Genomic DNA, 218,986 nt, shown 5'->3' with positions numbered 1-218,986 from the left:
CGCTTCGCGGCAGCATCCATGCGCTGGCTCCCGGACATGCCTCCGCCAAGGCTCCGGCATTCCGGGAACGGGCGGACTGGCGTCCGCCCTTTGGGACTTGAGGACGGGCGGACGGGGCCCGCCCTATGGGGCTTGGGGACGGGCGGACGGGGTCCGCCCTTTGGGGGTGCGGGTTCCGGCCCGCCATTCGCCACAAGAACGAGCCGGCCGAATCCCCCCTTTGGGCGCGTGGAGCGGGGCTTCATCCGGGATGCGAAGCAGCCCGCCCGTTCCTGGACCGGTGCAGCGACAGCGGAACCGGAGCCGAGATCCAGCGCAACATGGCGCGCGGCAGCGCGTCCGAATGAAAAGGCTCCCCGCCCTCAGGCGGCCTGTTCCTGCGTCAGGAAGGCGGCCTTGATGAGGGCCTGGGTATAGGGCTCGCGGGGGTTGGCGAAGATGGCGTCGACGTCGCCGCGCTCGACCACCTGGCCGCCCTTCATGACGATGATCTCGTCCGACAGCGCCCGCACCACGGCGAGGTCGTGGCTGATGAACAGGTAGGACAGGCCGTGGCGGATCTGCAGGTCGCGCAGCAGGTCGACGATCTCCTTCTGCACCGAGCGATCGAGCGCCGAGGTCGGCTCGTCGAGCACGACGAGGCTGGGGTGCAGGATCATCGCGCGGGCGATGGCGATGCGCTGGCGCTGGCCGCCGGAGAACTCGTGCGGGAAGCGGTTGCGCGTCGCCGGGTCGAGGCTCACCTCCTCCAGCGCCAGGGCGGCGCGCTGGTCGCGCTCCGCCCGGCTCATGCCCGGCGAATGGACCAGCAGCCCCTCGGTGACGATCTCGCCCACGGTCATGCGCGGCGACAGCGAGCCGAACGGGTCCTGAAAGACGAGCTGCAGCTGCTTGCGCAAGGGCCGCATCGCGGCCCGGTCGAGCGGCATCAGGTTGCGGTCCTCGAAGCGGATGGCGCCCGATGACGGCACGAGGCGCAGGATGGCGCGCCCGAGCGTCGACTTGCCGGAGCCCGATTCGCCGACGATGCCGATGGTGCCGCCGCGCCGCAGCGCCAGGTCGACGCCGTCGACGGCGCGCAAATCCGACGCGCCGCGCCCGAGGAAGCCGCCGCGCAGGCGGAACGTCACCCGCACGTCGCGCGCCTCCACCAGCACCGGCGCGTCGGCCGGCGGCGGAACCTTGCGCCCGGTCGGCTCGGCGGCCAGCAGCATGCGCGTATAGGCCTGCTTCGGCGCGGCGAACACCGCCTCGGTCGGCCCCGTCTCCACCGCCTCGCCGCTCTTCATGACGATGACGCGATCGGCAAAGCGCCGCACGATGCCGAGATCGTGCGTGATGAACACGATCGACATGCCGAACTTGTCCTTGAGGCCGGCCAGCAGCTCGAGGATCTGCGCCTGGATGGTGACGTCGAGCGCCGTCGTCGGCTCGTCGGCGATCAGCACCTCCGGCCGGTTGGCGAGCGCCATGGCGATCATGACGCGCTGGCGCTGCCCACCCGACAGCTCGTGCGGGTAGGAATCGAGCCGTTCCTTCGGGCGCGGGATGCCGACCAGCGTCAGCAGCTCCAGCGCTCGGGCGCGGGCCTGGGCCCGGCCCATCCGGGCGTGCGCCCGCAGCGGCTCCTCGAGCTGGCGGCCGATCTTGTAGAGCGGGTCCAGCGAGGTCATCGGCTCCTGGAAGATCATGCCCATGCGGCTGCCGCGAAAGCGGTTCAACTCGCGCGGGGAGAGCCCCAGAATCTCCTCGCCGCCCAGCTTCACCGAGCCGCGCGCGAAGCCGTTGGAAGCGAGCAGGCCCATCACGGCCATCATGGTCTGGCTCTTGCCGGAGCCGCTCTCGCCGACGATGGCCAGCGTCTCGCCGCGCGCCACGTCCAGCGACACGCCCTTGACGGCCTTCAGCTCGCCGTCGGCGGTGCGGAAGCCGACCTCCAGGTTGCGGACGCTGAGCACCGCGTCGTGAACAGGGGCGGTCATTCAGCGATCCTTGGGGTCGAGGGCGTCGCGCAGGCCGTCGCCGATGAAGTTGAGGCAGAACAGGGTGGCGGTGAGGAACACCGAGGGCCAGATGAGCATGTAGATCGCGCCCTGGATGTTCTTGGCCCCCTCGGAGATCAGCACGCCCCAGCTCGTCATCGGCTCCTGCACGCCGAGGCCGAGGAAGGACAGGAAGCTCTCCAGCAGGATCACCTTGGGCACCAGCAGCGTCATGTAGACGACCACCGGCCCCAGCGTGTTGGGGATGACGTGGCGGCGCAGGATGCCGAACGTCTCGACGCCCATCGCCTCCGCCGCCTGCACGTATTCCTGCCGCTTGATGGACAGCGTCTGCCCGCGAACGATGCGCGCCATGTCCAGCCACTCGACGGCTCCGACGGCGATGAACATCAGCACGAAGTTGCGCCCGAAGAACACCACCAGCAGGATGACGAAGAAGATGAAGGGCAGCGAATAGAGCACGTCCACCGCGCGCATCATCACCGCGTCCACCCGCCCGCCGAGATAGCCCGCCGCCGCGCCCCACAGCACGCCGATGAGGATCGCCACCGTGGTGGCGAGCACGCCGATGGCCAGCGACACGCGCCCGGCGATCAGCGTGCGGGTGAGCAGGTCGCGGCCGTTGGAGTCGGTGCCGAAGTAGAAGTGCATCTTCTGGAACGGCGCCTCGACCGTCACCCGCCTGCCCTCCTCCGCCTTGTCCACCACCCGGGCGGGCAGGAACATGTCGGAGCGCTCGAAATAGACCAGCAGGCGCTCGTCCAGCGGGCGCGGCGTCACCAGCGTGGCCCGCACCGAATCCGGCCCCACGACGATGTCCTCCGCCTTGGCCCGCATGCGCGAGGCGATGCGCTCGACGGCGGGCGCGACCTGGTCGGGCTTGGGGAACGAGGACAGGCTGGCCGGGGTGCGGGTGTAGTCCTGGTACACTTGGTCGTAGTCGTGGCCCGTCATCGCCGGGCCGAACAGGCAGGCCAGCGCGATCAGGGCGAGCACGATCATGCTGGCCAGAGCCGCGCGGTTGCGGACGAGCCGCGAGCGCGCGTCGGCCCACAGGGAGCGGCCCTTGACGGCCGAGGACGGCGGCGCGGCGCCGGAGGCGACGAGGTCACTCATAGCGCACCCGCGGGTCGACCAGCGCGTAGACGATGTCGACGAGGAGATTGAAGAACAGCACGAACACGGCGATCATCACCACCGTGCCCATCACCAGCGTGTAGTCGCGGTTGAGCGCGCCCTCGACGAAATAGCGCCCCACGCCGGGGATGCCGAAGATCGTCTCCACCACGATGGAGCCGGTGAGCAGCGCCGCCGCCGCCGGGCCGAGATAGGACACCACCGGCAGCGCCGCGCCGCGCAGCGTGTGGCGCACGATCACCGACAGCGGCAGGCCGTTGGCCCGCAGCGTGCGCACGTGGTTGGAGCGCAGCACCTCGATCATGGCGGCGCGGGTGAGCCGCGCGATGACGGCGATCTGCGGCAAGGCGAGCGTCAGCGTCGGCATGATGGTGTTGCGCATCGCGCCGTCGTTCCAGCCGCCGACCGGCAGCCAGGCGAGCGTGAGGCCGAACACGATCTGCAATACCGGCGCGACGACGAAGCTGGGAACGGTGATGCCGAAGGTGGCGAGGCCGACGACGGCGTAGTCGGTCGGCTGGTTCTGCCGGAAGGCGGCGATGACGCCCAGCGTGCCGCCGACGATCAGCGCCAGCGTCAGCGCCGTGAAGCCGAGCCGCATCGAAATGGGCAGGCCGCGCGCGAACAATTCGGCGATGCTGAAGTCGCGGAAATAGAAGGACGGCCCCAGGTCGCCCCTCATCAGGGCGCTGAGATAGAGCCAGTACTGGTACCAGAGCGGCTGGTCGAGCTGGTAGATCTTGCGCAGGTTCTCCATGACCTTGGCCTCGAGCGGCCGTTCGAGGTCGAACGGTCCCCCGGGCGCGAGGCGGATCAGGAAGAACGAGATCGTCACGATGACGAGCAGGGTTGGCAACGCCGAGAGCAGCCGGCGCAGGATGAAGAGGCCCATGGCGGGTCCTTCCGAAGAGAGACGGCGCGCCCGGGGGAGGCGCGCCGCCAGTCGTCTGGTTTACTGCTTGATGGTGAGGAAGCGCGACAGGTGGCGGTCCAGCGTGTTGGACTCCCAGCCCGACACCTTGTCGGAGACGAGGTTCTTCGACCCGTAGAACAGCAGGGGCAGGTAGGGCTGGTCGCGCAGGAACACCGCCTCCGCCTGCTGCAGGATCTTGGCGCGGGCCTGCAGATCCTTCGTGCCGGCCGCCTTCTTCATCAGGGCGTCGTACTCGGGATTGGCGTAGCTGGCGTAGTTGAGGCCCTTGTTGTCGCTCTCCGCCAGGAACAGGAAGTTCTGCGGGTCGGAGTAGTCGGCGATCCAGCCGGCGCGGGCGATGTCGTAGTCGCCCTTGTCGCGCAGCAGCGCGTAGTGGGTCTTGAGGTCGGTGTTGACCAGCTTCACCTCTATGTTGAACGGCTTCCACATGTTGGCGAGCGCTACCGAGGTGTTCTTGTGGTTCTCGGAGGTGTTGTAGCGGATCTCGACCGTCAGCTTCTTGCCGCCGGGGCCGTAGCCGGCCTCCTTGAGCAACGCCTTGGCCTTGTCCTCGCGCTCGATCGGCGACATGTCCTTCCAGTCGACCGTGGCCGGCTCGCCGTAATTGCCGATGCCCGGCGGCACGAAGCTGTAGGCCGGGATCATGGTGCCGCCCCAGATGTCCTCGGCGAGGAAGTCGCGGTCGATGACCATCGACAGCGCCTGGCGCACCCGGGCGTCGTTGAACGGCGCCTTCTGCGTGTTCACGGCGAAGTAGTAGGTGCCGAGATAGGGCGCGACGCGGAACTGGCCCTTCAGCGTCTCGCGGATGAACTTGATCTGGTCGGTCGGCACGTCGTTGTAGGTGTGCAGCTCACCGGCCTGGAAGCGGCGCAGCGCCGCCGAGCGATCCTCGGCCGAGATGACGTTCACCTGGTCGATCTTCACCGACGCGGCGTCGCGGTAGTTGGGGTTCTTCACCATCACGATCTTGTCGTTCGGGGTGAACGACTTGAGCATGAAGGCCCCGTTGGAGACCATGTTCTCCGGCTTGACGAAGTCCTTGCCGAACTTCTCGACGGAGCCGGGATGCACCGGCAGGCCGGTCTGATGGGCGAGCTGCGCCACGAAATACGGCGCGGGGGCCTCCAGCGTGATCTCCAGCGTCCGGTCGTCGATGGCCTTGACGCCGAGCTCCTCGACCTTCGCCTGGCCCTTGTTGACCTTCTCGCCGTTCTTCAGCGTGTAGAGGATGTTGGCGTACTTGGCGCCGGTCTCGGGGTTCATGAGCCGGCGGAACGAGAACACGAAGTCCTGCGCCTTCACCGGGTCGCCGTTGGACCATTTGGCGTTGGGCCGCAGCTTGAACGTGTAGACGGTGCCGTCGTCGTTCACCGCCCAGGACTCGGCGACGCCGGGCACGATCTGCGCCTTCGCGTCATAAGTCACCAGACCCTCGTAAAGGTCGAGAAGCACGTCGCTTTCGACCACGGTCGAGGTCTTCTGGGGGTCGAGCGTCTCCGGATCGCCCGGGTTGCCCCGGTTGTAGACCATCTGGGCGCTGGCGGCGCTCAGCGAAAAGCCAAACGCCAGTATGGCCGCGGTCGCGCGCAGCCTGGTGTGAAGCATGGAACCCTCCTCGGTAGTTCTGTTCTGACATGAACGTTGCGCCAGAACGCGCGGTCGCGCAACAGGCTCTTGAAATCGATCACAGGGCAAACGGCCGCCCTGCCCCGCCCGCGCCGGACCCATTCGGAACGATGATGATCCGGCGCGACGTGCGGGCGCACGTTTCTTGCGGAGGAACCCGCCGGCGCGTTCCCGAAGCTGCGTCAACCCGCCTTCGACAAGCGCGCCAGCGCATCGCGAATTTTCGCCGCGCGGGCCTGCGAATCGGCCAGGCGCTCGCGCTGCTCCTCGACAACCTCTTCCGGCGCGCGGGCCATGAAGTCGGCGTTGCCCAGCTTCGATTCGACCTTGCGGACGTCGGCGGCGATGCGGTCCAGCTCCTTGGCGAGGCGCTGCTTCTCGGCGTCGAGATCGACGACGCCGGCGAGCGGCAGGGCGGCGACCTCGCCGCGCGCCACCACCTGCACGGACTGGGCCGGCGCGGCGTCGGCGAAAGCGACGTCCGACAGGCGAGCCAGGCGCTTCAGCATGTCGCCCCAGGACAGGGCCCGCTCGCGCGTCGGGCCGCTCGCCGAAACGAGCACCAGGGGGATTTGCGCCCCGGCCGGAACGTTGGTCTCCGAGCGGGCCGAACGGATTTCGGTCACCAGGTCGATCAGCCAGCCGATCTCCTCCTCGGCTTCGGGCGCGGAGAAGTCGGCGGCCTCGGGCCACGCCGACAGCGCCAGGACGCGCTCGGCCTCCGGCCGAAGCGGACCCGCGGCGCCCTTGATGGCCCACAGTTCCTCGGTGAGGAAGGGCATGAACGGGTGCAGGATCTTGCAGACGCCGTCGATCACGTGCGCGATGCTGGCGCGCGTCTCGGCCTTGGCCGGTCCGTCCTCGCCCATCAGGATCGGCTTGGCGAGTTCGAGGTACCAGTCGCAGAACACGTTCCAGACGAAGCGGTAGGCAGCGTTGGCCGCGTCGTTGAAGCGATAGGCCTCGATGCCCGCCGTCACCTCGCGCACGGCCCGGGCGTATTCGGAGAGCGCCCAACGGTTGAGCTTTTCGCCCACCGCTGACGGGTCGAAGCCCTCGGAGCGCTCGCAGCCGTTCATCTCGGCGAAGCGCGCCGCGTTCCAGAGCTTGGTCGCGAAGTTGCGATAGCCCTCGACGCGCTGCGTGGAAAGCTTGATGTCGCGGCCCTGCGCTGCCATCGCCGCCAGCGTGAAGCGGAGCGCGTCGGCGCCGTAGGTGTCGATGAGCTGCAGCGGATCGATGACGTTGCCCTTCGACTTCGACATCTTCGCCCCCTTCTCGTCGCGGACGAGGGCGTGGATGTAGACGGTGTGGAAGGGGATCTCCTCCATGAAGTGGAGGCCCATCATCATCATGCGGGCGACCCAGAAGAAGATGATGTCGAAGCCCGTCACGAGCACGTCGGTGGGGTAGTAGCGCGCCAGCTCCGGCGTCCGGTCCGGCCAGCCGAGCGTCGAGAACGGCCACAGCGCCGAGGAGAACCAGGTGTCCAGAACGTCCTCGTCGCGCCGCAGCTCGACGTCGCGGCCGTAATGGGCGCGGGCGGCGGCGGCGGCCTCCTCAGCGGACTTCTCGACGAAGACGGTGTTGTCCGGCCCGTACCAGGCGGGGATCTGGTGGCCCCACCAGAGCTGCCGCGAGACGCACCAGGGCTCGATGTTCTCGAGCCAGTCGAAATAGGTCTTCTCCCAGTTGCGGGGCACGAAGCGGGTCTTGCCCTCGCGCACCGCCGCGAGCGCAGGCTGCGCCAGCGTCTTGGCGTCGACGTACCACTGGTCGGTCAGCCAGGGCTCGATGACCTCGCCCGAGCGGTCGCCGTGCGGCACGGTGTGGACGTTGGGCTCGATCAGGTCGAGAAGGCCGCGCGCCTCCATCATCGCGATGACGCGCTTGCGCGCCGCGAAGCGATCGAGCCCGTGTAGCGTCAGCACCTCGTCGAGGTCGCCCGACGCGGGAAGTCCGTCCAGGAAAGCTTCGTTGCCGGCGATGTCCAGCTTCGCCTCGGCGTCGAAGACGTTGATCAAACGCAGGCCGTGACGGCGGCCGACCTCGAAATCGTTGAAGTCGTGCGCCGGAGTGATCTTCACCGCGCCCGAGCCCTTCTCGGGGTCGGAATACTCGTCGGCCACAATCGGGATGCGGCGGCCGACCAGCGGCAGCACCACCGTCTTGCCGACGAGATCGCGATAGCGCTCGTCATCGGGATGGACGGCGACCGCCGTGTCGCCCAGCATCGTCTCCGGCCGGGTCGTCGCCACGGTGATGGTCCGGTCAGAGCCCTCGACGGCGTAGCGGAAATGCCACAGGTTGCCCTTGACCTCCTTCTGCTCCACCTCCAGGTCGGAGATGGCGGTCTGGAACTTGGGGTCCCAGTTCACCAGGCGCTTGTCGCGATAGATCAGACCGTCCTTGTAGAGCCGGACAAACACCTCCAGCACGGCGCGCGACAGGCCCTCGTCCATGGTGAAGCGCTCGCGCGACCAGTCGCACGACGCGCCGAGGCGCTGAAGTTGGCCCTTGATGGCGCCGCCGGACTCCGCCTTCCATTCCCACACCCGCGCCAGGAACGCCTCGCGGCCCATCGCCCGGCGGTCCGGCTGCTGGCGTTCGGCGAGTTGGCGCTCGACCACCATCTGCGTGGCGATGCCGGCGTGGTCCATGCCGGGCTGCCACAGCACGTCGCGTCCGCGCATGCGCTCGAACCGGCAGAGCACGTCCTGCAACGTGTTGTTGAGCGCGTGGCCCATGTGCAACGAGCCGGTGACATTGGGCGGCGGGATGACAATGCAATAGGGCTCCGCCCCGGCTCGGTCGGGCCGGCCCGCCTTGAAGGCCTGGGCGCGGTCCCAGAGCCCGGCGATGCGGTCTTCCACCGAGGTGGGATCGAAGGTCTTGTCCATCATGATGCGGCTTTCCTCGCGCCCCGTGCGGCGCGGCACGGCGTGGCCCGCGTTTAAAACCGGACCGGGCGCTGCTAGTCAACGGACGAAAGCGCGGCAGCCGGCCGCGAAAGGCGGCTCGGAGATGCCGCCGAAGTCGTAAACGCGCGCTTCAGCCGCGCGGCTGGCGCGAAACGCGCTCGATCTCGGCGCGTACCAGGCGCTCGACGAGAGGCGGCAGGTTCTCGTCCAGCCACCCCTTGAGCATGGGCCGCAGCAGCTCGGCCATCAGATCCTCGAGCGTGCGCCCGGCCTGCGGCATGGCCAGCGCGCCGAGCGAGCCGAAGGCGCGCGCGACGGAGGCGTCGGCCTCGGGCGACAGAAGCCCGGCGGAGGGAACGGCGGCCGGCGCCGGCTGCGGAGGGGGAACGGGCTCGGGCGCCGCGGCGCGCGGGGGCTCCGGGGCGTAGACCGGCTCGGGTTCCGGCTCGGGCTCCGGCTCCGGCTCGAAATCCTGCGCGATCTCGCGAAACTCGATGTCATGGGCCTCGACCGCGTCCGCCGGCATGGGCGGCGGGGGCTCGGGCTCGGGCGCCGCGGGCTGCAGGGTGGCGAGGTCGAGGATGTCGCTGTCGTCCCGGGTCGGCTCGGCAGGAGCGGGCTTTGGCGGCTCCTTCGGCCCGGCGTCGTCCGCGATGATGCGGCGGATGGAGGCGAGAATCTCCTCCATCGAAGGTTCGTTCGCCTTACTCGCAGCACTCATGGCCGATCGCCCCATCTCCGCGTCGATCGGCGCGCAAGAACCCGATCGCGAAACGTCAAGACACCCGATTCACAACGAAGAGTAAGGGGGCGATTCGGGCCAAGCAAGCGCGCCCGGGCCGCCGCAGCCTGGCTGTGCCCTGAAATCTTACCCGCTGGCGACGAAAAAAAGGCGCGGCCATGCCGCGCCTTTCGTAACTGTCGCCGGCGGGCCTTCGCCCCCGGGTTTACTTGCCGTCCGGCGTGCGCAAGCCGATCCACTTGTCGCGGACCTGTTCGTAGTGCACCGACGGCCTGTACTCGGTGACCGCGAGCCGCAGCTTCTGCGCCGACAGCCGACCGACCGCCGAAAGCACCGCGTAGGACGCCACCACGCGGTCGCGCTGGGCCTGGATCAGCGCCACGCGCGAGGACAGCAGTTCCTGCTGCGCGTTCAACACGTCGAGCGTGGTGCGCTGGCCGACCTTGGCTTCCTCGCGCACGCCGTTCAGCGCGGTCTCGGATGCCACGATGCTCGCCTGGCCGGCGGTGATGCGCTCCTTGGTGGCCTCAAGCTGACCCCAGGCGGACACGACGTTGGCGCGGACGAGCTCGCGGGCCGTATCCGCATCCAGCCGGCGCTGGCCCAGCGTTTCCTTGGCCTGGCGCACGCGGGCGTAGGTCTCGCCGCCTTCGTAGATCGGGATCGCCACCGTGCCGACCAGCGTCGACGCGAGCTGGTCGCGGTTGGAGGACTGGAAGTCCCAGCGCTGCGTGACGGAGCCGCGCACGCCGACCGTGGGATAGAGCTCGCCCTCGATCACCTTCACCGTGAGCTGGGCGGCGTCGACGGCGTGCAGGGCCGACAGCACCTGCGGGTGCTCGGCCTGGGAGGCGGCCACCGCTTCGTCGAGCGTCCGGGGCAGCAGCGCGTCGATGGCCTTCGCCGGCGACAGCTGCTTGGCGTCCGCGCCGACCACCTGCCGGTAGCGCGCCAGGCTGCTCTTCAGGTTGCCCGCCGCGAGGCTCGCGTCGGCGCGCGAACTGGCCAGACGGGCCTCGGCCTGCGCGACGTCGGTGCGCGTCACCTCGCCGACGTTGAAGCGGTCCTTGGTCTGGCGGAGCTGTTCGTCGAGAACTTCGATGTTGTTGTTGCGCAGGTCCAGGATGGCGGTGTCGCGCAGCACGTCCATATAGGCCGTGGAGGCGTCGAGCAGGACGAGCTGTTCGGAACGGCGCAGTTCCTCACGCGCCTGAAGAACCGTGCTGTCCGCCCGCCGCACGCTGTTGCCGGTGCGGTTGCCGTTCCACAGGTTCTGGTCGATCTGCACACCCAGGCCACGCGGGAAGTACTTGTCGTTGGCGTAACCGGCCGGACTGGCGTCCGTTGTCTGGGCCGCGAATCCCGCGTCGGCCGAAGCTGCGATGCGCGGGCGATAACCCGACAGCGCCTGCGGCACGGTCTCGTCGGTGGCGCGGGTGCCGGCGCGGGACGCGTTCAGGGTCGGGTTGCTGGAATAGGCCCGCGCCAGCGCGCCTTCCATCGTCTCGGCGCTGGCTGCGCCGGCCGCGACGAACGTCACCGCAGAGGCGAGCAGGGCTGCGCGATAAACCGACTGAAAGTTCATGAGCGGACCGGACCCCTGGAACTGAAGACCACACTTCGCAGGCTAGAATGCGAAATTCAACTTAACATGCGATTCCGCGAACCGTATCGCGCTCAATCATTAAGTTGAAGCGGTGAATCAGTCGTTTTCCGGAGGGTGCCGCAAAAAAGTAACAGCCGGTCGGGGTTTTCCAGGCGGGTTCGCACCCGGTGCGTGATTTCCGCGACCGGAACCTTGACCATTGTCGAGACTGGGTTGCGTGTCTCGGCGGCAGCCGAACGTCTTAGACTGTTCTGGACGCCGACCAACTCGCTCAGAAGGCGAAGGCTTCCGGCTTGGCGAAGGCGGCGAGTCTGGGCGCGGCGGCGTCGAACACGGTCCGGCGGCCGACTGTCGGGCCGGATTTCGTCCACACGCTGGCGCGGCCGGAGCGGCCCACCCCCCAAACTGCCACGAGGCGACCGCCGGGATTCAGTTGCGCCAGCAGCGCCTCGGGCTCCACCTCCAGAGCGCCTTCGACGACGATCACGTCGTAAGATCCCAGGGCGGGGTAGCCGGCGACGAGGCTGCCGGTGACGACCTGGGCGTTGGGCAGGCCGAGTTGCGACAGGTTCCGGCGCGCCAGGTTGGCCAGCACGTCGTCCTCCTCGAGCGCCACCACGGAGCCTCCGATGCGGGCCAGCACGGCGGCCCCGTAGCCCGATCCGCAGCCGACATCGAGGACCGAGTCCGTGGGCAGGATTTCGGCCGACTGGATCAGCCGGGCGAAGACCATCGGCGTCAGCATCCGGCGCGCATGGCCCTCGGCCACCGGCAGTTCGCGGTCGATATAGGCGACGGCCCGGTCCGACGGCGCGACGAAGATCTCGCGGGGCGTGTCCAGCACGGCGTCGATCACGGCGGTGTTGAAAACGTCATAGGTCCTGAGCTGCCCATCCACCATCGTGCGGCGCTGCGTCGCGAAATCGGGCATGTCAGTCTCCGGAAGCCGGGCTTCCGCTCTCGGCGGAAGCGGAACGATCACGGACCGCCTTTTCTGCCAACAGAGGCCAAAACGCAAGCGGCGCGGCGGCCCCGGACGGGGCCCCGGCCCTCGGAATCGCCCGAATTGTCCTGAGACTTTCGCCTGATCAGGCATGATCCGGCCAGCGCGAGCCGCGCGGCGGGCTTAAAGCTGGATGCAAGCCATGAACGGGACATCACGCGCTGTCAGAAAGAGATGGAGGCCTCGCCCGGAATCGAACCGGGGTGCAAGGATTTGCAGTCCTCTGCGTAACCACTCCGCCACGAGGCCTTCGTGACTGCGAAAGGGGGCATCCCCCGTCGCCGGCGCGCCTGCTTAGCGCAGTCTGGGGGCGTTCGGCAACGGCTTTCGAGGCGGGTCGACAAACTTCGGCGGGGGCCGAATTTTTCCCGACCGACGACTTGCGCCCGACGCCGACGCGATGTATCCACCCTCTCGCCGACGGTCCCCGATAGCTCAGTTGGTAGAGCATTCGACTGTTAATCGAATGGTCGCAGGTTCGAGTCCTGCTCGGGGAGCCAGCTTTTCCAAACATTCGAACGCGCACGAAAGCCCCTCGCGAGAGGCGCTTTGCCGTATTCGCGACGCCCTGCCCCGACGCTACGATCGAGGGCCGCCGCCGCGCTCCACCTGGACGAGGATGTAGGCGAGGACGAGCAGGGTCGCGACGACCACCACTCCGGCGCCGAACCACGACGACAGGTCGATGTCCCTGAACAATCCGAGCACGCCGGAAGTCCCTCCGCCCTGGCCCCGGTCGATCGTCGCGTCAGGTCGACTCGATGCGCGCGGGCGCGGTTCCTGCGGGGTGGGGACAGGCGAAGGACGTCGTTAACGCGATTTGCCGAACGGCAATCGCGCGGGCGACCGGTTCAGGGAGGCGCAGGATTGGTGAGGTGCTCTGTCAGCGCGCGGAGGTCGCCATCGGCTCGATGAAGGCGACTGGCGTCCCCTTCGAGACCATCGCGGCGAGGTCGAGCGCGTCCCAGTTGGTCAGGCGCACGCAGCCGTTCGAAAAAGCCCTGCCGATGCGGGCAGGGTCCGCGACGCCGTGGATGCCGTAGGTGTCGGCCGAGAGGTCGATCCACACGGCGCCCACCGGGCCGTTCGGCCCGGGAGGCACCTCGAACGGCTTCGTCGCCTTGACGCCCTTGAACTTGAACTCCGGGTTGTAGGTATAGGACGGGTTCGGCACGACCGCCTTGACGACGAACTCCCCGCTCGGCGCGGGCTTCTGCTCGCTGCCGACGGAGGCGGGGAACTCGGCGGCGACCTGCCCCGTCTCGTCGAGCAGCCGCACGCGCTTCTCGCCCTTCAGCACCTCGACCCGAGACCCCTTGAGCGTAAGCTTGTCGCGGGCGACGTCCGGCACGGTCAGGGTGACGCCGGCCTTGTCGAAGCGCGCGCCGGGGTTCAGCGCCGCGAGAAGGCGCTCGTCGATGTGGAAGCGCTCGGCCAGCTCCTCGCGGGCGCTGCGGTAGCCGACGCGCTTCAGCTTCGCCATCCCCTCGAGGCCGGGCGGAATCCGCTTCACGAACGGTCCCTTCACGTCGGCCTGCGTCACCTCGTAGGAAGTCAGGATGGGCCGGTCGGTGGCGGCGACGATGGCGTCGTAGGTGGCGCGATCCAGCCTGCCGGACTCGCGCAGGCCGCGGGCGCGCTGGAACGACGCGATGGCGGCGTCGAGATTGTCTCCGCCATGGCCGTCGATCACGCCGGGGCCGTAGCGCAGCCGGTCGAGCACCACCTGCACCCGCACCAGGGCCGGGTCCCAGCCCTTCGTCCGGCCGGGACGAGCGGCGGTTTCGATGTCCTGCGGCTTGAGGCCGGCGGCCACGGCGGGGGCCGAGGCGAGCAAGCAAACGGCAAGCAGGCCTGCGGCTGTGCGGACGGTCGGGCGCATGCGGGCTCCGAGTTGTTCTTGCCGCATATCAACCAGCGCCGCAGGCCGGCGTTCCCCTCCCTACTGGCAGAGCCGGTAGCCCCGGCTGCGGCGGCGCATGTCGAGATGCAGATGGTCGTCGTGGGCCTCGACACCGGGTCCGAGCACGGTGGTGAAAGCGTCGCAGGCAGACTTCCGCACGGTGGCGACGAACTTTTCCTCGGCGCTTTCCGGCGCCGTCTTGCCGACGCTGATCGTCGTCTTCCCCTCCAACGCGAAGCCGGAGAGGTCCACCCCGTTGGCGAAGGCGTGTTCGCTCAGCTTGGCCTTGGGGTCGCGATTGCGCCCCCGGCACTCGTAGCTGACGCCGATCAGCAACCCGGTGACCTTTTTTTGGAGCAGGCTCTCGGCCTGGGGCGCGACACTGTCGCGCGCCCACCGCGCCAGCGCCTCCGTCGCGTCGCAGGTCAGCCTGGTCCCCTCGCCCACCGAAACGTCCCCGGGAAGCCGGCTGACCTGCAAGGGCGCGGGCGCGCCGCAATCGCCCTCGACGATGGCCGGCAGCGGTCGGAACACGACCTTCATGTCTTCGAGCCGCTTGCGGCAGGCGATTTCGCCCTCGGGCAGCGCGGCCTCGGTCGCCTCGCCCGCGCCTGCCGGGCCCTTCTTTTCCCCTTCCACCGCAGGCTTGGGTTGAACTCCCCCGAACTCGGGCGGTCGCTCGGGCGGCAAGGGGATCGCAGCGCGAGTTTCGCCCGCGCGACAGGGCGCGCCAGACGAGACGAACGCGGCGAGCGCGAGAGAGGCGAGTGTTCTGCACGGTTTCCATGGCACGCCCCCTCAACGGCGGCGACGGGCCGAGGGTTCGCGGCGGCGGCGAAGGGTAGAAGGTCGAATTCGCGCACCGCCTGGCCGGTGCTCGCGGCTCAGTCGCGTCCCGCGGCGAGGCTCGGCAACGGCCGCTCGCGGCGGCGCAGCGACACCATCAGGCCGCTCGCGATGACGATCGCGGTGCCGGCCAACGCCTGCCCGTCGGGCACGACGGCGAAGACGAGATAGTCGACGGCGAGCGCCGCGGGCACGGCCGAGTACCGGAAGACTCCCGACAGAACGAGCCCGGCATTCTGCACCGCCGCCGTCATGAAGATGTTGCTGGCGAGAAAACCCGCGATGGCCACGGCCATGTAGCCGGTCTGGTGCAGGTCCAGCGCCCGCCAGCCTCCCTGCACGGCCAGCGCCAGTCCAACCACCAGCGTCGCCGCGTTGGCGGTGGCGGTGAGGAAGAGCGGACCGTAGCGGCCGCCGAGACGCCGGGTGACGCCGTCGCGCGCCGCATAGCATATCGCAGCGGCGCAGGCGGAGGCGATCCCGAGCGGGGTCGCGCCGCCGCCCGGCTGGACGACGAGCAGCGCCCCGCCGAACCCGGCCGCCACGCCGAGCCAGACCCGCGCGCCCGCCCTTTCGCCGAAGGCGAAGACGCCGATCAGTGTCACCAGCAGGGGCAGCGTCAGGCCGACCGAGATGACGAAGGTGACCGAGGCCGAGCCCAACGCGATGATGAGCCAGAGAGTCGCGCCCGCCTCGCACGCGGCTCTCGCCCACACCAGGGACAACGAGGCGCGGTCGCGCGGCGCGGGAAAGCGCGCCCGTTCCCAGCGCTGGAAGAGCAGCAGCGGAGCGAGCGCGCACAACGAGCGCAGCACGATCACTTCCGACGCGGGCAGGATCACGATGAGCTTGAACATCGTGTTCATGATCACGCCGGCGACATTGGCGGCGACGGCCTGCGTCGCCCCCAGAACCGGGCGCGACGGGCCGGCGTCGGGGGCGGCCGCGCGCATCAGGCCGGACCGGGCCGGTCGTCTCCCAGATACGCGCCCGCCTCGACAAGCCGGCGATGCAGCGCGCCCATGTCGACGTGGCGGGGCGGCGTATTGCCCGCCGCGCTCATCGCCGCCGCCGCGCCGGCCGCCTCGCCCATGGCGAAGCAGGGCGGCATCACGCGGATGGCCCCCAGCGCCTCGTGGGTGCAGGAAACGGACCGCCCGGCGACGAGCAGGCCGTCGACCGCGCGCGGCACCATGACGCGATAGGGAATCTCGTAGGCGTTGGCGGTCGGCGGAGCCTCGGCGACGCCGCCCCCCGCCCCTGTCGGGTCGTGGATGTCGACCGGATATCCGCACAGCGCCACGACATCGTCGAAGCGCCGGCCGCTCTGCAGGTCCGCCAGCGTCAGCGTGTATTCGCCGACGATGCGCCGCGTCTCCCGCACGCCGATTTGCGTGGCGGTGTCGAGAAGCTGGCAGTTCTCGAACCCGGGCAGGTTCTCGCGGAAGAAGCGCAGCAGCGTGAACACCTGCTCGCGCCCCTCGATCTCGGCGGCCGTGAGGTCGGCGGCGTCGACGCCGTCGCGCTTGAGAATGCGCGTCGTATTGATGCGCCACACGCCCGGTTGCAGCGTCTTGTACAGGCCCACGCCCTTGCGCGGGATGGTAAATCGTCCTTCCTCCCGCGCCTTTGCGATGATCGAGGCATAGGGACGGTAATCCTCGGGGTGCGAGCGCACATACGCCTCGACAACGGCGTCGTCGACATGGCTGACACGGAAGAACATGGTCATGGGCTGCATCAGCCCGTCGCCTTCGCGGCCGATCTCGATGCCGACGCCGGACAGAGCCGCCACATCGCCATCGGCGGAGCAGTCCACCACGACGCCGGCGGGCTGGACATGCAGGCCGCTCTTCGATGCGCAGACGAGGCCGCTGACGCGCCGCCGGCCCTCGGGCCCTTCCTCGGTCAGCGCGTCGACCACGAACGTGTGGAACAGCAGTTCGACGCCCGCCTCTCGGCACATGCGCAACGCGACGATCTTGGCGGCCTCGGGCTCGAACGGAGTCACCTTGTCGTGGCCGTGCTCGATGAAGCCGCAATAGGCGCTTCCGGCCGGGATGCCGGAAGGATGCAGCGCCCCGCCCTCGGCCTCCATGCGGCGCACGAACTCCTCGAAGATGCCCTTGATGAGCTGCTGCGACCCGTCCAGTGAATAGGAGGTCATGCACGGGCCTACGAGACCCGCCGTCAGGTTGCCGCCCAGGAACCCGTAGCGCTCGATCAGCAGCGTGCGCGCGCCCTGCCGCGCCGCGGCGATGGCGGCGGCGATGCCGGCCGGGCCGCCGCCGACCACCACGACGGCATAGGGCGCGGCGACGCGCAGCGTGCGCCTGTAATCGTACGAGACGGTCGCGTTCACGGCTCTTCACTCCTGTCCGGGCGCGCGCGGCGCCGTTTGTCGGGCACTCCGACCTCGGCTCGGTCGTCGGCCTCGTCCGACGCGCCGAGCCCGTCGTCCGGGCCGACCATCCACTGGTCCCTGAGCGCGTTCTTGACGCGCCTGATCTGCTTGAGGCCGCTCGGGCCGCTGCGCATCGCCACCGCCGTCGCCAGTACGTCGACGACTGCGAGGTGGGCCATGCGCGTCGTCATGGGCGCGAAGACGAAGGTGTTTTCCAGCGTGTCGACGCCGATGACGATGCTGCTGATGCGCGCCAGCGGCGAGTCCGACCGGGTGATGCCGATCAGCGTCGCGCCACGTTCCACGGCGAGCTTGGCGGTGAGCACCACGTCGCGCACCCGTCCCGTATAGGCGAAGCCGATGGCGACGTCGCCGGGCCCCAGCGTGGCGGCGGACATGCGCTGCAGGTGGCTGTCGATGTGGTGGATCGTCGGCACGCCCAGCCGCATGAACTTCTGGTTGGCGTCGAACGCCGTGACGCTCGACAGGCCGTGGCCGAAGAGCTCGATGCGCCGGGCGGCGGAAATCGCCGACACCGCCGCCTCGACGGCCGTCAGGTCGAGCTGGGCTCGCATCATCTGCAGCGCGTCGATTGACGACGAGAAGATCTTGTCGGCCACCGCGTCGAGCGCGTCGCCCGAGCGGATCTCGCCGTGCACGAAGGGCTGGCCCACCATCAGCGATTGGGCGAGCCGGATCTTGAAATCGGGAAAGCCATCGCAGCCCAGCGCGCGGCAGAAGCGGATCGCCGTGGGCTGGCTGACGTTCGCCTCGGCGGCGAACGCGGCGAGGCTCATGCGGGTGACGCGCTGCGATTCCGCCAGCACGAGGGCTGCCAGCTTCTGCTCGGAGGGACTCAGCGCCGGCCCGAGGTCGCGCAGCTTCTGAAGGAAGCCGCGGGCGCCTTCCACCTGCTGCGCGGCCTCGCTCACGGCGCGGCTCCCGACGGCCGATGCGGGGCGCGGCAGGCGCAGGGCGGCGGCGTCACACCACCGCTCCCTGCTGGCGCAGGATGCCGCGCAATTGGCCGACCGGGACTTCGCGCGGCTGGAACCCGTGTTCGGCGCACAGCGCCGCGGCGACGCCCGCCGCCTGCCCCATGCCCATGATCGGCGCCTGGCAGCGCGCCGAGCCGTTGGCGAAGCGTTCGGAGGCCAGGCTGCGCCCGGCGACGATGACGCCGTCGACCTCTTCGGGGATCAGCGTGCCGTAGGGAATGCCGTAGGACTCGCCGTCCCGGATGTGCATGTGCTCGATCACGCCCGAGGGCTGATGGACGTCCAGGCAGTAGGAGCCCCGGGCGATGTCGTCGTCGTTCTTCTGGCCGGCGACACACATGTCAGTGGTCAGCGTCCGCGTGCCGACGATGCGCCGGCTCTCGCGCACCCCGAGAAGGGCGGCGGAGTCGAGCACGAAGGACTTGTCGAACCCAGGGACGTAGTCGCGGAAGAAGCGCCAGACGGAGAAGATCTGCTCGCGCCCTTCGAGAGCGGCGCGGGTCAGCGACTGCCCGTCGGTGGGGTCGTAGCCCAGCAGGCTGGTCGCGTTGAGCACCACGACGCCGGGAATGGTCGTGACCTGAAACACCACGCGCTGGCGGTTCTTGTGGAACTCGCCTTTCGCCTGCGCCTGCTTGACGGCGGTGTAGTGCCCGGTGACCAGCGGATAGTCCATCCAGTGCTTCAGGCCGTCGGCGATCTGGCGCTTCGTCTTGCCGATATAGGGGTCTTCCCCCAGCATGAATTCGTCGGGATTGGCCTTGACGTAGGCGAGGTGCTTGTCGAGATCGACATTGCCCAGCCGCGAGAACAGGCTGATCGACATCACCCGGCCCTCGTCGTTGCCGAGTTGGAAACGCCCGCCGGCGCTAGCGACGAGGTCGGCGTCGCCGGTGGCGTCGACGAACACCTTGGCCCGCACCACGCTCTCGCCGGACTTGTTGACGATCCGCAGCGCGGTGACGCGCCGCCCCTCGGTGACGGTCCCGGCGATGTAGGTGTTGAGCAGGAGCTCGACGCCGGCTTCCAGGCAGAGCTTCTGGGTGACCAGCTTCAGCACTTCCGGATCGATGGGAGTGACGGAATAGGCGTTGCCGTAGGCGTTCGGCAGATGGCCCCGGTGCTCGCGGAATGCTCCGCCCAGTTCGATGCAGGCGTCGACGATCTCCTGCGGGATGCCGTCGGTGATCTGCTCGCCCTTCATGTTGTGGAAGGAGAGGAAGTTGCCGAGCAGGCCCGCCGTCATGTTGCCGCCGAGGAAGGCGAGCCGGTCGGTCAGCAGGGTTCGCGCGCCCGAGCGCGCGGCCGCGATGGCCGCGACCACGCCCGCCATGCCCGCGCCCGCCACCACGACGTCATAGTCCCGATCCAGCGCCATCATCCATCCTCCGTCCGTCATGTCCCGCTCGAGCACGTCGTCCGCCGGCCTCACGGCCGGACGAGGAACCGCTCCACGGTCTCGAAATCAATCTCGAGCCCCAGGCCCGGCCCCGTCGGCACGACGACCTCGCCGTCCACGAGGGCGGCGGAATCGGCGACCTTCTCGGTCGACAGCTCGGCGCGCAGCGGGCTCGGAAAGATCATGCACTCGTAGGTGAGGAAATTCGGCATCGCCGCCGCCAGGTGCAGGTTGGCCGCCGCGCTCACCGCGCCGCCGCCCCCGACGTGCGGGGCGTAGGCCACGTTGTAGGCGTGCGCCAGCAGGGCCATGCGGCGGGTTTCGGTGAGCCCGCCGGCGCGCGCGCAATCCGGCTGGAACACGCCGATGGCCCCCGACGCGATGAGGTCGCGCGCGATCATGCCGACGTGCTCGCTTTCGCCGGCGGCGAGGCGGATCATGCTCTTGGCCGCGAGGCGCGCGTAACCCGCGACGTCCTCAGGGATCAGCGGCTCCTCCAGCCAGACGAAGTCCAACTCGTGCAAAGCGGCGGCGACGCGCGCCGCGTCGGCCACGTCGTAGGCCCAGTTGGCGTCGGCGCAGAGCGCAATGCCCGGCCCCACCCAGTCGCGCACGCGCCGCGCCCAGGCGATCGCCTCGTTGGCCGGCGCGCCGAGTTTCAGCTTGATCATGCGAAGCCCCTGGGCGCGGCACTGTTCGATCTGCCGGCGAGCCGTCTCCTCGGCTCCCCACGAGACCGCCGAGCCGTAGCACGCGACGCGCTCGCGCCCCATGCCGCCGAGCAAGCGATGAAGCGGCTGGCCGAGCGCCCGGCCCATCACGTCCCAGAGCGCGATGTCGAGCGCCGCGATGGCCTCCATCGCCATGCCGCCGGCGCGGCCGCTCATCTGCCGGAACATCGTCTCCCAGTGGCGGTCCACCAGGAACGGGTCCTGGCCCAGCAGCAACGGGGCGTAGAGCTCGTCGATCAGGAGCGCGGACGAACGCGGATTCTTGCGGCTCAGCGCCTCGCCATATCCGACGATCCCGTCGGTGGTGCGGATCGCGACGAGCACGATGCCGATCGACGTGTATTCGCCCCAGGCGGTGCGGTGCTCGCCCGGCGCAATCGGCATGGCGAGCGGATAGGTCTTGATCTCGGCGATGCGCATCGGGGCGCCTCCCTCGGCGTCCGTCGACGTGACGCCAATGTAGTTTTGCTAAAACGGTGCATCGTGCAGCGGGGCACGTCAAGCGGCTTTCTGCGATCCGGCTCTCCGCCAGCTTGCGTGCCTATTATGGAAAAGGGCATGCGATGTCCGCAGGTTACCTCCTGTGCGGGTTAGGTGGGGCGTCGAAAAAATTCCCGTTGCCCTGTCCTGATGCATGTAGCAAACTGAAAATCCGCGGCACGGCTCCCTTCAAAAATGAGCCGGCCCGGGAGGACGCCGGCGGGTGGCCGATGGCTCATCCGCTTCGACACGGATCACCGCGCGACGGCGCCAATCGCCGAACGCGCGGCTCGACAGTCGGGAGGAGACCATGGCCAGAATCGACCGCCGTCAGTTCGTGGCGGGCGGGCTCGCCGGAGCGGCGGTTGCCGCATCCGCCGGCCGCGCCAGCGCCCAGTCCAAGACCAAGCTCACCATCATCTCGCACCGCGTCCACCAGCAGACCGCGACGGAGGGTCCGGGCGGCGACGTCACCAAGGCGTGGACGGACCAGAACAACGCCACGCTGGAATGGGTGACGCTGGATCTGAACGCGATTCACGACCGTATCTTCCGCGAGGCGGGTCTCGGCAGCTCCGACGTCGCCATCGACTTCGTCCTCAACACCCGCGCCGTGCCGGAGATCATGGGCCTGTTCGAGCCCATCGAACCCTTCATGGCCAAGGCGCCCATCGAGGAGTTCGACGATATCTCGCAGGGCATGGTGAAGGCGTTCTCGAGCAAGGGGCAGCGCTACGGCGTTCCGTTCCGCCACGCGGTGAACGCGCTGCACTACAACGACACCTTCCTCAAGGAGCGCGGCTTCGACAGGCCTCCGCAGGTCATCGACGAACTGCTCGACTACGCCCGCAAGCTCACCTACACGCGGCCCGACGGGTTGAAGGTGCACGGCTGGGGATTCCAGGCTGACAACTATTCCGACGTCGTGAAGCTCGCCCGCGCCTATGGCGGCGACTTCATCACCGACGACTACAAGTGCGTTGCCGACAGCCAGGGCATGGTGAAGGCGCTGACGCTGCTCAAGACGATGTACGCCGAGGGGCTGATCCCCAAGAACATCACCGCGATGAAGCAGAACGACCTGATCACGGCCATGCAGACCGGCCAGATCGCGATGACCTACTTCCCGTTCGGCCGCACGGTGCTCTTCAACGACCCGAAGTCGTCGAAATTCCCCGGAGCGTTCAAGCTCGCCCTGCCGATCGTCTCGAAGGACATGCTCGCCAAGGGCGAGGTGATCGCTTCGGCCGAGTTCTGGTCGATGATGATTCCGAAGAACTCCAAGAACAAGGAGCTCGCCTGGAGCCTCATCCGTGAGCTCTCGACCAAGGAGAACACCATCCGCGAGGCGGTGAACGGCAACGGCCCGGTGCGCGGGTCCGCCTATGCCGACCCGCGCCTGATCCAGATGGTGCCCTATGCCGCGCTGGAGGCGAAGGCGATCAAGGCCGCGCGCGTTCCGATGCCGGCGTTCAACAAGGCCGCCGAGGCCAAGGACGTGTTCATCGAGGAGATGCAGGCCGCCATGCTCGGTCTGCAGGAACCCGAAGTCTCGGCCAAGAACATGCAGAAGCGCATCCAGCCGATGCTGCCGGCCTGAGCGCCCGCGCGGGGCGGCCCGCTCGCCGCCCCGCCCTGCCCCCGCGCCTAGCGCGGCCCCGCTTGTCCATGGTCTCCTGAAAGTCGGCGCGATGAGGAAGTTCGGCCTTCGGCAACTGGCGATGCTCGCCCCGACGCAGGGTCTGCTCATCCTCATCATCGCCCTGCCCTCGCTCTACGTTTTCTGGCTGAGCTTCACGGAATCGAGCTACGGCAAGGCGCCCACCTTCATCGGCTGGGACAATTACGCCGCGATCTGGAACGACCGCTATTTCTGGCGCGCGCTCGTCAACACGCTGATCGTCATCAACGTCATCGTCTATGGCGAACTCGTGCTGGCGTTCCTCCTCGCCTCCGTGTTCGCGAAGGGCGTGCCGTTCCGCAAGACGCTGCTGGCCATCGTCCTGATGCCCTACGCGATCAGCGAGGTCGTCGCCGTCGTCATCTGGAAGTTCCTGCTCGACCCGAATGTCGGCAGCTTCGCCAAGGCGATGGCGGCGGCCGGCCTGCCGGACATCAACTGGGCGACAAACCCGACGCACGGGCTCGGGCTGGTGAGCGTGGTCAGCATCTGGCTGCACCTGCCGTTCACCTTCATCCTCATCTACGCCGCCATGCTCGCCGTGCCGAAGGAGCTCTACGAAAGCGCCACGATCGACGGCGCGAGCGGCTGGCAGAGCTTCCGGTTCGTGACCTTGCCCGGCGTGATGCCGGCGATCTTCGTGGCCCTGATCTTCCGCTACATCCTCGCCTTCCGGCTGTTCAGCGAGGTCTGGCTGCTGACGGGCGGCGGCCCGGCCCGCACCACCGAGGTGCTGGCGATCTATTTGTACAAGCAGAGCTTCACCTATGCCTCGTTCGGCAAGGGATCGGCCACCGGCTGGGTGATGGTGATGATCTCCGGCGCGATCGCGGCGATCTACCTGCGCCTGCTTTACAGCCGGGGGTTCAAGCAGGATGCGTGAATCGCTGGCCAGCATCGTCGCGCGGACGCTCGTCATCCTGCTGCTGATCGTGTGGTCGGCGGTGCCGGTCGCACTGGTCGTGCTGTCCTCCTTCAAGCCGACGGCGGAGATCTTCACCTATCCGCCGACGCTGGTGTTCGAGCCGACGCTGGAGCACTACCGGACGCTGTTCGAGAAATGGCCGGACTTCATCTGGACGCTGCGCAACAGCGCGGTCATCGCGCTCAGCGCCACGGCGCTCACGCTCGTGGCGAGCGTGCTGGCGGGCTACGTCTATTCGCGCTATCGCGGCGGGGCGCTGGCGGGATCCGCTCTCTTCATGGTGGCGATCCGCCTGCTGCCACCCATCGTCATCACCCTGCCGCTGTATCCGGTGGCGGACTTCCTGGCGCTGAGCGACAGCTACACGATCCTCATCCTGCTCTACGCGACGTTCTTCGTGTCGCTCGGCAGCATGATCCTCAAGACGTTCATCGATTCCATCCCCGACGAGCTCGACCAGGCGGCGACGATCGACGGCGCCAGCGAAATGCAGATCCTGCGCCGGGTCATCGTCCCGCTCAGCGCGCAGGGCATGGTGGCGGCGAGCGTGTTCGTGTTCGTCTACGCCTGGAACGAATACCTCTTCGCCTTCATCTTCACGACGACGAAGGCGAAAACCGCCCCCGTGGTCATCAGCGAAATGATGGGCAGCCTCACCGGTGTCGACTGGGGCCTGCTGTTCGCCGCCGCCACCGTCCAGCTCGTCCCCGTTGTCGCCTTCGTGGCGCTGGTGCAGAAATTCCTCATCGCCGGCCTCACCGCCGGCTCGGTCAAGGGGTGACGATGAGCGACGCGACGCGGCGGCGGTTCGACCTCGGCGGCCGCGTAGCCCTGGTCACCGGATCGAGCCGGGGAATCGGCCGAGCCATCGCGCTGGGGCTGGCCGAAGCCGGCGCGACGGTCGCCGTGCATTACGTGGGACGCCGCGAGGCTGCCGAGGCGGCCGCCGCCGCGATCCGCGCCGAAGGCGGGACCGCCGAGACCTTCCAGGCGGATCTCGCGGACGAGGCGGCGGCGAGAGCCCTGGTGGACGCCGTGACGGCGCGGCTCGGCGCGCCGGATATTCTCGTCCTCAACGCCTCGGCCGAGCACCGGCACGCCTGGGACGCGATGCCGGCGGCCGATTTCGACGAGGAGATCGCGGTCAACCTGCGCACGCCGCTGGCGCTGATGGCGGCGGCACGGCCGGCGATGTCGCGGCGGGGCTGGGGCCGCATCCTGATGATCGGCTCGATCCAGAGCGCCAGGCCGAACCCGCGACTGGCGGTCTACGCGGCGCTGAAGTCCGCCAGCGCCAACCTCGCCCGCAACCTGGCGGCGCAACTCGGCCCGGAGGGCATCACCGTCAACGTGCTCTCGCCCGGCGCCATCGCCACCGAGCGCAACGAAGCCGTGCTCGCCGACCCCGCCTACCGCCAGCGCGTCGAGGCGCGGATCCCGCTCGGGCGGGTCGGAACGCCGGAGGACTGCGTCGGGGCCGCGCTGCTGCTGTGCTCGGACGCGGGCGGCTACATCACCGGCAGCGAACTCTATGTCGACGGGGGCTGGAACGCCGCTTGACGGCTTGCCTCGCCAAGCGCGTTCGAGAGCCAGGCCCGTCGACCTTGATAGTTGCGCTAATTCGAATATACCCATCAGGAATCGCGCGGCGTCCGCCCCCGTGCCCGCGCGGACAGCAGACGCCGCCCCGGCGTCACCTGGAGGCGACATGTACACGAATTGGGCCGATTTCCTCGGCGGACTCAGCGAGCCGCTCAAGCAACTTCGCGCCGGTCAGGCCGAGGTGATGCGCAATTTCTCCGGAATGGCCCAGGCCGCCCTCAAGACGAACGCCCTCGACACCAAGACGAAGGAGTTGATCGCGCTGGCCGTCGGCGTGGCGCTGCGCTGCGACGACTGCATCGGCTTCCACGTCAAGGCGGCCATCCAGCAGGGCGCGACGCGCGAGGAAGTGCTCGAAACGCTGGGGATGGCGATCTACATGGGCGCCGGACCGTCGGTGATGTACGCGAGCCACGCCATCGACGCGTTCGACCAGATGACGGCCCCAAAAGAAAAGGCGGCGTCCTGAGACGCCGCCTGGATTCGCGGAAACCGGGCCGCTCTCAGCGGCAGACGCGGACCGTGCGGTAGGACGCGACATTGCCCCAGCGGTCGTAAAGCGGCTCGCGCTCGCGCCAGCACGTCGCCACCGGCGCGGCGTAGTAGCCCGGCGCGTAATAGCTGGGGCGGTACCCGTAGCCGTATCCCGGCCCGTAGGCATAGGGGCGCGCGGCGTAGCCGATCGCGCCGCCGACCACGGCGCCGGTCGCCAGCCCACCGAAAAACGCAGCATTGCGGCCGTACTCGGCCGAAGCCGGGGCGCTGTTTCCGACAAGAGACGCCGCCAGGGCCAGGGCTCCCGCAGTGGTCGCAGCGAACTTCCGGATCATCGTCAAACCTCTCTCCTGCATGACTGTCTCGAGCCTTAACCGCGGCCGATGAATGGAACATGAATACGGTGATTCATGTCCAATCGGTGGCGGCGGATTCTAGCGCTTGCTTGACATTTGCATGCCCCGGACCTGACGCGGGGCTATGGCTCCGGCCGTTGAACGCCCATCTGGTCGCACGTCAGATGTGCCGGCTGACGTGCTCGGCCGTGCGGAAGGCCAGCGCCAGGATGGTGAGCACCGGGTTGAACCCGCCATTGGTGGGATGCAGCGAACCGTCCGCCACAAACAGGTTGTCGTGCCCCCACACCCGGCCCCACGGATCGGTCACCGAAGTCGTGGGGTCCGTCCCCATGCGGCACGTGCCGGCCTGGTGCTGGCCGGCGGAGAGGCGGAACACCAGCGGATCGTGCCATGTCCGCGTCGCGCCGGACGCGCGCAGCCAATCGAGCGCGCGCTCGCGCATGAACAGCGCGGTGCGCATGGTCTCCGGATGCACGACGCCCGAAAGCCGGGCCACAGGAATCCCGAAGCGGTCTCGAACGGCGGGATCGACGCTGACACGCGAGTCGAGCGTGGGGATCTCCTGCACCGGGCTGAACAGGCGCGACACGTATCGGTAGCTGCGCTGCATCTCCTCCTTCGCGGCGAGGCCCCAGCGAGGCGCGTCCCCCGGCATGGCGCGCTTCCAGAAAATCACCGGCAGCATGATGAAGTCGTCCGCCATCATCGAGCCGCCGATCAGACCCGGATTGCCGTGGTTGAAAGCCGTGCTCGCGATCGAGACGCCCGGCCCGCGCGGATCGTAGACCGGCTCCTCGAAGCGCCCGTAGACCATCGGCGAAAAATGGCCCTGCAGGTTTCGTCCGACCCAGCCATTGGCGTTGCCGAGGCCGCCGGGCGCGGCGTCGCAGGCGGAATTGAGCATCAGGCGCGCAGTCTCGATGGCTCCCGCGCAGAGCACCACGGCGCGCGCCCGGAACGAGCGCTCGAGGGTGCGGCCGCCGGCATTGCCCACCACCGTGACGCCGCGCACGACCCCGCGCGAATCGACGTTCACTCGCGAAACGGTCGCCGAGGTCGCCAGCGTGCAGCGGCCGGTGGCCAGCGCGCGCGGGATCACCGTGTTCTGCGTCCCGTTCTTGGCGTCCACCGGGCAGGCGAAACCGACGCAGGAGCCGCATTCCGCGCAGGCGGCGCGGCCGTGGCGCGGCGCGGTGTTGATCAGCAGCGGCGGGATCACGGTCGGGATGCCGATCGCCGCGGCGCCACGTTCGAGCACGCGCCGGCTGGCGTAGCCCGGCACGGGCGGCATCGGATAGCCCCGGCGGCGAGGCGCGTGCTGCCCGGACGGCGAGCCGGCGACGCCGATCTCCCATTCGGCGCGCTCATACCAAGGTTCGATCTCGCCATAATCGAAGGGCCAGTCGGCGAGCGACGAGCCCTCGGGCGATCCGTAGCGGGACGCCATGCGGAAATCGTCGGGATGGAAGCGCCAGGCCTGCGCGCCGTAGACGACGGTGCCGCTGCCCACGACGGCGGCGTTGTTCTGATAGCCGTTCTCGTGCGGGCGCACGACCCGCTCCCCACCCCCCGGCTCGACAACGACGCGAGGATGGCCCTCGATATCCGGCCCGGCATTATGGCCGTAGGCCGACAGTCGCTGGTTGCGCAGATGGTCGCGCGCCATGCCGAGCGTCGTCGGGTCGCCGGGGCCGCGCTCCAGCAACAGCACGCGGTGGCCGGCCTCGGCGAGCACGCAGGCGACGACGCCTCCGCCCGCCCCTGCGCCGACCACGATCACGTCATGGACTTCGTCGATCTCGTCCAGCCCCGCGGTGGCGGAGGGAGAGACGAGCGGACCGACGGGCGGCAGGCGCGGATCGTAGCCGAGCGCGGTCCAAGAATGGTTGCCGGCGTTCCCGCCGGAGCCCTCGTCGGCGTAGAAGCCCTCCGTCGTCCACTCCGCCAGTGCCGCGAACCAGGGAGCGCGGGCCTCGGCCGCCAGCATCTCGTCCTGCCTCGCGGGGTCCAATGCGGCAAAGGCGACGCCGAAACGCCAGCGCGCCGTCTCGTCCAGGGCCGCGGCGCCGCGCGCCACCGTGTCGGCCGCCGAGGGGTCCGCCGCGAGGCGCGCGCGCACATAGGCCGCCGTCCCTGCCTCGCGCGCCCCGGGCGTCTCGCCGCCGGGGACGATCCGGTCGACGATTGCGTCGAGCATCGGGTCGAGCGCGTGCATGGGATTCGGGTTTAGGCTCATGGCGCGGTCTCTTCAGGGCGAGGACGGATTCGCGTGCGCGAGGTCGGAGGCCTGCAGCGGCTTGCGGATGGCCAGCAGGATGATGAAGGCGAGCGCCGCGAGCGACGCCGCCGCCAGGAACACGCCGCTGCCGAACTGCTGGTAGATCGGCCCGACGGCGAGCGTGGACAGAGCGGTCATCACGCCGATCAGGGTGACGAACTGGCTCTGCACCGTCGCCCCGCGCAGGTCGCTCACATGCACCTCCACGAAGCGCATCAGGCCGAGATAGCTGCAGCTGAAGGTCGCGGCGTGCGTGAGTTGCAGGAGCACGATGACGCCGGCATGCGGCGTCAGCGCCATCAGCGACCAGCGCAGCGCCGCCACGCCCGACGCCAGGGCGAGAAGGCCGAACGGGCCGAGGATGCCGGTCACACGCGGCCCGGCCCAGAACATGACGATCTCGGCGGTCGTCGCAAGCGCCCACAGGAAGCCGATGGTGCGGTCGGAAAAGCCGTGCTCGCGCAGGTAGATGGAGCCGAAGATGTTGAACGCGGTCTGGCTCGTCAGGGCGAGCCCGGCCACCAGCATCACGGCGACGAGCAGCGGCTGTTGGCGCAGCGGAAGGTTCGGGCGCTCGTCCTTGACCGGCGCGCCGGCGCCATCCGGCAGCGCCAGGAAGGCGACGAACTCCACCGCCAGCATGGTCATGAACGCGTAGAACACGGCGGTCGGCCCGCCGAGACCGAGGATCTGGCCCCCGATCAGCGCCGCCGTGGCGTAGCCCGCCGAGCCCCAGAGCCGCATGCGGCCATAGCTGTGCGCCCGCCCCTGCCTCACCAGGCTGAGAACCGTGGCGTCGACGATGGGCGAAATCGCCTGCGACATCAGCATCATCAGGCAGGTGAGCGCCATGATCGGCCAGAAGCCCTGCGCCCGCGACAGCAGCATCGCCGTCGCCAGCACCAGCAGCGCGAGCACGCGGATGACCCGCGTGCGGTTCGACGAACGGTCGGCGAATGACCCGATGGCGGGCGTGACGAACAGGCGCAGCAGAAGCGGCGCGCTCATGATGACCGAGATCTGCGACTCGGTGATCGCGTGGGCGGAAAGCCAGATCGGGAAGAAAGGCTGATGGAGACCGTTGCACGAAAACAGCGCGAAATAGGCGCAACACACCCGCACAATCGTGGACCGGTCGTCCTTGGCCGACGAAATCAAGCCTCTATCCCTCCCCGCCCGGGTCGATCCCGGTCCGGAACGCGCGGGCTCGCGGGCCCATGTCGCCGGCGCCGCCTGCCTGTCCCATGCGGCGACGGGGGAGTCTAGGGTCGGTTACGATACAAAAAACGTATCCTTCAATACCGATTTTGCGCCGGCGGGCTGTTAGCCTCACCTTAACGTGGCCGGAACCGAGGGTGGCATCCGGGGGTCGGCGCAACCCGCGCCCGCCGCCAAAGGATCGACCGGATCAGGCCGGGTTTGCGACGAGCGGACACAAGAGCCGCGCGAGCACAATGGAGGAAGCCAATGACGGGCGGAATCGGAATCAACCGGCGGCAGACTCTGGCGCTGGCCATGGGCGGTCTCTTCGCGCTGACCTGCGACGAAGAGGCGAGCGCGCAGGGCACGACGACACTCACCTTCTGGACTGTCCGGCTGAATACGCCCGAACTGTCCGCGGCGCTGAAGCAGATCCTGGCCGACTTCGAGAAGGAAAACCCGGGCATCAAGATCAAGCACGAGCCCGTGTCCGGAAACCTGGTCTATCCGAAGTTCATGGCCGCCATGCGCGGCCAGACCATGCCGGACGTCGCCGAGGCCTACTCCTATCACCCGCTCCAGTTCGCCGCCGCGGACCAGATGGAGCCGATGGACGACATCATCGCCGAGTGGGACAAGAACGGCTATCTTGCCGACATCTTCAGCGAGTTCGCCTACAAGAAGTTCTTTTGGAAGGGCAATTACTGGGGCGTTCCCTACAACCTCGATATCCGGCCGATCTACTACCGCAAGGACCTGCTGGACGCGAAGGGCATCAAGCCGCCGCGCACGTGGGACGAGTTCCAGGCCGCCGCCATCGCCCTCAACGATCCGGCCAACGGCGTCTTCGGCGTGGTCTACCCGGCCGGCGACTTCCACATCGCCCAGCACTTCTACATGTCCTTCATGTTCCAGGCCGGCGGCAGCATCCTGGACAAGGACGGCAACCTCGTCTTCGGCACCACGGCCAAGGACGCCAACGTCAAGGCGCTGACCTTCCTCACCGACCTCGCCACCAAGTACAAGGTCACGCCGCCCGGCATCGCCTCCTACAACACGGACGACCCGCATACGCTCTACGTCCAGGGCCGCGCCGCCTTCGGCTTCGGCACGGGCGAGGTGATCTCGCGCCTGATGAAGGAAAACCCGGCGCTGTTCGACAAGACCGGCATTCTCGAGGTGCTGGAAGGGCCGGCCGGCCCGTCCGGCAAGCTGTCGGCGGCGTTCTACAACCCGATGTTCGTGTGGAAGTACAGCCCGGCCAAGGAGCAGGCCAAGACGTTCATCCGCTGGTTCGTCCAGCCGGGCCGTCTCGAGCGCCTGTACCTCGCCGCGCCCGGCCGCCACTGGCCGATCTTCAAGCGCGACATCAACACCGACCGCGTAAAGAACAACCGCCTTCTAAGCGAGGCGCTGGAGAAGGTCGTGCCGTACTCGACCGACTTCGCCTATCCGGGCTTCGGACGGCCCGAGATGGGCGTCATCGACGGCGAGAAGATGTTCGCCGGGCCGGTGAACCAGGTCGTCGTCGGCGCCAAGACGCCCGAGAAGGCGGTGCTCGACGCTCACGAGGCGATGAAGAAGGTGTTCAGCTCCTAAAGAGGAGCCAAGCGGCGACGGCAAAGCCCGTCGCCGCCCCTTTCACCTGGCCGGAGAGCGTTTCGATGTTCCTGCAAAGGCGAGTCCGTTTCGCCTACGTCCTGATTTTGCCTTCGCTGCTCATGATCACGCTGCTCAGCGTCGTCCCGATCGTGGAAGGCGTCATCGTCAGCGTGCAGAACCAGAACATGCTGCGCGGCAATCCCACCGCCTTCGTGGGGCTCACGCATTATTTGCGCGCTTTGACCGACGAGCCGCTGTTCTGGCCGAGCCTTGCGAAGACACTGTACTGGACGGCGGGCTCGGTGGCCGGCGCGTACCTCGTCGCTCTCGGCCTCGCGCTGCTACTCAACATGGAGATCTGGGGCCGGGGCCTGTTCCGCGCCCTGTTCCTGATCCCCTGGGTGATTCCGGACGTCTGCACGGCCCTCTTGTGGAAGTGGGCCTATGGCGACGAGTTCGGGGTCATCAACTTCCTGCTCGCCAAGTTCGGGCTCATCGGCAGCCCCATCACCTGGCTTTCGAACCCGAACATCGCCATGCCGGCGGTGATCGTGGTGCAGATCTGGAAGCTCTACCCCGTGATGTTCATCACCCTCCTCGCGGCCCTGCAGAACGTGCCGAAGGAACTGTTCGAGGCCGCCACCATCGACGGCGCCAACATGGGGCAGCGTTTCCGCTACGTCACCTTTCCGGCGATCCGCTCGACCAGCATCATCATCACGCTGCTGGCGTCGATCTGGACATTCCAGGCCTTCGACATCGTCTACCTGCTGACCGGCGGCGGACCCGCCGGCGCCACCAAGATCTTGCCGACGCTCGTCTACGACAAGGCGTTCTGGGGCTCGGAGATGGGCTACGCCGCCGCCATCGCCATGCTGATGCTGGTGTGCCTCCTCGTCATCAGCGTGGCCTATTTGCTGGTCTACCGCTCGCAGGCGGAAGCGGCTTGAGGAGCGAGCGGAACATGCAACGCAAACCCACCTTCCTCGGCCTGCCGCTGACCTACCGCACGATGATCTGGTTCCTGGCGGTCTACGCCCTCCTGATCGTCGCCGTCGTCGCGATCCTGTTCCCCGTATTCTGGATGGCCTCCTCCTCGCTGAAGCCGCAATCCGAGCTGTTCGCCCGCAATCTCACTATGCTCCCGGTCAACTGGAGCCTGGAGAACTATCGGAACGTGTGGCTGGGGACGGACTTCCCGATCTACTTCGTCAACAGCTTCAAGGTGGCGGCCATCACCACCGCGCTTTCGGTGGCGATCTCGATCTACGCCGCCTACGCGATCGCCCGAATCCGCTTCCCGGGCCGCTACGCCTACGGGCTGCTGCTGCTGGTGACGCAGATGTTCCCGCACATCCTGCTGGTCATCCCGATGTTCATCATCATGCAGCGCATGGGGCTCCTGAACACCCACGCGGCGCTGATCATCGCCTACACGTCGTTCTCGCTGCCCTTCACCATCTGGATGCTGCGCGGCTTCTTCGAGGCCATCCCGCAGGAGCTCGAGGAGGCCGCCGCCATCGACGGGGCCTCGCAGCTCACGGCGTTCCACAAGGTCATCCTGCCGCTCGCCGGCCCCGGGCTCGCGGCCGTCACCATGTTCGGCTTCATCCGCAGCTGGAACGAGTTTCTGTTCGCCCTCGTGTTCATGCAGTCGCACGACCTCTTCACCCTGCCGATCGGCCTGGCCAGCTTCCAGGAGGAATACACCTTCCGCTGGGACCTGCTGATGGCGGGCGCGGGCATCGTGACGCTGCCGGTGCTGTTCTTCTTCCTGCTGATGCAGCGCTTCATCGTTCAGGGCTTGCTGGGAGGAGCGGTCAAGGGCTGAGCATCGCGTTTCGACAGGCCTGAACGTCGACCGCGCGGCCGGCGAACGGTCGAGTTGTGTCCTCCACCAGAATTATCGTTGCGAAAGGGAGACTGTCATGAAGTTCGGAGCCTCGTCCTGGCCGTTCCAGTGGGACCCACCCTACGAGACCTGCATCAAGCGGGTCGCCAGCCTCGGCTTCAAGGCCATCGAGCTGATCGCCTGGAACAAGGACTATCTGAAGGACTACTACACGCCGGAGACCATCCGGACGCTCAAGTCGGCGCTGGCGGGCGAAGGGTTGTCGCTGTCGCAGTTCGTTTCGACCCCGCACGACCTGTCGAGCCCCGACGCGGCCAAGCGCGAGGCGGCCATCGACCACTGGAAGCGGGCCGTCGATGTCGGCGTCGAGCTCGGCTCGCCGATCATCAACATGGTCAGCACCCACGCCTTCGCCATGAAGGACAGCCAGGAAATCCCGCGCATCACCACCAAGCCCCTGGTGCAGACCTTCGCCGCCAAGGTGCCGCGGGGAGTCGACTGGGACAGGAACTTCGAAGACTACGTCGCCGCCCTGAAGGTCTGCGCCGCTTACTGCGAGAAGGCGGGCGTGATGCTCTCGATCGAGCCCCACCCGGCCCGCTACGTGGCCAACACGGACGGCGCGCTGCGGCTGCTGGAACACGTGAATTCCAAGGCGGTCGGCATCAATTTCGACCCGAGCCACACCTTCCCGGTCGGCGACTTCCCCAACATCTCGGTCTACCGGCTCGGCCGCAAGATCATCCACTGCCATGTGTCGGACAATGACGGCGTGACCAACGTCCACTGGCGTCCCGGCATGGGCAAGATCGACTGGACGGCGATGTTCCAGGCCCTCAAGGATGTCGGCTATGACGGCGTCATCTCCATCGAGCTGGAGGACGTCCCGGGCGTCTCGCGGGGCCCCAACTCGACCGCTCCGGGCGTCTACCGCAACCCCACCGCCACGGACGAGTTCGTCGCCGAAACCGTCGCCGGCATGAACTACCTCAAGGCCATCTGCAAGGATCTCGGCATTACAGTCGAGTGACGCGGCCGGGAGCCCGCCGCGCGGGCTCCCGGCTCCATCAAAAACGAACGCAGCTCCGGAAGAACCATCATGCCACGCCGCCAACTCGTCTATGTCGGGACCTACAGCGAGCCCATCCTGTTCGGCACGGGGCAGGTGCTCCAGGGCCAGGGCAAGGGCATCTACTGCTTCGAGTTCGACGCCGCCAACGGCGCGCTCGTGCCCGTCGGCATCACCGAGAACGTGCGCAACTCGTCCTATCTGGCGTTCGATCCCGCGCGGAAGTTTCTTTACTGCGTCAACGAGTTCAAGGAGTACGAGGGCAAGGCCAGCGGAGCCGTCAGCGCCTTCCGGATCGACCCGGAGACCGGCGCGCTGACCTACCTCAACACCACGGCGAGCCACGGCACGGACCCCTGCCACCTCGTCGTGGACGCCACCGGGCGCAACGTGCTCGTGGCCAATTTCGCCAGCGGCAGTGTGTGCGTGCTGCCGGTGCGCGACGACGGCTCGCTCGGGGATTCCTGCGAGTTCATCCAGCACCAGGGGTCGAGCATCGATCCGCGCCGGCAGGCCGGCCCGCACGCCCACGCCGTGACGCTCGACCGCGGCAACCGCTTCCTTTTCGTGCCCGACCTCGGCATGGACAAGGTGATCAACTACGCCTTCGACGCCGGGACCGGAAAGCTCACGCCCAACCCGCGGCAGCCGTGGATCGCGACAAAGCCCGGGGCGGGGCCGCGCCAGATCGTGATGCACCCCAAGGGGCGCTTCGCCTACCTCATCAACGAGCTCGACTCGACCATGACGGCCTACGCCTACGACGCGGAGACCGGGGTGCTCACGGATTTGCAGACCCTGCCCACCCTGCCGGCCGGCTTCACCGGCCACAGCACCTGCGCCGAGGTGCAGATCGCCCCGTCAGGGCGCTTCCTCTACGGCTCCAACCGGGGCCACGACAGCATCGTCATCTACGCCATCGACGAGGCGAGCGGCACGCTGACGCTGGTCGGCCACGAGAGCACGCGTGGCAAGATCCCGCGCAATTTCGAGATCAGCCCCACCGGCGAGCACCTCGCCGCCGCCAACCAGGATTCCAACAACGTCGTCATGTTCCGGGTCGACACGGCGACCGGAAAGCTCACCGCCACCGGCAATGTCGTCGAGGCCGGAACGCCTATCTGCGTGCGCTTCATGTAGCGCGCCAAGGCCCTCCCCCGGCCCGCCGGGTCCGAAAGGATCCGTGCGGCGCCGGAGCATGGCCACTCCCCTGAAATTTCAATCGTTCTCGGCGACCCGGTCGTGCATTCTTTGGGCGGGGAGTGCATCGGCATGGAATTCGCGCAGCTGCGGACCTTCGTCACCCTGGCGGGAACGCGTCACTTCGGCATGGCGGCGGAACGGCTGCGGATCGCCCAGCCCCATGTGAGCCGACGCATCAAGCAGCTGGAAGAAGACCTCAAGGTCACGCTGTTCCACCGCGACCGCAAGAACGTCCGCCTGACGCTCGCCGGCGAGGCTTTCCTGCCGGAGGCGGTGAAGCTGCTGAAATTCGCCGAGGTCGCTCGCCGCCGCGCCGTGGTCGGCGCGCAGGGCAAGGCGGGCAAGCTCTCCGTCGGCGTGATCGCCGCCGCGCTGCTCGGGCCGCTGCCGAGCATCCTGGCGGAGTTCCATCGCCGCTACCCCGAAATCTCGCTGAATTTCGTCGACAACGTCGCGCCCTCGATGGCGCAGCTCCAGGGGCTGGCGGAAGGCGGGACGGACGTGGTCTTCGCCCACCCGCCGGTGCGGCTGACGGGCGAGTACGACCGGATCACCATCGTGCGCGACCCGCTCGTGGCGGTGCTGGCCGCGTCGCATCCGCTGGCGCGCAGCAATCGCCTGAAGCTGATCGAGCTCGCCGACGAGCCGTGGATCATGTTCCCGCGCGAGCCCAACGACAAGGCGATCTACGACCGCATCATCTCGCTGTGCTACCGCGCGGGCTTTTCGCCGCGGATCACCCATGAGGCGAGCAACACCTTGACGCGGCTCGGCCTCGTCTCGGCGGGGTTCGGCGTTCACCTCGTCCACCAGGCGTGGGACACGATCCCCTTCCCGGGCGTGGTCTACGTGCCCATCGAGCCGTCGGACAACATCGAGATCACGTGTTTCTGGCGCAAGGGAGATGCCAACCCCCTGCTCTTGCACCTGATCGAAATCGTCCGCGAGTTCAGCGTGGACTGACGCTTCGGCCGGCGTTGCGTCGCGCGATGTCGCGCGCGCCGAGCAGCGCCAGCGCCACCGAGGTCAGCGTGGGATTGCCCGCCGTCATGGTCGGGATCACGCCATTGCCGGCGACATAGACGTTGTCGAGGCCCCAGACCCGGCTGTTCCGGTCGCATACTGAGGCGCCGTCGTTCATCTCGCCCATGCGGATCGTGCCCTGGTAGTGCAACGATGTTCCGTGCGGCGCGAGGCGGGGCTGGTGGCCCGGCACGGCCCGTCCCACGGCGGCCAGCACGCGCGCCAGATCGCCCCGGGCTCGCTCCACGCGCGCCCAGTCGGCCTCGTTGAAGCGGAAGCGAAGCTTCATCTTCGGCCGACCGAGCCAGTCCGTTTCGGTCTCGCTGAACTCGACCCTGTTGTCGGCCTGGATGTTCGAGGTGAGGAAGAAGGAGACCGACAGCACCGCGTTGCCGCCTACCGCCTCCTGGTCTTCCGGCAGCAGGGACGCCGGCTCCACCTGGCTGATCTGGACGTGATAGGGAAAGCGCTCGCCGTTGTAGGGCACCCACATGACGCCGCTGGTCATGCGCGCCACCACCGTGCGGTCGCCGAGCACGCCGCCGCCGTGGACAAGGTCCATCGGCTCGCCCGCCGGCACGCCGGTGAACTCGGCCAGGATGGTGAGCTGGGGGTGCTCGTTGAGATAGCGCCCGAGCGCCCCGGGACGAATTCCGGAGGCGAAGAGCAATTGGGGCGTGTGCAGGGAATCCGCCGCGACGACGACCGTCCCCGCGCGCACTGTCCTGAGCTCGCCGGTCCGGACGCTCTTGAGCTCGACGCCCTCCGCCCGGCCGCCGTCCATCAGGATGCGCATGCACACCGTCTCGGGGCGCAGTTCGAACCTTTCCGTCTCCACGGTCAGCAGGTCGCCCATGATGACGTTGGAGCCCGAACGCTCCACGCCGCGCTCGGTGACGTTGACCGCCATCGGCATGGGCTGAACCTGCCGGTCGGGCGTGCGGCCAGCGTTGAACAGCCCTTCCAGCTTCTCGCGCAGAGGTCTGGCGATGTGCGACTGGCCGAACTGAGTCCGCGACACGCGCAGCATGCGCTCGGCCGTCGCCAACGCCTCGTCCAGCACCGGGCGCTCGATGAAGGGCACGCGCTCGCTCTCGTCCGGCCGGGGGCATGCGCCGAACCAGTGCGAGCCCATGCCGCCGACGTTATGCGAGGAGTGCGAGGCCGGGAACTCGTCGCCGTCGACCCCGCCGCCGCCGACGCGGAACAGGCCCGGGCGGCGCAGCATGGATGTGTCATGCCCGCCGCGCTTGCGCGAGAGCACCTCCTCCTGGGACATCCCCGCATAGGCAGCGTGGCTGTGGGGCCCCTGCGAGGCGATCTGGGCCGCGAGGCGCTGGTCGTCGTCGACGATGTTGGCGACGTGCATGCCGGGCGGATCGCTGATGATCGGGCCCGCGTCCACCATCAGGATGCGCGCGGCCGGCCATTCGTCCGCGATGACGCGCGCGTAGGTCGCGCCGGTCGGCCCGCTGCCGACGATGACAACGTCGAATTGCTCATGAAATGAAGTGGACATCGATGCACCCTTCCGGAAAACGTCAGGCCGGCCTCTGCCCGGCCTCGAGGCCCCGGCGCGTCAGCGCCAGCCGCCCCTCCACAACCTGGCGACCTCCTCCTCGGGGAGCGGCGGGGGACGGTCCAGGGTCGATTGCAAGCGCACCGTTCCGCCCTCTCCGCCGGCCCGCAGCACGGCGCGCATCGTCTCCAACGCGTGCAGGCCGAGGTCGCCGGAAGCGCGGTGCGGAGTGCGGTTCGAAACCGCGCTCGCCAGTTCCGCGATCCCGAGGCAGCGGTAATTGGCCTGGCTCGGGCGGTCGTCGGTCCAGAAGGGCGAGCGCCAGTTGGGACGGCCGAAGGCGCGCGGGCTGGCGTCGACGGTGATCCAGTCGCCGTCGCGGCGCGTGTACTGCACCACGCCGCCGAAATAATTGGGATCCGGCACGCGCAGCGTCCCTTCGGTGCCGTAGAGTTCGATGGGCGGATGGCCGTGCTTCCACACGTCCCACGACATGAAGATGTTGACGTCCGCGCCGCCGGCGAAATGCAGCAGGCCCATCACCGTCGTCGGCGTCTCCACAGGGATGTGCTGGCCCCGAAGTGGACCCTCCGCGGTGACGTGGCGCGTCGGCGAGGCCGATGAGGTCAGGCCCTGCACGCTCTCCACCGGTCCGAGCAGGTTGATGAGCGCGTTCATGTAGTAGGGGCCGACGTCCAGCAGCGGGCCGCCGCCGTGCAGGTAGAAGGCGGTCGGGTCGGGGTGCCAGTGCTCCATGCCGTGGGACATGAGGTTGCAAGATCCCGCCACGACCTTGCCGATCACGCCGGCGTCGATCATTTCGCGCGCCAGCCGCCCGCCCGCGCCGAGGAAGGTATCCGGCGCGCAGCCGATCTTGAGGTTCCGCGCCGCCGCCTCCGCCACCAGGCGGCGTCCGTGCTCCACCTCGACGCAGAGCGGCTTTTCGCCGAACACATGCTTGCCGGCGCCGAGCGCCGCCAGGCTCACCTCGTAGTGAACCAGGGGTGGCGTGATGTTGAGGATGATGTCGACGTCGTCGCGCTTCAGCATCTCCTCGGGGGTGACGTCGGCGATGCCGTGCAGGGCCGCCTTTTCCGCCGAGCGCTCGGGGATGATGTCGGTGCAGGCGACGGCCCTGATGTCGGCGAAGGAGGGCATGTTCTCCAGATAGATGCCGGAGATCACGCCGCAGCCCACGATCCCCACGCCAAGTTCAGCCATTGTCGGTCTCTCTCGTTGTCTTGTCGTCGCCGCGCTCAGCCCCAGCTCGCCGCCGCCTCGCGGGCGCGGCGGGCGAAGCGCGCGACGTCGTTGGGCTTGTCGTGCTCGGCGACGAAGTAGCGCACCCCCGCCCGCCGCAGCCGGGCCGACAGGTCTTTCCAGCCCATCACGCCATGGCCCGGATCGGCCCAGCCGTCCTCGTCGAGGCATTCCCCGGGAGGCGCGAGATCCTTGACGTGGCAGGCGACGAGCCGGCCCTTGTGCCTGGAGATCTCGGCAATGGGATCGCCGCCGCCCCGCACCGCCCAGGCGACATCGAACTCGAACAGGATGTCCGGCGCCTCGGCGAAGATCAGATCGAGGAACGTGCGCCCATCGTCCGCCTTGCCGTACTCCCAGGCGTGATTGTGCCAGCCGAACCGAAGCCCCTCGGACGCGGCGACCTTGCCAAGCGCGGCGAGTTCGCGCCCGAGCGTGCGCCAGCCTTCCGCGTCCTTGTCGCGCTCGCCCTGCGGCGGAGCGGGGACGAACGCCACCTCGATGCCGAGGTCGCGACAGATTTGCGCCGTCCGGCGCGGATCGGCGCGCCACAGTTCCAGCCCGACATGGGCGGTCGGCGCGGTCATGCCGTGACGCGCAAGGTTGCGCTCGAGGCGCGGCACGTCGGAGAACAGCGCGCCATAAGGCTCGACCTTGCGGTAGCCGATCGCGGCCAGAAGGTCGAACTGCGCCTCCAGCTCTCCCATGAAGCGAGCCGAATAGAGCTGGATCGAGAGGTCGTCGAGTATGCTCAAGGCGTGGTCCTCGCGGGTCACAGGCGCTCGCCAGGGCCGTCGTCGAACAGCGACAGCGCGGTAGCGGGAAACGAGACGGGCAGCGTCCCGCCGGGAGCGACGCGCGCCTCTCCGTCGACGCGCACCGAGAAGCTCGCGCCCGACGGCATGCGGCACCACACCAGGCTGTCCGCGCCCATCGGCTCGATCATCTCGATGGGGGCCTGGATGGCGGCGGGCCCGGCCGCCCCGCCCGCCAGGACGTGCTCGGGGCGCACGCCGAGCACCGCCGGGCCGGGAGCGGCGGGCGAGCGGAAGGCGTAGCCCTGGAGCGGGATCGTCAAGTCGCCGCCGACAAAGGCGAGCACGCCATTGGCGCCCTCGATCCGGCCGGGCACGAAGTTCATCGACGGCGAGCCCACGAACGAGGCGACAAAACGGTTGATGGGCTCGCGATAGACCTTCTGCGGCGTGTCGAGCTGCTGGATGACGCCGCCCTGCATGACGGCGATGCGGTCGGCCAGCGTGAGCGCCTCGATCTGGTCGTGCGTCACGTAGATCATCGTCGCGCTCAGCCGCTGGTGCAGGCGCTTGATCTCCACGCGCAACTCTACGCGCAATTGCGCGTCGAGGTTGGACAGGGGCTCGTCGAACAGGAAGACGCCGGCGTCGCGCACCAGGGCCCGGCCGATGGCGACGCGCTGGCGCTGGCCGCCGGACAACTCGGAGGGCCTGCGGTCCAGCAAGTTCGTGATCTTCAGCATCGCGGCGGCTTCGGTCACGCGCTTCTGGATCTCGGCCGCCGGCATGCCGGCCACGCGCAAACCGAACGACATGTTGCCGCGCACGGTCATGCGCGGATAGAGCGCGTAGGACTGGAACACCATAGCGATGCCGCGGTCCTTCGGCTCCTCCCAGGTGACGTTGCGCCCGCCGATCCAGATCTGCCCGTCATTGACGTCGAGCAGCCCGGCGATGGCGTTCAGCAGCGTGGACTTGCCGCAGCCCGAAGGGCCGAGCAGCACGATGAATTCGGATTGGGCGATGTCGAGGTTCAGCTTCTCGAGCACCTTGACCCGCCCGAAGCCGATATCGACTCCGCGCACGGAGACCTCGCAGCGTTGGTCCCTGGTGCTCATCCCTTCACGGCTCCGGCTGCGATGCCGCGCACGAACCAGCGTCCGGACGCGAAGTAGACGACGAGGGGAACGAGCGCGGTCAGCAGCGTGGCCGCCATGTCGACGTTGTAGAGGCGTTCGCCCTGGGTGGAGTTGACGATATTGTTCAGCTGCACGGTCATCGGCAGGTTCTCCCGCCCGGCGAAGACGAGGCCCAGGATAAAGTCGTTCCAGATGCCTGTGACCTGCAGGATCACCGCGACGATCAGCATCGGCGTCGCCATCGGCATCATCACCGAGCTGTAGATGCGGAAGAACCCCGCGCCGTCCACGCGCGCCGCCTTGAACAGCTCGATCGGCAGCGAGGCGAAATAGTTGCGGAACAGCAGCGTCATCGTCGGCAGGCCGAAGATTGTATGAATGGCGACGATGCCGGGAATCGAATTGTTGATGCCGATGGTCGCGAAGATGCGGACCAGCGGATAGATGAAGATCTGGTACGGCACGAAGGCCACGATCATCAGCGCGCCGAACAGCGCCGACGCGCCGCGCACCCGCCAGAAGGACAGCGCGTAGCCGGTGAGCGAGCCGACAGCGATGGAGACGATGACGGACGGCACGAGGATCTTCACCGAGTTGAAGAACCCGACGCTGATGCCGTTGCAGGCGAGCCCCGTGCAGGCCGCCGACCACGCGTGGCCCCACGCCTGCAGGCTCGGCTCGGCGGGCAATCCCAGCAGGTTGCCCTGCCGGATCTCCGGCATCGTCTTGAACGACGTGACCAGCATCACGTAGAGCGGCGTCAGGAAGAACAGCGCCGTGATGACGAGGAAGGCGTAGAGCCCGACGCGGGCCGGGGTGACGGGACGCGGTCGCGGCCCGGCGGGTTCGACGGCGGCGACCATCAGGCGGCCCTCCGGCGTCGGCTCTGGATATAGATCCACGGCGCGACCACCGCCGCCACGGTGATCAGCATCGAGGTCGCCGCCGCGGTCGCGAGCCCGATGTTCTGGCGCTCGAACAGGTGGTCCATGACGAACTTGGCCGGCACCTCGGACGCGATGCCCGGGCCGCCATTGGTCATGGCGACGGACAGATCGTAGAGCCGCACCACGCTGGTCGCCAGCAGCACGGCGGCGGTGGCGAAGCTCGCGCCCATCATCGGGATGACGATCGAGACGTAGACGCGCCATGGCGGCAGGCCGTCCACGCGCGCCGCCTTCCAGATGTCCTCGTCGATGCCGCGCAGCCCGGCCAGCATGATGGCCATGACGAGACCGGCGGCGTGCCAGACGCCGGCGATGACGAGGCAGTAGATGACCGTCTCCTGCCGCACGATCCAGTCGAACCTGAAGGTCTCGAAACCGAAGCCGCGACCCACGGCCTGAATGCCGTAGGTCGGATTGAGCAGCCACTGCCAGACGAGGCCGGTGACGATGAACGACATCGAGAACGGATAGAGGAACACCGAGCGCAGCACGTTCTCCGCGCGCACGCGCTGGTCGATGGCGACCGCCAGCAGGAAGCCCAGCACGAGGCTCGCGATCATGAACAGCACGCCGAAGACGACGAGGTTGGAGACCGAAATCTGCCAGCGTTCGTTGGCGAAAAGCGCGTCGTACTGGCGCAGCCCGACGAAGGTGGAGCTCGGCAGCATCCGCGACGCGGTCATCGAGATCCACACCGTCCAGGCGGTGCAGCCGACATAGACCACGACGAGGATCGTCGTGGCCGGCGACAGCGCGAGCCAGGCGGAGAGCTTGGAGGCAAGACGCGGCCGAAGCGCGAGCATGAACAGGTTCTCCCGCGCCGCCGGGGGCGCAGACGGGGGCTGTCGGACGGGGTGATCCGGCCCCCTGCCCGGGGGCCGGATCGCAGGCGACGATCAGATCGACTTCAACGCCGCGGCGAACTTGTCCTGGAAGGTCTCGACGCTCTGGCCGGGCGTGTTCCAGAACGAGGAGATCACATCCTCGACCGCGCCGGTCACGGCTGGCGGCGTCAGGAGCTCCTGGGCAGGCGCCTGCTGGTTCTTGTCCGCGACCATCTTCGCGCCCTTCTGCGCGCAGACGTCCATCGACGAGGTGTCGACGTCGAGACGGACCGGGATCGAGCCCTTCTTGTTGTTGAACTCGATCTGCGTGGTGGGATCGAGCAGCACTTTCTCGAGCACCGCCTGGGCCTTGAGCGTGTTGGCGTCCTTCGTCTTGGGGAAGGCGAACACGTCGCCGCCCATGGCGTAGCCTCCGCCGGCCTTGGAGAGCACGACGCAGCCATACTCCTTGCCCGCCGTCTTGCCGGCCGCGATGAACTCGCCCTTGGCCCAGTCGCCCATGATCTGGAAGCCGGCCTTGCCCTGGATGACGAGCGCGGTCGCGTCGTTCCAGTTGCGCCCCGGCGCGCCCGCGTCGACATAGTTGCGCAGCTTGGCGTAGGTCTCGGCGACGTTCTTGAACTCGGCGCTCTTCACCGCCGCCGGATCCTTGTCGCCGTAGACAGACAGCCACAGCTTGGCGCCGCCCTGGCCGAGCATGACGGCGTTGAAGAGGTTGCGTTCCCAGGTCTTCTGTCCGCTGAAGGCCAGCGGGATCAGGCCGGCAGCCTTGACCTTGTCGAGGATCGGGAAGAGGTCGTCGAAGGACTTGGGCTCCTGCGCGCCGACCTTGGCCAGGACGTCGGTGTTGTAGAACAGCCAGTTCTGGCCGTGAATATTGACCGGCACGGCGTACATCTTGCCGTTGCGCACCGTCGCGGCGAGGATCGCGGGCGGGATCTTGTCTTTCCACTTCTGCTCGGCCGCGACAGCCTCGACGTCGTTCAAGAGGCCGTTCTCGACCAGTTCGTCGAACTGCTTGCCGGTGTTGAACTGCATCATGGCCGGAGGCGTGCCGCCGACCGTCCGGTTGATGGCCGCGGTGCGCGCGTTGGCGCCGCCGGCGATCGCCGTGTCGACCCAGGTTCCGCCCGCCTTCTGGAACTGGTCGGCGAACACCTTGACCGCCGCCGACTCGCCCCCCGAGGTCCACCAGTGGATCACCTCGGCTTTCATTTCCTGCGCGACGGCCATTCCGGACCAGCCAAGGCCCATGGCGAGCGCGAGCACTGAAGCAGAATGCTTCATGAGTTCCCTCCCTGATTTTACGGCGTTGTCGCCGTTTCTGTAATCGATTACAACTTGGCGGAAACAATGATGTGCTTAAGAAGGCGTGTCAAGACGCCGAGTTTGCCGCACCGCAGCAAGACTAGGGCGGTGCAATACGAGGCGAGGAGTATGCCGACGTGAGACGCAGGACCGCGGGGCCGGGGGCGACCGCCACCATCGCCGATGTCGCGGCGCGCGCCGGCGTGTCCACCGCCACGGTGAGCCGCGCGCTGGCGACGCCCGACCGGGTGCGGCCGGAGCTCGTCGAGCTGGTGATGCGCGCGGTGTCCGAAAGCGGCTACACCCCCAACAACAGCGCCCGTACGCTGCGCACCCAGCGCAGCAGGATGGTGCTGGTCGTCGTGCCCAGCGTCGCCAACCAGATGTACGCGCACGTGCTGCGCGGCATCGACACCGGGCTGGCGCCAGCAGGCTATGGGGTCATCATCGGCAATCTCGACAACGCTCCAAATAAGGAAGGCCGCTTCGTCGACTTCGCCTTCGCCCGGCAGGTCGACGGCGTCATCCTGCTGTGCGGCTTCGTGCCCGGCAGCCATGGACGCAGCATGGCGAGCGCGGGACTGCCGATGGTCTCCATCCTGTCGCCGATCGTCGACAGCGACATCCCGGATGTGGGCATCGACGACCATGCGGCGGGCCGGGAAGCCGCGCGCCATCTGGCGCGGCTCGGCCATCGGCGGTTGGGCTACGCCGCCGGCCCCCGGGAGCATGTCGTCGACACGGCCCGCTGGACGAGCTTCCGCGAAGGTGCGCTCGCCGAGGGCGTCGACCCCGCCGACATCGTGCGCATCGAGGGCGGCGAAGGCATGCGCTACACCTACCGCAGCGGCGTCGCGGCGGGCGAACGCTTCCTCGCGATGACCCGACGGCCGACCGCGGTGTTTTGCGGCAGCGACGAGATCGCCATCGGATTCATGAAGGTGATGCGCGACGCCGGGGTCAGCGTCCCGGAGGACGTGTCGGTGATGGGCATCGACGGCATCGAGCAGACCGACTACACGCACCCCGTGCTCACCACCATCCGCCAGCCGCGCCAGGACCTTGGCCGCGCCGGCGCCGAATTGCTGCTGGGCATGATGGACGGCCGCTCCGACGCGGCCCATCGCCGCGTGCGCCTGCCGTTCGAGTTCCTGGCCCGGGCCAGCACGGGCGCGCCGCCGGCCGAGGCCGCGGGTCGCATCTCCCAGGACCTCGCGCCGGCGCGGATGGGCTGACGGTCAGGTTGATCCGCCGGCGAGTTCCGGGCGTAGTCCCCCCGTCGCCAACGCCGCGCACGCGGCCAAGCCGGGGTTCCATGACGACCGCATCCACCTCCCCTCGCCCCGTCATCGTGTGGTTCCGCGACGACCTGCGCCTTTCCGACAACCCGGCCCTCACCGACGCGATGCGGCGCGGCGCGCCCGTGCTCGCGGCCTATGTGTTCGACGAGGAGAGCCCGGACGTCCGCCCGCCGGGCGGGGCGTCGCGCTGGTGGCTGCACCACTCGCTGTCCGCGCTGGAGCGCGGCCTGGCCGCGCGTGGCGGCCGGCTCGCGATCTTCAGGGGCGCTGGCGCCGAAACGATCGTCGGTCTGGCGAAGGCGGCCGACGCCGCATGCGTGGTGTGGAACCGGCGCTACGGCGCGGCCGAGCGCCAGGTCGACTCCGCCGCGAAGGCCGCGCTGCGATCGGCGGGACGCGAGGCGGAGAGCTTCAACGCCGCGCTGTTGCGCGAGCCGTGGGAGGTGAAGAGCCGCGCCGGCGCGCCGATGAAGGTGTTTACCCCGTTCTGGAAGGCGGCGCAGGCGCTCGGCGAGCCTGCTGCCCCGACGCCCGCCCCGGCCCGCATGCCGGGCCTCGACGGCCGATGGCCAGGGGAGATTCCGCTCGCCGCGCTCGACCTGCTGCCGACCCGGCCGGACTGGGCGGGCGGGCTTCGCGCCACGTGGAAGCCGGGCGAGGACGGCGCGCGCGAGCGCCTCTCCGCCTTCCTCGACGAGGATCTGCGCGGCTACGCGGCGCGACGCGACCGCCCCGACCTGCCGGGCACGTCGCGCCTGTCGCCGCATCTGCGCTTCGGCGAAATCTCGCCCCGGCAGGTCTGGCACGCCGCCCACGCCGCCGCGCTGTCGGCGGAGCGCCCGCCCTCCTCCACGGACCTGACGAAATTCCTCGCCGAGCTGGGCTGGCGCGAGTTCTCCTACCACCTGCTCTTCCACAATCCCGATCTGGCGACGCGCAATTACCAGCCCAGGTTCGACGCCATGCCGTGGCGTGACGACGCGGCGGCGCTGGAGGCCTGGAGGCGCGGACGCACCGGCTATCCCTTCGTCGACGCCGGCATGCGCCAGCTCTGGGAGACGGGCTGGATGCACAACCGGACGCGCATGGTCGCCGCCTCGTTCCTCATCAAGCACCTGCTGATCGACTGGCGCGTCGGCGAGGCGTGGTTCTGGGACACGCTGGTCGACGCCGACCCGGCCAGCAACGCCGCGAGCTGGCAGTGGGTCGCCGGATCGGGGGCCGACGCCGCGCCCTACTACCGCATCTTCAACCCTGTGCTTCAGGGCGAGAAATTGGACCCGGCGGGGGATTACGTGCGCCGCTTCGTGCCCGAGCTCGCGGACCTGCCGCCGGACGCCATCCACCGCCCGTGGAGCGCCGGGCCGGGGCTCCTCGCCGGCATCGCGTCGAAGCGCGGCTACCCAGGCCCGATCGTCGACCACGACGCGGCGCGCGCCCGCGCGCTGGCGGCGCTTGCGGCGACGCGGGAGCCGGACGCGTGACCCCTCCCGCGCGACGTCGTTCCGCCTGCCCCGTGGAGGCCTTGACGACGAGACGTCATGTGGCAGCATTGCCGCGCGTCCCGCAGCTTCCGGCCACGGAGACCTGGGAGGGGCTGGACAGCGGACCGGAGCGGCGGCTGGAGCGGGGCGGAGACGCCGGCGCGACGCCATCCCCGGCCGGTCGATAAAAGGGGCTGACGCGTGAACCCCACACTACCGCCCGCCGCCGACCTCGACAGCGACATCGTTCGCGTGACGCGCGACACGGTCGACGCGGTCGGCGCCGGCCTGCCGCTGGCGGCGCGGCGCGCCTTCCAGCTCGCCTCGCGCATCAGCCATGGCAGCCTGACGATCCGGCTGCCGGACGGCCGCCGCTTCCGGTTCGACGGGGAGAAGCCCGGACCTGACGCCGACATGACCGTCCACGATTTCGGCTTCGCGACGCGGCTGGCCCACGGCGGCGACATCGGCATCGGCGAGGCCTATCTGCGCGGCGAGTGGGAGACCTCCAACCTCACGCGCTTCCTGCAGCTGTTCTGCGTCAATCACGAGCTGATCGCCCGCATGCTCGACGGGCACGCGCTGGCGCGGCTGTGGCAGCTGTTCAGGCACTGGCTCCACCGCAACACGAAGAGCGGTTCGCGGCGCAACATCCACGCGCACTACGACCTCGGCAACCGCTTCTACGAGTCGTGGCTCGACCGCACGATGACCTATTCCTCGGCCCTGTTCGCCCACCGCGACGAGGATTTGTCGAGCGCGCAGACCCGCAAATACCGGGCGCTGGCGGAGACGACGCGCATCGGGCCGGACTCGCACGTGCTGGAGATCGGCTGCGGCTGGGGCGGCTTCGCGGAGTTCGTGGCGACCGAGATCGGCGCGCGCGTGACCGGGCTCACCATCTCGAAGGAGCAGTACGACTACGCCCGCAAACGCATCTTCGAGAAGGGCCTCGCGGAGCGCGTCGACATCCAGTTGCGCGACTACCGCGACGAGACCGGCCGTTACGACCGCATCGCCTCCATCGAGATGTTCGAGGCCGTGGGCGAGGAGTACTGGCCCGTCTACTTCCAGCAGGTCGCACGGCGGCTCGAAGACGGCGGCGTCGCCGGCCTGCAGGTCATCACCATCCAGGACCGCTTTTTCGACACCTATCGTCGCGAGATGGATTTCATCCGCCGCTACATCTTCCCGGGCGGCATGCTGCCGACGCCCGGCATCATGAAGTCGCTGGGCGAGCGTGTCGGCCTCGCGCTCGGCGAGGAGCGTGTGTTCGGGCTCGACTACGCCGAGACGCTGGCCGCCTGGCGGGAGCGCTTCCGCGCGGCATGGCCGAACCTCGTGCAGCTCGGCTTCGACGAGCGGTTCCGCCGCATGTGGGAATACTACCTCGCCTACTGCGAGGCGGGCTTCCGCTCCGGCAATATCGACGTTCGCCAGATCGTCTACACCAAGCCCGCCTGACAGGCCGTTCCCGGCGCGGGACGTCGTCCCGCAACCCGCGTTAACCGGCGCTCAACCTTACCGCGCGATAACGAATGCGTGGGATCGTGGCGTTCCATCCCACCGTCTGAGTGCGGTCCGCTTGCGGCGGCCAGTGGCGTGGAGTCGATCCGGGAATGATGCGTACGGGTCTGCGTTGGGCCGCGGTGACCGTGACACCCTGGTTGCTGGGCGGATGGGTCCTCGTCTCCACGACGGCGGACGCCGGCGTCGACGCCTCTGCCGGCTACCAAACGCTGACGCCGACGAGCTTGCCGGGCCAGGTTCCCGAACGCCTCATCGCCGGGCTGCCGGCCTCGCTGCTCGCCGTGTCGCCGCGCCTGTCGCCCAGCCGCGACTCCGCCCTCCATCCCCTGCTTCTCGCCGATCCGACCGCCCAGGACGACGCGCTCGCCGCCGCGCCGAAGCCGCGCGGCGACATGAAGCGCGCCGCCCCGCGCTTTCCCGCCGTCGACCGCAGCCGCAAGGGCGATCCCGCTGCCGCCGTCGGGCGCGATGGACCCGCCTCGCCGCTGGCCGGCATGGGGTCGATGATCCTCTCGACGCGCGACCCGCGCGCCCTGCCCCCGACCATCCTGATGCCGATGACCGGCGACGCGCCCGGACCGGACTCGGTGGCGAGCTTCGAGCCCGCGCCGAGTGTCGAAGCGACGACGCCAGGTGCGCTGGCCAGCGAGAACTCGCCGCGCGCGCTAGCCTCGCAGACCACCGCCGCCGCACGCGCCTCCGGGGCGACCACGACCGGCACCGGCTCGACGCCCACGGTGCCGCGCGCCATCGCCCTCTCCTCCACCACGCCCGCCCCGGCCGACGCCACGCCCATCGAGATCGCCGCCGCTCCGGTGTCGCCCGAAGGCCTTGCGGCGCTGCGCGCCCGCGAGCCCGCCGTCACCGTCCTCGCCAAACCCTCCATGGACGAGCGGCCGAGCTACGCCAGCCTGATCGACCCCGGAAACATCACGCGCGAGGAACGCTGCCTCGCCGAGGCGGTGTATTTCGAGGCCCGCAGCGAGCCGGAGGACGGCCAGGCCGCCGTCGCGCAGGTGGTGCTGAACCGCGTCAAGAGCGGCCTCTACCCGACCAGCGTGTGCGGCGTCGTGTACCAGAACCGAAACCGCCACCTCGCCTGCCAGTTCACCTTCGCCTGCGAAGGCAAGGCGCTGCGGGTGACAGAGCCGGAAGCCTGGAGCACCGCCGTGCGCATCGCGCGCGAGGTCACCTACGGCGAGACCTACAACGCCGAGGTTGGCGGCGCGACGCACTACCACGCCAACTATGTGCGTCCCTACTGGGCGAAGCGCCTTCAGAAGAAAGACGTGATCGGCCGGCACATCTTCTACCAGCTCCGGCCCGGACAGACCTGACAACCGGGGCCGTTCCGCCCGCCGGACAAGCTCCGCGCTATTCCTGCACCTCGAGGTTCGGGCCGCGCAGGGCGACGACCTCGCAATTGGCGAACCAGCGGCCGGTCAGCTCGCGGAAGAAGGTGCCGTGGCCGACCACGGCGACGGCGCGTTCAGGGCGGTCCAGCAGCCATCCCCGAAAGCGCGCCACCCGCTCCTGGAACACCTCGTGGGGCTCCACCGGAATGCCGCGCTCGTCCGCCGGGCCGCAGTGCCACCACGGGTCGGCGAGGTGGTCGAAGGCGAAGTGCGGGAAATCGGCGGCGAGCGCACGGGGGCTGCGGCCGATGTCGCAGCTGCTCTCCAGCTTCTCGCGATGCATGCAGGTGACGTGAAAGGGCGCGCCGCGCCCGTCGAAGATGCCGAACGCCGTCTGGATGGCGCGCGTCAGGGGCGAGGCGACCACCAGCTCGACAGGCTCGGCCGCCATACGGGCGCGCGCCTCGGCGACCTGAGCGAGACCGAGTTCGGACAGCGGCGCGTCGATGTGGCCAGGGTCCTCCCCCGTCTCCGCGTAGTGGGCGTTGAAGGTGGACTGGCCGTGGCGGATGAGGAAGACGGTGCGGGTCATGGCGCTTCGGGGGCTCGGAAAAGAAAGCGTCCTATACCGCCCCCGCGCCGAGGGCAATCTTTCAGGCGGACGCGGTGAAGCCGGCCCGCTTGAGGCGGTTCAGCGCGACGTCGAGCGCCGAGAGGAAGGCCGAGCGGTCCTTGGGCTGGAACGGCCGGGGTCCGCTCGTCGCCACGTTGGCGGAACGCAGATCGGTCATCAGGTTGCGGGTGGCGAGCGCCATGCCGATCGAGTCCGGCGTGAACGGCCGGCCGTTGGGGGCCAGCACCGTCGCGCCCGCCTTGACGCAGCGATCGGCCAGCGGCACGTCCGCCGTCACCACCACGCAGGACGGGCCGGCGCGCTCCACGATCCAGTCATCCGCCTGGTCCGGCCCGGCGGCGACCACCACCCGTTCGATCAGCGGGTCGCGCGGCACCATCATGTAGGAATTGGCGACGACGACCGTGCGCACGAGATGTCGGGCGGCGACCCGGTAGGCTTCGTCCTTCACCGGGCAGGCGTCGGCGTCGATGTAGAGGACGATCTCCATCCGGTCGTGTCAGCCCTTGGTCAGTCCCGCGGCGCGCAGCGCGCGCGAGATGATGTCGTGGATGGCGCCCGAAGTGGGCCGCCGGAACGGCTCGGCCGCCGGCCCTGCGGTGGTCGCCGGACGGCGCGGCGGGACGGATCTCGGCGCGCCCGTCAGGCCCCAGAAGCGCGCAATGTGGTAGCTCGACGCGATGCCGACGTCGAGCATGAACGGTCCGGCGCGGCCGAGCGGCTCTTCGCCGCCGAGCCCGAGCGGGGTCCCGTGCGCCATGCCGGCGATGCTGTAGTCTTCGATCGCCTCGCGGCCCTCGGCGTCGATCCAGACGCGCCTCTTCTGCCCGTCGACGACCTCCTCCCGCGTCGGCGTCAGGGGAAGGCCGTGAACGTCTGTCCACTGCTTCACGATCTCACGCGCGTTGAGCGGCGTCACGGTGGAGTCCGCCGCGCCGTGCCACACCGAGACGCGCGGCCACGGACCGCGATGGGGCGAGGCGGCGCGCACGAGGTCGCCCCACTCCCGCGCCGGACGCGACTGGCCCTTCAGCATGCTCTCGAACGCCTCCGGCACCGACGACGCCGCGCCATAAGGGAGCCCCGCGACAATGGCTCCGCCCGCGAACACCTCCGGATAGGCAGCCAGCAGCGCTCCCGCCATGGCGCCGCCCGCCGACAGGCCGGTCACGAAGACGCGCGAGCGGTCAACGTCGTGGGCGCGGCAGGCGCGCTCGACCATCTGGCGGATCGACAGGACCTCGCCGGAATCGCGGCTCGTATCACCCGGCAGGAACCAGGAAAAGCAGGTCTTCGGATTATTGGCGGCCTGCTGCTCGGGCATGAGCAGAACGAAGCCGTAGCGGTCGGCCAGCGTCGACCAGCCCGCTCCCACCTCGTAGCCCGCCGCCGTCTGGGTGCAGCCGTGCAGCACCACGACCAGCGCCGGCGCCGGCGGAAGCTCGGCGGGCGCATGGACGAACATGCGCAAATTGCCGGGATTCGAGCCGAAATCCCGCACCTCGCGCACGCGGCTGTCGGCCTCCGCCGCCGGCGCGCCGGCGAGCCCGGCGGCGCTCATCGCGGCCTCGATGCCGCGCCGCTGGCGCGCCATCTCGTTCACCAGCCTGCCAAGTCCCACCATGTCGTGTCTCCGATCCGCCCCGACAGGCACCAACTTCGCTCATCAGCGATGGTTGCTGCACTGCACAAAATAGGGTTTCGAGGCCGATTTGGACAGGGGGACGGGGAACGAAGGCGTCAGCGCCCCCAGCGCAGGGCCAGCGGGTTCGCCTCCTGGGCGAGTTCCAGAAGCCCCGCTCGCGTCGCCGGGTGCAGCGGCTCCAGCGGATGGCGCACGTGATCGGACTTGATCACTCCGCCCTCCATCATCACCGTCTTGGTGGCCCGCAAGCCGCACTGGCGGTTCTCGTAGTTGATCAGCGGCAGGATCGACGCGTAGGCGGCGGCGGCCTCCTTGCGGCGTCCCGCCGCGTGGTGCGTCAGCACCGGCTTGATCAGGTCCGGCAGCAGCGCGCTCGACATCGTGCCGGTCGCTCCGGCGTCGAGGTCGGCCATGAGCGTGATGCTTTCCTCGCCGTCGAACGGGCCGACGATGGCGTCGCCGCCCTGCGCGATCAGGGAGCGAAGCTTGGCCGCCGTTCCGGGGACCTCGAGCTTGAAATAGCTGACCGTGGGCGCCGCCTTGGCGAGGCGCACGAGGAACGGCACGGACAGCGCGACGCCCGAGAGCGGCGCATCCTGCACCATGATCGGGATGTCGACCGCCTCCGCAATGCGGGAGAAATGCTCGAGGATTCCGTTCTCGTCGGCGCGCAGCGTCGCGCCGTGATAGGGCGGCATCAGCATCAGCATGCTGGCCCCGGCGGCGGCGGCCTTGTGGGCGCGATCGACCGCGATCTGCGTCGAGAAATGGCTGCACGTGACGATCACCGGCACGCGGCCCGCGACGTGCTCCAGGCTCGTTTCGAGCACCGCGTCGCGCTCGGCGTCGGAGAGCAGGAACTGCTCGGAGTAGTTGGCGAGAATGCAGATGCCGTCGACGCCCTGGTCGACCATGCAGTCGAGCACGCGGCGCTTGCCGTCGAGATCGAGCGCCCCGGTCTCGGTGAACGGGGTCGGCGCGACGGGGAAGACCCCGGTATAGCGGGTGACGGACACGGACTTTCCTCCAGGGCGACGGATTCGGCGGCGGGGAGCCATCCTCCCCGGTCGGTCGCGTTGTCGGACAACCTAGCCGGCGCGACGCCGATCTCAAGAGGCGATTGCGGTCCGCGCCGGGGCCGCGCGGATCACAGCCCGTGCCGGGCCCTCGCCATCAGGCACTCCGGGTCGCCCGGCTCGCACTCCCGGCAGACCAGCGGCCGAACGGCGTAGACCGAGCAGGCGGTCGCCTTGCCGATCTCTCCGGCGAGCGCGAGGCAGCGGTCGCCGGCGCAGCGCATGCCGGTCTCGCCCGCGCCAACCAGTTCCGCCGGAATGCGGGCGATCTCCTCGTCGCTCTCCAGCGTGAACAGCGGCCACTCGGCCGAGGTGGCGCAGCACGCGCCGCAAGCCTGGCAGTCGAACGCGGCCGCGCTCACGCCGCCGGCCCTCCCCCGAAGGGGAACAGCCCCGCCTCCTCCCACGGACCGCCGCGATAGGCCCACATTTGCAGCCCCTCCAGCGTGAAGGCGAAAGGCTCGAAGATCGCCGACAGCCCCATGTGGGTCCGCCGCGCCTTGGAAGGCGGGACCTTGTTCTGGATGGTGACGTGGGGCGCGAAACGCTGCCGGTCCTGCGGCGTCAAAAGGCCGGACCAGAGCCTGGCCAGCCGGTCGCGCACCGCGCACAGGGCGGGGGCGTCGATCTCGACGGAGACGCCCCGCCCGGTAAAGCGCAGGCCGACGGCGCGGGCCGGCAGAGGGTCGAGCCGCCAGCCCTCTTCCGCCAGCGCGTCCTCCACCTCCCCGGCGAGGCGGCCGGGCAGCTTGTGGAACAGCGTGAGGTGCGCCGGCACGCGGTTCAGCTCCGCCGGGTAGTGCGCCTGCCGCAGCGCCTGGAAGCGCGCCGAGGCGGCGGCGTCGAACGCGGCCGTGACGATCAGCGGATCCTCGTCGGCGTCGTGATGGGGGGCGGCGTAGAAGGAGCTCACGCGCCCCTGTCGCACATTCCGGCCCCGCCCGCCAGAGTGGCGCGCCCCCGGCCAAGGCTGACAAGCCGCGCGGCGGGGGCTATCCAGTCGGTCAGCCGCTTCCGCGCAAGGAGACCGTCATGCCTCACCCCGCCATCGCCGCCTCGCATGCCGCCGTCATCACCGGCGGCGCCTCCGGCATCGGCCTCGCCGCCGCGCGCAAGCTGGCCGGCTTCGGCCTGCGCGTGTGCATCGTCGACCTCGCCGGCCCGCGCCTCGACGCCGCGCTCGCCACGCTCAAGGCGGAAAGCCGGACGGACGTCCTCGCCGTCGCGGCCGACGTGTCGCGGATCGACGACCTCAACGCCCTGCGCGAGCGGGTCGCCGCCGCCTTCGGACCCGTCCACGTGCTCATGAACAACGCCGGCGTGCAGCCCGGAAGCGCGTTGTTCGGGCCGCAGGAGAACTGGGAGCGCGTCGTCGCCGTGAACCTGTGGGGCGTGATCAACGGCGCGCGCATCCTCGTGCCGGACATGATCGCGCATGGCGGGCCCGGCCTCGTCGTCAACACCGGCTCCAAGCAGGGCATCACCACGCCGCCGGGCGATCCCGCCTACAACGTGTCCAAGGCGGGCGTGAAGGCTTTCACCGAGGCGCTGCAGCACGAACTGCGCAACACGCCAGGCTGCCGCGTCTCTGCCCATCTCCTGATTCCCGGCTGGGTGTTCACCAACCTCACCAACCGCGGCCGAACCGAGAAGCCGGCGGGCGCGTGGACGCCCGAGCAGACGGTCGACTTCATGATGGAGCGGCTGGAGGCGGGCGACTTCTACATCCTCTGCCCGGACAACGACGTCACGCGCGCCATCGACGAGAAACGCATCCTGTGGGCGGCGGGCGACATCGTCGAGAACCGCCCCCCTTTGTCGCGCTGGCATCCCGAATGGACCGAGCGGTTCGCCGACTTCGTCAAGACGGGACCCTAGCCCAGGGCCCATTCCGACGCCCTACCCTTCCTCCTCCGCCGTCCAGTCGCCGATGTCGGGCGACTGGCCGATCAGCGCGAGGCCGGAGGCGATCGACTCGAACTGGTCGGAGGAGACGAGCCGCTCCTCCCCGAAGCTCTCGGAGAAGATGCGCCGCACGGCGGGAACGAAGGACGAGCCGCCCGTCAGGAACACGCGCTCGATCCCGCCCTGCGTGACGTTGGCGGCCCGCAAGGCTTGCGACACCGTGTCGCGGATGCGCTGGAGGTCGTCGGCGATCCACTCCTCGAACTGGGCGCGGGCGATTGTCGCCGAGAGGTCGACGTCCCCGACGCGGAAGGCGAAGTCCGCGCTTTCCGCCGAGGACAGGGCCGTCTTGGCCCGCGAGACCGCCCGGTAGAGCGGAAATCCCAAATCATGCTCGATGAGCTCGGCGAACGCCGCGAGCCTGTCCGGGGCGGTGGCGCTGCGGATCAGCTCGCGCAGCTCCTTCAGGTCGCCGTTGGACTTCATCAAGGCGAGGTGGTTCCAGCGCGCGAAATTCGCGAAATAGTGGACCGGAATGGCGAGCGTCTTGCCGAAGGAGCGGTAGGACGTGCCCTTGCCGAGGCGCGGCGACACGACGTGGTCGATGATGCGGTGGTCGAAGGTGTCGCCGGCGATGCCGACGCCCGCATGACCCAGCGCCCTCGCCCGGCTCGCGGTCGTCTTTTCGAAGCGCATCACGGAAAAGTCGCTCGTGCCTCCGCCGAAATCGGCCACCAGCACGGTGGCGTCGCGCTCCAGCCGCCGCGCGAAGTGGAACGCCGCCGCCACGGGCTCGTAGACGAAACGCGCTCCCTCCAGCCCCGCTCGGGCGAAGGCGTCGCGATAGCGCCGCATGGCGAGCGCCGCGTCGGGGTTCGCCCCGGCGAAACGCACCGGCCGGCCCACCACCAGCCTCGCTCCGCCCGTCTCGAGGCGCGCGTGGCGAAACACTATTTTCAGAAACGTGGCGAGAAGATCCTCGAAGGCGTAGGCCGCGCCCAAAATGCGCGTGTCGCGAAAGGTCGCGCTCGCGGCGAAGCTCTTGAAGGACTGCATGAAGCGGTGCGCGTCGAGCCCTTCCAGGAACTCGTCCACCGCCCACGGCCCGGCCTCGACGCGCGCCGTCTGGATGCCCTTCACGCGTTGCTGCCAGAAGCACAGCGCCGAGATGAAGCCGGTGAGCGACTCGCCCCGGTGGTCGAAGGTGACGACCTTCGAGTCCCCGCCCGCCGCCAGGGCGAGCACGGTGTTGCTCGTGCCGAAATCGAGGCCGATCGACAATTGGGGCAAGAGGCGGCCTCCGTCGGGGGGACGCGGCTTTTACACGCGTCGCCCCCGCGCCTCAAGAGGCCCCGGCACCGGCCTCAGTTCACGATGGTCGCCTCGGTGGCGGCGCGCAGCTCCGCCTCGGTGACGCCCTCGGCCGTCTCGACGATCTTCAGGCCGCCGGGGACGACGTCGAGCACGCCGAGATTGGTGATGATGCGGTTGACGACGCCCTTGCCGGTGAGCGGCAGGGTGCATTTGCGCAGCACCTTCGACTCGCCGGTCTTGCTGGTGTGGTCCATCACCACGACGACGCGGCCGACGCCGGCGACAAGGTCCATGGCGCCGCCCATGCCCTTGACGAGCTTGCCGGGCACCATCCAGTTGGCGAGGTCGCCCTCTTCCGACACTTCCATGCCGCCGAGGATCGCCATCGCGATCTTGCCGCCACGGATCATCGCGAAGCTCTGGGCGCTGTCGAAGAAGGCCGTCTGCGGCAGCTCCGTGATGGTCTGCTTGCCGGCATTGATGAGGTCCGGGTCCTCATCGCCCTCGTAGGGGAACGGCCCCATGCCGAGCATGCCGTTCTCCGACTGAAGCGTCACGTGGACGCCCTCGGGGATGTAGTTCGACACCAGCGTCGGGATGCCGATGCCGAGATTGACGTACCAGCCGTCCTGCAGTTCGCGCGCGGCGCGGGCGGCCATCTGGTCGCGGGTCCAAGCCATGGTCAGAACTCCCTCAGGCGCGCTTGCGGACGGTGCGCTGTTCGATGCGCTTTTCGTGCTGGCCCTGGATCAGGCGGTGAACGTAGATGCCCGGCAGGTGGATGTGGTCGGGCTCCAGCGCGCCGAGCGGCACGATTTCCTCAACCTCGGCGATGCAGACCTTGCCGCAGGTGGCCGCCGGCGGGTTGAAGTTGCGCGCCGTCTTGCGGAACACGAGGTTGCCGGACGGGTCCGCCTTCCACGCCTTGACGATGGACAGGTCGGCCACGATGCCGCGCTCGAGGATGTAGGTCACGCCGTCAAAAAGCTTGTGCTCCTTGCCCTCGGCGATGACGGTGCCGACGCCCGTCTTCGTGTAGAAGCCGGGGATGCCGGCGCCGCCGGCGCGCATGCGTTCGGCCAGCGTGCCCTGCGGATTGAACTCCAGCTCCAGCTCGCCGGAGAGATATTGCCGCATGAACTCCGCGTTCTCGCCGACATAGGACGAGATCATCTTCCGGATCTGCTTGGTCTTGAGCAGGATGCCGAGGCCGAAATCGTCGACGCCGCAATTATTCGAGGCCACGACGAGGTTCTTGGTCCCCGCGTCGCGGATCGCATCGATCAGCAGCTCGGGGATGCCGCACAGGCCGAAGCCGCCGGCGGCGATGGTCATCCCGTCGAACAGCAGTCCGTCGAGCGCGGCGGCGGCGCTCTCGTAGGTCTTCTTCATGGGGTGGTTCTCTGGTGGCGGATGAAGGCGGCGGGCAGGAGGCCCGGCGGCGTCCCGTACGGAGATGGGCGGTGCATCATGAGGCTGCCTTGCTCTCGGTCCAGCGCTGCCGCCGGCGTTCTCCGGCATCGATACAGAAAATGCTGCGCTCGCGAAAGCTACCCATTCGGCGCGCCGGCGGCGCCGCTCCAGCCGGCGCCCCGGCGCGCCCGGCTTTCGGGGAACGCGGAGTCGGAGTACAACGCTGGCCGCGATCGCGCGTCGACCTTCCGGCGCGCCGATTCGCAGCGCTGTCCGGCGGCCACGTGCGCGAAACGACATGAAACCCGTCCCCCTTCTTGCCGCCGCCGCGATGACGGGCCTCGTCGCCTGGGCCGGCCTGACGTCCTGGCGCGTGCCGCGCGTCATTCTGGAACGCGAGGTCGGCGCGCAGATCCTCGGGCTGTCCGGCATGCGGGTGGACACGCGCGCGGTCGCCCTTTTCACCGCGCTGCCGTGGCCGAGGCTGACGGTCGATGAGGTCAGCCTCACGGACTCCGAGACCGGGCTGTCGCTGCGCGCGGCGGCCCTGCGCGGGGACCTTCGCCTGCTGCCGCTGGCCGGCGGCCGCCTGGAATTGGCGGACCTGACGTTGCAGGAGCCGACCCTCGCCGTTCCGGACGCGGCGCTGGCCCGCGGCGCCCTGGACCCGCTGGCGAAGCTGCTCGCCGCCCCGGCAGTCGAGATGCCGGACCTGCGCCGCCTGAAGCTCGCGGGCGGGCGGGTCGTCGCTCCCGATGAAAGCGGGGAGCTCCACGCGGTCCTGTCGGAAGTCAACGGCGCGATCACCCGCGGGCGCGACGACGGGACGCTCGATGCGCGGCTGTCGCTGCGCTGGCGCGGCGAGACCGTGGAACTGACAGCGGAGGGGCTGCGCCCCTCGGGGGCATCGCAGTCGGCGAGCCCCATCCATGTCTCCGCGAAATCCGGCCTCGGCGCGCTCGACCTGCGCGGCCGCTTCTCCGGCGGCGGCGGACGCCAGATCGACGGCGTGGTGTCGCTCGACACCGACGCGGCCGACCGCCTGCTCGCCTGGCTGGGGGTGACGCCTCCCCTGCCGCTCTCCGGCCGGCTCTCCGTGTCCGGCGACGCACGCCTGCTGCCCGGCGCGGTCTCCCTGGCGAACGCCCGCATCGCCAACGCCGCCGGGCGCTTCGACGGCGCGGTGACATTGCGCGACGCCGAGGGGCGTCCCGAGCTGGGCGGCACCTTGGCGACCGAGCGGCTTGACCTCACCCCGGCGTTGCAGGCGCTCGCCGCCTGGCGCGGCGGCGACGGCGCGTGGAGCCGCGAGCTTCTGGACCCGTCCGTGCTGCCCGTGGGCGAAATCGACCTGCGCCTCTCGGCGGCGACGGTGATCGCCGGCGGCGCGAGCTTCGCCAACGCGGCGCTGGCGGTGCGCGCCCATGCCGGGCGCACCGACATCGTCATCGGCAACGCCGACATGCTGCAAGGCCGCCTGAAGGGCCGGCTCGCCCTCGCGCCGAACGGCCCGTCCAGCATCGACATCAAAGCGCAGGCGACGCTCGAGGCCATCGACCCCGGCGCGCTGCTGGCGGCGATGGGCGCGGCGCGGCGGATCGCCGGGGTCGCCCACGCTTCGGTGCAGGTGGAGACCACGGGCGAGTCGCCGATGGCGCTGATGCGCGGCCTCGACGGCAAGGCCAGCGTCACGGTCAAAGGCGGCGAGCTGATCGGCGTCAACCTGCCGGACCTACTCTCCCGCTTCGAGAAGCAGCCGCTTTCCGCTGCCCTCGTCACGCGGGGCGGGCGGACGCCATTCGACTCCGCCGTGCTCTCCGGCCGCATCGCGAAGGGTGTCTTCGAGGTCGCCGACGGGACGATCGTCAGCGCCGATACGCGCGTGACGCTGGATGGCCGTATCGCCATCGCCGAGCGGCTCTACGCCCTCACGGGCGAGGCGCAGGCGACGCAACGTCCCGCCGGCGCGACCGCCGCGGTGGTGCTGCCGTTCGAGATCGGCGGCGCGCTCGAAAGTCCGGTCGTGACGCCGGACGCGCGCAGCCTGATCCGCCGATCCGGAGCGGCGGCGCCGTTCTTCGAGCCGAAGCGGCCGACACCGCCCGCCTCCGCCCCGGCTCTCGCCGAGCGAGCGCCCCCCTCGCCGTGACCGCGCCGGATTCGAGCCGCGACGCGCTGGCGAGTGTTCTGCGCGAGCGCCTGGCGTGCTGCCGCAGCGCCACGCAGGAGTTGGAGGCGTGGTGCCGCGCCCATGGCCTGCCCCGCGCCGACGGCGTCCGGGTGCGCCGCCACCCCGGTCCCGACGCGCCGCCGCCGGCGGCGATGGCGAGGCTTCTCGGCCCGCGCCCCGGCGAGCCGGTCCGCCACCGCCGCGTCGAGCTTGTCTACGGGGACGTGCCTCTCAGCCAAGCCGACAACTGGTATTTGCCGGATCGCCTGGACGTTTCGACGCGAATGCGGCTGGAGACCACCGACACGCCGTTCGGCTTCGCCGTCGCGGCGCTGGGGCCCAAACGCCGCACGCTGGCATTGCGCGCGCCCTCCGCGCTAAACGGGGAATGGCTGTTCGAGCTTGACGTCCTCGTCACCCGACATGACGGCATTCCCCTCGCCGCCATCGTGGAGCGCTACCGCGCCACGCTCGTCGACTTCGCGCGATCCGAGCCCGCCACGACGGAGTCCTGACGCACCCCGGCCGTCGCGCAAGGACGCGCTACGCCCCTTCCGCCCTTCCGGGCTCGGCGAGGCCGCGCTTGCTGGCGATGGAGAAGGCGAGGATGGCCAGCGTCACCACGCCGATCATGATCGTGCAGGCGGCGTTGATTTCGGGGGAGACGCCGAGGCGGACCTGACCGTAGATGCGCATCGGCAGCGTCGTGGCCCCCGGCCCGGAGGTGAAGCTGGCGATGACGAGATCGTCCAGCGACAGCGTGAAGGCTAGCATCCAGCCCGCCGCCACGGCCGGGGCGATGAGCGGCAGCGTCACCTGGAAGAAGGTCGCCAGCGGGGTTGCGCCGAGGTCCATCGCCGCCTCCTCCAGGCTGCGATCCATGGTCACGAGGCGCGACTGCACCACCACCGTGACGAAACACATGGAAAAGCTCACATGCGCCAGCGTCACCGTCCAGAAGCCGCGGTCGACGTCCAGCGCCACGAACAGCAACAGCAGCGACAGGCCGGTGATCACCTCGGGCATGACCAGCGGGGCGTAGACCATGCCGGTCAGCAGCGTCCGCCCGGCGAAGCGGCCGAAGCGCACCAGCGCCACCGCCGCCAGCGTGCCGAGCACGGTGGCGAACGTGGCCGACAGAACGCCAATGCGTAGCGAGACCCAGGCGGCTTCCAGCAGCGGCCCGTTGCCGAGCAGCGCGGCGTACCAGCGGGTCGAGAACCCGCCCCAAACCGTCACCAGCTTCGACTCGTTGAAGGAGAAGACGACGAGCAGCACGATCGGCAAATAGAGAAAGGCGAAGCCCAGCGTCAGCGACACGACGTTGAACGCAGTGAGGCGGGGCGTCATGTCGGCGCCTCCGTCCGGCGCGCCTCTTCGCGCCGCCACAGCACCATGGGCGCGACCACGGCGACGAGCAGCACGACCGCCACCGCCGAGGCGAGCGGCCAGTCGCGGTTGCCGAAGAACTCCGACCACAGCACCGTGCCGATCATCACCGTCTCGGAGCCGCCGAGCAGGTCCGGGATGACGAACTCGCCCAGCGCCGGGATGAACACCAGGAAGCAGCCGGCCGTCACGCCGGGCCGCGACAGCGGCAGCGTGACGAGCCAGAAAGTCTTCCAGGGCGGCGCGCCGAGGTCCTGCCCGGCCTCCAGCAGCGTCGGGTCGATGCGCTCCAGCGCCGCATAGAGGGGCAGCAGCATGAAGGGCAGATAGGAGTAGACCAGGCCGATCTGCACGGCCCATTCGGTGTTGAGGATCTCGAGCGGCGTGTCGATCAGCCCCAGCCATGCCAGCGCCGCGTTGAGCAGGCCCTCCGGCTTGAGGATGCCGATCCAGGCGTAGACGCGGATCAGGAAGCTCGTCCAGAACGGCAGCATGGCGAGCAGCAGCAGGGCCGGCCGAAGACGCCCCGGCGCGCGCGCCATGGCGTAGGCGACGGGATAGGCGATGAGCAGCGCCAGCACGGTCGCCGTCGCGGCGAGACGCAGCGAGGTGAGGACGGCGTCGAGATAAAGCGGCTCTTCCGCGAGCAGCCGGTAATTGTCGAGGCTGAGGGCGGACAGCTTGTCGAGGACATCGCCCGGACCGTCGCCGGCGGCGAAGGCCGGCCGGTAGGGCGGACGCGCGTTGGCCTTCTCGGACAGGCTGATCTTCGCCACCAGCCCGAAGGGCGCGAGGAAGAAGGCGACAAGCCAGGCGAAGGGCAGCCCCGCCACCAGCGCCCGCCCCGCCCGGGCCCGCCTCTCCGCGCCGCTCCGCATTTCGGCTTACCGCGTCAGCAGCACGGCGTCGGCCGGATCGAAGCCGATCCAGGCGCGCTGATGAGCCGACAGTCCCGCCTCGGGGCGGCGGGAGGCGTTGAGCCGCGACACCCGCACCGTCCCGCCGCCGGGCAGGCGCAGGCGCACCAGCGTCTTGTCGCCAAGATAGCCGAGATCCCACACCTCGGCCTCCAGCACGTTGGGCGTGCCGGCCTCGGGCGGCTCCGTCCACAGGCGCAATTTCTCGGGACGCAGGGCCAGCGTGACCGCCGAGCCCTCGGCCGGAGCCTCGCGCGCGGCCACCACGAACTCGGGCGAGGACGCGCCCAAAGCGGCGCGCACGCGCAGCCGCGCCGCCGCTCCGTCGAACGCGCCGGCCACGCCCTCGATCAGCGTGGAGTCGCCGACGAACGCCGCGACGCCGCGGGTGGCGGGCGTCTCGTAGACCTCGGCCGGCGCGCCCACCTGCACCAGCCGGCCCTTCTCCATCACGCCGATGCGGTCGGCCATCGCCATCGCCTCGTCCTGGTCGTGCGTGACCATGAGGAAGGTGAGGCCGAGCCGCGCCTGCAATTCCTTCAACTCGAAGCGCGTGTCCTCGCGCAGCTTGCGGTCGAGCGCCGCGAGCGGTTCGTCGAGCAGCAGCACAAGCGGCCTCTTGACCAGCGCGCGGGCCAGCGCCACACGCTGTTTCTGCCCGCCCGAGAGCTGGTGGGGACGGCGCTTCTCCAGCCCCTGGATCTGGACCGTCCGCACGATCGCGGCGACGCGCTCGGCGATCTCGGCGCGCGGCACGCCGTCCTGCCGCAGCCCGAAGGCGATGTTGGCCTCCACGCTCATGTGCGGAAACAGCGCATAGGACTGGAACATCATGTTGACCGGGCGGCGATGCGCCGGCACGCCGGCGAGGTCGGCCCCGTCGAGCAGGATACGGCCGGAATCCGGCGTCTCGAATCCGGCCAGCGTGCGCATCAGGGTCGTCTTGCCGCATCCCGAGGGACCCAGCAGGCAGAAGAACTCGCCCTGCGCGATGTCGAGGTCGACGCCGGCCACCGCGCGCGCCGCGCCGAAGCTCTTGGTCACGCCCTCGAAACGGATCAGCGGCGCGGGCCGGCCGGGAGGCTCAGCCATTTGAACGGCGCGCCTCGGCCAACCGCTCCTCGAGGATCTTGGGCCTGCGGATCACCAGCGCGCCGCGCGTGCGCACCACGACTTCCTCGTGGCTCAGCGACGACAGCTCGCGCGTCACCTGTTCCCGGCGGCAGCCGATCCGCGCCGCCAGCACGTGGTGGAAGGGCGGCGGAGAGACCGCCCGCTCTCCGGGCGCGCCGGGACGCTGCACGGAGAGCCGCAGCAGCTCCGAGTACAGCCTGTGCTTCACGTCGAAAATCGAGTGCTCGGTCAGGCGGGCGTTGAGGTCGCGGATGCGCGAGGTGAGCAGGCGCAGCAGCCTGTCGGCCACCACGGGCGAGGTGTGCACCGCCTCGCGGAACACGGAAGCCGGCATGATGCACATCTCGGCGTTGGTCAGCGCTGTGACGTTGGCCGAGCGCGGCGTCTCGTCGATAGCCGACAGTTCGCCGAAATACTGGCCGCCCTTCATCTCCCCCAGGATGATCTCCTTGCCCGCCACCGTGCGGATGAGGATTCGCACGTCGCCGGACATGATGAAGTAGACGTCGGAAGACAGATCCGCGAAGTCGACGATGATCTCGCCCGCGTCGTAGCGGCGCCAAGTGCAGCGGCGGTCGAACTTCTCGAAATCGAGTTCGGAGTCCTTGAAGAAAGGGACGCGCGCCAGCGTCTGCATCGGGCGAATTCTCCTGCCGCTGCGCCATGCTTATGGCCAGCCGTCGCGTCGTCAAGTGTTTGCACGGAAAGAGAATGTCATTCGGTGAACGGCCGTTTCGCCAGGCTCAAGCTTGGCCATTCCCGGTTTTTCGAACAGGTCGCCTTCGAAGTCCTCCGGGTCGCCCATGCCGCTCCATCCCTCGATGCACAGGAACGGCGCGCCCGGCCGGCTCCACAGCACGATGCCCGGCAGGTTCTCCAGCGTCACGGAGAGCTCGGCGCCCGGCGCGCCGAAGCGCAGGGACTTGCTCGCCGCGCCCAGGAAGCACAGCGCCTCCGCGCTGAAAACGTCCGAATCGACCGGCAACACGCGGCCCCGCAGCGGAATCGGCCTTGTTCGCCGTGAAAACAGGCCGCCCGGCGCGATGACCGGCACCTCGGGCCGCTCGGCGGCCTCGAACTCGATCGCGTGCGGCTTGCCCTCCGCGCCGGGCAGCGGCCAGCGGAAACCGGGGTGAAGGCCGGCCGCGTAGGGCATCGTCCCGTCCCCCCTGTTCGCCACGGAGATCTCGACCTCGATGGCCTCCGGCGTCAGCCGGTAGGCGAGTTCGAGCCGGAACGCGAATGGATAGAGCGCGCGGGTCCGCGCGTCGTCCTCGAGCGCCAGGCGCACCCGATCCGGTCCGCGTTCCACGACGGAGAAGACCGATTCGTGCGCGAAGCCATGGAGGCCGAGCGGATACTCGCGTCCGCCCACCCGCACCTTGCCGCCGCGCGTCCAGCCGACCACCGGGAACAGCACCGGACTGCAATCGCCCCACCAGCGGTCGTCGCCGTGCCAGAGCAGGTCGCGTCCGTCGACCGACCATTCCCGCAGTTCCGCCCCGTGCGACGAGACGACGGCCCGCGCCGCGCCCGATTCGAGCCTCGCCTCCTCCATGCCTCCCCCCGCTCGCCCTGCGCCGCTGCCCGCGACCGGCGTCCCGCACACTGGCCGATGCGCCCGGATTCGCCCAGCCGGAACGGCTTGGGTCTTGCGAAAGGCCCGCGCCGCCAGCCGTCGCGCCGTCGCCGCGATTTCATCCGCGAAGGCGCTGGACAGTCCCGATCCTGTTCTCTATAACCCGCCGCGTTCCCCCCGGCCCCGGCCGGCGCCACGGAACGCCCAGGTAGCTCAGTTGGTAGAGCATGCGACTGAAAATCGCAGTGTCGGTGGTTCGATTCCGCCCCTGGGCACCATTTTTCCTCGGCAAGTCAATGACTTAGGGCTCCACGTGCTCCGGGCGGCAATTTCCATGTCGTTCTTGGGTTTCGCTGGGGTGTCGAGAGCGACTTGCTTGAACGAAACGGCGTCTCACGGCACGTGACGGATCGATCTGACCGACATGCGACAAGAGCCGCAACGGGCTCTCTTCGGGCGCTGTCGAAGACGTCGCAATCCGTAGGCTGACGGTTGCCTGCCGACTCGTGCTCATAATCATCACACGGGGATTTTTGAGCACGAGAAAGGGCGAGGATCGCTCCTCGCCCCTGTGATCGCTGCGACACGGCCAACAGCTCCCGACCGTCGGTTGATCGCTGTGCAGCCAGACTACGCCGACAGCGCCACCCTTGCCTGCTGCTCGGCCTCCGATCCCTTCGGCCACTCCCACGCTGATCGCGGCTTGTGCGCCTTCGCCAGCTCCGGGAACTTCTTCGCCTCGCGCACCGCAATCCGCAGCTTCTCGCGTGCAAGACTCGGATCGAGCTTCAGTTCGGTGCAGATGGCCTTGAGGCTCACCACGTCGGCGGCCTTGGGCGCGCTCGTCTCGGGCTTGGCGGCAGAAATCGGCTTCGCGGAAACAGCCTTCATCGTCGTCATGATCGTCCCTCCTTCGTTGGACGATCAGACCAATAAAACGAGATTTGCGGGCGTGTCAGGGAAAATCCTGTTTGGATCGACACTAAACTATTGAGTTGGGGCAAGCCTAAGGTCAGATAGCAACGCAAGCGCCTTCTCAAGGCGACCGTTGCCGGTCTTGCCGGCCTTGCGGACCTCGATCTCAGTGCGCCAGTCGGGCACTTTCTCCACGAACGCGAGCCAATGCACGGTTGCGGCAAGCTCCAGAACAGTCGAGGTGCAGCCCGCGAACTTGGCGAGGTACTTCTTGGCATCCTCCGCGCTGAGGTCGCCGAGCTGAAGAGGCTCGGGAGTTTTCGGCTGGGTCCTGAACGAGCTATAGGGTGCGCCGTCCGCAATGCGGAAGCTGACCACCTCGCTGATATTCCCCCAGAATTTCGCATCCGTGACAGCGTCGGAGATGGCCTCCGAGTACGGGCCGTAATGGTGATACTCAAACGGTGCGCCGCTCTTCATACCCAGTTGGTCGAGCAGATAGACGACCTTCTGCAAACGAATGCGGCCAACCAGCTCCCCGCCCGCCAATGCCACTGTTCCTACCACTAGATGGTCAAGTTCCGGCATGGCTGTCTCCCCTGACATTCAAGACCTTTGTTCGGTCCTCTTGGTTAATGAAGTAATAACGCAGGATCTCCTGCTCCTCATAAAGAGCAGCTACCGGTTTCGACAGAGACGCGATATCGACAACGAGCCCACCCTCACGGCGTATGTGAACACGCTTATGCGGCTTCACTGTCTCTTTCGTGGGGTCTTTGTAAATGGACAATGGCGCTCTGTCTTCGAAGACCGACTTTCCAAGTTCGCTTTTCATATTCTGATCGATAAACCTGCGTCGGGCAAAATCATGCGGCTGCGGGTTCACCATGTCGATAGCAACACCCTTCATGATACCCCGGGAGCAAATGCGCTCCGCGAAATCCCGAATCGATCCCTTTCCCTTCGCAGCTGATACCTCCAGCGCGCTCCAGACAACGGCGTCGTCGAGAGCGAAGTAGCTCTTCAGGTCGGGTGTCGCCTTGGCGTAGTAGACCCGTAGCGGGTGATAAACGGGCACAGCCAAGTCGGCCCCTCGCCCTTTGGCCGCCTCTTCGCTGAAGGCCAGCAAGAAGGCCGTCAGCATCTTCTCAATGCCGCGCGTAGTCTTGTGAAGATACACCTGCGAGTACAGGTGGAAGCGGGCAAGAATGAAGCTCTCGGCGGACTGCAGCGCCTTCTCCTCGAAGGCAAACACTTGAACAGTCTCACCGCCGCTATCCTCCGCGTCCTCGCCGCTGTTCGCCGGAACGTGGACCACGCGCAGGTTGTCGAGCAGCCAATCGAGGTCGATCGCACCTGCGCCTGAGCCGGTCATCATCCTGTCTCGTTGGAGATAGTCCAACCGATCGGCATCAAAGGAGCTGGATACAACTGAGGAATAAAGGTCCTGCTTGCTACCCTTCAGCATCTCCGCGATGTCATCGGCGATGGCTCCGTCTGCGCCGAACTCCTCCTTCAGGATACGGCGGATATCGCCGTCCTTCCGCTGGATCAGCTCGGCGGTCCAATGTTCATGGTCGCGGTATTTTTCCTTCGCAACACGTGCCTTTTCGGCGTTCTCGAACGCGTGACTGAAAGGTCCATGTCCTAGGTCGTGCAGCAGCGCTGCCAACAGTGCGGTGCGCATTCGCGACTGATTGCGCTTGTCAGCGGGCACATAACGCTCCGCCACCTTCATCAACCGCCGTGCGAGGTGGAACACGCCAATGGAGTGCGACAGGCGCGTGTGGGTTGCGCCGGGGAAGGTGAACTCCGACACGCCGAGTTGCTTCACCCGGCGCAATCGCTGGAATTCCGGGGTGTTGATCAGACGCCATGCCGCCTTATCGACTTCGTCGGAGAAGTCGAAGGTGATCAGCCCGTGCACGGGATCTCGGATCCGTTTGATCATGCGATCCATCCAGAACAAATAATGAACAAACGGCGTCATGGCAAGCGAATTTGCGCGCTCGCCGCGAGCCAAGAACCCTTTATCCGCCTGCCCACGCGCTCCAGTCGCCCCTCCCAAACGGCAGAACTGAGGGAGTCGCGTGGAGGGTGCCCTTCAGAGAGCAGCAGCCAGCGCCAAAATCGATTCTACGCAGAAACGAGTTTTGCGGGCGTCCCTATGCAACACAAGGCTGGAGCGGCCATCGCAGCTGAGAAATGAAGGCCCCGACCAGGTCGAGGCCTTCCCCTCGAGACCCTCAGCCGCACTCGGGCTGGGCGAGCAGGTTGTTGCTCCAGACCCCGTCAGCGTAGGTCTGGAGGAACTTGTTTCCCGCCCTGCTCGTGTTGACACCCACCCAGGCAGTGCGGCCGGCCGCATCCCGGGTGTAGAAGCGGTGGGACTTGCTCTCGATGAGCCTCACGATGGTCGCAACTGGGTCCTTCCAGCGGCCAACGCCGTTGGGATTGGGCCCGCCCACGTGGGTGATCGCCTCGTGAGGGCTATTGCGATCCGGCTTATTGACGCAATCGATCTGATAGTCGGCCATGGCCGCCATCTCCTTGAGTCTAGCGACCCGTCCGAAGCGCCGGGTCATTGATCTTTAAGGAGGGGCCAGCTAGAAACGTGGTGCTTAGACACGAACTAGCAGGGCTTCGGCCCCTTGGAAGCCGGCTGTTAGCGCAGCCGGCTTTCCTGCCACTTGACCTTAGGGGTCAGGTACGGCCCCTTCGGCGGCAGTTCGTCAGGATCGGCAGGAGTAACGCCGGGGTACCGGCTGCCATCCTTGATCTCAGCGATCCGGCCCTGATTCACGCCGAAGAACGCTGCGATGTCATGATGACGATCGCCCCTCAGGATCATGCCGCGGATCAGCGCCGCGTCGGACTCGGAAATGGCCAGCCCGCTGGGCTCGGCACGCGCACTCATGGGAACCTCCTTGGTTCGCTACGGGACGCCGGACTAGTGCCCGACTATCCGCATATGCCGCGTGACTCTGCCCGCGTCAAGGCCGAATTTAGCGCCAAGCAAATCCGTAGCGTGCTACAAAGTATATTTCGTATTGACCTACGGGCTTCAGTTCTGTACAAAAGTTGGCATGAAGCGCACTGACCCGCAACCGTCCGCACACGCCGTGATCGCGCGGCTTGGAGACATCTCAGAGGTGTTCGCCGGCATCGGCGTGTCGCGTGAGGACAGCGTTGAGCATCCCGGCGAAAAGTTGCCGGTCATTGGCGTGCGCCATCTTCAGGATGCTGGGGTGGCGGCTATCGCGGAATTGGATTCCGTCGGCTTTGCGTCACCTTCACGCGCCCTCGCCAATGCGGTCCACGTTGATGACGTTCTGCTAACCGGGCGGGGCACCGTCCTGAAGTTCGGGCTTGTCGGGCCGGAATCGGACGGCGCCATCGCTAGCGGCAACATTATCGTCGTTCGCCCCGGTCCAGGCGTGGTGGGGGGCGCGCTGTTCGCGCTGCTCGCCAGCGACACGTACCGGCCGAAGATCGAGGTGCTGCGGCGCGGCGCGACGACGCTGCTATCGCTGTCGCCGAAGGACATCAAGAACCTAGAGGTGACCTTACCGCCCATCGAAGAGCAGCATCGCATCGCGGCGCTCGCGATCGAGGCGCAGGCCGCTTACCGCGCGGCCCTCGAAGCCGCCGAAATCCGCCGCTCACTCGCGCGCGCCGTCATGGATGCGCGTCTGTTCGCCCATCAGACGACCGGGAAAACCGATGACTAAGCTCACCAAGGACGAACTGTTCAACAATCTCTGGAAAGCGGCGGACATCCTGCGCGGCTCCATCGATAGTTCGGACTACAAGATTTACATCTTCGGCTTCCTCTTCCTGAAGCGCCTGTCGGACCGTTTCGAGGAAGAGGCGCGCGAGAGCATCAAGGCCGGCGTGCCGGCTGAATTGGCCTACACCGATCCGGACGAGCATGAATTCTTTGTGCCCGAGCGCGCACGCTGGAGCGCCATCAGCAAGCTGACGACCGGCATCGGCGACCATCTCAACAAGGCTTGCTACGCGATTGAAGAGGCCAACACCTCAATCCAGGGTGTGCTCGCTAACATCGACTTCAATTCGGAATCGCGTCTCGGTGACGAGAAGAACAAGGAGAAGGTCCTGTCCCTTCTCATCTCGCTGTTCTCGACCATCAACCTGTCCAACTCGTCGCTCTCCGAACCGGACATGCTCGGGCGGGCCTATGAACGCCTCATCGAATGGTTCGCGGACGATGCGGGCAAAAAGGGCGGCGAGTTCTACACGCCGCATCCCGTCGTCAAGCTCATCGTGGAGGTGCTGGACCCGCGGCCGGGCATGCGCATCTGCGATCCGACCTGCGGCTCAGGCGGCATGTTGATCGAGAGCGCGCGACACGTCGCGGATATCGAGGGCAAGCGCCTGGGCGAGCCGATCAACGTCACCCTGCACGGGCAGGAAAAGAACCTCGGCACCTGGGCCATCGCCAAGATGAACCTGCTGCTGCATGGGCTGCGCGATGCGAAGATCGAGAAGGGCGACACCATCCGCAACCCGCGCCTGCTGGACGGCGATGGCAACCTGATCGTCTACGACCGGGTCATCGCCAACCCGCCGTTCTCGCTCGACAATTGGGGCGCGGATGACGTCTCGGGCGAAGCCGAGAAGCAGGGCCATAACCGCTTCGTCTACGGCATTCCGCCCAAGAACATGGGCGACATGGCCTTCGTGCAGCACATGGTGGCGACGCTGAAGCCGGGCGGACTGTGCGGCGTGGTGATGCCGCATGGCGTGCTGTTTCGCGGCTCGGGTGATGGGCGCATCCGCGAGGGGATGCTGAAGGCCGATCTGTTCGAGGCGATCATCGGCCTGCCGGAAAACCTCTTCGCCGGCACGGGCATTCCCGCGACCGTGCTGGTGCTCAACAAGGCGAAACGGCCCGAGCGCAAAGGCAAGGTGCTCTTCATCCATGCGGCGAAGGAATATGAAGAGCGGCCGCGCAAGAATGTGCTGACCGAAGACAACATCAAGCGCATCGCGGACGCCTATCGCGCGTGGACGGATGAGGACCGCTTCAGCCGCGTGGTGGACATGAAGGAGATCGCGGAGAACGACTTCAACCTCAACATCTCCCGCTACATCGACACGCTGGAGCCGGAAAAGCCGATCGACGTGAAGGCCGAACTCGACAAGTTGCGGCAGGCTGAACAGGCGCGAGACGAAGCCGTGGCCCGCATGAACGCCCTTCTCAAGGAGATGGGCTATGTCGGGTAAGGACCAAGAACACTGGACGCGCTTGCGAGGCTTGATCGTAGAACAATCACGGCGTGTGGGATCAATTTGCGCCCCCCCCGTTGCAAGCGTGACAAACAGCAACGGCATGCAGCCTGCGGAGACTACTTTCTCCCGGCAGGTCTTCAGCCGCGACCTGAGCAACTATAAGATTGTCCAAACCGGAGATTACGCGTTTAACCCGTCTAGGGCGAACGTCGGTTCGCTGGCGCGAAACGAGCTAGGGATCGATGTTTGTGTCTCTCCAATGTATACGGTATTCAAAGTTACATCTGGTGATGTTGATGCGCGGTACCTCCATGCCTTTTTGAAAAGCCGAAGATTCATCGGGCGCGTTGGGTCCAGCTTGCAGGGGTCAGTTCGCGAAGCGCTGAGCTTTGATACGCTTGAGACTTTTCCCTTCTGGCTGCCTCCGCTCGGCGAACAGCGGGCGATTGCCGATGTCCTGGGTGCGGTGGATGCGGGTATACGCAAGACTGAAGAGCTGCGCGCTCAGCTGCTTGATACAGCCGATGCCCTCGCAGAAGCTCTCTTCAAAGGGGTCGATCCTGTAACAGGAGAAAAGAACACTTCGGGTTGGAGGAGTTCGACCTTGGCTGCGGAGATGGCGACCATTCAAGTCGGCATCGTGGTCAAGCCGGCATCGTATTACGTTCCCAGCGGTGGCGTACCTGCGCTCCGCTCTCTCAACGTCAGACCCAACCGGTTGAACCTCTCTGACGTGGTCCGCATTTCGGATGATGGTCACCGCTTGAATGGTAAATCGGCCCTCCGACCCGGCGACGTCGTCACGGTAAGGACCGGCGAACCCGGCAAGACAGCCGTAATTCCGAGCGACTTCGGGCCTCTGAACTGCATTGACATCATCTTTTCTCGCCCCGGCTCGGAAATTCGCGGCGAGTACGTGAGCTACTTCATGAATTCAGGGGCGGCGAAGCGCCAGATTTCAGTTCTGCAAGGAGGACTTGCTCAACAGCATCTCAATGTCGGCGAGATGAAGCGCATCAAGATTGAGGTACCTCCGCTCCCTTATCAGGATCAAGCAATAGGCTTCTTGAATGCGCTTTGGCTTCGTTTCGAAACGGAGGAGGTGGAACTAAGCCAGCTTTGCCAACTGCGAGACGCCCTGGCCCAAGAACTCCTCTCCGGCCGCCTGCGGCTTCCCGAAAGCATGATCGCGCGGCACGCCGAAACATCGGGCCAAGCGGCATGACGACCTCCAACGAGGCGCTGGAACGCGACTGGGTGGAGGAACCGGCTGCCGACCTCTTGCGCGTGCTCTTCGACTACAAGCCGCTCAGCGGTGAGGATGTACAGCACCTCCGGGAGGGCATCGTCAGCGAGCCGGTGCTGACCGTCCGCCTCGCCGAATGCCTGAAGCGCCTCAATCCGTGGCTGGCGGACGACGGTTTGCGCCGCGCGCTCAACGCCGTCACCCGCATCGTCGCGGCAGACGTAATGGAGGCCAACGAGGCGGCGCATACGGCTTTGTCCTACGGCGTCACCGCGCCCCACACGGAGAATGGACGGCGGCAAGACCGCACGGTCCGCTTCTTCGATTTCGACGATCCCGCCGCCAACAGCTTCGAGTTCGCCCGGCAGGTTGCGATCAAAGGTCCCCGGCAGGACATCATCCCGGACATCATCGTCTATGTGAACGGGCTGCCGCTCGCGGTGATTGAATGCAAATCGCCCGCGCTCGCCGACCCGATCGGCGAGGCCATGCGCCAATTCCGCCGCTACGAGGGGCGCGACGAGTTCACCGGGCTCGGCGTGCCGCGTCTGTTCGAGACCGCGCAGGTGTCCATCGCGCTCGCGCGCGACGTGGCGAAATACGGCACGACGCTGACGCCCGTCCGCCACTGGGCGGAATGGAAGGACCCCTATCCACTCACGCTCGATCAGCTCGCCTCCCAACTCGCGCGCCCACCGACGGGGCAGGACGTACTGCTGGCCGGACTTCTGGCGCCCGCAAACCTCCTGGACCTCGTCCGCAACTTCGTGATGTTCGAGACGATCGACGGAAAGCGGGTGAAGAAGCTCGCCCGCTACCAGCAGTTCGTCGCCGTCGGCAAAGCGATCGATCGCATCCGCACGGCGAAAGACCCCAAGCGGCGCGGCGGCGTGATCCACCATACGCAAGGTTCTGGCAAATCGCTGACCATGGTGTTTCTGGCAACGAAGCTGCGGCGTCTGCCGGAGGCGGAAAACCCGACGCTCGTTATCGTCACCGACCGCACGGACCTTGACGACCAGATCACCGCCCAGTTCAAGCGCTCGGGCTTCCCGAACCCTGTCCAGGCCGAAAGCGGCAACGCCTTGCGGGATGCTCTCTCGGGCAGCGTCGGTACGACGGTGCTCACGACCGTGCACAAGTTCCACAGCGCTGTGCCGAAGCGCTCCTCGGTCATCTCTGATGCGTCGAATGTGTTCGTCATGGTGGATGAGGCGCACCGCACGCAATACGGCGCACTCGCGGCCCGGATGCGAGCCGGGCTGCCCAATGCCTGCATGCTCGCCTTCACCGGCACGCCTATCGACAAGAAGGATCGCAGCACCCGCGAGGTGTTCGGCGACTATCTGCACCGCTACCTGATCGACCAGGCCGTGAAGGACGGCGCGACGGTGCCAATCTTCTACGAGATGAGGGACGCTCGGCTGCGGATCGCAGGACGCGATATAGAAGCGGATTTGCGCGAGGCGTTTCCGGAATTGTCGGACGCGGAGCTTGAGAAGCTGAAACGTAGCGCGCCGGAGAAGCTGGCGGGCTCTCCGCAGCGGGTCGAAGCCGTCGCCAACGACATCCTGGATCATTACCGCACGACTATCGAGCCGAACGGCTTCAAGGCGCAGATCGTCACGGCGAGCCGGGACATCGCCGTGAGCTATGTGGAAGCGCTGCGCCGCATGGGGGCCCCGGAATGCGCGCTGATCATGTCCGCCTCGAATGGAGATAGCGCCCGGCTGCAGGCCCATCACCTCTCGAAACGAGATCGAGACAATCTCATCGCCCGGTTCAAGCGGAAGGACGACCCGCTCAAGATCCTGGTCGTTTGCGACATGCTGCTGACCGGCTTCGACGCCCCCGTTGAACAGGTGCTCTATCTCGATGCGCCTCTGCGCGAGCACACGCTGTTGCAGGCCATCGCCCGTGTGAACCGTACGGCGGACGGCAAGACCTACGGGCTTGTGGTTGACTACTGGGGCGACAACCGGCGCATCGCCGACGCGCTGGACCTATTCTCGGAAGAGGACGGCGTGACGAACGCGCTGCGACCGCTCTCCGACAAGGTGCAGTTGCTCGAGAGCCGCCACCGCGCCGCCATCCGGCTCTTCGAGGGCATCGACCGGAATGATGAGCGAGCGTGCCTCGACCTTCTCAAGCCCGACGACACGCTGGCGAAGTTCGAACTCGACTTTCTGCGCTTCGCGGAAGCGATGGATATGGTTCTCCCCGATCCGAAAGGGCTTGAGGAACCCTACGTCTCCGACCTCAAGTGGCTGTCACGGCTGCGGGTAACATCACGGCGCGAGCACCATTGGGTGCCGTTTGATCCGAAAGACTACGGCGCCAAGGTCGGCGACATCATCTCGAAGCATCTCACCGTCGAAGGCGTGGAGACGCTGCTCACGCGGTGGGACATTCTGGATCCCGCGTTCAAGCCGCATCTCGACAGCCTGACGTCGGCTGAGGCCAAGGCGGCGGAAATCGAACACGCCATACGCCACGAGATCCACGTCCACCGCGACGAAAACCCGACGGCCTATGCCTCACTTTGGGAGCAGCTGGAAAAGATCGTCAACAAGCGCCGGGAGGATCGCGTGGCCGCCGCGAGCGCGCTGGGGCGATTGCGCGACCTTGAGGCCCTGGCAGCTAGGGTTCCGGACGCCCGTGCAGGTAAGACTGAAAGCGCGTCGCGGTTGGACGGGACTGCCGGGCGCATTCTGCCTTTCGTAAGTGATAGGTTGCCCGCGAATGCGCGAGAAGCTGCGGCATCCGACATTGCAGCCGCTCTTGAGGGCTATGCTGGCTTTGTCGACTGGCAACAAAAAGAAGACGTTCAGCGGCAAATGCGCCGAGCGATCAAGGAGCGCCTTCGCTCTATTGGTCTCGATGCGGCCACAATAGAAGCGGCGACGGCGAGCATGATGGATGTCGCGCGAAAGAGCCTGGCCAGATGACGACGCCGACGCATGAACTCGGCTTTGGTGGTGAACTCATCCGCTTTGCCATCGAACGGACGACGCGGCGTAAGACAGTTTCGATCGCGGTTGGATATGACGGCGTGCGGGTCCTCGCGCCTTCCGACATGGACGACGCCCATGTGCTTGACATCGTGTGCAAGAAGGGGCCGTGGGTCCTACGCAAGCAAGCGGCTTACCGTGAGCTAGGTGGCACGCCCATTCAGCGTGAGTTCGTCGGTGGAGAGACTTTTCACTATCTTGGCCGCGCCTATCGGCTCCGGGTCGTGCAGGATGCCGACGCGATCACAACGCGGATCACGGCGCGTGGTACAGCGCTGATCGCTCCGGTTCTTCCCGATCTTTCGCCCATGCTTCGGCGGGCCGCAATCCGTAGCGCATTGCGGCATTGGTATCGCGACAAAGCCAAAGAGCGCTTTCCCGAACGAGCCAAAATAATTGCTGAAACTCTCGGCATTCCGCGTCCGCCGATCTATGTTGTGGATCAATCAAAACGATGGGGCAGTTGCGACGCTCGCGGCCGGATCCGACTGAATTGGCGGCTCGTGATGGCTCCCGTTTCATTGATCGATTACGTGATTGCTCACGAGGCATGCCACATCCTCGAACACAACCACACGCGTCGGTTTTGGCGATCTCTCGAAACAGTTATGCCCGACTACGAAAGCAGGATTCACGAATTGGATCGGCGCGGGTTCAGCTACGCTTGGTGAGTGGATCACATGACACTTTGGCTTGTCCGTTCCGGCAAGTATGGTGAGCGCGAAAGCGTCGCGCTCGATAACGGGTTGGCGGTCATCGGCTGGGACAACGTTCCAGATTTGGAAGCCATCAAGACCAGAGAAGAGCTCTACGCCACTCTCGAAACCAATTACCCCGACGAAAAAGGCAAGACGCTTTCCAACTGGGAAAGTCAGCTATGGCCGTTCGCTCACATAATGGCGAAGGGTGACCTTGTGGTCATGCCGTTGAAGACCCGCGCGGCAGTCGCGATCGGGCGTGTCGCTGGGCCATACAAGTATCGGACTGACCACGGTGAAATCCGCCACACGAGGGCGGTCGAGTGGCTGACAGAGGTTCCGAGAAGCGCCTTTGCGCAGGATCTACTCTACTCATTCGGCTCGTTCATGACGGTGTGCCGAGTACATCGTAATGACGCGGAAGTCCGTGTGACTTCGGTGCTTAATGGGAAAGGTGACCCAGCGCTTTCCGGAAAGCTTGGCAGCGCCAACGGACTGCCCGGACCGAAGAAGCAGGCTGATAGCGTAGCGTCCGCAGATGATGTCGCATCTCCGGTCGATCTGGTGCAGGTCGCGGATGACGCCATCCGCGCGAAGATCGCCACTGCTTTCAAGGGTCACAAGCTCTCGACGCTGGTCGGGGCAATTTTGGAGACTCAGGGCTACCGAGTCGTGGTCTCCCCACCCGGTGCGGATGGCGGCGTCGATATCGTTGCCGGCAAAGGGCCACTCGGATTTGATCCTCCGCGCCTCGTCGTGCAGGTCAAATCCCAGGACACGTCGACAGACGTGACCGTGCTTCGTGAGTTGCAGGGCGTCATGCGCCAGTTCTCGGCGGAACAAGGGCTGCTCGTCGCATGGGGCGGAGTGACAAAGGCACTCGCCAAGGAGGCCCAGCGCCTATTCTTCGAGATCCGAATCTGGGATGCAGGCGAAGTCGTCCGGGCAGTTCAACAAAGCTATGAGCACCTGAGCGAGGACGTTCAGGCCGATTTGCCACTTAAGCGCATTTGGGTTTTGGCCGAGCAGGAGTGATCTCGCCTCAACTGAGATTTCGTAGGCTCTGCCTGACCCGCCGCCACTTCCCCTGCTCAAACGTGTCATTCCGATACCAAGCCGCCTGTTCTTCGATGAACGCGGCTTCCTCGGGGTCGTCTCGCTCCAACATCGTGGCTACGAGCTGGTCGATCTCCTCGCCGGGGACGAACAGCGGCCGCACTCGGAACTCGTATGCGTGCCAGAGGAAAGTGCCCCAGATCGGCGCGGTCGCCACGCCAACGAACACCCACCATAGCCAGTTCAACATGTCGAAGCCCTCCTTCGACATGTTGATTATCGTCTACATCGCAAACTCCAAACCGAAATGTCGACGATAGTCCGTGGACGAATAGTCCACAGGACGGCGTTCTCCACCCATGGAGGACATTCGGAAGATTGTCGGTCGGAACTTACGGGAGGCTCGCCAAGCGGTGGGCCTGAGCCAAGAGGCGTTGGCCGATCAAGCCGGGATCGACCGGACCTATGTGTCTGGTGTCGAGCGCGGGGTGCGCAATCCTACCGTGACGATTGTGGCGCGGCTGGCTGAGGCGTTGGGCGTGAGGGCGGCGGACTTGCTGCGGGAGTAAGCCCGCCTATCGAGGCAGGCCGCGCCTCCGCACAGGTACTGTCTTCGCGCCGGTCTCAACCCTTGAAGACCTGCCGCCGGTGGTAGTCGAGATAAGTTTGCGCTGGCCACAGTTCTGGCCGCTCGGGAAGTCTCAGTTTCCGCTCGGGGACGAGGAGCCGCGACAGCGTGTCGGGGGCCGTGCTCTTTGCGATCAAAAGGTCGTAGTTCTCATCGACCGACAGCAAGCCTCGATCGAACATCCAATGTACAGTGGACGACAGCGCGACGCCGTTGGACACGGCGTCGGGTCCGCGATCAGCCACCGGGCGGACATGGGCGGCCTGCACCTCGGAGCGGCCGCCGCCGTTGATGATGCGCAGCCCGGTCATGGCGCAGGTATCGGCGTAGGCGGTTTTCACTGCCGCTGAAAAGGCCCGGTCCCGGAACGGGCGCGAGACAAGTTGTTCGACGATGCGGCGGTCGACCTCATAGGGGGCTTGGGCGGTTTCCCCGAAGCCGGGGTGGATCTCCTCGGGCACATCGCCGATCGGTCTTTGTCGAGGAGCCAGACCGAGCGTGTGGGAGTAACCCGCCATGAGGATGAGATCGTATTCCTCGTCCGTCATATTCCGCACGGCGCGGCCGAACGCGCCTTTGTTGGTGGAGCCGTCTTCCTTGGTCAACGCCCTCTCATAGGTGCCGAAGTTCTCGCGAAACGGAACGGCCCGCTCGAATTCAAGATAACCGCTCACCAGTGCATAGAAGTGATCCGCCCGCGACGGGTCGGGGATGATCCCGTCGATCCTCGCCGTTGCGAAATAGGCTTGGCGGCCGCCCTTGCTCAGCACGTCGCCCGTGGTGCGGCGCGGCTCGTAGTAGACGATCCAGTCTCTCACCGCGGCTTCGACCTGACGAAGGTAGGTACGGGGGAAGTGGTAGCGCTCCTCCGGCCTATCGTCGTAGGTGGGGTCGACTTTGGTGGTGAGCACTGCCTTGGTCATGTCGGGAGTGAATCCCGGCCGGCTTGCGCCGGTCAAGGATCGGCCAGTTTCGCCGAACCCTGCTTGCCGGGTGGTATCCCGCGGCGGGAGCGCGAACGGCGGCCTACGCGCACGCTACTGCGCGCAGACGCATCGATTTTTTGTCGTCGAGCGCGAATTGAAACCCAAGACTGTGGCTCGGCTCGATTCTACGGATGCACCAGCTTCAATTCGCACGCTTTTCGCCAAAGCCCGCCGCACCGACAGTCCGATCGGCATTCGCAGTGTCGGTGTTCGCGGCTCTGGAGGCGGTCCGGGATGGCGATGCTCGCCGTTCGATGATCATCGCGCGTCGCCCCGGATATGCCCTGTATCAGCTGTCGCCTATTTTCGCGATGGGCAACCAGTCGCTTCAGTGAAGATCACGGACTACGTGGCCGTCGTTGCTCTCGTCGAGGTGACGGCGGAACGCCCGCTCGCGGGACTTTAGGTCCTGCGCGATGCGCACCGTGATGCGAGCGATTACAGCGTCGCTGTCGTCCCGCCGAGCATACGCGATCGTCATCGCCATGGCCGTCACGAGGCTGTCGATCACTTCGCCGCTACGAAGGATCACGCCGCCGGAGGCCGGATCGTGAGACGCCTTGAAGATGGCGTCACAGACGGCGTCTCGGATACGGTCGCGATATTGACTGTCGAATGGAATGGTCATGGCAATCTCCTCTTTCGCAGCGTGGGCGCGGTTGTAGGTCAGCACTTTTTTAGGTCGGGTTTTGGCGGGGCCAGCGGGCTCCGAGCCGGTGCTCAAAACTCCTGGGCTACGAATAATGAGCACCGCTCACGGTGCGGCCTTGGGAGGCAGCGACCAGATCGAGGCCAAGCCCTCGCGGATCATGAGAACGCCGAGGTCTTTGGCGACGCGGCGCACGGTGATCCAGGCGAAGGAGCGGGCTTCGGCGGCGGTGCGCACGGCGCGTGAGTCACGGCCGCCACTGGCGAGGTAAGCCGAGAGGAACGCCCGAACGTCGTCGCCTTCGCGCGTGGGGCGTCCTGGTCCCTGCCCCGGCGCGGGTTGCAACAGGCGATCCGAGGTGAGGTTTTCGTCCGTGCCGAGCCACTTTACGGCGGGAACGCTGCCGGTCGCCACCAGTGTGAAAGTGAGCGTCGGCCCCAACGGTCCATAGTTCGATTTGGAATGCGCCACTGCGCGGACCTCGGCGTCGTCGGGGTGGCGGGCCATGACGAGGGCGGAACGCACGCTGCCGATGATGGAGACGGACCCGTGTCCTTGCATCAGCGCATCGCCTTGCCGGCTCTTGCGCAGGTGGCGGACGACCATGATGGCGCAATCGTTCTCTCGGGCGATGCGCGACAGGCCGACAAAGAACTGGGTCATGTCGGTCGCTTTGTGGACGTCGGCCCCCGCGCCCATATAGGCGACGAGCGGATCGATCACGACGAGGGCCGGCTCGACCTCGGCGATCTTCTGCCGAAGCAGGTCGAGCCCGGTTTCGTCGAGCGTGAAGAGTTCTTGTGCGAACCACACACGCCCATGCGAGAGATCCGCGCCGTTGGCGATGAGGCGAGGCTTGAGGACGCGCGCGGGGTCATCCTCGGCGCTGAGGATCAACACCACGCCACGTGGCGTATCGGGCGACCACGGCACGCCTCGCCCGGTCGTGAGGGCTGCGATGAGCGCCATGGTGAAGTTGGATTTCCCGATGCCGGGATCGCCCTCGATCACGCTGGCGACGCCACGCGGGAAGTAGGGCCGCAGGAGCCAGGCCACCTCTTCGACCTTGACGTCGGCGAGGTCGCCGAAGGCCTCTTCGCTCGGCGTCGGATAGGAGCCGATGCTCTTGGCGATCTTGCGCACCTCGTGTGGCGGCAAGGGCGGATCGCAAACCTCGCGATTGATCCTCGCCAGGCTTTCGGCGATGGCCTTTTCCGGAACGCCCTTGGCGCGCAGCGCCCCGGCGATGCTGGCGAGGCGCGTGTTGCGGCCGCCTTCCTTGATCGTGTCGGTCGTCGCGCCGAAATCGATCCGGAGCAGGCGGGGAGCCTTGAAGATTCGATGGTCGAGCTTGGCTGGCCGGTCGTGGCCGGAGCGCCAGCGGTAGGAGCGTCCCGACACATGCGTCGATGGCGACACCGCGATATAGCCGTTCGCGTTGTAGCGGAAATCGACGCCTTCTAGCTTGGGAGCCTTCCAGCCCGATAGTCCCTCGCAGGTGAAGACCGCATGCCGGCCTTTACCCGTGCGCTGGGACAGCGTCTCCGGGAGGTCCAGGGCGGCCACGGAGGCTTCCCCCTTCGGGCCGTCGATATCGACGATCAGGAGGTCACGGGTCGGGACCAGGCCGATATTGGCGTTGGGGTGCTTGGTCCAGATGCGCTCGATGGCGTCCACGTTGGTGGTGGCATGTTTGAACCCGTGGGGGAAGTAGCGGGTCATCGGGTGCTTGCCGGCGCTGGGGCAATTCGGGGTGCCGCAATCGCAGGCGCCTTCAGTGACGCCGAAAAGGGCGAGAATGGGATGGCCTGCTTCGGCATAGGCCAGCGCCGCCGTCTTCTTGACGCGCGAGCGCATAGCCTCCGTCAGGCGAAAGGGCTTTCGCATGGGAGTGGTCCTGAAATGGGAAGGAAGGAGAAGGCTGTCTACATGCGCCGCAGCGCGAGAGCGTCGAGATGGGCCAGCACCTCGTCCCGCCGCCACGCGATCTTGACGGGCGACAGGCGGATGCGGGCGGGGAAGGTCTTGGCCTTCTCCCACTTGATCAGCGTTGGGTTCGACGCGTGGATGCCCAGCGCCCGCAGATCCTCGCGGCTGAGCAAGACGGGTTGCATCTCAAGGACGCGCGGCGGATCGGCTTGCTTCGGCGCATCGAAGGCAGCGACGCTTTCCTTCAGCGGACGTACCTTGGCGACCGCGCGACCGGCATTCGTTCGAAGGGATATCATCGTGAGACCGCGTGAGTTGGCGTGACGAGGTCTCCTAATCAGCACAGTTAAGGGAATTCCGGGAAAGTTGCGGTAGCTGAGAACGCAGGCTGGAACAGGTCTTCTCAGCCACGGGGCGGGAGGCCTTGCTCCTGTGCGAAGCGCTGGCAGGCGGCATCCAGTTCGGCCACGAAGCTGCGCACCGCTGCGACGAATGGGGTGCCCTTCGGAAAGATCGGCTTCGCAAGCGCTTCGACGAACTCGGCGAAGACGCGGCTCTCCGGCTGCTTCACTGGCCTCTGCGGATGAAACCTCGGACTGAGATAGCAGGCGAGGTCATAGGCTCGTTCCCAGGTGCCGGTGCAGGCAGTCGTCGGTGACATCATCGCCGAGACGGAACAGCAACCGAACCTAACTGACCTGCTCATCGGAATAAGCGTGCCGCCGGTTCGTCCAAGCCGGGTCCGCGATCAGGCAGTCCGGCAGATAATTGGCTAGTTCGTCGGGTGAGACCTCGGCCAGCGAGCGGCTCTGCTCCCATAGTTCATTTTCCCGCCCGGGGAGCCTGAAATAGCGCATGAAAAGGCCTGCAAGAACGACTGTCAGCGAATGCGCTGAAGTCTCGCAGGCTGCGCCCTCTCCTGCAATTGGGCGAAGAACTCGGTGCGCTTGGCCGTGCCGCTGGCCGTTCTGACCTCGGGCACAGGTTCGCGGGCCAGCCGCGCGAGGAAGTCGGCCCACTGCTCCATGGCGTCGCGTTTTTCGCGCTCGTAGCCGTAGCGGTTGTAGATGGCTGCGACGCCGGAAATCTGCCTGGTGAGGTGGTTCAAGATCTTCTCGATCACGTGCGGCGGGACGGAAAGCCGCGCCATCCCCGAAGCGGCCGTGCGGCGCAGGTCATGGATGCGCCAGGAGGTTGGCGCGTTCACCGCTTCCTCGAGTGCAGTCTTGCAGCGCCCATAGCCCGAAACGGGCGTCTCGCCGCAGGTGGTGAAGACGAAGGTCGAGCGCATGAAACGCGGCACGCTTCGTAACTCGTCGAGAGCCATCGCTGGCAAGGGTACATCGTGCGGTCGGCCGTTTTTCGCCCGCGCACCAGGGATGGTCCAGAGCCGCCGCTCGAAGTCGATCTCCGCCCACTCCATCTCGGCCATTTCCGAGCGCCGCTGGCCGGTGATCAGCAGGAGCCGGTACATCGGCCCGAAGATCGGCCCGAGCTGGAAGGTCGCCGCCCAGAAGGCGCGGATTTCAGTGTCCGAGAGAATGCGGTCGCGTGAGATCAGCTTCGCCGGCCGCTTCATGCCGGCGAGCGGATGAATGTCGACGATGCCGCGGTCCAGCGCCCAACCGAACAGCGTCTTGAGCGTGGCGAGCGACGTGTTCACGCCCTTGGGAGCTCCCTCCTTCATGATGCGGTCGAGGACGTTGGCCACGTCGCTTCGCCGGATCTCCTTGATCGGCCTGTCGAACAGGCACGCGAGTTTTTTGAGTGTCGCCTCCTGCGCTCGCCACGTCCGGTTCTTCGGCTTGGCGTGCAGTTCGATGAAGCGGGGCACCACATCGCCGAGGGTCACCGCCTTGGGAGGCGGCTTGACGTCTTTCGGCCTACGATAGGTTTGCTGCTGAACGTCGCGCTGCACCTTGCGTGCGGCCTCGCGTGCCTCCACCAGCGAAAAGGCGGGGTATCGCCCGATCGTGTGCCGCACAGGCTTGCCGTCGACGCGGACCGAGACGAACCAGCTGATTTTGCCTTCGGTCGAGACACGCATGCCGAAGCCGGTGAGCACTTCGTCCCACACCTCGACCCTCTTCACCTTGGGCCGTGGGAAAGTCTCAACGAAACGGGTTGTGAGCCTCTTGCGCATGAACGACGCATAAGACGACGGAGCCGATCCGTCAGTCCCGTCGTTCTCGTGAAGAGGTGGCAAGCTCTGACAAGGGTTTACGCGGTTTGTCAGTCCTTGATTGGTGAATAATGTTGCCTCCCGCTCACACAGCGCGGGGCACGATGCTCGCGAGGTCATCGCCAATCTGGCGACGGCGGGCCATCAAGTCATAATCAGCCAGCAGGCCTAGGAAAAAACCATCGGACAAACCGAAATACCGAGCCAACCGCAAATCAGTGTCAGCTGTGATCGTGCGCTTGCCGAGACGATTTCGTTGATGCGACTCGGCGGAACACCGATCGCGCGCGCGAGAGCGTTTTGGCTTAGGCTCAGCGGCTTCAAGAACTCCTCATTGAGGATTTCGCCCGGTGTCGGGTTCGGCAGAAGATCAGTCGTGACAGTCGACGATTCCGACATTGCTCGGTCCTCCTTCCGCATTGGCGGCTCAAGACGCCAGATTTGGCTTGTATGGCACTTCAAGGTGCCATGGCAGACTGGCGCTCTGCACCTCTCCGGATCAGAGAAGGAATATAGTCACCATTCTGTGAGCGCGCCCACCCGGGGTGACGACTGGGGTTTCAGGAAACACGTTTCGTTCTTACGGAGCCTTACGGAACGAAACGGTCGAAAACGCACAAATCGTTGCCTTCACTAAGGAATTTACGAGTTCTAACGAGATTGAAAAACTTCCTACCTCGCTGAAAATCGCAGTGTCGGTGGTTCGATTCCGCCCCTGGGCACCATTTTCCTTCTCGCTGTGACGCTACGCGCGGCCGAACGGACCCGCGGCAGGCTCATGCCGCGTGCGCGGCGGACGAGCGAGCCCCCACGAACTACGCGTGGCCACGGCTCGGCCGCCGGTCGGCGCTCAAAATCCGATGTCCGGCAAGGATGGGAAACACTGGGCGCGGGCCGGTGGGCGGGCGCTTACAGTTCGTCCGAAGCTTAAGGTGTAAAAGGTTTTCGGCCTTGCTATGCGGGGCCCATGGCTTACGCGTTCCTCGCCCTCGTCATCCTCTTCGTGCTCGGCGCGAGCTGCTGGACGCGGCGCTCCGACCCGCTCCGGCGCACCGGGCTGGGCGGAGATGGGGCGCGCACTGCCGCCTCCGACTGGTTCGCGCCCTCCGACTGACAACCGAGCCCGCTTCGGGCTGGCTTCAGCCCTTCAGCTTCGCCGCGGCGGCGTTGAGCTTGTCGCGGTCGCCGCCGATGCGGTCGATGAGCTTCTGGGCCTGGTCGCGGCTGATGCCGTGCTTGCGCGCGAAGTAGCCCACCTCGTAGGGCTCGTCACCCGCCACCGTGGCGCGATCCCGCGCGCCGCGCTTCGACTTGTCGTCCGCCATCGTCGTCCTCCTGGCCGTGCTCCTGCTTTCGCAGCCCAAACGCGCGAGGGCGTCCAAAGGGTTCCGCGCGCGCCGGCGGCCGCTTCCGGCAGACGACGGTGGACCGGCCGCGCGGCGCGTTGCAGGCTGCCTCGCGCAGAGGATCGGGAGGGAGCGTCGCGCCGTGTGCAATCTCTACAGCCTCACCAAGGGCCAGGCCGCCATCGTGGCGCTGACGCGCGCGCTTCGCGACACGACGGGGAACCTGCCTCCCCTGCCCGCCATCTTTCCCGACCAGATGGCTCCGGTCGTCATCAACGCCCCGGACGGCGCGCGCGAGCTGGCGATGCTGCGCTGGGGCATGCCGTGCCCGCCGGCCTACGGCACGCAGGCCGTCACCAACATCCGCAACACGAAGAGCCCGCACTGGCGGGCCTGGCTGAAGCCGGCAAATCGCTGCCTCGTGCCGTTCACCTCGTTCTGCGAGTACGAGGACACGAAGCCGCGCAAGACGCCCGTCTGGTTCGCGCTGGACGAGAGCCGGCCGCTGGCGTTCTTCGCCGGCATCTGGACGCCCTGGCGCGGCGTGCGCGGCCCCAAGTCCGCACCGGTGGAGGGCGAGCATCGCCTGTTCGGCTTCCTGACCACGGACGCCAACGCCGAGGTCGGCGCGGTCCATCCCAAGGCGATGCCGGCGATCCTCACCGGCACCGAGGAGATCGAAGCCTGGATGACCGCGCCGGCGGCCGAAGCCGTGGCCCTGCAGCGTCCCCTGCCCGACGGCGTGCTGCGCGTCGTGGCGCGCGGAGACCGGCAGGACGGGCTCGCGCCTGCGGGGTTGGCGTTTTAAGGCGGGAGGTAGGCCGCGGCTGCGGCGGAGTGGTGGGCGGTGAGGGACTCGAACCCCCGACCTACTCGGTGTAAACGAGACGCTCTACCAGCTGAGCTAACCGCCCCTTCGCTCTCTTAGAGCATGACGGGGGAAAGTGTGAGCGGATTTACGCGCTCCGGGCGGCGGGGCCCGCAGGCGCGCCGCGCGGGAGCGAAGGGACGACCGCGCGGCCGTCCCTCCCCGGCGGCCTCAGCCGTTCAGCGCCGACTTCAGGCCCGCGCCGGCCTTGAACTTGGCGGCGCGCGACGCCTTGGTCTGGATGGTCTCGCCCGTGCGCGGGTTGCGCGCCTCTCCGGCCGGGCGGTCGGCGACGAGGAACGTGCCGAACCCGACCAGGCGCACCTCGTCTCCCTGCTTCAGCGTGTCGGTGATGGCGCCCAGCATGGCCTCGATGGCCGCCGAAGCCTGCGGCTTGCTGAGCTGCGCCTGGTCCGCCACGGCGGCGACGAGATCGCCCTTGTTCATCGGGAATTCTCCTTGTCCTTGAAATGGTCACGTCGAGCAATCGACGGTGCGCGGCTTCTTTCAGGTTTAGGCGCGCATTTCAAGCATTGACATCCCGCATTCCCCAGGAACGCCAGGGTGTCGCGCATAAAAAAGTCCCCGGCGTGAGCCGGGGACTCTTGACAATTAATGGCGAAGTTTAGTGAGCGATCATGCCTGCACTTTCCTCGTCGCCGATCGACTTCGGCTTGAGGGCGGACAGATCTTCTTCCCACTTGATCGGTTCGGGCTGGCGAACGAGCGCGTGCTGGATGACCTCCTCCATGCGCGAGACCGGCACGATTTCCAGGCCGTTCTTCACGCTGGCCGGGAGATCGGCCAGGTCCTTCACGTTCTCCTCCGGGATCAGCACCTTGCGCACGCCGCCGCGCAGCGCCGCCAGGAGCTTCTCCTTGAGCCCGCCGATCGGCAGCACCCGCCCGCGCAGCGTCACCTCGCCCGTCATCGCGATGTCGTGGCGCACCGGGATGCCGGTGAGCACGGACACGATGGCGGTCGCCATGCCGATGCCGGCCGAGGGGCCGTCCTTCGGGGTCGCGCCTTCCGGAACGTGGACGTGAATGTCGCGCCGGTCGAACAGCGGCGGCTCCACGCCGAAATCGACGGCCCGGGAGCGGACGTAGGACGCCGCCGCCGAAATCGATTCCCGCATCACGTCCTTCAGGTTTCCGGTCACGGTCATCTTGCCGCGGCCGGGCATCATGACGCCCTCGATGGTCAGCAGCTCGCCGCCCACCTCGGTCCACGCCAGCCCGGTGACGACGCCGACCTGGTCCTCGGTCTCGGTCTCGCCGTAGCGGAACTTCGGAACGCCGAGGAAATCGGGCAGCGACTTGTCGGTGACGCCGACCTTCTTCTTCTTGGTGAGCAGGATCTCCTTCACCGCCTTGCGGGCGAGGTTGGAGATCTCGCGAGCCAGGTTGCGGACGCCGGCCTCCCGCGTATAGCGGCGGATCAGCATCTGCAGCGCGGCGTCGTCGATCGACCACTCCTTGTCGGCCAGGCCGTGCTTCTTCTGCGCCTCCGGGATGAGGTGGCGCCGCGCGATCTGGACCTTCTCCTCCTCGGTGTAGCCGGCGATGCGGATCACCTCCATGCGGTCGAGCAGCGGAGGCGGGATGTTGAGCGTGTTCGCCGTCGTCACGAACATCACGTTCGACAGGTCGTAGTCGACCTCGAGGTAATGGTCGTTGAACGAGCTGTTCTGCTCGGGATCCAGCACCTCCAGCAGCGCCGAGGACGGGTCGCCGCGGAAGTCCATGCCCATCTTGTCGATCTCGTCGAGCAGGAAGAGCGGGTTGGACGTCTTGGCCTTGCGCAGCGACTGGATCACCTTGCCGGGCATCGAGCCGATATAGGTGCGCCGGTGGCCGCGGATCTCGGCCTCGTCACGCACGCCGCCGAGCGACATGCGCACGAACTCGCGTCCCGTCGCCTTGGCGATCGACTTGCCGAGCGAGGTCTTGCCGACGCCGGGAGGGCCGACGAGGCACAGGATCGGGCCCGTCAGCTTGTTGGCGCGCTGCTGGACCGCCAGGTACTCGACGATGCGTTCCTTGACCTTGTCCAGGCCGTAGTGGTCGTTGTCGAGGACGTCCTGGGCGGCGGCCAGGTCCTTCTTGACCTTGGACCGCTTGCCCCACGGCAGCGACAGCATCCAGTCCAGATAGTTGCGGACGACCGTCGCCTCCGCCGACATCGGCGACATCTGGCGCAGCTTCTTGACCTCGGCGATCGCCTTGTCGCGCGCCTCCTTGGTCAGCTTGGTCTTCTCGATCCGCTCCTCGATCTCGGCGAGTTCGTCCTTGCCGTCCTCGTCGCCGAGCTCCTTCTGGATCGCCTTCATCTGCTCGTTGAGGTAGTACTCGCGCTGGGTCTTCTCCATCTGGCGCTTGACGCGCGAGCGGATGCGCTTTTCCACCTGCAGCACGGAGATCTCGCTCTCCATGAAGCCCAGCACCTTCTCCAGGCGCTTGGCGACATCGGTGATCTCGAGCACGTCCTGCTTGTCCGTGATCTTCACGGCGAGATGCGAGGCGATGGTGTCGGCGAGCTTGGAATAGTCGTCGATCTGGCCGACGGCCGCGACGACCTCGGGCGACACCTTCTTGTTGAGCTTCACATAGCTCTCGAACTCGCTGACCACCGAGCGGGCGAGCGCCTCGGCCTCGACCCGGTTGGGGACCAGATCCTCGAGCGCCTCGGCCTCGGCCTCGTAGTACTCCTCCGAGCGGACGTAGGAGCGAACGCGCGCGCGCCCGACGCCCTCGACCAGCACCTTGACCGTGCCGTCGGGGAGCTTGAGCAGCTGCAGAACGCTGGCCAGCGTGCCGATCGTGTAGATGGCGTCCGTCGCCGGGTCGTCGTCCGCCGCGTTCTTCTGGGTGGCCAGAAGGATCAGCTTCTCGCTCTTCACGACCTCCTCGAGAGCCTTGATGGACTTCTCGCGGCCAACGAAGAGCGGAACGATCATGTGGGGGAAGACGACGATGTCGCGCAGAGGCAGCACGGGATGCGTGTCGACCGACCCCGGCGTGAACTCAGGACGCTGTCTGGTAGTCGTCATTTGAACCTTCGCCTTTCTGGTGCGCTCGCGAGGACCTCCGGTATGGACCGCCCGGCGAACGAGATGCGCGGCGCGCGGAACATTCCGCGCGGGGCGCGACGCACCCGGCCCCTCCAGACCATTCGGCCTGTTTGATGAGCGAACCGGCTTACCTGAGCCATGAGATGGCCCCTGGACGCCCGCCGTTCAAGCGGGCGGCGCGCGCCGGGCGGGAGCCCGGCGCGATTCTTGCAATCAGGCGCTGGAGGCGGCCTCGTTCGCCTTGTCGGAATAGATGTAGAGCGGCCGCGCTTTGCCCTCGATGACCTCGGGGCCGATGACCACCTGCTCGCAGCCTTCCAGGCTCGGCAAGTCGTACATCGTTTCGAGCAGGATGCCCTCCATGATCGACCGCAGGCCGCGCGCGCCCGTCTTGCGCTCGATGGCCTTCTTGGCGATCAGCGACACCGCCTCGTCCGCGAAGGTCAGCTCGACGTCCTCCATCTCGAACAGGCGCTGGTACTGCTTGACCAGGGCGTTCTTCGGCTCGGTGAGGATCTTCTTGAGCGCGGGCTCGTCGAGGTCCTCCAGCGTCGCGATGACCGGGAGCCGGCCGACGAACTCGGGGATCAGGCCGAACTTCAGCAGATCCTCGGGCTCGACCTCGCGGAAGATCGCTCCGGTGCGCCGGTCGTCCGGCGCCTCGACCTTGGCCGCGAAGCCGATCGACGTGCCCTTGCCGCGCGACTGGATGATCCGCTCCAGCCCGGCGAACGCGCCGCCGCAGATGAACAGGATGTTGGTGGTGTCCACCTGCAGGAACTCCTGCTGGGGATGCTTGCGGCCGCCCTGCGGCGGCACGGACGCCACCGTGCCCTCCATGATCTTCAGCAGCGCCTGCTGGACGCCCTCGCCCGACACGTCGCGGGTGATGGAAGGGTTGTCCGACTTGCGCGAGATCTTGTCGATCTCGTCGATGTAGACGATGCCGCGCTGGGCCCGCTCGACATTGTAGTCGGACGCCTGGAGCAGCTTCAGGATGATGTTCTCGACGTCCTCGCCGACATAGCCGGCCTCGGTGAGGGTCGTCGCGTCGGCCATCGTGAAGGGCACGTCCAGGATGCGGGCCAGCGTCTGGGCCAGCAGCGTCTTGCCCGAGCCGGTCGGCCCGACCAGCAGGATGTTGGACTTCGCGAGCTCGACGTCGTTGTGCTTCGTCGCGTGGTTCAACCGCTTGTAATGGTTGTGGACAGCGACCGAGAGCACCTTCTTGGCGTGATCCTGGCCGATGACGTAGTCGTCCAGGACCTTCCGGATCTCCTTGGGCGTCGGAACGCCGTCGCGCGACTTCACCAGCGAGGATTTGTTCTCCTCGCGGATGATGTCCATGCAGAGCTCGACGCACTCATCGCAGATGAAGACCGTAGGACCCGCGATGAGCTTGCGCACTTCGTGCTGGCTCTTGCCGCAGAACGAGCAGTACAGCGTGCTCTTCGAATCACCGCCGCCGACTTTGCTCATGGCAAACCTCCACTCGATCGGAGCGAAACGGGGCCGCCGCTGCTCGTTCGATCACGTTATAGGGCTCGGCCTAAGAAACGGTAGCGTCCCCAGGCCCGAACCGGGAAACTCGATCCCTGTCCGACACCGAAACCATGACGGAATCGAGGCCACGCTTGCGATGCAAACACGGTGCCGGATCGGGATCAATAGGTCCAACCCCGGACAGGAGTGGACTGGCGACAGGAAAACAGGCGTCCGGCCACGCCCGTTCCCTCATTCGAAAACCGGCCGACCAAACCCTCAGACGGGGTCGACCGGGCGCTTCTCCATCACCTGGTCGACGATGCCGAACGCCTTGGCGGTCTCGGCCGTCATGAAGTTGTCGCGCTCCAGCGCGTCCTCGATGGTCTTGTAGTCCTTGCCCGTGTGCTTCTCGTAGATCTCGTTGAGGCGGCGCTTCAGGCTCTCGACCTCGCGGGCGTGGATCAGGATGTCGGTCACCTGCCCCTGGTAGCCGCCCGAGGGCTGGTGGACCATGATGCGGGCGTTGGGCAGCGCGAAGCGCATCCCCGCCTCGCCGGCGGCGAGCAGCAGCGAGCCCATCGACGCGGCCTGGCCGACGCACAGCGTCGACACCGGCGGCCGGATGAACTGCATCGTGTCGTAGATCGCCAGCCCGGAGGTGACGATGCCGCCGGGGGAGTTGATGTAGATGGAGATCTCCTTCTTGGGGTTCTCCGACTCGAGGAACAGCAGCTGGGCCACCACGAGGGAGGCCATGTTGTCCTCGACCGGGCCGGTCAGGAAGATCACGCGTTCGCGCAGAAGCCGGGAATAAATGTCGAAGGCGCGTTCGCCGCGATTCGACTGTTCCACGACCATCGGCACGAGCATGTTGTTATAGACTTCGATCGGATCGCGCATGGTCGTGCCCATCAATAAGGTGAAGCTCAGGGTGCTGCGTCGCAAATCGGCGCGACGCACCCAACATAGTCATGGGAAGTCCCGGCGCAAAGGGTCGCGCGCCGATTGGTGAACACCCACGGGCGGGGCCGCGCCGGCGGCGCGGATCGCGCAAAAAACGAGGGCAGCCACCCGGAGGTCGCTGCCCTTCGACGTCACGAGGCCCGTCGCGGACCTCCAATCACTCGGACGCGGGCGTCTCCGACCCGGCTTCCGGCGCCGCCTTCTTGGCGCGGCTCTTCGGCTTGGCCTTCTTCGGCTCCTCGGCCGAGGCCTCGGCGGCCGGCTTGGATTCGCCGTCGCTCTCGTCGAGCAGCTCTTCCTTCGACACCGTCTTGTCCGTCACCGTGGCCGTCGCGAGGATGTGATCCACCACCTTTTCCTCGAACAGCGGAGCGCGAAGCTCAGCCAGCGCCTGAGGATTCTTGCGGTAGAAGTCCCACACCATCTTTTCCTGGCCGGGGAACTGCCGGGCGCGCTCGACAAGCGCCTGCGTCAGCTCGTCGTCGCTGATCTGCACCTTGGCCTGCTCGCCGATCTCGGCGAGCACGAGGCCGAGGCGGACGCGGCGGGCCGCGATCTTCTCGTACTCGGCGCGGGACTCCTCCTCGGTCGTCCCCTCGTCGGCGAAGCTCTTGCCCGACTGCTGGAGATCCGACTGCACCTGACGCCAGATGTTCTCGAATTCCTGCGTCAGCAGCGAGGGCGGCAGGTCGAACGCGTATTGCTGGTCCAGCGCGTCGAGAAGCTGGCGCTTCAGCTTGCGGCGTCCCACGGCGGCGTATTCGCCCTCGATCGAGCCGCGAATCGCGGCCTTCAGGGCGTCGAGGTTCTCCATGCCGAACTTCGTGGCGAGCTCGTCGTCGATCGTCGACTCGCCCGGGGCCTGGACCTCCTTGACCTTCACCTTGAAGCTGGCGGCCTTGCCGGCCAGGTGGGCCGCGCCGTAGTTCTCCGGGAAGGTGGCCTCGATCGTGCGCTCCTCGCCGGCCTTGGCGCCGACAAGCTGCTGCTCGAAGCCCGGGATGAACGTGCCGGAGCCGATGTCGACGGAGATGTCCGTGCCCGTGCCGCCCTCGAAGGCGACGCCGTCGATGAAGCCCTCGAAATCGATGACCACGCGGTCGCCGTCGGCCGCCGCCGCGTCGTCGCCCTTCGGCGCGAAGCTGCGGTTCTGCTTGGCCATGCGCTCCAGCGCCTCGTCGATCTCCGACTCGGGCACCTCGGCCGTCTCGCGGGTGACGTGCAGGCCGGCGAAGTCGGCGACCTCGAACTTCGGCAGCACCTCGAGCGCCACCTTGTAGGAGAGCTCGCCGCGCGCCTCCATGGCCGCTTCGATCGTCTCCTTGTCCTCGGGGAACTCGACCTGCGGCTCGAGCGCCAGCTTCAGCTCGTTCTCCTCGACGATCTTGCGGTTCGTCTCGTTGACGATGTTCTGCAGCACGTCGGCCATCACCGAGCGGCCGTAGACGCGCCGCAGGTGCTGCACCGGCACCTTGCCGGGGCGGAACCCGTTGATGCGGACCTTGTCCTTGAGGTTCGCGAGTTCGGTCGAAAGCCGCTCTTCGAGATCCTTGGCGGGAAGCACGACCTGGAATTCGCGCTTCAACCCCTCAGACAGTGTTTGCGTGACCTGCATGATCTGACGTGCCTTCGAACAGAAATTCATGGACCGGGGAGGGTCCGCGCCAATGCCGGCGGCGGGCGCTGGTGCGGGCGGAGGGACTCGAACCCCCACGACTTTCGCCACCGGAACCTAAATCCGGCGCGTCTACCAGTTCCGCCACGCCCGCATGGGCAGCCATCCCCGCGCGGGGACCTCCCGCCGGGTGCGGCTCTATAGCACGGAAGTCCGCGCGCGCCAGTGAAAAATACCCGCCCCTCCCCGCCGCCCCCTCGCCTGCCGCGCGCGGCCATGCGAGAAGACGCGTCATCGGCCGGAGCGGCCGCGGGAGTCGCCGATGGGACGCAAGCGCCGGCAGGATGACGGGGCCGCCGCGAGGCCGGATCGACGGGCGCTGCTCGCCGGGTCCGCCGCGGTCGGGCTCGCCGCCGCCCTCCCCAGCGCGCGGGCGCAGAGCGTCGCCCCCAAGGCCACGGCCCAGGCCGGCCCATCGGACGGCGTGCCGACCGTGCATCTCGCCGCGCAGCCCTCGATGATGGCGTTCAGGCCGGGGATGGAAACCGAGATCCTGGCCTTCGGCCGCCGCGCCCCGGGGCCGGAACTGCGCATCACGCGCGGCGAGGCGCTGAAAGCCCGCCTCGTCAACAACACCGGCAAGCCGCTGAGCCTGCACTGGCACGGCGTGCGGATCGACAACGCCTTCGACGGCGTCTCGGGCCTGACGCAGGAGGCGGTCGCCCCCTCGGGGACGCAGGACCTGCGCTTCACGCCGCCGGACGCCGGAACTTTCATCTACCGCCCGATGACGCTGGGCCTCGCCGGCGAGCAGACCGACCACGGGCTGGCCGGCGTGGTCGTCGTCGACGATCCCTCGGCGCCGCCGGTCGATCTCGACACGGTGATCGCGGTCGACGACTGGCGGCTGTCCGACGACGGACGGCAGGAGCCGTTCGGGGAGCCGCGCGAGCGCGCCTTCGCCGGACGCCTCGGAAACCTCGTCACGGTCAACGGCGCGCCGGTCCCCGCCACCGTCAGCGGGCCGCCCGGCGGCCGAATTCGCCTGCGCTTCGCCAGCCTGTGCAACGCAAGGCTGATGCGCATCCGCTTCCAGGGGCCGCGCGCCTATGTCGTCGCCGTGGACGGCCAGCCGACCGACACGTTCGAGCCGCTGCGGTCCACCCTGCCCTTCGCGCCCGGCGCGCGCTACGAGATTATCGTCGAACTCCCGGCCCAGCCCGGCCCTGCCGGCGGCGTGGACGCGCTGATCGGCGACGGCGTGCGGCTCGTCAACCTGGTCGCCGAGGGCCCGCCGGCGCGCAACCGCCGCGCCGCCTTTCCGCCCTTGAGCCCGCTCGCCGAAAACCGGCTGCTGCCGGCGGCGATCCCGCTGCAGAAGGCCCACCGGGCCGACCTGCTGGTCGAGGGCGGCGCCCGCCCCGGCCCGACCGGCCTCGAATATCACGGCGACCCGCAGCGCATCTGGACCGTGAACGGCGTCTCCGGCCCGGTCCTCGGCGAGCGCTTCGGCAAGCCGCTGTTCAGCGTCAAGCGGGGAACGCCGGTGGTAATGACGCTGATCAACCGCACGGCCTTCGCGCAGGTGCTGCACCTGCACGGCCACTGCGCGCGGATCCTGCACCCCTACGACGACGGCTGGGAGCCCTACTGGCTCGACAGCGTCACCGCGCCCGAGGGGCAGACGGTCCGCTTCGCCTTCGTCGCCGACAACAAGGGGCGCTGGCTGGTGGGCTCCGGCATCCTCGAGCGGCTGGATACCGGCCTCAGCGCGTGGTTCGAGGTCACCTAGGGCCGGGACTCATAAGCTCAGGGCGAGAACCTGCCGCGGCAAGCGCCCCGCGCCTCGCCGCAAAGGGCGGACGCAAGTCCGCCCCCGTGCCCGGAGCCCCGGAGCGTCAGCGGAGGGGAATCCGGGGGCCAGCGCATGGATGTGGCCGCGAAGCGGCGCTCATTGGGGAAAACCCATAAGGACGCGCTGACGCGCGACATAGTTCGCTGGGCCCCGGGTCCGGTTCCGCTGACGCTGCACCGGCCCGGGGACGGGCGGCGGCGCCGATTTCGCGAATCCCCCAGTGGGTCCTTCGGCTGAATGCGGACATCACGTCCCCGCTTCGGCGAAATAGGCCTTGAGCACCTTCGGCAGCGCATCCGGCAGGTCGTCTGCGATCAGGCCCGGGCCGACCGCGCATCCGGCCTCGGCGTGGAACCATACGCCCGCGCAGGCGGCCTCGAAGGCCGGTACGGACTGCGCCAGCAGCCCCGCGACGATGCCGGAGAGCACGTCGCCGGAGCCCGCCGTGGCGAGGAACGGCGTGCCGTTGGCGTTGATGGCGGCGCGGCCGTCCGGCGCGGCGATCACCGTGTCAGGGCCTTTCAGGACGACGACCGCGCCGAGGGACGCGGCCGCCGCCCGCGCCCGCTCCAGCTTGGAGCCCGCCGACGCCACCGGCGGCGAGTCCTTGAAGAGCCGGCCGAATTCGCCCTCGTGAGGCGTCAGCACGATGGCCTGGCCCGCGCCGCCGGGCCGCGCCGCCAGCGCCCTGGCCAGCTCGGCCGACGCGCCCTCGAAGCTGGTCAGGGCGTCGGCGTCGAGCACCCCGTGCGCGCCGGATGCCAGCGCCGCCGCGACCAGCTCGCGCGTCCTCTCGCCCACGCCGGCGGCCGGTCCCACGACCCAGGCGTTGCGCCGGCGGTCCGCCAGCAGAGCCGCGAGGCCAGCGGGTCCGTCGCTCCGGCGCAGCATGACCGCGTCCGGCCGGCCGGCGTGCAGCGCCAGCGCGTCGGACGGCGTGGCGATGGTGACGAGCCCCGCGCCGATGCGCAACGCGCCGCGTGCGGCGAGCCGGGCGGCCCCCGCCCCTTCCGCGCCGCCGGACAGCACGAGCGCGTGGCCACGTCCATATTTATGGCCCTCGGGCGCGGGCGCGCGGAACGCGGGCCGCCACAGCCGTGTGCCGTTGGCCCAGCAGGCGGGGCGGATCGTCGCGAGCACCGCGTCGGGAATGCCGATGTCGGCGATCCGCACCGGACCGCAACGAAGCCGGCCCGGCAGGAGCAGGTGCCCCGGCTTGGGCCGGAAGAACGTCACCGTCTCGGCCGCCCGGATCGCCGCGCGGCGCACCGCCCCGGTGTTGCCGTCGACGCCGGACGGCACGTCGACAGCGACCACCGGAACGCCGGACGCGTTGACCCGCTCGACCAGTGCCAGCGCCTCGCCGTCAAGGTCGCGGGCCAATCCCGCGCCGAACAGCGCGTCGACGATCACGTCGCACTCGGCGGGATCGGCGGCCGAGGCGGGCTCGACCGCGCCGCTCCACAGCGCCGCCGCGCCGGCCGCGTCGCCCCTGAGGGCCTCGCGCGCGCCGAGAAGGGCCACGCGGACCCGGAAGCCGCGCCCGGCGAGCACGCGCGCGGCCACGAAGCCGTCGCCGCCATTGTTGCCCGGGCCGCACAGCGCCAGCACGCGCTCGCCCGCCTTGTGACGGCGCGCCACCACGTCCGCCACCGCGCGGCCGGCCTTGTCCATCAGCTCGGATCCCGGCGTTCCCGCCGCGATGGCGAGGCGGTCCGCCTCCCCCATCTGCGCCGTCGACAGTACCTCGTTCATCCGGTCCCCCTCGGTCGCCACGTCCTCGAGCCTTGCACGCCGTCGCTACAGCGCCTTCAGCGTATCCATATGCCGCTTTTTTGTGCAGTCCCTGCCCAGGCGCTGGGCGCGTGTTTCGAAACTCGCGGTCGGGTGCCGCGCGGTTGGGCAATCGCGCGGCCCGCGCGGGCAAAAGTCGGGTTGGCGCGCCTCCGCAGTTGATGCTAATGACGCTCGGTCTTTCCGACACGGCCTCCACCCGGTGAGCGCAGGACACTCGCGCCTATGAAGAAGATCGAAGCGATCATCAAGCCGTTCAAGCTCGACGACGTGAAGGAGGCCCTGCAGGACGTCGGGCTCCAGGGCATCACCGTCACCGAGGCCAAGGGTTTCGGACGCCAGAAGGGCCACACGGAACTGTATCGCGGCGCGGAGTACGTCGTCGACTTCCTTCCCAAGGTGAAGATCGAGATCGTGCTGCCCGACGACATGGTCGACCAGGCCGTCGACGCCATCCGCAAGGCGGCCCAGACCGGGCGGATCGGCGATGGCAAGATTTTTGTATCCCCCGTGGAAGAGGCGATCCGCATCCGGACCGGCGAGACCGGTCTCGACGCGATTTGATGGCCCGCACGTCCCGAGTTCTCCCGCTCGACACACCCCGGTTTCGACACTTCTGACAGAGGATTTCGACTGATGAAGACCGCCAAGGATGTCCTCAAGGCGATCAAGGACAACGACGTCAAGTACGTCGACTTCCGGTTCACCGACCCGCGCGGCAAGTGGCAGCACGTCACGTTCGACGTCTCGATGGTGGACGAGGACATTTTCGCCGAGGGCACGATGTTCGACGGCTCCTCGATCGCCGGCTGGAAGGCGATCAACGAGTCCGACATGACGCTGATGCCGGACCCGACGACGGCCCAGATGGACCCCTTCTTCGCGGCGTCCACCATGTCGATCGTGTGCGACATCCTGGAGCCGACGACGGGCGAGCCCTATCCCCGCGATCCGCGCGGCATCGCCAAGAAGGCCGAGGCCTTCCTGAAGCAGACCGGGATCGGCGACACGGTGTACGTGGGCCCCGAGGCCGAGTTCTTCGTGTTCGACGACGTGCGCTTCACCTCCGACCCGTACAACACCGGCTTCAAGCTCGACTCGATCGAGCTGCCCATCAACGCCGACACGGAGTACGAGGGCGGCAACCTCGGCCACCGCATCGCCATCAAGGGCGGCTACTTCCCGGTTCCGCCGCAGGACAGCGCGCAGGACATGCGCGGCGAGATGCTGGCCGCGATGGCGGCGATGGGCGTCAAGGTCGAGAAGCACCACCACGAGGTGGCTTCCGCCCAGCATGAGCTGGGCATGAAGTTCGACACGCTGACGCACATGGCCGACCAGATGCAGATCTACAAATACTGCATCCACAACGTCGCCCAGAGCTACGGCAAGACGGCCACGTTCATGCCGAAGCCGATCTTCGGCGACAACGGCTCGGGCATGCATGTCCACCAGTCGATCTGGAAGGGCGGCAAGCCGACCTTCGCGGGCAACAAGTACGCCGACCTCTCGCAGGAGTGCCTGTGGTACATCGGCGGCGTCATCAAGCACGCCAAGGCGCTGAACGCCTTCACCAACCCGTCGACGAACTCCTACAAGCGTCTCGTCCCGGGCTACGAGGCCCCCGTGCTGCTCGCCTACTCGGCGCGCAACCGCTCGGCGTCCTGCCGCATCCCGTACACGACCTCGCCGAAGGCCAAGCGCGTCGAGGTGCGCTTCCCCGACCCGATGGCGAACCCCTACCTCGCCTTCGCGGCCCTGCTGATGGCCGGCCTCGACGGCATCCAGAACAAGATCGATCCCGGCCCGGCGATGGACAAGGACCTCTACGACCTGCCGCCGCGCGAGCTGAAGAAGATCCCGACGGTGTGCGGCTCGCTGCGCGAGGCCCTCGCCAACCTCGACAAGGACCGCAACTTCCTGAAGGCCGGCGGCGTGTTCAACGACGACTTCATCGACAGCTACATCGAGCTGAAGATGCAGGACGTCATGAAGTTCGAGATGACGCCGCACCCGATCGAGTTCACGATGTACTATTCCTACTGAGCCGCCGCGCTCAGCCGGATGGAAGGGCCGCCCTCGGGCGGCCCTTTTTCGTTGGGAGCGGGCGGCGAACCCGCCCGGGTTTGTGTTTCGCCGGCCGCCGCGATACGGCAGGGGCATGACCGACCAGGCCGACACGAAGCCGCGCCGCCGACGCGCCACGTCCGGCGATCCAGCCCACGCGCTGCTCGCCGACGCGCTGCGCGGCCTGACGCCGCGGGCGGGCAGCTTCATCGTGACCATCTACGGCGACGTGGTGGAGCCGCGCGGCGGGCGGCTGTGGATCGGCAACATCATCGAGACCTGCGCCAGCGTGGGCATCAGCGAGACGCTGGTGCGCACCGCCGTGTCGCGGCTGGTGGCCGCCGGCCAGCTCGCCGGAGACCGCGAGGGGCGGCGCAGCTACTACCGCCTCACGGACGAGGCGAAGCGTCAGTTCCTCGCCGCCGCGCGCGTGCTGTTCGAGCCGCCGGACGAGGACGGCTGGCGCTTCGTCTGGCTGCCCGATCCGGCCGAGGAGAGCCTGGCGGCGCTGGAGCGGGCCGGCTTCGCGCGCCTCGCGCCGGGATGGCTGGTGGGGCCGACGCGCGAACGAGCCGGCGCGATCGCCGACGCCCAGGGCGTCGTGTTCGAGGCGGCGGCGGGGGCGGACGCTTCGGCGCTGCGCGCCTTCGCCCGCCAGACCTGGGACCTCGCCCCGCACGCCGCCGCCTACGCGGAGTTCGTGACGCGGTTCGCGCCGGTCGCCGCCGCCCTCGCCTCCGGGCTGCGCGTCGCCCCGGCGCAGGCGCTGCTGCTGCGGCTGCTGCTCGTCCACCAGTTCCGCCACGAGGCGCTGCGCGACCCGCGCCTGCCGGCCGACGCCCTGCCGGAGGACTGGCCGGGCCGCGACGCGCGCCTCCTCTTCGCCCGGCTCTACGCCGACCTCTCGCCGGGCGCGGACCGGCACGTCGCCGAGGCCTTCGTCTCCGCCGATGGGCCGCTGCCCGAATCGACGCCGACCACCGCGCGCCGCCTCGACGGGCTGGCGCGAACCGCGGGGCGTGCGCGCCGTTGAAGAAAGGCGCATGATCGTCGGCGATCGACGTCACGCGAAACATCACACGATCCCGCGAAATAGGGGTTGATCTGTGATGTTCGAGTCGCTATAAAATGACCGACCGGTCGATCAATGGTTCCTGGCAAGCGAGCCGGATCGACACACCGGGGAGGATCGGAAATGGGCGAGGCATTCATCTGCGACGCGGTCCGGACGCCGATCGGCCGCTATGGCGGCGCGCTCGCCTCCATCCGCGCCGACGACCTCGCGGCCCTGCCCCTCACAGCGCTCATGGAGCGCAACCCCTCCGTCGACTGGAGCCAGGTCGACGACCTCATCTACGGCTGCGCCAACCAGGCGGGCGAGGACAACCGCAATGTCGGCCGCATGGCCGTGCTGCTGTCCGGCCTGCCCATCGGCGTGCCCGGCACCACCGTCAACCGGCTGTGCGGCTCCGGCATGGACGCCGTCGGCATGGCGGCCCGCGCCATCAAGGCCGGCGACTGCGAGATGGTGATCGCCGGCGGCGTCGAGAGCATGACCCGCGCCCCCTTCGTCATGCCCAAGGCCGACACCGCCTTCTCCCGCGCCAACGCGGTCTACGACACCACCATCGGCTGGCGCTTCCCGAACCCGCGCATCAAGGCGAAGTACGGCACGCACTCGATGCCCGAGACCGCCGACAACGTCGCGGAGGCCTACGGCGTCAACCGCGCCGACCAGGACGCCTTCGCCGCGCGCAGCCAGGCCCGCTGGGCGGCGGCGCAGGAGGCCGGCGTGTTCGCCGCCGAGATCGCGCCGGTCCGCATCCCGCAGAAGAAGGGCGACCCGGTCGTCATCGACCGCGACGAGCATCCCCGCCCCGGCACGACGGTCGAGCAGCTCGCCAGGCTGAAGGGCGTCAACGGCCCCGAGCTGACCGTCACCGCCGGCAACGCCTCCGGCGTCAACGACGGCGCGGCCGCGCTGGTGCTCGCCTCCGAGGCGATGGCGAGGGCGCAGGGCCTCACGCCGAAGGCTCGCGTCATCGCCATGGCGGCGGCCGGCGTCGAGCCCCGCGTCATGGGCGTCGGCCCCGCGCCTGCCGTCCGCCGCGTGCTGGCCAAGGCCGGCATGACGCTGGACCAGATGGACGTCATCGAGCTGAACGAGGCGTTCGCCGCGCAGGCGCTCGCCGTGCTGCGCGATCTCGGCCTGCCCGACGACGCCGCGCACGTGAACCCCAATGGCGGCGCCATCGCGCTCGGTCACCCGCTCGGCATGAGCGGCGCGCGGCTGGTGACGACCGCCATGTACGAACTGCATCGCCGGGGTGGCCGATACGCGCTGTGCACCATGTGCATCGGCGTCGGCCAGGGCATCGCCATGATTATCGAACGCGTCTGACGGGAGGAGGTCTGCCATGTACGCCCAGATGGTGAAGACGGACAGCGACCGGGTGAAGAGCCTGGCTGAGATGAACCCGCAGGAGCGCGACTTCCAGGAGCGCGTCGACCGCGGCGAGAAGATCGAGCCGAAGGAGTGGATGCCCGAGGCCTACCGCAAGACGCTGATCCGGCAGATCGGCCAGCACGCGCATTCCGAGATCGTCGGGCAGCTGCCCGAGGGCAACTGGATCACCCGCGCCCCGACGCTGGAGCGCAAGGCCATCCTGCTCGCCAAGGTGCAGGACGAGGCCGGCCACGGCCTCTATCTCTACTGCGCCGCCGAGACGCTGGGCGTCAGCCGCGACGAGCTGCTGGCCCTGCTGCACTCGGGCAAGATGAAGTACTCCTCCATCTTCAACTACCCGACGCTGAACTGGGCCGATATCGGCGCGGTGGGCTGGCTCGTCGACGGCGCCGCCATCATGAACCAGGTGCAGCTGCAGAAGACCTCCTACGGCCCTTACAGCCGGGCAATGGTCCGCATCTGCAAGGAGGAGAGCTTCCACCAGCGCCAGGGCTACGACATCATGATGAAGATGGCCTTCGGCACGCCCGCCCAGAAGGCCATGGCCCAGGACGCGCTGAACCGCTTCTGGTACCCGGCGCTGATGATGTTCGGCCCGTCGGACAAGGACTCGGTCCATTCCGCCCAGTCGATGGCGTGGAAGATCAAGATCAACACCAACGACGAGCTGCGCCAGAAATTCGTCGACCAGACCGTGCCGCAGGCCAGGTATCTCGGCCTGACGATCCCCGACCCGGACCTCAAGTGGAACGAGGAAAAGGCCGGCCACGACTTCACCGAGCCGGACTGGTCCGAGTTCTTCGACGTCATCGCCGGCAACGGGCCGTGCAACCGCGAGCGGATGAACGCCCGCGTCAAGGCGTGGGAGGACGGCGCGTGGTTCCGCGACGGCCTCGTCGCCCATGCCGAGAAGGTCGCCGACCGCCGCGCCGCCGCCCGCGTCGCCGCCGAGTGAGCCAATCCGGCGGCCCCCCGCCGCCGCTTCCCCAACACCACCGGGAGCGTCACAAATGTCCAGCGAATGGCCCCTTTGGGAAGTCTTCATCCGCGGCCAGCACGGCCTCAACCATCGCCACGTCGGCAGCCTGCACGCGCCCGACGCGGAGCTGGCGATCAAGCACGCCCGCGACGTCTACACGCGCCGCAACGAGGGCGTGAGCATCTGGGTCGTCAAGTCGAACGACATCTCGGCGTCGAGCCCGTCCGACAAGGGCCCGCTGTTCGAGCCGTCGAACTCGAAGGTCTACCGTCACCCGACCTTCTTCGAGATCCCTGAAGAAGTGGGGCACATGTGATGGCCGCGCTCGCCGACACCGCTGCCGGCAGGGCCGCCCTGCTCGAATTCCTGCTGCGCACCGGGGACAACACGCTGATCCTCGGCCACCGCGTCTCCGAGTGGTGCGGGCATTCGCCCGTGCTTGAGGAGGACATCGCGCTCGCCAATACCGCGCTGGACCTGATCGGCCAGACGCAGCTCTGGCTCGGGCTCGCCGGCGAGGTGGAGGGCCAGGGCCGCACCGCCGACAACCTGGCCTATCTGCGCGACGCCGCCGAGTTCCGCAACGTGCTGCTGGTGGAGCGCCCGAACGGCGACTTCGGCCAAACGCTGATGCGCCAGTTCCTGTTCGACGCCTGGCACTTCGAACTGCTCAAGGCGCTGCAGGGCTCCACCGACCCGCGCGTCGCCGAGATCGCCGCCAAGGCGATCAAGGAAGTGTCCTACCACCTGGAGCGCTCGGCCGACCTCGTGGTCCGGCTCGGCGACGGCACGGCCGAGAGCCATCGCCGCATGCAGAACGCGCTGGACGAGCTGTGGTCGTACACGGGCGAGCTGTTCGTGGGCGACGACGCCGACGAGGCCCTGGCCGACGCCGGCGTGGCGCCGAGCCCGGCGAGCCTGAAGCCCGCGTGGGACGCGGCCGTGGCCCGCGTGCTCGGCGAAGCGACGCTGGCGATCCCCAGCTCGGGCTACGTCCACAAGGGCGGCAAGCGCGGCGTCCACACCGAGCACCTCGGCTACATCCTCGCCGAGATGCAGTTCCTGCAGCGCGCCTATCCCGGCGCGACCTGGTAGGAGCGGCGGCGATGGGCGCGCTCACCCTGCCGTCGACCGACGAGGTCTGGGGCTGGCTCTCCAAGGTGCCGGACCCCGAGATCCCGGTGATCTCGCTGACGGATCTCGGCATCGTGCGCGACGTCGCGTGGGAGGGAGACACGCTCGTCGTCACCGTGACGCCCACCTATTCGGGCTGCCCCGCGACGACGGTGATCAACCTCGACATCGAGCAGGCGCTGCGCGACCACGGGATCGAGAAGCTGCGCCTCGAGCGCCGGCTGTCGCCGCCCTGGACCACCGACTGGATCAGCCCGGAAGGCCGCGACAAGCTGCGCGCCTACGGCATCGCCCCGCCGATCGACGGCACCGCCGCCGATGGCCGCCTGATGGCCCGCGTCAACAGCCTCGTCGGCGGGTCGAACCTGACAATCCCCTGCCCGCGCTGCGGGTCCTCCGACACGGAGAAGATCAGCCAGTTCGGGTCGACGCCATGCAAGGCGAGCTATCGCTGCAAGGCCTGCCTCGAGCCCTTCGACTATTTCAAATGCATCTGACGATGCGGGAGTGACGGCACATGGCACGTTTTCATCCCCTCGAAGTCACCGAAGTGCGCCGGGAGACGCGCGACGCCGTCGTCGTCACGCTGAAGCCCACGTCTGACGACGGCGCCCTGTTCGACTTCATCCAGGGTCAGTACCTCACGTTCCGCAAGATGTTCGACGGAGTGGAATTGCGCCGCTCCTACTCGATCTGCGCCGGCAAGGATGACGGCGTGCTGCGCGTCGGCATCAAGCGCGTCGACGGCGGCGCGTTCTCGACCTGGGCGAACGAGAACCTGAAGCCCGGCGAGGTTCTCGAGGCCATGCCGCCGATGGGCTCGTTCCACACGCCCATCGAGGCCGACGCGGCGCGGCACTATCTGGCCTTCGCCGGCGGCAGCGGCATCACCCCGGTGCTGTCGATCATCAAGACCATGCTGGCGCGCGAGCCGAAGTCCCGCTTCACGCTGGTCTACGCCAATCGCCAGATCTCCTCGATCATGTTCCGCGAGGAGCTGGAGGACGCCAAGAACACCTATCTCGGCCGCCTCTCGGTGCTGCACGTGCTGGAGAGCGAGGCGCAGGAGATCGACCTGTTCACCGGCCGGGTCGACGCCGCCAAGTGCGCCGAGCTGTTCCGCAACTGGATCGACATTTCCTCGGTCGACACCGCCTTCATCTGCGGCCCGGAGCCGATGATGCTGGCCATCGCGGCCGCCCTGCGCGAGCACGGCCTGGACGACAGCCGCATCAAGTTCGAGCTGTTCGCCTCCGGCCAGCCGGGCCGGGCCAAGGCCCGCCCCGCCAGCGCCAACGCCGCCGACGCCGGCGCGAACTGCGAGGCGACCGTGACGCTGGACGGCGCGACGCGCAGCTTCGCCATGCCCAAGAACGGGCAGAGCCTGCTGGAAGCGGCGCTCGCCGCCCATCTCGACGCGCCCTACGCCTGCAAGGCGGGCGTTTGCTCCACCTGCCGCGCCAAGGTGCTGGAGGGCGAGGTGGAGATGGTCACCAACCACGCCCTGGAGGACTACGAGGTGCGCCAGGGCTACGTGCTCACCTGCCAGTGCTACCCGCTGACCGACAAGGTCGTCGTCAGCTACGACCAGTAAGAGGAGCGGGAGGACGCCATGTCCGAGACGATGAACATCGACGATTACCTGGCCCAGGGCGGCGTGCTCTCCTCGCCCGCCAATGCGCCGGCGCGCTATCGCGGCGAGCTGCTGCGGCTGATGGCCACCTTCGTGGACAGCGAGCTGGCCGGCTCGGCCGGCTTCGCCGACACGATCAACGACGCGCCCGGCATCAAGGAGCGGATCGCCGCCGCGCGCATCGTGCTGGAAAAGACCGACCACGCCGAGCGCGTGCTGGCGGTGATGGAGAGCTTCGGCGCGGACAAGGCCCGCTACGCGGTCCACCACCCGTGGGCCGCCCGCATGGCGCGCGACGCCGACATCGGCGCCACCCGCCACGGCGGCGACATGCGGCTCTCCGTGTTCCACTACCCGCTGCAGGGCTGGATCGACGCGGTGACCATGAACGTCCTGATGGGCGAGGCCGTCGGCGTGCAGCTGCGCGAGCTGTCGCGCGTCTCCTACGCTCCGCTCGCCGAGGTGTTCCGCGCCATCGCCCCGCGCGAGGCGCGCCACACCGAGCTGGGCCTGGAAGGCCTGGGGCGGATCGCCGCGAGCGAGGAAGGCCGCGCCAAGGCCCGCGAGGCGGTGGCGTTCTGGCGGCCGCGCGTGGCCGCGAGCTTCGGCGTGGCCGGATCGCAGCGCTTCGACACGCTCAAGCGCTTCGGCCTGCGCCACCGCACCAACGAGGAGCTGCTGGCCGAGTGGACGGGGATCGTCGACGCCCGGCTGGCCGCGCTCGCCCTGAACTGAAAGGACGTCCCCCGATGACCATCGCCGCCACCGCTCCCCGCCGCCTGGAAAGCTATGTGTGCGGGCAGTGGGTGCGGGGCGCCCGCGAGGGCGCGCCGCTGCTCGACGCCGCCACCGGCGCGCCGGTCGCCTTCATCGACTCGTCGGGCCTCGACTTCAAGGCCATGCTCGCGCATGGCCGCGACAAGGGCGGCCCCGCGCTGCGGGCGATGACGTTCCACGAGCGCGCGGCCATGCTGAAGGCGCTGGGCCAGGCCCTGATGGAGCGTAAGGAGGAGTTCTACGCCCTGTCGCTCGCCACCGGCGCGACGCGCAGCGACAGCTGGATCGACATCGAGGGCGGCATCGGCACGCTGCTCTCCTACGCCTCCAAGGGTCGTCGCGAGCTGCCCAATACGCGCGTGCTCGTCGACGGCGACGTCGAGGGCCTGTCGCGCGACGGGACCTTCTCGGCGCAGCACATCCTCACTCCGCTGCACGGCGTCGCGATCCACATCAACGCCTTCAACTTCCCCTGCTGGGGCATGCTGGAGAAGATCGCTCCCACCCTGCTGGCGGGCGTGCCCGCCGTGGTGAAGCCGGCGAGCCAGACCGCCTATCTCACGGAGCTGATGGTTCGCCGCATCGTCGAGACCGGGCTGCTGCCCGAGGGCGCGCTGCAGCTCGTCTGCGGCTCGGCCGGCGACATGCTCGACTACGTGACCGGCCAGGACGCGGTGACCTTCACGGGCTCGGCGGCGACCGGACGCAAGCTGCGCACCCACAAGGCGGTCGTCGAGAACTCCGTGCGATTCACCATGGAGGCGGACAGCCTCAACGCCGCCATCCTCGGCGAGGACGCCGCGCCCGGCACCGAGGAGTTCGACCTCTTCGTCCGCGAAGTGACCCGCGAAATGACCGCCAAGGCGGGCCAGAAATGCACCGCCATCCGGCGCGTGCTGGTTCCGCGCGCGGCGTGCGAGGCCGCGATCGCGGCCATCGGCGAGCGCCTGCGCAAGACGACGCTGGGCAACCCGGCCGACGAGGGCGTCCGCATGGGCCCGCTGGCGAGCCTGGCGCAGCGCGAGGAGGTGCGCGAGCGCATCCGCGAGCTGTCCGCCGAGGCCCGCATCGTGGCGGGCGACCCCGACACGGTGACGGTCGTCTCCGGCGACGCCGAGAAGGGCGCGTTCCTCAACCCGGTGCTGCTCTACTGCGACAGCCCCCGCTCCGCCAACGCCGTCCACGACTGCGAGGCCTTCGGTCCGGTGAGCACGGTGATGCCCTATGACGGGGCCGACGAGGCGGTGGAGCTCGCCCGGCGCGGGCGCGGCTCGCTGGTCGCCTCGCTGTTCACCAACGACCCCGACGTCGCGCGCGACATCGTGCTCGGCATAGCCCCCTTCCACGGCCGCGTGCTGATCGGCAACCGGACGAGCGCCAAGAGCTCGACGGGGCACGGCTCCCCCCTCCCCGGCCTCGTCCACGGCGGCCCCGGCCGCGCCGGCGGCGGCGAGGAGCTGGGCGGCATGCGCGGCGTGAAGCACTACATGCAGCGCACCGCCGTGCAGGGCGCGCCGGCGCTGCTCTCGGCCGTCACCGGCCGCTGGATGGAGGGCGCCCCGGCGCGCGCCGACGGCGTCCACCCGTTCCGCAAGTCGCTGGCCGAGCTGCGCGTCGGCGACCAGCTCGTCACCGCCACGCGCACCGTGACGCTGGAGGACATCGAGCACTTCGCCCGGTTCACCGGCGACACGTTCTACGCCCACATGGACGAGGCGGCGGCCAAGGCCAACCCGTTTTTCGACGGGCGGGTGGCGCACGGCTACCTGATCGTCTCCTTCGCCGCCGGCCTGTTCGTGGACCCGGCCCCGGGGCCGGTGCTCGCCAACTACGGCGTCGACAATCTGCGCTTCCTGACGCCGGTCTATCCCGGCGACACGCTGGGCGTGCGGCTCACCTGCAAGGAGATCAACCCGCGCGGGACGGCCGAGCACGGCGAGGTGCGCTGGGACTGCCAGGTGACGAACCAGAAGGAGCAGGTCGTCGCGCAGTACGACGTCCTGACGATGGTCGCCAAGACCTGGCCTTAAGCTTCCTGGCCGTGAGGTGCTTGGCGGAATCGGGGTCTGAAGCCGGCGTGAAGAGCCTGGCCGAAAGGGGCCGGGCGGCCGGCGCGGGCCGCCGCCGGCCGCGGGGCGTTACTTGACCGCCTTGATGCCCTCGAGGATCAGCGTCGTCGCGACGTCGGCGTAGTCCTCGCGGGTGATCGCGCCGCCGTCGCGGAACCAGAGATAGACCCAGTTCAGCATGCCGAACAGCGACATCGTGACCGGCATCAGCAAAGGGCGCTTCTTCGAGTCGAGCTGCGGATTAATGTCCCTTAATACCGCTGAAAACCGCCCGACGATTCGCTTTTCGATCGCACGTATTTCGGATTTCTGAACGTCGTTGAGCGCGCTGGTGCCGTTGAGCTGGACCTTGTGCTGATCGTCCGCGCCCCGGTAGTTGTCCAGGACCGCCCAGATCAGCTTGCGCAACCGCGCCTTGGGCTCGGCCGCCTCGTCGTCGGCCGCCTCCACCGCGGCGTCGAGGTCCGCGAGGTGGGAGTGGATGATGCCGAAGATGAGCGCGTCCTTGCTGGGATAATAGTGATACAGCAAGGCCTTGGACACATTCGCCTGCTGCGCGACCTGCGACATCGAGGCCTTGTCCATGCCCTGCTCCGCGAACACCGCCGCCGCGCTGGTCAGGATCGCGCGCTGCTTCTCCTCGAAATCGATGGCCCGGGTTCGTGCCATGTGCCGTCCTAGCCTTGCTGTCGTGTCGAAAGGGAGAATGATCGAGGGAGGGCTCGCGGTCCTCCCGCCATAGCCGGTCGGCGACGGGCAGGCAATCGCCCCGCCCTCACTCCTTGGGCCGGTTGTCGACGACCCGCTTGGCCTTGCCCTCGGAGCGCGCCACGCCGTCGGGATCGTGCACCTGGATGTGCGTGCTGACGCCCACCACGCTCTTGATATGGTGAGACAATTCCTTGGCGGACGCCGCCCGCGCGGCCGCGTCGGCGGCGTCGGCGGCGCACTCCACGTGGACCGTCATGTTGTCCATGCGCCCGGAGCGGGTCAGCTCGATCTGGAAGTGCGGCGCGAGGCCCTTGCACTTGAGGATCTGCTCCTCGATCTGGGTCGGGAACACGTTGACGCCGCGCAGGATGATCATGTCGTCCGAGCGGCCGGTGATCTTCTCGATCCGCCGCATCGAGCGCGCCGTGCCGGGCAGCAGGCGCGTGAGGTCGCGCGTGCGGTAGCGGATCATCGGCAGGCCTTCCTTGGTGAGCGTCGTGAACACGAGCTCGCCGATCTCGCCGTCCGGCAGCACCGCCCCGGTCGCCGGGTCGATGATCTCCGGGTAGAAATGATCCTCCCAGACGTGGAGGCCGTCCTTGCTCTCCACGCACTCGTTGGCCACGCCGGGACCCATGACCTCCGACAGCCCGTAGATGTCGACGGCGTGCATGTCGAACGCCTGCTCGATCTCGAGGCGCATGGCGTTGGTCCACGGTTCGGCCCCGAAGATGCCCACGGCGAGCGAACTGGAGCGCGGATCGATGCCCTGGCGGCGGAACTCGTCCAGGATCGACAGCATGTAGGAGGGCGTGACCATGATGATGCGCGGCTTGAAGTCGCTCATCAGCGTCACCTGGCGCTCCGTCATGCCGCCCGAGATCGGGACGACCGTGCAGCCCAGCCGCTCGGCCCCGTAATGGGCCCCGAGGCCGCCGGTGAACAGCCCGTAGCCATAGGCCACGTGGACGATGTCGCCCGGACGCCCGCCCGAAGCGCGGATGGAGCGCGCCATCACGTCGGCCCAGGTGTCGATGTCCTTCTTCGTGTAGCCCACCACGGTCGGCTTTCCGGTGGTGCCGGACGAGCCGTGAATGCGCACCAGCTTCTCGCGCGGCACTGCGAACATGCCGAACGGATAGGTGTCGCGCAGGTCCGCCTTGGTGGTGAAGGGGAACTTGGCCAGATCGGCCAGGGTCTTCAGGTCGTCCGGATGAACGCCCGCCTGGTCGAAGCGGGCGCGGTAGAACGGCGAGTTCTCATACGCGTGCCGGACGGACCACTTCATCCGGTCCAGCTGAACCGCGGCGATGTGGTCGCGGGACGCGGTCTCGATGGGCTCGAGATCCCCGGGGCGCGGCGACAGATTTTCCATGGTGACCTCCCTCGACCGATTGGTTGGAGCCGGGCTTCAGACGTGCTCCGGCAGGTGTGTGCCCTTGACGGTGCGCGAATGGCCGCGGAACTCCGCGATCACTTCGCCGGACTGGTTGGTGACGCGAACGTCGTAGATGCCGCCGCGGCCGCGTCGCGATACTTCACGGGCGCTGGCGGTGAGGCGGTCGCCCGAGAACGCGGGCGCGATGAAGGTGACGGACGCCTGCTGCGCGACGCTGCGCTGGTTGTAGGCGTTGCAGGCGAAGGCGAAGGCCGAATCCGCCAGGGTGAAGATATAGCCGCCGTGGCAGGTGCCGTGGCCGTTCGACATGGCGGTCGTGATCGTCATCGACAGCTCCGCCTCGCCCGGCGCGACGCGGTCGAGCGACATTCCGAGCTCCTGCGAGGCGCGGTCGTCACGCCACATGGCGCGGGCGCAGGCTTCGGCGGTTTCCTGGGGTGTCATACGGCTCATCGTCCACGAAACTCCGGCTTGCGCTTGTCGAGAAAGGCGGCGACGCCCTCGGCGTAATCGGCACTGCGCCCCGCGTCGCGCTGGAGATCGCGCTCGAGGTCGAGCTGCTGGTCGAGCGTGTTGGCGGCGGCGGCGTGAATGGCGCGCTTGGTCAGGCCGAATCCCTTGGTGGGGCCGGCGGCGAGCCGGGCCGTCAGGGCTCCGGCCTCGTCCATCAGGGCGTCGTCGGGGACCGCTTTCCAGATCAGCCCCCAGGCGGCGGCCGTCTCGGCGTCGAGCGGTTCGGCAGTGAGCGCCAGCGCCTTGGCGCGCGGCTCGCCGAGGATGCGCGGCAATGTCCATGTGCCGCCCGAATCGGGCACGAGGCCGATCTTCGCGAAGGCCTGGATGAAACGCGCGGATTTCGCCGCGAGCACGATGTCGCAGGCGAGCGCCACGTTCGCCCCCGCCCCCGCCGCGACGCCGTTGACGGCGCAGACGATCGGCTTTTCGAGCGACCGCATCAGGCGCAGAAGCGGATTGTAGAAGGTCTCGATGGTGCGGCCGAGATCGGGCGGGCCGGAGGCCTTGCGCGGATCGCGGTCGCCGAGGTCCTGGCCGGCGCAGAAGCCCCGTCCGGCCCCGGTCAGCAGCACCGCGCGGACGGCATCGTCATCGCGCGCCCGCTCGAAACCGGCGCGCAGAGCGAGGTGCAGCGCTTCGTTGAAGGAATTCAGCTTGTCGGGCCGATTGAGCGTCAGCCGCAGCACGCCCTCGGACAGATCCGTCAGGACGGTCTCGGAGCCGGTCATGGGTCTTCTCCCTCGTGCCGCTCCAGGGCGGCCTGAAAAAACTCTTGCATAAACCGACCGGTCAGTCAATAATTGCTAGCGTCGAACTTTGAAAACGAAGTCCGGCCCGGGGAGTGAAATGGATACGCTGTTTGATCGTCATCGCGGCCTGATCGACGCTGCCCGCGCGGCCCTGCGGACAAGGGGCTTCTGGGCGCCCTTCTCGGAGATTCCGAGCGGCAAGATCTATGGCGAGACCGCGAAGGACGACGGACTGGCCGCCTTCCAGGGCCGCCTCGATGCCCCCTTCCTCATTCCGCATCATCCGGAGACCTCGCGCGTCGGCGCCGAGATTTCGCCGTGGGGGCCCGAACTCGGCGTGACCTATCCGGCCGCCGACGCGGACACGCTGGTCGCCGCCTCGCTCGCGGCCGCCGACGCCTGGGCGGCGACGACGCCGGAACAGCGCGTCGGCATTTGCTGCGAGATTCTCGTGCGCCTGAACCGCATGAGCTTCGAGATGGCGAACGCCGTCATGCACACGACCGGGCAGGCCTTCGCCATGGCCTTCCAGGCCGGCGGCCCGCACGCCCAGGATCGCGGGCTGGAAGCCGTCGCCGTCGCCTATGACGAGATGACGAGCACGCCGCGCGAGGCCGTCTGGGAGAAGCCGCAGGGCAAGGCCGCGCCGCTGGTGATCGAGAAGCACTGGCGCGTCGTGCCGCGCGGCGTGGGACTGGTGATCGGCTGCCAGACCTTCCCGACCTGGAACTCCTATCCCGGCCTGTTCGCCGACCTGGCGACCGGCAACACGGTGATCGTGAAGCCGCACCCGGGCGCCATCCTGCCGCTGGCGCTCACCGTCGCCGTCGCCCGCGAGGTCCTGACCGAGCAGGGCCTGCCGCGCGACGTCGTGCTTCTCGCCGCCGACCGACCCGGCGCGGAGATTACGAAGGATCTCGTGAGAAACCCGGCCGTCACGATCGTCGACTACACCGGCTCCAACGCCTTTGGCGACTGGGTGCGCGCCAATGCCGGCGACGCGCAGGTCTTCACCGAGGAGGCCGGCGTCAATTCCGTCGTGATCGCCGCCACCGACCGCTTCGAGGCGATGTGCGCCAACCTGGCGTTCTCGCTCTCGCTCTACAGCGGCCAGATGTGCACGGCCCCGCAGGACATCTTCATTCCGAAAGACGGCATCGACACCGACCTCGGCCACAAGAGCTTCGACGAGGTCGGCCAGGGCATCGCCGCCGCCATCGACGCGCTGCTCGGCGACCCGGCCCGCGCGGCGGGCGTGTGCGGCGCCATCGCCAATCCCGCGACGCTCGCGCGCGTCCGCGACGCCCGCTCGCTCGGTCGGGTCGTGCGCGACTCCGGTCCGCTCGAGGGCGCGCGCAGCGCGACCCCTCTGCTGGTCGCCGTCGACGCGACGCGGACGCAGGCGCACGAGGAGGAGCGGTTCGGCCCCATCGCCTTCCTCGTGGCGGTGTCCGACGCCGACGAGGGCGTGGCGCGCGCCGCCGGGCTGGCGCGCCGCAAGGGCGCGATCACCGCCGCGCTCTATGACACGGACGAGGCGCGCATCGGCCGCGCCGTCGACGCCTTTGCCCGCGCCGGCGTGAACCTGTCCGTCAACCTGACCGGCAACATCTTCGTCAACCAGAGCGCCGCCTTCAGCGACTTCCACGTCACCGGCGCCAATCCGGCGGGCAACGCCAGCCTGACCGACTCCGCCTTCGTCGCGAACCGATTCCGGCTCGCGATGTGGCGCCGCCCCAAGGCGGCGTGACCCATCTTCCACCGCAACGTTCCAGGGAGGGAAACATGCGTAAACTACTGACCGGCGTCGCTCTCGCGAGCCTCGCTTCACTCAGCTTCGCCAGCTTCGCGTGGGCGGACATCAAGCTCGGCGCGACCGTCTCGGAGACCGGGCCGGCCTCGTTCCTCGGCGACCCCGAGGCGAAGACGCTGAAGCTGATGGTCGAGCAGATCAACGCCTCCGGCGGCATCAAGGGCGAGAAGATCAAGCTGTTCCTCTATGACGACGGCGGCGATCCCAACAAGGCCCGCACCTTCGCCACGCGCCTCGTCGAGGACGACGGCGTCGTCGCCATCATCGGCGGCACGACCACCGGCACGTCGATGTCGGTGATGCCGGTCGTCGAGGACGCCAAGATCCCGTTCATCTCGCTCGCCGGCGCCATCGAGATCATCGATCCGGTGCGGCCCAACACGTTCAAGACGCCGCACACCGACCGCATGGCGTGCGAGAAGATCTTCGACGACATGAAGAAGCGCGGCTACACCAAGATCGGCATGCTCTCGGGCACCGACGGCTTCGGCGCTTCGATGCGCGCGCAGTGCCTGGCGGTCGCGCCCAATTACGGCATCACCATCCTGGCCGACGAGAATTACGGCCCGAAGGATGCGGACATGACGCCGCAGCTCACCAATATCCGCGGCAAGAGCGACATCCAGGCGGTGCTCAGCCCCGGCTTCGGCCAGGGCCCGGCCATCGTCACGCGCAACTACGCGCAGCTCGGCATCACCCTGCCGCTCTACCAGTCGCACGGCGTCGCCTCGAACGGCTTCATCGAACTCGCCGGCGCCAAGGCCTCGGAAGGCGTGCGCCTGCCCGGCACGGCCCTGCTGGTGGGCGAACTCCTCGCCGACAACGATCCGCAGAAGCCGGTCGTGATGGCCTACAAGACGGCCTTCGAGAAGGCGACCGGCACGCCCGTGTCGACCTTCGGCGGCTACGCTCACGACGCCCTGCGCATCTTCGTCGACGCGGTCAGCCGCTCCAAGTCGACGAAGCCCGCCGACATCCGCGACGCCATCGAGAAGACGTCCGGCCTCGTCGGCACGACGGGCACCGTGACCATGTCACCGAAGGACCATCTCGGCCTCGACCTCGGCTCGTTCCGCATGCTCGAGATCAAGAACGGCGGCTGGGTCCTGGTGAAGTAACCCACGCCCGCCTTTCCCCTTCGACATCGTCCGGGACGCGCCAGACGCGCGTTCCGGATCCCGCCTCGCCGGAGCGGAGCGATCCATGCCCGAACTCATGCAGTTCCTGCTGTCCGGGATCACGGTCGGCGCGGTGTACGCGCTGGTCGCCCTCGGATTCACGATCATCTACAACGCCTCCGACGTCGTGAACTTCGCCCAGGGCGAGTTCGTGATGCTGGGCGGGATGATCACCGTCTTCGCCTACCAGGCAGGCCTGCCGCTGCCGCTCGCCGCTCTCATCGCTATCGCGGCGACGGCGGCGGCCGGCGTGGCCTTCAACAAGCTCGCAATCGAGACGGCGCGCGGCGCGCCGGTCGTGTCGCTCATTATCATCACCATCGGCGCATCGATCTTCATCCAGGGCGTCGCGCAGGTGGTGTTCGACAAGCAGCTGCACCGCCTGCCCGCCTTTTCGGGCGACGAGCCCCTGCACGTGTTCGGCGCGACCATCCTGCCGCAGAGCCTGTGGGTGATGGGCGGCGCGCTGATCGTCTTCGTGGGGCTGTGGGTGTTCTTCACGCGCACGCTCACCGGCCGCGCCGTGCTCGCCACTTCGAACAACCGCCTCGCCGCGCAGCTCGTGGGCATCAACACGAACTTCGTGATGACGCTGTCCTTCGGCCTCTCGGCGGCCATCGGCGCGCTGGCGGGCGTGCTGGTCACGCCGATCACGCTGACGAGCTACCAGATCGGCATCTCGCTGGCCCTCAAGGGGTTCGCGGCCGCGATGCTCGGCGGCATGGGCAACCCCAAGGGTGCGCTCGTGGGCGGCATCGCGCTCGGCTTGCTCGAGGCGCTGACGGCCGGCTATCTCAGCTCGCAGTACAAGGACGCGGTGGCCTTCGTGGTCATCCTTGCCGTGCTCTTCGCGATGCCTCAGGGCCTGTTCGGCCGCAAAGCGATGGAGCGCGTGTGATGAAGCTCTCAGCCAAGCAGGCGAGCCTTCTCGTCCTCGCCGTCCTCATCGTCCTCTCCCCCTTCTTCTTCCCCTCCGGCTACTATTTCCGGGTCGGGTCGCTGCTGTTCGTGAACGGCCTCGCGGTGGTCGGCATCGTGATCCTGACGGGCTTCGCGGGCCAGATCAGCCTGGGCCACGCGGGCTTCGTCGGCATCGGCGCCTATGCCTGCGCGCTCGCGCCGGCCTATCTGGGGCTCCATCCCGCGCTGTCGGCCGTGCTCGGCGCGGTCGTGTCGGGGGCCACCGCCTACCTCGTCGGCCGCCCGATCCTGCGCCTGAAGGGCTACTATCTCGCCGTGGCCAGCCTCGGCTTCGGCATCCTCGTCTCCATGGTGCTCGCCAACGAGGCGCGCTGGACGGGCGGCCCCGACGGCATCAAGACGCCCGATCTCGGCCTGCGCGGCCTGCTCGCCGACATGGGACTCGAGCTGACCAACCCGCAATTCTGGTACGCGCTGAGCGGGCTGGCGCTGCTGATTGGCGCCTGGCTGGCGCTCAACCTGCGCGACAGCCCGACCGGCCGGGCGCTGCGCGCGCTGCACGGTTCGGAAGTGGCGGCGCGGACCGTCGGCATCGACGTGGCGCAAGCCAAGCTCATGGCCTTCGTCGTCTCGGCGGTCTACGCCTCCGCGTCGGGCTCGCTCCTGGCGCTGCAGAACCGCTTCATCACGCCCGACGTCGCCGGCTACATGCATTCCATCGAGCTCGTCACGATGGCGGTGCTCGGCGGCGCGGGCTCGGTGCTCGGTGCGATCTTCGGGGCCGGAATTCTGACTTTGCTGCCGCAGGCGCTGACGGTGTTCCAGAACTACGAGCAGATCATGCTCGGCCTCGTGATGATGCTCGTCATGGTGTTCATGCGGCAGGGCCTGCTGCCGAGCGTGCTGGGCCTGATGCGGGGGAGAGGGGAATGAGCCTGCTCGTCGTCGAAGGCCTCGGCATCAAGTTCGGCGGCCTGCACGCCGTCAAGGATGTCGGCTTCACCCTGAAGAGCGGTGAGATCGTCTCGATCATCGGCCCGAACGGGGCCGGCAAGACAACGCTCTTCAACATGATCTCGGGCATCTACCTGCCGTTGGCCGGTCGCGTCATGCTGAACGGCGAGGACGTGACCGGCATGAGCCCGAACCGGCTGGCCGAGCGCGGCCTGTCGCGCACCTTCCAGAACCTGCAGATCTTCCAGTCCATGACGGTGCTGGAGAACGTCATGGCCGGGTTCCACCTTCAGGCGCGGGGCCCGGTGCTCTCCGATATGCTCGGGCTTCCCGGCTCGCGGCGGCGCAGCCGGGAGGCCGAGGCCGGCGCGCGGCTTCTGCTGGAGCGCGTCGGTCTGGAACGCGCGGCGGAGCGGGAAGCCGGCGCCCTCTCATACGGCGCGCTGAAGCGGCTGGAGATCGCCCGCGCCCTGGCGCTTCGCCCCAAGGTGCTTCTGCTCGACGAGCCGGCGGCGGGCTGCAACGCGGTGGAGACCGAGGAAATCGACCACCTGATCGCCGCCGTCGCGGCCGAGGGCGTCTCGATCCTGCTCGTCGAGCACGACATGAAGATGGTCATGCGCATTTCCAACCACATCGTGGTGCTCGACTACGGCGAGAAGATCGCCGAGGGCGACCCGGCCACGGTCAGTCGCGACAAACGCGTCATCGCCGCCTATCTGGGCGCGCAGGCCACGGAGGCGGCCAATGCTGACGGTTGAGGGGCTTCGCTCGCGCTACGGGCGCATCGAGGTGCTGCACGGCGTCGACCTCCACGTCGACTCGGGCGAGATCGTCGCCGTGGTCGGCGCGAACGGCGCGGGGAAAACGACGCTGCTGCGTTGCCTGTCGGGTGTGCAGCCGGTGTCGGCGGGGCAGATCATGTTTCGCGGCGAGCCGCTGACCGCCGTTCCGGCGTTCCGCCGCCTCCAGCGCGGACTGGCGCAGTCGCCCGAGGGCCGGCAGATCTTCACCAATCTCACGGTCGAGGAGAATTTGCGCCTCGGCGCGTTCATCTACGAGGACGAGCGCGTCGACCGGGACATGCAGGACGCGTTCGCCATGTTCCCCATCCTGCGCGAGAAGCGCAATCTCGCCGCCGGCGGCCTCTCCGGCGGGCAGCAGCAGATGCTGGCGATCGCCCGCGCGCTGATGGGCCGCCCGGCCTGCCTGCTTCTCGACGAGCCCTCGATGGGGCTCGCGCCGATCCTGGTTGCGCAGATCTTCGACGTGGTGAAGAGCCTGAAGGCCCTCGACGTCACCGTTCTGCTCGTCGAACAGAACGCCTTCGGCGCGCTTTCGATCGCCGATCGGGGTTATGTCCTGGAGACGGGACGGATATCGTTCGAGGGCGCCGCCGCGGAGCTGATCGCCGACCCGCGCATTCGTGAAGCCTATCTGGGAATCTGACATGGTCGTCGCCATCGCCCGCCGCGGTTCGTTCGCCGTCGTCACCGTCGACAGCCCGCCCGTCAACGCGCTGTCGCAGGCGGTCCGGCAGGGCCTGTGGGACGCGGCCGAGGCGCTTGATGCCGATGCCTCGGTCGAGGGCGTCGTCCTGGTCTGCGCGGGACGCACCTTCATCGCGGGCGCGGACGTGACGGAGTTCGGCAAGCCGCCCGTCCCGCCCCATCTGCCGGACCTCGTCGCCCGCATCGAAGGCGCGGCGAAGCCCTGGACGGCGGCGATCCACGGTTCGGCGCTCGGCGGCGGGCTGGAAGTCGCGCTGGGCTGCCGTTTCCGCGTGGCGCTCGCCTCGGCGTCGCTGGGCCTGCCGGAAGTGACGCTGGGGCTGGTTCCGGGCGCGGGCGGCACGGTCCGCACGCCGCGCCTCGTCGGCGTCGAGGCCGCCGTCGACATGATCACCACCGGCAAGCCGGTGAAGGCGGAGAAGGCCCGCGCGCTCGGGCTCGTGGACGCGGTCGTCGATGGCGACCTGACGGACGCCGCCATCGCCTTCGCGAGCGAAGCGATCGGGCGCGAGCTTCCGCCCGCCGCGCGGGAGCGCGAGATCGCCGACCCCGGCGAGACGTTCTGGGACGAAGCCCGAGCGGCTGTGGCGAAGCGGGCGCGCGGCGAGGTTGCGCCGCTCAAGGCGCTGGCGTGCGTGCGGCGCGCCGCCGAGAGCGGCTTCGCGGACGCGATGGCGTTCGAGCGCGAGACGTTCCTGGCCCTGCGCGGTTCGCCCCAGGCGGCGGCGCTGCGCCACATCTTCTTCGCCGAGCGCGCCGCGCCCCGGCCGCCCGAACTCGCCGGCATCGAGCCGCGTGCGCTGCGCAAGGCGGCGGTGGTCGGCGGCGGCACGATGGGAGCGGGCATCGCCGCCGCGCTGCGCGACGTCGGCCTCCCGGTCGTGCTGATCGAGCGCGACGCCGAGGCGCTGGCGCGCGGCCTCGCCAATGTGCGGTCCATCTACGATGGCGCGGCGAAGCGCGGCCGCATCACGCCGGCGCTGGCGCAGGACAGGATCGCCGGAGTCACCGGCAGCGTCGACGACGCCGCGCTGGCGGACGCCGACATCGTCATCGAGGCGGTGTTCGAGGATCTCGACGTGAAGCGCGCCGTGTTCGCGCGGCTCGGCGCGGCCTGCCGGCCGGACGCGGTGCTGGCGACCAACACGTCCTATCTCGACCCCAGGGCGATCTCCGAGGGCCTTCCGGGGTCGGAGCGCTTCCTGGGCCTGCACTTTTTCAGCCCCGCCCACGTCATGAAGCTGATCGAGATCGTCCCCGCGCCGTCGACCGCGCCCGACGTTCTGGCGACCGGCTTCGCGCTCGCCCGCCTGCTCGGCAAGATCCCGGTGCGCGCCGGCATTTGCGACGGCTTCATCGGCAACCGCATCCTCAAGGGGAGCCGCGTGCAGGTGGAGAAGCTGCTGCTCTCCGGCGCGACTCCGCAGCGGATCGACGCCGCCATGAAGGGCTTCGGCATGCCGATGGGGCCGCTCGAGGCGCAGGACCTCAGCGGCCTCGACATCTCGGCCTTCCAGCGCAAGGCGGCCCGCGCGCGCGGCGAAACCCCGTTCGCGCCGGTGGCCGAGCGCCTGTGCGCCATGAACCGGCTGGGCCAGAAGACCAAGGGCGGCTGGTACGATTACGCCGAAGGCGGACGGGCTCCGATCCCCTCGCCCGAGGTGGCGCGGCAGATCGCCGAGGCCGTCGCCGAGACCGGCTGGCCCCAGCGCGCCTGGACCGACGCCGAGATCGTCGACATGATCGTCCTGCCGATGGTCAACGAGGGAGCGCGGATCCTCGAAGACGGGATCGCGCTGCGCGTCTCGGACATCGACCTCGTCAAGGTGCACGGCTACGGCTTCCCCCGCTGGCGGGGCGGGCCGATGCACGACGCGCAGGCGCGCGGCCTCGCCGAAATCGTCGCTGTGCTCGACGGATTGGCGGCGCAGGGGCTCGCCGACGCGCCCTCCCCGCTGCTGCGCCGCGCCGCCGAAACCGGCCATTTCTGACCGCGCTCCAGACAGGCTGTCTCCGCCTCCGGGATGATGCCCGGGCGGAGCTGGGCCGCCCGGGCGCGCATTGGCGGGCACAAGCGCCTGTGCTTCAATTCCCCGGTCGCCGGTTCTGCCGCGGCGACGGGGGATTTCAGCCATGGGCGCCTCACACGTCGTTCCCTTCGCCGCCCTGACCATTCGCGACGTTCCGCAGGTGGGCGGCAAGAACGCCTCGCTCGGAGAAATGATCGGCGCGCTCGCCGCCAAGGGCGTGCGCGTGCCGGACGGCTTCGCGACGACCGCCGCCGCCTATCGCGAGTTCATCGCCTTCAACAAGATCGATGACAGGCTGCGCGCGCAATTGCAGCGCTTCCACGCCGGCGAGGACAGCCTGCGGGAGACCGGCGACGCGATCCGCCGCCTGTTCCTGGCGGGCGATTTCCCCGCCGGCCTCTCGCGCGACATCGCCGCCGCCTATCGCCGGCTTTGCCAGGATGCGGGCCAGACGGATCTCGCCGTCGCCGTGCGCAGCAGCGCCACCGCCGAGGACCTGCCGGACGCCAGCTTCGCCGGCCAGCAGGAGACGTTCCTCAACGTCGTCGGCGAGCGGGACCTGATCGACGCCTGCCGCCGCTGCTACGCCTCGCTGTTCACCGACCGCGCCATCAGCTACCGCGAGGTGAAGAACTTCGACCACATGGACGTGGCCCTGTCGATCGGCGTGCAGCGCATGGTGCGCTCCGATCTCGCCGGCTCGGGGGTGATGTTCACCATCGACACCGAGTCCGGCTTCCCGCGCGTGTGCGTGATCAGTGCGGCCTGGGGCCTCGGGGAAACCGTGGTGCAGGGCAGCGTCAACCCCGACAAGTACATGGTGTTCAAGCCGCTGCTGGCCGATCCCGCCCTGGCGCCCATCATCGAGAAGACTCTCGGCGACAAGGCGCGCAAGCTCGTCTACGCGAGCGGCGGCAGCGCGCGCACCCGACTTCTCGAAACCTCGCGCCGGGAGCGCCGGGCCTTCGTGCTGCGCGACGAGGAGATCCTCGAACTCGGGCGCTGGGCCGCGGTGGTGGAGGACCATTACGGCCGGCCGATGGACCTCGAATGGGCCAAGGACGGGGCGACGGGCGAGATCTTCATCGTCCAGGCCCGGCCGGAGACGGTGCAGGCGGCCCGCAGCGCCAGCGAGTTCCGCGTGTATTCGCTGAAGGAGCGCGGCCGGGTGCTGGCGACGGGCGCCGCCATCGGCGACGGCGTCGCCGTGGGCCCCGCCTGCGTGATCGCCGGCCCCTCGGACATCGAGCAGTTCCGCGACGGCTCGATCCTGGTGACGGAGATGACGGACCCGGACTGGGTGCCGATCATGAAGCGCGCCGCCGGCATCGTCACCGAACAGGGCGGCGCCACCAGCCACGCGGCCATCGTCAGCCGGGAGCTCGGCGTGCCCGCCATCGTCGGCACCGGCGACGCCACCTCGGCGCTGCGCGACGGCCAGCCCGTCACGCTGTCCTGCGCGGAGGGCGACCAGGGCCACGTCTACGAGGGCGCGCTGGCCTTCGACACCGAGACCATCGATGTCGGCGCGCTGCCGCGCACCCAAACGGCCGTGATGGTCAACGTCGCCAGCCCGGCCGCGGCGTTCCGCTGGTGGCGGCTGCCGGCGCAGGGCGTCGGCCTGGCGCGGATGGAGTTCATCATCTCGAACCTCATCAAGGCGCACCCGATGGCGCTGCTGCATCCGGAGCGCGTCGACAATCCCGTCGAGCAGGCGATGATCCGCGACCTTACCGAGGGGTTCGAGCGCCCGGAGGACTTCTTCGTCGAGACGCTGGCGCTCGGCATCGCCAAGCTCGCCGCGCCCTATCATCCGAACCCGGTGATCGTGCGCCTCAGCGACTTCAAGACGAACGAGTACGCGCACCTGATCGGCGGCGAGGCGTTCGAGCACGCGGAGGAAAACCCGATGCTCGGGTTCCGCGGCGCCTCGCGCTACTACGACCCGCGCTACCGCGAGGGCTTCGCGCTGGAGTGCCGGGCGCTGAAGCGCGTGCGCGAGCGCATCGGCTTCTCCAACGTGGTGGTGATGGTGCCGTTCTGCCGCACGCCGGCGGAAGCCGACAAGGTGCTCGCCGTGATGGCCGAGAACGGCCTGGCGCGAGGTGAGCGCGGGCTGCAGGTCTACATGATGTGCGAGATCCCCTCGAACGTAGTGCTCGCGGAGGAGTTCGCCCGCCGCTTCGACGGCTTCTCGATCGGGTCCAACGACCTGACGCAGCTCGTGCTGGGCGTCGACCGCGACGCGGGCGACCTCACCGCCCTGTTCGACGAGCGCGACGAGGCGGTCAAGCGCATGATCGCCGAGGCGATCCGCAAGGCGCGGGAGGCGGGCGTGAAGATCGGCATTTGCGGGCAGGCGCCCAGCAACTATCCCGAGTTCGCAGCTTTCCTCGTGGAGCAGGGGATCGACTCGATCTCGCTCAATCCGGACAGTTTCGTGCGCACGGTGCGCACCATCGCGGACGCCGAGGCCCGCCGGGCCGGCCGGGCCTGATGCCGGGGGCCGTGCTGCGCCGCATTCCCTCCGGCGTGTGGGCGCTGGGGTTCGTCAGCCTGCTGATGGACGTCTCCTCGGAGATGATCCACGCGCTCCTGCCGATCTACCTCGTGGCGGGGCTCGGCGCGTCGGCGGCGACCGTCGGCGTGATCGAGGGCGTCGCCGAGGCGACGGCGGCGATCACCAAGATCTTCTCCGGCGCGCTGTCGGACTGGCTTGGCCGCCGCAAGCTGCTCGCTGCCTTCGGCTACGGCCTCGCGGCGTTCACCAAGCCGGCTTTTCCGCTGGCGAACTCGGTGGGGTGGCTCATCGCCGCGCGTTTCGTCGACCGCGTGGGCAAGGGCATTCGCGGCGCGCCCCGCGACGCGCTGCTGGCCGACCTGGCCCCGCCGGACCTGCGCGGCGCGAGCTTCGGCCTGCGCCAGTCGCTCGACACGGTCGGCGCGTTCCTCGGCCCGCTGGCGGCGATCGGGCTGATGCTGGCGACGTCGGACAATTACCGGGCGGTGTTCTGGGTCGCGGTCATTCCGGCGATGCTCTCTTTCGCGTTGATCTCGTTCGGCGTCAGCGAGCCGGACCGGCCCCGCCCGGCGCGCAAGGCGCGCTTTCCGCTGCACAGGGACGAGATGGCGCGCCTGCCCCTCGCCTTCTGGCTGGTGACTGCCGCCTCGGCCGTGTTCACGCTCGCCCGTTTCAGCGAAGCGTTCCTGCTGCTCAAGGCCCAGGCCTCGGGCCTGCCCGTCGCGCTCGCCCCGGCCGTTCTGGTGCTGATGAACGTCGTCTACGCGCTGGCGGCCTATCCGGCGGGCGCGCTGTCGGACGGGCCGGGCGGACGCGACCGCGTGCTGATCGCCGGCTTCGCCGTGCTGATCATGGCCGACCTCGTGCTGGCGCTGGGCTCCGGACTGCCGGCGGTCGCGCTGGGCGTGGCGCTGTGGGGGCTCCACATGGGGCTCACGCAGGGCGTGCTGACCACGCTGGTCGCCGACGTCGCGCCCGCCGAATTGCGCGGCACCGCCTTCGGCCTGTTCAACCTGATCTCAGGCGTGGCGCTGTTCCTGGCGAGCTTCGCCGCCGGGACGATGTGGGACAGGTTCGGCCCCTCGGCCACCTTCCTCGGCGGGGCGGCGTTCACCACCGTCGCGCTCGCCGGCCTTCTGGCCCTGCGGCGCGGCGGCATCGCCGCTCACAGGGGATAGAGGCAGCGATACGAGCCCTCGCCGTCGCGGAACTCGGCGCACGGCGTCCGCCGGCAGTCGTCCCGCGCCCATGGGCAGCGCGGCTCGAAGCGGCACAGGCCGGGCTCGATAACCCCAGCCGTCACCTCGCCCTCGATGGGCCGCAGCTCGCGGTCGGAGAGGTCGAGGTCGGGCGCGGCGTCGATCAGCATGCGCGTATAGGGATGACGCGGATGCGAGAACAGAGCCTCCGTCTCGTTCATCTCGACGATTTGGCCGAGATACATCACGGCCGTGCGCTGGGCGATCAGGCGCACCACGGCGAGGTTGTGCGTGATGAACAGGCTGGCGAAGCCGAAGCGGGCCTGGAGGTCGCGCAGCAGCGTCAGGATCTGCGCCTGCACCGACACGTCGAGCGCGCTGGTCGGCTCGTCGAGGATCAGGAACTCGGGCTCCCCGGCGAGCGCCCGGGCGATGGAGATGCGCTGGCACTGGCCGCCCGAGAACTCCTGCGGATATTTGGCGGCGTCGGCCGGCGACAGGCCCACCTGCGTCAGCAGCTCTCCGACACGGTCGCGGATCTCCTCCGGCCGGCGCAGGCCATGAACGCGGATCGGCTCGGCGATGATGCGGCCCACGCTCCACCGCGCGTTCAGCGAGGAGAACGGGTCCTGGAAGATCATCTGGATGCGGGGTTTCGCCTCTCCGCCCGAGCCGAAGCGGATCACCCCGCCGGAAGGCGTCATCAGGCCGGCGACGATCCGCGCCAGGGTCGACTTGCCGCAGCCGCTCTCGCCCACCAGCCCGAACGTCTCGCCCGGCCGGATGGTGAAGCTCACGCCGTCGACCGCGCGCAGCGCCGGACGAGGCTTCGGCGAGCCCGGAAAACGCCAGCCCGCCTTGCGCTCGAACGTCTTGCTCACCTCGTCGAGGGTGAGAACGGCGGAGGACGCGGTCACGGGCGATCCTCCGTCACGGGATGCCAGCAGGCGACCGCGTCGCCCTCGTGCCGCCCTTCCAGCACCGGGACGCGGTCGCGGCAGATCTCGGTCGCACGGGGGCAGCGCGGGTGGAAGGCGCACCCGGACGGGATCGAGGCCAGGTTCGGCATCGACCCGGGGATCGGCTCCAGCCTCCCGGCGGCGGCCTTGTGGGAGGGCGTCGCGCGCAACAGGCCGCGCGTGTACGGGTGGTGCGGCGCGCCGAGCAGGCGAGCGGCCGGCCCGATCTCGACGATCCGGCCGGCATAGAGCACAGCGACGCGGTCCGCCATCTTCGCCATGACGCCGAGGTCGTGCGTGATGAGCAGCACCGCGACACCCGTCTCGGCGTGGAGATCGCGCAGCAGCTTCAGCACGTGCGCCTGGACGGACACGTCGAGCGCGGTGGTGGGCTCGTCGGCGATCACCATCAGCGGTTCGCAGCACAGGGCCAGCGCGATCACGATGCGCTGGCGCATGCCGCCGGAGAGGTGATGAGGGTACTGGTCGAAGCGCAGCTCCGGGTCGGAGAGGCCGACGCGGCCGATCCAGTGGACGGCGCGCCGGCGGGCCTCGGCGAAGGAGATGTCGAAATGGCTGAGCAGCGTGTCGGTGAAGTGCCGCCCGATGGTCAGCACCGGATTGAGGCTGGTCAGGGGGTCCTGGAAGACGAACCCGATGCGCCGGCCGCGCACCTTCTCCATCTGCGCCGGCGTCAATCCGTCGATGCGCTCGCCGTCCAGCGTGATGCGCCCGGCGCTGCGGCGCAGAGGCGGAGACAAGAGGTCGATGATCGCCGCGCCGGTGAGCGACTTGCCGGCCCCCGACTCGCCGACCAGCCCCAGCACCTCGCCCCGCCCCAGCGTGAAACTGGCGTTGTTGAGCGCGACGAGGTCGCGGTCCTCGCGCGGAAGCACGATCGACAGGTCGCGGACATCGAGCAAGGGGGTCATCGACGCCGCCGCAGTTTCGGGTTGAAGACGTCGCGCAGATGGTCCCCGAGCACGTTCACGGCGACGACGAAGATCACCAGCAGCGCGCAAGGCCAGACCGAGATCCACCATTCGCCGGACTGCAGGAAGTTGTTGCCGTTGCGGATCAGCGTGCCCAGCGAGGCGTGGGTGAGCGGCAGGCCGATGCCGAGGAAGCTCAGCGTCGCCTCGGTGATGATGGCGATGCCGAGATTGATGGTGGCGATCACGAGCACCGGGGCCATCACGTTGGGCAGGATATGCAGGAGCGCGATGGCGAGGCCCGAGCGGCCGGTGACCCTCGCGGCGGCCACGTAGTCCTGCCCGCGCTCGACCAGCACCGAGGACCGGATGGTGCGCGCGTACTGCACCCAGAAGGCGAAGCCGATCGAGACGATGACGATGGCGACGGACACCCGGACGTCGATCAACGCGCCGAAGGCGGAGCGCACCGAGCCGTCGATGATCATGGCCAGCAGCAGCGCCGGATAGGCGAGTTGGACGTCGGCGATGCGCATGATCAGCGCGTCGATCTTGCCGCCCGCGAAGCCGGCCAGCAGCCCGAGCGAGACGCCGACCAGCAGGCCGATGGCGACCGAGGACACGCCGATCAGGATCGAGGTCCGCAGGCCGAACGCCATCGCCACGAGCATGTCGCGCCCCTGGTCGTCGGTGCCGAGCGGAAAGGCCGGAAGGCCGTTCGGCAGGAAGGCCGGCGGCGTGAAGGCGTCGAGCAGCGACGCGTTCATCGGGTTGAACGGGTCGGCCAGGAAGGGCGGCGCGGCGAAGGCGGCGAGCGCCAGCAGCAGCACGATGAGGCCCGCGACCGACGCCGCCGGCGCGGCGAGCATGGAAGAGAGAAAGCGCGAGGACGTCGAGCGCATCGGTCAGGCCCGCTCGCGCAGGACGCGCTGGTCGATCAGCGGATAGCTGAGCTCGACGAGCAGGTTCAGCATCATGAAGATCGCGCCGATGATGATGAGGTAGACGGAAATGACCGGCATGTCGGCCGTCTGGATGGATTGGAGGAACAGCGAACCCAGCCCCGGCCAGGCGAACACGTTCTCGGTCACCACCGAGAACGCGATGATGTTGCCGAACTGGAGCGCCAGGACGGTGATGACCGGCAGCAGCGTGTTCTTCAGCGCATGGACGAACCAGATCCTGCGCGCCTCCACGCCGCGGGCGCGCGCGAAGCGGATGAACTCGCTGTGCCCGACTTCCATGAGCTGGGTGCGGATCATGCGGATGACGAACGTCACCTGGAACAGCGACAGCGTGATCGCCGGCAGCACCAGCGCGCGCCAGCCGGAGGCGGTCAGCAGCCCCGTCTTCCAGAACCCGAGATCCACCGTCTGGCCGCGCCCGAACGACGGCAGCAGGCCGAGCTTCACCGAGAATACCGCGATGAGCAGGATGCCAACGACGAAGGTGGGCAGCGTGACGCCGGCGATGGACACGAACATCACCGCCTTCGCCAGCGCCGAGCGCGGCCGGATGCCGCAATAGACGCCGAGGGGCACGCCGACGAGCAGCGTGATGGCGAGGCTGGCGAAGGCCAGTTCGACGGTGGCGGGCAGACGCTCCCAGATCAGCGCCGCGACCGGCTCGTGCGAGCGATAGGAGATGCCGAAGTCGCCGACCAGCAGCCCCTTCAGGAAGGTCAGGAACCGCATCGCCACCGGCTGGTCGAGATGGAGCGTGGCGATCAGCGCCGCGCGGTCCTGCGGCGTGGCGTCCGGCGGCAGCAGCGAGGCCAGCGGGTCGCCGAGATTGGAGACGAGCAGGAAACCGATGAAGGCGATGGCGAGAAGAACGACGACGGTCTGCGCGATCCTGGCTGAAGCGTAGCGGAACATCCGGGCCCCGGCGTCAGCGACAGCTTTCGGCCAGCCGGACGAGCATGTCGGTGCATTGCTCGAGCTGGTCGATGGCGACGGACTCGTCCGGCTGGTGGGCGTCGGCGATGTCGCCGGGCCCGATGACGACAGACGGCATGCCGGCGCGCTGGAAAATGCCGGCCTCGGTCCCGTACGGTACGGCGCGGGGCGCCTTGCGTCCGAGCAGCGACAGCAGTTCGGATTCCAGCGTCGGATCGCCGCTCGGGCTCAGGCCGGGGATGCGCGACTGGACGTCGAGGCGGATGAAGGTCTCGGGGTCGATCGCCTTCATGTCGCGCTCAAGGTCCCGGGCGAAGGCCTCCATGCGCGCGAAGACGTCGTCTTCGCTCTGGCCGGGGATGATGCGCATTTCCCAGAAGAAGCGGCACTCGGCCGCGACGATGTTGCCGTGCAGCCCGCCGGCGATCTGGTTGACCTGGATGGTCGACCAGGGCGGGTCCAGCCCCTCGAAGCGCGGGCCGGCGCGCATGTCCTCGCGGATGCGGTTGATGAAGGAGACGAGCTCCGCCGCGACCATCACGGCGTTGACGTAGCGGTCCGGCTGCGACGAATGGCCGGGCTTGCCCTTCACCGTCGCCCAGCCGATCAGCCCGCCCTTGTGGGCCGAGACGAGGTCCATCATCGTCGCCTCGCCGATCACGGCGAGACGGGGGGCCAGGCCGGACGCGCCGATCCAGCGCGCCATGTCGCCGACGCCGGTGCAGCCGACCTCCTCGTCATAGGAAAAGGCGAGGTGCACCGGCCGGCGCAGCGGGCCGGAGGCGATCTCCGGCAACGCCGCCAGGCAGCAGGCCAGGAAGCCCTTCATGTCGGTCGCGCCGCGGCCGATCAGGCGGCCGTCCCGCTCGCGCAGGGCGAAGGGGTCGCCGGTCCACGGCTGCCCCTCCGTCGGCACGATGTCGGTATGGCCGGAATAGACGAGGCCGCCCGGCGCCTCCGGGCCGACCGAGACGAGGACGCTTGCCTTGTCGCCCTCGGCGTTGGGGAACCGCCGCAGCCGGGCCCCGAGCGGCGCCACCTCGGCCTCGACGTAATCGAGGAGGTCGAGGTTCGACGCGCTGCTCACCGTGGGAAACGAGACGAGCTTCTCCAGCTGGCCGGCGATGGCGGCGGCGCGGGCCATCTTACTGCTTCACCGAGAACAGCCGCAGCGGGTAGGCGAGATCGGCCGGCTGCACCACGTTCACCGTGTCCTTGGCCGCCCACAGGATGTTGAGCTGGTGGATCGGGATCAGCGCGACGTCGTCCTTGGCGATCTTCAGCGCCTCGCGGATCTTCTGGCGGCGGCTGTCCGGGTTGGTGTCGCTCTGGATCTGGGCGATCAGCTCGTCGACCTTCGGGTTGGAATATCCGCCGATGTTGAACACGCCCCGCCCCGCCGCGTCGCGGCTGTGCAGCAGCGAGGTGAGGAAAATGTGCGCGTCGTAGGTGAAGGGCGAGTAGCCGACCATGGTCAGGCTGGTGTTGTAGCCCGGCGGGTTGATCTGCTGCGCCCACTTGCTGGTCGTCTGGGCGCGCGGCTCGGCCTTGATGCCGATGCGGCCGAGCGAACCGGAAATGGCGATGCAGGTCGCCTCGTCGTTCATGAAGCGGTCGTTGGTGCAGTCGAACGTCACCGAGAAGCCGTTGGGATAGCCTGCCTCGGTGAGCAGCGCCTTGGCCTTGGCGACGTCAGGCTGAACCGGCTTGCCCAGTTCGGGATCGAAGCCGTTGACCTCGGGCGCGATGGCGAGGCCGAGCGGCTTCGAGTAGTTGCGCATGACCTTGGTCTTGATCGCATCGAGGTCGATGGCGAGCTGCATCGCCTCGCGCACGCGCTTGTCCTTGAACGGGTTCTTGCCCTTCACGTCGCTGTAGAGCAGCTCGTCGCGGTTGACGTCGGCGAGGAGGAAGGCGACGCGCAGGTCCGGCCCGGCCAGCACCTTGAGGCCCTTGGTCTGCTCGATGCGCTGCGTGTCCTGCGGGGGCAGCGTGTCGATCATGTCAACCTCCCCCGACACGAGCGCGGAGACGCGGGCCGAGGGGTTGGGGATGACGAAGAAGGTCGCCTTGTCGATGTTGCCGACCGGCTTGTCCCACCACGCCGGGTTCTTCTCGAACTCGATCTTCACGCCCGGGTCGCGCCCGGCGAGCTTGAAGGGGCCGGTTCCCATCGCGTTGCGGTTGGCGAAGGTCTCGACCTTGTTGTCGGGAGAGCCGGGCTGCACCGCGCCGTTCTTCTCGGACCAGGCCTTGCTCATGATGAACCAGTTGGTGATCTCCATCGGCACGATGGGATCGACGCCGCGCGTCTTGATGTCGATCGTGTAGTCGTCGACCTTCTTCACCGACTCCAGCGTCGACAGGTTGCTCTTGATGCCGCCCGCCTTGGCGCGCTCGAACGAGAACACGACGTCGTCGGCGGTGAAGTCGCCGCCGTCCTGGAATTTCACGCCCTTGCGCAGCTCGAAGCGCCAGGTGCTGTTGTCGACCAGCGTCCACTTGGTCGCCAGCGCCGGCTCGAGTTGGAGGTCGCCGCCGCGGCGGACGAGCGGCTCGTAGATGTTGCCGAGAATGGCGAAGACGAGCGTGTTGCTGACCGCGTGCGGGTCCAGCGTGTAGGCGTCGACGGGGCTCGCGAACTTGAACGTCGCGGCGGAAGCGCCGGGCGCCGCGAGTGGCGACGCCAGCGCCGCCGCAAGAATGCCGATCCTGATGGAGCGATTCACCGTGAGCATTGGACGTCCCCTCGCCTGGCCCAGCCGCGTCGTCGCGGAGCACAGGCACGATAGGAGCGCGCCAAAACTATTTCAATGCTAAAACATTTCGACCGAAGGCAATTTCGATATTGATTCCGGATTCCGGCACAATGCCTTGATTTCGTGCTGATTTTTCCCCGGCTGCCTCGTTTGAGGCGGCTTGCGGCGGCGCGCCGGAGCGGCCATGCTCGAATGCCGCCGAGACCAGCCGGGGACTGACGATGACACGCGAAGCCGCCATCCGGAACGCCGCCGCCTTCCTCGACAGCGGCGGCTTCGCCGCGTGGCTGGCGCGCCTCGTCGCCATCCCCAGCGCGAGCCGCGAGCCGACGATGCGCGCCGCGCTCTCGGACTACCTGACCGCCGAGATGATTCCCGCCTTCGAGGCCATGGGCTTCACGACGCGCGTGCTCTCGAACGACATCGCGCCCGGTCCCTTCCTGCTGGCGGAGCGGATCGAGGACCCCGGCGCGACGACGGTTCTCCAGTACGGGCACGGCGACGTCGTGACCGGCCTCGACGCGCAGTGGAGCCCGGGCATGTCGCCGTGGACGCTGGCGGAGCGCGACGGGCGCTGGTACGGGCGCGGCACGGCCGACAACAAGGGCCAGCACGCCGTCAACATCGCGGCGCTGCGCAGCGTCATCGAGACGCGCGGCAAGCTCGGCTTCAACTGCAAGTTCCTGCTGGAGATGGGCGAGGAATCCGGCTCGCTCGGCCTCGAGGAGATGTGCCGGGACCACAAGGCGGCGCTTGCCGCCGACGTGTTCATCGCCTCGGACGGCCCCCGCCTGGCGCTGGACCGGCCGACGCTGTTCCTGGGGGCGCGCGGCGGGCTCAGCTTCCATCTGACCCGCGAGACGCGCGAGGGCTTTCACCACTCGGGCAACTGGGGCGGGCTGCTCTCCAACCCCGGCGTCGAGCTGGCGCACGCCATCGCCTCGCTGATCGGCCGGCACGGCGAGATCCGCGTGCCGGAGCTGATGCCGGCCGCCATCCCCGCCAATGTGCGGCGCGCGCTGGAGGATTGCGCGCCGGAGCCGACGCCGGAGGACCCTGCTATCGAGCCGTGGTGGGGGGAGCCCGGGCTGAGCGCGGCCGAGAAGGTGTTCGGCTGGAGCTCGCTCGAAGTGATGGAGATGGAATGCGGCAACCTCGCGCGGCCGCTCTACGCCATTCCTCCGCGCGCCACCGCGCGGATGCAGCTGCGCTTTCCCGTGGGGGTCGACCCGCAAGCGGTGGTGCCCGCCGTGCGCCGGCACCTCGACCTGCACGGCTTCGAGACCATCGAGGTGACGCCATCCACCGACGCTATCTTCCTGGCGAGCCGGCTCGACCCCGACCATCCCTGGGTGGCGCGGGTGAAGGACTCGCTGGCGCGGACGCTGGGCCGCGCGCCGGCGGTGCTTCCGAACCTCGGCGGTTCTCTGCCGAACAACATCTTCTGCGACCTGCTCGGCCTGCCGACCATCTGGATCCCCCATTCCTACCCCGGCTGCCGCCAGCACGCGGCCGACGAGCACCTGCCGATCGCGGTGGCGCGCGAGGGGCTGGAGATGATGGCGGGGCTGTACTGGGACATCGGCGAGCCCTCTCCCGCTCCGCCGGCCTGAGCGGGGCGGCGGGCGGGAAAAGGCGGACAAGCCGGCGGCGGCGCGCTAGAACTGGTCCTCCCTCGCAAGGACCGGATTCCATGACGTCGCATCAGCGCAGCATCGCCGCCCACATCGATCCCGTGAAGCTCGACCGCCTCGCCGAACTGGCTGTGAAGGTCGGCCTGCAGCTGCAGCCGGGGCAGGACCTGTTCCTCACCGCGCCGGTCGCGGCGCTGCCGCTGGTACGCCGCGTGGTGGAGCATGCCTACAAGGCGGGGGCGGGACTGGTGACGCCCATCCTCTCCGACGAGGAAATCACGCTGGCGCGCTACCGCTACGGGGCCGACGCGAGCTTCGACCGCGCGCCGGCCTGGCTTTACGAAGGCGCGGCCAAGGCCTTCGCCGCCAATACGGCCCGGCTGGCGATCGTCGGCGACGACCCGATGCTGCTTGCCGGGCAGGATCCCTCGAAGGTGTCGCGCGCCAACCGCGCCAATTCGCAGGCCTACCAGCCGGCGCTGGAGAAGATCGCCAATTTCGACATCAACTGGAACATCATCGCCTTCCCTGGCGCCGCTTGGGCGCGGCAGGTGTTCCCCGACCAGCCGGAGGACGTCGCGGTCGCGCGGCTGGCGGACGCCATCTTCGCCGCCTCGCGCGTCGACGGTGACGATCCCGTGGCGGCCTGGGCCGCCCACAACGCCGCGCTTCACGCCCGCACCGCGTGGCTGAACGACCATCGGTTCGCGGCGCTGCGCTTCACCGGCCCCGGCACCGACCTGACGGTGGGCCTCGCCGACGGCCATCTCTGGCAGGGCGGCGCGTCGACAGCGAAGAACGGCGTCACCTGCAACCCCAACATCCCGTCGGAAGAGGTGTTCACCACGCCGCACGCCCTGCGCGTCAGCGGGCGCGTGTCGAGCACCAAGCCTCTCTCCTACATGGGCACGCTGATCGACGAGATCTCGGTCCGGTTCGAGGACGGCCGCATCGTCGAGGCGCAGGCCGCGCGTGGGGCGGAAGTGCTGAACAAGGTGCTCGACACGGACGAGGGCGCCCGCCGCCTCGGCGAGGTCGCGCTGGTGCCGCACTCCTCGCCGATCTCGCGCAGCGGGCTCCTGTTCTTCAACACGCTGTTCGACGAGAACGCCGCCTGCCACATCGCGCTTGGGCAGTGCTACTCCAAGTGCTTCGTCGACGGCGCGAAGATGACGCCCGAGCAGGTCGCGGCGCAGGGCGGCAACAAGAGCCTGATCCACATCGACTGGATGATCGGCTCCGACCAGGTGGACATCGACGGCGTCCACGCGGACGGACGCGTCACGCCGGTGTTCCGCAAGGGCGAATGGGCCTGACGGCGCGACGGCCGGCGTCGAAGCCGGCCGTCAGCTCTTCCCGGCGAGGCTGAGGATGTAGGCGACGAGGTCGTCGCTCTCGGTGGGCGTCAGGATCAGATTGGGCATGTTCGCGTGCGAACTGCGCAGGAACACCGACAGGCTCAGCCCCGTCGTCGACGGCATGCGAGCGACGTCGGCGAAGGCCGGCCCCTGCCCCGGCGCGCCCGACGGCACGGCCCCGAGCACGTGGCACTCGGAGCACCACTTTCGGGCGAGTTCCCTGCCCGCCGAGATGTCCGCCGCCGCGGCCGGGGCAGCCGCGGCCACCAGAACCGTCAGAGCGATGACGACGCGTCGCAGCTTCATGGATGACCTCCGTCCAGCCTTCGCCGCATCAGACGCGCGGAGGTTGCGAAGCGCAAGCCGGTTGTGAGGCTCAGGCCGCCCGGGCGTCAGCGGCGCGAGGTCGCCACGCCGTCGCCGGCCTCCCTTTCGCCGCCCGGCCGCAGCGGAACGACGTTGCCGGAAAGCCCTCCCGATCGCCGCACGGTGGCGAGCGCCGCCGCGAGGTCGTCGATGGTGAAGGGCTTGGCGAGGCGATTCGGGCAGGCGGCCTGATCCTCGGGCCCGATCTCGGCGTAGCCGGTGGCGAGGATGACCGGCATGTCTGGAAATTCCTCCCGCAGCCGGTTGGCGAGTTGCGTGCCCGTCATCTCCGGCATGGCGTGGTCGGTGACGACGATGTCGACGCGCCGTCCCGCGCGCAGCGCCGCGAGCGCCTCGGCGGCCGACCTGGCCTCCACCGCCGTATGGCCGAGATCCTCCAGCATCGAGACGGTGCCCATCATCACCAGCGGGTCGTCGTCGACCACCAGCACGGAGCACGGGGCCACGGGCAGCATGTCGTGGCTGGTCGTGGTCTTGGCGTTGAGCGGCAGCGCCGCCACCGTGTCGGCCACCTGGGGAAGCCAGAGCTCGACGCTGGTGCCCTCGCCTTTCCGGCTGGAGATCGTCAGCGAGCCGCCCGACTGGGCGGCGAGGCCGTGGACCATCGACAGGCCGAGCCCCGTTCCCTTGCCCGGCCCCTTGGTGGTGAAGAACGGCTCGGTCGCCTTGGCCAGCGTCTCGGCATCCATGCCGACGCCGTTGTCGCTGACGCAGATGCGCACGTAGTCGCCCCGCGACAGTCGGCGGGAGGGGTCGTCGGCTTCCACCGTCTCGGCCGTGGCGGCGATGCGCAGCAGGCCGCCGAGCGGCATCGCATCGCGCGCGTTGATGGCGATGTTGAGCAGCGCCAGTTCGAGCTGGTTGGCGTCGGCGCGCACCGGCGGCAGGTCGGACGGGAAGTTCTGGTGGACCTGCACCAGCGGCCCCAGCGCGCGCTTGAACAGGTCCTCCATGCCGGCGACGAGCCCGGCCAGGTGCACGGCCTGGGGCTTCAGCTCCTGGCGGCGGGCGAAAGAGAGCAGGCGTTGCGTCAATGCCGCGCCCCGGTCGGCGCCGAGCAGCGCGTTATCGAGCAATCTGTGGCAGCGCGGATCGTCCGGCAGGCGCTTTCGCAGCAATTGCAGGCTGCCGATCACCGCCATCAGCAGATTGTTGAAGTCGTGCGCCACGCTGCCGGTGAGCTGGCCGATCGTGTCGAGCTTCTGCGCCTCGAAAAGCTGCGCCAGCGCGCTTTCCCGCTCCCGGGTGCGGTCCTCGATGCGCTGCTCCAGCTCGTCGTTGAGCTGCTTGAGTTCCGAGGCGGTGGCCTCGAGCGCCGCCGTGCGCTCGGCGACGCGCTGCTCGAGCTCGGCGTTCAGCACTTCGAGCTGGCGCGTCTTGCGGTACAGCTCGGCGAACACGCGGACCTTGGCCCGCAGCACCTCCGGCACCACCGGGACGGGCACGTAGTCTACCGCGCCGGCCTCGTAGCCACGCAGGCGGTCGAGGTCGGTGATCTGGATGGCCGAGACGAAGATGATGGCCGTGCGCTGGAAGCGGGGATGCTCGCGGATCATCGCCACCAGCTCGAACCCGTCCAGCTCCGGCATGCAGACGTCGACGAGGATGACGGCGACATCGGTCTTCAGCAGGTGGCCGAGAGCCTCCTGGGCGGAGGACGCCTTGATGAGGTTCTCGCCCAGCTCGGCCAGCACCACCTCGTAGCTCAGCAGCTTCGCCGGCTGGTCGTCGACCAGCAGGATGTTCACCTTCCCCGGGGCGGAAGTCATCATGATCGCGACTCCGGGCTCAACGGTGCAGCCACATGCGCAGCGCTGACAGGAGCTGCTCGGTGTTGACGGGCTTGGCCAGGTAGTCGGAGGCGCCCGCCTCCAGGCACTTCTCGCGGTCCCCCTTCATCGCCTTGGCCGTAAGCGCGATGATGGGAAGCCGCCGGAACGCCGGGTTGGCCCGGATGACCTGCATCGTTTCATACCCGTCCATCCCCGGCATCATGATGTCCATCAGGACGATGGCGACCTGCGGCTCGGATTCGATGACCGAAATGGCCTCGGTGCCCGTCGTGGCCGTGAGGACCGTCATGCCCCTTCGTTCCAGAACACTCGACAGCGCGAAGATGTTGCGTGCGTCGTCGTCAACGAGCAGAACGGTACGCCCGATCAGGTCGTCGTCGGAGCTGTGCAGCCGCTCCAGCATGCGCTGCTTCTCGGCCGGCAGGTCGGAGACGACGCGGTGCAGGAACAGGGCCGTCTCGTCGAGAAGGCGCTCGGGCGACTCGACGCCCTTGACCACGACGCTGCGCGCCATGGTGTGAAGCTGGGCGTCCTCGTCCGGCGACAGCTCGCGCCCGGTGAACACCACCACCGGCACCTCGGCGAGGCTGGCGTCGTCGCGGATGCGCTCCAGCACCTCGAAGCCGGACATGTCCGGCAGCTTGAGGTCGAGCACCACGCAGTCGGTGGGCTGGTCGCGCAGCATCGACATGGCGTCGGCGCCGGTCTCGGCGGTGGCGATGTCGATGTCGTCGTGGCCCAGCAGCTCGGTGACGCCGAGCCGCTCGGCCGGGTTGTCCTCCACCACGAGCAGGCGCTTGCGGCGCGGCAGGGTGAACTCGCGCAGCTTGGCGAGCGCGTGTTCCAGCCCCTCCGTGGTGGTCGGCTTGCTCATGAAGGAGAACGCGCCGCGGGCGAGGCCGTGCTGCCGGTCCTCGTCCAGCGTGATGATCTGCACCGGGATGTGGCGCGTGGCGGCGTCCTGCTTGAGCTGGCTCAGCACCGTCCAGCCGAGCATGTCGGGCAGGAACACGTCGAGCGAGATGCAGTGCGGCCTGTACTCGCGGGCGAGCGCCAGCGCCTCCGCCCCGCGCATCGCGACCAGCACCTTGAACCCCTTGTCGTGGGCGAGGTCGACCATGACGCGGGCGTAGTGCGGGTCGTCCTCGACGATCAGCAGCACCGTGTCGCCGGGCTGCAGATTGGCCCGGTCGTCGCTCATCGGCTCGGCCGGGGCCTCGATCAGCCGCTGTGGCTGCGGCATGGGAAGCGGCGCGCCGTCGGCCGGGACCGGGCGCACGTTCATCGGCGCGCCGACATAGGTCAGCGGAAGATAGAGCGTGAACGTGCTGCCGACGCCGGGGGTCGAGCGCAGCTGGATCTCGCCGCCCAGCAGGTTCGCCAGCTCGCGGCTGATGGCGAGGCCGAGGCCGGTGCCGCCGTACTTGCGGCTGGTGCCCGCGTCCGCCTGCTGGAACGCCTCGAAGATGATGCGCTGCTTCTCGGGCGGAATGCCGATGCCGGTGTCCGAGACCTCGAAGGCGACCACGCCGGGCGCGTGCTTGAGGCTGGGGTGGTCGGCGCTCCATCCGGTCGCCGCGGGGAACACCCGCAGCTTCACGCCGCCCTGCGCCGTGAACTTGAAGGCGTTGGACAGCAGGTTCTTGAGCACCTGCTGGAGGCGCTTGGAGTCGGTGATGATCGAGCGTTCGAGGTTCGGCGAGGTGACGACCTCGAAGGACAGCTTGCGGTTATCCGCCTCGTGTCGGAACGGCCGGGCCATGACGTCGAGCAGGTTGGAGAAGAAGATCTCCTCCGCGTCGACCGACACGGTGCCGGATTCGATCTTCGACAGGTCGAGGATGTCGCTGATGAGGTTGAGCAGGTCGGTGCCGGCGCCGTGGATGGTGCGCGCGAACTCCACCTGCTTGGCCGTGAGGTTGCCGTCCGGGTTCTCGCCGAGCTGCTGGCCGAGGATGAGGATGGAGTTCAGCGGCGTGCGCAGCTCGTGCGACATGTTGGCGAGGAACTCGGACTTGTACTTCGAGGTCAGCGCCAGCTCGGTCGCCTTCTCCTCCAGCGCGCGGCGCGCCTGCTCGATTTCCTGGTTCTTCGCCTCCACCTCGTGGTTGCGCTCGGCGAGCTGCTGGGCCTTCTGCTCCAGCTGCTCGTTGGTCTGCTGCAATTCGCGCTGCTGCGCCTGCAACTCGCCGGCCAGCTGCTGGGACTGCTTCAGCAGGCCCTCCGTCTGCATCGTCGCCTCGATCGAGTTGAGCACGATGCCGATGCCGGTTGTGAGCTGTTCCAGGAAGGACATCTGGAGGTCGGTGAAGGAGCCGACCGTGGCCAGCTCGATGACCGCCTTCACCTGCCCCTCGAACAGCACCGGCAGCACGATGGCGTTGCGCGGCGTGACCCTGAACAGGCCGGAGCGGATCGGCGACACGTCCTCCGGGATGTCGGAGATCAGCAGGCGGCGGGCGTCGCGGGCGCACTGGCCGATCAGGCCCTCGCCGATCTCCAGCCGCTCGGGCTGGTCCGGCGCGCCGTCGCCGGCATAGGCGGAGAGCAGCTTGAGGCTGACGCCTCCCTCGGTCTCCACCTGGTAGATGACGGCGTGCTGCGCGTCGACCAGCGGCGCCAGCTCCGACAGCAGCACGCGGCCGACGGTGCCGAGGTCGCGCTGGCCCTGCAGCATGTTGGTGAAGCGGGCCAGGTTGGTCTTCAGCCAGTCCTGCTCGGTGTTGCGCTCCGTCGTGAGACGGAGGTTGCCGATCATCGTGTTGATGTTGTCCTTGAGCTCAGCGACCTCGCCGCGCGCGTCGACCTGGATCGAGCGGGTCAGGTCGCCCTTGGTCACGGCCGTCGCTACCTCGGCGATGGCGCGCACCTGCGTGGTGAGGTTGGCGGCCAGCAGGTTGACGTTGCCGGTGAGGTCCTTCCACGTGCCGGCCGCGCCGGGCACGTTGGCCTGGCCGCCGAGGCGGCCTTCCACGCCCACCTCGCGGGCCACCGTCGTCACTTGGTCGGCGAAGGTGGCGAGCGTGTTGGTCATGTTGTTGATGGTCTCGGCGAGCGCCGCCACCTCGCCCTTCGAGGCGACCGTGAGGTTCTGCTTGAGGTCGCCGTTGGCGACCGCCGTGACCACCTTGACGATGCCGCGCACCTGCTCGGTGAGGTTGGCGGCCATCACGTTCACGGTGTCGGTGAGGTCCTTCCACGTGCCGGCGACGCCCGGCACCTGGGCCTGGCCGCCGAGCTTGCCTTCCGTGCCGACCTCGCGCGCCACGCGCGTCACCTCGCCGGCGAAGGCGTTGAGCTGGTCCACCATGGTGTTGATGGTGTTCTTCAGCTCGAGGATTTCGCCCTTCACGTCGACGGTGATCTTGCGCGACAGGTCGCCGCGCGCCACGGCGGTGGTCACCTCGGCGATGTTGCGGACCTGGGTGGTGAGGTTCGCCGCCAGCAGGTTGACGTTGTCGGTGAGGTCCTTCCACGTGCCGGCGACGCCCGGCACGACCGCCTGGCCGCCCAGCCGCCCGTCCGTGCCGACCTCGCGCGCCACGCGCGTCACCTCGCCCGCGAAGGAGCGAAGCTGGTCGACCATGGTGTTCAGCGTCTCCTTGAGCAGCAGGATCTCGCCGCGCACGTCGACGGTGATCTTTCGCGACAGGTCGCCATTGGCGATGGCGGTCGCCACCTCGGCGATGTTGCGCACCTGGGCGGTGAGGTTGCCGGCCATCGAGTTGACGTTGTCGGTGAGGTCCTTCCACGTGCCGGCGACGCCGGGAACCTGCGCCTGGCCGCCCAGCTTGCCCTCGGTGCCGACCTCCTTGGCGACGCGCGTCACCTCGCCGGCGAAGGCGTTGAGCTGGTCCACCATGGTGTTGATGGTGTTCTTCAGCTCGAGGATTTCGCCCTTCACGTCGACGGTGATCTTGCGGGAGAGGTCGCCGCGCGCCACGGCGGTGGTCACCTCTGCGATGTTGCGGACCTGGCCCGTCAGGTTCGAGGCCATCGAGTTGACGTTCTCGGTGAGGTCCTTCCACGTGCCGGCGACGCCGGGAACCTGGGCCTGGCCGCCCAGCTTGCCCTCGGTGCCGACCTCGCGCGCCACGCGCGTCACCTCGGAGGCGAACCGGTTGAGCTGGTCCACCATGGTGTTCAGCGTTTCCTTCAGCTGAAGGATCTCGCCGCGCACGTCGACGGTGATCTTGCGCGACAGGTCGCCGTTGGCGATGGCGGTCGACACCTCGGCGATGTTGCGCACCTGCGCGGTGAGGTTGCCGGCCATCGAGTTCACCGAGTCGGTGAGGTCCTTCCACGTGCCGGCGACGCCGGGCACCTGGGCCTGGCCGCCGAGGCGGCCTTCCGTGCCGACCTCGCGCGCCACGCGCGTCACCTCGCCGGCGAAGGAGCGCAGCTGGTCCACCATCGTGTTGATGGTCTCCTTGAGCTGCAAAATCTCGCCGCTGACGTTGACGGTGATCTTCTTGGAGAGGTCGCCCTGCGCCACCGCGGTGGCGACCTCGGCGATGTTGCGCACCTGGCCGGTGAGGTTCGAGGCCATGGAGTTCACGGAATCCGTGAGGTCCTTCCACGTACCCGCCACGCCCTTGAGCTGCGCCTGGCCGCCCAGCTTGCCCTCGGTGCCGACCTCGCGCGCGACGCGCGTCACCTCGGAGGCGAACGCGTTGAGCTGGTCGACGGTGGTGTTGATGGTCTCCTTGAGCTGGAGGATCTCGCCCTTCACGTCGACGGTGATCTTCTTCGACAGGTCGCCGTTGGCGATGGCGGTGGAGACGTCGGCGATGTTGCGGACCTGCGCCGTCAAATTGCCGGCCATCGAGTTCACCGAGTCGGTGAGGTCCTTCCACGTGCCGGCGACGCCGAGCACGTTGGCCTGGCCGCCGAGGCGTCCTTCCGTGCCCACCTCGCGCGCCACGCGCGTCACCTCCGAGGCGAAGGCGTTGAGCTGGTCGACCATCGTGTTGATGGTCTCCTTCAGCTCCAGGATCTCGCCGCTCACCGTCACGGTGATCTTCTTCGACAAATCGCCCGAGGCGATGGCGGTCGACACCTCGGCGATGTTGCGGACCTGCGCCGTGAGGTTCGAGGCCATCGAGTTGACGTTGTCGGTGAGGTCCTTCCACGTGCCGGCGACGCCCGGCACCTGGGCCTGGCCCCCGAGGCGGCCTTCCGTGCCCACCTCGCGCGCCACGCGCGTCACCTCGCCAGCGAAGCCGTTGAGCTGGTCCACCATCGTGTTGATGGTCTCCTTCAGCTCGAGGATTTCGCCCGACACGTCGACGGTGATCTTGCGCGAGAGGTCGCCGCGCGCCACCGCCGTCGTCACCTGCGCGATGTTGCGCACCTGAGCGGTCAGGTTGCCGCACATGGCGTTCACCGAGTCGGTGAGGTCCTTCCAGGTTCCGGCCACGCCGGGCACCAGCGCCTGCCCGCCGAGCTTGCCCTCGGTGCCGACCTCGCGCGCCACGCGCGTCACCTCGGAGGCGAAGGAACGCAGCTGGTCGACCATCGTGTTGATGGCCTCCTTGAGCTGCAGGATCTCGCCGCGCACGTCGACCGTGATCTTCTTGGACAGGTCGCCGTTGGCGACGGCGATCGTCACCTCGGCGATGTTGCGGACCTGGCCCGTCAGGTTCGAGGCCATGGAATTGACGCTCTCGGTGAGATCCTTCCACACGCCCGTCACTTCGCTGACCTGGGCCTGGCCGCCGAGCTTGCCGTCGGTGCCAACCTCGCGGGCGACGCGCGTCACCTCGGAGGTGAACACGCTGAGCTGCTTGATCATCGCGTTGACGATCTTGGCCGAGCGCAGGAACTCGCCCTTGAGCGGCCGGCCGTCGACGTCGAGCGGCATGGGCTGAAGCAGGTCGCCCTTCGCGACGGCGGTGATGGTGCGCGTCACGGCGGTCGTTGGCCACAAGAGGTCGTCGATCATGGTGTTGACCGAACTCTCCATGTCCGACCACGCCCCGTTGGACAGGCCGAAGCGCACCCGCGTGCGCGTCTTGCCGTCGCGCCCGACGTCCTGGCCGACATGGGCGAGCTGCTGGGCCATGCGCTCGTTGGCGGCGACGATGTCGTTGAAGGTGTCGGCGATCTTGCCGGCGAGCCCGGTCTGGTCGCCCGGCAGGCGGATCGAGAAGTCGCCCATGCGCATCGACTGCAAGGCGCCGAGCAGCTGGTTGAGATCGAACCCGTCCGGTCCTCCCCCTCCCCCGCCCCCGCCCCGCTCGACGGCGAGGTTCATGCCGGCCGCCACGACCTCGGCGGTGGAGACGCGGCCGGAGCCGTTACGGCGAGAGCGGGAAGGCTTGGTCTCTTGCATCGGATGATTCCATGGTCGCGGGTCGACCGCGGGGCGAGGCGAGGTCGCGCCGGCGGCCGCGCGCGGCGGCCGGGTTCAACCGGTCGCGCCGCTCCGGAGCCGTGTCGCCGTGTCGGCGTCCACCGCTCCCGCGCAGCCCCTGCTTGCGATTCCCCGCCCAACGGTCAAGATTTCCACTGGTCAACCTAGTACGGGAAACCCCGTAGGTCGACAATTTTCAAGCTGTTTAGACCGAAGCTTGAGCTGCACAATGCTTCCGCTTTGCTCACTTGAGCAATGTCATTCCAGCGACTTCATTTTTTGTTGCGCCAACTGTACTGAGCGATTGGCCGCAACCTTGCCAGTCGAAAACACATTCATTTTGCGTGCATTTGTAATCGCCCCTCAGCCCTGCCGGTCATCTCCCGTTCGTTCGTCCCTCCCCGACTCGCCCCCGCTTGAATCGACGTCCGGCTGGCCGCACAACGGGAGGCCGGCGCGAAGCCGGGGGAGGATGCGGGAATGGACGAGATCGGCATCGGCGTGATCGGCACGGGGTTCATGGGCAAGGCCCACGCGCTGGCCTGGACCACCGTGCACGCGGTCTATCCCGAGCTGCCGCGCCCCGTCCTCGTCGCCGTCGCCGACAATGTGGCTTCCGCCGCGCGGGCCGCCGCCGCGCAATACGGCTTCCGCGACTGGCGCGAGGACTGGCGAAGCGTGGTCGAGGACCCCGCCGTCCACGCGGTGTCGATCACCGCGCCCAACCTGCTTCACCACGACATGGCGGTGGCGGCGGCCCGCGCCGGCAAGCACATTCACTGCGAGAAGCCGCTGGCCCCCGACGCGGCGACGGCGCTGCGCATGGTGCAAGCGGCCGAGGCAGTCGGCGTGGTCACCCAGGTCGGCTTCAACTATCAGAAGAACCCGCTGATCCGGCTGGCGCGCGACATGATCGCCGCCGGCGAGCTCGGCGACATCCTGAGCTTCCGCGCGCAGCACGCCGAGGGCTTCATGGCGGACCCGGACACGCCTTGGGGGTGGCGTCTCGATCCGGCCGGCGGGCCGGGCGCGCTGGCCGATCTCGGCAGCCACGCCATCGCCATGGGCCGCTATTTGCTGGGGCCGATCGAGAGCCTGTCCGCCGACCTCCAGACCGTCATCGCGTCACGCCCGGTCGGGCCCGGCGCGCGCGAGCGCCGGGCCGTGGAGGTCGACGACGTGGCGCGCCTGACGGTGCGCTTCGCGCGCGGCTGCGGCGGGCTCATCGAGGCGAACTGGGTGGCGACGGGCCGCACCATGCAGCTCGGCTTCGAGGTCAGCGGCACCAAGGGCTCGATCGCCTTCACGCAGGAACGCCTGAACGAGCTGCATCTCTTCCGAGCCGGCGCCGACCCGCTCACCTCCGGCTTCACCCGCATCGAGGCCGGGCCGCGTCACGAGCCCTATGGGCGCTTCTGCGTCGCGCCGGGCCACCAGCTCGGCTTCAATGAGCTGAAGACCATCGAGATGGCGGGCTTCCTCTCCGCCATCGCCGGCGGCGAGCGCACGGGCCCCGACTTCCGCGAGGCCTGGGAGGTGCAGAAAGTGATCGATGCCGCCGTCGAGTCGTCGCGCGAGCGGGCGTGGCGGCCGGTCGGCTGAGGCCCCTTCCCGCTCCGCTCAGCTCTTGACCGCGCCGGCGGTGAGGCCGCGCACCATGGCGCGCTGCATCAGCGCGAAGAGCACCATCACCGGCAAGATCGAGATGATGCCGCCCGCCGCCAGCGACCCCCAGGGAAGCTGGAATTCGCCGACCATCAGCTGCAGGCCGACCGGCCAGGTGCGCGACCCGGTGCTCGTCGTCAGCATCAGCGCGAACAGGAACTCGTTCCACGCGCCGATGGCCACGAACACCGCCGTGGCGACGAGCCCCCCGACGACCAGCGGCAGCACGACGCGGACCATGGCTCCGATGCGGCTCGCCCCGTCGATGCGCGCGGCGTCCTCGAGGTCGTTCGGCACCGCCTCGAAGAACCCCTTCATCATCCAGATGAACACCGGCAGGAGGAAGGTGGTGTAGGCCAGCGCCAGCCCCAGGCGGCTGTCCAGCAGGCCGAGGCCGCGCATCAGGATGAACAGCGGGATGATGATCATCACCGCCGGGAACATGCGGACCACGAGGTAGAACATCATCATCTCGCGCCGCCCGACGAAGCGGTAGCGCGCCACGGCGTAGGAGGCGAGCGTGCCGATGACGGTGCAGATCGCCACCGTCATCAGCGTCACCACCGCGCTGTTGGAGATCAGCGTCGGGAAGTTCGAGCGCGTCCAGATCGCCACGTAGTTCTCGAACGTCACGCGCCTTGGAATGTAGGTCAGCGTGGCGGTGACGATGTCCTCCTCCGGCTTCAGCGAGATCAGGAACGCCCAGACGATCGGGAACACCGCGAACAGCACGATGAGGGCGACGGCGGCCATCGCCAGCACGTCGCCGACGCGCTTGCGGCCCGACATGGTGCGCAAATAGCGGCGATGGACCATGCTCAGTCCCTCATCACGTTGGAGAGGCGGACATAGAGGTAGGAGAAGCCCATCAGCAGCACGAACAGCACCACCGCGATGGCGCTCCCGTAGCCGAAGTTGAACTCCTTGTTGACCTTCAGGAAGGCGTGCAGCGACAGCAGCAGCGTCGAGCGGCCGGGGCCGCCGCCGGTGAGGATAAGGATGATATCCGGCGAGTTGACGAGGCTGATGACCCGCAGGACCACCGCGGCGACGACGATGGTGCGCAGCTGCGGCCAGGTGACGTAGCGAAACTGCTTCACCGCCCCCGCGCCGTCGATGGCCGCCGCCTCGTAGAGGTCGTTCGGGATGGCCTTGAGCCCGGCCAGCAGCAGCAGCGCGAAGAACGGGAAGCCGTGCCAGACCTCGACCACCAGCGCGGAGGCCAGCGCCGTGTCGGGGTCGGCGAACCACGCCTTGTAGACGTTCAGCACGCCCACCCGCACCAGCATGTCGTTGATGACGCCGAGCCGCGGGTCGAGCATCAGCGCCCACATGTGGCCGGCGACGACGTTGGGCAGGAACCACGGCAGCAGGATGAGGACGGACGCGGCGCGGAAGCCCGGAAGCTCGCGGTTGAGAAGCAGCGCCGCCGCGAGGCCGAGCGCCAGCTCGCCGACCGCCGCGCCCACCGTCCACACCACGGTGTTGCGCAGCGCGAGCCAGAACACCGGATCCTCGATCATCGCACGGTAGTGCTTGAGGCCGACGAAGCCGGTGCCGAGGTCGAGCCGGTTCAGCCGCATCTCGCGGAAGCTGAGCCCGATGCCCCACAGCGTGGGATAGAGCACGACGGCGAGGATGACGACGAGGCTGGGCAGCAGCAGGTAGTAGGCCCAGAAGCGCGTTTCCGAGACATCGGCCAGGCGCGCCAGCACGCCGCGCGCGCGGCGCGGCGTCTTCGCGGGCCCGTGGGCGACCTCGTAGGTCACGCTCACACCACCTGGAGCGCGACGCGCTCGACGTGGGCCCAGTCGATGTCGTGCCCCAGCCCCGGTTCGCGCGACACGGTGAGCACGCCGCCTTCGATGGCGAGCTTGCCGAGCCGCTTGAGGCCGGCGATCTGCTCGGCGTTGATGACGAGCTGCTCGTAATAGTCGTTGATGCGGATGGCGGCGCAGAGCTGCGCGTTGGCGAGCCCCATGCCGTGCACCTGGCAGCGCATGCCGTGGCTGTCGGACAGGTGCGCGATCTTCATCGAGCCGGTGAAGCCGCCCTTGAAGTTGGTGTTGACGCGCGTCATGTCGAGCGCGCCCATCTGGATCCACGTCGCCATGTTCCAGTGGCAGCCGTCGGACGTCTCGGCGGCGAGCACGGGGATATCGAGCGCGTCGCACAGCTTGCGATAGGAGTTCAGCTCGAACTCGCGCATCGGCTCCTCGTACCAGAGGAAGCCGCACTCCTCGAGCACCCGGCCGAACCACATCGAGGTCACGTAGTCCCAGCCGGCGGAGCCGTCGAACATCAGGTCGGCGTCAGGCCCGGTCCACTTGCGCAGGTTGCGCGAGAGCTTCGCGTCCTCCTTGGCGTCGCCCCAGGCGTGCAGCTTGAACGCGGTGAAGCCCTCGTCCATGCACTGTTTGATGTAGCGCTCGTACTCGTCCATCGTGTCCCAGGTCACGGTGGAGGCGTAGGCCGGCACCTTGTCGCTGTTGCCGCCCAGCATCTGCCAGATCGGCAGCCCGGCCTTCTGCGATTTGATGTCCCAGGCGAGCTGGTCGACGATGCCGAGATGCGTCATGTGCATCTCGTCGACGCGGTCGATCTCCCAGATCAGGTGAAACAGGCGCTCGGTGGACAGCGGGTCCTCGCCGATCAGGCTCTTCAGCCGCCGCTCGGTGAGCAGGGCGACCGAGGCGGCGTAGCGCGCCGAGGACTCGATCTCCACGCCGCCGGTGATGCCCTCGTCGGTGTCCATGCGGACCACCGCCGTCACCTGCTTGCGCCCCGCCACGAGCCCGTCATGCGAGCCCATCAGCCCCGTGCGCCAGCGATAGTGATGCGTCGGCGGATCGGACTCCAGGAGGTAGCAGCGGATGTCGGTGATGCGCATGTCGGTCTCCGGTTGTGTCGGCGAACGGGTCAGCCGGCCTGCTTGGCGAGCGCGCGACGGCCGGCCGCCCAGGCCTCGGCGTGGCGGGCGACGTCCTCGGGCAGGAACTCGCCCTTCGCGCCCTCATCGTGCTCGAAATAGTTCCAGCGGTCCTCGCCGCGCACTTGCATGGCGAGGTCGCGCGCGCCGGAGCCCTGGCGCACATGCGCCGCGACGTAGCGGATGGCGAAGCCGATGCGGCGATGCGAGGCGCGGTTGGGCTCGGAGTTGTGCGCGATCTTGACGTGGTGGAGCGACATCTCGCCCGGCCGCAGCACCACGTCGACGACCGTGTCCTGGTCGACCTCGACGGCGATCTCCTGGCCGCGCGACAGCAGGTTGTCCGGCTGCCAGGTCTCGACGTGGTCGACGATGCCGCCGCGGTGCGTGCCCGGCGCGACGCGCATGCACCCGCTCTCCACCGTGCTCGGCGTCAAAGCGACCCAGGCGGTGACGATGTCGGCCGGCTCCAGCCCCCAGTAGGTGGCGTCCTGGTGCCAGCCGACATAGGCCGGGGAGCGCGGCTCCTTGAGGAAGAAATTGGCGCCCCAGACGAGGATGTTGGGCCCGATGAGCCCTTCCACGCGGTCGAGGATGCGCGGGTTGCGGCACAGATCGCACAGCGTCTTCGACACCCAGTGCGTCCGCGCCAGCAGCAGGCCGGCGCGCTGTTCGGCCGGGAACGTGTCGATGCGGTCGACCACCGCCAGCGCGGCGGCCAGCTCGGCGTCCGACAGCACGGGGAAGGGAAACAGCACGCCGTCGTCCCGGTAGGTCCGGATCTCGGCCTCGCTCAGCCCGTTCATGGCGGTCTCCGCGGGGGAGCCGGGGCCGCGCGCGGCGGCCCCGGCGCTTGCGCTTACTTCAGGGCGGCGTCGAGGCCGGCCATCATGGCGTCGACCGCCTGCTCGGCCGTGGCGCGGCCGACCAGCACCTTCTGGAACTCCGGCAGCACGACCGTCTCCGACCAGCCGGCGACGCCGACGAAGGTGGGCGGCAGGCGGCCGAACTTCGTCGTCTCGACGGCGGCGGTGTAGAGCGGGTTCTTGGTGATGCGCTCGTCGGCCGCCACCTTCGGCGAGGACGGGAAGTAGCCCGTCTCCTCGAGGAAGGCGATGGCCGGCTCCGGCTCCGCCCAGAACGAGATCCACTGCATGTCGGCGTCGGTCTTGGCGGGGTTGGAGACGCCGTTGAACAGGTAGGTCAGGCGCGCGATATGCGCGGCCGGGCCGGCCGGCATGGGCAGCGTGCCGAACTGGTCGGGCTTCAGCGCGGCCTGGATCTCGGTGAGCGAGCCGGTATGGTGCCACACCATCGCCGTCTGGCCGGTCTTGAAGGCCTCCATGATCTGGCGGTAGCTGTCGTTGGGCGCGCTCGGCGGGGCGGCCTTGTGCTTGGTCAGGATGCCCGCGTAGAAGTCGACCGCCTCGGTGGCCTTCTTCTTGTCCATCGCGTTCTTGCCGTCGCGGACGATCGGCGAGCCCCACGCCTCGATGAGGTCGAGCACGTACTTGAAGCCGCCGGCGCCGCCGCGCAGGCTGAGGCCGTAGCGGTTCTTGGACGGGTCCGAGACCTTGATCGCCGCCTCCAGGAACTCCTGGTAGGTCTTGGGCGGCGCGATGCCCTTCTCGGCGAACCAGTCCTTCCGGTAGTACATCCAGTCCACGAAGGTGAAGGCGGGGATGCCGTAGATCTTGCCGTTCACGGTCGCGCCGGCCCAGGCCTGGTCGGGATACTCCCCGTAGCGCGGCCACTTCTTGATGCGGTCGGTGAGGTCGACGAGCCCGCCCATGGCGACGAGGTCGCTGGCGCGCTCGGCCACCACCATGCAGGTGTCCGGCCGCGCGTTGGCGACGACGGCGGCCGTCATCTTGGACATGTACTCGGGGTTCGGGATGTTCTCCTGCGTCACCGCGATGTCGGGATATTTCTGGTTGAACAGCGCGATCACGCGCTCCAGCCCCTTGAACTCCGTGGTCGACGTGAAGTGGTGCCAGTAGTTGATGCCGGCCTTCTGCGCGAAGGCGCGGCCAGGCGCGAGCCCCGCGAGCGGGGCCGCGGCCAGTCCGCCCAGGACGGTCCTGCGGTCGATCTTCATGATTTCCTCCCCTCTCTGACGATGCGCGCCGGCCACGCGGGCCGGCGTTCGACGGCGGCGGTCAGGCCGACAGGCGAATGGGGCTGCTGCGGGGCGCGGGCGGCAGGTCCGCCGCGTCCCGCACGTCGGGACAGGCGTGCTCGCGCCGCGCCGCCTCGCTCAGCACGAGGCCGTGCCCGGGCCGCTCGGGAGCGACGGCGTAGCCCTCGCTGAAGACGACGGGCTCCTCGACGAGGTGGTTGTAGTTCTGGAACGAATATTCGAGCCAGTGCGCCTCCGGCAGCGCGGCGGCGAGGTGGACGCCCAGCTCCAGCATGGTGTTGCCGAGCGTCACGGGGATGCCGTGCTCGGCCGCCAGCCACCCCGCCCGCATCACGTCCGAGAAATGGCCGTGGACGTTGAGCAGGTCGACGCCGCGCGCCTCGATCAGCTTGCGCTTGCCGCGCAGGTCGAGGTACTCGCCCGAGTTGACGTGCACCCACGGCGCGCCTTCGCGGATTTCGCGCAGGCCGTCGAAGTCGTCGCGCAGGCAGGGGTCCTCGACCCACAGGATGTCGAACCCGGCGCGGCGGTAGATGTCGAGCCGGCGCACCGCCTCGCGCGGGGACCAGGCCTCGTTGGCGTCCACCATCACCGGGCCGAGCCCGTCGACCGCCTCGCGCAGCAGGCGAAGGCGGTGCAGGTCCCACTCCACGTCGGGGTGGCCGACCTTGATCTTGAAGCCGCGATAGCCCTGCGCCGCCGCCTCTGCGAAGAAGCGCGAGTAATCCTTGTCGCTCAGGTGGTAGTCGAGCCCGCTCGCATAGGCGCGCACGTGGGGATCGTGGCCGCCGAGAAGCCGGTAGAGCGGCAGCCCGACCTGCTTGGCGGCGAGGTCCCAGCACGCCTGGTTGATCGCTTCCTCGAAGGGCAGGCTCATGCGGCGCACATTGCCGCCGCGCGGCCGCGCCACGCGGTGGACGAGGCCCGCCGGGGGCTGGCCTTCCAGCCCCGGCCACGCCTCCTCGCGGAAGATGCGCTCGATCTCGGCGAGCGAGGGCAGCGGGTGAAACAGGTTGATGGCGAAGCCGAGGCCGGTGTGGCCGCCGGCGTGCAGTTCCAGCGTCACGTAGTGGGCGTGCGCAATATGGACCTGGCTGTCGCCGATCACCCGGTCGCGCGCGTACTGGAACCGCGTGAGCGTGAAGCCCTCGATCCGCATCGGCGTCTCTCCCGACAGGCGTCTGTTCATCAATGACGCTCTGTGATAGATCAGATGGCGTGAAAGGTAGATCACAATCCCCGGTCGCCGCAAGCGACGATTCAGGACTGTCGGTATCCGACGACGCCGCCGCCGAGCCCGCCGCCTTCGAGGTCGACCGGTCCGGCCGCAGCCTCGGCGACGTGGCGCGCGACCGCTTCATCCAGGCGCTGTTCGACCGCCGCATCGAGCCGGGGGCGTTTCTCTCGCAGAACGAGCTGGTGAAGATCCTCGGCGTGCCGGTCGGCCCGCTGCGCGACGCGCTGCGCGTCTTGCAGGCTGAGGGCTGGCTCACCATCCACGCCCGCTCCGGCATCGAGCTGCGCAAGCCCGACTTCTCCCTCGTGCGCAACTCCTACCAGCTGCGCATGATCCTGGAGCGCGCCGCCGTGCGCAGCTTCGCCGAGGTCGCGCCGATGCCGCGCATCGAGGACATCGAGCGGCGCCATCACGAGGCCATCGAGGCGGTGCGCGGGCGCGAGCTGACGCTGGACTCGGCGCGGGAGCTGGAGGGCGTCGATTTCGGCTTCCACATGGAGGTCGTCTCCATCCTGGCCAATCCGATGATCGAGGCCGCCTACACGCAGGCCCAGCGTTTCGTGCAGCTCGTGCGGCTCGACCGCGAGTTCCGCCTGTCCTCGCCGCTGGTGATCCGCACGCTGACGGAGCACCTGGAGATCATCAAGGCCTGCAAGGCGCGCGACCCGCAGGCCGCCGAAGCCGCGCTGGAAGTGCATTTCGGGCGCGCCATGCAGCGCGCCATCGGCTTCTTCTAGAGCCGCCTCAGATCGCGGCGGTGAGGCCGCCGTCGACCGTCAGCACCGTCCCCGTCGTGTAGCCCGCCGCCGGCGAGGCGAGGTAGAGCGCCGCCGCCGCGAGTTCGCGCGGTTCGCCCCAGCGGCCGGCCGGCGTGCGCGCCGAAATCCGCGCCTCGAAGCCGGGGTCGCCTCGCCGCAGCGACTCGTTGCCCTCGGTCCGGAAATAGCCCGGGGCGATGGCGTTGACCGTCACCCCCGCCGGCGCGAGTTCCACCGCCAGCGCCCGCACCAGCCCGTTCAGGCCCGCCTTGGCGGCCACGTAGCCGGTCACGGTGGGGCGCGCCACCACGCCCATGATCGAGGAGGTGAACACCATGCGCCCCCGCCCCGCCGGGACCATCAGCCGCGCCGCCGCGCGGGCCAGCCGCCAGCCGGCCGTGAGGTCGGCGTCGATGACGCGCGTCCAGTCCTCGTCGCTCTGCTCCAGCAGCGGCTTGCGCGAGGTCAGCCCGGCGTTGCTGAGGAGGATGTCGAGGCGGCCGAAGCGCGCGCCCGTCTCCGCCACCGCGGCGTCGACCGCCGGGCCGTCGGCGACGTCGAAGGCCATCGCCTCGCAGCGCGCGCCGGCGTCGCGCAACTCCCCTGCCCGCCGCTCCAGCGTCGCCGCGTCGCGGGCGGTGATGACCACCGCCGCGCCCGCCGCCGCCAGCGCCCGCGCCATCGTCCAGCCCAGCCCGCGCGACGCCCCGGTGACGAGGGCGACCTGTCCGGTGAGGTCGAACAGCTTGGCGGGGGCGTCGTCGGAGAGGTCGGTCATGGCGCTCACGAATACTCGATGCGCGGGTCGACATAGGCGTAGACGAGGTCGACCACGACGTTGATGGCGACGTAGATGCCGAGGATGACGAGGATGCAGCCCTGGATCAGCGGATAGTCGCGCGAGCTGATCGCCTGGATGAGCAGGCGCCCGATGCCGGGATAGGTGAACACCGACTCCGTCACCACCGCCCCGCCGATGAAGCTCGCCGTCATGATGCCGACGATGGTGATGAAGGGCAGCAGCGCGTTGCGCAGGGCGTGGCGCATCACCACCGTGCGCTCGGGAAGCCCCTTGGCGCGCGCGGTGCGGACATAGTCGGCGTTCAGCTCGGTGATCAGCGAGGCCCGCAGGAAGCGCGCGAAGATGCCGGAGACGTAGACGGCGAGCGTCAGCGCCGGCAGCGCCGTGTTGCGCAGCGTCTGCAGCGGCGCATCCCAGAACGCCACGTAGCCCGACGCGGAGGGCAGCCAGCGCAGCTCGACGGCGAAGAGCAGGATCAGCAAGATGCCGAGCCAGAAGGTCGGCACGCCCAGCGCCAGCGCGCTCCAGCCGCTCAGCAAACGGTCGAGCCAGGAGTTCGGCGCGACCGCGCCGGCCAGCGCCACGGGGATGCCGAGCGCCAGCGCCAGCAGCGTCGCCAGCGCCGCGAGTTGCAGCGTGGCGGGCAGGCGCTCGCCGATCAGCTTCAGCACCGGCTCGCGGCTGTGGATCGATGCGCCGAGGTCGCCACGCAGCGCGCTGCCGAGCCACGCCGCGTATTGCACCGCCACCGGCCTGTCGAGCCCGAGCCGCGCGGTCTCGGCCGCCACCTGCTCGGCCGAGGCGTTCTCGCCCACCATGACGGCGACCGGATTGCCCGGCACGGCGTAGATCATCCCCCACACAAGCACCGAGGCGATCAGCAGCACGGGCAGCAATTGCAGGATGCGGCGCAGCAGGTAGGAGATCATCGCGACGCCTGCTCCAGCTTGAGCCCGCTCGCGCCCGAATCCCGGTCCTCCAGCAGGCGCGTCATGCCGCGGCCCAGCGTGTCGAAGGCGAGGATGGTCACCGTCAGCACCAGCCCCGGCAGCACGGCGTAGTGCGGCGCGTCGTGGAGATAGGACTTGCCCGTGCGCAGCATCTCGCCCCAGCTCGGCGTGGGCGGCGGGATGCCGACCCCGAGGAAGGCCAGCGCCGCCTCCAGCAGGATCGCCACCGACGACAGCACCACCACCTGCACCAGGATGGGGCTCCACGCGTTCGGCAGCACAGTGCGGAACATGTTGTAGCCGGGCGTGCCGCCGAACGCCTCGACGGCGGTGACGAAGTCGCGCTTGCGCAGCGACAGCACCTGCGCGCGGGTGACCCGCGCGAAGCTGGGAATGCCGGTGATGCCCACCGCCACCAGCGCCGCCGACTGGCTGCGCCCGATGACGGCGATGAGCGCCATGGCGAGCAGGATGCCTGGCAACGCCATCAGCACGTCGACGGCGCGCATCAGCGCCGCGTCGCGCCAGCCGCCGAAGAAGCCGGCGACGAGGCCGATCGGCACGCCGACCGCGCCGGCGATGAGCACCGCGCCGGCGGCGGTGATGAGCGAGGTGCGCGCGCCGTGGATGACGCGCGCGCCAATGTCGCGGCCGAGTTCGTCCGTGCCGAACCAGTGCGCCGCCGACGGGCCCTCGAGCGAGGCGGCGATGTCCTGCGCCAGCGGGTCGATGCCGAGCCTGTCGGCGAAGGCGGCGAGCAAGGCGAGGCCCACGAGAAACAGCACGCTCGCCAGCGGGCCGGGCTGGGAGAGCAGCCGGCCGGCGAAGGCGAGGATGCGGCGCGGCAGCCTCATGACGCGGCCTCCAGCGACGTCGCCTCGCCCGCCGGCGCGCCGGCCAGCGGCCCGGGGTAGTGGCAGGCGGCGCGCGTCGCCTCGCCCGGCACGGGGACGAAGGCCGGGGCCTCCCGCGCGCACCGCTCGTCGGCGCGGAAGCAGCGCGGATGGAAGGTGCAGCCGGTGGGCGGCGAGGCCGGATTGGGAATCTCGCCCTCGAGCACGATGCGGTGGCGGCGCGCGTCCGGGTCGGGCGTCGGCACGGCCGACAGCAAGGACTGCGTGTAGGGGTGCATGGGCCGCTCGTAGATGGCGTCCTTCGGCCCCTCCTCCACGATGCGGCCGAGATACATCACGGCCACGCGGTCCGAGATGTGGCGCACCACCGAGAGGTCGTGCGCGATGAACAGATAGGCGAGCCCGAGATCCTGCTGCAAATCCTGCAGCAGGTTGACGATCTGCGCCTGGATCGACACGTCGAGCGCGGCGACCGGCTCGTCGAGGATGAGCAGGCGCGGCTGCAAAGCGAGCGCGCGGGCGATGCCGATGCGCTGCTTCTGCCCGCCCGAAAACTCGCGCGGATAGCGCTCCATGACGCGCGGCGACAGGCCGACCCGCTCGAAGAGCCCGGCCACGTAGCGCGCGCCGCCCAGCGCCTCGTAGACGCCGTGAATGCGCAGCGGCTCGGCCACGACCTCGCCGACCGGCTTGACCGGATTGAGCGACGAGTACGGGTCCTGGAAGATGTACTGCATGTGCCGGCGCGCCTTGCGCCAGCCGGCGGGGCCGAGCCCCCCCAGCGCCTGCCCGTCGAACAGGATGCGCCCGCCGGCGGTCTTCACCAGGCCCATGACGGCGCGGCCGGTCGTCGTCTTGCCGCAGCCGGACTCGCCGACGAGGCTCACCGTCTCCCCCGGACGCACCGACAGCGACACGCCATCGACCGCGCGCACGTGGCCGACGGTGCGCCGCAGCACGCCGGCGCGGATGGGGTAATGGACGCGCAAGTCGTCGACGATCAGCAGCGGCTCCGCCGTCGGCTCCGGCCTCGGCTCGGCCGCCCGCGCGGCGGCGCGGACGGGCGCGGCGGCCTCCCCGGCGAAGTGGCAGGCGGCGCGCTGGGCCGGCCCCTGCGGCTCCAGCGGCGGGTCGCTGGCGCGGCACACGAGCTGCCCGCGCCCCAGCGCGCAGCGCGGCTCGAAGGCGCAGCCGGAGGGCAGCTCCGCCGGCATGGGCGGCTGGCCGGGGATGGGATCGAGCCTGGAGTCGGCGCGGTCGAGCCGCGGGATCGAGTTGAGCAGCGCGGCGGTGTAGGGATGGCGCGGGTTGCGGAAGATGTCGCGCACCGGCCCGGTCTCGACGACGCGGCCGCCATACATCACCGCGACGCGGTGGGCGACCTCGGCGACGACGCCGAGATCGTGCGTGATGAGGATCACCGCCGCCCCGGTCTCGGCCTGCCGGCGCGCCAGCACGGAGAGGATCTGCGCCTGCACGGTCACGTCGAGCGCGGTGGTGGGCTCGTCGGCGATGATGAGGCGCGGGCGGCCCGCCATCGCCATGGCGATCACCGCGCGCTGGCGCATGCCGCCGGAGAACTGGTGCGGGTACTGCCCCGCCCGCCCGACGGGATCGGCGATGTCGACCTCGCGCAGGAGCGCGGCGGCGCGCGCGCCGGCCTCGCCGCGCGCCAGCCGCCCGGCGGCGACCTGGCCCTCCGTCACCTGGCGGCCGACGGTCATCAGCGGGTTCAGCGTGGTCGTCGGGTCCTGGAAGATGAAGCCGATGCGCTCGGCGCGCAGGCGGCGCAGCTCGTCGGGGGAGGCGCGCACCACGTCCTGGCCGTCGACGAAGACGCTGCCGCGCACCTGCGCGTTGCCTGCCAGCAGGCCGGCGATTGCGAGCGCCGTGACGCTCTTGCCGGAGCCGGACTCGCCGACGATGCCGAGCACCTCGTCGGGCCACACGTCCAGGTCGACGCCGCGCACCGCCGGGACCGGCCCTTCGGCCCCGGCGAAGCTCACTTGCAGTCCCCTCACGGACAGGACGGGATCGACCTTCATGGACGCCATTCGGGGGACGTGGCGGACCTCGGCCTCACGGCTTGAAGCCGACGGTCCGCAGCACGAGCATGTTGTCGATGTCGAGCGTGAAGCCGGAGACGTTCTTCGCCGCGAGGGTCAGGCCGGTGTCGTAGGTGTTCGTCGGAATGGCGAACGCCGCCTCCACCATCGACTTGTTCAGCGCGTCGTAGGCCGCCTTGAGCTGGTCGCCCGAGCCGGTGGTCGTGCCGACCTTGTCGATCGCCGCGACGTATTCGGGATGCGGGTGCGGCGTGCCGAGGATCGGGTTGTTCGACGTGCGGTAAATGCTGTTCGTCGCCACGCGGGTCGGGAACTTCTGGACGTTGCCGACGCCGCCGAACACCGCGTCGAACCGGCCCTTGAGCAGCGCGTCGATGAACTCCGCGCCCTGCTGCACGTCGAGCTGGGTGTTGATGCCGGCCTTGGCCAGCGAGCCCTGCACGATCTGCGAGATCAGCACGGACGGCTCGTCGCTGCCGTTGACCAGCAGCTTCCAGTTCGACATCTCCGCCGCCGGCAGGCCGGACTCGGCGAGCAGCGCCTTGGCCTTGTCGATATTGAACGCGTAGGCCTGGTTGTAGGACTTGTCGAAGGCCGGGCTCGCCGGCGCCCAGGGCAGCGCCACCACCTCGCCGAGGCCGGCATAGCCGGCGCGCAGGATGGCCTGGCGGTCCATCAAATAGTTGAAGGCCTGGCGGAACTTGGCGTTCTTGAACGGTCCGCGCGTCGAGTTGATGCGGAACACCTGCACCAGCGGACCGGGGCCCTGGATGAGCTGGTAGCCGGCGTCGCGCAGGCGCACGGCGCTGCGGGCGGTGCTGCCGTAGACCATGTCGACCGCGCCGGATTCCAGCGCCGCCGAGGCGGCCGCGTCCTCGGTGAAGACGGTGAGCGTCACCTCGTCGACGACGGGCTCCTTGTCGCGCCAGTAGGCGGGGTTCTTCTTGAGCACGATGCGCTGGCCGACGACGCGCTCGCCGAGCGTGAACGGGCCGGCGCCGGCGGGCTTGGCTTCCACCGTGTCGATGCCGGCCGGGTCGATGACCGAGAGGAACTGCAGCAGGTCCGTCACCTGCCGCTCCGGCGCGGGGCCGTTGAAGTTGAGCCGGATGGTCTGCGGGTCGACGACCGTCCAGTCCTTCACGAAGGACATGGTGGCGTAGACGTTCTTGCCCTTCTGCGGGTCGGCCCCCTTCTTCAGCGTCGCGGCGACGGCGTCCGCCGTCAGCGGCGCGCCGGACTGGAACTTGACGTCCTTGCGCAGCGTCACGGTGACGGAGGTCGCGTCGGGCGCGATCTTCCAGTCGCTGGCGAGGCTGGGCACGGCCTTGCCGTCGGGCGTGTACTCGATGAGGCTGTCGTAGAGGTTCTTGATCAGCGGGAAGTTGACCGTCGAGAACTGCATCGGGTCGAAGTTGGTCATGTCCCCGATGATGGCGACGCGCAGCTTGCCTCCCTTGAGGTCGGCGGCCGACGCGCCCGGCGCCAGCAGCGCCGCCGCGCCCAGCAGGAGTCCAGAAAGTCCCAGTCGGCGAAGTCGGCTCGGCATGTGACGTACCCTCCCGCTCTCGAAGAAAACCGAATTGTCCCGCGCGCGGCTCAGGCCGCCCGCGCGCCGCGCTCCACCCGCCAGTCGGTGATCGGATCCAGCGGATAGACCGGTCGCGGAATGCGCGACCACGGCAGAGTCATGATGTCGGACTGCCCCGGCCCGCGCGTGTCGGCGCGGATGACGCGCGGCGCGATGGAGGCGAAATACTGGAAGTTCGAGGCCGTCTTCAGCACCGCCATGCGGTACTGCGAGGGCTCGATGCCGAAGGCGCGGTAGATGTCCGGCACGTTGCCGGCGAGGCCGCGCAGCTCGCTGACGAGCAGCGTCACCGGACCCACCTCGAACACCACGGTGACCCCCATGTCGACCTCGCGCTGGTGGACGTCGGAGAGCGCGATGACGCCGCCGCCGACCTTGCGCACGATGCCGGTCACTTCCAGCGGCTTGAAGAAGGCGGGCGCGCTGTCGCCGCCGAGCGGCAGGGTCACCGTCGCGCCCTCCCCGGCGGCGGCCAGGCGGCGCGCGGAGGTGGGGGAGATCAGCGGCACCAAGGCGCGTCCCTTGATGCCGAGCCGCAGCATCGCCTCCAGCAGCACGTTGCTGTCGCCGGAGGAGCCGCCGAACACGGTGTCGCCGGTGTCGCTGATGACGACGAGCCGGTCGGAGGCGTCGGCGAGGCGCACAGCATCGTCGACCGAGTGGGCGACGCGCACGAGGAACTCGTCGCGCCGCGCCCAGGCGAAGTCGGCCAGCTCGTCGGCCAGCCGCTCGGCGAGCGCGCGGTCGTTGTCCGTCGTCACCGTCACCGACCAGCCGCCCTCGGCGACGTCGAGCCAGGGCTGCATCGGGAACGGGCAGGCCTGCAGCGTGCGGGGGTCCGCCTCCATGGCGCGGGCGCGGTCGAACCACGCCTTCATCGGCCCCTGCGAGGTGAGGAACTGCTCCTGGTGCGTGACCAGCGGGATCTTGCGGAAGGCGATCACCGGCTTCACCTCGCGCCGCGCCATGCGCAGCATCAGGGTGGTGCCGACCACGCCGGTGTCGAACGGATCGTGCGGCTGCGTGCGGTGGGCCACGATGGCGTCGCTCATCGCCACCATCTTGCGCGTGACGTTGGCGTGGTGGTCGAGCCCGAGCATGATCGGCACGTCCGGGCCGACGATGGAGCGGCACAGCGCCACCTGCTCGCCCTCGACGTCGTCGACGCCCTCGGCGGCGCAGGCGCCGTGCAGTTGCAGGTCGAGCCCGTCGATCCTGCCCGCCGCCTTCAGTCCGGCGCGGATGCGCTCCTCGAAATAGCGGTAGGCTTCGCGGTCGACGCGACCGCCGGCCACCGCCCAGGCGCGGATGACGGGGATGGACTCGACCTCGAGGCCCGAGCGGCGCACCGCCTCGAGATGCCCGCCGACCTGCCCGAGGCCGCGCAGGCGCTCGAACATCTCCGGGCCCTCGTAGATGCCGAACGACCTGTAGTCGCGCAGCGTGGTGGGCACGGGATTGAAGTCATTCGTCTCCTGCGCGACGTGGACGACGGCAATCCTCATGGTTCCTCCCCGCGCCCGGTTCCGTTCGCCTTTTTGGCGGTCTAGTCCGGGTCTCTCAATTCAGGCTAAAACGGCCAAGGTTCATGTCAAGAACACGCTGTTTCGCGACACGAAACCTTCGCCGCGCCGTCACGCGTTTGGCCCGACGCCGCCGAGTTCGTCCGAAATCTGAGCGGCGGCCTCGCGCAGCGCGCCGGCGGCGCGCGCCGTCACTTCCTTCGACATCCGCCGCTCCGGCGCGGAGAGGCTGATGGCGGCGAGCGGCGCGCCGTCCTCTCCGAACACCGGCACGCCGATGCACATCGAGCCGTCCTCGTTCTCGCCCACCTCGACCGAGTAGCCGCGCCGGCGCACGTCCTCGATCTGCCGCTTCAGCACGGCGCGGTCGGTGACGGTCTTGATGGTGCGCTCGCGCAACGCGCCGTCGAGATAAGCGCCGCGCGCCGCCTCGGGCAGGAAGGCGAGCATCGCCTTGCCCAGCGCGGTGGAGTGGACGGGGTGCCGGTCGCCGATGCGCGCCTGCATGCGCAGCGCCCGGTTGGCCTCCACCATGTCGATGTAGACGATGTGGCCGTCCGACAGCACGCCGAGATTGATCGTCTCGTTGAAAGCCCGGCCCAGCTCCGCCATGCGCGGCTGCGCCAAAGCGCGCAGGCGCTGCAGGCTCTTGTCGGCGCTGGCGAGGGCGCGAAACCGCATGCCGACGCCGTAGCGGTCGCGCGCCGCGTCATGCGTGAGGAAGGAGGCCGCCGTCAGGGTCTGGAGATAGCGGAACACCGTCGTCTTCGGCATCCGCAGCTCGGTCGCGACCTCGGTCAGCGTCACGCCATGGCCCTTCTCCGCCACGGTGCGCAGCACGCGCAGCGCCTTCATCACCGGCTGCACGATATAGGGGCCGTCGTTCTCGTCCATGCTCCCTGCCCCCTCGCCGGCTCCGCGGCCGTTTCGCAGAAAAGCTGCGCCTTTTCGTGAGACGAAACAAGCATTCCTTTACAGGAAAAAACCGCTCTGCTTCGATCCGGCCATAAGCCGAACTGCCGGGAGGAGCCATGACCGAGTCCGCCTCGCGCCCGTCGATGTCGTTCGACGGCTCCGCCCGCCGCATCGAGGACAACCGGCGCTTCATGCCCGGCGGCGTCAACAGCAATTTCCGCCTCGGCATCTCGCCGACGCCGCTCGTCTTCGAGCGCGCCGAGGGGCCCTATCTCTACGACGTCGATGGCAACCGGCTCATCGACTACTATCTCGGCATGGGGCCGATGATCCTCGGCCACAGCCCCGCCGCGCTGCGCAAGGCGGTTCACGATCAGATCGACAAGGGCATCCTGTTCGCCGGGCAGAGCGACCTGGAGACGCGCGCCGCGCAGCTCGTCTGCGAGCTGGTGCCGTGCGCCGGCAAGATGCGCTTCGGCTCGTCCGGCTCGGAGGTGGTGCAGGCCGCCATCCGCCTCGCCCGCGCCTCGACGGGACGCACGACGATCCTCAAGTTCGAGGGCCATTACCACGGCTGGTTCGACAACATCCTGTGGTCGACCGCGCCGGCGCTGAACGCCGCCGGTCCGGAGGACAGCCCCGTCCCCGTCGCCGGCAGCGCCGGGCAGCTTCCCGAGGCCGCGCACGGCGTCGAGGTCCTGGTGTGGAACGACCTCGCCGCGCTGGAGCGGCGGCTGGCGCGCGGCGACGTCGCCGGCGTCATCATGGAAGCGGCCATGTGCAACGCCGGGGCGATCCACCCGGCGCGGGGCTATCTGGAAGGCGCGCGGGCCGCCTGCACCCGCCACGGCACGGTGCTGATCTTCGATGAGGTCATCACCGGCTTCCGCCTCGCGGCGGGCGGCGCGCAGGAGACGTTCGGCGTCACGCCCGACCTCGCAACCTTCGGCAAGGCCATCGCCAACGGCTTCCCGGTGGCGGCCATCGCCGGAAGGGCGGACCTGCTCGACCTGTTCGCCACCGGCGGCGTCGTGCATGGCGGCACCTATAACGGCCAGTGCATCTCGATGGCGGCCACCGTCGCGACGCTGGAGAGCTTGACGCCCGACCTCTACGCCGCCATCGACAAGCGGGGGCGCCGGCTGATGCAGGGCATCGCGGCTTCGCTGGACCGCGCCGGCATCCGCGCCGTCGTCACCGGCTTCCCCGGCATCTTCCATGTCGGCTTCGGCCTCGAAGCGCCGGCCCGGCACTACCGCGACCTGACGCGGCTCGACCGCCCCGCCTACATCGCCTTCACCACCGCGCTGCTGCGGCGCGGCGTGCGCGCGCTGGAGCGCGGCGCGTGGTTCCTCTCGGTCGAGCACGACGACGCCGTCATCGACGCCACGCTGGCCGCCGTCGACGACGCGGCGCGCGAAGTGGCGAAGAGCCGGGCCGGCTGAGCCGGCCCCGCCCTCTCCCCGTCCCGAGCCCCTCTTAGAAGAACGTCCGCACCGCGTCGACGACGCGGTAGGATTCGTCGACGAGCATCAGCAGGTCCCACTTGTCGAAGGTGGTGCAGGGGTGGCCGATGCCGAAGCCGACCATGTCGCCGTAGCGCAGCGGGCTCTCGCCCGGCGTGCCGAGATGGCAGTGCTGGTCGTTGAGCGCCAGCGTCGCGTGGCCGGGCGGCATCGGCGCGGGCCGATCCATCTCGCCGGGCCGGAACCAGCGCAGCGGCACCGGCAGCGCTGAGTCGAAGCTCACGTCGCGCTTGCCCATGGTGAGGATGGTGCGGCCCGTCTCGGGCCGCGACTGCACGTAGGCCCACACCTCCAGCGACGGCTCCAGCCCGCCCGGCGGCAGGGTGAGCCGCGTGCGCTCGCGGATGCGCTGGAAGGCGACGCCGTAGGCGAGCGAATCGTGGGTGAGATAGCAGCCCGAGCGCAGCACGCGGCGCACGGGCCGGCCGGTCAGCGTCGCGCCGAAGCGCTCGCCGACGCGGTCGAAGAAGGCCGAGCCGCCGGCGCTGAGGATCAGCGGCGCGTCCGCCGCCAGCCAGCCGCGCGAGGCGGCCTCCCCCGCCGCCGCGACGACCTCGTCGAGCAGGCCGTCGGCCGACGCGGCGTCCGGCAGCAGGCCCTCGAAGCACTCGAACCCGGCCAGCGCCAGCCCCGGCGACGCCGCCACGGCGCGCGCGACGTCGAGCGCCGCCGCGCGGCCGCGCGCCCCGGCGCGCCCGCCCGGAAAGCCGATCTCGACCAGCACGCGCAGCGGATGCGACGGCGGCGGCGGACGGCGGGACGCGGCCTCGGCAAGGACCGCGACGCCCTCCGCCGAATCCGCCAGGCAGTAGATCTCGAGCCCGCCGCCGTCGTGCAGCGCCTCCATCAGCGCCGCGACCTCGACGCGCCCGACCGGCTGGTTGGCGAGCAGGATGCGCCGCACGCCGAAGCGGCGCGCGACTTCCAGCTGCTGCATCGTCGCGACCGTGATCGCCCACGCCCCGTCGCGCGCCTGCACGTCGTAGAGCTGCGGGGCCATGGTGGTCTTGCCGTGCGGCGCGAGCAGCAGGCCGTTCGCCGCCGCGAAGGCGGCCATCCAGGCGCTGTTGCGCTCCATGACGTCGCGACGGATCACCGCCATCGGCATCGGCAGGTCGCCGGCGGTCAGCGACCAGCCGCGCGCGCCGATGGCGCCGAGCGTCAGCCCGTCCGAGCCGAAGGGCAGTCCCTTGGTCAGCGGGTCGAGCGGCGCGGCGCGCAGGGCGTCAAGCCGCAGCTTCGGCAAATGCGGGTACAAGCCCGCCTCCTTCGTCACAGCCATGGGTGCGGGTCCAGCGGGGCGAGCGGGCGGCGGACCTTGCGATAGACGACCTTGCTCAGGTCGGCCGGATAGGGCCCGCCGGTGTCGAGGTAGAGCACGCGCGCCGCGATTGGCGCGAAGGCGGCGTGGAAATGGTTGGAGGACTTCACCACCACGATCTTCTTGGCGGCGAGGTCGACGCCGAGCGAGGTGAACACCGGCGGGCTGAACGTCTGCGCCCGCCCGGAGGCCAGCACCACGTCGAGATTGCCAAGCGTGACGCAGGCCGCCGGACCGAGCGACACCAGGCTCTGCTCGAACGGGATCAGCAGGTCGTCGGTGACCGCCCTCACCCGCACCGTCGCGTCGATCGGCGTGCCGGAGGTGGGAGCCGCCTTGCCGCCGAAGCGCAGCGCGATCTCCGCCCCCGCACCGGCGGCGCGGCAGAAGGCGACCGCCACCGGGTCCCACATCGCGCCGATGGCGGCGGGGATCTCGGGATGGCGCAGCAGCGCCTCGACCATCACGGTCGAGTCGCCCGCGACGCCACCGCCCGGGTTGTCCCAGCGGTCGGCCATCACCACCGGCTGGCCGGGCGTGGCGAGCGCCTCCGCGATGGCCTCCTCGGGCTTGTAGTGGCGCGGGCCCGCCCCGCTGGGCCCCCAGGACAGGATTTCGCGCGCCAGCTTCTCGGCCAGCGCGGCGGCCTTGGCGCGGTCGCCGTCGGCGTAGACCAGCACCTTGGTGCCCATGTCGTAGACGTCGCCGGCGCTGAAGCCGTGCGCCACCGTGATGCTGAGAATGCCGTCGTGGCCCTCCATCGCCAGCATGCGGTCGACGAAGGAGCGGCCCGGCTCCTGGCTCGTCATGAACGCCGCCATGGCGCGGCAGTCGAACAGGGCGGGCACGGGGTCGATCTCGCCGCGCGCCTTTCGGACGCACAAGTCCACGAGGTCTTCCGCGCGGGCCAGGAAGTCCGTGTGCGGGAACTCCTTGAAGGCGACGATGACGTCGGCCGCCGCGACCATCTGCTCGCTGAGGTGGCAGTGCATGTCCAGCTCGGCCCCGATGACGGCGCGCGGCCCGGCGACCTCGCGGGCGCGGGCGAGCAGGTCGCCCTCGCAGTCGTCGTAGTCGCGGGCGACCATCGAGCCGTGCAGGCCGAACAGCACGACATCGACCGGCAGCGCGGCGCGCAGCTGGTCGAGGATTTCGTCGCGCAGGCTCTCATAAGCCTCGCGCGAGACGAGGCCGGCGGGCTCCGCCCAGGTGGCGGTGCCCTCGATCAGCGTCAGCCCCTCGCGCGCCGCGCGCGCCCGCGCCGCGACGACGGGCGCGGAGCACAGGGTGGGCGTGGGAGGGTGCGTGCCCGGCGGGCAGTAGAAGGCGCTTTCGAACGCCGAACGGTCGACGTAGAGCGGCGAGAACGTATTCGTCTCGGTCGCCAGCGAAGCCACGAACAGGCGCATCAGCGCGTCCTCCCAGCATGTGCGGCGTCTTCCTCGCGCCGCTGCGGCCAGCCCACGCCGAACGGCTTGTTATGTCAAGTCCGAGGCGGTGCGCGGACGGGCGTTGGCGCGGCGGCTGGGGTTGGCGCGGATCAACTTTACGGGCGGCTTGAAAGTGAAGCCGCGCGGCTTGGAATTGAGGTTAGCGTTCAACTTCACGGATGAGCTTATCAGGGTGTCAGGGATGAGCTTCATGGATGAGCTTCACCGTTAAGCGCGTTGACCCCCGTCGCGTGCTCGGAGGCGGCGTCGCCGGACCCCGGCCGCCGTCGCGCGCCATCACGGCGAGCTTCCGACATTCGAAGGTGGACGCCACCAATTCCGGAGACATTCGCTTCGGAGTCCGGCCCAAATACGCGCCGACGATCGGCGTTTCCGATCTTCGACGCATCCGTTCCAAAGCTGCGGCGCGCCGCGCCGTCTATTTCAGCTTCTCGACCTTCGCCGCCATGTCGGGGATGACCCGGACCCGGTACTCGCCGTCGTCGCAGCGCAGAATCCAGACCGGGTCGTCGGGCTTGGACGCCGCGGGGTCGCGGCTGGCGGCCTGCGCCGTCTTGCAGACATAGCCCTGCAGGCGGACATGGGCGGCGATGATGTCGGGGCTCGCCTCCTGCGCCTGGGCGACGCCCAGGGATGCTGCCAGAACCAGCGTCGCCCCGCCCGCGTCGATCCAACGCGCCATCGCCCCCTCCTGTCCAGCTTCAGCACGACCGCAGGTTACGGTGTCACCGGCCAATCCTGCAACCGTCTTCACCCGCGCCGCCGCGCCGCTCCCTCGGAAAGCGCCTCCTCCCGGCCTCCCGGCGACATCGCTGTACAAGCGGTGATCTCAGCCTATTCTCGGCGCAAACCTGGCCTCGCTCGAACGCCGGGGCCCCTCTGGAAGGCGGACGGACCATTCGATGAAAGGCAGTCAGGACTTCGCTCCCGATCCCCGCAACGCCCATGTGCTCGTCTACCTGAACGGCTCCATGGTCCCTCGGGAGCAGGCGCAGGTGTCGATCTTCGACGCCGGCTTCGTCCTCGGAGACGGGGTCTGGGAGGGGCTGCGGCTCCACAAGGGCGCGCTCCTCTTCCTCGACGCCCATATCGACCGGCTGTTCGAGGGCGCTGCCGCCATCGACCTCGACATCGGGCTCGACAAGGCGGGCGTGATCGCGGCGCTCCGCCAGACCGTCGCCGCCAACGACATGCGCGACGGCGTCCACATCCGCCTGATGGTGACCCGCGGCCTCAAGCGCACGCCGAACCAGGACCCGCGACAGACGGTCGGCAAAGCGACGATCGTCATCGTCGCCGAGTACAAGGAGCCCAGCCCCGAGATCATGGGCAAGGGCCTGAACCTGTTTACTTCGTCTGTCCGCTGCACGCCCGCCGACATGTTCGACATGCGGCTGAACTCGCACAGCCGCCTGAACCTGATTACCGCGCTCATCCAGGCCATCAAGGCCGGCGCGGACGAAGCGCTGATGCTGGACCCTCACGGCTTCGTCTCGAGCTGCAACGCGACGAATTTCTTCTTCGTCCGCAACGGCGAGGTCTGCACGTCGACCGGCGACTACTGCTTCCACGGTGTCACGCGCGCCAACGTGATTGCGCTCTGCCGCGCTCATGATGTGCCGTTGAGGCTCGGAAACTTCGCCCTGAAGGACGTCTATTGCGCCGAGGAAGCGTTCGTCACGGGGACGTTCGGGGGCGTCACGCCCGTCGCCTCCATCGATGGCCGCAGGCTTGCGGCGTCGCTGGCCGGTCCCGTGACCGGACGCCTCAGCCGCCTCTACGCCGAGATGAAGGACCGGAACGCCGCCTCCGGCTGACGCCTCTGGCCGGCGGGTGCCGCCGGCCCTCCCCGATGTGAAACAGCTGATATTCAAAGGACTTCACGATGGAAGACGCTCGCCTTTCGGCCTTCGCCACGGTCATGCAACAGGAAAGCCTCCACGCCGTGGCGCTGGTGCCGGGCGCGAATTTCCGCCGCGTCTTCGGCAAAGATTTCCATCAGAACGAACGCCCGCTGGTCGTCCTGGCGCTGGCTTCCGGACAGGCCAAGGCGGTCGTCCCGCACCTCGAAATGGCGTCGTTCGCCAAGCTGGAGTTCAAGGGCGAGGTCTTTCCCTGGCGGGACGAAGAGGGCTTCGAGGCCGCGTTCCAGGCGTGCGGGTCCGCGGCCGGGGCCCTGAAGACCATCGGCGTGGAGGGCCAGCGCATGCGGGTCTTCGAGTATCTGGCGCTCTGCCGCGCCTTTCCGGGGGCCGTCGTTTCGGACGCCCACAAGAAGATCTCGCAGCTGAGGGTTCTGAAGACCCCGGCCGAAATCGAAACGCTGAGGCGCGCCGTGCAGGTCTCCGAAGCCGCCCTCGAAGCCACGCTCCGCCAGGTCCGCGTCGGGCTGACCGAGACGCAGGTCGAGAGCATCCTGCTCAACGAGCTCTTCGCCAACGGGGCGGAAGGACTGTCCTTCGCGCCCATCGTCGCCGCCGGCTCCAATTCCGCCCAGCCGCACGCCAAGGCCCGCCCCGACTACCGCATCCAGGAAGGCGACGCCCTGCTGATCGACTTCGGCGCGCGCGTGCAGGGCTATTGCGCCGACCTCACGCGAACGGTGTTCGTCGCCAAGGTCTCGGATGAAGATCGCGTGTTCTACGACACCGTGGCGCGGGCCAACGCGGCCGGTCGCGAAGCGGCGCGGCCGGGACTGCCGGCCGGCGAGCTTGACGATCTCGTGCTGCGGGTTCTCGAAACCTCTCCGTATCGCGCCTTCACCCGCCACAAGACCGGCCACGGACTGGGCCTCGACGTCCACGAAGAGCCCTACATCATGCGGGGCAACGCGACCGCGCTGCGACCGGGCATGGTGTTCACCATCGAGCCCGGCCTCTACCAACTGGGAAAGGTGGGTGTCCGGATCGAAGACGACGTCGTCATTACTGAGAACGGGTGCGAGGTGCTCAGTTCTTTTCCAAGAGATCTGAGGATCGTCGGCTAGACCTCGCGGGACAGCTTGCCTCCCGCGACCGCTTAGGCCACGGTAAGCCGTCGCCCCCCGAGATGCCCGCGCAAGAAGCGCGCGAACGAGGATACATCCATCATGAAGCGGACCCACGCACTCACCGGGCTTGCCGTCTTGCTGACGCTCGCCTCCCCGTCCGCCCTGATGGCGAAAACCTTCGTCTACTGCTCGGAAGGTTCGCCCGAGAATTTCACACCGGCGATCAACACGACCGGCACCAGCTTCGACGCCGCCCGTCCCGTGTACGACCAGCTCGTGCAGTTCCAGCGCGGCACCACGAAGGTCGAGCCCGGGCTGGCCGAAAGCTGGGCCTTCAGCGACGACGGCAAGACGATCACGTTCAAGCTGCGCAAGGGCGTGGCCTTCCATTCCGGCGTCAACAATTTCAAGCCGACGCGCGACTTCAACGCCGACGACGTGATCTGGTCGTTCGAGCGGCAGTCCCGTCCCGACCACCCGTACAGCAAGGTGTCTGGCGGCAAATACGACTATTTCAACGACATGGACATGCCGAAACTGATCGAGTCCATGACCAAGACGGACGACTATACGATCGTCCTGAAGCTGAAGGCTCCCACGGCCCCCATTCTCGCCAACCTCGCCATGGATTTCGCCACGATCCATTCCAAGGAATACGCGGACATGCTGGAGAAGGCCGGCAAGAAGGAGCAGTTCGACCAGATTCCGGTGGGAACGGGGCCGTTCTCCTTCGTCGCCTACCAGAAGGACGCCGTCATCCGCTACAAGGCCAACCCGTCCTACTGGGGCGAGAAGGCCGGCGTCGACGACCTCGTCTATGCGATCACGCCCGACCCGACGGCCCGCTACGCCAAGACCAAGGCGGGCGAGTGCCACTTCATGATGGCGCCGCGGCCGGCCGATCTCGCCGAGATGTCGAAGGACAAGGCGCTCAAGGTGCTCAGCCAGCCCGGCCTGAACATCGCCTACTGGGCCATGAACACGCAGAAGCCGCCCTTCGACAAGAAGGAAGTCCGACAGGCCATGAACATGGCCATCGACAAGGCGGCCATCATCCGCGACGTCTATCTCGGCACCGGGCAGGTGGCGAAGAACCTGATCCCGCCGACCATGTGGTCCTACAACGACGCGGTGAAGGACTATCCCTACGACCCGGCCAAGGCGAAGGAGATGCTGGAGAAGGCGGGCGTGAAGCTGCCGCTCGAGATCGACCTCTGGTACATGCCCGTCCAGCGTCCGTACAATCCGAACGCCAAGCGCATCGCCGAAATGATGCAGGCCGATCTCGCCAAGGTCGGCGTCACGGCCAAGCTGGTGACGTACGAATGGGGCGAGTACCGCAAGCGCGCCCAGGCCGGCGAAGCTCTGACGGTGCAACTCGGGTGGACGGGCGACAACGGCGACCCGGACAACTTTTTCTTCCTGCGGGGCTGCCAGGACGGCAAGGCCGGCGCGCAGAACCTTCCCAAGTGGTGCAACGCCGAGTTCGACTCGATACTCGCGAAGGCCAAGCAGCTCTCCGACCAGGCCGAGCGCGCCAAGCTCTACGAACGCGCGCAGGTCATCCTGAAGGACGAGGCGCCCGATCTGACGCTGGCCCATTCCGTGGTCTACGAGGTGATGCGGGCCGAGGTCGAGGGCTACAAGCAGACCCCGCTCGGCGGCCACCATTTCAAGGGCGTCACCGTCAAGTAGAGCGGCGACGCCGGGCCTGAACCGGCCCTTCTGTCCCGACGCGACAGGACGGCAAAGGTCGCGAGCCTTTGCCGTCCTTTCAAGTGAGTTGCGCCGGCGAAAGGGTGTCGCGGGGCGCCTCGCCGCCGAGGTGAACGGAGCGCGCCCGAACGACGGCTCGGGCGCCGGCCAGATGGCCGGCAAATGACGCTTGCGCCTATTCCGGAGATCTTTTCGATTTCAGCGCGGCAAGAGCGGACGGACCATCAACCGCCGTATTGAAACTGGCGCTGCTTATTATCGCCAATTCTGGGGAAATACTGTAGGTTGGACCTCACGACGAGCAGGGAGGGGTCCATGCCAAGTCAAATCTTCCGGCGTTGCCTAGCCGAGGCCATCGGCACGTTCTGGCTGACATTTGCGGGCTGCGGCAGCGCGGTGCTCGCCGCCGCCTTTCCGCAGGTGGGCATCGGGCTTCTGGGCGTCTCGCTCGCCTTCGGCCTCAGCGTCGTCACCATGGCCTACGCCATCGGCCATCTGTCCGGATGCCACCTCAATCCGGCCGTCTCGGTGGGCCTGGCGGCCGGCGGGCGGTTTCCGAGCCGGGACGTCGCGCCCTACGTCGTGGCGCAGGTCATCGGCGCGACCATCGCCGCCGCCGTGCTCTATCTGATCGCCAGCGGCGCGCCCGACTTCGACCTCGCCAAGGGCTTCGCCGCCAATGGTTATGGCGATCATTCCCCCGGTAAATACGGGCTGGGCTCGGCGATGCTGGCGGAAATCGTGCTCACCATGATGTTTCTGTTCGTCATCATGGGCGCGACCCACGGCAAGGCGCCGGTCGGCTTCGCTCCGCTGGCGATCGGCCTGTGCCTGACCTTGATCCATCTCGTCGGCATCCCCGTCACCAACCTGTCGGTCAACCCGGCCCGCAGCACGGGCCCGGCGCTGATCGTCGGCGGATGGGCGCTGGGCCAGTTGTGGCTCTTCTGGTTGGCGCCGCTCGTCGGCGGCGCGCTGGGCGGCCTTCTCTATCGCTGGCTGAGCGAGCAGCCCGCCGCCCAGGTTACCGGGACGAGCACGGCGCCCGCCGAATAGCAGGCGCGGTCAAGCCCGCCACCGGTCCCCGGGACGAACCGCGCGAGCACGTCGCTCGCCAGTCCATGTCAGGCCGACGCGTCCCCTTCGTTGGGGCCGCTGAAGCTGCGGCAGATCGGGCTGTCTGGATCGGCCAGGCCCGCGATGACATCGAAATGATGGCGGCCGGTGTCGCGCACGGCGCGCGTGCGCGCGCCCAATCCGGTCCAGACATTGGCCAGCAGGTCGTTCTGGCGCACGAACTCGGGCCTCTCGAGTTCGCCGACCCACGCGGTCACGTCGATGCCCTCGACAGGCTCGAGCAAAGCGGGGCTTTCCGCCCTCGCCTCTTCGGCGTCGAGACGCAGCGTGCGGTTGAGCTCCGCGCGCATGAGCGGCCGAAGATCGTGCAGGCCGCTGATCGACAGCACGTGCGCGATCCGGCTCTGCACGGGTGGGGCGAGCGGCGCGCCGATACAGGCCATCCGGCTGGCGAGGTGGCCGCCGGCGGAATGCCCGGCGAGCCGGATCGGGCCGGAAACACGCTCGGCGAGCATCTCGATGGCGCGACCGACCTGCCGGGTGATGTCGGAAATCCGGGCCGCGGGCGCCAGCTCGTATTGCGGCAGGCCCACCGCCCAGCCATGGGCCAGCGCGCCCGCGGCCAGATGCGACCATGAGGACTTGTCGAAGCTCATCCAGTACCCGCCGTGGACGAAGACCGCCAGCCCGCGCGGCGCGCCGTGCGGCAGGAACAGGTCGGCCCGTAGCCGGGGCTCTTCGCCGTAAGGGATGTCGAGCTCAGCCCGCGCGGCGTTCGCTTCGCGAAACGTCCGGGCGGCCCGCTCCCAGCGCTCCGGATAGGCGGCGGCGCCGGGAATGTGAGGCGAGTTGGCGTAGGCGGCGGTCCAGTCGGTGATCATCGCTGTGTCGTCCTGTGAGTCGCGCCGCCGAGAGTATCAAAGGACGGGCCTCGCGCGACGCCCGCCTCCGCTCGTCTCGTCGCGGCCCTGCTCCCTCGCCGCCTGTGCGGGCTCGCCGGCGGCCTGACCGCCGAGTTTCGGCCAGACGGGAACTGCTGGCTCGCCGAAAGATTGAGCCCACGCCAGGCGTTTGCGCCCTGGACCGCGAACCGCAGCAACGCGCCGGGGATGATCCCACCCCTTCGGCAGGAAGGGAAAGCCGTCCGATGTCGGGCAAAACGCGCCTGAGCCCAGCCGCGAAGCTTCCGGAGCTGAGCCTGCGCGAGGAGAAGGCTGTCGAGGCCCAGAGCCGGCCGAGCGCCGCGCTGATCCACGAGACCATTCGCGCGGAAGGCGAGAGCGAGCTCGATCGCACCACGGGCGCCCTTCTGCTGTCGGGGCTGGCCGCCGGCTTGACGATGGGGCTTTCGCTGGTCGCCCAGGGCCTGCTGCACGCCCGGCTGCCCGATGCGCCGTGGCGTGAGCTCGTGGTGGCGTTCGGCTACACCATCGGCTTCCTGATCGTCATCCTCGGCCGGCAGCAGCTGTTCACGGAAAACACGCTCACGCCCGTCCTGTCCCTGCTCTACCACCGCGATGCGCGCACGCTCTCCCGCGTCCTGCGCCTGTGGGCGCTCGTGCTCGTCGCCAATCTCGCCGGGACCTGGTTCATCGCCATTGTGCTCGCGCATGGCGGCGTCTTCGGGCCCGACATCGCCGCCGCCTTCGACACGCTGAGCCGCCCCGCCGTCGCCGCGCCGTTCTGGACGACCGTCCTCAAGGCCGTCTTCGCGGGATGGCTGATCGCCACGATGGCGTGGTTGCTGCCGGGCTCGGGAAGCTCGCCCTGGTTCGTCATCGTCGCGCTGACCTACGTGGTGGCGGTCGGCCAGTTCGCCCACGTCGTCGCGGGTTCCGTCGACGCCTTCTACCTCTTCGAGACCGGCGAACTCACCTTGTCCGGCTACGCGACCCGCTTCCTGCTGCCGACGCTGATCGGCAACGTGATCGGCGGCGTCGCGCTCGTCGCCGCCTTGAACTACGGCCAGGCCGCTCCCGAGGTGGAGCCCGCTCCCGACGCCGGCGCGTAGCGGCCTACTGGGGCGACAAGCAGCCCCCCTGGGCCGCCATGCGCTCCTGCGACGCCGTGTCGCGCGCCACCACCGAGAATGGCGTCCAGATGGGAACGGGTGCAGTCTTGCAGACCGTCGCGCGGGGCCGGCGCAAGGCGGCAGTCGTCGGAATGCCCCGCCTGGGAGGATGCGCCATGAGCGACCGCGATCACGACGTCCTGGCGTTGCTCGACGCCTTCGCCGCCGCCTTCAACAGGCACGACCTCGGCGCTCTGATGCGCCTGATGACACCGGATTGCGTGTTCGAGGCCAGCGCCGGCGACGATGTCAACGGCGCGCGTCACGAAGGGCGGGACGCGGTCGCCGCGGCCTTCCGGCAGGTGTTCGAGACGTACCCCGACGCCCAATGGAGCCACCCACGCCATTTCTGGGCGGGCGACCGGGCCGTCACGGAATGGGTTTTCAGCGGAACGGTCGCGGATGGCGCGCGGGTCGAAGTCCAGGGCTGCGACGTCTTCACCTTGCGCGACGGCAAGATCGCGCTGAAGAACTCCTACCGAAAGCAGCGGCCCCCCGTCAGCGGTCGGCGGTGATACCAGCAGGCGCGCGCCGTGTCGCCGGCGCTGGGCCTCCCGCTTCGTCCAACTCGGCGGCGAGGTCGCTTCAGGGATCCAGCGCCTCGATGGCGCGGTTCGCCTCGTCGCGCTCGGAGGGCGTGCAGCCTCCGGGGCGGCGGTAGACGCACACCTCTCCCTCGCACCCCAGCTGCGCGTAGCCAGGCGGCCGCGCGATGTCGGGCGGGGCGATCAGGTAGTTGAAGCTCGAAAACTCCGCATCCCCCAGCCGGCGCTTGTCCGGCCGCTCGTCGTAGGGCTGGTCGTAGAGATAGAGGAAGACCGGCCGGTGCAGGTGGGTATAGCCCCCGGTGTCGAACCAGTTCAGCCCGGCGAGCGCCACTCCGCACAGGTCGCCCGCGTTTCGCAGGGCGGCCTCGGCCGCCAGCTCCGGCGCGCGGCCCACCCACATGCCGCGATAGTCCGGGCCGGTCGCGGCCGAGGCCGCCGCCGCCGTCCAAACGGCCAGGACGCCGGCCGTCGCCGCCCGCGAGCGCGGGAAAGGCCACGTCTTGCCCCACCACTCGAGCAGCCGCGCGCAGCCGACGCCGGCGACGATGATGATGCACGGCGTCGCGGGAAAGAGAAACCGCACCTCCTTGTGCGGGATCGCCGAGTGCACGAGCCAGATGCTCCCCGCAACCAGCGCGAAGAGCGGGGCGGAGCGCGCCCCGAAAACGAAGGCGATCAGCACCAGCCAGGCGGCCGGCCCCCACGCCGTCGACATCCAGACGACGTAGGCTCCGGCGTGCGACACGCCGAAATCCTGGCTGCGGCCCTCGAACAGATTGATTGCGATGTTCTTCCAGATGGACTGGGACGGCGAACCCAAAGTCAGCCAGTCGAGCGCGCCGGAAACGGCCAGCACCGCGAGGCCTCCCGCCACGACCGGCAGCCAACGCCGCCGGACATCCATCCGGCAGGCCCAGATCGCGACGATGAGAAGCGCAGGCGCCAGATGGAAGCGCAAACAGAAAGTAAGTCCGAGGAGCAGCCCCAGCCCCACGTATCCCCTCGCCTGCCCGCCGCGCACAGGCGCGAGGGCGGGCGCATTCGCCAGCCAGGTCGCCACGATCAGCGTGTGCGCGGCGACGACCTCGGTCAGCGTCTTGGGCGCGAAATAGACGAGATCGGGCCACACCGCGCAGAGCCAGCCCACGATCAGCGCGCCGCGCGGCCCGAAGGTCTCCCGCCCCACCCGATACCCGACGGCGACGACCGCCAGCGAGACGATGGCCAGCACCACGACGATCGCGCCCAGCACGACCGGCCACGACGCGCCGAGCGCGCCCAGCCCCGTCATCATGCCGGCGAGGAACCCCGGGAAGAGCCAGGACCGGATGCCGGCGCGCCACTCCCAGGTCACCAGGCCCCAGCCGGTCCACAGGCGATGAGCGGGCTCCAGCGTCTGGAAGATCTCGTCCGGATGGACGATGTTGGGCAGCGCGAAGGCCGCCGCGAGCCGCAACGCCAGCGCGAGCCCCAGCAAAGCGACGAGCGCGGCATCCGGACCGTCCCAACCACGGCGCACCGACAAGCTCCCGATCCACATCCCTCGCCCGGGACAATCCGGCGCGCCACTTTTACGATGAAAACCCATCAACCGAAGGTTGACGACTCCGTGCTCAACTTATCCAACTGAATCTGAACTTTCCCTCGCCGTCGAGATCCGAAATGCTGGAATTCCTGTCAAAGAGCTCGTCGCGGGAGCGACAGATCTTCCTCGTCAGCTGCGTCATCATGTTGCTCGAGTTGATCTGCATCCGGTGGATCGCCGCCTATATCAGGCTGTTCGGCTTCTTCATCAACTTCGTTCTGCTGGCCTCGCTCGTGGGCATCGGCGTCGGCATTCTCTACGCGGCGCGACGGCGCAAGGAGGTCTACCCCTACCCGCTGGTCGCCCTGGCGCTGGTGGTGGCGGTGGGCGGGCTGCAGGCCAAGTTCATGATCCCGACCAGCGAGATCCTGTTCTATGGCAACGATCAGGTCGAGGCGTCGCGCGAGAACTGGCTGGTGCTGCCGACGGTGTTCGCGCTGGTGACCGCGCTGTTCGTGCCGCTGGGACAGAAACTCGGCGTGCTCTTCAAGGACGCCGAGCCGCTGCGCGCCTATTTCTTCGACATCCTCGGCAGCGTCGTCGGCATCGCGCTGTTTTCACTGTTCGCCTTCTTCACCCTGCCGCCGGTCGTGTGGTTCGCGGCGCTGGCGCTGCTCTCCGTCCCCATCGTGGAACGGCGCAGCCGGATCACGTCGGGAGTCTCGTTCGTGGCGATCCTGGCCGCCGCCTACCTGATGTCGGCCGGCTCGCTGTGGTCGACCTACTACAAGATCGACTACTGGAAGACGGCGGATGACGTCTCCTACGAGTTCGCCGTCAACAACCTCGGCCACCAGACGGCGAACCCGATCGAGAAAAAAGAAACCTTCTACTATCGGCCCTACGACATGTTCGGCCCCGGCGCGTTCAAGAACGTGCTGATCATCGGGGCGGGCACCGGCAGCGACGTCGCCATCGCGCTCAAGAACGGCGCGGAGCATGTCGACGCCGTGGAGATCGACGGCGAGTTGTACCGCCTCGGCAAGGCGCTCCACCCCAACCACCCCTATGACGATCCGCGCGTGCAGGTCCACGTCAATGACGGGCGCGCCTTCATGCGCCATACCGAGCGCACCTACGACCTCATCGTCTTCGCGCTGACGGACTCGCTGACCTTGACCTCCGGCTACGCCAATCTGCGGCTGGAAACCTTCCTGTTCACGCAGGAGTCCTTGCGCGACGCGCGCCGGCGCCTCAACCCGGACGGGCTCCTCGTCGCTTACAACTATTACCGCGAGCGCTGGTCGGTCGAGAAACTGGCCGCAATGGTGACCTCGGTGTTCGGCTCGCCGCCTTTGGTGACCACCTACGGGACGCGGGGCCACGCCGCCGCTTTGCTCGCGGGGCCTCGCCTGGCGACGCTCGACCCCGCCCTGCTGACGCCCTACGCCGAGCGGGAGGGACTGAAGCCGGGCTCCGGCCTGAGCGTCCCCGTGGTGGGGACCGGCCTGATGGCCGGCGACCCGACGCTGAAGGTCGCAACCGACGACTGGCCATTCTTCTACGTGAAGGAGGCCGGAATCCCGCAGCTCTACCGAATTCCCGTGCTCATGGTGGCCGCCTTCGCCTTTGGCCTCGTGTTCTGGCTCGGCCCCAAGGGCTCCATGCGCGGGTTCAAGCCCGAGTTCTTCCTGATGGGCGTCGCCTTCATGGTGCTGGAGGCGCGCAGCCTCGTCACCTTCGCGCTGCTGTTCGGGACGACCTGGCTGGTCAACGCGCTGGTGTTCTTCGCCATCCTGCTCAGCGTGCTCGCCTCGGTGGCGATCTGCGCCCGGTTCAAGTTCCGGCGGATCTGGATCTTCCAGGTGCTGCTGTTCGCGACCCTGCTGGCCAATGCGCTGGTGCCGACGGCGGCGTTGCTGGAGATCGGGCCGGTGAGCATCCGCTACGTCACCGCGGGGGTGTTCGCCTTCGCGCCGATCGTGTTCGCCAACATCGTCTTCGCCCACCTGTTCGGCGAGACGAGCGAGCCGGACCGGGCGTTTGCCTACAACCTGCTGGGGCTCGCCATCGGCGGACTGCTGGAATATTCGGCGCTGCAGATCGGCTATAGCGGCCTGATCCCGATCGCTATGGCCGCCTACGCGCTGGCCTTCGCCTCGCCCGCCCTGATGCGCAAGGCTGCGGCGGGAGGCTCCGTCACGACGTTGTGAGAGGGGCTGGCGGGACGCTTCTTCGCGGGCGGCCGATCCGGAGCGGACGGCCGGGCTGGACCCCGGGGCGGCCTCTCAGCCACCCCGGTCCTCGCTGCTCAGCGCTTGCGATCGGAGCCGCGCGGCCGACGGACGGCTTCGCCGTTCAGGCCGTTCGGCCCCCCTGCGTCCGTACCAGAAAAAAACCGCGCATCACCGTCGTTACGAGGAGCGGCGCGAGGAACCCGGCCTGGAACAGCAGGAACGCCGCCACTGCGATCCACCAGTTGCCGACCACGAGCCATGCGGCGACAGCGATCAGTGGGGCCAGCATCGCGACCGCGAAGACGGTCACCCGGGCGGACACGAGCACCCCCAGCAGAATGGCGCACAGCAGGATCATCGGGATCTGGGCGTCATAGAGCATTGCCTGGCTCCGGTCGTTCGCTTCATCAAGCCCAGCGGGCTGCCGTGAAGTACGCGCCGAGAATGTTAACGCCATCCTAACGCGCACCCTTCCGGGCAAGGTCCACCCACAAGAGAGGAGATAGCGCTTCACAAAGATCAACCGCAAGCTTGCGCCATCCACTTGCACTCTATAGTTAACACGGTAAGCTTAATTCATCACTCCCCTCAATCTGCAAAAAGATAAATTGAATTAAGACGTAACGTTTGGTTACCTACTCATTAAATGAGTATGCCCTCACTGGAATCGCGCCCGTGTCCGATAGTCTTGTTTCATCCGACGGAAAGCCTCCCGCCAACGGGCCCGGCGGCGGATCAAAGCGCGCGCTCGACCTTTTCCTGTCGATCGTTCTACTGGCGCTGCTGTCGCCGATGATCCTGATTGTATGGGCGTTGGTCGTGGCGAATTTCGGTCGGCCCGCCCTCGTTTCGCGGGACGTCGTCGGCCTGCGCGGCCGCGTTTTCCGGCAGTACAGGTTCCGGATTTCGCCGAATCAGGCGGCTTCGAAGCGCAAGAACAGCGACCCAGGCCTGCACGACTGGCTGCGCGCCAGCGGCGTGGAGGATCTGCCCGGCCTCTACAACGTGCTCAAGGGGGACATGAGCATGGTGGGGCCCTGCCCGCGCACGCAGCGCGAGCTCACGCTCTGCGGCCCCGCTGCCTCCGACCTGCTGCTGGCTCGCCCCGGCCTCGTCAGCCCGTCCCGCCACCTCGCGACCGGCCGCCTGCCGGCGCGCAAGGCCGCCGCGCTCGACCAGCATTACGTGCAGGCGGGCAGGATCGCGGACGATTTCCGCCTGCTCGCGCGGGCGCTGACGTCGAGCCCCGATCCGTGAGCCTCGCGGCCTCGCCGCGAATTCACGCAGCTTTCGCCGACGCCGTCGATTTTCTCGTCGTCATGTACTGAGCCGTGCGCGGGCGCACACGCCGTCAGGTGCCCAATATCGCCGCCCGCGTCGTGTGCGCGGGCGCACGGCCCGAGCGGGCTCCTGCCCCTTTTTGCGAACACCGCAGGACGCGGAGCGCGGGAGGCCGGATCTCGGCGCGCTTTCGTCGCGCGATCCCGGATATCCCGATCAGGCCGAGGCGCGGTCGGAGCGGGACAGTCCCAGGCGGTCGCGCAGCACGGCGAGAAGGATCAGCCGGCCGGACCGCGCCTCCTGGCTTTCATTGGGCAAGCCGCCCGTCTCCATGACGGTCAACTCTCCGATCAGATTGAAATAGGCGATCCGGATCAGATCGGGATTGCGCCTCAGCACGGCGAACGCCCTGGCGACCAGGCGGGCGCGGGCGGCTCGTCCGGCTTCGCCGCAAGGACGCTGCATGTCCAGTTGCGCGGACACGAGCGGCCCGATGGCCGAAACCGACAGCTCGGCGGTGGACTGCCGCAGCGCGGCGATGCGCGCCTCGACGCTCGACACGTAGAGCACGGCGAAGAGCGCGGGCAGGAGGCTCGCGGGGCTGTCGAGATCCTCCGTCCCCTCCCCGACCGCGAACGCGGAGGACCTGAACTGCCGGCCGCAGCCCTCCCGCAGCCGGGCGAGGCGGGCTTCGATGTCGGCGGCTTCCCGCGCCACGGAGTCCGTCCCGGCTTGCGCGCCCGCGACGTCGGCAGCGACCGGCTCGGCCGGCCGCGCTTCCCAAAATCGCTCACGCCAACGGGTCCAGCGGGTTTTCATCCGCTCCATCATCGAGCCGGGTCCGGTATGGGCTTCGACGAGAACGGTTAAACGTGAATGGTTAACGGCGCAACATTGAACCGACTCCCATCAATGATGCGCGGATTACCGATTTCCACAAGCATGTAAATCGACTCTCTTCAACGTCGACTCAGTGTTCCTGTTCTTGTGTTGGCTTGTCCAAGACTCGGCCTTAGGCACTTGCTGGATGTGGTTAAGTTCCCATGACTTCACTTGCTAAAATTTTACTTGCCTATCTGTGAGAACGACTTCGCACGGCTGCCCCGCCGTAGGGACCCGGCCCCACAGGAGGCGTCATGATTGAATGCGCGGAAAGCGATGCTCGCGCTGATCCGACGCCCGGTCGGTTCGATGCGGCCCGGAGCGCCAGATTCGATGTTGCAGGATAGTCACACGCGCTCAGGAAGGCTGCCAGAGGGTGGCGGCCGGGGCGGCTCACAGGCCCTCGGCCGGCTCCTTGGCCCGCTCCACGACCTCGTCGCTCCTGCGAATGACAGGATCGCGGCGGTCCTCGCCTTTCACCCTTCGGGAAAAGGCCGCCGTCGCGATCGGAACCGCATAGCCGAACTGGATCGCCGCAAAGGTCGTCACGCCAGTGATGGCGTCCCCGGTGATCATGTAAGCCATGACGCCGAGGGCCGGCGCGACCAGCGCGATCGCGAACACATTCAAGCGGCGAGAGAAGAAACCGCCGACAAGGCAAGCGAAAATTAGTAAAAAACTGACCGTCATGTCAGCTCAAAAGCCTCACTCCCCGGATCAACATTACCTGATTCTTCGCCGTTACGTAGCTGAGCGCCGACGATTCAAGCGTGATCGAAAGAGAGAATGTGGAGAGGTTTGAGGCGACAGCAAGGCGCGGCCTCGCCGGAAACGCAACGCGGGCCCGGGACGAACCGGCGGCGGGCGCTAGATCCCAGTGTCGCCGAAGTCCTGGTCCATAGCGCGCGCGGGCTCCATCGTTCCGCCGCCTTGCGTCGGCCCAATCGCCACGGCCGGCACGCCTGCGACGGTGACGTTGGGGGGCACGGGCTTGAGCACCACCGAGCCCGCCGCCACGCGGGCGCAGCGCCCCACCTCGATATTGCCGAGGATCTTCGCCCCCGCCCCGATCAGAACGCCCTGGCGCACCTTGGGGTGGCGGTCGCCCGTCTCCTTGCCGGTGCCGCCGAGCGTCACGTCCTGCAGCATCGACACGTTGTCCTCGATCACCGCCGTCGAGCCGACCACAAGCCCCGTGGCGTGGTCGAGGAAGATGCCCCGGCCTATGCGCGCGGCAGGGTGGATGTCGGTCTGGAACACCTCCGACGAGCGGCTCTGCAGATAGAGCGCGAAGTCGCGCCGGCCCTGCCGCCACAGCGCGTGCGCCAGCCGGTGCGTCTGGATGGCGTGGAAGCCCTTGAAATAGAGCATCGGCTCGATCAGCCGCTGGCAGGCCGGGTCGCGGTCGGTCACCGCCATCAGGTCGGCCCGGAACGCCTGCCCGATGGCGGCGTCGTCGGCCAGCGCCTGCATGAAGGTCTGGGCGATGAGGTCGCCCGTCACCGCCTCGTGGTGCAGCCGCGCCGCGACGCGGTGCGCCACCGCCGATTCCAGCGTGTCGTGGTTGAGGATCGCCGCGTAGACGAAGCCGCCCAGGCGCGGCTCCTGCCGCACCGCTTGCTCCGCTTCCTCCCGCATGCGCCGCCACACCGGGTCGACCCGGTCGAGCTTCCCGATCAGGCCGGTGCTCATGCGCCTCCCCCCGCCTGGGCCCTCGCGAGGCGCGCGGCGGGACCTATCCGGCGTTCCCAGGCGAGCGCATGGGAGACAATGGAGTCGAGATCGCCGAACCGGGGCGTCCAGCCGAGTTCCGCGCGGACGCGTTCGCCCGTGGCGATGACCCTGGCGGGATCGCCGGGCCGGCGCGCCGCGAAGCGGACGGGGAAATCCGCGCCCGAAATCCGCTTCACCGCGTCGACGACCTCGAGCACCGAATAGCCCCTTCCATAGCCGCAATTCAGCGTCAGGTTCGCCCCTCCGGCCGCGAGATGGTCCAGCGCCAGCAGATGGGCGCGGGCGAGGTCCGCGACGTGGATATAGTCCCGGAGGCAGGAGCCGTCGGGCGTGGGGAAATCCGTGCCGTAGATCTCCAGCGACGAGCGGCGCCCCAGCGCCGCCTCGCACGCCACCTTGACGAGATGGGTGGCGCGCGGCGTCGATTGTCCCGTGCGCCCGAGCGGATCGGCCCCGGCGACGTTGAAGTAGCGGAGGATGACGTAGCGCAGGCCGGTGGCGCGCGCCGCATCCTGCAGCATCCATTCCGTCATCAGCTTCGAGCGGCCGTACGGCGAAACCGGCTCGGGTGGCGTGGTCTCGGTCACGCGCTCTTGCGCGGGGCTGCCGTACACAGCCGCCGTGGAGGAGAAGATGAAGCGTTCGACGGCGCTTTTGACCGCCGCCTCGATCAGGGCTCGCGACTTCACCGTGTTGGCGAGGTAGTAGCCCAGAGGATCGGCGACGGAGTCGGGCACGACAACCTTCGCGGCGAAATGAGCGACGGCGTCGACGCCGTGGTCGGCGATGATCGAGCGCACCAGCGCCCCATCGCCCACGTCGCCCTTCACCAGCTTCACGCCGGGGGGCACGGCTTCCGCGAAGCCGGTCGTCAGGTCGTCCAGCACGACGACCTTCTCGCCGCGGTCGACCAAATCCCACACGACATGCGAGCCGATATAGCCCGCACCGCCCGTCACAAGCACCGTCATGACGCCGCCCCTTTTGATGATCTGGCTTAGTTTAATCAGCAATTGACTTATGTGAACTATACGAATTCGTGTACAAGCAATTAGGGTTACCTTGCGTAACGTTTCGCAACATTCCCACGGATTGCTCATCCGGAAGATGGGGTCGCGGCTTCAGGCGCGTACCGACGGGCGGCCGTCTCGCTCCCCCGCCCGGCGCTGCCCGCGCCGGCCGCGCTCGTTCTTCAGCCCTCAGGCGAACTCGCCGTTCCTGGCCGTCTCCACCGGGGCGGCGGGCTCGCACCTGATCGCGCGGGCGCGCTCCTCCGGGGTGAGTTTCGAGGTGAGGAACTTGAACTTATTGTTGGGGCCGCGAGGAATCCGATCGACCTTCTCGAACTCGACCCTGACCGGCCCCATGCGGTCGCGGATGCGTTCGGCCAGCGCGTCTTCGTGCTCCGGCAGCCAGCCCGCCCCCACCACGCAGCGCACGCGCATGAGGTCGAAGCTCTCCTGGATGACCTGCGCCTCGATGAGCGGCGCGTCGATGCGGAACGCCGGGTCCAGCCGGCTGATCTGCCGACCGTCGGCCGTGACCACGATGTCGTCGATGCGCCCGACGATGGTGGAGAGGTGCGGCAGGTTTCGGCCGCAGGCGCACGGCCCGGAGGCGGGCGCCACCGCGCCGCGGTCCCCGACCCTGTAGCGGATGAAAGGCATGTCGGGATTGTTCAGTCCCGTGACGATGAAGTCGCCGACCTCCCCGGCCGGAACCGGGCGGCCGTCGGCCAGGACTTCGAGGTACCCGGTTTCCGGCCACAGATGCATGCGGCCGTGCAGGCATTGGGAGGCCATCATCACCGCCTCGCTCTGGCCGTAAGTCTCGACCACCGGACAGGTGAACGCCCGCTCGATCGCCTCGCGCTGGTAATCGAGCAGCGGCTCGGAGTCCGAAATCACGACCTTCAGGTCCGGCGACGGCAGGTTGGCCGCCAGCATGCCTTCGGCAAGCGTGTGCAGCGCCGACGAAAAGCCGAGGAGATAGGCCGGCCGGAACCGCATGATCTCCCGGTGGTAGGCGGGAGCCGTGGCCACCGAGAGGTGAACCGACGACATATAGACCTTGTGCAGGCCGAAGCTGCGGACCCAGAAGGGAGGATCCTTCTGGCTCACGGGCGCGACGAGCTGCCCGCCCAGATGGGCCCAGCGGTCGTGCCGCGACACGCCATACCAGCGCTTCATCCGCGCCTCGGTCAGCGCGTATTGCCGCTGCACCGTCGCCTGGCTCTGGTAAAATTCGATGGGCTTTCCCGTCGTCCCGCTCGTGCGCACCTGGTACATGGACTTCGGGTCGCAGTCGTCGGCGAGGAACGCCATCGGATTGCGACGCACTTCGTCCTTTTCCAGAATGGGCCAGTTCTCGAGCAGTTCGGGCGAACTCATGTCGCCATTGCGTCGGCGCGCGTCCCAGTGCTCGCGATACCACGGAACGGACTTGCGGGCCCTGTGAAGCACGCGGGCGACCGCCTCCTCGCGCCAGCTCCGCCATTGCTCGTCCGACCACCGGTCGTGGGTCAGGAACTCCTCCGCCTGGGCATCCGCGCCCGGGCCGTAGCGCCAGCGGGAGAGCCACAGGCCGCGTGCGCCGGCGATGGCGCAACGGAGGGGGTAAGGCAACGCGTGATAAAAGGAGAACGTCGCCTTAGAGACCATCTCGCGCCACTCCGCATCAGCTTTCGTGAGCTCGCCCCGGTTGGGCGCGCATGCAAGATTAAACATATGCTGGGTAAAAATCAATTTGCAGGGCGAAAATAACCTTGATGACAGCCTCGTAAACTAACTTGTGTACTTGGTTAAGGCCGCGGTGCGCGGCCACGCTTGCTGCGTACGCCCTCCGGTCACCCATGCCTCGCCGCACATCGTCGACGTTACAATAAACTAACTTTTGTTCATTCACTTGCAAATTGCAAAAAACACGCTTTAGTTGAGCGGACGTCGCAGGCGCCTTTTTGTCAGGCGCCGCCAGTGCGCGTGTCCGGCGAGAGAACCCATGAATCAAGGTCGTGTAACTGACCGCAGCAAGGCACGCGCGCTCGGACGTGAGAAAAACCGGACAGTCACCGCCGATCTGGCCGACCGGGTGGTCGATAAGACGCCCACGGAACCGAAGCCGCTGCCGTCCTCCCTCACGTTGAATTCGACGATGACGGAGCTCGAGCGCATTTTCGGCTCGATCCGCCGTCACGGCTGGAAGATCGCCGCGGCGACGCTCGTCGGGTTCGTGCTGAGCTACCTCGCCGTGCAGTCGATCAAGGATCGCTACACCGCGACGACGCTGCTGATCATGGACCAGCGCGTCTCCCGACTGCTGGGAACCGAAGGTGGCAACGCGGCGGGCAGCAGCCCCGACAGCGAGGTCGAGATCCTCAAGTCGTGGAACATCGCCGAGAACGTCGTCGAGCGTCTGGACCTTCATACCGCGCCGGATTTCGCCGAGCGGCCGGGGCTGGTATCGCGACTTGGCGCTCAGGTCGGCGACGCCTGGCAGGACGTTCGCGCCAAACTGGGTTGGCCGCGCGCCGAAACCCCCGACGTCCAGGCGGACGAGGCGACCGGGCCACAGGGCACGTCGACGGGCGCCGCCGTGCGCATGCTGCAGCAACGCATCACCGTGCGCCGGCGCGGCCTCACCGACGTCATTGCCATCGAGGCGACCGCCGACAATCCGGACCGAGCCGCGCAGCTCGCGAACGCCTACGCGGACGCCTATATCGAGGAGCACGTCACCGCCAAGGTGCGCTCCATCGAGCGCGCCGAGGAGACGCTGTCCCGCCGTCTCGCCGAGCTGAGCGAGGCGCTGAAGAAGTCCGAGACGCAGCTCACCATGCGCCAGCTCTACCAGGACACCCTGGCGCGCATGAAGACTGTGTCCCAGCAACGCACGGTCGTGACCGCCGACGCCCGCGTCGCGGCCGAAGCCCGCCCGCCGGATCGCCCGAGCTTCCCGCCGCGCGAGATTCTCACCCTGCTGGGAGGCTTCCTCGCCTTTCTGATGTCGACCGTCCTGGCCTATGGCCGCGACCATTACAGCCGGATCATCCGCACCGAGGCCGACATCGAGGCGATCTCCGGTGTCCGCAACATCGGCGTGCTGCCGGCCGGGCAGTCGCGCCGCAGGCTGCACGACGAGATCGTCAACAACCCGTTCTCGGCCTTCTCGGAGGCGATCCGCCGCACCTTCCTCGGCCTCGAATTGATGACGACCAGCGGGGAGCGCAAGAAGACCGTGCTGCTCACGTCCACGGCGTCCGGCGACGGCAAGACGACGGTGTCCATCGCCCTCTCCCGCGCCGCGGCCGGCAGCGGGCTGCGCACGGTCATCATCGACTGCGACCTGCTGCGGCCCAAGCTGCACGAGCGCCTGGGGATCGACAAAGGCCCCGGCCTCGCGGACCTGATGGCGGCGGAGGGCAAGCAGGATCTCGATGCCCTGCTGAAGCCGGACCCGCGCTCGAACTGCACCGTCGTCACCGCGGGCGAAGGCAGCCGCGTGACCTCGGCGCGCCTGTTCCAGTCCCCCGAGTTCGCGGCCTTCCTGTCCGAACTCGAGCGTCGCTTCGACTTCGTGGTGCTGGACGCACCGCCCGTAGGGCCGATGGCGGGCATCCTGCTGCTCATGCGCAGCGTGGATACGGTGCTGTTCGTGGCCCGCGGCGGCGCCACCAAGGCCCACGACGCCAGGCTCGCCCTGCGTGAGGTTTTCCGCGCTCACCCGGCAAATGTTTTGACAATGCTCAATCAATCGGAGCGTTGGGTGGGGTACGGTTACTCGTACAAGTAGGCCCTTCTCTCGTCGGTGGAGTCCGTGGTTTTGGCTGTGTGGAGTGCAGGAATGTCGACCGGACAACGCGGCCAGCGTCGGCCATTCGAGGCGAGAGGTCTGCGTGGCCTCGCCCTGGCCCTTCTGGCCGTGCTGGCGCTCGCATGCATTCCCGTCCGGGCTCTCGCGGCGGATTATCTCCTCGACAGCGGCGACGTGCTGGAGATTTCGGTCTTCGGCATGCAGGAGTTCAAGCGCCGCTCGACCATCGACGTCGACGGCAACATCTCCATGCCGCTGATCGGCGAAGTGAAGGCCAGCTCGCACACGCTCGCCGAGGTCCGCGCCAAGCTGAAGGAATTGCTCGCCTCGAACGACGCGATCCGCAGCTCGGACGTCCTCGTCGAGCTGGTCGAGCACCGCCCCTTCTACATTTCGGGCGACGTCGCCCGCGCCGGGGCCTACCCGTTCCGCCCGTCCATGACGGTTCGGCATGCGATCGCGCTCGCGGGCGGCTACGACAATAATCGCTTCAAGGTCGAGAACCCGCTTTTGATGGCCACCGACCTGCGCGGGCAGTACGAGGCCCTGTGGACCGACTTCGCCAAGCGCGATGCCCGCGTGCGCCGGCTGCAGGCCGAACTCGACGGCAAGGACAGCATCGACGCGGGCGACCTGCGCGGCGTCCCGATTTCCGCCGCCGTGGTCGAGCAGATCGCGAAGCTGGAGAACGAGGCGCTGAAGCTTCGGACCGAGAACCAGCACCGCGAGCAGGCCCATCTCGACCGGTCGGTCGAGCTGGCGGACGGCCAGCTGGCGGCGATCGCAGCCGGCGCCAAAAACGACGACGAAAGCCTCAAGATCCAGATGGCGGAAATCGGCAGGGTTGCCGAGCTGAACCAGAAAGGCCTCGCCGCCGCCAACCGCCTGCTCGACGAGCAGCGGACCGCCATGCTGCTGCGCAGCCGCCAGCAGGAGAACGCCGCGCGGGCTTCGGCGGCCGAGCTCGCCAAGCAGGACCTCGCCCGCAAAAGCGTCCGCCTGGCCGAGGACCGGCGAGCGGCGCTGACCGAGGAGTTGCAGGACGCGCTGGTGGAGAAGGCCAAGGTGGCCGCGCAGCTGCAATCGGTGGGCGACAAGCTGCTCTACTCGGGCGCGCTGAAGGCCGAGCTGTCCCGCACCGGCCAGGCGCGCTCCGACATCACCATCTTCCGCACGGTCGACGGCCAGCAGGCGACGATTCCCGCCAACGAAGCCACCCCGGTCATGCCGGGGGACGTCATCGAAGTCCTGACAAAGTTCGATTTCCTGGTGGCGACCCCGCGCCAGTAGGCCCAAAGTTTCGCAATCCGTAATCTTTCATCACCCAAACGGCCCGGCGCAGCCTTTCTCGCGCGGGCGTGATGGGTGATTGTTGGCCATTAGTATTAACGTGTGCAAATTCACACTTACTTTAATCTTAATTTGTGGATCGCAGATGATTAGGTTTGACGAAAGGCAAATTTTATAAAAAATACAACTTGTAGTCGATGAGGAGTTGCAGATGAGTGTCGTCCGTCCAATCGCGCCCGCGCGCAGCCTGAGGACCCACGGCACCCATGTCCGCCCTTCCCTCAATTGGCGCGCCGGCGTTCTGGCCGGGCTGTCCCTCACCGCCCCCTGGGCCCTCGCCGTGCTGCATCGTGTCTCGCAGGGCCAGGATCTCTTGCTCCCTCCCGATGTGCTGAAGGCGACGACCCTGAGCATGGGCGTTGCGCTGGCATCGACGCTGACGCGCGGGAGCAGCCTGGCCCGCACCTGGCAGGTCGTGGGACTCGCCGCGGCGGCGACCGCGGCCTTGGCCGTCCTCGAACCTGCTTCCGCGCGGATCGACTGGTACGCCATGGCGCTGACGGCGTTCCTCGCAGGCTTCCTGATGCTCACCGCGCAGCGTCTGGCGCGGCCGGTGCGCATCGGGGCGATCCCCAGCTCCACGCAGATCGGTCCGACCGACCCGGCGATCGACATGCTGATGGACGCCTCGCTCGCGCAGGGGCCCTACGACGTCCTGCTCATCAACCCCGAGGTCTCGCAAAATCCGTCCTGGTCGCGCTACGTCATCACCTCCGCCTGCGCCGGCACCCGACTGGACTCCATCGTCGACCATATCGAGCAGGCCACCGGCCGCGTGATGCCCGATCGCCACCGTCCCGACGAATTGGTCCAGAGCGTCCGCCAGGCGCGCCTCTACGCCGCGGTGAAGCGGGGCTGCGACCTCGCCCTCGTGCTGCTCATGGCGCCATCGGCGCTGATCCTGTCCGGCATCGCGATGCTGGCCATCCTCGTCACCATGGGACGGCCGATCATTTTCGCCCAGGACCGGGTCGGCAAGGACGGCCGGGTGTTCCGGATGTTCAAGCTGCGCACCATGCGGCCGCGCAAGGAAGGCGAGGCGCAGTGCGCGACGGCCGTGAACGACAGCCGCATCACGCCGCTCGGCAAGGCGCTGCGGCGCACCCATGTCGACGAGCTGCCGCAGCTCTGGAACGTCCTGATCGGCGACATGAGCATGATCGGGCCCCGCCCCGAGCAGCCGGGCCTTGTCGAGAAGTATGAGGGGTTGATCCCCAACTACGCGATGCGCCACGCCGTGCGCCCCGGCATCACCGGCTGGTCGCAGGTCCGCTTCGGTTATGCGGAGACGGTCGAGGAGACCGCGCAGAAGCTGGAATACGACCTCTTCTACATCCGTGAGTTCGGACCGGCGATGGACCTCTCGATCGCCTGGCGCACCGTGATGGTGATGTTCAATCCCGCCCACGTGCGCTGAACGATCCCGCCCACGCCGAATTGCCGGCGAGGGTCAAGAGCGCGCCGAGCGCGAGTTCTCCCCCCAGCATGATGCCGGCCGAGATCGCGACGACGGCGAAGGGGCTGAGCGCGAACAGGCCGAGCGTCGCCGTCGCCCCGAAGCGAACCACGTTCACCGCCGCCTCGACCCGCGCCAGCGAGCCGCGCTGCGAGCGGACGTTGAGCAGGCCGACCGGCAAAGCGAGCGCCATCGCACCGAAATAGACAAGGAAGAACTGCGTCGCCTGCGGGTACTTCACCCCGTAGACGGCATGGATGAACAACGTCACGGCGGCGGTGCCGGCCAGGATCGCGGCGACGAAGCCGACGGCCAGCCAGCCGAGCCCCGCCTCCTCCAGCCCGAACACGCGAATGCGGCGCAACGGTTTTCCCAGCACCTCCGGCAGCAGGTAGATGCGCAGGGTCGACCCGACGAGGTCGAGCGGCGCGAGGAAGATCAGCACGATCCCCATCGCCGCCGCCGCGGCAGCGTCGTTGCTCCTGAAGACCAGCCACTGGGTCAGCACGGGCATCGAGCTGTAGAGCAGTCCCGAGACGAACATCACGGGTGAAATGCGCAGGATGGTCGCCGCGTCGCGCCAGCGCGCCTCGCCCGCCAGCACGGCGATGCGCCGCACCGAGAACAGGTGCAAAGGGATCTGCGCCAGCACGTGGAGAGCGGCCAGCACCGCGATCCAGCTCTGCGCCAGCAGCGCCGCCGCGCCGAGCAGCAGGCGCGTCACGGCGAGGCCGGCGTTGAGGGCGGCCAGACGCCGGAATTCGCGTCGACGCTGCTCGAGGACGCGCGTCGCCCCCCAGAACGCCATCCCCGCGCCGGCCGCGCCGATGACGATGCGGTCGAGATCGAAGCCGAGCCCGTAGGCCAGCACCGCGGCCGGGAGAACGCAGGCCAGGAAGAAGCCCTTCACGACGAGGTTCAGGCCGAGAAAGCGAAGGTCGTCGTGCTCGAAGGACAGTTTCAGGCACGTCTGGTTGCTGCCGAGGTCGAGCACGGCGGCCACCACGGGCACCAGCCCGGCGGCCAGCGACAGCTTGGCGAAATCCGATGCCGGCAGATTCAGGGACGCCAGGAACAGGATCGCGAACGCCGCGAGATTGATGGCGAGCGTCGACAGGAAGACGACGACCTGGTCGCCGAGTTCGCGAAACGCGATACGCCCGAAGCGCCCGGGCGCTACGGGGCCGGCCGCCGGCAGCGACGCGGAAGGCTCGGTGTCGGGTGGAGACGCCATCTCAGGGTCGCGACATCGCGGCGGAGCGCGCCGGCCGACGAACTCCCCGCCCCCGATGCGATCCTCGACACGCCTTTGGCATTGGACGCACGACCTCCAGCCCGCGAGGCGGGCCTCAATCCTTACCAGGCCCCGCGCGTGTCGACGACGATCTTGCCTTTGACCTGGTCGCGGTCGATCGACGAGAACGCCGTGTGGTCGACCAGCAGCAAGAGGATGTCCGCCCGGTCGATGGCCAGATCGAAGTCCCACAGCTCGAGGCCGAGATTGCTGAGTTCCCCCGGGAGCTTGTTGACGTGCGGTTCGACCAGGAGAATCTCCCCGATCCGCTCGTCCACGAGCCGCTTGACGATCTCCACGGACGGGCTTTCGCGCAAGTCGTCCACGTTCGCCTTGTACGACAAGCCCAGGCAGGCGATGACGGGATCCTTGAGCTTCGCCGCCAGCCTGCGCACCTTATCCACCACGAATTGCGGCTTGGCGTCGTTCACCTCGCGCGCCGTCCTGATCAGGCGGGCATTGACGGGATCGGCCGCGACGATGAACCACGGATCGACCGCGATGCAGTGGCCGCCGACGCCCGGCCCCGGGTTGAGGATATTCACGCGAGGATGAAGGTTGGCGACCTTGATCAGGTCCCAGACATTGATCCGGAGCTTGTCGCAGATGACGCTGAGCTCGTTGGCGAAGGCGATGTTGACGTCGCGGAACGCGTTTTCGGCGAGCTTGGCCAGCTCGGCGGTGCGGGCGTTGGTGACGTGGCACTCACCCTTCACGAAGGTCTTGTACAGCGCGCTGGCGCTCTGCGAGCATTTCCGCGTCATGCCGCCGATGATGCGCGCGTTCTGGACGACTTCCTTGAGGATCTGCCCAGGCAGCACGCGCTCGGGGCAGTGGGCGATGCGGATGTCGCTCAGCTCGCCTTTCTGATGCGGGAAGGTCAGGTCCGGCCGCTCCTCCGCCAGCCACTCGCTCAGCTTCTCGGTGGTGCCGACCGGCGAGGTGGATTCGAGGATCACGAGGTTGCCGGGCCGCAGCACGGCCGCGATCGATCGCGCGGCCGTCTCGACAAACGAGACGTCGGGTACGTGGTTGGCCCTGAACGGCGTCGGTACGGCCAGGATGAAGGCGTCCGCCTGCGCCGGCTCCGAGACCGCCCGCAGCCGGCCGGCCTGTACGACCTTGCGCAGCAGGAGATCCAGATCGGGCTCGCTGATGTGCGGACGGCCGGCGTTGACGCTCTCGACGGCGCGCTGGTTCACGTCCATGCCGATGACGTCGAAGCCATTGTCCGCCAGGACAGCCGCCGTCGGGAGGCCGATATAGCCGAGGCCGACGACCGATACTGTTTCAATTCTTGCCATTGGAAATCTCGTTGATGATCCGGTTGGCGATCTGCTCGGCGGCGTCGCCGTTCCCGAACGGGTTTCGCGGCTTCGCGAAGGTCCGGGCATAGTCGCTGTCATCGAGCAACCGCGTGAGCTCGTGGACGATGGTCCGCTTGTCGGTGCCCACCAGGCGCGCCGTTCCCGCGCTCACGGCTTCGGGGCGTTCGGTCGTGTCGCGCGTGATGACGACCGGCTTGCCGAGCGTCGGCGCCTCCTCCTGGATACCGCCGCTGTCGGTGACGATGATCTCGCAGCGCTGCATCAGCCGAATGAACGGCAGGTACTCGAGCGGCGGGATCAGATGGACGTTGGGCAGGTTGCCGAGCCACTCGCGCGCGGTGCTGCCCACCTTCGGGTTGAGGTGAACGGGGAAGACGATCTGCACGTCGTCGCGCCGGGCGATCTCGGCCAGGGCCATGCACGTGTTCTGAAGTCCCCCGTCGAAATTCTCGCGGCGGTGCCCCGTGACGAGGATGGTCCGCAGCCGGGGAGCGAGGCAGGACAGGATCGCATCGCACTTGTCCCGGAGCGCGGGTTCCCGGTCGAGCCTGTCGATCATGAACGTCAAGGCGTCGACGACGGTGTTGCCCGTCACCTGGATCCGCTCCCCGCTGATGCCCTCGCGCAGGAGGTTGGACGCCGACAGGGAGGTGGGCGGGAAATGCAGGCTCGCGACCGAGGAGACGAGCCGCCGGTTCATCTCCTCGGGCCAGGGGGAGAGCGGGTTGCCGGTGCGAAGGCCCGCCTCGACATGGGCGACGGGCACCTTCTGGTAGAAGGCCGCGACCGCGGCCGCGAAGGTTGAGGTCGTGTCGCCCTGGACGACGAGATAGTCCGGCCGGAACTGGGCGAGCACCTCGGTCGTGCGGGTCACGATGGTCGCCGTCAGGGTCGCGAGGTCGGGGGCGTCCTTCATGACGGCCAGATCGAAATCCGGTTGAATTTCGAAAGCTTCCAGAACCTGTTCGAGCATCTGCTTATGTTGGCCGGTGACGCAGACACGGTGATCGACGTTCTTGTTGGCGAAAGCCTTAACCAAAGGCGCAAGCTTGATCGCTTCTGGTCGTGTCCCGAACACGGTTAATACGCGCATGATGGTCGCCCCGCTGTTTGGATTCATTGAAGTTTAAATGCATGTTAAAGGTCAAGTCATTTCACTGCTCATGACTTACAAGCGCTTGCTCAATTGAATCCGTCGGACAGGGCGCGTGCGCGGCCGCGCCGCGCCGATCGACGGGCATCGCGCGGCCCCTTTCGACGCTCCGCTTTTCGGTCGCGACTTGCGTTCGCAGGCTGTAGGACGACGGGCTCGTCCAGCCACACGAAAACCGCCTGGTGCTTGATTTTGTAAGAGATTATGTCGCGACGCTGCGGGCGTCCCGCATTCTCCGTTCGCGTCCCGAGATGGCGACCGAGGGTATCACCGACGCCCGCGGCTTCGCTCTCGACACGAACGAACGCAACGCCGGGATCAGCGACGCGCAGCCGCAGCGTTGCCAACGTTTACCACGACAAATTCTTAATGTGGTGAACGATTGAACCGAAAGCAGCGACCGACTAGATTTATTTAATGCACATGGATGAGCCGGGCGGCCGGTGGTGGGAGTAGTTAATGCGGGTTCTTTGCTTGAGCCACTATTATCCCCCGGAAAACGGTGCGCTCGCCGTCAGAATGTCCGAAAACGCGAAGAATTGGGTCAAGGCGGGGTTCGACGTCACCGTCGTCACCTGCGTGCCGAACTATCCGCGCGGCAAAATCCTGCCCGGATATCGCAACCGCCTGTTCCAGAGCGAGATGATCGACGGGGTCAGGGTCATCAGGTTACTGACCCTGACCGTGGCGAACGAAGGCGTGTTGCTGCGAACGATGAACTATCTGGTGTTCAGCCTGATGGCGATCCTGTTCGCGGGCCGGCTGCCGAAGTGCGACGTGGTGATGTCGACCTCGCCCAACCTGTTCTGCGGCGCGGCGGGCTGGGCGGTCGCCAGGTTGAAGCGCGTGCCCTGGGTGCTGGAAATCCGGGACCTCTGGCCGCAGGCCATCAGCGCCGTCGGCGCGGTGGAAAGCCGGGCGATGCTGGCCCCGTTTCACGCGCTCGAGCGGTGGGCCTATTCCCACGCCGACCTGATCGTCACCGTCACGCGCCCGTTCGTGGACCACATTCGGGCCCATGGCGGCCGCGACAAGATCATCCAGGTCATCCCGAACGGGGTGAGCGTCCAGCGCTTCGTGGGGTCCGACGGCGCGGCCTTCCGCGAGCGGCACGGACTGGGCGACAAGGTCATCGTCTCCTATGTCGGCACGCACGGACTGGCGCAGAAGCTGGCGAGCGTTCTCCAGGCCGCCAAGCTGCTGCGGTCGCGCTCCGACATCGTCGTCCTGATGATCGGCGACGGCGGCGAAAAGAAGCAGCTCATGCAGATGCAGCGGGACGAGAACATCGACAACGTCGTCTTCATGGACGAGGTGCCGATGAGCGCCATCCCCGACATTCTCGCGGCCACCGACATCACGCTGGCCCCCCTGTCGAAGGACCCGCTGTTCCGCGCCTTCGTGCCCGGCAAGATCTTCGAGTCGATGGCGGCGAAACGGCCGGTCGTGCTTGCCGCGGAAGGCGAAGCGGCGCGCCTGGTGACGGAAGCCGAGGCGGGGATCGCGGTGGCTCCGGAAGACCCCGAGGCCATGGCGCGGGCTATCGCGGAACTGGCCGACAACCCCGACCTGCGGCGTCAGGCGGGGGAGAACGGCCACGCCTATGTACGCGCCAACTTCGACCGGGAAGCCCTCAGCGGCCGGTACGCCGCCGTTTTGAGCGAGCTGGTGTCGAGCCGCAGGGGCAAAATTCCGTTCGGGACCGCGCACAAGATTTCCGAGGAAGCCTGACCGGCCGACACCGCCGGTCCCCGGCGCCGACGCGTCACCTCGCGCCGGCGCGTCCGGCGATCGACAGGCCGCGCCTCAGCGCCTGTCGCGCCCTCCCCATCGCCACGGCCGCGCCCTTGATCTTGAGCCAGAAGCGAAATCCGCTGTCGCGGCGGCCGATATAGATCCTGGGGACCGCGTGCGGCCGCTCGCGCACGGACGCGAGGCCGACCGGCCCCGGCTCCAGCGAAAACCCGATTTTGAACCCGGCGCGCGCCACGGCGCGCTCGTCGTCGGGCCTGAAGTCCCGCGCCGAACCGTTCGGGTAGGCGAAGGCGAGCGGCGGCCGGCCGAGCTCGACGGCGAGCCTGTCAAAGCAGTCGGCGATCTCCCTGGCGGCCTCGCCGGGCGGCATGCGCGAGAGGATGGGGTGCGAGCAGGTGTGCCCGCCGAAATCGACATCCCGCGCGGCCAGACGCCTGACGAGATCCCAGTCCATGCACGCCTTCCACGGGAGGTCGGTCGACGACACCGGCACATCGGTGGCCTCGGCCAACTGCCTGAGCCATTCGGAGCGCTCGTCCGCCGGCTCCTCCTTGCAGGCGGCCATCCATTCGGAGGCCAAGCGCACGCGCGAAGCCTCGTCGGCGAACGTCGCCTGGCCGAGAAGCGGCAACTTCCCGCCGGTCTTGCGCGTGGTTGCGAGACAGTACGCGACCACGTCCCACGGAAAGGCTCGCCCGTTGCCGATGTAATCCGTCGCCAGGAAGATCAGCGGCCGAATGCCGTGTCTCCGCATGATCGGCAGCGCGACCTCCCCGTTGTCGAGATAGCCGTCATCGAAAGTGACCAGGGCCGGACGCTCCGGCAGTTCCCCGCCCCCATCGAGCCATTCGACGAGACGCTCGATCCCGATCGGCGTGTAGGCCCGGGCGACCAGGCTCATCTGCCGCTCGAACTCGCGCGGGTCGGCGCTCACGTTGGGCAGGAACCCGTTGAACGCCCCTCCCCCCGTGTCCGCGACGCGGTGGTAGCAGAGCACCAGGAGTTGAGAGGCCCGGTCCTTAGGGAGCATGACGTCGCTCATGGGTCCTCATGCACCGTCATCGAACTCGGCCCGCTCCTCGGTCTCTGCGCTCTCGCCGCGCACGATCCCGGCCATGAGCAGGGGCAGCAGGACGTCGTGGGCGCGGAAAGCCAGGGCGCCGTGCACCCCCACCATGTCGCCGAGCAGGATCACCGCGCATCCCACAAGGAGCGTCCTGTTGGAGCTGGCGATTGCGCCTCCGACCAGCCGCGCCAGAAACGCGAGCAACAGGATAAGGGGAAGCAGCCCAGCCTCGCCCAGAACCATCAGGTAGGTGTTATGGACGCCGAGCCACTGGTCCACATTGTTGCGGACACCCCCCTCCAGAAAGTGGAACTGCCCCAGCCCGCTCCCCCAGGGAAAGGTCTGGTTGATCTTGGCGAGGCCGAACTGCCACAAGTTCGTGCGCCCGGTGGTGGTTCTTTCGTTGAACTCGCCGCTCATCAGGCTCATCACGTCGACGATGCGTTCGCGCCGCTCGTCCGAAAAGCCGAAGACATCGTACTCGACGATGTACCATCCAAGGACATACAGCGACGCGACCGCGCCCAGCGCGACGAGCGACAGAGACAACGAACGACGCTGGATGAGGTAGAGCGCTCCCAGCACCGCCAACATCAACATGCCGTTCTTGGAGAAGGTGAGAACCAGGGCGGCCACCGCCAGCCCGATCTGCAGCAGCGAGACCAACGGCCGCTTCGCCGGATACGCGACCGTCAGAACCAGCGCGTAGAGCGCCACGACGGCGGCCTCGTTGGGGTTGGCGAACAGCCCGGACGCGCGTTCTTCGGCGGCCACGTAATTGAAATAGCGCGACAGGTCGTCGGACCCCAGCGTGAAGACACAGGCCAGCAGCAGGCAGGCCTTGGTGATCCGCGCGGCGCTCGTCAGCTGCTCCTCGGACGCCGCCGTATAGAAGAAATACAGTCCCGACACCATCAGCAGCGTCGCCGCGTACGGCGTGAACGACTTGGACTCGAAATTATTCGCGTTCAGATTCTCCCACGATCCGAAGCCCAGATAGGAGACCATGAACAGGAAGAACAGCGAGTACAGAACGGTGACGTTGCTGGCCCTGAAACAGAGAACGCACAGGCCGATCGACAGGACGAGGGCGAAGGGCGAAAAGAAGCTGTCGATCCCCGTGACGAGCAGGAACGCGCCGTTGAGATTCAGGCACCCGAAAACGATGAGCCCGATGGCGGCGAGATCGGACGCCGACCAGGACCTCGTCACTTCGGAACGCAGCGGAATGTCGATGGTCATGACACGGCGCCGGGTTCGAACGTCCGCGACGCATCCGGGGATTTCGCCGCGCCCGCCGGGTCGAGCATTCGTCGGTAGAGCGCCAGCGTCTCGCGCACGATGACGTCGGGGTCGTAGAGCTCACGGGCGGCGGCGCGGATCGCCGGCCTGTTCCACTGGACGCGCGCCATCTCCGCCAGCTTGCCGGCGTCGTCCTGGACCGAATGTCCCTCCAGGAACACGCCGTTCACGCCGTCCTCGACCATATAGCGGAAGCCGAACGACGGGCGCACGGCCACCGGCAGTCCGCGGCAATGCGCCTCGGCGACGACCATCGGCGCGGTCTCCTGGCCGGACACGAGCAGCAGGACGTCGGACCGGTCGAACCATCCGACCAGTTCCGCTGGGGACACGCCGCCATGGAAGGTCACGGCCTCTCCGAGCCCTTTTTCCGCGACCAGCGCCTTGCAGCTCTCGAAGTAGTCGGCCTCGACCACGGGCCCGACGATGTCGAGCGTCGCGGGGATGCCTCTCTCGCGCAGGGCGGACACCAGCGAGATCGAGGCGGCGACGTTCTTGCGCGCGCTGATCACGCCCACCTGCAGCAGGCGGAAGCGGTCGCCGGCCGCCGGCGGCGCGGAGAATTCCGCGTCGAGGAAACACCGGTCGACCGGGTTGGCGATGGACTGGACGCTCCGCCCGACGAGGTCGGGCAGCGCTTCGAGCACGTAGGGGTTGATGAGCACGACCCGGTCGAACCGGGAGCGGGCGATTGCCTCGACCGCCTGGACGACGCGCGCCCGCAGCCCGCGGCTCCAGGCGCGCAGCAGGCCCTCGCCCGCCGACTGCCTGATGTCCTGGTCCAGAATGCCGTGCACCGTGAACACGAGCGGCACGTCCAGCGCGCCGCGACGCGGCCAGAACAGCGCGACGCCGCCCATGTCCTGCACGTGAACGAGATCGGGGCGAAGGTCGCGCAATTGCGCCAGCACCGCGCGGGACATGTGGGACCAGTAGCTCAGAAATCCCGGGATCCCGGCGCGCTTGAGATAGCGGATCTCGCCGAATTCGTCCCGCGTCCGCAATGCGATGCTCGCATTGGGAACGACGACGGAGACGCGGGCGTGCGCGGCCAGCCCTTTTCTCAAAACTTCCGTCACCCGCTCGACGCCGCCTCGGGCGGTCCGGTGGGGCTCAGGCAAAGGCGCGACCAGCACGATATGCATCTCGCGCGCGCCGGCCTGCCGATCCGCCCCAGCGCCGGTCCCCTGCTCTGTTTCGGGCTTCAGTCGGAGGTTCATCACTCTCTCGCGGGTTCCGAAGAGGCGTTGGGGCTGCACGAGCACGTCCCGATCGCCTTGGGGCGCCGACCGCTTCCGGGGCACCCGTGCGCCGCTGACATTCGCTCAATTATAAACGTAATTAAAGTCCGATGGACGACCCGCGATTGCATTGTGCTTAACTGGCCGGCGACGCCAACGTTGTTCGCGGACCGAAACGCTCACTCCGGAGGGCCGAGACGCCAGCGACCGCCCGCCACCGCCGCGCATCCCGGCCGAAACGAGGCAACGAATGACCTCGGGCAGCGCATTCGTTCAAATTAATACTAATTCATCTCACATCGCGTTGCGCTTGATCCATGTTGCCGTTCCCCTCTATTTTTAAGAGGGAGGCCTCAATTCGTCATGCAGCTTTTGCTTGAAGCCGCGCAAGCGGCGAACCGGTCGCGGAGACGGTCCCGTCCGAGCCGGGCGGCGTCGCGCGTCGAGGGCCATGTCGTGCCGCGGCGCTGGATCTCGAACGCCGCCTGCGCCGGAGCCCTGCTCGCGTCGCTTGCCGCTCCGCCCGCCATGGCCGGCATCAAGACGGCCTGGTTCGTCGGCGAAAGCGAAAAGATCGGGCGCTTCGATCTCGGCTCGCAACAGACGCTGGGCTGGACCGCGCCGAGGTTCGACCCGGCGACGCGGACGGTGCGCCTGTCGGGCGCGCGCAACGAGAGCATCGGCTTCCAGACCATCCTGACGACGGACGATACGGGCGCGAGCGCGGCCGACGTCCAGGTCTCCGACCTGCGCCAACTCGACGGCGCGGGCGTCATCCCCGGGTCGCCGAAGCCGCCCTATCGCTACGACCCCTTCCGCTACGTCCGCCCGGACGGCGCCATCGAGCTCTTCACCGAGCATTACCTCGAAGTCACGCAGCGGACGACCGCTCGCGGGGCCTGGTTCTTCGCCGTCGCGCCGGACGGCTATGAGGGCTGGCTGCCCGACGCGCTGATCCCCTTCGCGGCGATGCAGGGCAAAGGCGGCGCGCCGTTCGACATCGGGCCATCGCAGAACCAGGGTGTCTGGCTGGACATCCATATTCCGCGCGACGCGCCGGCGGGACGATACCGGGGCGAGATCGCCGTCCTAGCCCAGGGCGAGGACACCAGGCGCTTCACGCTGGAGCTCGATGTCCTGCCCCTGACGCTCGGCGATGAGAATCCGGTCCGCAACATGTTCGGGCTGGACCGCAGCTCGCTGCGCTACGCCCACGCATTGTCCGGACCGCCCACCGCGGCGACGTTCGTCGCGGTGGAGCGCCGCTACGACCAGATGGCGCATCGCCACGGCATGGATCTCGTGCGCCAGATCGACCGGCTCCAGGACATGGATGCGTTCGAGCCGGCGATGAACGGCAAGCTCTACACCGAGGCGTTCGGCTATTCCGGCCCCGGCGCGGGGCTCGGCAACCGCGTGTTCTCCATCGGACCGCTCGACGGCGCCTTGCCGGTCGAGTACGGCTCGCGTCCGGGGGGCTGCGGGCCGACTGTGCCGGGCCAGCGCGGCGGCTTCTCGCTGTGCAAGTCGAGCGACTGGCAGGCGGGCTCCAGCGCCTGGGCGAAGTGGTTCCGCGACCGATCGCTCGGCGATGTCGCCGTCCACAAATACCTGTTCCCCGACGAGCCGAAGAGCTCGAAGGTGCCGGACGCCTTCGGCCTGATCAAAACCCAGGCGGATTGGACCCGGTCGAACCCTGACCCCGGCGGGCGCATTCCGACGCTGGTGACGAGCCGCATCGACCCCGCGCTGGAGGGCGCGGTCGACTGGTGGATGTCGCCGGCGCACCATACGTTCCGCGACTTCGCATCCCCCGACGTCATCGCGAGCGAGCGCGCGGCGGGGCGCAAATGGGGCTACTACAACGGCTTCCGACCGCTCTCCGGCTCCATCGTGATCGACACGCCGGCGACGGATTTCCGCGTCATCCCGTGGATCGCCTACAAGTACAACGTCGATCTCTATTTCTACTGGGATACGACGAACTGGGGCCGCGGCCGCCGCAACGTCTTCCGGCAGGCCATCACCTACGACGACGGCAGCGCCAAGGCGAACGGCGACGGCAGCCTGTTCTATCCCGGCTCCTACGCGGTGTTCCCGGACGACGGGCGGGGATTTGCGGGGCCCATGTCGTCGATCCGCATGAAGAACTGGCGGCGCGGCGTCCAGGACGTGAAATACCTCGAGCTGGCGCGCAAGGCGGGACTCTCCCTCGACGCGGTCTGGGCGCGCTGTCTGTCGGCGGCGCTGTGGGACAGGGACCGCAACCGCCCGCCCGCCTGGCCGGATCGCGGCGAGGCGTTCGACGGCTGCCGCGACGAGCTGGCGCGCCAGCTGGTCGCGCGCGCGTCGCCGGCGAAATAGGAACGGGCGCGGCGACCTCATGACCCAGCGCAAGATCATCCTGATCGGCTCGTTCCTGTCCGCGGTGCTGAAGCACCGCTCGGTGTGCGAGGACCTGGCCGAGCAGCTCACGGCGCGCGGATGGTCGGTGGCCGCCGCATCCAGGCGCGCTGCCCCCCTCGGGCGTCTTGTGGACATCACGAAAGTCGTCTTCGCCGAGGGCCGATCCGCCCGCGTGGCTCAGGTCGACCTGTTCAGCGGCCGGGCCTTCCTGTGGGCGGAATACGCGGCGCTGCTGCTGCGGCTGTTCGGCGTGCCTTACGTGCTCACCGCGCATGGCGGCGGCCTGCCCGACTATGTGAAGCGCTGGCCGGGCCGCGCGCGTCGCCTGCTGGCGAACGCCGCGGCCGTGACCGCGCCGTCCGGCTTCCTGCACCGGGAACTGCGGCCGTTGCGCGCCGATATCCGCCTGATCCCGAACGGCATGGACCTCGAGAGCTATCGCTTCCGGGTGCGCGCTCCCGCCTCCCCGACGCTCATCTGGGTGCGCAGCTTCCACCAGATCTACAACCCCGCCATGGCGGTGGATGTCGTGGAGCGCCTGCTGCCCGACTTCCCGGGCTTGCGCCTCACCATGGTCGGGCCCGACCGCGGCGACGGCACGCTGGCCGCGATGCGCGAGCTCATCCGCGCGCGGGGGCTGGACTCGGCCATCGAGATCGTGCCCGGCGTCGAGCGCGCCCGGATTCCCGCCCTGCTCGATGCCGCCGACATCTTCATCAACACCACCAACGTGGACAACACGCCGGTCTCCGTGATGGAGGCGCTCGCCTCCGGCCTGTGTGTCGTCAGCACGGACGCCGGCGGCCTGCCGGACCTGCTGTCGGACGGCGTGGACGCGCTGCTCTGCCCGCGCGGCGACGCCGCCGCCATGGCGTCGCGGGTCGAGTCCATCCTCCGTTCGCCGGAGCTCGCCGAACGCCTCAGCAATGCGGCGCGCCAGACGGCGCTCGCCAGCGGCTGGGATGACGTGATGAAGCGGTGGGACGCGCTGTTCGAGGAGGTGCGCCCCGCCTAGGGGCGTGTCGATGCGAAAGAGCCGGCCCGTGGTCCGGGCCGGCCCGATGACGACGCAAACTTCCCGCTAAAACTTGGCCCGTCAGGACTCGCCCGCCTCCGTGAGGACGGGCTGGGCGGGGCCGCCCCGCGGCCGCGAGGCCGAGGTCGGAGGGGTGGGGCTCAGCTTGAACGCGTTCGGACGCTCGAACAGGAACGACAGCCGCGTGCCCCGCACCAGGTGATAGAGCATCAGCGGGAAAGCAACGCTGATGACGGTGAGCGCCAGCGACGACCATCCGACATCCAGATCGTACCCGACGACGACGAACTTCAGCGGCGTCACCGTCAGGAAGAAGGCCAGATAGATGACCAGCGACTTCTCCCCGCAGTAACGGATGAAGCGCAGCGCGTTGTAGCGGTTGAGCAGGACGCCCGTGGTGATCAACGCGAACGCGCCGGCGAAGCCCAGCACGAGGCTGATCACCGGAAGATGCGCGATGGTGTCGGCGATCCCGCGCGGGCTCGGCGTGAACACGGCGTAGGAGTTGACGACGCCCCACACCAGCAGAAGCGCCATGGCGATGATCGTATTCTTCTCCACCCAGCGCGCGCCGGAGAAGACATAGCTCGCGATCAGGTAGCCGGAGAGGAAGTACACGCCGCGGGCGCAGAACTCGTCGATGGCGGTCCAGCCCGTCTGCACTCTCGCCGTCTCGAGAATGGCGGCGGCGATCCACGCCAGCCACATGTTCACGCGATGGTCGCGCAGGACCTTGGTGACGACGAAGAAGATCGGCAGGACGTAGATGAACCACAGGGTCCCGAGCGGCTCGATGAAGGCCATCGGGAATTCGAGCAGCTTCTCGTACGAGCCGGCCCACAAATATCCCGGCCCCTTCGTCATGAAAGTGATGGTCGCCCACAACACGTAGAAGTAAACGAAGTGCAACACTTTCGTGTCGGTGTACCGTCGCCACGGCCTGTCAATGACGGGCGCCAGAAAGAGGCCCGAGACCAGGAAGAAGTCGGGCATCCGGAACGGCTGTGCGAACACGACAACGTAGTGGAGGAAGCCCTCTTCTTCGGCCCAGAACTCGATGTTCTTCGTGGTGTGAAGCATCACCACGAGGATGATGCACAGCCCCTTGGCGTAGTCGACCCACCCGATACGGTCCGATCCGGTCGCTGTCGTTGCCATCTTTTTATGCCGTCATCAAGAAGCCGCGGTTACTTTAATAAACCCTTTTTCCAGAGATTGCTAATTCGTCAACTGAAAGGCGCGCTTTTGTGATGATCGTGGTTAGCGGCGCGGCATTGCCGGCCCGCCTTCGGCGGCGGGGGTCGGCTCACTCCGAAATCCGGCCTCGCCAACCTTTCAAAGCGATAACTTTCCCCAAGGCCGAGGCTTCACTACAATCCAGGCATGTTCCGCAACATCCTCGGCTGGGATCGATCTCCCCGGGCGCCCCACGGCCCCAGGGGAACGCGTCTTTACGCCGTCGGCGATGTGCATGGCAGGTATGACCTGCTGCGGGAGGTCGCGAACCTGATCCGCGAGGATCTTCGCGGCTGCCCGGGAGACGCCTTCACCGTGCTGCTGGGCGATCTGATCGACCGCGGGCCACAATCGCGCGAGGTGGTGGACAGCCTCGCGAGGCGCGATTTCCCGACCCCCTTCACGGCGCTGATGGGCAACCACGAAGCCGCGATGCTGCATGCGCTGGAGTCCGACAAGGCGTTCGAGCTGTGGCTCGGCATGGGCGGAAGCGAAACGCTCGCCTCCTACCTGGGCGGCGTTCCGCGGCCCGGCGCGGTGGACCGGCCCGCCCTGATGCGGGCTCTGCCCGAGGAGCACCTGACCTTCATCGAGGCGATGCCACCGACCTACGCGGCGGGGGACTTCTTTTTCTGCCATGCCGGGATCCGGCCGGGCGTGCCGCTCGAGCGGCAGACGCCGGCGGACCTCTTGTGGATCCGCGAGCCGTTCCTCAGCAGCACGCGAAACCACGGCAAGGTCATCGTGCACGGCCATACGCCCGTGCCGGCGCCGATGTTCCTGTCGAACCGCATCGCGCTCGATACCGGCGCCTTCGCGACGGGGAAGCTCACCTGCATCGCCATCGACGAGGCCGAGATCCGTGTCCTGACCCCGGCGGAGGAGTGCGGCGGCGAGACCGCCGACCGCGTGTCGGCCGGCCTCACCCGCTAGTCGAGAACGGGGCGAGGTTTGCGCGACAAGATCGCGCCGGCCCCGCCGCCCTCCGTGCGCCGCCCCCTCAGAGCGACAGCAGCTCGCGCCGCTCCGCGTCGGTGAGGTCGAGGCCCACGCTGGCGAGGCTCGAGGCGATCTGCTCCGCCGTGCGGCAGCCCACCACCGGGATGGTGAGGAAGGGGCTGTGCATCATGGCGTTGAGCATGACCTGCGTCGGCGTCGCGCCGTGCCGCGCGGCAATCTCGGCGAGGCGCGCCGCCGTCGCGCGGTTGGCGGCGTTGTCGTAGGCGCGCGCGGTGATGTCGTCGAGCGCGGCCGCGCCGATCTTGTCGAAGTAGCCCTTGGCCTGCGACGAGTACGGGATCACCGGCAGGCCGCTCTCCTCGTGGAACGACCGCATGTCGGCGTCCATGGCGAGCAGGTCGGGGCTCGAAGTGCCCGGGTTGCGGCGGGCGAGGCTCCATTCGGGCTGGTGGGCGACGAAGCCTTCCCAGCCATTGCGGCGCGCCGCCTCTTCCGCCGCCCGCATGCGCGCGCCGGACCAGTTGGAGCAGGCGTAGTGGCGCACCTGGCCCTCGCGGCGCAGTTCCTCGACGACGCCCAGCACGTCCTCCACGGGCAGGGCCGGGTCGTCACGATGCAGGTAGAACAGGTCGAGCCTGGCGAGGCCCAGATAGTCGAGCGCCTCGGCGACGTCCTGGCGCACCGTGGCGCGGTCGAGCCTGGCCCGAGGATCGCCGCCGCGCGGATGCCCGCCCTTGGTCGCGATGACGACGTCGACGGACCCGCCGCGCGCCTTCAGCCAGCGGCCGAGCGTCTTTTCGGAACAGCTGCGCTCCACGTCGGGCAGCCAGTCGGCGTAGACATGGGCCGTATCGATGAAATTCGCGCCCTGCCCCACCCAGGCGTCGAGCAAGGCGAAGGAGGCGTCCTTGTCGAGCGCGCCGCCGAGCCGGTTGCCGCCAAGGCACAGGCGCGAGACGGAAAGCTGCGTTCGGGGGATGAGCACGCGCGCTGAGCCGTTCATGAGAGTCCACCATTGCCGCGGCCTTGGGCTCACGGACGCGCCGGCGTCCGCGGGGCGCGCGCCGCCGCGCCGGCCGCGCGCCGGGCGGCACTCTGGCCCAGGACGCCCCGCGTGGGAAGGGCGCGCCGCGTCGCGGCGGGCGGGGTCAGCGGATCGGCGGCGCGAACAGGATGCCGCCCAACAGCCAGTTCTGGTTGACGCCGCGTGGAATGCCGAGCTTCGACTGCGAGCCGACATTGCGCTCGAACATCTCGCCGTAATTGCCGACGGCGCGGATGGCGGACGCCGCCCAGGTCTTGTTCAGCCCGATCTGCTCGCCGAAGCTGCCGTCAGCGCCCACCAGCCGCCTTACGTCGGGACGCTGCGAACTGGCCGCCTCCTCGGTGTTACGGGAGGTGACGCCAAGCTCCTCCGCGTTGATCAGCGCGAACACCACCCACTTCACCACGGCGAACCACTCGCCGTCGCCGCCGCGCACCACCGGCGCCAGCGGCTCCTTCGAGATCACGTCGGGCAGGATCATGTGCTCGGTCGGCTTCGGCAGCTTCAGCCGTTCGCCGTAGAGCTGCGAGATGTCGCTCGACATCACGTTGCACTTGCCGGCCTGGTAGGCGGCGAGCGACTCCTCCGGGCTCGACACGGTGACGGCTTCGAAGGTCATGCCGTTGGCGGTGAAGTAGTCGCCCAGATTGTCCGCGGTGGTGGTGCCCTTCTGGACGCAGACCTTGGCGCCGGTCAGCTCCAGCGCCGAGGTGACGTTGCGGCTCTTCGGCAGCAGGAAGCCCTGCCCGTCGACGTAGAGCACCGCGGGGAAGGCCAGCCCGAACTCGGTCTCGCGGCTCATCGTCCAGGTCGAGTTGCGCGACAGCAGGTCGATCTGGCCGTTCTTCAGCGCCGTGAAGCGCTCGGCGGCCGAGAGCGGCACGAACTTCACCTTGGTCGGGTCGCCCAGCGCGGCGGCCGCCACGGCGCGGCAGAAATCGGCGTCGAAGCCGGAAGCGCCGCCCTTGTCGTCGGGAGTCGAGAAGCCGAGAACTCCCTGGCTGATGCCGCAGATCAGCTGGCCGCGCTCCTTCACCGCCTTCAGCGTCTGGGCCGGCGCGGGCGCGGAAATGGCGGCGAGGGCGGCCGCGGCCAGCGCGGCGCGGATCAGGCTTTTCGCGGGCATGGCGTGTCCTTGTCTGGAGCGAGCTGGGCTGGGCTAGGCAGGCGGGCGGAACGCGGCGCTCAGATCGGCGCCGCCTGCCGGACGATGACCTTGGTGCCGACCGGGACGCGCTCGTAAAGATCGATCACGTCCGGGTTCACCAGGCGGAAGCAGCCCGACGACACGTTGGTGCCGATCGTGTCCGGCTGGTTGGTGCCGTGGATGCGGTAGACCGTGCCGCCCAGGTAGAGGGCCCGCGCGCCCATGGGGTTGCCGGGGCCGCCGGCCATGAAGCGCGGCAGATAAGGCTGGCGCTGGATCATCTCCGGCGGCGGCCGCCAGTCCGGCCACTCCTGCTTGCGCACGATGCTGACGAGGCCCTTCCACTGGAAGCCCTCGCGCCCGACGCCGATGCCGTAGCGCACGGCGCGGTTGTTCGGCTGCACGACGTAGAGGTAGTGCTCCCCCGTGTGCACCACGATGGTGCCGGGCGCCTCGTTGCTGCGGAAGAAGACCAGTTGCCGCTCCCACGGCCCGGACAGGATCTCCTCGTCGGGCGAGGGCTCGTATCCGGGCTGGTCGGCGATATCCCACTCCTCGCGCGGATCGGCGGGCTTGGCCCCGGCGGCCAGCGCCAGCGGCGTGGCGAGCGCCAGGGCCGCGCCGACGGCGAACAGCGCGGCGAGACGGGTGGAAAGCTTGTGTCTGGTCGTCATGTCGGACCTCGCGGCAAAGGGGGCGGCCGGGATCAGCGGCCGGCGCATCGGACGAACACCGTGGTGCCGTAGCGTCCGGCGACCTCCGGGTCCGTGAAGATCGTGGTGAGCACGCTCTGGTCGTAGGACAGCACCTCGCGGTCCCACTGGTCGCCGGGCGGCCCGTCGGGGCCGATGAAGGTGCGCCCGTCGGCCGACACCTTCACCTTCAGCTCAAAGAGATCGGCGCTGTCGGCGACGTGCATCATGACGCCGCCGTTCTCGCCCTTGGTGACGACGTAGGCGTTGGAGCACGCGGCCTTGGCCTGCGGCAGGGTGCGGTCCCGGTCCGTGTCGCGGTGATACGCGCCGACGCCCCAGCGGCCGACGAGTTGCTCCGTCGTGATCTTCGGCGGCGCCGTCGGCGCGAGCGCCGGAACGCCGAGAACCCGCTCCTCCGAAGCGCAGCCGGCCAGGCCGGCGATCAGAATCGCGCCCACGCCGATCCGCAGCATTCCCCTCGCGCCCGGCATGAATGGCCCCCTCCGCCGTCCCGACTTGAGGAAAGTTAAACAGCACACGCGATGCGTGCAAGTCGCGAGGAACCGAACCCGGACTGGCGGCCGGGCGCAAGCGCCGGGCGAGGGCCGGATCAAGATGGCTTCTGGCGCAACACTTCCGCGAGCAGCGGGTTCGGGAACCGGCGCGCCAGGGTCACGGCCAGGAAGGTCTCGTGCAATCCCTCCAGCTTCGCGGCCTCGACCAGGATGCCGCTGTCGAGTTCGTCGCCGACGACGATGGGAGGGATGACGGCGAGACCCGCGTCGGCGCGCGTCAGCAGACGCAGCATCGCCATGTCGTCGGCTTCCGCCGCGACCACCGGGGTGACGCCGAGGCGCGCCGCGAAGGCATCGAACGAGGCGCGCAGCGCCGTGTCGCCGGCGGGAAGGACAAGGGGCTGGGATGAAAGGAGCTCGGCGACCGGGGTCTCCCGGCCGCCGAGGCGGCGCGGCGTGCCGATCAGGCTCACCGGCTGTTCGGCCAGGCGGTGAACGAGCCACCGGCTGGCGCTGTCGCGGGCGGGGGCGAGGTTGGTGAGCACCACGTCGAGCGCCAGCGATTCGAGGCCGCGCAGGAGCTCGGCCTGCGAGCCCGAGCGCAGCACCACCTCCACGTCGCCCCGGCCGATGAGGGGCGCAAGGAATTGCATCTGGAAATTGCGCGAGAGCGTGGCCAGCGCGCCGACCCTCAGCGCGCGGCGGGCGCGACCCACTTCCCGCAGCGTCGCCGTGAGGTCTTCCGAGGCGCGGAAGATCGCTTCGGCATGGTCGAGCGCGATGCGGCCGGCTTCCGTCATCACGAGGCCTCGCCCCCGCCGCTCGAACAGATCGTGCCCGAGCGTCGCCTCCAGCGCGCGCAACTGCACCGAGAGAGCGGACTGCGAGAGGTTCAGCCGGCGGGCGGCGGCCGTCAGCGTTCCTTCCAGCGCGATGGCCCGAAACAGCCTGAGATGATGGAGGTTGAGCACGCGACCGTTCTGTTTGATAGAATGGTTTCGAAGAGAATATGTATTTTTCTAGAACGGACGCAAGCTGTATCTCCGTCTGGCGGTCCACCAGCGGAGTTCTCCGATGTCCCTCGCCCTTCCGATCGGCCTGCTTGCCCCGGTCCTGCTCCTGGCGGGAAGCGTCGTCGCCCTCTTCGCTCCCGGCCGTCGACCCGCCGTCCTGCCTCGCCTTGCCGAGGTGCTGGCGCTGGGCGCGCTCGCCATCGCGGTCGGGAACTTCGCCCAGCTCGCGCTGGCGGGCCCGGTCGAGGCGCGGGTCGGCTCCGGCCTCTGGCTGCTGGCGGTGAGGCCGGACGCCATCGGCGCGACGATGACACTGCTGGTGGCCTTCATCGGATGGGTGGTCGTGCGCTATTCCCGCACCTATCTCGACGGCGAGGCGCGGGAAGGAGCCTTTCACGGCCTGATGCTGGCGACGCTCGCCGGCGTCCTCGTCCTCGTGCAGGCGGCGAGCCTGCCGACACTCGTGCTCTCCTTCGTCGCGGTGGGCTTCTGCCTCCGGCAGCTGCTGCTGTTCTATCCCGAGCGCGCCGAGGCGCGGCGGGCGGCGGCGAAATTCACGCTGATGTGGAGCGCCGGAGACGCCGCCCTCGCCCTCGCGGCGGTCCTGCTGTGGTGGAGCACCGGCGTCGCGGACCTCGCGAGCCTGGGCGCCGCCGCCTCGGGTGGGCTCACGCCGGCGGCCCACGTCGCGGTGGCGCTCGTCGTGCTGGCGGCCGCGCTGAAGACCGCGACCTTCCCGGTGCACGGCTGGCTGACCGCGGTGATGGAAGCGCCCACCCCCGTCTCCGCGCTGCTGCACGCCGGCATCATCAACGCCGGCGGGCTGCTGCTCATCCGCCTGGCCGAGCTCGTCCAGGCGAGCCCCGGCGCGATGGCGGCGCTCGTCATGCTCGGCGGCTTCACCGCGCTGTTCGGCGCGTCGGTGATGCTGACGCAAAGCGCGGTGAAGACCTCCCTCGCCTGGTCCACGGTCGCGCAAATGGGCTTCATGCTGCTCCAGTGCGGCCTCGGCCTGTGGCCGCTCGCGCTCCTTCACATCGTGGCGCATGCCCTCTACAAGGCGCACGCCTTCCTGGCCTCGGGCAACGCAGTGGAGGCCGTGGCGGCCCAGCGGCGGCCGGGCCCGGTGGCCGCGCCCGGACCGGGGGCGGTCGCCCGCGCGTTCCTGATCGCGCTCGCCCTCTACGGAATGGTCGCGGGCGGGTTCTCGTGGATCGTCGCGCCGAAGTCGGCGCAGGCGCTCGCGCTCGGCGCAATCCTGATCTTCGGCGTCGCCTACCTCGTCGCGCAGGGCCTCGCCGACGCCGCTCCCAAGGCGTTGACGAAGCGGACGGCGGCGGCCTCGGTCGCCGCCTCCGTGGCCTACTTCTCCTTCCATCTGGCCGCGTTCGCCGCCTGGGGCTCCTCCCTGCCGGCAAGCCCCTCGCCCGGCCCGCTGGAGTGGGCGCTGATCACGCTCGCCCTGCTCTCCTTCGGGCTGGTCGCGGTGGCGCAGACCCTGTTCCCGCTGTGGGCGCACCACCCCGCCGCGGTGGGGCTGCGCGTCCACCTCGCCAACGGCCTGTACCTGAACGCCGCGCTCGACCGCCTGATCGGCGGGTTCCGCATCGCCAAGCCCCTCTGAAAGCCCCTTTGACGGTGGAGGCCACCATGTTGCTGAAGCACGCTCACATCGCCCCGAGCCTCGTGTCCGGCCTGTTCAGGGCCGCCGAAGCCGCGGCGCGGGCCATTCCTCCGGCCTTCCCGCTCTCGGCGACGGTCGCCGTCAACCCCTTCCTCGGGCAGGCGAAGGAAGACCTGGCGACCGCCTCAGCCCGGCTCGCGCGCACCGCCGGCGTCAGGCTGGCGCGCGCCCGCGCCGACACCGCCGCCGCGCTGCGGGACGGGGCCATTCTCGACGAAGACCTGTGGGAAGCGCTGGCCGCATGTCCCCATCCTGCCAAGCCGCAAAGCGTCAGCGCCCTCAAGGCGCTTCTGGCCGCGGAACGGCCGTCGCCGAGCGCTCTGCCGACCGTGGCCGAGCTTGCCGCGAGCGCCACGGGCACCGACTGGGCGGGCCTGATCGCCCGCGCCGTCGGGCTGTGGGCCGCGGGGCACTTCGACCGGGGCCAGGCCCTCTGGTCGCCCGCGCCCGGGCGCGGCGCGTTCGCGGCCTGGCGGGACTGGGCCACGCACGACCTCACGCCCGAGATCGCGGGGCTTTCGGGCTTCTGCGCCCATGTCAGCGACGCGCCGGACACGGCCGAGCGCGCGATCCTGAGGGCGGCGGAGCGGCTGGGAATAGCCGAGGCCGCGGCGGAAACCGCGTTTCACCGGCTGCTGATGGACCTCGGCGGATGGGCCCAGCACGCGAGGTGGCTGCTCTGGCAGGCCGAACTCGCGGGCCGGAGCGACGAGACCATCACCGATCTCCTGGCCATCCGGCTCGTCTTCGAGGAGGCGCTGCTCGCACATGTCCCGGAGATCGCGACGGACTGGAAGGCCGTCGTCGCGGCCCACGCGGAGCCGGTCACCCCCTCATCCGACAACGTGGCCGACGCCATCCTCCAGACGGCGGCCGAGCGGGCGCACCAGCGTCGGCTCGCGGATCGGCTCGCCGGCGCGGCGCCCGCCCCCGGCCGGCCCGCCATGCAGGCCGCCTTCTGCATCGACGTGCGCTCGGAAGTGGTCCGGCGCTCGCTGGAATCGGTGGACCCGTCGATCGAGACGATCGGCTTCGCCGGGTTTTTCGGGCTGCCGGTGGCGCACCGGGCGCTCGGAACGGTCGAGCCCGAGGCTCACCTGCCCGCGCTGCTGCGGCCGAGCCTGTTCACCTGCGGCGAGGCCGAGCCGGAGGCCGAGCGGTCGGCGCGGATTTCGGCCCGGGCCTGGCGGGCGTGGGGCCGGTTCCGGCAGGCGGCCGTCTCGTCCTTCGCCTTCGTCGAGTCGGCCGGCCCGGCCTATGGCTGGAAGCTCGTGCGCGACGCGCTCGGGCTCGCGCCCGGCGCGGCCCGGCCGCAGCCGCGGCCACGCTTCGACGACGGCCTGTCGGCCGAGGCCAGGGCCGCGACCGCGTCCGCCGTGCTCAAGGCGATGAGCCTGACGGGAGGCTTCGCGAGGCTGGTGCTCCTCGTCGGCCACGGCGCGCGGGTCGCCAACAACCCGCATGCGAGCGCCTATCATTGCGGCGCGTGCGGCGGCCACACCGGCGAGGTTTCCGCGCGCCTGCTCGCGCGGATCCTCAACGATCCCGACACCCGCGCTCTCCTTCCCGCCCACGGCCTCGACATCCCGGCGGACACGCTGTTCGTGGCGGGGCTGCACGAGACGACGACGGACCGGATCGTCCTGTTCGTGGACGACGCGGCTCCTTCCCACGCGGCAGAGATCGACAAGGCGCGGGGCTGGCTGGAGCGCGCCTCCGCCCTGACGCGCGCCGAGCGGGCCGCGCGGCTCTCGGGCGCCACGCCGGGGGCCATCGCCGCGCGCGCCACGAACTGGGCCGAGATCCGCCCCGAGTGGGGCCTCGCCGGCTGCGCGTCCTTCATCGCCGGGCCGCGCTCCCTCACGGCGAAGGCCGATCTCCAGGGCCGGGCCTTCCTGCACAACTATGACTGGCGCGGCGACGCCGGCTTCGCCACGCTGGAACTGATCCTCACCGCGCCGGTGGTGGTCGCGAGCTGGATCAGCCTCCAGTACTACGGTTCGGCGGTGGCTCCCGAAGCGTTCGGCGGCGGCAACAAGCTGATCCACAACGTCGTGGGCGGCATCGGCGTCGTCCAGGGCAATGGCGGCAAGCTTCAGCCGGGGCTGCCATGGCAGACGATCCACGACGGCGAACGGCTCGTCCACGAGCCGCTGCGGCTCTCCGTCCTGATCGAGGCGCCGCGCGAGGCGATTATCGGCATCCTCGAGAGGAACCCGTCGGTCCGGGCCCTGTTCGACAATGGCTGGCTGCATCTCCTGGTGCTGGAGAACGGACGGATCGCCGGCCGCTATCTGCCCGGCCTGAACTGGGAGGGCCCCCTCGCCCTGCCGCGCGCGGCGTGAGCCGATTCAGGCGTGCGGGCCCTCCCCGCGCGCCGATGTTCGCCCGCGCACACGTGCCCGGGCGGGCGGGGCGTAGATTGACGGGGTCACACCGGAGGCCCCGACATGTTCAGCGCTCCCGTGATCTGCGTGTGCATCGGCCTGACGCCGGCGGCCGACATCGACCGCCAGAGCGCCGCCGAACGGCTCCAGCTCCAATTCGAGCAATATTACCTGAGCCAGTTCGCGTCCGACGAGGAGCTGCCGCCGCCCCTTGTCCCGCCCCCGCGCCAAGCCGCCGACGACCGCACGAAATCGCGGCCGGTCGTCGCGCAGGTCATCCACTGACGCGACGCGCCACGCCGCGCCCCTTGGGACGCGCCGGGCGCTGGGTCAGGCCAGCGCGGCCGCCACTTCGGCCGCGCGCGGCAGGTCCGCGCCGCGACGCGTGCAGGTGATCGACGACGCCGTCACCGCGTAGCGCAGCACCTCGCCCAGCGCCTCGCTGTCGAGCGTCGCGACGCCGTCCCGCGTCAGCCGGCCGCGACGGTCGAGCTCGGCCAGCATCGCGGCGTGGAACGTGTCGCCCGCGCCCACCGTGTCGACGACGGCGACGCGGCGGCCGGGAACCTCGACCGTGTCTCCCCCGGCCGGGAATCCGAGCGCCCCGTCCCTCCCCCGCGTCACCACCACGAGTTGCGCGCCAAGGCCGTGCCAGCGCGCCGCCGCCTCGGCGATCGAAAGGGCCCCGCCGAACGCGATCTCGATATCCTCGTCGCTCGCCTTGACGATGGTGGCGTGGCGGGCGAAGCGGTCGAACTGCGCCGGCCAGCGCGACACGTCGCCGATCACCGTCGGCCGCAGGTTTGGATCGAGGCTGATGACGCGGCGCGCGCCTTCGCGCTCGGCGAACGCGGCCAGCGCGTCGGCGACCGGCTTCACCACCAGCGTGTAGGAGCCCATGGTGATGGCCCGCACGTCGTCGGCGAGCTTCCGGGGCAGGTCCTCCGGCGTCACCATGCGGTCGGCCGCGTCCGCGCCGTAGAAGGTGTAGCGCGGCTGGCCGTCGTCGCCGCGCGCCACGATGCTGAGCGTGGTGAGGTTGTCCTTGGCGCGGACATGCGAGAGGTCGACGCCCTCGTTCGCCAGCGTGGCGCGCAGGATTTCCCCGAACCGGTCGGTCGACAGCCCCGAGAAATAGGAGCTGGTCGCGCCCAGCCGCGCCAGCCCCACCGCGACGTTGAGGGGCGATCCGCCGACGACCATCTCGGCGGGAATTCGCGTACCGCCTTCCGCGGCCACGAACACGTCGAACAAAGCTTCTCCGCACACGAGGATCATGATGGGTCCATCCAGACGTCAGGCGACCGGCTCGCGCCCCGCGCCAGCGTGCGCGGCGGCGGGGTCGGCCGTCGCCGCTTAGCGCGCCGCAAGGTCGGCCGGATCGGCCGGGATGTCCAGCCACCGGCGCGTGCGTCGCGGCGCGTGACGTCGCCGTCAGTAACCGTCGTCCTGCCAGGTGCGGCCGTCGCGCTCGATCAGCGCCACCGCCGCGGAGGGTCCCCAGGTGCCGGCCGTGTAGGGCCGCGGCGGCGTGCTCGACGCCTTCCAGGCGGCGAGGATGGGGTCGACCCAGGCCCAGGCGGCGTCGACCTCGTCGCGGCGCATGAACAGGGTCTGGGTGCCGCGCACGACGTCCATCAGCAGCCGCTCGTAGGCGTCCGGCGCGCGGTCGGAGAAGGCGTCGGCGAAGCTCATGTCGAGCGGCACGTGCTGCAGGCGCATGCCGCCGGGGCCGGGGTCCTTGATCATCAGCCACAGCTTCACGCCCTCGTCGGGCTGCAGGCGGATCACCAGACGGTTGTTGGCGACCGGGCCCGCCGACGGTTCGAAGATGAAGTGCGGCACCGGGCGGAAGGACACCACGATCTCCGAGACGCGCGAGGCCAGCCGCTTGCCGGTGCGCAGGTAGAAGGGCACGCCGGCCCAGCGCCAGTTCTGCACCTCCGCCTTGATGGCGACGAAGGTCTCGGTGGTGCTGTCGGCGCGTCCCAGCTCATCCAGATAGCCCGGCACCGCGCCGCCGGCGGAGGCGCCGGCGCGGTACTGGCCGCGCACGGTGAGGTGGTCGACGCCCGCCGCCTCGATGGGCTTCAGCGAGCGCAGCACCTTGAGCTTCTCGTCGCGCACCGCGTCGGCGGAAAGCGACACCGGCGGCTCCATGGCGACGAGGCAGAGCAGTTGCAGGATGTGGTTCTGCACCATGTCGCGCAGCGCGCCGGAGGTGTCGTAGTAGCCGGCGCGGCCGGCCACGCCGAGCGTCTCGGCCACGGTGATCTGCACGTGGTCGATGTGGGCGGCGTTCCAGATCGGCTCGAACAGGGCGTTGGCGAAGCGCAGCGCCATCAGGTTCTGCACGGTCTCCTTGCCGAGATAGTGGTCGATGCGGAAGATCTGGCTCTCGTCGAACACCTTGCCGACGGCGTCGTTGACGACGCGGGCGCTCTCGCCGCTCTTGCCGACCGGCTTCTCGACGACGACGCGCGCCTGCGGCGTCACCAGGCCGTGGCGGCCGATGCGCTCGCAAATGGCGCCGAACAGGTCCGGCCCCACGGCGAGGTAGAAGGCGCGCACGCGCTCGGGGAAGCGGCCCAGGACCTCCGCGAGATCGGCCCAGCCTTCGTCTCCGGTGGCGTCGAGCGTCACATGCTCGAAGCGGGCCAGGAAGCGCTCGACGCAGGCATCCTCGCGCTCGGTCTCCGGCACGAACTCGGCCAGCCACCTGGCCACCGTGTCGACATAGACGCGGGTGGCCTCGCGCCGGCGCGACACGGCGACGATGCGCGCCTCGGGCGGGATCTGCCCGGCGAGGTCGCGGCGGTAGAGGGCGGGCATCAGCTTGCGGGCGGCGAGGTCTCCGGTCGCGCCGAACACGACCATGTCGAACACGTCGACGGCGATGGTGCGGGAGGTCATGGTCACGCGGGCTCCGGGGGACACTACGGCCGGAGGCGCTCGCGCCGCCCCGGCGGCTTGTGCTCAGCGCCAGCCGAGCCGGGTTTCGATGCGGGCGGCGGCGTCCTTGACGGCCTGGGTGTAGCGATCGCCGTCCTGCACGACCTTGTGCTCCGGCAGCACGATGGACACGGTGGCCTGGCACTCGCCCGAGCCGTCGCGGATCGGCGACGCCACGCAGGCCACGGCGAAGTCGGACTCGCTCATCTGGATGCACAGCCGTTCGCGCAGGGCCTGCGCGCTGGCGCCCGCGAGCGCGGATGGATCGGTCTCGGCCCGTCCGGTCGGCGAGGCGCGCGCGATGCGGGCGAACAGCGCCTCGATCTCGGGGCCCGGCAAGTGCCCGACCAGCAGCCGGCCCGAGGCGGTCCAGTTCAGCGGCACGCGCGTGCCGACCCGCGAGGAGACGCGGAAATGGCCCGGCCCGTCGGCCATGGCGAGCACCACCATGTGGTCGCCGTCGCGCCCGCAGATCTGCACCGTCTCCCCCACCTCGCGACAGAGGTCGTGCATCTCGTGCGTGGCCACGTCGAGGAAGTCGAGCGACTGCGCGTAGGCCAGGCCGTAATGATAGAGGCGCGGGCCGAGCCAGACCGAGCCGTCGGCGCGACGCTGCAGCATGCGCCGCTCGACCAGATCGTCGACGATGGCGTAAACGGTAGAGAGAGGCGCGCCGATGGCGCGGGCGATGGCGTAGGCTCCCGACGGCGCGCCGCTCGACTGCAGAACGTCGAGAACCTGCAGGGCGCGGTCGATGCCGCTGACGCGGGAGCGCCGGTTCGTCTCCTGTTTTTCGACCGTCGCGTCCATGCGTTCCCGTTCCCGTCTTCCATTATTGCAGCAGTTCGTCTGCCCTTGGGGAACATAGACGAGGACGCGGACGCCGGGAAGCGTTTTGGACTTTGACCAAGCCGCAGCGGCGGAGTGTCGCGTAAAAGGGCGCGCTTCTCTATTCACAGAAGATTCTGTGTTGTGAAAATTCCTACAACCATTTCCGTTTTTAAGAGTTGCTAATGTCGAGTAGTTCAGTCAACATTCAATCCTCGACAGGGTTCCAGCGCCACGCGAAGCCAGGGGATGACCATGCCGATCCGATTGACCCGTCGCGCCCTCGACCACCTGCTCGCCATCGCGGCCTTCGCGCTGATCGCGATGGTGACGCTGGCCGCCCACGCCCAGACCGCGCTCCTCAACGTCTCCTACGATCCCACGCGCGAGCTCTACAAGGACATCAACCAGGCCTTCGCCGCCGATTGGAAGGCCAGGACCGGCCAGGCGGTGACGGTGCGCATGTCGCATGGCGGTTCGGGCAAGCAGGCCCGCTCCGTCATCGACGGGCTGGACGCCTCGGTGGTGACGCTTGCGCTCGCGGCCGACATCGACGAGATCGCCTCCGCGACGAAGAAGATTCCCGCCGACTGGCAGGCCCGCCTGCCCAACAACGCCTCGCCCTACACCTCCACCATCGTCTTCGTGGTGCGCAAGGGTAACCCCAAGGCGGTGAAGGACTGGAACGACCTCGCCCGCCCCGACGTGTCGGTCATCACGCCCAATCCGAAGACCTCCGGCGGGGCGCGCTGGAACTACCTGGCGGCCTGGGGCTACGCGCTGGAGACCAAGGGCGGCGACGCGAAGGCGGCCCGCGATTTCCTCACCGCCATCTTCCGCAACGTGCCCGTGCTCGATACCGGCGCCCGCGGCTCCACCGTCACCTTCGCCCAGCGCGGCCTCGGCGACGTGCTCGTCGCCTGGGAGAACGAGGCGTTCCTGACGCTCGAGGAGTTCGGCGCCGACAAGTACGAGATCGTGACGCCGAGCGTCTCCATTCTCGCCGAGCCGCCGGTGTCGCTGGTCGACGGCAATGTCGACGCGCGCGGCACGCGGAAGGCGGCGCAGGCCTATCTCGACTTCCTCTACACGCAAGCCGCCCAGAAGATCATCGCGCGCCACTACTACCGCCCGTTCAAGCCCGAGGCCGCCGACAAGGCCGACCTCGACCGCCTGCCGAAGATCCGCCTGTTCACCCTCGCCTCGGTGTTCGGCGACTGGACCAAGGCCCAGTCGGTCCACTTCTCGGACGGCGGCGAATTCGACAGGATCCAGCAGGCGGTGGCGAAGCGATGAGCGCCGCCGCGCTCGTCCCCGCCGCCCCGGCCGGCCGGCGCCGGGCGTCGCGCCGGGGGGTGCTGCCCGGCTTCGGCCTCACCATGGGGCTGACGCTGTTCTGGCTGTCGGCCATCGTGCTGCTGCCGCTGGCGGCGCTGATCGCCAAGTCGACGGGGCTCGGCCCGTCGGGCTTCGCGCGCGTGCTCGGCGACCCGCGCGTGCTGGCGGCGCTGCGCGTCAGCTTCGGCGTGTCGCTGGCGGCGGCGTGCATCAACGCCGTGTTCGGCGTGCTCGTCGCCTGGGTGCTGACCCGCTACGACTTCCCCGGACGGCGGCTGCTCGACGCGGCGGTCGACCTGCCCTTCGCCATCCCCACCGCCGTGGCCGGCATCGCGCTCGCCTCCATCTACGCCCCCAATGGCTGGATCGGCGGGCTGGTCGCCCCGTTCGGGGCGAAGATCGCCTTCACGCCCTGGGGCATCCTCATCGCGCTCGTCGCCGTCGGCCTGCCCTTCGTCGTGCGCACGGTGCAGCCGGTGATCGCCGAGAGCGACCGCGAGGCCGAGGAGGCCTCCGCCACGCTCGGCGCGTCGCGGCTGCGCACCTTCCGGCGCGTGCTGCTGCCGCCGCTGATCCCCGCCATCCTCACCGGCTTCGCGCTGTCGCTGGCGCGCTGCGTGGGCGAGTACGGCTCGGTCATCTTCATCGCCGGCAATTTGCCCTACGTGTCGGAGATCCTGCCGCTGCTCATCGTGGTGAAGCTGGAGGAGTACGACTACGCAGGCGCGACGGGGCTGGCGGCGATCATGCTCGCCATCTCGTTCGGGATGCTGCTCGTCATCAACCTGATCCAGGCCTGGACGCGGCGGAGGACCGGCGATGCATGAGCCCGCGCCCCCTCCCCCCGCGCCGGACAGCGTGCTGTCCGAGCCGCTGGCGGTCCGCGTCGCGCTGACCGCGCTGGCGGTGCTGTTCCTCGGCCTGTTCGTGCTGCTGCCGCTCGTGGTGGTGTTCACCGAGGCGCTGCGCCCCGGGCTCGCCGCCGTCCGCGACGCGCTCGCCGACGAGGACGCCATGGCGGCGATCCGCCTGACGCTGCTGGTGGCGGCGATCTCGGTGCCGCTCAACGCCGTGTTCGGCGTGGCGGCGGCGTGGGCCGTCGCCAAGTTCGAGTTCCCCGGCAAGAGCCTGCTGGTGACGCTGATCGACCTGCCGTTCTCGGTGTCGCCGGTGGTCTCCGGGCTGGTGTTCGTGCTGCTGTTCGGCGCGCAGGGCCTGTTCGGCCCGTGGCTGCGGGCGCACGACGTGGAAATCATCTTCGCCGTGCCGGGCATCGTGCTCGCCACGGTGTTCGTCACCCTGCCCTTCGTGGCGCGCGAGCTGATCCCGCTGATGCAGGAGCAGGGCATGGCCGACGAGGAGGCCGCGCTGACGCTGGGCGCCGGCGGCCTGCGCGTCTTCCTCACGGTGACGCTCCCCAACATCCGCTGGGCGCTGCTCTACGGCGTCCTGCTCTGCAACGCCCGCGCCATGGGCGAGTTCGGCGCGGTCTCGGTGGTGTCGGGCCACATTCGCGGGCTCACCAACACCATGCCTCTCCACGTGGAGATCCTGTACAATGAATATCAATTCGCAGCAGCGTTCGCCGTCGCCTCGCTTCTCGCCCTCCTCGCCCTCGTCACCCTGGCCGCCAAGAGCATCCTGGAATGGCGCTACGCCGATGAACTCAACGGGAGCCGCCGTCACTGAGGGCGAGGCCGCGATCGTCGTCGACGGCGTCACCAAGCTGTTCGGCCCGCTGGCGGCGCTGCGCGAGGTGACGTTCGACATCGCGCCGGGCGAGCTGGTGGCGCTGCTCGGGCCATCGGGCTCGGGCAAGACGACGCTGCTGCGCGTGCTCGCCGGCCTCGAGCATCCCGACGGCGGGCGCGTGCTGATCGACGGCGCGGACGCCACCGGCCTGCGCGTGCAGGACCGGCAGGTCGGCTTCGTGTTCCAGCACTACGCCCTGTTCCGGCACATGAGCGTGTTCGAGAACATCGCCTACGGCCTGCGCGCCCGGCCGCGCCGCCGCCGCCCGGCCGAGGCCGATATCCGCCGGCGCGTCGGCGAGCTGCTGGACCTCGTGCAGCTCGGCGGGCTCGACGCGCGCTATCCCGGCCAGCTCTCCGGCGGCCAGCGCCAGCGCGTCGCGCTCGCCCGCGCGCTCGCCATCGAGCCGCGCGTGCTGCTCCTCGACGAGCCGTTCGGCGCGCTCGACGCCAAGGTGCGCCGCGAACTGCGGCGCTGGATCCGCGAGTTCCACGACCGCACCGGCCACACCACCGTGTTCGTCACCCACGACCAGGACGAGGCGCTGGAGCTGGCCGACCGCGTCGCCATCCTGCACAAAGGCCGGCTGGAGCAGATCGGCGTCGCCGACGACATCCACGACAACCCGGCCTCTCCCTTCGTCACCACCTTCGTCGGCGAGACGGCGAGCGTGCCGGTGACCGTCAAGGGCGGCCGCGCCCGGCTGGAGGGGCGCGACCTGCGCGTCGACGCCTCCCATTGCCCCGACGGCCCGGCCTGCCTCTACGTGCGCCCGCCGGACCTCGCGCCCTGCGACACGGCGGAGGCGACGCTGATCGGCGCCATCTCGCTGCTGCGACGCACCGGGGCCGGCCGCCGCGCCGAGATCGCCGTCGACGGCGCGGGCCACGTCGTCGAAGTCGACCTGCCGGTCGACACGACGCTGCGCCCCGGCGACCTCGTCGGCCTCAAGGCGACGCGGCACTGGCTGTTCCCGGGCGACGCCGAGTAAGGCTTGGCCGCGCCCGCTTGTCGGGCGCGCGGCGGACCGAAAAGGCTGCGTGATCAGCGCGTTCCAGCATCGCCCGATCGTGCACGCCCGCGCCTGCGAATTGGGGCATAGTCGGCGCAGATTCGGACCCCGGGACAGGAGACGCGCCATGGCTGAAAGCCGCTATCACAAGGACAAGCTCGGCAACCGCAAGCTCGCCCCGGAAACGCTGATGCTGGGCTACGGCTTCGACCCGGCCCTCTCCGAAGGCGCGGTGAAGCCGCCGGTGTTCCTCACCTCGACCTTCGTGTTCACCTCCGCCGAGCACGGCAAGGAGTTCTTCGACTACGTGTCGGGCCGCAAGGAGCTGCCGGCCGGCCAGCCCGCCGGGCTCGTCTATTCGCGCTTCAACCACCCCAACGCCGAGATCGTCGAGGACCGGCTGGCCATCTTCGAGGGCGCGGAGAAGGCGCTGCTGTTCTCCTCAGGCATGTCGGCCATCGCCACCACCATCCTCGCCTACGCGCGGCCGGGCGACGTCATCCTGCACTCGCAGCCGCTCTACGGCGGCACCGAGACGCTGGTGACGAAGACGCTCGCCAATTTCGGCATCCAGGCGCATCCGCTCGGCGACGGAGCCGACGAGGCCGGCATGACGAAGGCCGCCGAGGCGGCGGCGCAGCGCGGCCGGGTGCCGATCATCGTCATCGAAACTCCGTCCAACCCCATGAATTCGCTGGTGGATGTCGCGGCGGTGCGGCGCGTCGCCGAGGCGCTGGGCCGCGCGCAGGGGCACCGGCCGCTGGTCGCCTGCGACAACACCATGCTCGGCCCGGTGTTTCAGAAACCGATTCAACACGGGGCCGACATCTCCCTCTATTCGCTCACGAAATATGTCGGCGGCCATTCCGACCTGATCGCCGGGGCGGCGCTCGCCTCGGCCGAGACGATCCGCCCGGTGCGGCTGCTGCGCTCGGCCATCGGCACGCAACTCGACCCGCATTCCTGCTGGATGCTGGGCCGCTCGCTGGAGACTTTGGTGCTGCGCATCGAGGCCGCCAACCGCAACGCCCGCGCCGTCGCCGATTTCCTGGCCGCGCATCCGCGCGTGCGGGCGGTGCATTATCTCGGCTTCCTGCCCGAAGGCTCGCCGCAGCGCCGCGTCTACGACGCGCAGTGCGCCGCGCCGGGCTCGACCTTCTCCTTCGACGTCGACGGCGGCGAGGCGGAAGCCTTTCGAGTCCTCAACGCGCTGCAGATCGTCAAGCTGGCGGTGAGCCTCGGGGGCACGGAGTCGCTGGCCTGCCACCCCTCCTCGACGACGCATTCCGGCGTGCCCAAGGAGGTGCGCGACCGCATGGGCGTCAGCGACGCCACCATCCGTATCTCGATCGGCATCGAGAACGCCGACGACCTCATCGCCGACCTCGCCCAGGCGCTGGACTTGATGAAGGGCTAGGGGCCATTGAGCGCCGCTTCGCGGCAGCATCCATGCGCTGGGCCCCTGTGTATTTCGGTTTGTGGCAGGATGGGTGCGGGCGGGAGATCGATGGGCCCCAGGTGCTTGACACCGTGATC

At 68.6% G+C, this 218,986-nt stretch carries 188 protein-coding genes, 5 tRNA genes and 2 pseudogenes; 79 read left to right on the top strand and 116 right to left on the bottom strand.

Annotation, left to right across the window (positions count from 1 at the left end; translation table 11 throughout):
• Positions 1 to 362: 362 nt before the first annotated feature.
• From NK718_RS08670 to NK718_RS08630, 9 genes are all read right to left on the bottom strand, one after another.
• The gene (locus NK718_RS08670) at positions 363 to 1,982 is read right to left on the bottom strand and encodes an ABC transporter ATP-binding protein (protein ID WP_254740658.1); all 1,620 of its coding nucleotides are present in this window, start codon (positions 1,980 to 1,982) and stop codon (positions 363 to 365) included.
• Complete coding sequence (locus tag NK718_RS08665) at positions 1,983 to 3,119, bottom strand: ABC transporter permease subunit (protein WP_254740656.1); 1,137 nt, start codon at positions 3,117 to 3,119, stop codon at positions 1,983 to 1,985.
• Positions 3,112 to 4,032, bottom strand: coding sequence for an oligopeptide ABC transporter permease OppB (oppB, locus tag NK718_RS08660; RefSeq protein ID WP_254740654.1), 921 nt, complete (start codon positions 4,030 to 4,032; stop codon positions 3,112 to 3,114). The genes NK718_RS08665 and oppB overlap by 8 nt, the downstream gene beginning before the upstream one ends.
• 60 nt (positions 4,033 to 4,092) lie before the next feature.
• Positions 4,093 to 5,682, bottom strand: a complete 1,590-nt coding sequence (locus tag NK718_RS08655) for a peptide ABC transporter substrate-binding protein (protein WP_254740652.1) — start codon at positions 5,680 to 5,682, stop codon at positions 4,093 to 4,095.
• Between the two features lie 203 nt (positions 5,683 to 5,885).
• Positions 5,886 to 8,606, bottom strand: a complete 2,721-nt coding sequence (locus NK718_RS08650; RefSeq protein WP_254740650.1) for a valine--tRNA ligase — start codon at positions 8,604 to 8,606, stop codon at positions 5,886 to 5,888.
• A gap of 148 nt (positions 8,607 to 8,754) precedes the next feature.
• On the bottom strand, positions 8,755 to 9,345 hold the full coding sequence (locus tag NK718_RS08645) for a PopZ family protein (protein WP_254740648.1): 591 nt from the start codon (positions 9,343 to 9,345) through the stop codon (positions 8,755 to 8,757).
• Between the two features lie 226 nt (positions 9,346 to 9,571).
• Positions 9,572 to 10,951, bottom strand: a complete 1,380-nt coding sequence (locus NK718_RS08640) for a TolC family outer membrane protein (protein ID WP_254740646.1) — start codon at positions 10,949 to 10,951, stop codon at positions 9,572 to 9,574.
• A 292-nt stretch (positions 10,952 to 11,243) separates the two neighbouring features.
• Positions 11,244 to 11,903, bottom strand: a complete 660-nt coding sequence (locus NK718_RS08635) for a protein-L-isoaspartate O-methyltransferase family protein (RefSeq protein ID WP_254740644.1) — start codon at positions 11,901 to 11,903, stop codon at positions 11,244 to 11,246.
• Between the two features lie 247 nt (positions 11,904 to 12,150).
• Positions 12,151 to 12,224 (bottom strand) — tRNA-Cys (locus NK718_RS08630).
• A gap of 175 nt (positions 12,225 to 12,399) precedes the next feature.
• Here NK718_RS08630 and NK718_RS08625 point away from each other — a divergent pair.
• A tRNA-Asn gene (locus NK718_RS08625) sits at positions 12,400 to 12,475 on the top strand.
• 79 nt (positions 12,476 to 12,554) lie between these two features.
• Here the strand turns inward: NK718_RS08625 and NK718_RS21940 are convergent.
• From NK718_RS21940 to NK718_RS08590, 8 genes are all read right to left on the bottom strand, one after another.
• Positions 12,555 to 12,683 (bottom strand): hypothetical protein, encoded by a 129-nt coding sequence (locus tag NK718_RS21940; protein WP_256515501.1) that lies wholly within the window; start codon positions 12,681 to 12,683, stop codon positions 12,555 to 12,557.
• Positions 12,684 to 12,858: 175 nt separating this feature from the next.
• Positions 12,859 to 13,857 carry a L,D-transpeptidase family protein gene (locus NK718_RS08620; RefSeq protein ID WP_254740642.1) on the bottom strand — a complete coding sequence of 333 codons (999 nt, stop codon included), beginning with the start codon at positions 13,855 to 13,857 and terminating at the stop codon, positions 12,859 to 12,861.
• Positions 13,858 to 13,917: 60 nt separating this feature from the next.
• Positions 13,918 to 14,517 carry an extensin-like domain-containing protein gene (locus tag NK718_RS08615; protein WP_254740640.1) on the bottom strand — a complete coding sequence of 200 codons (600 nt, stop codon included), beginning with the start codon at positions 14,515 to 14,517 and terminating at the stop codon, positions 13,918 to 13,920.
• 245 nt (positions 14,518 to 14,762) lie between these two features.
• Positions 14,763 to 15,677, bottom strand: coding sequence for a DMT family transporter (locus NK718_RS08610; RefSeq protein WP_254740638.1), 915 nt, complete (start codon positions 15,675 to 15,677; stop codon positions 14,763 to 14,765).
• The gene (locus NK718_RS08605) at positions 15,677 to 17,086 is read right to left on the bottom strand and encodes an FAD-dependent oxidoreductase (protein WP_254740636.1); all 1,410 of its coding nucleotides are present in this window, start codon (positions 17,084 to 17,086) and stop codon (positions 15,677 to 15,679) included. The genes NK718_RS08610 and NK718_RS08605 overlap by 1 nt, the downstream gene beginning before the upstream one ends.
• Entirely contained in the window at positions 17,083 to 18,060 is a 978-nt protein-coding gene (locus tag NK718_RS08600) for an SIS domain-containing protein (RefSeq protein ID WP_254740634.1), read from the bottom strand. Before NK718_RS08600 ends, NK718_RS08605 begins: the two co-directional genes overlap by 4 nt.
• Before the next feature lie 52 nt (positions 18,061 to 18,112).
• Positions 18,113 to 19,525 carry an FAD-dependent oxidoreductase gene (locus NK718_RS08595; protein ID WP_254740632.1) on the bottom strand — a complete coding sequence of 471 codons (1,413 nt, stop codon included), beginning with the start codon at positions 19,523 to 19,525 and terminating at the stop codon, positions 18,113 to 18,115.
• 29 nt (positions 19,526 to 19,554) lie between these two features.
• Positions 19,555 to 20,676 carry a mandelate racemase/muconate lactonizing enzyme family protein gene (locus tag NK718_RS08590; protein ID WP_254740630.1) on the bottom strand — a complete coding sequence of 374 codons (1,122 nt, stop codon included), beginning with the start codon at positions 20,674 to 20,676 and terminating at the stop codon, positions 19,555 to 19,557.
• A 370-nt stretch (positions 20,677 to 21,046) separates the two neighbouring features.
• Here NK718_RS08590 and NK718_RS08585 point away from each other — a divergent pair, with 370 nt between their 5' ends.
• The 5 genes from NK718_RS08585 (at position 21,047) to NK718_RS08565 (ending at position 25,413) form a co-directional block, all read left to right on the top strand.
• Complete coding sequence (locus NK718_RS08585) at positions 21,047 to 22,336, top strand: ABC transporter substrate-binding protein (RefSeq protein WP_254740628.1); 1,290 nt, start codon at positions 21,047 to 21,049, stop codon at positions 22,334 to 22,336.
• 91 nt (positions 22,337 to 22,427) lie between these two features.
• Positions 22,428 to 23,300 (top strand): carbohydrate ABC transporter permease, encoded by an 873-nt coding sequence (locus NK718_RS08580; RefSeq protein WP_254740626.1) that lies wholly within the window; start codon positions 22,428 to 22,430, stop codon positions 23,298 to 23,300.
• Complete coding sequence (locus tag NK718_RS08575; protein WP_254740624.1) at positions 23,293 to 24,123, top strand: carbohydrate ABC transporter permease; 831 nt, start codon at positions 23,293 to 23,295, stop codon at positions 24,121 to 24,123. Before NK718_RS08580 ends, NK718_RS08575 begins: the two co-directional genes overlap by 8 nt.
• 2 nt (positions 24,124 to 24,125) lie before the next feature.
• Positions 24,126 to 24,902, top strand: a complete 777-nt coding sequence (locus tag NK718_RS08570) for an SDR family NAD(P)-dependent oxidoreductase (RefSeq protein WP_254740622.1) — start codon at positions 24,126 to 24,128, stop codon at positions 24,900 to 24,902.
• A gap of 148 nt (positions 24,903 to 25,050) precedes the next feature.
• Positions 25,051 to 25,413 (top strand): carboxymuconolactone decarboxylase family protein, encoded by a 363-nt coding sequence (locus NK718_RS08565; protein WP_254740620.1) that lies wholly within the window; start codon positions 25,051 to 25,053, stop codon positions 25,411 to 25,413.
• 34 nt (positions 25,414 to 25,447) lie between these two features.
• Here NK718_RS08565 and NK718_RS08560 read toward each other — a convergent pair whose 3' ends face one another.
• The 3 genes from NK718_RS08560 to NK718_RS08550 all read right to left on the bottom strand — a co-directional run bounded on the left by NK718_RS08560 (position 25,448) and on the right by NK718_RS08550 (position 29,234).
• On the bottom strand, positions 25,448 to 25,774 hold the full coding sequence (locus NK718_RS08560) for a hypothetical protein (protein ID WP_254740618.1): 327 nt from the start codon (positions 25,772 to 25,774) through the stop codon (positions 25,448 to 25,450).
• A 181-nt stretch (positions 25,775 to 25,955) separates the two neighbouring features.
• Positions 25,956 to 28,034 carry a GMC family oxidoreductase gene (locus NK718_RS08555; RefSeq protein WP_254740616.1) on the bottom strand — a complete coding sequence of 693 codons (2,079 nt, stop codon included), beginning with the start codon at positions 28,032 to 28,034 and terminating at the stop codon, positions 25,956 to 25,958.
• A gap of 12 nt (positions 28,035 to 28,046) precedes the next feature.
• On the bottom strand, positions 28,047 to 29,234 hold the full coding sequence (locus NK718_RS08550) for an MFS transporter (RefSeq protein ID WP_254740614.1): 1,188 nt from the start codon (positions 29,232 to 29,234) through the stop codon (positions 28,047 to 28,049).
• A gap of 309 nt (positions 29,235 to 29,543) precedes the next feature.
• Between NK718_RS08550 and NK718_RS08545 the strand changes: the two genes are divergently transcribed.
• From NK718_RS08545 to NK718_RS08520, 6 genes are all read left to right on the top strand, one after another.
• Positions 29,544 to 30,875 (top strand): ABC transporter substrate-binding protein, encoded by a 1,332-nt coding sequence (locus NK718_RS08545; protein ID WP_254740612.1) that lies wholly within the window; start codon positions 29,544 to 29,546, stop codon positions 30,873 to 30,875.
• A gap of 65 nt (positions 30,876 to 30,940) precedes the next feature.
• Complete coding sequence (locus NK718_RS08540; protein ID WP_254740610.1) at positions 30,941 to 31,828, top strand: carbohydrate ABC transporter permease; 888 nt, start codon at positions 30,941 to 30,943, stop codon at positions 31,826 to 31,828.
• A gap of 14 nt (positions 31,829 to 31,842) precedes the next feature.
• Complete coding sequence (locus NK718_RS08535) at positions 31,843 to 32,709, top strand: carbohydrate ABC transporter permease (protein WP_254740608.1); 867 nt, start codon at positions 31,843 to 31,845, stop codon at positions 32,707 to 32,709.
• 97 nt (positions 32,710 to 32,806) lie between these two features.
• Entirely contained in the window at positions 32,807 to 33,760 is a 954-nt protein-coding gene (locus NK718_RS08530) for a sugar phosphate isomerase/epimerase family protein (RefSeq protein ID WP_254740606.1), read from the top strand.
• A gap of 69 nt (positions 33,761 to 33,829) precedes the next feature.
• Positions 33,830 to 34,939, top strand: a complete 1,110-nt coding sequence (locus tag NK718_RS08525) for a lactonase family protein (protein ID WP_254740604.1) — start codon at positions 33,830 to 33,832, stop codon at positions 34,937 to 34,939.
• Between the two features lie 132 nt (positions 34,940 to 35,071).
• A complete protein-coding gene (locus NK718_RS08520; RefSeq protein ID WP_254740602.1) occupies positions 35,072 to 35,965 on the top strand; it encodes a LysR family transcriptional regulator in 894 nt (297 codons plus the stop codon).
• Here NK718_RS08520 and NK718_RS08515 read toward each other — a convergent pair.
• From NK718_RS08515 to NK718_RS08485, 7 genes are all read right to left on the bottom strand, one after another.
• Positions 35,952 to 37,544, bottom strand: coding sequence for a GMC oxidoreductase (locus NK718_RS08515; protein ID WP_254740600.1), 1,593 nt, complete (start codon positions 37,542 to 37,544; stop codon positions 35,952 to 35,954). The two genes, NK718_RS08520 and NK718_RS08515, sit on opposite strands and share 14 nt — an antisense overlap.
• 60 nt (positions 37,545 to 37,604) lie before the next feature.
• On the bottom strand, positions 37,605 to 38,765 hold the full coding sequence (locus NK718_RS08510; RefSeq protein WP_254740598.1) for a Gfo/Idh/MocA family protein: 1,161 nt from the start codon (positions 38,763 to 38,765) through the stop codon (positions 37,605 to 37,607).
• Positions 38,766 to 38,800: 35 nt separating this feature from the next.
• Entirely contained in the window at positions 38,801 to 39,559 is a 759-nt protein-coding gene (locus tag NK718_RS08505) for a sugar phosphate isomerase/epimerase family protein (protein WP_254740596.1), read from the bottom strand.
• A gap of 17 nt (positions 39,560 to 39,576) precedes the next feature.
• Positions 39,577 to 40,677 (bottom strand): ABC transporter ATP-binding protein, encoded by a 1,101-nt coding sequence (locus NK718_RS08500; protein ID WP_254740594.1) that lies wholly within the window; start codon positions 40,675 to 40,677, stop codon positions 39,577 to 39,579.
• Positions 40,674 to 41,561, bottom strand: a complete 888-nt coding sequence (locus NK718_RS08495; RefSeq protein WP_254740592.1) for a carbohydrate ABC transporter permease — start codon at positions 41,559 to 41,561, stop codon at positions 40,674 to 40,676. Before NK718_RS08495 ends, NK718_RS08500 begins: the two co-directional genes overlap by 4 nt.
• On the bottom strand, positions 41,561 to 42,448 hold the full coding sequence (locus tag NK718_RS08490) for a carbohydrate ABC transporter permease (RefSeq protein ID WP_254740590.1): 888 nt from the start codon (positions 42,446 to 42,448) through the stop codon (positions 41,561 to 41,563). Before NK718_RS08490 ends, NK718_RS08495 begins: the two co-directional genes overlap by 1 nt.
• Before the next feature lie 93 nt (positions 42,449 to 42,541).
• Positions 42,542 to 43,777, bottom strand: coding sequence for an ABC transporter substrate-binding protein (locus tag NK718_RS08485; protein ID WP_254740588.1), 1,236 nt, complete (start codon positions 43,775 to 43,777; stop codon positions 42,542 to 42,544).
• Positions 43,778 to 43,935: 158 nt separating this feature from the next.
• On the opposite strand from NK718_RS08485, the gene NK718_RS08480 reads away from it, so the two are divergent.
• The 4 genes from NK718_RS08480 (at position 43,936) to NK718_RS08465 (ending at position 49,450) form a co-directional block, all read left to right on the top strand.
• The gene (locus NK718_RS08480) at positions 43,936 to 45,033 is read left to right on the top strand and encodes a LacI family DNA-binding transcriptional regulator (RefSeq protein ID WP_254740586.1); all 1,098 of its coding nucleotides are present in this window, start codon (positions 43,936 to 43,938) and stop codon (positions 45,031 to 45,033) included.
• A gap of 80 nt (positions 45,034 to 45,113) precedes the next feature.
• Positions 45,114 to 46,583: a cryptochrome/photolyase family protein gene (locus NK718_RS08475; RefSeq protein WP_254740584.1), complete on the top strand. Its 1,470-nt coding sequence runs from the start codon at positions 45,114 to 45,116 to the stop codon at positions 46,581 to 46,583.
• A 201-nt stretch (positions 46,584 to 46,784) separates the two neighbouring features.
• Positions 46,785 to 48,047 carry a class I SAM-dependent methyltransferase gene (locus NK718_RS08470; protein ID WP_254740582.1) on the top strand — a complete coding sequence of 421 codons (1,263 nt, stop codon included), beginning with the start codon at positions 46,785 to 46,787 and terminating at the stop codon, positions 48,045 to 48,047.
• 155 nt (positions 48,048 to 48,202) lie between these two features.
• Positions 48,203 to 49,450: a cell wall hydrolase gene (locus NK718_RS08465; protein ID WP_254740580.1), complete on the top strand. Its 1,248-nt coding sequence runs from the start codon at positions 48,203 to 48,205 to the stop codon at positions 49,448 to 49,450.
• 37 nt (positions 49,451 to 49,487) lie between these two features.
• Here NK718_RS08465 and NK718_RS08460 read toward each other — a convergent pair whose 3' ends face one another.
• The 6 genes from NK718_RS08460 to NK718_RS08435 all read right to left on the bottom strand — a co-directional run bounded on the left by NK718_RS08460 (position 49,488) and on the right by NK718_RS08435 (position 53,736).
• Positions 49,488 to 50,060 (bottom strand): histidine phosphatase family protein, encoded by a 573-nt coding sequence (locus tag NK718_RS08460; RefSeq protein ID WP_254740578.1) that lies wholly within the window; start codon positions 50,058 to 50,060, stop codon positions 49,488 to 49,490.
• Positions 50,061 to 50,121: 61 nt separating this feature from the next.
• Entirely contained in the window at positions 50,122 to 50,592 is a 471-nt protein-coding gene (locus NK718_RS08455) for a YaiI/YqxD family protein (RefSeq protein ID WP_254740576.1), read from the bottom strand.
• Positions 50,593 to 50,601: 9 nt separating this feature from the next.
• On the bottom strand, positions 50,602 to 51,726 hold the full coding sequence (locus tag NK718_RS08450) for an extracellular catalytic domain type 1 short-chain-length polyhydroxyalkanoate depolymerase (protein ID WP_254740574.1): 1,125 nt from the start codon (positions 51,724 to 51,726) through the stop codon (positions 50,602 to 50,604).
• A gap of 116 nt (positions 51,727 to 51,842) precedes the next feature.
• On the bottom strand, positions 51,843 to 52,805 hold the full coding sequence (locus tag NK718_RS08445) for a dihydrodipicolinate synthase family protein (RefSeq protein ID WP_254740572.1): 963 nt from the start codon (positions 52,803 to 52,805) through the stop codon (positions 51,843 to 51,845).
• A gap of 89 nt (positions 52,806 to 52,894) precedes the next feature.
• Positions 52,895 to 53,185, bottom strand: coding sequence for a YkgJ family cysteine cluster protein (locus NK718_RS08440; protein ID WP_254740570.1), 291 nt, complete (start codon positions 53,183 to 53,185; stop codon positions 52,895 to 52,897).
• Positions 53,182 to 53,736: a 2'-5' RNA ligase family protein gene (locus NK718_RS08435; RefSeq protein WP_254740568.1), complete on the bottom strand. Its 555-nt coding sequence runs from the start codon at positions 53,734 to 53,736 to the stop codon at positions 53,182 to 53,184. The genes NK718_RS08440 and NK718_RS08435 overlap by 4 nt, the downstream gene beginning before the upstream one ends.
• 119 nt (positions 53,737 to 53,855) lie before the next feature.
• On the opposite strand from NK718_RS08435, the gene NK718_RS08430 reads away from it, so the two are divergent.
• Positions 53,856 to 54,701 carry an SDR family NAD(P)-dependent oxidoreductase gene (locus NK718_RS08430; RefSeq protein WP_254740566.1) on the top strand — a complete coding sequence of 282 codons (846 nt, stop codon included), beginning with the start codon at positions 53,856 to 53,858 and terminating at the stop codon, positions 54,699 to 54,701.
• A 21-nt stretch (positions 54,702 to 54,722) separates the two neighbouring features.
• Here the strand turns inward: NK718_RS08430 and NK718_RS08425 are convergent, their stop codons facing one another.
• The 3 genes from NK718_RS08425 to NK718_RS08415 form a co-directional block, all read right to left on the bottom strand.
• Positions 54,723 to 56,018, bottom strand: coding sequence for an Hsp70 family protein (locus NK718_RS08425; protein ID WP_254740564.1), 1,296 nt, complete (start codon positions 56,016 to 56,018; stop codon positions 54,723 to 54,725).
• A 74-nt stretch (positions 56,019 to 56,092) separates the two neighbouring features.
• Positions 56,093 to 56,722: a 3-oxoacid CoA-transferase subunit B gene (locus NK718_RS08420; RefSeq protein WP_254740562.1), complete on the bottom strand. Its 630-nt coding sequence runs from the start codon at positions 56,720 to 56,722 to the stop codon at positions 56,093 to 56,095.
• Positions 56,723 to 56,735: 13 nt separating this feature from the next.
• The gene (locus NK718_RS08415; RefSeq protein ID WP_254740560.1) at positions 56,736 to 57,434 is read right to left on the bottom strand and encodes a CoA transferase subunit A; all 699 of its coding nucleotides are present in this window, start codon (positions 57,432 to 57,434) and stop codon (positions 56,736 to 56,738) included.
• A 319-nt stretch (positions 57,435 to 57,753) separates the two neighbouring features.
• Between NK718_RS08415 and NK718_RS08410 the strand changes: the two genes are divergently transcribed.
• Together NK718_RS08410 and NK718_RS08405 are read left to right on the top strand one after the other, a co-directional pair.
• A complete protein-coding gene (locus NK718_RS08410) occupies positions 57,754 to 59,604 on the top strand; it encodes an AsmA family protein (RefSeq protein WP_254740558.1) in 1,851 nt (616 codons plus the stop codon).
• Positions 59,601 to 60,140, top strand: coding sequence for a hypothetical protein (locus NK718_RS08405; RefSeq protein ID WP_254740556.1), 540 nt, complete (start codon positions 59,601 to 59,603; stop codon positions 60,138 to 60,140). Before NK718_RS08410 ends, NK718_RS08405 begins: the two co-directional genes overlap by 4 nt.
• Positions 60,141 to 60,168: 28 nt before the next feature.
• Here the strand turns inward: NK718_RS08405 and NK718_RS08400 are convergent, their stop codons facing one another.
• From NK718_RS08400 to NK718_RS08380, 5 genes are read right to left on the bottom strand one after another with little or no spacing between them, the layout of a single operon-like run.
• Positions 60,169 to 60,975 (bottom strand): ABC transporter permease, encoded by an 807-nt coding sequence (locus NK718_RS08400; protein WP_254740554.1) that lies wholly within the window; start codon positions 60,973 to 60,975, stop codon positions 60,169 to 60,171.
• Complete coding sequence (locus NK718_RS08395) at positions 60,972 to 61,892, bottom strand: ABC transporter permease (protein WP_254740552.1); 921 nt, start codon at positions 61,890 to 61,892, stop codon at positions 60,972 to 60,974. The genes NK718_RS08400 and NK718_RS08395 overlap by 4 nt, the downstream gene beginning before the upstream one ends.
• Positions 61,893 to 61,898: 6 nt before the next feature.
• Positions 61,899 to 63,023, bottom strand: a complete 1,125-nt coding sequence (locus NK718_RS08390; protein WP_254740550.1) for an ABC transporter ATP-binding protein — start codon at positions 63,021 to 63,023, stop codon at positions 61,899 to 61,901.
• Positions 63,016 to 63,702: a Crp/Fnr family transcriptional regulator gene (locus tag NK718_RS08385; RefSeq protein ID WP_254740548.1), complete on the bottom strand. Its 687-nt coding sequence runs from the start codon at positions 63,700 to 63,702 to the stop codon at positions 63,016 to 63,018. The genes NK718_RS08390 and NK718_RS08385 overlap by 8 nt, the downstream gene beginning before the upstream one ends.
• A gap of 51 nt (positions 63,703 to 63,753) precedes the next feature.
• Complete coding sequence (locus tag NK718_RS08380) at positions 63,754 to 64,623, bottom strand: aldose 1-epimerase family protein (RefSeq protein WP_254740546.1); 870 nt, start codon at positions 64,621 to 64,623, stop codon at positions 63,754 to 63,756.
• A gap of 223 nt (positions 64,624 to 64,846) precedes the next feature.
• Here NK718_RS08380 and NK718_RS08375 point away from each other — a divergent pair.
• Positions 64,847 to 64,922: transfer RNA gene (locus NK718_RS08375), tRNA-Phe, on the top strand.
• A 352-nt stretch (positions 64,923 to 65,274) separates the two neighbouring features.
• Here the strand turns inward: NK718_RS08375 and NK718_RS08370 are convergent.
• The 5 genes from NK718_RS08370 to NK718_RS08350 all read right to left on the bottom strand — a co-directional run bounded on the left by NK718_RS08370 (position 65,275) and on the right by NK718_RS08350 (position 68,476).
• Positions 65,275 to 65,544, bottom strand: coding sequence for a hypothetical protein (locus NK718_RS08370; RefSeq protein ID WP_254740544.1), 270 nt, complete (start codon positions 65,542 to 65,544; stop codon positions 65,275 to 65,277).
• Between the two features lie 87 nt (positions 65,545 to 65,631).
• Positions 65,632 to 66,147, bottom strand: a complete 516-nt coding sequence (locus NK718_RS08365; RefSeq protein ID WP_254740542.1) for a hypothetical protein — start codon at positions 66,145 to 66,147, stop codon at positions 65,632 to 65,634.
• Positions 66,134 to 67,510: an HD domain-containing protein gene (locus NK718_RS08360; RefSeq protein ID WP_254740540.1), complete on the bottom strand. Its 1,377-nt coding sequence runs from the start codon at positions 67,508 to 67,510 to the stop codon at positions 66,134 to 66,136. The genes NK718_RS08365 and NK718_RS08360 overlap by 14 nt, the downstream gene beginning before the upstream one ends.
• Before the next feature lie 295 nt (positions 67,511 to 67,805).
• Positions 67,806 to 68,096: a DUF3892 domain-containing protein gene (locus NK718_RS08355; protein WP_254740538.1), complete on the bottom strand. Its 291-nt coding sequence runs from the start codon at positions 68,094 to 68,096 to the stop codon at positions 67,806 to 67,808.
• A 128-nt stretch (positions 68,097 to 68,224) separates the two neighbouring features.
• Complete coding sequence (locus tag NK718_RS08350; protein ID WP_254740668.1) at positions 68,225 to 68,476, bottom strand: hypothetical protein; 252 nt, start codon at positions 68,474 to 68,476, stop codon at positions 68,225 to 68,227.
• A gap of 169 nt (positions 68,477 to 68,645) precedes the next feature.
• Here NK718_RS08350 and NK718_RS08345 point away from each other — a divergent pair, with 169 nt between their 5' ends.
• From NK718_RS08345 to NK718_RS08320, 6 genes are read left to right on the top strand one after another with little or no spacing between them, the layout of a single operon-like run.
• Complete coding sequence (locus NK718_RS08345) at positions 68,646 to 69,290, top strand: restriction endonuclease subunit S (protein WP_254740536.1); 645 nt, start codon at positions 68,646 to 68,648, stop codon at positions 69,288 to 69,290.
• A complete protein-coding gene (locus NK718_RS08340; protein WP_254740534.1) occupies positions 69,283 to 70,809 on the top strand; it encodes a type I restriction-modification system subunit M in 1,527 nt (508 codons plus the stop codon). The genes NK718_RS08345 and NK718_RS08340 overlap by 8 nt, the downstream gene beginning before the upstream one ends.
• The gene (locus NK718_RS08335) at positions 70,799 to 72,040 is read left to right on the top strand and encodes a restriction endonuclease subunit S (RefSeq protein WP_254740532.1); all 1,242 of its coding nucleotides are present in this window, start codon (positions 70,799 to 70,801) and stop codon (positions 72,038 to 72,040) included. Before NK718_RS08340 ends, NK718_RS08335 begins: the two co-directional genes overlap by 11 nt.
• Positions 72,037 to 75,009, top strand: coding sequence for a type I restriction endonuclease subunit R (locus NK718_RS08330; RefSeq protein WP_254740531.1), 2,973 nt, complete (start codon positions 72,037 to 72,039; stop codon positions 75,007 to 75,009). The genes NK718_RS08335 and NK718_RS08330 overlap by 4 nt, the downstream gene beginning before the upstream one ends.
• Positions 75,006 to 75,743, top strand: coding sequence for a M48 family metallopeptidase (locus tag NK718_RS08325; RefSeq protein ID WP_254740529.1), 738 nt, complete (start codon positions 75,006 to 75,008; stop codon positions 75,741 to 75,743). The genes NK718_RS08330 and NK718_RS08325 overlap by 4 nt, the downstream gene beginning before the upstream one ends.
• A 9-nt stretch (positions 75,744 to 75,752) precedes the next feature.
• Positions 75,753 to 76,805, top strand: a complete 1,053-nt coding sequence (locus NK718_RS08320) for a restriction endonuclease (protein ID WP_254740527.1) — start codon at positions 75,753 to 75,755, stop codon at positions 76,803 to 76,805.
• Between the two features lie 7 nt (positions 76,806 to 76,812).
• On the opposite strand, the gene NK718_RS08315 is transcribed toward NK718_RS08320, so the two are convergent.
• Positions 76,813 to 77,097 carry a hypothetical protein gene (locus NK718_RS08315; protein WP_254740525.1) on the bottom strand — a complete coding sequence of 95 codons (285 nt, stop codon included), beginning with the start codon at positions 77,095 to 77,097 and terminating at the stop codon, positions 76,813 to 76,815.
• An 88-nt stretch (positions 77,098 to 77,185) separates the two neighbouring features.
• Here NK718_RS08315 and NK718_RS08310 point away from each other — a divergent pair, with 88 nt between their 5' ends.
• Positions 77,186 to 77,395 carry a helix-turn-helix domain-containing protein gene (locus NK718_RS08310; protein WP_254740523.1) on the top strand — a complete coding sequence of 70 codons (210 nt, stop codon included), beginning with the start codon at positions 77,186 to 77,188 and terminating at the stop codon, positions 77,393 to 77,395.
• 55 nt (positions 77,396 to 77,450) lie between these two features.
• Here NK718_RS08310 and NK718_RS08305 read toward each other — a convergent pair whose 3' ends face one another.
• The 7 genes and pseudogenes from NK718_RS08305 to NK718_RS08275 form a co-directional block, all read right to left on the bottom strand.
• Positions 77,451 to 78,377, bottom strand: a complete 927-nt coding sequence (locus tag NK718_RS08305; RefSeq protein ID WP_254740521.1) for an HNH endonuclease — start codon at positions 78,375 to 78,377, stop codon at positions 77,451 to 77,453.
• 391 nt (positions 78,378 to 78,768) lie between these two features.
• Positions 78,769 to 79,068 (bottom strand): hypothetical protein, encoded by a 300-nt coding sequence (locus NK718_RS08300; protein WP_254740519.1) that lies wholly within the window; start codon positions 79,066 to 79,068, stop codon positions 78,769 to 78,771.
• Between the two features lie 126 nt (positions 79,069 to 79,194).
• Positions 79,195 to 80,946 carry a bifunctional DNA primase/polymerase gene (locus tag NK718_RS08295; protein ID WP_254740517.1) on the bottom strand — a complete coding sequence of 584 codons (1,752 nt, stop codon included), beginning with the start codon at positions 80,944 to 80,946 and terminating at the stop codon, positions 79,195 to 79,197.
• Between the two features lie 68 nt (positions 80,947 to 81,014).
• Positions 81,015 to 81,203 carry a helix-turn-helix transcriptional regulator gene (locus tag NK718_RS08290; RefSeq protein ID WP_254740516.1) on the bottom strand — a complete coding sequence of 63 codons (189 nt, stop codon included), beginning with the start codon at positions 81,201 to 81,203 and terminating at the stop codon, positions 81,015 to 81,017.
• Positions 81,204 to 81,421: 218 nt separating this feature from the next.
• A complete protein-coding gene (locus NK718_RS08285) occupies positions 81,422 to 81,589 on the bottom strand; it encodes a hypothetical protein (RefSeq protein ID WP_254740514.1) in 168 nt (55 codons plus the stop codon).
• A 309-nt stretch (positions 81,590 to 81,898) separates the two neighbouring features.
• Positions 81,899 to 83,161 carry a tyrosine-type recombinase/integrase gene (locus tag NK718_RS08280; protein WP_256515500.1) on the bottom strand — a complete coding sequence of 421 codons (1,263 nt, stop codon included), beginning with the start codon at positions 83,159 to 83,161 and terminating at the stop codon, positions 81,899 to 81,901.
• Positions 83,162 to 83,285: 124 nt separating this feature from the next.
• Positions 83,286 to 83,599: pseudogene (locus tag NK718_RS08275) on the bottom strand (HigA family addiction module antitoxin).
• A gap of 568 nt (positions 83,600 to 84,167) precedes the next feature.
• Between NK718_RS08275 and NK718_RS08270 the strand changes: the two are divergent.
• The gene (locus NK718_RS08270; protein ID WP_254740510.1) at positions 84,168 to 84,314 is read left to right on the top strand and encodes a hypothetical protein; all 147 of its coding nucleotides are present in this window, start codon (positions 84,168 to 84,170) and stop codon (positions 84,312 to 84,314) included.
• Positions 84,315 to 84,339: 25 nt separating this feature from the next.
• Here NK718_RS08270 and NK718_RS08265 read toward each other — a convergent pair whose 3' ends face one another.
• Positions 84,340 to 84,525: a DUF3606 domain-containing protein gene (locus NK718_RS08265; protein ID WP_254740508.1), complete on the bottom strand. Its 186-nt coding sequence runs from the start codon at positions 84,523 to 84,525 to the stop codon at positions 84,340 to 84,342.
• Positions 84,526 to 84,688: 163 nt separating this feature from the next.
• Between NK718_RS08265 and NK718_RS08260 the strand changes: the two genes are divergently transcribed.
• Complete coding sequence (locus NK718_RS08260; protein WP_254740506.1) at positions 84,689 to 85,354, top strand: SOS response-associated peptidase; 666 nt, start codon at positions 84,689 to 84,691, stop codon at positions 85,352 to 85,354.
• Positions 85,355 to 85,384: 30 nt separating this feature from the next.
• On the opposite strand, the gene NK718_RS08255 is transcribed toward NK718_RS08260, so the two are convergent.
• The 7 genes from NK718_RS08255 to NK718_RS08225 all read right to left on the bottom strand — a co-directional run bounded on the left by NK718_RS08255 (position 85,385) and on the right by NK718_RS08225 (position 92,704).
• A tRNA-Val gene (locus NK718_RS08255) sits at positions 85,385 to 85,460 on the bottom strand.
• Positions 85,461 to 85,585: 125 nt separating this feature from the next.
• Complete coding sequence (locus NK718_RS08250) at positions 85,586 to 85,861, bottom strand: HU family DNA-binding protein (RefSeq protein WP_254740504.1); 276 nt, start codon at positions 85,859 to 85,861, stop codon at positions 85,586 to 85,588.
• A 178-nt stretch (positions 85,862 to 86,039) separates the two neighbouring features.
• The gene (gene lon / locus NK718_RS08245) at positions 86,040 to 88,466 is read right to left on the bottom strand and encodes an endopeptidase La (protein WP_254740502.1); all 2,427 of its coding nucleotides are present in this window, start codon (positions 88,464 to 88,466) and stop codon (positions 86,040 to 86,042) included.
• 234 nt (positions 88,467 to 88,700) lie between these two features.
• Positions 88,701 to 89,966 (bottom strand): ATP-dependent Clp protease ATP-binding subunit ClpX, encoded by a 1,266-nt coding sequence (clpX, locus tag NK718_RS08240; protein ID WP_254740500.1) that lies wholly within the window; start codon positions 89,964 to 89,966, stop codon positions 88,701 to 88,703.
• A 282-nt stretch (positions 89,967 to 90,248) separates the two neighbouring features.
• Positions 90,249 to 90,872: an ATP-dependent Clp protease proteolytic subunit gene (locus tag NK718_RS08235; RefSeq protein WP_254740497.1), complete on the bottom strand. Its 624-nt coding sequence runs from the start codon at positions 90,870 to 90,872 to the stop codon at positions 90,249 to 90,251.
• A 220-nt stretch (positions 90,873 to 91,092) separates the two neighbouring features.
• The gene (tig, locus tag NK718_RS08230) at positions 91,093 to 92,550 is read right to left on the bottom strand and encodes a trigger factor (protein ID WP_254740495.1); all 1,458 of its coding nucleotides are present in this window, start codon (positions 92,548 to 92,550) and stop codon (positions 91,093 to 91,095) included.
• A gap of 69 nt (positions 92,551 to 92,619) precedes the next feature.
• Positions 92,620 to 92,704: transfer RNA gene (locus tag NK718_RS08225), tRNA-Leu, on the bottom strand.
• A gap of 168 nt (positions 92,705 to 92,872) precedes the next feature.
• Here NK718_RS08225 and NK718_RS08220 point away from each other — a divergent pair.
• Positions 92,873 to 94,342 carry a multicopper oxidase family protein gene (locus NK718_RS08220; protein WP_254740493.1) on the top strand — a complete coding sequence of 490 codons (1,470 nt, stop codon included), beginning with the start codon at positions 92,873 to 92,875 and terminating at the stop codon, positions 94,340 to 94,342.
• A 309-nt stretch (positions 94,343 to 94,651) separates the two neighbouring features.
• Here NK718_RS08220 and NK718_RS08215 read toward each other — a convergent pair whose 3' ends face one another.
• Complete coding sequence (locus NK718_RS08215; protein ID WP_254740491.1) at positions 94,652 to 96,160, bottom strand: NAD(P)H-hydrate dehydratase; 1,509 nt, start codon at positions 96,158 to 96,160, stop codon at positions 94,652 to 94,654.
• A gap of 264 nt (positions 96,161 to 96,424) precedes the next feature.
• Here NK718_RS08215 and NK718_RS08210 point away from each other — a divergent pair, with 264 nt between their 5' ends.
• From NK718_RS08210 to paaZ, 11 genes are all read left to right on the top strand, one after another.
• The gene (locus NK718_RS08210) at positions 96,425 to 96,763 is read left to right on the top strand and encodes a P-II family nitrogen regulator (RefSeq protein ID WP_254740489.1); all 339 of its coding nucleotides are present in this window, start codon (positions 96,425 to 96,427) and stop codon (positions 96,761 to 96,763) included.
• A gap of 72 nt (positions 96,764 to 96,835) precedes the next feature.
• Positions 96,836 to 98,245, top strand: coding sequence for a type I glutamate--ammonia ligase (glnA, locus tag NK718_RS08205; protein WP_254740487.1), 1,410 nt, complete (start codon positions 96,836 to 96,838; stop codon positions 98,243 to 98,245).
• Between the two features lie 115 nt (positions 98,246 to 98,360).
• Positions 98,361 to 99,299 carry a phenylacetic acid degradation operon negative regulatory protein PaaX gene (paaX, locus tag NK718_RS08200; protein ID WP_254740485.1) on the top strand — a complete coding sequence of 313 codons (939 nt, stop codon included), beginning with the start codon at positions 98,361 to 98,363 and terminating at the stop codon, positions 99,297 to 99,299.
• A 162-nt stretch (positions 99,300 to 99,461) separates the two neighbouring features.
• Positions 99,462 to 100,667 (top strand): 3-oxoadipyl-CoA thiolase, encoded by a 1,206-nt coding sequence (pcaF, locus tag NK718_RS08195; RefSeq protein ID WP_254740483.1) that lies wholly within the window; start codon positions 99,462 to 99,464, stop codon positions 100,665 to 100,667.
• Between the two features lie 16 nt (positions 100,668 to 100,683).
• Positions 100,684 to 101,688: a 1,2-phenylacetyl-CoA epoxidase subunit PaaA gene (paaA, locus tag NK718_RS08190; RefSeq protein ID WP_254740481.1), complete on the top strand. Its 1,005-nt coding sequence runs from the start codon at positions 100,684 to 100,686 to the stop codon at positions 101,686 to 101,688.
• A 55-nt stretch (positions 101,689 to 101,743) separates the two neighbouring features.
• Positions 101,744 to 102,028, top strand: a complete 285-nt coding sequence (gene paaB / locus NK718_RS08185) for a 1,2-phenylacetyl-CoA epoxidase subunit PaaB (protein ID WP_254740479.1) — start codon at positions 101,744 to 101,746, stop codon at positions 102,026 to 102,028.
• Entirely contained in the window at positions 102,028 to 102,807 is a 780-nt protein-coding gene (gene paaC / locus NK718_RS08180) for a 1,2-phenylacetyl-CoA epoxidase subunit PaaC (RefSeq protein WP_254740477.1), read from the top strand. The genes paaB and paaC overlap by 1 nt, the downstream gene beginning before the upstream one ends.
• An 11-nt stretch (positions 102,808 to 102,818) precedes the next feature.
• Complete coding sequence (gene paaD / locus NK718_RS08175; RefSeq protein ID WP_254740475.1) at positions 102,819 to 103,343, top strand: 1,2-phenylacetyl-CoA epoxidase subunit PaaD; 525 nt, start codon at positions 102,819 to 102,821, stop codon at positions 103,341 to 103,343.
• Positions 103,344 to 103,363: 20 nt separating this feature from the next.
• Positions 103,364 to 104,440, top strand: coding sequence for a 1,2-phenylacetyl-CoA epoxidase subunit PaaE (gene paaE, locus NK718_RS08170; protein WP_254740473.1), 1,077 nt, complete (start codon positions 103,364 to 103,366; stop codon positions 104,438 to 104,440).
• Positions 104,441 to 104,458: 18 nt separating this feature from the next.
• Complete coding sequence (locus NK718_RS08165; RefSeq protein WP_254740471.1) at positions 104,459 to 105,214, top strand: Phenylacetic acid catabolic protein; 756 nt, start codon at positions 104,459 to 104,461, stop codon at positions 105,212 to 105,214.
• A 14-nt stretch (positions 105,215 to 105,228) separates the two neighbouring features.
• Positions 105,229 to 107,286, top strand: a complete 2,058-nt coding sequence (gene paaZ, locus NK718_RS08160; protein ID WP_254740469.1) for a phenylacetic acid degradation bifunctional protein PaaZ — start codon at positions 105,229 to 105,231, stop codon at positions 107,284 to 107,286.
• Positions 107,287 to 107,394: 108 nt separating this feature from the next.
• Here the strand turns inward: paaZ and NK718_RS08155 are convergent, their stop codons facing one another.
• From NK718_RS08155 to paaG, 4 genes are all read right to left on the bottom strand, one after another.
• Entirely contained in the window at positions 107,395 to 107,994 is a 600-nt protein-coding gene (locus tag NK718_RS08155; protein ID WP_254740467.1) for a TetR/AcrR family transcriptional regulator, read from the bottom strand.
• A gap of 106 nt (positions 107,995 to 108,100) precedes the next feature.
• On the bottom strand, positions 108,101 to 109,411 hold the full coding sequence (gene paaK / locus NK718_RS08150; RefSeq protein ID WP_254740465.1) for a phenylacetate--CoA ligase PaaK: 1,311 nt from the start codon (positions 109,409 to 109,411) through the stop codon (positions 108,101 to 108,103).
• A 36-nt stretch (positions 109,412 to 109,447) separates the two neighbouring features.
• A complete protein-coding gene (paaI, locus tag NK718_RS08145) occupies positions 109,448 to 109,888 on the bottom strand; it encodes a hydroxyphenylacetyl-CoA thioesterase PaaI (RefSeq protein WP_254740463.1) in 441 nt (146 codons plus the stop codon).
• A complete protein-coding gene (gene paaG, locus NK718_RS08140) occupies positions 109,885 to 110,679 on the bottom strand; it encodes a 2-(1,2-epoxy-1,2-dihydrophenyl)acetyl-CoA isomerase PaaG (RefSeq protein ID WP_254740461.1) in 795 nt (264 codons plus the stop codon). Before paaG ends, paaI begins: the two co-directional genes overlap by 4 nt.
• 118 nt (positions 110,680 to 110,797) lie before the next feature.
• On the opposite strand from paaG, the gene paaN reads away from it, so the two are divergent.
• The 9 genes from paaN (at position 110,798) to NK718_RS08095 (ending at position 122,806) form a co-directional block, all read left to right on the top strand.
• The gene (paaN, locus tag NK718_RS08135) at positions 110,798 to 112,450 is read left to right on the top strand and encodes a phenylacetic acid degradation protein PaaN (RefSeq protein WP_254740459.1); all 1,653 of its coding nucleotides are present in this window, start codon (positions 110,798 to 110,800) and stop codon (positions 112,448 to 112,450) included.
• A gap of 35 nt (positions 112,451 to 112,485) precedes the next feature.
• Positions 112,486 to 113,631, top strand: a complete 1,146-nt coding sequence (locus tag NK718_RS08130; protein WP_254740457.1) for an ABC transporter substrate-binding protein — start codon at positions 112,486 to 112,488, stop codon at positions 113,629 to 113,631.
• Positions 113,632 to 113,716: 85 nt separating this feature from the next.
• On the top strand, positions 113,717 to 114,589 hold the full coding sequence (locus NK718_RS08125) for a branched-chain amino acid ABC transporter permease (RefSeq protein ID WP_254740455.1): 873 nt from the start codon (positions 113,717 to 113,719) through the stop codon (positions 114,587 to 114,589).
• On the top strand, positions 114,589 to 115,545 hold the full coding sequence (locus tag NK718_RS08120; RefSeq protein ID WP_254740453.1) for a branched-chain amino acid ABC transporter permease: 957 nt from the start codon (positions 114,589 to 114,591) through the stop codon (positions 115,543 to 115,545). The genes NK718_RS08125 and NK718_RS08120 overlap by 1 nt, the downstream gene beginning before the upstream one ends.
• Positions 115,542 to 116,327: an ABC transporter ATP-binding protein gene (locus tag NK718_RS08115; protein ID WP_254740451.1), complete on the top strand. Its 786-nt coding sequence runs from the start codon at positions 115,542 to 115,544 to the stop codon at positions 116,325 to 116,327. The genes NK718_RS08120 and NK718_RS08115 overlap by 4 nt, the downstream gene beginning before the upstream one ends.
• Positions 116,314 to 117,015, top strand: a complete 702-nt coding sequence (locus tag NK718_RS08110; protein ID WP_254740449.1) for an ABC transporter ATP-binding protein — start codon at positions 116,314 to 116,316, stop codon at positions 117,013 to 117,015. The genes NK718_RS08115 and NK718_RS08110 overlap by 14 nt, the downstream gene beginning before the upstream one ends.
• Position 117,016: 1 nt before the next feature.
• Entirely contained in the window at positions 117,017 to 119,068 is a 2,052-nt protein-coding gene (locus NK718_RS08105) for a 3-hydroxyacyl-CoA dehydrogenase NAD-binding domain-containing protein (protein WP_254740447.1), read from the top strand.
• A gap of 142 nt (positions 119,069 to 119,210) precedes the next feature.
• Positions 119,211 to 121,604: a phosphoenolpyruvate synthase gene (gene ppsA, locus NK718_RS08100; RefSeq protein WP_254740445.1), complete on the top strand. Its 2,394-nt coding sequence runs from the start codon at positions 119,211 to 119,213 to the stop codon at positions 121,602 to 121,604.
• Positions 121,604 to 122,806: an MFS transporter gene (locus NK718_RS08095; RefSeq protein ID WP_254740443.1), complete on the top strand. Its 1,203-nt coding sequence runs from the start codon at positions 121,604 to 121,606 to the stop codon at positions 122,804 to 122,806. The genes ppsA and NK718_RS08095 overlap by 1 nt, the downstream gene beginning before the upstream one ends.
• Here NK718_RS08095 and NK718_RS08090 read toward each other — a convergent pair.
• Genes NK718_RS08090 through NK718_RS08065 form a run of 6 tightly spaced genes read right to left on the bottom strand, consistent with a single transcriptional unit; the run spans position 122,794 to position 129,354 of the window.
• Positions 122,794 to 123,744: an oligopeptide/dipeptide ABC transporter ATP-binding protein gene (locus tag NK718_RS08090; protein WP_254740441.1), complete on the bottom strand. Its 951-nt coding sequence runs from the start codon at positions 123,742 to 123,744 to the stop codon at positions 122,794 to 122,796. The two genes, NK718_RS08095 and NK718_RS08090, sit on opposite strands and share 13 nt — an antisense overlap.
• Complete coding sequence (locus tag NK718_RS08085) at positions 123,741 to 124,718, bottom strand: ABC transporter ATP-binding protein (RefSeq protein ID WP_254740439.1); 978 nt, start codon at positions 124,716 to 124,718, stop codon at positions 123,741 to 123,743. Before NK718_RS08085 ends, NK718_RS08090 begins: the two co-directional genes overlap by 4 nt.
• On the bottom strand, positions 124,715 to 125,620 hold the full coding sequence (locus NK718_RS08080) for an ABC transporter permease (RefSeq protein WP_254740437.1): 906 nt from the start codon (positions 125,618 to 125,620) through the stop codon (positions 124,715 to 124,717). Before NK718_RS08080 ends, NK718_RS08085 begins: the two co-directional genes overlap by 4 nt.
• 3 nt (positions 125,621 to 125,623) lie before the next feature.
• Positions 125,624 to 126,595 (bottom strand): ABC transporter permease, encoded by a 972-nt coding sequence (locus NK718_RS08075; protein ID WP_254740435.1) that lies wholly within the window; start codon positions 126,593 to 126,595, stop codon positions 125,624 to 125,626.
• A 13-nt stretch (positions 126,596 to 126,608) separates the two neighbouring features.
• Complete coding sequence (gene argE, locus NK718_RS08070; protein ID WP_254740433.1) at positions 126,609 to 127,760, bottom strand: acetylornithine deacetylase; 1,152 nt, start codon at positions 127,758 to 127,760, stop codon at positions 126,609 to 126,611.
• A 1-nt stretch (position 127,761) separates the two neighbouring features.
• Positions 127,762 to 129,354: an ABC transporter substrate-binding protein gene (locus NK718_RS08065; RefSeq protein ID WP_254740431.1), complete on the bottom strand. Its 1,593-nt coding sequence runs from the start codon at positions 129,352 to 129,354 to the stop codon at positions 127,762 to 127,764.
• Positions 129,355 to 129,596: 242 nt separating this feature from the next.
• On the opposite strand from NK718_RS08065, the gene NK718_RS08060 reads away from it, so the two are divergent.
• Together NK718_RS08060 and NK718_RS08055 are read left to right on the top strand one after the other, a co-directional pair.
• The gene (locus NK718_RS08060; protein WP_254740429.1) at positions 129,597 to 130,988 is read left to right on the top strand and encodes a M20 family metallopeptidase; all 1,392 of its coding nucleotides are present in this window, start codon (positions 129,597 to 129,599) and stop codon (positions 130,986 to 130,988) included.
• Between the two features lie 80 nt (positions 130,989 to 131,068).
• Positions 131,069 to 132,325: an aminopeptidase gene (locus tag NK718_RS08055; RefSeq protein ID WP_254740427.1), complete on the top strand. Its 1,257-nt coding sequence runs from the start codon at positions 131,069 to 131,071 to the stop codon at positions 132,323 to 132,325.
• A gap of 30 nt (positions 132,326 to 132,355) precedes the next feature.
• Here NK718_RS08055 and NK718_RS08050 read toward each other — a convergent pair whose 3' ends face one another.
• From NK718_RS08050 to NK718_RS22240, 4 genes and pseudogenes are all read right to left on the bottom strand, one after another.
• Positions 132,356 to 132,673 (bottom strand): c-type cytochrome, encoded by a 318-nt coding sequence (locus NK718_RS08050; protein WP_254740425.1) that lies wholly within the window; start codon positions 132,671 to 132,673, stop codon positions 132,356 to 132,358.
• 86 nt (positions 132,674 to 132,759) lie between these two features.
• Positions 132,760 to 134,526 carry a response regulator gene (locus tag NK718_RS08045; RefSeq protein ID WP_254740423.1) on the bottom strand — a complete coding sequence of 589 codons (1,767 nt, stop codon included), beginning with the start codon at positions 134,524 to 134,526 and terminating at the stop codon, positions 132,760 to 132,762.
• A gap of 16 nt (positions 134,527 to 134,542) precedes the next feature.
• Positions 134,543 to 139,648 (bottom strand): HAMP domain-containing protein, encoded by a 5,106-nt coding sequence (locus tag NK718_RS08040; RefSeq protein WP_443092883.1) that lies wholly within the window; start codon positions 139,646 to 139,648, stop codon positions 134,543 to 134,545.
• Positions 139,649 to 139,831: 183 nt separating this feature from the next.
• Positions 139,832 to 140,200, bottom strand: a pseudogene (locus NK718_RS22240) (HAMP domain-containing protein); the annotation flags it as partial.
• A gap of 1,182 nt (positions 140,201 to 141,382) precedes the next feature.
• Between NK718_RS22240 and NK718_RS08035 the strand changes: the two are divergent.
• Positions 141,383 to 142,504, top strand: a complete 1,122-nt coding sequence (locus NK718_RS08035; protein ID WP_254740421.1) for a Gfo/Idh/MocA family protein — start codon at positions 141,383 to 141,385, stop codon at positions 142,502 to 142,504.
• Between the two features lie 18 nt (positions 142,505 to 142,522).
• On the opposite strand, the gene NK718_RS08030 is transcribed toward NK718_RS08035, so the two are convergent.
• The 6 genes from NK718_RS08030 to NK718_RS08005 all read right to left on the bottom strand — a co-directional run bounded on the left by NK718_RS08030 (position 142,523) and on the right by NK718_RS08005 (position 148,825).
• Complete coding sequence (locus NK718_RS08030; protein ID WP_254740419.1) at positions 142,523 to 143,383, bottom strand: carbohydrate ABC transporter permease; 861 nt, start codon at positions 143,381 to 143,383, stop codon at positions 142,523 to 142,525.
• Positions 143,384 to 143,385: 2 nt separating this feature from the next.
• Entirely contained in the window at positions 143,386 to 144,336 is a 951-nt protein-coding gene (locus NK718_RS08025) for a carbohydrate ABC transporter permease (RefSeq protein WP_254740417.1), read from the bottom strand.
• Positions 144,337 to 144,338: 2 nt separating this feature from the next.
• Complete coding sequence (locus NK718_RS08020; RefSeq protein ID WP_254740415.1) at positions 144,339 to 145,457, bottom strand: enolase C-terminal domain-like protein; 1,119 nt, start codon at positions 145,455 to 145,457, stop codon at positions 144,339 to 144,341.
• A gap of 29 nt (positions 145,458 to 145,486) precedes the next feature.
• Positions 145,487 to 146,302: a phytanoyl-CoA dioxygenase family protein gene (locus NK718_RS08015; RefSeq protein ID WP_254740413.1), complete on the bottom strand. Its 816-nt coding sequence runs from the start codon at positions 146,300 to 146,302 to the stop codon at positions 145,487 to 145,489.
• A 53-nt stretch (positions 146,303 to 146,355) separates the two neighbouring features.
• A complete protein-coding gene (locus NK718_RS08010) occupies positions 146,356 to 147,594 on the bottom strand; it encodes an ABC transporter substrate-binding protein (protein WP_254740411.1) in 1,239 nt (412 codons plus the stop codon).
• Positions 147,595 to 147,655: 61 nt separating this feature from the next.
• Entirely contained in the window at positions 147,656 to 148,825 is a 1,170-nt protein-coding gene (locus tag NK718_RS08005) for a mandelate racemase/muconate lactonizing enzyme family protein (RefSeq protein ID WP_254740409.1), read from the bottom strand.
• Between the two features lie 29 nt (positions 148,826 to 148,854).
• On the opposite strand from NK718_RS08005, the gene NK718_RS08000 reads away from it, so the two are divergent.
• Complete coding sequence (locus tag NK718_RS08000) at positions 148,855 to 149,610, top strand: GntR family transcriptional regulator (RefSeq protein WP_254740407.1); 756 nt, start codon at positions 148,855 to 148,857, stop codon at positions 149,608 to 149,610.
• A 7-nt stretch (positions 149,611 to 149,617) separates the two neighbouring features.
• Here NK718_RS08000 and NK718_RS07995 read toward each other — a convergent pair whose 3' ends face one another.
• The 7 genes from NK718_RS07995 to NK718_RS07965 all read right to left on the bottom strand — a co-directional run bounded on the left by NK718_RS07995 (position 149,618) and on the right by NK718_RS07965 (position 158,311).
• Positions 149,618 to 150,409 carry an SDR family NAD(P)-dependent oxidoreductase gene (locus tag NK718_RS07995; protein WP_254740664.1) on the bottom strand — a complete coding sequence of 264 codons (792 nt, stop codon included), beginning with the start codon at positions 150,407 to 150,409 and terminating at the stop codon, positions 149,618 to 149,620.
• 5 nt (positions 150,410 to 150,414) lie between these two features.
• Positions 150,415 to 151,362, bottom strand: a complete 948-nt coding sequence (locus NK718_RS07990; RefSeq protein WP_254740405.1) for an ABC transporter permease — start codon at positions 151,360 to 151,362, stop codon at positions 150,415 to 150,417.
• Complete coding sequence (locus NK718_RS07985) at positions 151,359 to 152,237, bottom strand: ABC transporter permease (protein ID WP_254740403.1); 879 nt, start codon at positions 152,235 to 152,237, stop codon at positions 151,359 to 151,361. Before NK718_RS07985 ends, NK718_RS07990 begins: the two co-directional genes overlap by 4 nt.
• Complete coding sequence (locus NK718_RS07980; RefSeq protein WP_254740401.1) at positions 152,234 to 154,282, bottom strand: ABC transporter ATP-binding protein; 2,049 nt, start codon at positions 154,280 to 154,282, stop codon at positions 152,234 to 152,236. The genes NK718_RS07985 and NK718_RS07980 overlap by 4 nt, the downstream gene beginning before the upstream one ends.
• Positions 154,283 to 154,316: 34 nt before the next feature.
• The gene (locus NK718_RS07975; protein WP_254740399.1) at positions 154,317 to 155,852 is read right to left on the bottom strand and encodes an ABC transporter substrate-binding protein; all 1,536 of its coding nucleotides are present in this window, start codon (positions 155,850 to 155,852) and stop codon (positions 154,317 to 154,319) included.
• Positions 155,853 to 155,902: 50 nt separating this feature from the next.
• The gene (locus tag NK718_RS07970; protein ID WP_254740397.1) at positions 155,903 to 157,399 is read right to left on the bottom strand and encodes a M81 family metallopeptidase; all 1,497 of its coding nucleotides are present in this window, start codon (positions 157,397 to 157,399) and stop codon (positions 155,903 to 155,905) included.
• 129 nt (positions 157,400 to 157,528) lie between these two features.
• Complete coding sequence (locus NK718_RS07965) at positions 157,529 to 158,311, bottom strand: IclR family transcriptional regulator (RefSeq protein WP_254740395.1); 783 nt, start codon at positions 158,309 to 158,311, stop codon at positions 157,529 to 157,531.
• A 137-nt stretch (positions 158,312 to 158,448) separates the two neighbouring features.
• Between NK718_RS07965 and NK718_RS07960 the strand changes: the two genes are divergently transcribed.
• Positions 158,449 to 159,777 (top strand): aspartate aminotransferase family protein, encoded by a 1,329-nt coding sequence (locus tag NK718_RS07960; RefSeq protein ID WP_254740393.1) that lies wholly within the window; start codon positions 158,449 to 158,451, stop codon positions 159,775 to 159,777.
• A gap of 34 nt (positions 159,778 to 159,811) precedes the next feature.
• Here NK718_RS07960 and NK718_RS07955 read toward each other — a convergent pair whose 3' ends face one another.
• The 3 genes from NK718_RS07955 to NK718_RS07945 all read right to left on the bottom strand — a co-directional run bounded on the left by NK718_RS07955 (position 159,812) and on the right by NK718_RS07945 (position 163,312).
• A complete protein-coding gene (locus NK718_RS07955) occupies positions 159,812 to 161,140 on the bottom strand; it encodes a type III PLP-dependent enzyme domain-containing protein (RefSeq protein ID WP_254740391.1) in 1,329 nt (442 codons plus the stop codon).
• Positions 161,131 to 162,588, bottom strand: a complete 1,458-nt coding sequence (locus tag NK718_RS07950) for a M81 family metallopeptidase (RefSeq protein WP_254740389.1) — start codon at positions 162,586 to 162,588, stop codon at positions 161,131 to 161,133. Before NK718_RS07950 ends, NK718_RS07955 begins: the two co-directional genes overlap by 10 nt.
• Before the next feature lie 460 nt (positions 162,589 to 163,048).
• Positions 163,049 to 163,312 (bottom strand): hypothetical protein, encoded by a 264-nt coding sequence (locus tag NK718_RS07945; RefSeq protein WP_254740387.1) that lies wholly within the window; start codon positions 163,310 to 163,312, stop codon positions 163,049 to 163,051.
• A 220-nt stretch (positions 163,313 to 163,532) separates the two neighbouring features.
• Between NK718_RS07945 and NK718_RS07940 the strand changes: the two genes are divergently transcribed.
• From NK718_RS07940 to aqpZ, 4 genes are all read left to right on the top strand, one after another.
• Complete coding sequence (locus tag NK718_RS07940) at positions 163,533 to 164,447, top strand: aminotransferase class IV (protein WP_254740385.1); 915 nt, start codon at positions 163,533 to 163,535, stop codon at positions 164,445 to 164,447.
• Between the two features lie 68 nt (positions 164,448 to 164,515).
• Complete coding sequence (locus NK718_RS07935) at positions 164,516 to 165,616, top strand: M24 family metallopeptidase (RefSeq protein ID WP_254740383.1); 1,101 nt, start codon at positions 164,516 to 164,518, stop codon at positions 165,614 to 165,616.
• A gap of 102 nt (positions 165,617 to 165,718) precedes the next feature.
• A complete protein-coding gene (locus NK718_RS07930; RefSeq protein ID WP_254740381.1) occupies positions 165,719 to 167,314 on the top strand; it encodes an ABC transporter substrate-binding protein in 1,596 nt (531 codons plus the stop codon).
• 336 nt (positions 167,315 to 167,650) lie between these two features.
• On the top strand, positions 167,651 to 168,391 hold the full coding sequence (gene aqpZ, locus NK718_RS07925) for an aquaporin Z (protein ID WP_254740379.1): 741 nt from the start codon (positions 167,651 to 167,653) through the stop codon (positions 168,389 to 168,391).
• Between the two features lie 68 nt (positions 168,392 to 168,459).
• Here the strand turns inward: aqpZ and NK718_RS07920 are convergent, their stop codons facing one another.
• Positions 168,460 to 169,293, bottom strand: a complete 834-nt coding sequence (locus NK718_RS07920; RefSeq protein WP_254740377.1) for a hormone-sensitive lipase — start codon at positions 169,291 to 169,293, stop codon at positions 168,460 to 168,462.
• 266 nt (positions 169,294 to 169,559) lie between these two features.
• Here NK718_RS07920 and NK718_RS07915 point away from each other — a divergent pair, with 266 nt between their 5' ends.
• Complete coding sequence (locus tag NK718_RS07915; RefSeq protein ID WP_254740375.1) at positions 169,560 to 170,423, top strand: formate/nitrite transporter family protein; 864 nt, start codon at positions 169,560 to 169,562, stop codon at positions 170,421 to 170,423.
• A 107-nt stretch (positions 170,424 to 170,530) separates the two neighbouring features.
• Entirely contained in the window at positions 170,531 to 170,998 is a 468-nt protein-coding gene (locus tag NK718_RS07910) for a nuclear transport factor 2 family protein (RefSeq protein WP_254740373.1), read from the top strand.
• Positions 170,999 to 171,068: 70 nt separating this feature from the next.
• On the opposite strand, the gene NK718_RS07905 is transcribed toward NK718_RS07910, so the two are convergent.
• Positions 171,069 to 172,550 (bottom strand): glycosyltransferase family protein, encoded by a 1,482-nt coding sequence (locus NK718_RS07905; protein ID WP_254740371.1) that lies wholly within the window; start codon positions 172,548 to 172,550, stop codon positions 171,069 to 171,071.
• 143 nt (positions 172,551 to 172,693) lie between these two features.
• Here NK718_RS07905 and NK718_RS07900 point away from each other — a divergent pair, with 143 nt between their 5' ends.
• On the top strand, positions 172,694 to 174,769 hold the full coding sequence (locus NK718_RS07900; RefSeq protein ID WP_254740369.1) for a spermine/spermidine synthase domain-containing protein: 2,076 nt from the start codon (positions 172,694 to 172,696) through the stop codon (positions 174,767 to 174,769).
• Between the two features lie 145 nt (positions 174,770 to 174,914).
• On the opposite strand, the gene NK718_RS07895 is transcribed toward NK718_RS07900, so the two are convergent.
• Positions 174,915 to 175,175 carry a hypothetical protein gene (locus NK718_RS07895; RefSeq protein WP_254740367.1) on the bottom strand — a complete coding sequence of 87 codons (261 nt, stop codon included), beginning with the start codon at positions 175,173 to 175,175 and terminating at the stop codon, positions 174,915 to 174,917.
• A gap of 293 nt (positions 175,176 to 175,468) precedes the next feature.
• Here NK718_RS07895 and NK718_RS07890 point away from each other — a divergent pair, with 293 nt between their 5' ends.
• A complete protein-coding gene (locus tag NK718_RS07890; protein WP_254740365.1) occupies positions 175,469 to 176,050 on the top strand; it encodes a sugar transferase in 582 nt (193 codons plus the stop codon).
• Positions 176,051 to 176,290: 240 nt separating this feature from the next.
• Here NK718_RS07890 and NK718_RS07885 read toward each other — a convergent pair whose 3' ends face one another.
• The 5 genes from NK718_RS07885 to NK718_RS07865 all read right to left on the bottom strand — a co-directional run bounded on the left by NK718_RS07885 (position 176,291) and on the right by NK718_RS07865 (position 181,350).
• Positions 176,291 to 176,905 (bottom strand): hypothetical protein, encoded by a 615-nt coding sequence (locus NK718_RS07885; protein WP_254740363.1) that lies wholly within the window; start codon positions 176,903 to 176,905, stop codon positions 176,291 to 176,293.
• Between the two features lie 444 nt (positions 176,906 to 177,349).
• Positions 177,350 to 177,646, bottom strand: coding sequence for a hypothetical protein (locus tag NK718_RS07880; RefSeq protein WP_254740361.1), 297 nt, complete (start codon positions 177,644 to 177,646; stop codon positions 177,350 to 177,352).
• Between the two features lie 177 nt (positions 177,647 to 177,823).
• The gene (gene cysE / locus NK718_RS07875; RefSeq protein WP_254740359.1) at positions 177,824 to 178,648 is read right to left on the bottom strand and encodes a serine O-acetyltransferase; all 825 of its coding nucleotides are present in this window, start codon (positions 178,646 to 178,648) and stop codon (positions 177,824 to 177,826) included.
• Positions 178,645 to 179,661 carry a UDP-glucose 4-epimerase GalE gene (gene galE, locus NK718_RS07870; RefSeq protein WP_254740357.1) on the bottom strand — a complete coding sequence of 339 codons (1,017 nt, stop codon included), beginning with the start codon at positions 179,659 to 179,661 and terminating at the stop codon, positions 178,645 to 178,647. Before galE ends, cysE begins: the two co-directional genes overlap by 4 nt.
• 228 nt (positions 179,662 to 179,889) lie before the next feature.
• Positions 179,890 to 181,350: a phenylacetate--CoA ligase family protein gene (locus tag NK718_RS07865; protein WP_254740355.1), complete on the bottom strand. Its 1,461-nt coding sequence runs from the start codon at positions 181,348 to 181,350 to the stop codon at positions 179,890 to 179,892.
• A gap of 490 nt (positions 181,351 to 181,840) precedes the next feature.
• On the opposite strand from NK718_RS07865, the gene NK718_RS07860 reads away from it, so the two are divergent.
• From NK718_RS07860 to NK718_RS07850, 3 genes are all read left to right on the top strand, one after another.
• Entirely contained in the window at positions 181,841 to 183,478 is a 1,638-nt protein-coding gene (locus tag NK718_RS07860; RefSeq protein ID WP_254740353.1) for a polysaccharide biosynthesis tyrosine autokinase, read from the top strand.
• Between the two features lie 51 nt (positions 183,479 to 183,529).
• Positions 183,530 to 184,789, top strand: a complete 1,260-nt coding sequence (locus NK718_RS07855; RefSeq protein WP_254740351.1) for a polysaccharide biosynthesis/export family protein — start codon at positions 183,530 to 183,532, stop codon at positions 184,787 to 184,789.
• A 211-nt stretch (positions 184,790 to 185,000) separates the two neighbouring features.
• Positions 185,001 to 186,266 (top strand): sugar transferase, encoded by a 1,266-nt coding sequence (locus NK718_RS07850; RefSeq protein ID WP_254740349.1) that lies wholly within the window; start codon positions 185,001 to 185,003, stop codon positions 186,264 to 186,266.
• Here the strand turns inward: NK718_RS07850 and NK718_RS07845 are convergent.
• The 3 genes from NK718_RS07845 to wecB all read right to left on the bottom strand — a co-directional run bounded on the left by NK718_RS07845 (position 186,244) and on the right by wecB (position 190,020).
• Positions 186,244 to 187,539 carry a hypothetical protein gene (locus NK718_RS07845; RefSeq protein WP_254740347.1) on the bottom strand — a complete coding sequence of 432 codons (1,296 nt, stop codon included), beginning with the start codon at positions 187,537 to 187,539 and terminating at the stop codon, positions 186,244 to 186,246. The two genes, NK718_RS07850 and NK718_RS07845, sit on opposite strands and share 23 nt — an antisense overlap.
• A 122-nt stretch (positions 187,540 to 187,661) precedes the next feature.
• Positions 187,662 to 188,903 carry a UDP-N-acetyl-D-mannosamine dehydrogenase gene (wecC, locus tag NK718_RS07840; RefSeq protein ID WP_254740345.1) on the bottom strand — a complete coding sequence of 414 codons (1,242 nt, stop codon included), beginning with the start codon at positions 188,901 to 188,903 and terminating at the stop codon, positions 187,662 to 187,664.
• Positions 188,890 to 190,020 (bottom strand): non-hydrolyzing UDP-N-acetylglucosamine 2-epimerase, encoded by a 1,131-nt coding sequence (gene wecB, locus NK718_RS07835; protein ID WP_254740343.1) that lies wholly within the window; start codon positions 190,018 to 190,020, stop codon positions 188,890 to 188,892. The genes wecC and wecB overlap by 14 nt, the downstream gene beginning before the upstream one ends.
• 242 nt (positions 190,021 to 190,262) lie before the next feature.
• Here wecB and NK718_RS07830 point away from each other — a divergent pair, with 242 nt between their 5' ends.
• Entirely contained in the window at positions 190,263 to 190,466 is a 204-nt protein-coding gene (locus tag NK718_RS07830; protein ID WP_254740341.1) for a hypothetical protein, read from the top strand.
• A 73-nt stretch (positions 190,467 to 190,539) separates the two neighbouring features.
• On the top strand, positions 190,540 to 191,811 hold the full coding sequence (locus NK718_RS07825) for a glycosyltransferase family 4 protein (protein ID WP_371877243.1): 1,272 nt from the start codon (positions 190,540 to 190,542) through the stop codon (positions 191,809 to 191,811).
• A 34-nt stretch (positions 191,812 to 191,845) separates the two neighbouring features.
• Here NK718_RS07825 and NK718_RS07820 read toward each other — a convergent pair whose 3' ends face one another.
• From NK718_RS07820 to NK718_RS07810, 3 genes are read right to left on the bottom strand one after another with little or no spacing between them, the layout of a single operon-like run.
• The gene (locus tag NK718_RS07820; RefSeq protein WP_254740337.1) at positions 191,846 to 192,877 is read right to left on the bottom strand and encodes a polysaccharide deacetylase family protein; all 1,032 of its coding nucleotides are present in this window, start codon (positions 192,875 to 192,877) and stop codon (positions 191,846 to 191,848) included.
• Between the two features lie 6 nt (positions 192,878 to 192,883).
• Positions 192,884 to 194,143, bottom strand: a complete 1,260-nt coding sequence (locus tag NK718_RS07815) for an O-antigen ligase family protein (protein WP_254740335.1) — start codon at positions 194,141 to 194,143, stop codon at positions 192,884 to 192,886.
• On the bottom strand, positions 194,140 to 195,423 hold the full coding sequence (locus NK718_RS07810) for a glycosyltransferase family 4 protein (protein ID WP_254740333.1): 1,284 nt from the start codon (positions 195,421 to 195,423) through the stop codon (positions 194,140 to 194,142). The genes NK718_RS07815 and NK718_RS07810 overlap by 4 nt, the downstream gene beginning before the upstream one ends.
• Before the next feature lie 477 nt (positions 195,424 to 195,900).
• Between NK718_RS07810 and NK718_RS22095 the strand changes: the two genes are divergently transcribed.
• Positions 195,901 to 197,808, top strand: a complete 1,908-nt coding sequence (locus NK718_RS22095; RefSeq protein ID WP_254740331.1) for a DUF4091 domain-containing protein — start codon at positions 195,901 to 195,903, stop codon at positions 197,806 to 197,808.
• Between the two features lie 19 nt (positions 197,809 to 197,827).
• On the top strand, positions 197,828 to 198,865 hold the full coding sequence (locus NK718_RS07800) for a glycosyltransferase family 4 protein (protein ID WP_254740329.1): 1,038 nt from the start codon (positions 197,828 to 197,830) through the stop codon (positions 198,863 to 198,865).
• Positions 198,866 to 198,946: 81 nt separating this feature from the next.
• Here NK718_RS07800 and NK718_RS07795 read toward each other — a convergent pair whose 3' ends face one another.
• Positions 198,947 to 200,044, bottom strand: a complete 1,098-nt coding sequence (locus NK718_RS07795; protein ID WP_254740327.1) for an acyltransferase family protein — start codon at positions 200,042 to 200,044, stop codon at positions 198,947 to 198,949.
• A 225-nt stretch (positions 200,045 to 200,269) separates the two neighbouring features.
• On the opposite strand from NK718_RS07795, the gene NK718_RS07790 reads away from it, so the two are divergent.
• Positions 200,270 to 201,055, top strand: coding sequence for a metallophosphoesterase family protein (locus tag NK718_RS07790; protein ID WP_254740325.1), 786 nt, complete (start codon positions 200,270 to 200,272; stop codon positions 201,053 to 201,055).
• Between the two features lie 67 nt (positions 201,056 to 201,122).
• Here NK718_RS07790 and NK718_RS07785 read toward each other — a convergent pair whose 3' ends face one another.
• From NK718_RS07785 to NK718_RS07765, 5 genes are all read right to left on the bottom strand, one after another.
• Positions 201,123 to 202,085, bottom strand: a complete 963-nt coding sequence (locus NK718_RS07785; protein ID WP_254740323.1) for an aldo/keto reductase — start codon at positions 202,083 to 202,085, stop codon at positions 201,123 to 201,125.
• Positions 202,086 to 202,230: 145 nt separating this feature from the next.
• Positions 202,231 to 203,253, bottom strand: a complete 1,023-nt coding sequence (locus NK718_RS07780) for an amino acid ABC transporter substrate-binding protein (RefSeq protein ID WP_254740321.1) — start codon at positions 203,251 to 203,253, stop codon at positions 202,231 to 202,233.
• 59 nt (positions 203,254 to 203,312) lie between these two features.
• A complete protein-coding gene (locus tag NK718_RS07775; protein ID WP_254740319.1) occupies positions 203,313 to 203,948 on the bottom strand; it encodes a L,D-transpeptidase in 636 nt (211 codons plus the stop codon).
• A 32-nt stretch (positions 203,949 to 203,980) separates the two neighbouring features.
• Complete coding sequence (locus tag NK718_RS07770; RefSeq protein WP_254740317.1) at positions 203,981 to 204,460, bottom strand: hypothetical protein; 480 nt, start codon at positions 204,458 to 204,460, stop codon at positions 203,981 to 203,983.
• 119 nt (positions 204,461 to 204,579) lie between these two features.
• Positions 204,580 to 205,455, bottom strand: a complete 876-nt coding sequence (locus NK718_RS07765; RefSeq protein WP_254740315.1) for a LysR family transcriptional regulator — start codon at positions 205,453 to 205,455, stop codon at positions 204,580 to 204,582.
• A gap of 103 nt (positions 205,456 to 205,558) precedes the next feature.
• Here NK718_RS07765 and NK718_RS07760 point away from each other — a divergent pair, with 103 nt between their 5' ends.
• From NK718_RS07760 to NK718_RS07750, 3 genes are all read left to right on the top strand, one after another.
• On the top strand, positions 205,559 to 207,121 hold the full coding sequence (locus NK718_RS07760) for a proton-conducting transporter transmembrane domain-containing protein (protein WP_254740313.1): 1,563 nt from the start codon (positions 205,559 to 205,561) through the stop codon (positions 207,119 to 207,121).
• Positions 207,122 to 207,147: 26 nt separating this feature from the next.
• Positions 207,148 to 209,526 carry a YbcC family protein gene (locus tag NK718_RS07755; protein WP_254740311.1) on the top strand — a complete coding sequence of 793 codons (2,379 nt, stop codon included), beginning with the start codon at positions 207,148 to 207,150 and terminating at the stop codon, positions 209,524 to 209,526.
• A gap of 105 nt (positions 209,527 to 209,631) precedes the next feature.
• Positions 209,632 to 209,853 (top strand): hypothetical protein, encoded by a 222-nt coding sequence (locus tag NK718_RS07750; protein WP_254740309.1) that lies wholly within the window; start codon positions 209,632 to 209,634, stop codon positions 209,851 to 209,853.
• 45 nt (positions 209,854 to 209,898) lie between these two features.
• On the opposite strand, the gene NK718_RS07745 is transcribed toward NK718_RS07750, so the two are convergent.
• From NK718_RS07745 to NK718_RS07735, 3 genes are all read right to left on the bottom strand, one after another.
• Positions 209,899 to 210,846 carry a carbohydrate kinase family protein gene (locus tag NK718_RS07745; protein WP_254740307.1) on the bottom strand — a complete coding sequence of 316 codons (948 nt, stop codon included), beginning with the start codon at positions 210,844 to 210,846 and terminating at the stop codon, positions 209,899 to 209,901.
• 156 nt (positions 210,847 to 211,002) lie between these two features.
• A complete protein-coding gene (gene zwf, locus NK718_RS07740) occupies positions 211,003 to 212,481 on the bottom strand; it encodes a glucose-6-phosphate dehydrogenase (RefSeq protein WP_254740662.1) in 1,479 nt (492 codons plus the stop codon).
• Between the two features lie 63 nt (positions 212,482 to 212,544).
• Positions 212,545 to 213,330, bottom strand: a complete 786-nt coding sequence (locus tag NK718_RS07735; RefSeq protein WP_254740305.1) for an IclR family transcriptional regulator — start codon at positions 213,328 to 213,330, stop codon at positions 212,545 to 212,547.
• A 273-nt stretch (positions 213,331 to 213,603) separates the two neighbouring features.
• On the opposite strand from NK718_RS07735, the gene NK718_RS07730 reads away from it, so the two are divergent.
• The 5 genes from NK718_RS07730 to NK718_RS07710 all read left to right on the top strand — a co-directional run bounded on the left by NK718_RS07730 (position 213,604) and on the right by NK718_RS07710 (position 218,867).
• Positions 213,604 to 214,644 (top strand): sulfate ABC transporter substrate-binding protein, encoded by a 1,041-nt coding sequence (locus NK718_RS07730; protein WP_256515497.1) that lies wholly within the window; start codon positions 213,604 to 213,606, stop codon positions 214,642 to 214,644.
• A complete protein-coding gene (cysT, locus tag NK718_RS07725; RefSeq protein WP_254740303.1) occupies positions 214,641 to 215,513 on the top strand; it encodes a sulfate ABC transporter permease subunit CysT in 873 nt (290 codons plus the stop codon). The genes NK718_RS07730 and cysT overlap by 4 nt, the downstream gene beginning before the upstream one ends.
• The gene (gene cysW / locus NK718_RS07720) at positions 215,506 to 216,375 is read left to right on the top strand and encodes a sulfate ABC transporter permease subunit CysW (protein ID WP_254740301.1); all 870 of its coding nucleotides are present in this window, start codon (positions 215,506 to 215,508) and stop codon (positions 216,373 to 216,375) included. Before cysT ends, cysW begins: the two co-directional genes overlap by 8 nt.
• Entirely contained in the window at positions 216,347 to 217,429 is a 1,083-nt protein-coding gene (locus tag NK718_RS07715) for a sulfate/molybdate ABC transporter ATP-binding protein (protein WP_254740299.1), read from the top strand. The genes cysW and NK718_RS07715 overlap by 29 nt, the downstream gene beginning before the upstream one ends.
• A 148-nt stretch (positions 217,430 to 217,577) precedes the next feature.
• Positions 217,578 to 218,867, top strand: coding sequence for a cystathionine gamma-synthase family protein (locus NK718_RS07710; protein WP_254740297.1), 1,290 nt, complete (start codon positions 217,578 to 217,580; stop codon positions 218,865 to 218,867).
• The last annotated feature ends 119 nt before the right edge of the window (positions 218,868 to 218,986 follow it).

The sequence above is a fragment of the Alsobacter ponti genome (genome assembly GCF_024294805.1).
In the GTDB taxonomy this organism is placed as follows: Bacteria; Pseudomonadota; Alphaproteobacteria; order Rhizobiales; family Beijerinckiaceae; genus Alsobacter; species Alsobacter ponti.
The sequence above is the reverse complement of the archived record's forward strand: the minus strand, read 5'-3'. Positions and strand labels throughout refer to the sequence as shown.

What these genes read in the sequence shown, in the direction of transcription:
- NK718_RS07785 (WP_254740323.1), bottom strand. Translation starts at nt 202,085, where the DNA reads ATGAACGGCTCAGCGCGCGTGCTCATCCCCCGAACGCAGCTTTCCGTC.
- NK718_RS08105 (WP_254740447.1), top strand. Translation starts at nt 117,017, where the DNA reads ATGGTCGTCGCCATCGCCCGCCGCGGTTCGTTCGCCGTCGTCACCGTC.
- pcaF (WP_254740483.1), top strand. Translation starts at nt 99,462, where the DNA reads ATGGGCGAGGCATTCATCTGCGACGCGGTCCGGACGCCGATCGGCCGC.
- NK718_RS08500 (WP_254740594.1), bottom strand. Translation starts at nt 40,677, where the DNA reads ATGAGCACCAGGGACCAACGCTGCGAGGTCTCCGTGCGCGGAGTCGAT.
- NK718_RS07745 (WP_254740307.1), bottom strand. Translation starts at nt 210,846, where the DNA reads ATGATCCTCGTGTGCGGAGAAGCTTTGTTCGACGTGTTCGTGGCCGCG.
- NK718_RS07750 (WP_254740309.1), top strand. Translation starts at nt 209,632, where the DNA reads ATGTTCAGCGCTCCCGTGATCTGCGTGTGCATCGGCCTGACGCCGGCG.
- NK718_RS08075 (WP_254740435.1), bottom strand. Translation starts at nt 126,595, where the DNA reads ATGTTCCGCTACGCTTCAGCCAGGATCGCGCAGACCGTCGTCGTTCTT.
- NK718_RS08450 (WP_254740574.1), bottom strand. Translation starts at nt 51,726, where the DNA reads ATGGTGGGACTTGGCAGGCTGGTGAACGAGATGGCGCGCCAGCGGCGC.
- NK718_RS08515 (WP_254740600.1), bottom strand. Translation starts at nt 37,544, where the DNA reads ATGTCCACTTCATTTCATGAGCAATTCGACGTTGTCATCGTCGGCAGC.
- NK718_RS08395 (WP_254740552.1), bottom strand. Translation starts at nt 61,892, where the DNA reads ATGCGGAGCGGCGCGGAGAGGCGGGCCCGGGCGGGGCGGGCGCTGGTG.
- NK718_RS08115 (WP_254740451.1), top strand. Translation starts at nt 115,542, where the DNA reads ATGAGCCTGCTCGTCGTCGAAGGCCTCGGCATCAAGTTCGGCGGCCTG.
- NK718_RS07735 (WP_254740305.1), bottom strand. Translation starts at nt 213,330, where the DNA reads ATGGACGCGACGGTCGAAAAACAGGAGACGAACCGGCGCTCCCGCGTC.
- zwf (WP_254740662.1), bottom strand. Translation starts at nt 212,481, where the DNA reads ATGACCTCCCGCACCATCGCCGTCGACGTGTTCGACATGGTCGTGTTC.
- NK718_RS07955 (WP_254740391.1), bottom strand. Translation starts at nt 161,140, where the DNA reads ATGGCTGTGACGAAGGAGGCGGGCTTGTACCCGCATTTGCCGAAGCTG.
- NK718_RS07880 (WP_254740361.1), bottom strand. Translation starts at nt 177,646, where the DNA reads ATGACGGTCAGTTTTTTACTAATTTTCGCTTGCCTTGTCGGCGGTTTC.
- NK718_RS07775 (WP_254740319.1), bottom strand. Translation starts at nt 203,948, where the DNA reads ATGACGACCAGACACAAGCTTTCCACCCGTCTCGCCGCGCTGTTCGCC.
- NK718_RS08010 (WP_254740411.1), bottom strand. Translation starts at nt 147,594, where the DNA reads ATGAAGATCGACCGCAGGACCGTCCTGGGCGGACTGGCCGCGGCCCCG.
- NK718_RS08590 (WP_254740630.1), bottom strand. Translation starts at nt 20,676, where the DNA reads ATGCGCATCGCCGAGATCAAGACCTATCCGCTCGCCATGCCGATTGCG.
- NK718_RS07940 (WP_254740385.1), top strand. Translation starts at nt 163,533, where the DNA reads ATGAAAGGCAGTCAGGACTTCGCTCCCGATCCCCGCAACGCCCATGTG.
- NK718_RS08410 (WP_254740558.1), top strand. Translation starts at nt 57,754, where the DNA reads ATGAAACCCGTCCCCCTTCTTGCCGCCGCCGCGATGACGGGCCTCGTC.
- paaX (WP_254740485.1), top strand. Translation starts at nt 98,361, where the DNA reads ATGACCGACCAGGCCGACACGAAGCCGCGCCGCCGACGCGCCACGTCC.
- NK718_RS08270 (WP_254740510.1), top strand. Translation starts at nt 84,168, where the DNA reads ATGGCTTACGCGTTCCTCGCCCTCGTCATCCTCTTCGTGCTCGGCGCG.
- NK718_RS08040 (WP_443092883.1), bottom strand. Translation starts at nt 139,648, where the DNA reads ATGGCCTCGAACCTCACGGCGCAGGTCCGCAACATCGCCGAGGTGTCG.
- NK718_RS08485 (WP_254740588.1), bottom strand. Translation starts at nt 43,777, where the DNA reads ATGAAGCATTCTGCTTCAGTGCTCGCGCTCGCCATGGGCCTTGGCTGG.
- NK718_RS08355 (WP_254740538.1), bottom strand. Translation starts at nt 68,096, where the DNA reads ATGGCCGACTATCAGATCGATTGCGTCAATAAGCCGGATCGCAATAGC.
- NK718_RS07730 (WP_256515497.1), top strand. Translation starts at nt 213,604, where the DNA reads ATGCCGATCCGATTGACCCGTCGCGCCCTCGACCACCTGCTCGCCATC.
- paaN (WP_254740459.1), top strand. Translation starts at nt 110,798, where the DNA reads ATGGATACGCTGTTTGATCGTCATCGCGGCCTGATCGACGCTGCCCGC.
- NK718_RS08585 (WP_254740628.1), top strand. Translation starts at nt 21,047, where the DNA reads ATGGCCAGAATCGACCGCCGTCAGTTCGTGGCGGGCGGGCTCGCCGGA.
- NK718_RS08220 (WP_254740493.1), top strand. Translation starts at nt 92,873, where the DNA reads ATGGGACGCAAGCGCCGGCAGGATGACGGGGCCGCCGCGAGGCCGGAT.
- NK718_RS07975 (WP_254740399.1), bottom strand. Translation starts at nt 155,852, where the DNA reads ATGCCGAGCCGACTTCGCCGACTGGGACTTTCTGGACTCCTGCTGGGC.
- paaK (WP_254740465.1), bottom strand. Translation starts at nt 109,411, where the DNA reads ATGGAAAATCTGTCGCCGCGCCCCGGGGATCTCGAGCCCATCGAGACC.
- NK718_RS07820 (WP_254740337.1), bottom strand. Translation starts at nt 192,877, where the DNA reads ATGAGCGACGTCATGCTCCCTAAGGACCGGGCCTCTCAACTCCTGGTG.
- NK718_RS07865 (WP_254740355.1), bottom strand. Translation starts at nt 181,350, where the DNA reads ATGGTCTCTAAGGCGACGTTCTCCTTTTATCACGCGTTGCCTTACCCC.
- NK718_RS07825 (WP_371877243.1), top strand. Translation starts at nt 190,540, where the DNA reads ATGCGGGTTCTTTGCTTGAGCCACTATTATCCCCCGGAAAACGGTGCG.
- NK718_RS07850 (WP_254740349.1), top strand. Translation starts at nt 185,001, where the DNA reads ATGAGTGTCGTCCGTCCAATCGCGCCCGCGCGCAGCCTGAGGACCCAC.
- NK718_RS08545 (WP_254740612.1), top strand. Translation starts at nt 29,544, where the DNA reads ATGACGGGCGGAATCGGAATCAACCGGCGGCAGACTCTGGCGCTGGCC.
- NK718_RS08365 (WP_254740542.1), bottom strand. Translation starts at nt 66,147, where the DNA reads ATGCCGGAACTTGACCATCTAGTGGTAGGAACAGTGGCATTGGCGGGC.
- NK718_RS08535 (WP_254740608.1), top strand. Translation starts at nt 31,843, where the DNA reads ATGCAACGCAAACCCACCTTCCTCGGCCTGCCGCTGACCTACCGCACG.
- paaA (WP_254740481.1), top strand. Translation starts at nt 100,684, where the DNA reads ATGTACGCCCAGATGGTGAAGACGGACAGCGACCGGGTGAAGAGCCTG.
- argE (WP_254740433.1), bottom strand. Translation starts at nt 127,760, where the DNA reads ATGGCCCGCGCCGCCGCCATCGCCGGCCAGCTGGAGAAGCTCGTCTCG.
- NK718_RS08280 (WP_256515500.1), bottom strand. Translation starts at nt 83,161, where the DNA reads ATGCGCAAGAGGCTCACAACCCGTTTCGTTGAGACTTTCCCACGGCCC.
- NK718_RS08155 (WP_254740467.1), bottom strand. Translation starts at nt 107,994, where the DNA reads ATGGCACGAACCCGGGCCATCGATTTCGAGGAGAAGCAGCGCGCGATC.
- clpX (WP_254740500.1), bottom strand. Translation starts at nt 89,966, where the DNA reads ATGAGCAAAGTCGGCGGCGGTGATTCGAAGAGCACGCTGTACTGCTCG.
- NK718_RS08495 (WP_254740592.1), bottom strand. Translation starts at nt 41,561, where the DNA reads ATGGTCGCCGCCGTCGAACCCGCCGGGCCGCGACCGCGTCCCGTCACC.
- glnA (WP_254740487.1), top strand. Translation starts at nt 96,836, where the DNA reads ATGAAGACCGCCAAGGATGTCCTCAAGGCGATCAAGGACAACGACGTC.
- NK718_RS07780 (WP_254740321.1), bottom strand. Translation starts at nt 203,253, where the DNA reads ATGCCCGCGAAAAGCCTGATCCGCGCCGCGCTGGCCGCGGCCGCCCTC.
- NK718_RS08445 (WP_254740572.1), bottom strand. Translation starts at nt 52,805, where the DNA reads ATGGCTCCCCGCCGCCGAATCCGTCGCCCTGGAGGAAAGTCCGTGTCC.
- NK718_RS08475 (WP_254740584.1), top strand. Translation starts at nt 45,114, where the DNA reads ATGACGACCGCATCCACCTCCCCTCGCCCCGTCATCGTGTGGTTCCGC.
- NK718_RS08320 (WP_254740527.1), top strand. Translation starts at nt 75,753, where the DNA reads ATGACACTTTGGCTTGTCCGTTCCGGCAAGTATGGTGAGCGCGAAAGC.
- NK718_RS08620 (WP_254740642.1), bottom strand. Translation starts at nt 13,857, where the DNA reads ATGCGCCCGACCGTCCGCACAGCCGCAGGCCTGCTTGCCGTTTGCTTG.
- NK718_RS07795 (WP_254740327.1), bottom strand. Translation starts at nt 200,044, where the DNA reads ATGGCAACGACAGCGACCGGATCGGACCGTATCGGGTGGGTCGACTAC.
- oppB (WP_254740654.1), bottom strand. Translation starts at nt 4,032, where the DNA reads ATGGGCCTCTTCATCCTGCGCCGGCTGCTCTCGGCGTTGCCAACCCTG.
- NK718_RS08565 (WP_254740620.1), top strand. Translation starts at nt 25,051, where the DNA reads ATGTACACGAATTGGGCCGATTTCCTCGGCGGACTCAGCGAGCCGCTC.
- NK718_RS08050 (WP_254740425.1), bottom strand. Translation starts at nt 132,673, where the DNA reads ATGAAGCTGCGACGCGTCGTCATCGCTCTGACGGTTCTGGTGGCCGCG.
- NK718_RS08570 (WP_254740622.1), top strand. Translation starts at nt 24,126, where the DNA reads ATGAGCGACGCGACGCGGCGGCGGTTCGACCTCGGCGGCCGCGTAGCC.
- NK718_RS08250 (WP_254740504.1), bottom strand. Translation starts at nt 85,861, where the DNA reads ATGAACAAGGGCGATCTCGTCGCCGCCGTGGCGGACCAGGCGCAGCTC.
- NK718_RS08385 (WP_254740548.1), bottom strand. Translation starts at nt 63,702, where the DNA reads ATGCAGACGCTGGCGCGCGTCCCTTTCTTCAAGGACTCCGAACTCGAT.
- NK718_RS08420 (WP_254740562.1), bottom strand. Translation starts at nt 56,722, where the DNA reads ATGGCTTGGACCCGCGACCAGATGGCCGCCCGCGCCGCGCGCGAACTG.
- NK718_RS08460 (WP_254740578.1), bottom strand. Translation starts at nt 50,060, where the DNA reads ATGACCCGCACCGTCTTCCTCATCCGCCACGGCCAGTCCACCTTCAAC.
- cysT (WP_254740303.1), top strand. Translation starts at nt 214,641, where the DNA reads ATGAGCGCCGCCGCGCTCGTCCCCGCCGCCCCGGCCGGCCGGCGCCGG.
- NK718_RS08490 (WP_254740590.1), bottom strand. Translation starts at nt 42,448, where the DNA reads ATGCTCGCGCTTCGGCCGCGTCTTGCCTCCAAGCTCTCCGCCTGGCTC.
- NK718_RS08120 (WP_254740453.1), top strand. Translation starts at nt 114,589, where the DNA reads ATGAAGCTCTCAGCCAAGCAGGCGAGCCTTCTCGTCCTCGCCGTCCTC.
- NK718_RS08575 (WP_254740624.1), top strand. Translation starts at nt 23,293, where the DNA reads ATGCGTGAATCGCTGGCCAGCATCGTCGCGCGGACGCTCGTCATCCTG.
- cysW (WP_254740301.1), top strand. Translation starts at nt 215,506, where the DNA reads ATGCATGAGCCCGCGCCCCCTCCCCCCGCGCCGGACAGCGTGCTGTCC.
- NK718_RS07800 (WP_254740329.1), top strand. Translation starts at nt 197,828, where the DNA reads ATGACCCAGCGCAAGATCATCCTGATCGGCTCGTTCCTGTCCGCGGTG.
- paaI (WP_254740463.1), bottom strand. Translation starts at nt 109,888, where the DNA reads ATGAGCCGTATGACACCCCAGGAAACCGCCGAAGCCTGCGCCCGCGCC.
- paaB (WP_254740479.1), top strand. Translation starts at nt 101,744, where the DNA reads ATGTCCAGCGAATGGCCCCTTTGGGAAGTCTTCATCCGCGGCCAGCAC.
- NK718_RS08110 (WP_254740449.1), top strand. Translation starts at nt 116,314, where the DNA reads ATGCTGACGGTTGAGGGGCTTCGCTCGCGCTACGGGCGCATCGAGGTG.
- NK718_RS07950 (WP_254740389.1), bottom strand. Translation starts at nt 162,588, where the DNA reads ATGCGCCTGTTCGTGGCTTCGCTGGCGACCGAGACGAATACGTTCTCG.
- NK718_RS08400 (WP_254740554.1), bottom strand. Translation starts at nt 60,975, where the DNA reads ATGACGCCCCGCCTCACTGCGTTCAACGTCGTGTCGCTGACGCTGGGC.
- NK718_RS07815 (WP_254740335.1), bottom strand. Translation starts at nt 194,143, where the DNA reads ATGACCATCGACATTCCGCTGCGTTCCGAAGTGACGAGGTCCTGGTCG.
- NK718_RS08465 (WP_254740580.1), top strand. Translation starts at nt 48,203, where the DNA reads ATGATGCGTACGGGTCTGCGTTGGGCCGCGGTGACCGTGACACCCTGG.
- NK718_RS08080 (WP_254740437.1), bottom strand. Translation starts at nt 125,620, where the DNA reads ATGCGCTCGACGTCCTCGCGCTTTCTCTCTTCCATGCTCGCCGCGCCG.
- NK718_RS07860 (WP_254740353.1), top strand. Translation starts at nt 181,841, where the DNA reads ATGACGGAGCTCGAGCGCATTTTCGGCTCGATCCGCCGTCACGGCTGG.
- NK718_RS07900 (WP_254740369.1), top strand. Translation starts at nt 172,694, where the DNA reads ATGCTGGAATTCCTGTCAAAGAGCTCGTCGCGGGAGCGACAGATCTTC.
- NK718_RS08595 (WP_254740632.1), bottom strand. Translation starts at nt 19,525, where the DNA reads ATGACGGACGGAGGATGGATGATGGCGCTGGATCGGGACTATGACGTC.
- NK718_RS08345 (WP_254740536.1), top strand. Translation starts at nt 68,646, where the DNA reads ATGAAGCGCACTGACCCGCAACCGTCCGCACACGCCGTGATCGCGCGG.
- NK718_RS08540 (WP_254740610.1), top strand. Translation starts at nt 30,941, where the DNA reads ATGTTCCTGCAAAGGCGAGTCCGTTTCGCCTACGTCCTGATTTTGCCT.
- NK718_RS08310 (WP_254740523.1), top strand. Translation starts at nt 77,186, where the DNA reads ATGGAGGACATTCGGAAGATTGTCGGTCGGAACTTACGGGAGGCTCGC.
- NK718_RS07855 (WP_254740351.1), top strand. Translation starts at nt 183,530, where the DNA reads ATGTCGACCGGACAACGCGGCCAGCGTCGGCCATTCGAGGCGAGAGGT.
- NK718_RS08235 (WP_254740497.1), bottom strand. Translation starts at nt 90,872, where the DNA reads ATGCGCGATCCGATCGAAGTCTATAACAACATGCTCGTGCCGATGGTC.
- NK718_RS08635 (WP_254740644.1), bottom strand. Translation starts at nt 11,903, where the DNA reads ATGCCCGATTTCGCGACGCAGCGCCGCACGATGGTGGATGGGCAGCTC.
- NK718_RS08415 (WP_254740560.1), bottom strand. Translation starts at nt 57,434, where the DNA reads ATGAAGAAGACCTACGAGAGCGCCGCCGCCGCGCTCGACGGACTGCTG.
- NK718_RS08315 (WP_254740525.1), bottom strand. Translation starts at nt 77,097, where the DNA reads ATGTCGAAGGAGGGCTTCGACATGTTGAACTGGCTATGGTGGGTGTTC.
- NK718_RS08210 (WP_254740489.1), top strand. Translation starts at nt 96,425, where the DNA reads ATGAAGAAGATCGAAGCGATCATCAAGCCGTTCAAGCTCGACGACGTG.
- NK718_RS08510 (WP_254740598.1), bottom strand. Translation starts at nt 38,765, where the DNA reads ATGGCTGAACTTGGCGTGGGGATCGTGGGCTGCGGCGTGATCTCCGGC.
- NK718_RS07970 (WP_254740397.1), bottom strand. Translation starts at nt 157,399, where the DNA reads ATGAGGATTGCCGTCGTCCACGTCGCGCAGGAGACGAATGACTTCAAT.
- NK718_RS08055 (WP_254740427.1), top strand. Translation starts at nt 131,069, where the DNA reads ATGACGTCGCATCAGCGCAGCATCGCCGCCCACATCGATCCCGTGAAG.
- NK718_RS08165 (WP_254740471.1), top strand. Translation starts at nt 104,459, where the DNA reads ATGTCCGAGACGATGAACATCGACGATTACCTGGCCCAGGGCGGCGTG.
- wecC (WP_254740345.1), bottom strand. Translation starts at nt 188,903, where the DNA reads ATGGCAAGAATTGAAACAGTATCGGTCGTCGGCCTCGGCTATATCGGC.
- paaG (WP_254740461.1), bottom strand. Translation starts at nt 110,679, where the DNA reads ATGACCGGCTCCGAGACCGTCCTGACGGATCTGTCCGAGGGCGTGCTG.
- NK718_RS08130 (WP_254740457.1), top strand. Translation starts at nt 112,486, where the DNA reads ATGCGTAAACTACTGACCGGCGTCGCTCTCGCGAGCCTCGCTTCACTC.
- NK718_RS08300 (WP_254740519.1), bottom strand. Translation starts at nt 79,068, where the DNA reads ATGACCATTCCATTCGACAGTCAATATCGCGACCGTATCCGAGACGCC.
- NK718_RS07980 (WP_254740401.1), bottom strand. Translation starts at nt 154,282, where the DNA reads ATGAAGGTCGATCCCGTCCTGTCCGTGAGGGGACTGCAAGTGAGCTTC.
- NK718_RS07715 (WP_254740299.1), top strand. Translation starts at nt 216,347, where the DNA reads ATGAACTCAACGGGAGCCGCCGTCACTGAGGGCGAGGCCGCGATCGTC.
- NK718_RS08390 (WP_254740550.1), bottom strand. Translation starts at nt 63,023, where the DNA reads ATGGCTGAGCCTCCCGGCCGGCCCGCGCCGCTGATCCGTTTCGAGGGC.
- NK718_RS08370 (WP_254740544.1), bottom strand. Translation starts at nt 65,544, where the DNA reads ATGACGACGATGAAGGCTGTTTCCGCGAAGCCGATTTCTGCCGCCAAG.
- NK718_RS07895 (WP_254740367.1), bottom strand. Translation starts at nt 175,175, where the DNA reads ATGCTCTATGACGCCCAGATCCCGATGATCCTGCTGTGCGCCATTCTG.
- NK718_RS08360 (WP_254740540.1), bottom strand. Translation starts at nt 67,510, where the DNA reads ATGATCAAACGGATCCGAGATCCCGTGCACGGGCTGATCACCTTCGAC.
- NK718_RS07985 (WP_254740403.1), bottom strand. Translation starts at nt 152,237, where the DNA reads ATGAGGCTGCCGCGCCGCATCCTCGCCTTCGCCGGCCGGCTGCTCTCC.
- paaC (WP_254740477.1), top strand. Translation starts at nt 102,028, where the DNA reads ATGGCCGCGCTCGCCGACACCGCTGCCGGCAGGGCCGCCCTGCTCGAA.
- NK718_RS07810 (WP_254740333.1), bottom strand. Translation starts at nt 195,423, where the DNA reads ATGAACCTCCGACTGAAGCCCGAAACAGAGCAGGGGACCGGCGCTGGG.
- NK718_RS07930 (WP_254740381.1), top strand. Translation starts at nt 165,719, where the DNA reads ATGAAGCGGACCCACGCACTCACCGGGCTTGCCGTCTTGCTGACGCTC.
- NK718_RS08655 (WP_254740652.1), bottom strand. Translation starts at nt 5,682, where the DNA reads ATGCTTCACACCAGGCTGCGCGCGACCGCGGCCATACTGGCGTTTGGC.
- NK718_RS08085 (WP_254740439.1), bottom strand. Translation starts at nt 124,718, where the DNA reads ATGACCCCCTTGCTCGATGTCCGCGACCTGTCGATCGTGCTTCCGCGC.
- NK718_RS08430 (WP_254740566.1), top strand. Translation starts at nt 53,856, where the DNA reads ATGCCTCACCCCGCCATCGCCGCCTCGCATGCCGCCGTCATCACCGGC.
- NK718_RS07760 (WP_254740313.1), top strand. Translation starts at nt 205,559, where the DNA reads ATGTCCCTCGCCCTTCCGATCGGCCTGCTTGCCCCGGTCCTGCTCCTG.
- NK718_RS08335 (WP_254740532.1), top strand. Translation starts at nt 70,799, where the DNA reads ATGTCGGGTAAGGACCAAGAACACTGGACGCGCTTGCGAGGCTTGATC.
- NK718_RS08095 (WP_254740443.1), top strand. Translation starts at nt 121,604, where the DNA reads ATGCCGGGGGCCGTGCTGCGCCGCATTCCCTCCGGCGTGTGGGCGCTG.
- cysE (WP_254740359.1), bottom strand. Translation starts at nt 178,648, where the DNA reads ATGAGCACCGGCCTGATCGGGAAGCTCGACCGGGTCGACCCGGTGTGG.
- NK718_RS08645 (WP_254740648.1), bottom strand. Translation starts at nt 9,345, where the DNA reads ATGAGTGCTGCGAGTAAGGCGAACGAACCTTCGATGGAGGAGATTCTC.
- galE (WP_254740357.1), bottom strand. Translation starts at nt 179,661, where the DNA reads ATGACGGTGCTTGTGACGGGCGGTGCGGGCTATATCGGCTCGCATGTC.
- NK718_RS07770 (WP_254740317.1), bottom strand. Translation starts at nt 204,460, where the DNA reads ATGCCGGGCGCGAGGGGAATGCTGCGGATCGGCGTGGGCGCGATTCTG.
- NK718_RS07995 (WP_254740664.1), bottom strand. Translation starts at nt 150,409, where the DNA reads ATGACCGACCTCTCCGACGACGCCCCCGCCAAGCTGTTCGACCTCACC.
- NK718_RS08330 (WP_254740531.1), top strand. Translation starts at nt 72,037, where the DNA reads ATGACGACCTCCAACGAGGCGCTGGAACGCGACTGGGTGGAGGAACCG.
- NK718_RS08665 (WP_254740656.1), bottom strand. Translation starts at nt 3,119, where the DNA reads ATGAGTGACCTCGTCGCCTCCGGCGCCGCGCCGCCGTCCTCGGCCGTC.
- NK718_RS08015 (WP_254740413.1), bottom strand. Translation starts at nt 146,302, where the DNA reads ATGAACGGGCTGAGCGAGGCCGAGATCCGGACCTACCGGGACGACGGC.
- NK718_RS08520 (WP_254740602.1), top strand. Translation starts at nt 35,072, where the DNA reads ATGGAATTCGCGCAGCTGCGGACCTTCGTCACCCTGGCGGGAACGCGT.
- NK718_RS08650 (WP_254740650.1), bottom strand. Translation starts at nt 8,606, where the DNA reads ATGATGGACAAGACCTTCGATCCCACCTCGGTGGAAGACCGCATCGCC.
- NK718_RS08670 (WP_254740658.1), bottom strand. Translation starts at nt 1,982, where the DNA reads ATGACCGCCCCTGTTCACGACGCGGTGCTCAGCGTCCGCAACCTGGAG.
- paaD (WP_254740475.1), top strand. Translation starts at nt 102,819, where the DNA reads ATGGGCGCGCTCACCCTGCCGTCGACCGACGAGGTCTGGGGCTGGCTC.
- NK718_RS08610 (WP_254740638.1), bottom strand. Translation starts at nt 15,677, where the DNA reads ATGCGCGCGGCCGCCCCCGACGCCGGCCCGTCGCGCCCGGTTCTGGGG.
- NK718_RS08555 (WP_254740616.1), bottom strand. Translation starts at nt 28,034, where the DNA reads ATGAGCCTAAACCCGAATCCCATGCACGCGCTCGACCCGATGCTCGAC.
- NK718_RS07915 (WP_254740375.1), top strand. Translation starts at nt 169,560, where the DNA reads ATGTCGGGCAAAACGCGCCTGAGCCCAGCCGCGAAGCTTCCGGAGCTG.
- NK718_RS08525 (WP_254740604.1), top strand. Translation starts at nt 33,830, where the DNA reads ATGCCACGCCGCCAACTCGTCTATGTCGGGACCTACAGCGAGCCCATC.
- NK718_RS07790 (WP_254740325.1), top strand. Translation starts at nt 200,270, where the DNA reads ATGTTCCGCAACATCCTCGGCTGGGATCGATCTCCCCGGGCGCCCCAC.
- NK718_RS07710 (WP_254740297.1), top strand. Translation starts at nt 217,578, where the DNA reads ATGGCTGAAAGCCGCTATCACAAGGACAAGCTCGGCAACCGCAAGCTC.
- wecB (WP_254740343.1), bottom strand. Translation starts at nt 190,020, where the DNA reads ATGCGCGTATTAACCGTGTTCGGGACACGACCAGAAGCGATCAAGCTT.
- NK718_RS07935 (WP_254740383.1), top strand. Translation starts at nt 164,516, where the DNA reads ATGGAAGACGCTCGCCTTTCGGCCTTCGCCACGGTCATGCAACAGGAA.
- NK718_RS08455 (WP_254740576.1), bottom strand. Translation starts at nt 50,592, where the DNA reads ATGGAGATCGTCCTCTACATCGACGCCGACGCCTGCCCGGTGAAGGAC.
- NK718_RS08005 (WP_254740409.1), bottom strand. Translation starts at nt 148,825, where the DNA reads ATGAACAGACGCCTGTCGGGAGAGACGCCGATGCGGATCGAGGGCTTC.
- paaE (WP_254740473.1), top strand. Translation starts at nt 103,364, where the DNA reads ATGGCACGTTTTCATCCCCTCGAAGTCACCGAAGTGCGCCGGGAGACG.
- NK718_RS07845 (WP_254740347.1), bottom strand. Translation starts at nt 187,539, where the DNA reads ATGGCGTCTCCACCCGACACCGAGCCTTCCGCGTCGCTGCCGGCGGCC.
- NK718_RS08530 (WP_254740606.1), top strand. Translation starts at nt 32,807, where the DNA reads ATGAAGTTCGGAGCCTCGTCCTGGCCGTTCCAGTGGGACCCACCCTAC.
- tig (WP_254740495.1), bottom strand. Translation starts at nt 92,550, where the DNA reads ATGCAGGTCACGCAAACACTGTCTGAGGGGTTGAAGCGCGAATTCCAG.
- NK718_RS08340 (WP_254740534.1), top strand. Translation starts at nt 69,283, where the DNA reads ATGACTAAGCTCACCAAGGACGAACTGTTCAACAATCTCTGGAAAGCG.
- NK718_RS08290 (WP_254740516.1), bottom strand. Translation starts at nt 81,203, where the DNA reads ATGCAACCCGTCTTGCTCAGCCGCGAGGATCTGCGGGCGCTGGGCATC.
- NK718_RS07960 (WP_254740393.1), top strand. Translation starts at nt 158,449, where the DNA reads ATGACCGAGTCCGCCTCGCGCCCGTCGATGTCGTTCGACGGCTCCGCC.
- NK718_RS08060 (WP_254740429.1), top strand. Translation starts at nt 129,597, where the DNA reads ATGACACGCGAAGCCGCCATCCGGAACGCCGCCGCCTTCCTCGACAGC.
- NK718_RS08580 (WP_254740626.1), top strand. Translation starts at nt 22,428, where the DNA reads ATGAGGAAGTTCGGCCTTCGGCAACTGGCGATGCTCGCCCCGACGCAG.
- NK718_RS08020 (WP_254740415.1), bottom strand. Translation starts at nt 145,457, where the DNA reads ATGCGCATCACCGACATCCGCTGCTACCTCCTGGAGTCCGATCCGCCG.
- NK718_RS08065 (WP_254740431.1), bottom strand. Translation starts at nt 129,354, where the DNA reads ATGCTCACGGTGAATCGCTCCATCAGGATCGGCATTCTTGCGGCGGCG.
- paaZ (WP_254740469.1), top strand. Translation starts at nt 105,229, where the DNA reads ATGACCATCGCCGCCACCGCTCCCCGCCGCCTGGAAAGCTATGTGTGC.
- NK718_RS07990 (WP_254740405.1), bottom strand. Translation starts at nt 151,362, where the DNA reads ATGATCTCCTACCTGCTGCGCCGCATCCTGCAATTGCTGCCCGTGCTG.
- NK718_RS08305 (WP_254740521.1), bottom strand. Translation starts at nt 78,377, where the DNA reads ATGACCAAGGCAGTGCTCACCACCAAAGTCGACCCCACCTACGACGAT.
- NK718_RS07755 (WP_254740311.1), top strand. Translation starts at nt 207,148, where the DNA reads ATGTTGCTGAAGCACGCTCACATCGCCCCGAGCCTCGTGTCCGGCCTG.
- ppsA (WP_254740445.1), top strand. Translation starts at nt 119,211, where the DNA reads ATGGGCGCCTCACACGTCGTTCCCTTCGCCGCCCTGACCATTCGCGAC.
- NK718_RS08045 (WP_254740423.1), bottom strand. Translation starts at nt 134,526, where the DNA reads ATGATGACTTCCGCCCCGGGGAAGGTGAACATCCTGCTGGTCGACGAC.
- lon (WP_254740502.1), bottom strand. Translation starts at nt 88,466, where the DNA reads ATGACGACTACCAGACAGCGTCCTGAGTTCACGCCGGGGTCGGTCGAC.
- NK718_RS08640 (WP_254740646.1), bottom strand. Translation starts at nt 10,951, where the DNA reads ATGAACTTTCAGTCGGTTTATCGCGCAGCCCTGCTCGCCTCTGCGGTG.
- NK718_RS08350 (WP_254740668.1), bottom strand. Translation starts at nt 68,476, where the DNA reads ATGAGTGCGCGTGCCGAGCCCAGCGGGCTGGCCATTTCCGAGTCCGAC.
- NK718_RS08560 (WP_254740618.1), bottom strand. Translation starts at nt 25,774, where the DNA reads ATGATCCGGAAGTTCGCTGCGACCACTGCGGGAGCCCTGGCCCTGGCG.
- NK718_RS08215 (WP_254740491.1), bottom strand. Translation starts at nt 96,160, where the DNA reads ATGAACGAGGTACTGTCGACGGCGCAGATGGGGGAGGCGGACCGCCTC.
- aqpZ (WP_254740379.1), top strand. Translation starts at nt 167,651, where the DNA reads ATGCCAAGTCAAATCTTCCGGCGTTGCCTAGCCGAGGCCATCGGCACG.
- NK718_RS08325 (WP_254740529.1), top strand. Translation starts at nt 75,006, where the DNA reads ATGACGACGCCGACGCATGAACTCGGCTTTGGTGGTGAACTCATCCGC.
- NK718_RS08380 (WP_254740546.1), bottom strand. Translation starts at nt 64,623, where the DNA reads ATGGAGGAGGCGAGGCTCGAATCGGGCGCGGCGCGGGCCGTCGTCTCG.
- NK718_RS08030 (WP_254740419.1), bottom strand. Translation starts at nt 143,383, where the DNA reads ATGGTCCATCGCCGCTATTTGCGCACCATGTCGGGCCGCAAGCGCGTC.
- NK718_RS07965 (WP_254740395.1), bottom strand. Translation starts at nt 158,311, where the DNA reads ATGGACGAGAACGACGGCCCCTATATCGTGCAGCCGGTGATGAAGGCG.
- NK718_RS08125 (WP_254740455.1), top strand. Translation starts at nt 113,717, where the DNA reads ATGCCCGAACTCATGCAGTTCCTGCTGTCCGGGATCACGGTCGGCGCG.
- NK718_RS07920 (WP_254740377.1), bottom strand. Translation starts at nt 169,293, where the DNA reads ATGATCACCGACTGGACCGCCGCCTACGCCAACTCGCCTCACATTCCC.
- NK718_RS08035 (WP_254740421.1), top strand. Translation starts at nt 141,383, where the DNA reads ATGGACGAGATCGGCATCGGCGTGATCGGCACGGGGTTCATGGGCAAG.
- NK718_RS07945 (WP_254740387.1), bottom strand. Translation starts at nt 163,312, where the DNA reads ATGGCGCGTTGGATCGACGCGGGCGGGGCGACGCTGGTTCTGGCAGCA.
- NK718_RS08265 (WP_254740508.1), bottom strand. Translation starts at nt 84,525, where the DNA reads ATGGCGGACGACAAGTCGAAGCGCGGCGCGCGGGATCGCGCCACGGTG.
- NK718_RS08295 (WP_254740517.1), bottom strand. Translation starts at nt 80,946, where the DNA reads ATGCGCTCGCGCGTCAAGAAGACGGCGGCGCTGGCCTATGCCGAAGCA.
- NK718_RS07885 (WP_254740363.1), bottom strand. Translation starts at nt 176,905, where the DNA reads ATGATGGAGCGGATGAAAACCCGCTGGACCCGTTGGCGTGAGCGATTT.